The 230,686-nt window shown below is 35.3% G+C and carries 216 protein-coding genes, 6 pseudogenes, 2 riboswitches and 2 other annotated features (1 of these 226 cut by a window edge); of the genes and pseudogenes, 31 read left to right on the forward strand and 191 right to left on the reverse strand.

What is annotated here, in order from left to right:
- A pseudogene (locus BN3326_RS08570) lies at window positions 1–223 on the reverse strand (transketolase); the annotation flags it as partial.
- A 165-nt stretch (window positions 224–388) separates the two neighbouring features.
- Here BN3326_RS08570 and BN3326_RS08575 point away from each other — a divergent pair.
- Window positions 389–1,447, forward strand: a complete 1,059-nt coding sequence (locus BN3326_RS08575) for an AP2/ERF family transcription factor (protein WP_069998780.1) — start codon at window positions 389–391, stop codon at window positions 1,445–1,447.
- Window positions 1,448–1,475: 28 nt separating this feature from the next.
- On the opposite strand, the gene BN3326_RS08580 is transcribed toward BN3326_RS08575, so the two are convergent.
- Both BN3326_RS08580 and BN3326_RS08585 read right to left on the reverse strand, forming a co-directional pair.
- Entirely contained in the window at window positions 1,476–2,486 is a 1,011-nt protein-coding gene (locus BN3326_RS08580; RefSeq protein WP_069998781.1) for an ATP-grasp domain-containing protein, read from the reverse strand.
- Window positions 2,487–2,631: 145 nt separating this feature from the next.
- Entirely contained in the window at window positions 2,632–3,336 is a 705-nt protein-coding gene (locus tag BN3326_RS08585) for a hypothetical protein (protein ID WP_069998782.1), read from the reverse strand.
- A gap of 89 nt (window positions 3,337–3,425) precedes the next feature.
- Here BN3326_RS08585 and BN3326_RS08590 point away from each other — a divergent pair, with 89 nt between their 5' ends.
- Window positions 3,426–4,226, forward strand: a complete 801-nt coding sequence (locus tag BN3326_RS08590) for a rhomboid family intramembrane serine protease (RefSeq protein ID WP_069998783.1) — start codon at window positions 3,426–3,428, stop codon at window positions 4,224–4,226.
- A gap of 100 nt (window positions 4,227–4,326) precedes the next feature.
- Here BN3326_RS08590 and BN3326_RS08595 read toward each other — a convergent pair whose 3' ends face one another.
- The 23 genes from BN3326_RS08595 to BN3326_RS08705 form a co-directional block, all read right to left on the reverse strand.
- Window positions 4,327–4,626, reverse strand: coding sequence for a sodium ion-translocating decarboxylase subunit beta (locus BN3326_RS08595; protein WP_069998784.1), 300 nt, complete (start codon window positions 4,624–4,626; stop codon window positions 4,327–4,329).
- Window positions 4,627–4,704: 78 nt separating this feature from the next.
- Window positions 4,705–5,685, reverse strand: a complete 981-nt coding sequence (locus tag BN3326_RS08600) for a DMT family transporter (protein WP_069998785.1) — start codon at window positions 5,683–5,685, stop codon at window positions 4,705–4,707.
- Between the two features lie 599 nt (window positions 5,686–6,284).
- Window positions 6,285–7,331 (reverse strand): FAD:protein FMN transferase, encoded by a 1,047-nt coding sequence (locus tag BN3326_RS08605; protein ID WP_069998786.1) that lies wholly within the window; start codon window positions 7,329–7,331, stop codon window positions 6,285–6,287.
- 58 nt (window positions 7,332–7,389) lie between these two features.
- Entirely contained in the window at window positions 7,390–8,472 is a 1,083-nt protein-coding gene (locus BN3326_RS08610) for a hypothetical protein (protein ID WP_069998787.1), read from the reverse strand.
- Window positions 8,473–8,498: 26 nt separating this feature from the next.
- Window positions 8,499–9,044 (reverse strand): Gx transporter family protein, encoded by a 546-nt coding sequence (locus tag BN3326_RS08615; protein WP_069998788.1) that lies wholly within the window; start codon window positions 9,042–9,044, stop codon window positions 8,499–8,501.
- A gap of 11 nt (window positions 9,045–9,055) precedes the next feature.
- Window positions 9,056–9,448 (reverse strand): NusG domain II-containing protein, encoded by a 393-nt coding sequence (locus BN3326_RS08620; protein WP_069998789.1) that lies wholly within the window; start codon window positions 9,446–9,448, stop codon window positions 9,056–9,058.
- Window positions 9,449–9,462: 14 nt separating this feature from the next.
- Entirely contained in the window at window positions 9,463–10,365 is a 903-nt protein-coding gene (locus BN3326_RS08625; RefSeq protein ID WP_069998790.1) for a UbiA family prenyltransferase, read from the reverse strand.
- Window positions 10,366–10,385: 20 nt separating this feature from the next.
- Complete coding sequence (locus BN3326_RS08630) at window positions 10,386–11,366, reverse strand: polyprenyl synthetase family protein (protein WP_069998791.1); 981 nt, start codon at window positions 11,364–11,366, stop codon at window positions 10,386–10,388.
- Window positions 11,359–13,494, reverse strand: coding sequence for an NAD(P)/FAD-dependent oxidoreductase (locus BN3326_RS08635; RefSeq protein ID WP_069998792.1), 2,136 nt, complete (start codon window positions 13,492–13,494; stop codon window positions 11,359–11,361). The genes BN3326_RS08630 and BN3326_RS08635 overlap by 8 nt, the downstream gene beginning before the upstream one ends.
- Window positions 13,495–13,576: 82 nt before the next feature.
- Window positions 13,577–13,846: a hypothetical protein gene (locus BN3326_RS22225; protein ID WP_207646329.1), complete on the reverse strand. Its 270-nt coding sequence runs from the start codon at window positions 13,844–13,846 to the stop codon at window positions 13,577–13,579.
- A 431-nt stretch (window positions 13,847–14,277) separates the two neighbouring features.
- A complete protein-coding gene (locus tag BN3326_RS08645) occupies window positions 14,278–15,441 on the reverse strand; it encodes a S41 family peptidase (RefSeq protein ID WP_069998794.1) in 1,164 nt (387 codons plus the stop codon).
- Between the two features lie 92 nt (window positions 15,442–15,533).
- The gene (locus BN3326_RS08650) at window positions 15,534–16,703 is read right to left on the reverse strand and encodes a S41 family peptidase (RefSeq protein ID WP_069998795.1); all 1,170 of its coding nucleotides are present in this window, start codon (window positions 16,701–16,703) and stop codon (window positions 15,534–15,536) included.
- Between the two features lie 127 nt (window positions 16,704–16,830).
- Window positions 16,831–17,952, reverse strand: coding sequence for a murein hydrolase activator EnvC family protein (locus BN3326_RS08655; protein ID WP_069998796.1), 1,122 nt, complete (start codon window positions 17,950–17,952; stop codon window positions 16,831–16,833).
- 13 nt (window positions 17,953–17,965) lie between these two features.
- Window positions 17,966–18,859 carry a permease-like cell division protein FtsX gene (gene ftsX / locus BN3326_RS08660; protein WP_207646330.1) on the reverse strand — a complete coding sequence of 298 codons (894 nt, stop codon included), beginning with the start codon at window positions 18,857–18,859 and terminating at the stop codon, window positions 17,966–17,968.
- Complete coding sequence (ftsE, locus tag BN3326_RS08665) at window positions 18,828–19,535, reverse strand: cell division ATP-binding protein FtsE (RefSeq protein WP_069998798.1); 708 nt, start codon at window positions 19,533–19,535, stop codon at window positions 18,828–18,830. The genes ftsX and ftsE overlap by 32 nt, the downstream gene beginning before the upstream one ends.
- A gap of 19 nt (window positions 19,536–19,554) precedes the next feature.
- Window positions 19,555–20,652 (reverse strand): PucR family transcriptional regulator, encoded by a 1,098-nt coding sequence (locus BN3326_RS08670; protein ID WP_069998799.1) that lies wholly within the window; start codon window positions 20,650–20,652, stop codon window positions 19,555–19,557.
- A gap of 149 nt (window positions 20,653–20,801) precedes the next feature.
- On the reverse strand, window positions 20,802–21,920 hold the full coding sequence (locus BN3326_RS08675; protein ID WP_069998800.1) for an ABC transporter ATP-binding protein: 1,119 nt from the start codon (window positions 21,918–21,920) through the stop codon (window positions 20,802–20,804).
- Between the two features lie 271 nt (window positions 21,921–22,191).
- Window positions 22,192–22,932 carry a WecB/TagA/CpsF family glycosyltransferase gene (locus BN3326_RS08680; protein WP_069998801.1) on the reverse strand — a complete coding sequence of 247 codons (741 nt, stop codon included), beginning with the start codon at window positions 22,930–22,932 and terminating at the stop codon, window positions 22,192–22,194.
- 9 nt (window positions 22,933–22,941) lie between these two features.
- Window positions 22,942–24,021: a polysaccharide pyruvyl transferase CsaB gene (gene csaB, locus BN3326_RS08685; RefSeq protein WP_069998802.1), complete on the reverse strand. Its 1,080-nt coding sequence runs from the start codon at window positions 24,019–24,021 to the stop codon at window positions 22,942–22,944.
- Complete coding sequence (locus BN3326_RS08690) at window positions 24,000–25,925, reverse strand: DUF5693 family protein (protein ID WP_069998803.1); 1,926 nt, start codon at window positions 25,923–25,925, stop codon at window positions 24,000–24,002. Before BN3326_RS08690 ends, csaB begins: the two co-directional genes overlap by 22 nt.
- A 37-nt stretch (window positions 25,926–25,962) precedes the next feature.
- Complete coding sequence (locus tag BN3326_RS08695; RefSeq protein ID WP_069998804.1) at window positions 25,963–26,469, reverse strand: hypothetical protein; 507 nt, start codon at window positions 26,467–26,469, stop codon at window positions 25,963–25,965.
- 74 nt (window positions 26,470–26,543) lie between these two features.
- Window positions 26,544–29,366: a phosphodiester glycosidase family protein gene (locus BN3326_RS08700; protein WP_069998805.1), complete on the reverse strand. Its 2,823-nt coding sequence runs from the start codon at window positions 29,364–29,366 to the stop codon at window positions 26,544–26,546.
- The gene (locus BN3326_RS08705) at window positions 29,363–30,670 is read right to left on the reverse strand and encodes an LCP family protein (protein WP_069998806.1); all 1,308 of its coding nucleotides are present in this window, start codon (window positions 30,668–30,670) and stop codon (window positions 29,363–29,365) included. Before BN3326_RS08705 ends, BN3326_RS08700 begins: the two co-directional genes overlap by 4 nt.
- 275 nt (window positions 30,671–30,945) lie before the next feature.
- On the opposite strand from BN3326_RS08705, the gene BN3326_RS08710 reads away from it, so the two are divergent.
- Window positions 30,946–31,800 (forward strand): deoxyribonuclease IV, encoded by an 855-nt coding sequence (locus tag BN3326_RS08710; protein ID WP_069998807.1) that lies wholly within the window; start codon window positions 30,946–30,948, stop codon window positions 31,798–31,800.
- A gap of 4 nt (window positions 31,801–31,804) precedes the next feature.
- A complete protein-coding gene (locus BN3326_RS08715) occupies window positions 31,805–32,548 on the forward strand; it encodes an SDR family oxidoreductase (RefSeq protein WP_069998808.1) in 744 nt (247 codons plus the stop codon).
- Here BN3326_RS08715 and BN3326_RS08720 read toward each other — a convergent pair.
- From BN3326_RS08720 to BN3326_RS09280, 115 genes and pseudogenes are all read right to left on the reverse strand, one after another.
- On the reverse strand, window positions 32,543–33,037 hold the full coding sequence (locus tag BN3326_RS08720) for a DedA family protein (RefSeq protein WP_069998809.1): 495 nt from the start codon (window positions 33,035–33,037) through the stop codon (window positions 32,543–32,545). The two genes, BN3326_RS08715 and BN3326_RS08720, sit on opposite strands and share 6 nt — an antisense overlap.
- Window positions 33,038–33,734: 697 nt before the next feature.
- Entirely contained in the window at window positions 33,735–35,066 is a 1,332-nt protein-coding gene (locus BN3326_RS08725) for an LCP family protein (RefSeq protein ID WP_069998810.1), read from the reverse strand.
- Window positions 35,067–35,268: 202 nt separating this feature from the next.
- Window positions 35,269–35,661: a 30S ribosomal protein S9 gene (rpsI, locus tag BN3326_RS08730; RefSeq protein ID WP_069998811.1), complete on the reverse strand. Its 393-nt coding sequence runs from the start codon at window positions 35,659–35,661 to the stop codon at window positions 35,269–35,271.
- Window positions 35,662–35,683: 22 nt separating this feature from the next.
- On the reverse strand, window positions 35,684–36,115 hold the full coding sequence (rplM, locus tag BN3326_RS08735; protein WP_069998812.1) for a 50S ribosomal protein L13: 432 nt from the start codon (window positions 36,113–36,115) through the stop codon (window positions 35,684–35,686).
- A gap of 174 nt (window positions 36,116–36,289) precedes the next feature.
- Window positions 36,290–37,027, reverse strand: coding sequence for a tRNA pseudouridine(38-40) synthase TruA (truA, locus tag BN3326_RS08740; protein ID WP_069998813.1), 738 nt, complete (start codon window positions 37,025–37,027; stop codon window positions 36,290–36,292).
- Between the two features lie 586 nt (window positions 37,028–37,613).
- A complete protein-coding gene (locus BN3326_RS08745) occupies window positions 37,614–38,405 on the reverse strand; it encodes an energy-coupling factor transporter transmembrane component T family protein (protein ID WP_069998814.1) in 792 nt (263 codons plus the stop codon).
- A complete protein-coding gene (locus BN3326_RS08750) occupies window positions 38,395–39,264 on the reverse strand; it encodes an energy-coupling factor transporter ATPase (protein WP_069998815.1) in 870 nt (289 codons plus the stop codon). Before BN3326_RS08750 ends, BN3326_RS08745 begins: the two co-directional genes overlap by 11 nt.
- Window positions 39,249–40,103, reverse strand: coding sequence for an energy-coupling factor transporter ATPase (locus BN3326_RS08755; RefSeq protein ID WP_069998816.1), 855 nt, complete (start codon window positions 40,101–40,103; stop codon window positions 39,249–39,251). Before BN3326_RS08755 ends, BN3326_RS08750 begins: the two co-directional genes overlap by 16 nt.
- A 164-nt stretch (window positions 40,104–40,267) precedes the next feature.
- Window positions 40,268–40,795 carry a bL17 family ribosomal protein gene (locus BN3326_RS08760; protein WP_069998817.1) on the reverse strand — a complete coding sequence of 176 codons (528 nt, stop codon included), beginning with the start codon at window positions 40,793–40,795 and terminating at the stop codon, window positions 40,268–40,270.
- 24 nt (window positions 40,796–40,819) lie between these two features.
- Window positions 40,820–41,779 carry a DNA-directed RNA polymerase subunit alpha gene (locus tag BN3326_RS08765; protein WP_069998818.1) on the reverse strand — a complete coding sequence of 320 codons (960 nt, stop codon included), beginning with the start codon at window positions 41,777–41,779 and terminating at the stop codon, window positions 40,820–40,822.
- Window positions 41,780–41,830: 51 nt separating this feature from the next.
- The gene (rpsD, locus tag BN3326_RS08770; protein WP_069998819.1) at window positions 41,831–42,457 is read right to left on the reverse strand and encodes a 30S ribosomal protein S4; all 627 of its coding nucleotides are present in this window, start codon (window positions 42,455–42,457) and stop codon (window positions 41,831–41,833) included.
- Window positions 42,458–42,476: 19 nt separating this feature from the next.
- Complete coding sequence (gene rpsK / locus BN3326_RS08775; RefSeq protein ID WP_069998820.1) at window positions 42,477–42,884, reverse strand: 30S ribosomal protein S11; 408 nt, start codon at window positions 42,882–42,884, stop codon at window positions 42,477–42,479.
- A 23-nt stretch (window positions 42,885–42,907) separates the two neighbouring features.
- Window positions 42,908–43,276 carry a 30S ribosomal protein S13 gene (gene rpsM / locus BN3326_RS08780; protein ID WP_069998821.1) on the reverse strand — a complete coding sequence of 123 codons (369 nt, stop codon included), beginning with the start codon at window positions 43,274–43,276 and terminating at the stop codon, window positions 42,908–42,910.
- 159 nt (window positions 43,277–43,435) lie between these two features.
- Window positions 43,436–43,549, reverse strand: coding sequence for a 50S ribosomal protein L36 (rpmJ, locus tag BN3326_RS08785; RefSeq protein ID WP_013658481.1), 114 nt, complete (start codon window positions 43,547–43,549; stop codon window positions 43,436–43,438).
- Between the two features lie 27 nt (window positions 43,550–43,576).
- Window positions 43,577–43,795 (reverse strand): translation initiation factor IF-1, encoded by a 219-nt coding sequence (infA, locus tag BN3326_RS08790; RefSeq protein ID WP_013658482.1) that lies wholly within the window; start codon window positions 43,793–43,795, stop codon window positions 43,577–43,579.
- A gap of 16 nt (window positions 43,796–43,811) precedes the next feature.
- The gene (locus tag BN3326_RS08795; protein ID WP_069998822.1) at window positions 43,812–44,090 is read right to left on the reverse strand and encodes a KOW domain-containing RNA-binding protein; all 279 of its coding nucleotides are present in this window, start codon (window positions 44,088–44,090) and stop codon (window positions 43,812–43,814) included.
- 12 nt (window positions 44,091–44,102) lie between these two features.
- Window positions 44,103–44,861, reverse strand: a complete 759-nt coding sequence (gene map / locus BN3326_RS08800) for a type I methionyl aminopeptidase (protein WP_069998823.1) — start codon at window positions 44,859–44,861, stop codon at window positions 44,103–44,105.
- A gap of 1 nt (window position 44,862) precedes the next feature.
- A complete protein-coding gene (locus tag BN3326_RS08805; RefSeq protein WP_069998824.1) occupies window positions 44,863–45,510 on the reverse strand; it encodes an adenylate kinase in 648 nt (215 codons plus the stop codon).
- Window positions 45,511–45,530: 20 nt separating this feature from the next.
- Window positions 45,531–46,799, reverse strand: coding sequence for a preprotein translocase subunit SecY (secY, locus tag BN3326_RS08810; RefSeq protein WP_069998825.1), 1,269 nt, complete (start codon window positions 46,797–46,799; stop codon window positions 45,531–45,533).
- Window positions 46,800–47,243, reverse strand: coding sequence for a 50S ribosomal protein L15 (rplO, locus tag BN3326_RS08815; protein WP_069998826.1), 444 nt, complete (start codon window positions 47,241–47,243; stop codon window positions 46,800–46,802).
- Window positions 47,244–47,277: 34 nt separating this feature from the next.
- Window positions 47,278–47,463, reverse strand: a complete 186-nt coding sequence (gene rpmD, locus BN3326_RS08820; RefSeq protein ID WP_069998827.1) for a 50S ribosomal protein L30 — start codon at window positions 47,461–47,463, stop codon at window positions 47,278–47,280.
- Window positions 47,464–47,477: 14 nt separating this feature from the next.
- A complete protein-coding gene (rpsE, locus tag BN3326_RS08825; protein ID WP_069998828.1) occupies window positions 47,478–47,990 on the reverse strand; it encodes a 30S ribosomal protein S5 in 513 nt (170 codons plus the stop codon).
- Window positions 47,991–48,007: 17 nt separating this feature from the next.
- Window positions 48,008–48,376 (reverse strand): 50S ribosomal protein L18, encoded by a 369-nt coding sequence (rplR, locus tag BN3326_RS08830; RefSeq protein WP_069998829.1) that lies wholly within the window; start codon window positions 48,374–48,376, stop codon window positions 48,008–48,010.
- Between the two features lie 21 nt (window positions 48,377–48,397).
- Entirely contained in the window at window positions 48,398–48,937 is a 540-nt protein-coding gene (gene rplF, locus BN3326_RS08835; RefSeq protein ID WP_069998830.1) for a 50S ribosomal protein L6, read from the reverse strand.
- 30 nt (window positions 48,938–48,967) lie between these two features.
- Window positions 48,968–49,369 (reverse strand): 30S ribosomal protein S8, encoded by a 402-nt coding sequence (rpsH, locus tag BN3326_RS08840; protein ID WP_069998831.1) that lies wholly within the window; start codon window positions 49,367–49,369, stop codon window positions 48,968–48,970.
- A 22-nt stretch (window positions 49,370–49,391) separates the two neighbouring features.
- A complete protein-coding gene (locus BN3326_RS08845) occupies window positions 49,392–49,577 on the reverse strand; it encodes a type Z 30S ribosomal protein S14 (protein WP_069998832.1) in 186 nt (61 codons plus the stop codon).
- Window positions 49,578–49,591: 14 nt separating this feature from the next.
- Window positions 49,592–50,131 carry a 50S ribosomal protein L5 gene (rplE, locus tag BN3326_RS08850; protein ID WP_069998833.1) on the reverse strand — a complete coding sequence of 180 codons (540 nt, stop codon included), beginning with the start codon at window positions 50,129–50,131 and terminating at the stop codon, window positions 49,592–49,594.
- A 23-nt stretch (window positions 50,132–50,154) separates the two neighbouring features.
- Window positions 50,155–50,466, reverse strand: a complete 312-nt coding sequence (rplX, locus tag BN3326_RS08855) for a 50S ribosomal protein L24 (RefSeq protein WP_069998834.1) — start codon at window positions 50,464–50,466, stop codon at window positions 50,155–50,157.
- A gap of 13 nt (window positions 50,467–50,479) precedes the next feature.
- Window positions 50,480–50,848, reverse strand: a complete 369-nt coding sequence (gene rplN / locus BN3326_RS08860) for a 50S ribosomal protein L14 (protein ID WP_069998835.1) — start codon at window positions 50,846–50,848, stop codon at window positions 50,480–50,482.
- 31 nt (window positions 50,849–50,879) lie between these two features.
- On the reverse strand, window positions 50,880–51,122 hold the full coding sequence (rpsQ, locus tag BN3326_RS08865) for a 30S ribosomal protein S17 (protein WP_069999381.1): 243 nt from the start codon (window positions 51,120–51,122) through the stop codon (window positions 50,880–50,882).
- A 33-nt stretch (window positions 51,123–51,155) separates the two neighbouring features.
- Window positions 51,156–51,359, reverse strand: a complete 204-nt coding sequence (rpmC, locus tag BN3326_RS08870; protein WP_069998836.1) for a 50S ribosomal protein L29 — start codon at window positions 51,357–51,359, stop codon at window positions 51,156–51,158.
- Window positions 51,349–51,789 (reverse strand): 50S ribosomal protein L16, encoded by a 441-nt coding sequence (rplP, locus tag BN3326_RS08875; RefSeq protein WP_069998837.1) that lies wholly within the window; start codon window positions 51,787–51,789, stop codon window positions 51,349–51,351. The genes rpmC and rplP overlap by 11 nt, the downstream gene beginning before the upstream one ends.
- Entirely contained in the window at window positions 51,789–52,448 is a 660-nt protein-coding gene (rpsC, locus tag BN3326_RS08880; RefSeq protein ID WP_069998838.1) for a 30S ribosomal protein S3, read from the reverse strand. The genes rplP and rpsC overlap by 1 nt, the downstream gene beginning before the upstream one ends.
- An 11-nt stretch (window positions 52,449–52,459) precedes the next feature.
- A complete protein-coding gene (gene rplV / locus BN3326_RS08885) occupies window positions 52,460–52,846 on the reverse strand; it encodes a 50S ribosomal protein L22 (protein WP_069998839.1) in 387 nt (128 codons plus the stop codon).
- A gap of 30 nt (window positions 52,847–52,876) precedes the next feature.
- Window positions 52,877–53,161 (reverse strand): 30S ribosomal protein S19, encoded by a 285-nt coding sequence (gene rpsS, locus BN3326_RS08890; protein ID WP_069998840.1) that lies wholly within the window; start codon window positions 53,159–53,161, stop codon window positions 52,877–52,879.
- 28 nt (window positions 53,162–53,189) lie between these two features.
- Entirely contained in the window at window positions 53,190–54,023 is an 834-nt protein-coding gene (rplB, locus tag BN3326_RS08895) for a 50S ribosomal protein L2 (RefSeq protein ID WP_069998841.1), read from the reverse strand.
- A 66-nt stretch (window positions 54,024–54,089) separates the two neighbouring features.
- Window positions 54,090–54,389 carry a 50S ribosomal protein L23 gene (gene rplW / locus BN3326_RS08900; RefSeq protein ID WP_069998842.1) on the reverse strand — a complete coding sequence of 100 codons (300 nt, stop codon included), beginning with the start codon at window positions 54,387–54,389 and terminating at the stop codon, window positions 54,090–54,092.
- Window positions 54,389–55,012 (reverse strand): 50S ribosomal protein L4, encoded by a 624-nt coding sequence (gene rplD / locus BN3326_RS08905; protein ID WP_069998843.1) that lies wholly within the window; start codon window positions 55,010–55,012, stop codon window positions 54,389–54,391. Before rplD ends, rplW begins: the two co-directional genes overlap by 1 nt.
- A 26-nt stretch (window positions 55,013–55,038) precedes the next feature.
- A complete protein-coding gene (rplC, locus tag BN3326_RS08910) occupies window positions 55,039–55,668 on the reverse strand; it encodes a 50S ribosomal protein L3 (protein WP_069998844.1) in 630 nt (209 codons plus the stop codon).
- A 93-nt stretch (window positions 55,669–55,761) separates the two neighbouring features.
- Window positions 55,762–56,070, reverse strand: a complete 309-nt coding sequence (rpsJ, locus tag BN3326_RS08915; protein ID WP_069998845.1) for a 30S ribosomal protein S10 — start codon at window positions 56,068–56,070, stop codon at window positions 55,762–55,764.
- Between the two features lie 427 nt (window positions 56,071–56,497).
- The gene (gene tuf, locus BN3326_RS08920) at window positions 56,498–57,691 is read right to left on the reverse strand and encodes an elongation factor Tu (RefSeq protein ID WP_069998846.1); all 1,194 of its coding nucleotides are present in this window, start codon (window positions 57,689–57,691) and stop codon (window positions 56,498–56,500) included.
- Between the two features lie 126 nt (window positions 57,692–57,817).
- Entirely contained in the window at window positions 57,818–59,902 is a 2,085-nt protein-coding gene (gene fusA, locus BN3326_RS08925) for an elongation factor G (protein WP_069998847.1), read from the reverse strand.
- Window positions 59,903–59,928: 26 nt separating this feature from the next.
- A complete protein-coding gene (gene rpsG, locus BN3326_RS08930; protein WP_069998848.1) occupies window positions 59,929–60,399 on the reverse strand; it encodes a 30S ribosomal protein S7 in 471 nt (156 codons plus the stop codon).
- A gap of 145 nt (window positions 60,400–60,544) precedes the next feature.
- On the reverse strand, window positions 60,545–60,985 hold the full coding sequence (gene rpsL / locus BN3326_RS08935) for a 30S ribosomal protein S12 (RefSeq protein ID WP_069998849.1): 441 nt from the start codon (window positions 60,983–60,985) through the stop codon (window positions 60,545–60,547).
- 15 nt (window positions 60,986–61,000) lie between these two features.
- Window positions 61,001–61,243: a ribosomal L7Ae/L30e/S12e/Gadd45 family protein gene (locus BN3326_RS08940; protein WP_069998850.1), complete on the reverse strand. Its 243-nt coding sequence runs from the start codon at window positions 61,241–61,243 to the stop codon at window positions 61,001–61,003.
- 306 nt (window positions 61,244–61,549) lie between these two features.
- A complete protein-coding gene (rpoC, locus tag BN3326_RS08945) occupies window positions 61,550–65,083 on the reverse strand; it encodes a DNA-directed RNA polymerase subunit beta' (RefSeq protein ID WP_069998851.1) in 3,534 nt (1,177 codons plus the stop codon).
- A gap of 23 nt (window positions 65,084–65,106) precedes the next feature.
- Window positions 65,107–68,949 (reverse strand): DNA-directed RNA polymerase subunit beta, encoded by a 3,843-nt coding sequence (rpoB, locus tag BN3326_RS08950; RefSeq protein ID WP_069998852.1) that lies wholly within the window; start codon window positions 68,947–68,949, stop codon window positions 65,107–65,109.
- 472 nt (window positions 68,950–69,421) lie between these two features.
- Window positions 69,422–69,790, reverse strand: a complete 369-nt coding sequence (gene rplL / locus BN3326_RS08955; RefSeq protein ID WP_069998853.1) for a 50S ribosomal protein L7/L12 — start codon at window positions 69,788–69,790, stop codon at window positions 69,422–69,424.
- Between the two features lie 32 nt (window positions 69,791–69,822).
- Window positions 69,823–70,314: a 50S ribosomal protein L10 gene (rplJ, locus tag BN3326_RS08960; protein WP_069998854.1), complete on the reverse strand. Its 492-nt coding sequence runs from the start codon at window positions 70,312–70,314 to the stop codon at window positions 69,823–69,825.
- A gap of 82 nt (window positions 70,315–70,396) precedes the next feature.
- Window positions 70,397–70,543: a sequence feature (ribosomal protein L10 leader region), on the reverse strand.
- A gap of 57 nt (window positions 70,544–70,600) precedes the next feature.
- On the reverse strand, window positions 70,601–71,293 hold the full coding sequence (gene rplA, locus BN3326_RS08965) for a 50S ribosomal protein L1 (protein WP_069998855.1): 693 nt from the start codon (window positions 71,291–71,293) through the stop codon (window positions 70,601–70,603).
- A 73-nt stretch (window positions 71,294–71,366) separates the two neighbouring features.
- Window positions 71,367–71,792: a 50S ribosomal protein L11 gene (rplK, locus tag BN3326_RS08970; RefSeq protein ID WP_069998856.1), complete on the reverse strand. Its 426-nt coding sequence runs from the start codon at window positions 71,790–71,792 to the stop codon at window positions 71,367–71,369.
- A 115-nt stretch (window positions 71,793–71,907) separates the two neighbouring features.
- Complete coding sequence (nusG, locus tag BN3326_RS08975) at window positions 71,908–72,426, reverse strand: transcription termination/antitermination protein NusG (protein WP_069998857.1); 519 nt, start codon at window positions 72,424–72,426, stop codon at window positions 71,908–71,910.
- A 16-nt stretch (window positions 72,427–72,442) separates the two neighbouring features.
- On the reverse strand, window positions 72,443–72,622 hold the full coding sequence (secE, locus tag BN3326_RS08980; protein ID WP_069998858.1) for a preprotein translocase subunit SecE: 180 nt from the start codon (window positions 72,620–72,622) through the stop codon (window positions 72,443–72,445).
- A gap of 35 nt (window positions 72,623–72,657) precedes the next feature.
- Window positions 72,658–72,810 (reverse strand): 50S ribosomal protein L33, encoded by a 153-nt coding sequence (gene rpmG, locus BN3326_RS08985; RefSeq protein WP_069998859.1) that lies wholly within the window; start codon window positions 72,808–72,810, stop codon window positions 72,658–72,660.
- 133 nt (window positions 72,811–72,943) lie between these two features.
- On the reverse strand, window positions 72,944–73,375 hold the full coding sequence (locus BN3326_RS08990) for a hypothetical protein (protein WP_069998860.1): 432 nt from the start codon (window positions 73,373–73,375) through the stop codon (window positions 72,944–72,946).
- 12 nt (window positions 73,376–73,387) lie between these two features.
- Window positions 73,388–73,738 carry a flagellar protein FliT gene (locus BN3326_RS08995; protein WP_069998861.1) on the reverse strand — a complete coding sequence of 117 codons (351 nt, stop codon included), beginning with the start codon at window positions 73,736–73,738 and terminating at the stop codon, window positions 73,388–73,390.
- Between the two features lie 410 nt (window positions 73,739–74,148).
- Window positions 74,149–74,520 carry a flagellar export chaperone FliS gene (gene fliS, locus BN3326_RS09000; protein WP_069998862.1) on the reverse strand — a complete coding sequence of 124 codons (372 nt, stop codon included), beginning with the start codon at window positions 74,518–74,520 and terminating at the stop codon, window positions 74,149–74,151.
- A gap of 2 nt (window positions 74,521–74,522) precedes the next feature.
- Complete coding sequence (gene fliD, locus BN3326_RS09005) at window positions 74,523–76,058, reverse strand: flagellar filament capping protein FliD (protein WP_069998863.1); 1,536 nt, start codon at window positions 76,056–76,058, stop codon at window positions 74,523–74,525.
- A gap of 12 nt (window positions 76,059–76,070) precedes the next feature.
- A complete protein-coding gene (locus BN3326_RS09010; protein WP_069998864.1) occupies window positions 76,071–76,451 on the reverse strand; it encodes a flagellar protein FlaG in 381 nt (126 codons plus the stop codon).
- 1,025 nt (window positions 76,452–77,476) lie between these two features.
- Window positions 77,477–77,845, reverse strand: coding sequence for a DUF8042 domain-containing protein (locus BN3326_RS09015; RefSeq protein WP_069998865.1), 369 nt, complete (start codon window positions 77,843–77,845; stop codon window positions 77,477–77,479).
- Between the two features lie 357 nt (window positions 77,846–78,202).
- Window positions 78,203–78,379, reverse strand: a pseudogene (locus tag BN3326_RS22885) (DapH/DapD/GlmU-related protein); the annotation flags it as partial.
- A 531-nt stretch (window positions 78,380–78,910) separates the two neighbouring features.
- Complete coding sequence (locus BN3326_RS09025; protein WP_242875975.1) at window positions 78,911–79,738, reverse strand: aldo/keto reductase; 828 nt, start codon at window positions 79,736–79,738, stop codon at window positions 78,911–78,913.
- An 87-nt stretch (window positions 79,739–79,825) separates the two neighbouring features.
- Window positions 79,826–80,950, reverse strand: a complete 1,125-nt coding sequence (locus tag BN3326_RS09030) for a Coenzyme F420 hydrogenase/dehydrogenase, beta subunit C-terminal domain (RefSeq protein WP_069998867.1) — start codon at window positions 80,948–80,950, stop codon at window positions 79,826–79,828.
- Between the two features lie 49 nt (window positions 80,951–80,999).
- The gene (locus BN3326_RS09035) at window positions 81,000–82,184 is read right to left on the reverse strand and encodes a polysaccharide pyruvyl transferase family protein (protein WP_069998868.1); all 1,185 of its coding nucleotides are present in this window, start codon (window positions 82,182–82,184) and stop codon (window positions 81,000–81,002) included.
- 89 nt (window positions 82,185–82,273) lie between these two features.
- The gene (locus tag BN3326_RS09040) at window positions 82,274–83,227 is read right to left on the reverse strand and encodes a glycosyltransferase family 2 protein (RefSeq protein WP_069998869.1); all 954 of its coding nucleotides are present in this window, start codon (window positions 83,225–83,227) and stop codon (window positions 82,274–82,276) included.
- Window positions 83,228–83,284: 57 nt separating this feature from the next.
- Entirely contained in the window at window positions 83,285–84,589 is a 1,305-nt protein-coding gene (locus tag BN3326_RS09045) for a glycosyltransferase family 2 protein (RefSeq protein ID WP_069998870.1), read from the reverse strand.
- Window positions 84,577–85,857 (reverse strand): UDP-glucose dehydrogenase family protein, encoded by a 1,281-nt coding sequence (locus tag BN3326_RS09050; RefSeq protein WP_069998871.1) that lies wholly within the window; start codon window positions 85,855–85,857, stop codon window positions 84,577–84,579. Before BN3326_RS09050 ends, BN3326_RS09045 begins: the two co-directional genes overlap by 13 nt.
- Before the next feature lie 50 nt (window positions 85,858–85,907).
- Window positions 85,908–87,137, reverse strand: coding sequence for an NAD-dependent epimerase/dehydratase family protein (locus BN3326_RS09055; RefSeq protein WP_242875976.1), 1,230 nt, complete (start codon window positions 87,135–87,137; stop codon window positions 85,908–85,910).
- A complete protein-coding gene (rfbF, locus tag BN3326_RS09060) occupies window positions 87,028–87,807 on the reverse strand; it encodes a glucose-1-phosphate cytidylyltransferase (protein ID WP_069998873.1) in 780 nt (259 codons plus the stop codon). Before rfbF ends, BN3326_RS09055 begins: the two co-directional genes overlap by 110 nt.
- 53 nt (window positions 87,808–87,860) lie before the next feature.
- Window positions 87,861–91,205 (reverse strand): glycosyltransferase, encoded by a 3,345-nt coding sequence (locus BN3326_RS09065; RefSeq protein ID WP_069998874.1) that lies wholly within the window; start codon window positions 91,203–91,205, stop codon window positions 87,861–87,863.
- Between the two features lie 116 nt (window positions 91,206–91,321).
- Window positions 91,322–92,176 (reverse strand): flagellin Hag, encoded by an 855-nt coding sequence (gene hag / locus BN3326_RS09070; protein WP_069998875.1) that lies wholly within the window; start codon window positions 92,174–92,176, stop codon window positions 91,322–91,324.
- Window positions 92,177–92,334: 158 nt separating this feature from the next.
- The gene (gene csrA / locus BN3326_RS09075; protein ID WP_069998876.1) at window positions 92,335–92,562 is read right to left on the reverse strand and encodes a carbon storage regulator CsrA; all 228 of its coding nucleotides are present in this window, start codon (window positions 92,560–92,562) and stop codon (window positions 92,335–92,337) included.
- A gap of 5 nt (window positions 92,563–92,567) precedes the next feature.
- Entirely contained in the window at window positions 92,568–93,011 is a 444-nt protein-coding gene (fliW, locus tag BN3326_RS09080) for a flagellar assembly protein FliW (RefSeq protein WP_069998877.1), read from the reverse strand.
- 216 nt (window positions 93,012–93,227) lie between these two features.
- Complete coding sequence (flgL, locus tag BN3326_RS09085; protein WP_069998878.1) at window positions 93,228–94,358, reverse strand: flagellar hook-associated protein FlgL; 1,131 nt, start codon at window positions 94,356–94,358, stop codon at window positions 93,228–93,230.
- Between the two features lie 15 nt (window positions 94,359–94,373).
- Entirely contained in the window at window positions 94,374–96,305 is a 1,932-nt protein-coding gene (gene flgK / locus BN3326_RS09090; protein WP_069998879.1) for a flagellar hook-associated protein FlgK, read from the reverse strand.
- 17 nt (window positions 96,306–96,322) lie between these two features.
- Window positions 96,323–98,050, reverse strand: coding sequence for a flagellar hook-associated protein FlgK (flgK, locus tag BN3326_RS09095; RefSeq protein WP_069998880.1), 1,728 nt, complete (start codon window positions 98,048–98,050; stop codon window positions 96,323–96,325).
- Window positions 98,051–98,062: 12 nt separating this feature from the next.
- A complete protein-coding gene (locus BN3326_RS09100; protein ID WP_069998881.1) occupies window positions 98,063–98,575 on the reverse strand; it encodes a flagellar protein FlgN in 513 nt (170 codons plus the stop codon).
- An 8-nt stretch (window positions 98,576–98,583) separates the two neighbouring features.
- Window positions 98,584–98,859, reverse strand: a complete 276-nt coding sequence (gene flgM, locus BN3326_RS09105; RefSeq protein WP_069998882.1) for a flagellar biosynthesis anti-sigma factor FlgM — start codon at window positions 98,857–98,859, stop codon at window positions 98,584–98,586.
- A 154-nt stretch (window positions 98,860–99,013) separates the two neighbouring features.
- Window positions 99,014–99,445, reverse strand: coding sequence for a hypothetical protein (locus BN3326_RS09110; protein ID WP_069998883.1), 432 nt, complete (start codon window positions 99,443–99,445; stop codon window positions 99,014–99,016).
- Between the two features lie 57 nt (window positions 99,446–99,502).
- Complete coding sequence (locus tag BN3326_RS09115) at window positions 99,503–100,210, reverse strand: ComF family protein (RefSeq protein ID WP_069998884.1); 708 nt, start codon at window positions 100,208–100,210, stop codon at window positions 99,503–99,505.
- A 21-nt stretch (window positions 100,211–100,231) separates the two neighbouring features.
- A complete protein-coding gene (gene recD2, locus BN3326_RS09120; protein WP_069998885.1) occupies window positions 100,232–102,475 on the reverse strand; it encodes an SF1B family DNA helicase RecD2 in 2,244 nt (747 codons plus the stop codon).
- A 183-nt stretch (window positions 102,476–102,658) separates the two neighbouring features.
- Window positions 102,659–103,891, reverse strand: coding sequence for a hypothetical protein (locus tag BN3326_RS09125; RefSeq protein ID WP_069998886.1), 1,233 nt, complete (start codon window positions 103,889–103,891; stop codon window positions 102,659–102,661).
- A gap of 206 nt (window positions 103,892–104,097) precedes the next feature.
- Window positions 104,098–105,285, reverse strand: coding sequence for a methionine adenosyltransferase (gene metK, locus BN3326_RS09130; RefSeq protein ID WP_069998887.1), 1,188 nt, complete (start codon window positions 105,283–105,285; stop codon window positions 104,098–104,100).
- 153 nt (window positions 105,286–105,438) lie between these two features.
- Window positions 105,439–105,540, reverse strand: a riboswitch (SAM riboswitch).
- 67 nt (window positions 105,541–105,607) lie between these two features.
- Window positions 105,608–106,009 (reverse strand): rod-binding protein, encoded by a 402-nt coding sequence (locus BN3326_RS09135; RefSeq protein ID WP_069998888.1) that lies wholly within the window; start codon window positions 106,007–106,009, stop codon window positions 105,608–105,610.
- Between the two features lie 12 nt (window positions 106,010–106,021).
- On the reverse strand, window positions 106,022–106,834 hold the full coding sequence (locus tag BN3326_RS09140; protein WP_069998889.1) for a flagellar hook-basal body protein: 813 nt from the start codon (window positions 106,832–106,834) through the stop codon (window positions 106,022–106,024).
- Window positions 106,835–106,845: 11 nt separating this feature from the next.
- Window positions 106,846–107,616, reverse strand: coding sequence for a flagellar basal-body rod protein FlgF (gene flgF / locus BN3326_RS09145; protein ID WP_069998890.1), 771 nt, complete (start codon window positions 107,614–107,616; stop codon window positions 106,846–106,848).
- Window positions 107,617–107,627: 11 nt separating this feature from the next.
- The gene (locus BN3326_RS09150) at window positions 107,628–108,629 is read right to left on the reverse strand and encodes a rod shape-determining protein (protein ID WP_069998891.1); all 1,002 of its coding nucleotides are present in this window, start codon (window positions 108,627–108,629) and stop codon (window positions 107,628–107,630) included.
- Between the two features lie 202 nt (window positions 108,630–108,831).
- Window positions 108,832–109,086, reverse strand: a complete 255-nt coding sequence (gene spoIIID / locus BN3326_RS09155) for a sporulation transcriptional regulator SpoIIID (RefSeq protein WP_069998892.1) — start codon at window positions 109,084–109,086, stop codon at window positions 108,832–108,834.
- 144 nt (window positions 109,087–109,230) lie between these two features.
- A complete protein-coding gene (locus tag BN3326_RS09160; protein WP_069998893.1) occupies window positions 109,231–110,136 on the reverse strand; it encodes a murein hydrolase activator EnvC family protein in 906 nt (301 codons plus the stop codon).
- Window positions 110,137–110,196: 60 nt separating this feature from the next.
- The gene (locus BN3326_RS09165) at window positions 110,197–111,114 is read right to left on the reverse strand and encodes a SpoIID/LytB domain-containing protein (RefSeq protein WP_069998894.1); all 918 of its coding nucleotides are present in this window, start codon (window positions 111,112–111,114) and stop codon (window positions 110,197–110,199) included.
- Window positions 111,115–111,181: 67 nt separating this feature from the next.
- On the reverse strand, window positions 111,182–111,976 hold the full coding sequence (locus BN3326_RS09170; protein ID WP_069998895.1) for a YwmB family TATA-box binding protein: 795 nt from the start codon (window positions 111,974–111,976) through the stop codon (window positions 111,182–111,184).
- A gap of 284 nt (window positions 111,977–112,260) precedes the next feature.
- Window positions 112,261–116,547, reverse strand: a complete 4,287-nt coding sequence (locus BN3326_RS09175) for a fibronectin type III domain-containing protein (protein ID WP_069998896.1) — start codon at window positions 116,545–116,547, stop codon at window positions 112,261–112,263.
- Between the two features lie 12 nt (window positions 116,548–116,559).
- On the reverse strand, window positions 116,560–121,347 hold the full coding sequence (locus BN3326_RS09180) for a hypothetical protein (RefSeq protein ID WP_069998897.1): 4,788 nt from the start codon (window positions 121,345–121,347) through the stop codon (window positions 116,560–116,562).
- A gap of 151 nt (window positions 121,348–121,498) precedes the next feature.
- The gene (gene mutY / locus BN3326_RS09185; protein ID WP_069998898.1) at window positions 121,499–122,524 is read right to left on the reverse strand and encodes an A/G-specific adenine glycosylase; all 1,026 of its coding nucleotides are present in this window, start codon (window positions 122,522–122,524) and stop codon (window positions 121,499–121,501) included.
- A gap of 520 nt (window positions 122,525–123,044) precedes the next feature.
- A complete protein-coding gene (atpC, locus tag BN3326_RS09190) occupies window positions 123,045–123,446 on the reverse strand; it encodes an ATP synthase F1 subunit epsilon (RefSeq protein ID WP_069998899.1) in 402 nt (133 codons plus the stop codon).
- Between the two features lie 9 nt (window positions 123,447–123,455).
- Window positions 123,456–124,847, reverse strand: coding sequence for a F0F1 ATP synthase subunit beta (atpD, locus tag BN3326_RS09195; RefSeq protein ID WP_069998900.1), 1,392 nt, complete (start codon window positions 124,845–124,847; stop codon window positions 123,456–123,458).
- A 64-nt stretch (window positions 124,848–124,911) separates the two neighbouring features.
- Window positions 124,912–125,781, reverse strand: a complete 870-nt coding sequence (atpG, locus tag BN3326_RS09200; protein WP_069998901.1) for an ATP synthase F1 subunit gamma — start codon at window positions 125,779–125,781, stop codon at window positions 124,912–124,914.
- Window positions 125,782–125,802: 21 nt separating this feature from the next.
- Window positions 125,803–127,314, reverse strand: coding sequence for a F0F1 ATP synthase subunit alpha (gene atpA / locus BN3326_RS09205; protein WP_069998902.1), 1,512 nt, complete (start codon window positions 127,312–127,314; stop codon window positions 125,803–125,805).
- Window positions 127,315–127,333: 19 nt separating this feature from the next.
- Window positions 127,334–127,879: an ATP synthase F1 subunit delta gene (atpH, locus tag BN3326_RS09210; protein ID WP_069998903.1), complete on the reverse strand. Its 546-nt coding sequence runs from the start codon at window positions 127,877–127,879 to the stop codon at window positions 127,334–127,336.
- Complete coding sequence (atpF, locus tag BN3326_RS09215) at window positions 127,867–128,421, reverse strand: F0F1 ATP synthase subunit B (protein ID WP_083258615.1); 555 nt, start codon at window positions 128,419–128,421, stop codon at window positions 127,867–127,869. The genes atpH and atpF overlap by 13 nt, the downstream gene beginning before the upstream one ends.
- Window positions 128,422–128,461: 40 nt before the next feature.
- The gene (atpE, locus tag BN3326_RS09220; protein ID WP_069998904.1) at window positions 128,462–128,746 is read right to left on the reverse strand and encodes an ATP synthase F0 subunit C; all 285 of its coding nucleotides are present in this window, start codon (window positions 128,744–128,746) and stop codon (window positions 128,462–128,464) included.
- A gap of 44 nt (window positions 128,747–128,790) precedes the next feature.
- Window positions 128,791–129,066, reverse strand: a complete 276-nt coding sequence (gene atpE, locus BN3326_RS22765; protein WP_304441256.1) for an ATP synthase F0 subunit C — start codon at window positions 129,064–129,066, stop codon at window positions 128,791–128,793.
- Window positions 129,043–129,303 (reverse strand): annotated as a pseudogene (locus BN3326_RS22770) (ATP synthase Fo subunit C); the annotation flags it as partial. The gene atpE (BN3326_RS22765) and the pseudogene BN3326_RS22770, both read right to left, overlap by 24 nt.
- Before the next feature lie 44 nt (window positions 129,304–129,347).
- Window positions 129,348–129,620, reverse strand: coding sequence for an ATP synthase F0 subunit C (atpE, locus tag BN3326_RS22775; RefSeq protein WP_442857204.1), 273 nt, complete (start codon window positions 129,618–129,620; stop codon window positions 129,348–129,350).
- Window positions 129,594–129,857: pseudogene (locus BN3326_RS22780) on the reverse strand (ATP synthase Fo subunit C); the annotation flags it as partial. The gene atpE (BN3326_RS22775) and the pseudogene BN3326_RS22780, both read right to left, overlap by 27 nt.
- Before the next feature lie 53 nt (window positions 129,858–129,910).
- Window positions 129,911–130,606, reverse strand: coding sequence for a F0F1 ATP synthase subunit A (gene atpB / locus BN3326_RS09235; protein WP_069998906.1), 696 nt, complete (start codon window positions 130,604–130,606; stop codon window positions 129,911–129,913).
- Window positions 130,607–130,661: 55 nt separating this feature from the next.
- Window positions 130,662–131,039 carry an ATP synthase subunit I gene (locus BN3326_RS09240; protein ID WP_069998907.1) on the reverse strand — a complete coding sequence of 126 codons (378 nt, stop codon included), beginning with the start codon at window positions 131,037–131,039 and terminating at the stop codon, window positions 130,662–130,664.
- Window positions 131,036–131,260, reverse strand: coding sequence for an AtpZ/AtpI family protein (locus BN3326_RS09245; protein ID WP_083258616.1), 225 nt, complete (start codon window positions 131,258–131,260; stop codon window positions 131,036–131,038). The genes BN3326_RS09240 and BN3326_RS09245 overlap by 4 nt, the downstream gene beginning before the upstream one ends.
- Before the next feature lie 139 nt (window positions 131,261–131,399).
- Window positions 131,400–132,554, reverse strand: coding sequence for a non-hydrolyzing UDP-N-acetylglucosamine 2-epimerase (gene wecB / locus BN3326_RS09250; RefSeq protein WP_069998909.1), 1,155 nt, complete (start codon window positions 132,552–132,554; stop codon window positions 131,400–131,402).
- A 103-nt stretch (window positions 132,555–132,657) separates the two neighbouring features.
- On the reverse strand, window positions 132,658–133,719 hold the full coding sequence (locus BN3326_RS09255) for a sensor domain-containing diguanylate cyclase (RefSeq protein ID WP_069998910.1): 1,062 nt from the start codon (window positions 133,717–133,719) through the stop codon (window positions 132,658–132,660).
- Between the two features lie 181 nt (window positions 133,720–133,900).
- Window positions 133,901–136,291 carry a homocysteine S-methyltransferase family protein gene (locus tag BN3326_RS09260; protein ID WP_330389673.1) on the reverse strand — a complete coding sequence of 797 codons (2,391 nt, stop codon included), beginning with the start codon at window positions 136,289–136,291 and terminating at the stop codon, window positions 133,901–133,903.
- Window positions 136,281–136,952, reverse strand: a complete 672-nt coding sequence (locus BN3326_RS09265; RefSeq protein WP_083258617.1) for a vitamin B12 dependent-methionine synthase activation domain-containing protein — start codon at window positions 136,950–136,952, stop codon at window positions 136,281–136,283. The genes BN3326_RS09260 and BN3326_RS09265 overlap by 11 nt, the downstream gene beginning before the upstream one ends.
- Before the next feature lie 2 nt (window positions 136,953–136,954).
- Window positions 136,955–137,863, reverse strand: a complete 909-nt coding sequence (gene metF, locus BN3326_RS09270; protein WP_330389674.1) for a methylenetetrahydrofolate reductase [NAD(P)H] — start codon at window positions 137,861–137,863, stop codon at window positions 136,955–136,957.
- Between the two features lie 43 nt (window positions 137,864–137,906).
- Window positions 137,907–138,767: a YihY/virulence factor BrkB family protein gene (locus BN3326_RS09275; RefSeq protein WP_069998912.1), complete on the reverse strand. Its 861-nt coding sequence runs from the start codon at window positions 138,765–138,767 to the stop codon at window positions 137,907–137,909.
- A 144-nt stretch (window positions 138,768–138,911) separates the two neighbouring features.
- Entirely contained in the window at window positions 138,912–139,364 is a 453-nt protein-coding gene (locus BN3326_RS09280; protein ID WP_083258619.1) for a hypothetical protein, read from the reverse strand.
- Window positions 139,365–139,486: 122 nt separating this feature from the next.
- On the opposite strand from BN3326_RS09280, the gene cls reads away from it, so the two are divergent.
- Complete coding sequence (gene cls, locus BN3326_RS09285) at window positions 139,487–140,944, forward strand: cardiolipin synthase (RefSeq protein WP_069998914.1); 1,458 nt, start codon at window positions 139,487–139,489, stop codon at window positions 140,942–140,944.
- Between the two features lie 82 nt (window positions 140,945–141,026).
- Here cls and BN3326_RS09290 read toward each other — a convergent pair whose 3' ends face one another.
- From BN3326_RS09290 to BN3326_RS09300, 3 genes are read right to left on the reverse strand one after another with little or no spacing between them, the layout of a single operon-like run.
- Window positions 141,027–142,454: a FapA family protein gene (locus BN3326_RS09290; RefSeq protein WP_069998915.1), complete on the reverse strand. Its 1,428-nt coding sequence runs from the start codon at window positions 142,452–142,454 to the stop codon at window positions 141,027–141,029.
- Window positions 142,455–142,488: 34 nt separating this feature from the next.
- Window positions 142,489–143,217, reverse strand: a complete 729-nt coding sequence (locus BN3326_RS09295) for a lysophospholipid acyltransferase family protein (RefSeq protein ID WP_069998916.1) — start codon at window positions 143,215–143,217, stop codon at window positions 142,489–142,491.
- A 12-nt stretch (window positions 143,218–143,229) separates the two neighbouring features.
- Window positions 143,230–144,684, reverse strand: a complete 1,455-nt coding sequence (locus tag BN3326_RS09300) for a nicotinate phosphoribosyltransferase (protein ID WP_069998917.1) — start codon at window positions 144,682–144,684, stop codon at window positions 143,230–143,232.
- A gap of 181 nt (window positions 144,685–144,865) precedes the next feature.
- Between BN3326_RS09300 and BN3326_RS09305 the strand changes: the two genes are divergently transcribed.
- Both BN3326_RS09305 and ileS read left to right on the forward strand, forming a co-directional pair.
- A complete protein-coding gene (locus tag BN3326_RS09305) occupies window positions 144,866–145,792 on the forward strand; it encodes a DMT family transporter (protein ID WP_069998918.1) in 927 nt (308 codons plus the stop codon).
- 100 nt (window positions 145,793–145,892) lie between these two features.
- Window positions 145,893–146,135 (forward strand) — a binding site (T-box leader).
- 55 nt (window positions 146,136–146,190) lie between these two features.
- Window positions 146,191–149,307 (forward strand): isoleucine--tRNA ligase, encoded by a 3,117-nt coding sequence (ileS, locus tag BN3326_RS09315; protein ID WP_069998920.1) that lies wholly within the window; start codon window positions 146,191–146,193, stop codon window positions 149,305–149,307.
- Between the two features lie 785 nt (window positions 149,308–150,092).
- On the opposite strand, the gene BN3326_RS09320 is transcribed toward ileS, so the two are convergent.
- From BN3326_RS09320 to BN3326_RS09335, 4 genes are all read right to left on the reverse strand, one after another.
- Window positions 150,093–150,746 carry an HAD family hydrolase gene (locus tag BN3326_RS09320; RefSeq protein ID WP_069998921.1) on the reverse strand — a complete coding sequence of 218 codons (654 nt, stop codon included), beginning with the start codon at window positions 150,744–150,746 and terminating at the stop codon, window positions 150,093–150,095.
- Window positions 150,747–150,836: 90 nt separating this feature from the next.
- On the reverse strand, window positions 150,837–151,289 hold the full coding sequence (locus tag BN3326_RS09325) for a metallophosphoesterase family protein (RefSeq protein WP_069998922.1): 453 nt from the start codon (window positions 151,287–151,289) through the stop codon (window positions 150,837–150,839).
- Window positions 151,290–151,333: 44 nt separating this feature from the next.
- Window positions 151,334–151,786, reverse strand: coding sequence for a cupin domain-containing protein (locus BN3326_RS09330; protein WP_069998923.1), 453 nt, complete (start codon window positions 151,784–151,786; stop codon window positions 151,334–151,336).
- Between the two features lie 85 nt (window positions 151,787–151,871).
- Window positions 151,872–152,804: a magnesium transporter CorA family protein gene (locus BN3326_RS09335; protein ID WP_069998924.1), complete on the reverse strand. Its 933-nt coding sequence runs from the start codon at window positions 152,802–152,804 to the stop codon at window positions 151,872–151,874.
- Window positions 152,805–153,111: 307 nt separating this feature from the next.
- Window positions 153,112–153,211: riboswitch (purine riboswitch) on the forward strand.
- A 3-nt stretch (window positions 153,212–153,214) separates the two neighbouring features.
- On the opposite strand from BN3326_RS09335, the gene BN3326_RS09340 reads away from it, so the two are divergent.
- Window positions 153,215–154,612, forward strand: coding sequence for an NAD(P)/FAD-dependent oxidoreductase (locus BN3326_RS09340; protein ID WP_069998925.1), 1,398 nt, complete (start codon window positions 153,215–153,217; stop codon window positions 154,610–154,612).
- Window positions 154,613–154,790: 178 nt separating this feature from the next.
- Here BN3326_RS09340 and BN3326_RS21975 read toward each other — a convergent pair whose 3' ends face one another.
- Window positions 154,791–154,943: a hypothetical protein gene (locus BN3326_RS21975; protein WP_171903805.1), complete on the reverse strand. Its 153-nt coding sequence runs from the start codon at window positions 154,941–154,943 to the stop codon at window positions 154,791–154,793.
- 199 nt (window positions 154,944–155,142) lie between these two features.
- On the opposite strand from BN3326_RS21975, the gene BN3326_RS09345 reads away from it, so the two are divergent.
- Window positions 155,143–155,865 carry a hypothetical protein gene (locus BN3326_RS09345; RefSeq protein ID WP_069998926.1) on the forward strand — a complete coding sequence of 241 codons (723 nt, stop codon included), beginning with the start codon at window positions 155,143–155,145 and terminating at the stop codon, window positions 155,863–155,865.
- A gap of 57 nt (window positions 155,866–155,922) precedes the next feature.
- Here BN3326_RS09345 and BN3326_RS09350 read toward each other — a convergent pair whose 3' ends face one another.
- Window positions 155,923–158,100: a heavy metal translocating P-type ATPase gene (locus BN3326_RS09350; protein WP_069998927.1), complete on the reverse strand. Its 2,178-nt coding sequence runs from the start codon at window positions 158,098–158,100 to the stop codon at window positions 155,923–155,925.
- 743 nt (window positions 158,101–158,843) lie between these two features.
- On the opposite strand from BN3326_RS09350, the gene BN3326_RS09355 reads away from it, so the two are divergent.
- The 11 genes from BN3326_RS09355 (at window position 158,844) to BN3326_RS09410 (ending at window position 169,922) form a co-directional block, all read left to right on the forward strand.
- On the forward strand, window positions 158,844–160,133 hold the full coding sequence (locus BN3326_RS09355) for a M18 family aminopeptidase (protein ID WP_069998928.1): 1,290 nt from the start codon (window positions 158,844–158,846) through the stop codon (window positions 160,131–160,133).
- A gap of 136 nt (window positions 160,134–160,269) precedes the next feature.
- Window positions 160,270–162,738 carry a glycogen/starch/alpha-glucan phosphorylase gene (locus BN3326_RS09360; protein WP_069998929.1) on the forward strand — a complete coding sequence of 823 codons (2,469 nt, stop codon included), beginning with the start codon at window positions 160,270–160,272 and terminating at the stop codon, window positions 162,736–162,738.
- A 61-nt stretch (window positions 162,739–162,799) separates the two neighbouring features.
- Window positions 162,800–163,276 (forward strand): hypothetical protein, encoded by a 477-nt coding sequence (locus BN3326_RS09365; RefSeq protein WP_069998930.1) that lies wholly within the window; start codon window positions 162,800–162,802, stop codon window positions 163,274–163,276.
- 242 nt (window positions 163,277–163,518) lie between these two features.
- Window positions 163,519–163,926: an adenine nucleotide alpha hydrolase family protein gene (locus BN3326_RS09370; RefSeq protein ID WP_069998931.1), complete on the forward strand. Its 408-nt coding sequence runs from the start codon at window positions 163,519–163,521 to the stop codon at window positions 163,924–163,926.
- 135 nt (window positions 163,927–164,061) lie between these two features.
- Window positions 164,062–165,096, forward strand: a complete 1,035-nt coding sequence (locus BN3326_RS09375; protein ID WP_069998932.1) for an L-threonylcarbamoyladenylate synthase — start codon at window positions 164,062–164,064, stop codon at window positions 165,094–165,096.
- Window positions 165,097–165,517: 421 nt separating this feature from the next.
- Complete coding sequence (locus BN3326_RS09385; protein ID WP_074463604.1) at window positions 165,518–165,958, forward strand: low molecular weight protein arginine phosphatase; 441 nt, start codon at window positions 165,518–165,520, stop codon at window positions 165,956–165,958.
- 92 nt (window positions 165,959–166,050) lie between these two features.
- Window positions 166,051–166,479, forward strand: a complete 429-nt coding sequence (gene rpiB / locus BN3326_RS09390) for a ribose 5-phosphate isomerase B (RefSeq protein WP_069998934.1) — start codon at window positions 166,051–166,053, stop codon at window positions 166,477–166,479.
- 36 nt (window positions 166,480–166,515) lie between these two features.
- Complete coding sequence (upp, locus tag BN3326_RS09395; RefSeq protein WP_069998935.1) at window positions 166,516–167,145, forward strand: uracil phosphoribosyltransferase; 630 nt, start codon at window positions 166,516–166,518, stop codon at window positions 167,143–167,145.
- Window positions 167,146–167,169: 24 nt separating this feature from the next.
- A complete protein-coding gene (locus tag BN3326_RS09400) occupies window positions 167,170–167,607 on the forward strand; it encodes a deoxycytidylate deaminase (protein ID WP_069998936.1) in 438 nt (145 codons plus the stop codon).
- 128 nt (window positions 167,608–167,735) lie between these two features.
- Window positions 167,736–168,809 carry a glycosyltransferase family 4 protein gene (locus BN3326_RS09405; RefSeq protein WP_069998937.1) on the forward strand — a complete coding sequence of 358 codons (1,074 nt, stop codon included), beginning with the start codon at window positions 167,736–167,738 and terminating at the stop codon, window positions 168,807–168,809.
- A gap of 120 nt (window positions 168,810–168,929) precedes the next feature.
- Window positions 168,930–169,922, forward strand: coding sequence for a zinc dependent phospholipase C family protein (locus tag BN3326_RS09410; protein WP_069998938.1), 993 nt, complete (start codon window positions 168,930–168,932; stop codon window positions 169,920–169,922).
- Between the two features lie 10 nt (window positions 169,923–169,932).
- Here the strand turns inward: BN3326_RS09410 and BN3326_RS09415 are convergent, their stop codons facing one another.
- The 6 genes from BN3326_RS09415 to BN3326_RS09440 all read right to left on the reverse strand — a co-directional run bounded on the left by BN3326_RS09415 (window position 169,933) and on the right by BN3326_RS09440 (window position 176,667).
- Complete coding sequence (locus tag BN3326_RS09415; RefSeq protein WP_069998939.1) at window positions 169,933–170,883, reverse strand: DUF7916 family protein; 951 nt, start codon at window positions 170,881–170,883, stop codon at window positions 169,933–169,935.
- A 2-nt stretch (window positions 170,884–170,885) separates the two neighbouring features.
- Window positions 170,886–171,377: a PTS sugar transporter subunit IIA gene (locus BN3326_RS09420; protein ID WP_242875977.1), complete on the reverse strand. Its 492-nt coding sequence runs from the start codon at window positions 171,375–171,377 to the stop codon at window positions 170,886–170,888.
- A 117-nt stretch (window positions 171,378–171,494) separates the two neighbouring features.
- On the reverse strand, window positions 171,495–172,889 hold the full coding sequence (nagE, locus tag BN3326_RS09425; RefSeq protein WP_069998941.1) for an N-acetylglucosamine-specific PTS transporter subunit IIBC: 1,395 nt from the start codon (window positions 172,887–172,889) through the stop codon (window positions 171,495–171,497).
- Between the two features lie 56 nt (window positions 172,890–172,945).
- Window positions 172,946–173,773: a PRD domain-containing protein gene (locus tag BN3326_RS09430; RefSeq protein WP_171903806.1), complete on the reverse strand. Its 828-nt coding sequence runs from the start codon at window positions 173,771–173,773 to the stop codon at window positions 172,946–172,948.
- A gap of 81 nt (window positions 173,774–173,854) precedes the next feature.
- On the reverse strand, window positions 173,855–174,109 hold the full coding sequence (locus BN3326_RS09435; RefSeq protein WP_069998943.1) for an HPr family phosphocarrier protein: 255 nt from the start codon (window positions 174,107–174,109) through the stop codon (window positions 173,855–173,857).
- Window positions 174,110–174,372: 263 nt separating this feature from the next.
- The gene (locus BN3326_RS09440; protein ID WP_069998944.1) at window positions 174,373–176,667 is read right to left on the reverse strand and encodes a hydratase; all 2,295 of its coding nucleotides are present in this window, start codon (window positions 176,665–176,667) and stop codon (window positions 174,373–174,375) included.
- A 470-nt stretch (window positions 176,668–177,137) separates the two neighbouring features.
- On the opposite strand from BN3326_RS09440, the gene BN3326_RS09445 reads away from it, so the two are divergent.
- Complete coding sequence (locus BN3326_RS09445; protein WP_069998945.1) at window positions 177,138–177,614, forward strand: GNAT family N-acetyltransferase; 477 nt, start codon at window positions 177,138–177,140, stop codon at window positions 177,612–177,614.
- Between the two features lie 49 nt (window positions 177,615–177,663).
- On the forward strand, window positions 177,664–178,845 hold the full coding sequence (locus tag BN3326_RS09450; protein WP_069998946.1) for an acyltransferase family protein: 1,182 nt from the start codon (window positions 177,664–177,666) through the stop codon (window positions 178,843–178,845).
- A 431-nt stretch (window positions 178,846–179,276) separates the two neighbouring features.
- Here BN3326_RS09450 and BN3326_RS09455 read toward each other — a convergent pair whose 3' ends face one another.
- Both BN3326_RS09455 and BN3326_RS09460 read right to left on the reverse strand, forming a co-directional pair.
- Window positions 179,277–180,761, reverse strand: coding sequence for a GTP pyrophosphokinase (locus BN3326_RS09455; RefSeq protein ID WP_069998947.1), 1,485 nt, complete (start codon window positions 180,759–180,761; stop codon window positions 179,277–179,279).
- Between the two features lie 167 nt (window positions 180,762–180,928).
- Entirely contained in the window at window positions 180,929–181,192 is a 264-nt protein-coding gene (locus BN3326_RS09460; protein WP_069998948.1) for an AbrB/MazE/SpoVT family DNA-binding domain-containing protein, read from the reverse strand.
- A gap of 591 nt (window positions 181,193–181,783) precedes the next feature.
- On the opposite strand from BN3326_RS09460, the gene BN3326_RS09465 reads away from it, so the two are divergent.
- The 3 genes from BN3326_RS09465 (at window position 181,784) to BN3326_RS09475 (ending at window position 183,710) form a co-directional block, all read left to right on the forward strand.
- On the forward strand, window positions 181,784–182,362 hold the full coding sequence (locus BN3326_RS09465; protein ID WP_069998949.1) for a nucleoside recognition domain-containing protein: 579 nt from the start codon (window positions 181,784–181,786) through the stop codon (window positions 182,360–182,362).
- Between the two features lie 2 nt (window positions 182,363–182,364).
- On the forward strand, window positions 182,365–182,898 hold the full coding sequence (locus BN3326_RS09470) for a spore maturation protein (RefSeq protein ID WP_069998950.1): 534 nt from the start codon (window positions 182,365–182,367) through the stop codon (window positions 182,896–182,898).
- Window positions 182,899–182,960: 62 nt separating this feature from the next.
- On the forward strand, window positions 182,961–183,710 hold the full coding sequence (locus BN3326_RS09475) for an MORN repeat-containing protein (RefSeq protein WP_069998951.1): 750 nt from the start codon (window positions 182,961–182,963) through the stop codon (window positions 183,708–183,710).
- Between the two features lie 149 nt (window positions 183,711–183,859).
- Here BN3326_RS09475 and BN3326_RS09480 read toward each other — a convergent pair whose 3' ends face one another.
- Window positions 183,860–184,933: a YkvI family membrane protein gene (locus BN3326_RS09480; protein WP_069998952.1), complete on the reverse strand. Its 1,074-nt coding sequence runs from the start codon at window positions 184,931–184,933 to the stop codon at window positions 183,860–183,862.
- Between the two features lie 230 nt (window positions 184,934–185,163).
- On the opposite strand from BN3326_RS09480, the gene BN3326_RS09485 reads away from it, so the two are divergent.
- Both BN3326_RS09485 and BN3326_RS09490 read left to right on the forward strand, forming a co-directional pair.
- On the forward strand, window positions 185,164–185,391 hold the full coding sequence (locus BN3326_RS09485) for a hypothetical protein (RefSeq protein ID WP_069998953.1): 228 nt from the start codon (window positions 185,164–185,166) through the stop codon (window positions 185,389–185,391).
- Window positions 185,392–185,607: 216 nt separating this feature from the next.
- The gene (locus tag BN3326_RS09490) at window positions 185,608–185,985 is read left to right on the forward strand and encodes a COG1361 family protein (RefSeq protein WP_069998954.1); all 378 of its coding nucleotides are present in this window, start codon (window positions 185,608–185,610) and stop codon (window positions 185,983–185,985) included.
- Between the two features lie 36 nt (window positions 185,986–186,021).
- On the opposite strand, the gene BN3326_RS09495 is transcribed toward BN3326_RS09490, so the two are convergent.
- The 3 genes and pseudogenes from BN3326_RS09495 to BN3326_RS22890 all read right to left on the reverse strand — a co-directional run.
- Window positions 186,022–187,056, reverse strand: a complete 1,035-nt coding sequence (locus tag BN3326_RS09495; RefSeq protein ID WP_069998955.1) for an HD-GYP domain-containing protein — start codon at window positions 187,054–187,056, stop codon at window positions 186,022–186,024.
- 190 nt (window positions 187,057–187,246) lie between these two features.
- Window positions 187,247–188,353 (reverse strand): iron-containing alcohol dehydrogenase family protein, encoded by a 1,107-nt coding sequence (locus BN3326_RS09500; protein WP_069998956.1) that lies wholly within the window; start codon window positions 188,351–188,353, stop codon window positions 187,247–187,249.
- Between the two features lie 25 nt (window positions 188,354–188,378).
- A pseudogene (locus BN3326_RS22890) lies at window positions 188,379–188,534 on the reverse strand (transposase); the annotation flags it as partial.
- A gap of 733 nt (window positions 188,535–189,267) precedes the next feature.
- Here BN3326_RS22890 and BN3326_RS09505 point away from each other — a divergent pair.
- Both BN3326_RS09505 and asnB read left to right on the forward strand, forming a co-directional pair.
- Window positions 189,268–190,916: pseudogene (locus BN3326_RS09505) on the forward strand (ammonium transporter).
- Window positions 190,917–191,013: 97 nt separating this feature from the next.
- Window positions 191,014–192,852, forward strand: coding sequence for an asparagine synthase (glutamine-hydrolyzing) (asnB, locus tag BN3326_RS09515; RefSeq protein ID WP_069998959.1), 1,839 nt, complete (start codon window positions 191,014–191,016; stop codon window positions 192,850–192,852).
- A gap of 107 nt (window positions 192,853–192,959) precedes the next feature.
- Here asnB and BN3326_RS09520 read toward each other — a convergent pair whose 3' ends face one another.
- From BN3326_RS09520 to BN3326_RS09580, 13 genes are all read right to left on the reverse strand, one after another.
- Window positions 192,960–193,856, reverse strand: a complete 897-nt coding sequence (locus BN3326_RS09520) for a DMT family transporter (protein WP_171903807.1) — start codon at window positions 193,854–193,856, stop codon at window positions 192,960–192,962.
- Between the two features lie 171 nt (window positions 193,857–194,027).
- A complete protein-coding gene (locus BN3326_RS09525) occupies window positions 194,028–194,747 on the reverse strand; it encodes a DUF421 domain-containing protein (protein ID WP_171903808.1) in 720 nt (239 codons plus the stop codon).
- Window positions 194,748–194,864: 117 nt separating this feature from the next.
- Entirely contained in the window at window positions 194,865–196,631 is a 1,767-nt protein-coding gene (locus tag BN3326_RS09530) for a glycoside hydrolase family 2 protein (RefSeq protein ID WP_069998962.1), read from the reverse strand.
- A 114-nt stretch (window positions 196,632–196,745) separates the two neighbouring features.
- Window positions 196,746–197,540 (reverse strand): carbohydrate-binding protein, encoded by a 795-nt coding sequence (locus BN3326_RS09535; protein ID WP_069998963.1) that lies wholly within the window; start codon window positions 197,538–197,540, stop codon window positions 196,746–196,748.
- Between the two features lie 15 nt (window positions 197,541–197,555).
- Entirely contained in the window at window positions 197,556–199,571 is a 2,016-nt protein-coding gene (locus tag BN3326_RS09540) for an alginate lyase family protein (protein WP_069998964.1), read from the reverse strand.
- 28 nt (window positions 199,572–199,599) lie between these two features.
- Window positions 199,600–201,435 carry a heparinase II/III domain-containing protein gene (locus BN3326_RS09545; RefSeq protein ID WP_069998965.1) on the reverse strand — a complete coding sequence of 612 codons (1,836 nt, stop codon included), beginning with the start codon at window positions 201,433–201,435 and terminating at the stop codon, window positions 199,600–199,602.
- A gap of 703 nt (window positions 201,436–202,138) precedes the next feature.
- Window positions 202,139–203,308, reverse strand: a complete 1,170-nt coding sequence (locus BN3326_RS09550; RefSeq protein WP_069998966.1) for a DUF2264 domain-containing protein — start codon at window positions 203,306–203,308, stop codon at window positions 202,139–202,141.
- A gap of 10 nt (window positions 203,309–203,318) precedes the next feature.
- A complete protein-coding gene (locus tag BN3326_RS09555; RefSeq protein ID WP_069998967.1) occupies window positions 203,319–204,461 on the reverse strand; it encodes a glycoside hydrolase family 88 protein in 1,143 nt (380 codons plus the stop codon).
- Window positions 204,462–204,884: 423 nt separating this feature from the next.
- Complete coding sequence (locus BN3326_RS09560; RefSeq protein WP_069999388.1) at window positions 204,885–205,712, reverse strand: carbohydrate ABC transporter permease; 828 nt, start codon at window positions 205,710–205,712, stop codon at window positions 204,885–204,887.
- A gap of 72 nt (window positions 205,713–205,784) precedes the next feature.
- Window positions 205,785–206,675 carry a carbohydrate ABC transporter permease gene (locus BN3326_RS09565; RefSeq protein WP_069998968.1) on the reverse strand — a complete coding sequence of 297 codons (891 nt, stop codon included), beginning with the start codon at window positions 206,673–206,675 and terminating at the stop codon, window positions 205,785–205,787.
- A 124-nt stretch (window positions 206,676–206,799) separates the two neighbouring features.
- On the reverse strand, window positions 206,800–208,155 hold the full coding sequence (locus BN3326_RS09570) for an ABC transporter substrate-binding protein (RefSeq protein ID WP_083258622.1): 1,356 nt from the start codon (window positions 208,153–208,155) through the stop codon (window positions 206,800–206,802).
- A gap of 265 nt (window positions 208,156–208,420) precedes the next feature.
- On the reverse strand, window positions 208,421–210,043 hold the full coding sequence (locus BN3326_RS09575) for a response regulator (protein ID WP_069998969.1): 1,623 nt from the start codon (window positions 210,041–210,043) through the stop codon (window positions 208,421–208,423).
- Window positions 210,036–211,850, reverse strand: a complete 1,815-nt coding sequence (locus tag BN3326_RS09580; protein ID WP_069998970.1) for a sensor histidine kinase — start codon at window positions 211,848–211,850, stop codon at window positions 210,036–210,038. The genes BN3326_RS09575 and BN3326_RS09580 overlap by 8 nt, the downstream gene beginning before the upstream one ends.
- A gap of 244 nt (window positions 211,851–212,094) precedes the next feature.
- Between BN3326_RS09580 and BN3326_RS09585 the strand changes: the two genes are divergently transcribed.
- Window positions 212,095–213,810, forward strand: a complete 1,716-nt coding sequence (locus BN3326_RS09585; protein ID WP_069998971.1) for a methyl-accepting chemotaxis protein — start codon at window positions 212,095–212,097, stop codon at window positions 213,808–213,810.
- Between the two features lie 186 nt (window positions 213,811–213,996).
- Here BN3326_RS09585 and BN3326_RS09590 read toward each other — a convergent pair whose 3' ends face one another.
- From BN3326_RS09590 to BN3326_RS09625, 8 genes are all read right to left on the reverse strand, one after another.
- Window positions 213,997–214,995 (reverse strand): LacI family DNA-binding transcriptional regulator, encoded by a 999-nt coding sequence (locus BN3326_RS09590; RefSeq protein WP_069998972.1) that lies wholly within the window; start codon window positions 214,993–214,995, stop codon window positions 213,997–213,999.
- 84 nt (window positions 214,996–215,079) lie between these two features.
- Window positions 215,080–215,703, reverse strand: coding sequence for a dihydroxyacetone kinase subunit DhaL (dhaL, locus tag BN3326_RS09595; RefSeq protein ID WP_069998973.1), 624 nt, complete (start codon window positions 215,701–215,703; stop codon window positions 215,080–215,082).
- A 14-nt stretch (window positions 215,704–215,717) separates the two neighbouring features.
- The gene (locus BN3326_RS09600; protein WP_069998974.1) at window positions 215,718–216,728 is read right to left on the reverse strand and encodes a dihydroxyacetone kinase subunit DhaK; all 1,011 of its coding nucleotides are present in this window, start codon (window positions 216,726–216,728) and stop codon (window positions 215,718–215,720) included.
- A gap of 39 nt (window positions 216,729–216,767) precedes the next feature.
- Window positions 216,768–217,250, reverse strand: coding sequence for an ureidoglycolate lyase (locus tag BN3326_RS09605; RefSeq protein ID WP_069998975.1), 483 nt, complete (start codon window positions 217,248–217,250; stop codon window positions 216,768–216,770).
- 11 nt (window positions 217,251–217,261) lie between these two features.
- A complete protein-coding gene (locus tag BN3326_RS09610) occupies window positions 217,262–218,236 on the reverse strand; it encodes an ABC transporter permease (RefSeq protein ID WP_069998976.1) in 975 nt (324 codons plus the stop codon).
- Window positions 218,237–218,250: 14 nt separating this feature from the next.
- Window positions 218,251–219,249, reverse strand: coding sequence for an ABC transporter permease (locus BN3326_RS09615; protein WP_069998977.1), 999 nt, complete (start codon window positions 219,247–219,249; stop codon window positions 218,251–218,253).
- The gene (locus BN3326_RS09620; protein ID WP_242875978.1) at window positions 219,242–220,750 is read right to left on the reverse strand and encodes a sugar ABC transporter ATP-binding protein; all 1,509 of its coding nucleotides are present in this window, start codon (window positions 220,748–220,750) and stop codon (window positions 219,242–219,244) included. Before BN3326_RS09620 ends, BN3326_RS09615 begins: the two co-directional genes overlap by 8 nt.
- A gap of 103 nt (window positions 220,751–220,853) precedes the next feature.
- On the reverse strand, window positions 220,854–221,945 hold the full coding sequence (locus BN3326_RS09625; RefSeq protein WP_069998979.1) for an autoinducer 2 ABC transporter substrate-binding protein: 1,092 nt from the start codon (window positions 221,943–221,945) through the stop codon (window positions 220,854–220,856).
- A gap of 652 nt (window positions 221,946–222,597) precedes the next feature.
- On the opposite strand from BN3326_RS09625, the gene BN3326_RS09630 reads away from it, so the two are divergent.
- Window positions 222,598–223,266, forward strand: coding sequence for an HAD family hydrolase (locus BN3326_RS09630; protein WP_069998980.1), 669 nt, complete (start codon window positions 222,598–222,600; stop codon window positions 223,264–223,266).
- Window positions 223,267–223,472: 206 nt separating this feature from the next.
- Here the strand turns inward: BN3326_RS09630 and BN3326_RS09635 are convergent, their stop codons facing one another.
- The 8 genes from BN3326_RS09635 to BN3326_RS09670 all read right to left on the reverse strand — a co-directional run.
- Entirely contained in the window at window positions 223,473–224,081 is a 609-nt protein-coding gene (locus BN3326_RS09635) for a TetR/AcrR family transcriptional regulator (RefSeq protein WP_069998981.1), read from the reverse strand.
- Window positions 224,082–224,085: 4 nt separating this feature from the next.
- A complete protein-coding gene (locus tag BN3326_RS09640) occupies window positions 224,086–225,339 on the reverse strand; it encodes a glycosyltransferase (protein WP_069998982.1) in 1,254 nt (417 codons plus the stop codon).
- A 226-nt stretch (window positions 225,340–225,565) separates the two neighbouring features.
- Complete coding sequence (locus BN3326_RS09645) at window positions 225,566–226,261, reverse strand: response regulator (RefSeq protein WP_069998983.1); 696 nt, start codon at window positions 226,259–226,261, stop codon at window positions 225,566–225,568.
- Window positions 226,261–227,658 (reverse strand): sensor histidine kinase, encoded by a 1,398-nt coding sequence (locus BN3326_RS09650; RefSeq protein WP_069998984.1) that lies wholly within the window; start codon window positions 227,656–227,658, stop codon window positions 226,261–226,263. Before BN3326_RS09650 ends, BN3326_RS09645 begins: the two co-directional genes overlap by 1 nt.
- 33 nt (window positions 227,659–227,691) lie before the next feature.
- Window positions 227,692–228,345: a potassium channel family protein gene (locus tag BN3326_RS09655; RefSeq protein WP_069998985.1), complete on the reverse strand. Its 654-nt coding sequence runs from the start codon at window positions 228,343–228,345 to the stop codon at window positions 227,692–227,694.
- A 10-nt stretch (window positions 228,346–228,355) separates the two neighbouring features.
- Window positions 228,356–229,690 carry a TrkH family potassium uptake protein gene (locus tag BN3326_RS09660; RefSeq protein ID WP_083258664.1) on the reverse strand — a complete coding sequence of 445 codons (1,335 nt, stop codon included), beginning with the start codon at window positions 229,688–229,690 and terminating at the stop codon, window positions 228,356–228,358.
- Between the two features lie 10 nt (window positions 229,691–229,700).
- Window positions 229,701–230,165, reverse strand: a complete 465-nt coding sequence (locus tag BN3326_RS09665) for a potassium channel family protein (protein WP_069998987.1) — start codon at window positions 230,163–230,165, stop codon at window positions 229,701–229,703.
- A gap of 201 nt (window positions 230,166–230,366) precedes the next feature.
- Window positions 230,367–230,686 carry the end of an MATE family efflux transporter gene (locus BN3326_RS09670; protein ID WP_242875979.1) on the reverse strand. 1,030 nt of this gene lie beyond the right edge of the window, so the window shows 320 of its 1,350 coding nt (coding positions 1,031–1,350); the start codon falls outside the window, past its right edge; it ends in the stop codon at window positions 230,367–230,369.

Here is a 230,686-nt window from a genome sequence, read left to right on the forward strand (position 1 = left end):
GGGAATAAATAAGTGCAGAACCGTGACCTGCTGAAAGAACAAAACGGTCTCTGTTTTGCCATGTTGGGTTTTTAGGGTTGTGCTTCATATGGTCTGCCCATAATGTATAGGCCATAGGTGCAGAACCCAGTGGTAAACCTGGATGACCTGAATTGGCTTTTTGTACCGCTTCTGCTGCCAGTACACGAATCGTGTTAATCGTTTTTTGTGCTATTTGACTCACTCTATTTCCTCCTTAGATATAGGTTTTATTTTCCAAATTACTCATACCTTTTTATTATACTGTTTTTTTTAGTAGGTGTATATTATAAATTTTATTACAATATTCTCAGTGATCTAATGACTTTCTCTATCATTTATTGTATGCTACTAATAGGATGGTGATATTATGTCATATATATACCCCTCACAAAAGAATAATATAACCCGTTATAAAGTATATTTTGTTTATCGATCTAAAAAAATTTATTTGGGCCTCTATAGCTCAAAAGAAGTTGCCGAAAATGCTTTATTAGAAGCAAATCAAATTATGGAACAGCCTATACCGCTTACACAATATACATTCACTTCAATTGATTATAAAAAATTTATCTCTTTATGCAACTTCAGAGATCATCATGTTTATATTAAAAATCCAGTTTATATTTACGATACCTATTTTTGCTATCATTTGTCACAGGATATTATACTGACTTTTGATATGAAGGATTTATTCTTTTTTTCAACTTATAAAATTTCTAAACGGGGCAGATATTTCTATACCCAAGACAGCATTACCCAACAAAGCATCTTATCTAGGTTTGGCATCCCTCCCCACAGTGTTAACGGTGTAGATTATCGTTTTAAAAATGGATGTGACTATGATTTTAGAAGAGAAAATCTAGAAATCATTAATAGTTATAAAGGTGTTACCCGAAGAGAGAAAAACAATCAATTAATCTATATAGCTAAAATCTTTGTACATCATAATATAATTATTGGGCACTATACTTCTCAACTAGAAGCTGCAATCGCTTATAACAAAGCCATTGATATTCTTTTAGAAAATGGTATACAACGAGACTATGTCAAAAATACTATTCCCTATCTCACATTAACTGAGTACACTCAAATTTATGATAATATAGATATCTCGCCTTGTCTTAAAACACCTTCAAAACAAAAACGTATTGTTTCTTTAAAACAATATCGTGGTATTTGTAAAGATAAAAGTGGTTTTAGAGCTGTGATCGGTTATAAGGGCAAACAAGTCTATCTAGGTATTTATCCTACAGAAAAAAGAGCTGCTCAAGCTTATAATTTAGCTTCTTTTTATCTTTATGGCAATAGTGGATATATTAACGACATACAGCCTCTTATTTATGATCACGATAGTGAAAAGATTGCCAGCAAGCTTGCTAAACACCACATCAAAAAAATTAATACAAAAGCTCCTATGTATCCTTAATTCAAAGGAAACATAAGAGCTTTTTGCTTTATTCATTTGGAGTAACATATAGTCTTGTTATCCCAACATTATAAATATGATAAGGCGTATTTATAGATTTTGTAGAATGGTCTTGTTTTATAATACCATGTACATTATTTATAAGCGTCGGACCTATCACTTTCATATTTAACAGCATATGAATATACTGCTCATAGATAGACATATCATACGCTTCTAATGTCAGAATGCCTGATATAGAAATTTCTGGAGTAATTTCTATAAATTCTACGCCTTTATTAGGCTTTAAACCATACTTAATCGTATAGATGCCTTGTCCTGCTATTTCTTTTAATAATTTTTTATTATAACGCCCTATTTTTTGCAGCATCGTTTTGGAAAGGTCATTTGCGATCTGAATAGTGCATAAAGTATCTCCTTCGAATTTTTCTTCTAATGGATCATACAAGGTTATTTTACCATCACTATCAACGATAGCCAGACAGGCAATAATACTCGTATAATGCGTAATAGGCTGAAGCAGAAAGCTGTCTGCTTTTTCCTCTTCAAGAATAAAATCAGCGGCATCCTCTGCACTGGTAATATCCATACTCTCTATCCGATCTGCATACTGTTTAATAAATCTAAAAGGAAATGTCAGATTCTCAATTTTATCAAAAGTATCTGCTTTATTATCTTGATAATAAGTTGTGATAGTAGGGATTTGTAATTCCTCCAAAAGATCTAATAACTCTTTCTTATCACTTAATCTATTCATGACCTGCCTGCTTGGATAAGTTGATGCATGAAGCTTAGTGTTTAATACATAAGGTAAACTTGTATTAAATACCACTACATCTGATCTTAGGCTTAATTTCTGTATGCTTTCATTGGTAATAGTCGCTATGATATGTTCAGTAACAACTTGAGCACCTACACAATCAATTTGAGGATCTAATAAAGTTGTGTGAATCCCTTTTTTAGAAGCCTCTAAAGCCAGCATTAACGCTGCGCTGCCTCCGCCTACTATTCCTATTTGGTTTATACCATTAAAATTCATTCTTTCGTCTCCTCTTATATAAATATAGCTTTCACATCTTTAAATTTTAGCTATCTACAATAATATGTGATATGAAATCATTCTAATAAACAACGTTATAGTGATAAATAACTCAAGTCTATATGTTGTTTCTCTATAACTCTTTTTATCGCAATAAATATTCAATCACTTCTATTGTCTTTGATAGATCTTTTACCGTACCTGTTATGCCTATTACAAGTTCCTCTGTCAGTTCTAAAGAAGGAATGCCCGGCAATGCATTAACTTCTATACCGTATATATGCCCCTCATTTTTTAAAGCCTCTATTTTCTCTCGATAGTCATCATCTGTAGTGCTGACTTCAATATGTTCAGATGTAATGAGGCTGTCTTTTTTATCCTCTAATAATGGTTTGAGTTCTTCAATTGTATCTAGAGGCAAAAACATGTCTACCGCCCCTTGGTTTAAATAATTCATATGGGTGTTCTTAGAAACAATAAGAATATCCAACTCTCCTGTTCTAACAAGCAGCGGTATTTTTTGCATCATTACCATTTCAAGCTGTCCCACACTTTCAAAATTGACTGAGGATATACTAAGGTTTGTATCCCACTCACTTTCAAATCGTTCAATATCCTGTTGCTGCGTCTCATCACTTATGACTTTTCCTGCTATTACTACATGTACAGCAAACTCCTTTTGGGGCCTAAACATAGTAAGTACTAAACTGCCTAGTATAATTATTCCAATAATAACAGATGCAATATACCATCTATAGTATTCCCATATATGCTGTGTTTTTTTCTTAAAAGATAATTCTTTAAATGGTGTGCCGTATTTCTCCATCCTGTCTGTCCTTTCTAATTTCATGATAATACCCTTTGACTCTACTATAGAGTATGCTATAATCCTATTATACATCAAAAATATGATATTTGTGTGATTTTTAAGGAGGCTCTATGAACTTTTTAGACAAACTGCAGCGAAAATATGGAAAATACGCGATTAATAATCTCATGCTATATATATTATGCGGCAATGCTTTTGTTTTTTTATTTTATTATTTAACAGGCGGTAGAATCCTTTACTTCTTAGTATTTGATTTTAGTGCCATCTTACGCGGAGAGATCTGGCGTCTTGTTAGCTTTTTATTTATTCCTAATACATTTGATATGTTATGGTTTATCTTTTCAGCATTTCTGTATTACTCCATTGGTATGCAGCTCGAAAACACCTGGGGTACTTTTAAGTTTAATATTTATTATTTTACCGGTGCTATTTTGACCATGCTTGCATCTGCTTTATTTAACAGTTACGGAACAACTTTGTATATTAATTTATCTTTGTTTTTAGCTTATGCAACGCTATTTCCTAATGTACAGTTTAGAATCTACTTTCTCATTCCGGTAAAAGTTAAATATTTGGCCTATTTAAATGTTGCATTCCTACTTTATCAGTTCTTTTTAGGAAGCTTAGGTACTAAATCACTTATTATTATTTCATTACTAAATTACTTATTGTTCTTCGGTATACCTCTTTTAAAGGGACGCCGAACCCATACACAACGTCACTTTACTAAACAAAAACGTGAGCTTCAAAAAGGCTCTAGCGCGCCCATACGCGTCGCCTTTCATAAATGTCACGTATGCGGCAAGACAGAAGTTACTAACCCGGATATGGAGTTTCGTTACTGCTCTAAATGTAATGGTAATTTTGAATACTGCATGGATCATATTAAAGATCATGAACACGTTAACTAATAAAGGCGTATCTCAGCGATGAGGTACGCCTTTTCCCTTTGATTTCCCTTTGATTTCCCTTTACTTGCTCTATTTCTGAATTTCAAAGGAGTTAGCTATCTCAACTTTCATCATAAATTTTATACTTTATCATAAACAATATCAAAGTTATGACTAAAAAACATAGTGTTACTATTTCTACAATATACTCAGCTGCTATCTTAGTTGTAATAAAAATTGCGGTTGGCCCATCCGCCCCCCCTATAATACCGATCGCTGTAGCATCTGATGAAGCATTGTTTAAGAAGAAAGAAAATAACATGGGCAATATCCTCTTCCAAAACAACACATATGCGCTTAATACTATAGTTATCCAGCCGCTTATGTAGACTGCTGCTTGCAGTATCTTTTCCTTTTTCATAAATTTTTCCCCTCTCATTAACTCTATAATTGATTACATCTCCATAAACTTATTAACATATCCTATAGCATTTAAAATTTACGCTATTTTATCATCACTAAAAACTTTATCTTTTCCTAATTTCTTATCTTCAGCAAACAAACTATGTATAATCATTCCACCGATCACAACAATAACCCCAACTAATGACAACCCCGTTGGAAAAATGCCTCCGAGCAGCAAGACTTCCCCTATCAGTGCAAAAATAACTTCTCCTGCCTGTGTGGCTTCTACTGCTGCGAGCTTGTGGGAATCTTTTTTAACCAAATCAGTTGCTTTGAAGAAAAGTATAGTGGCTATGACTCCTGAGCTTATCGCAACTACTAATGATTGTGTAAGCTGCGACCCACTTGGAGGTCCTGCATGTATGAGACCCATAATAGAAAGCACTATCCAAAAAGGCATACTGGCTATCGTCATCCCCAAAACTCTTTGATAAGTATCTATTTCATCTTTGCAAATGCTCATCATCTTTCTATTCCCTAAAGGATAACTAAAAGCCGCAACTAAAACTGGCACTATCCCAAGCAGCATATCCTTCCCATTGATAAAAGAAGCATGACCAAACTGCATAAGTAAAATACCTATTAAAATAATAAGTGAAATCAATAAACCCCTCACTGGTATTTTATTTCTTACTTTCTGTACACGGCCATTACTATTAATTTCTGTATAGAAAAAAGGTACCAATAATGAGCCCGCAATGATTGTAACTTGCCATGTGCTAGCAACCAGCCACGAAGGCCCATATGCTGCTGCAAAGCATAAGGGCGCATAGAAAAGACCAAACCCAACTATACTCCACACCAGCCATTGCATGAAATAAGCCTTCATATGAACTATTAACCCTTTTATATTACCTCTTAGTACAACAATAACGACCAAAAATGGCAACATAAAAAGAAATCTTAGTGCTGCACTCCATATCCAGCTCCCTCCGCTAAGCTGCATAGCTCTGTTTAATACAAAGGTTACAGCAAAAAATAATGATGCTATTATACCTAATAAAATCGCTTTCATAGCTCCTCCTCTATAAGTTATCCTGTTGAAATACCTTAATTTAGTTCTTACGTATATTGTTAAAATACTTTCTATATATTTTAACCACTATTGTAACGCAAATCTCAAAAATAATAAAGTACCTTACTCCCTATTCTTTAATAGATAAATATACAGTTTATCAAGACTAGCACGGCAGGCAGGGGCACCTTACAGCTCGACTCGAGTATGGCTGTAGCAGACTGCCCCAAACTAGTACCACTTGACTTTTTCTGAAGATTATTATAAGGATTTTAAGGTTTTCAAATCCTATATCTCAACTTAATTATTTACTTATAGATAATTCTTTCTTATCCATAAACTTATCTATAATAAAGCATAGCGAGGTAGGCCTGAGATGTTTTTTGACTTGACTCGGGTATGGCAGTGGGTAGGCGGGAAAGACAAAAAATATCTCAGGCCTGCCAAGCGGCCCTAATATCAAGACTTCAATTATAAAAATAGCTAATATACTGCTATAGCTAGTAGTTTTCGTACAATCTGGTGCCCCTTACATAAGCCGCTAAAAAAGCCACTAAAGCAAGGTATTTCCCCTTCCTTTAATGGCATGATCCAACCTCTTATTCCTTTATCAAATCTTTAAAATGAGCACTATACTTAATCTCTCCATTATTTAAAATCCATAGTGCCTCCGTATCAGGTAAACTATCAATGAACTCTAATCCCTGTTCAAATGGCATATTGAACACTGCTGTAGAAAGCACATCCGCAACCCCTGAATCTGGGCAGATAATCGTAACAGCTGTTAAATATTCTGATGGAAATAGGGTATCTGTATCAATAATATGATGATAATTTTTATCCCCAACCGTGTAGTATCTCTCATAATTACCACTTGTCACAAGAGATAAATCACTTAGATAAACAATTTTAAGAAGAGGATCTTCAGATTCTTTCTCAGGATTTTGTACCCCAACGTTCCATAGCTTCGAAGGGTCTCCTTTATTACCAATTGCACGAACATTTCCGCCAATACTAAGAAGGCCCGCATCAAATCCATTTTTCATCGCCAATAAAGCAACCTGTTCAACAGCATAACCTTTAGCTATAGCACCAACATCCAGGCTCATCTCAGGATCTTCCAGAAAAACTGTAGATGCCACTTCATCAATAATAACTTTATTAATATCCGTATGAACTTTCGCAGCCTCAAGTTTATCTATTGGCGGCAGTTTAGCATTCTCAAAATCCTCAACGCCTTCAGTTCGATAGTCATGCCATATTTTGAGTACAGCTCCAAAAGCAATATTCACTTTTCCATCTGTCTTTTTATATTGATCTTTCGAAAAAAGTAGTAAATCAATGATTTTTTTATCAACTTCTATAGGTTTAACACCAGCATGGTCATTTATAGTTTTAATGTTATTTTTTCCTTCATAATCATTATAAATATCATATAATTCGTGATACTCTTTGAGACTATCATAAATAAACTTTGAATGCTTGCTGAATTCTTCTTTACTCTCCGTATAGGCCACAATTTTGGATACGGTGTTAAACAGCACAAGAAATTCAGACTCATAACGTGTCTTTTTTGGACTTCCACAAGCTGTAAAGTTCATTGTAAGGATAACCATAAGAATAAATGCAATTATTTTTCTAACCATACTTTTCACCTCAAAAATTTAAGAGGCAGCAACGCTGCCTCTTATAATGTTTTAATTATTATCTAGCAGATACACTTGCTTTTTCAATTACTGCTATGTAATCTCCAATAGAAACTGTTACAGAAGCTGCAAGTTCACTATCAGCTGGAGCTCCTTTTTCATTAACTGCAATCCCTTTAACTTCATCTAATGATTTTCCAATTAAATATTGAGATAAAGCAGTTGATTGCTCAAACCATTCTTTTCCTAAAGCAGAAGCTTTAGCCATACCATATTCTGCACCAAGTTCAAGCTTAGTTTTATAAGCTGCTTTAATATCAGAAGTAACTTTACCTTCTTTAGAGAACTTAACATTACTTACAGAGCCATCAATGATAGAACTTGTAATTTTACCATCAGCATCAAAAGTTGTAGCTGTATAAGTTGTATAAGCTTGTGCAGTACCGTCTTCATCAGCAGCATTTTTAGATTTAGCAATATTAGTCACTACACCTAATCCTAATTTATCACTTGATGATGCACCTAAATCTTGTGCATTGGCAACTGCTTTTTCGATAGCTTCTATATATCCGCCAATTTTAATTGTTACAGAAGCTGTAAGTTCAGCATCCGTTGGCGCTGTTGTTTCATCTACTGCAATTGCTTTGATTTCATCTACAGTTTTACCAATTACATACTCAGCAAGGCTATTTGCTTGTTCATTCCACTCTTTACCAAGTGAAGATACTTTACCCATGCCGTATTCTGTACCCATTTCTTGTTTTCCTACAAATATTGTACTTAAGTCAGTAGTAACTTCACCAGTTTTAGAGAAGTTTATTTTTGTTTGAGCACCGTCTATAGCGCATTTTACAATTCTACCGTCTTTATCAACAGTAACTGCAATAATTGTTGAGTCAACTTGTGCAAGACCATCTTGTTCGCCTGCATCTTTAGATTTTCCAGCTGTTGTAATCACAGCAAGACCAGTTTTCACTGCATCTGCAGCAACATTTTCAGCTGGCGTTTCTGCTGGTGTTTCCGCTGGCGCCTCTACCACAGGTGTTTCGGCTGATGCTGGTGTATTATTTTTTCCCCCACATCCAACAAGGGTAAAAGGTACTAGCGATAAAGTAAGTAATAAAGCTAATGATTTTTTCATTTATATTCCTCCATTTTATTATTTTTTTATTTTAAACCCAACTTTTTAAAGGCTGGGAAAATAAACTTAAGTAATGTAGCAGTCGCAATACCTGCCACTACCCCTGCTATCAGAAGTATTGGAAGATACGCCCATATATATACAGATGTAAATATAAAGGATATCGCAATAAATTGTCCTATATTATGAAATACTGATCCAAAAATACTAATCATCAAGTAAGATATCTTATCTTTAAATACAATCATTAAAATAATCATAACTACTAATGATAAAATACCTCCCGAAAAACTTAAAAGTGAAGCAATTGAACCTCTTGTGATGAATACAAAAAATGATTTTAAAACAGCTATCATTAATGCTTGATTTTTTCCTAGAAAAAACAAAGCATACATTACTGCAATATTAGAAAGTCCTAGTTTAACCCCCGGCACTGTAACTATCAGTGGTGGCAGCGAGTTCTCAACTATAGAAAGCACTATTGCCACAGCAAAAAGAAGTGCAGTTAAAACCATTATTTTAGATTTTTTAAAACCTATTTCTTTTTCATTGTTTATTATCTTCTTATTCATCATAAGCCTTTCTATTTTCCGACTACAATATCAAGATCATCTTCACTATAATTTTTTGCAGGAACAATTTTCAAAATGATTCCATTTGGTATGCAGGCTGCATTTTGTCCAATCATATTGAGTTTTCCTGATTGGATACAAATTTTATCAGGGCAATCTGATTCTTCAAAACGTATATTTCCATCTTCATAAAGATGAAAAATAACATGGTTATTTTGTGGAATTGAAAAAGTCTTTTCTATTCCAGCTCCTAAGTCAATAGTTTCAGCAAGCTCTGAATAGTAATAAATCTCGGCTTTAGCGGATTGCTCAGAAAATGTAATGCGGTAAATAAACCAAGCCGCTATACTAATAATTATAATGATTAAAATAATCCACATATCTGATTTTTTTACGAACTCCATTTTGCCCTCACATCTTATGAAAACAATAAACTTATAAAAATCATCAAAGTATTTGTTCCCATAATAATAATATAATTTTTAATAGCTAAAATAAACGTTGTTTCTTTGTCCTGAACGCTCAAAAATTCATTGATATTCTTTTTTACAATAAAAAATGTCAATAACGCGATCAAACATATTGGAGATAATATTCTAAGTATTACCATAACTATTATGGCAATGTAGGTTAAATAATAAAGACCTGCAAACAAATCCAGTGCCCTACGACCTAAATAGTAGGGCAAAGTATGCCTTTTAACCTGAATATCTTTTTCTAAGTCGCAGATATTATTTGCCAACATGATATTTGCAGTAACACACGTTGGAATAATAGAAAATAAAATAACTGTAACTATTGGTACTACATTCAAAGATATGCTGATTGTTTCAAAACTTAAATTTACAGAAAGAAGTGCACCTTCTGGCATGTTGATATACATTAAAATAAATGGTATCAGCAAACCATAAAAAACGCCCGATAAAATCTCACCTAAAGGTTGTCTGGATATAGGAACAGGTCCATAGGTATAAAAGATGCCACACAAAAAACACAGACCACCGAGCAAAAGGATAACAATATCTGTAAGATATGCAAGATATAATCCAAGAATAGTACTCATTCCAAGTAGTATAAGTATAATAATCAGCGCAATACTTCTTTTAAACTGTAGTGTCTGGTGATTAGTCTTCGTGTCAATATAGTTATTAATTGCAGTAGTTGCTAGATCAAATAAAAACATTCCTGCAAAAAATATCCCTGTTAATCTCCAATCTATGGCTTCTCTCCTATATAAAAGAAAGGCTATAGTCATTAGAAAAGTAAATAAACTAGTTATCTTAGTCCTAATCTCAACATAGTTTAAAAATCTCTTAATCACATTATCCCCCCATCTTATCTTTACAATACATGAGAAGCTTTATCTAAGATTGCTATGAGTTTTATGCGTTTTTCTTCTGTAATATTAAGTTCATTAATAATTTTTATGGACTTATCATAGTATTTTTTTGATACCTTACGAGTAAATATAAGTCCGCCTGTATGCGCAACAATATCATTGATATCATCTCTTGCAACCTGACCTTGCCTCGCTTTTTCTTTAAAATCTAGCTTTTGCATAAATGCATGAATAAGTGGCAGTGTTATGACGCCTTGTTCAAAATCAGACTGAACAGGCTTTTTAGCGATACTCTTAGATGTTTCAAAATCTATACAATCATCAGTAAGCTGAAAAATCATACCAATATAGCGTCCTAGAAGCTTATATTTTTTTGTGTTCTGACTATCGCTTTCACATACGATAGCCCCTGCATAAAATGAAGCTTCAAAAAGCGCAGCAGTTTTACCAGCTATAATTTTAAAATATTCATAAATAGATAAATCTAAATTACCGTTATTACTATGCTGATTCAGTTCTCCAAGGCATACTTTTCCCATATAATCCGGCAGATCCAAATCCAGGTAGTCTTCTCTGTTTGTAACAGAAGATGCCAGTTTAAGTGCAACACAAAGCAGATAATCTCCACAAATAACAGCAGTCTTTTTGCCATATTTTTTCTGAAGTGTAACAACGCCTCTTCTCAAGTCTGCATTATCTATCACATCGTCATGAACAAGTGTTGCAAGATGTAAAATCTCAATAGCTGCCGCTAACTTTACAGCGTTTGGATGAATTAAGCCTTCTTCATTTTCAGCACAAGCAAGCAAAGATACTGCACGAATATATTTGCCTCTTGATGCCTTTAAGTGTTCCATATATTTACGAATCACTGAAGGTGACGTACCTAATACTGTATCAATTTGTTCTTTAACAAGTATAGTAGCATCATCAAACGTTATAAAATTAATGTTGTCGTTTGTTCTTAAACTCTTATTAATCATTGTATATATACAACTTTCTTACAATAGGTAGTTTCTTCCATTGTTTTTTAAGATATGGCATAACGTAATAATCAAGTCCAAGCGTTCTTCCAGCACCAATTAAAACTGCAATACCTGCAAATACCATCCAAAATGTCCCTAAATATAAACCGGTTGTACATACAAACATAATTTGAAGTATGAGTGAGAATGCAGCTGCTGGTGTCGTAAACAGTCCTCCAATTAATGCAAGCCCAATCAAAATTTCTGCTACTACAATGAATATCTGCATAAAAAGCTGAACTGAATCATAAGGAAGAATAAATGTATCTACAAACCAGTTCATAAGTGGCACATCTAATTTAAACGCAAAATCATTAATACTAGAATGGATTAGATCTTTACCACTTACAAAAATAGCTTGGAATAAACCTAAGAAATCCCAATTAAAGATCGCTGTTCCTACTGTACTCGCAGCACCCGCAGCTGCTTCGGCTACACCTGTTGCTGCTGTTACTGCATCTGTGGCTCCTGTCGCTGCTGTTACTGCTTCTGCTACGACACCTGTTGCTGCTGTCACGGCTTCTACTACAGTACCAGTCGCCGCGGTTACCGCCTCTGCCACACCTGTTGCTGCACTAACTGCATCTGATACAGCTGGCACTGTGGCTTCGGCACCTGTTGCTGCACTTGCACCATCAGTTGCTACACCTAAAATACTATTGTACCATGCATTCGCACCACCAAAGAAACCTGTTAATTTAGGTGCATCCATCCACCCCTCGTTTACTTTTTTAATTCCTTCAAAAAGCCAAATGGCACCGAGCCACACTCTAAGAGGAACTAATAAAAAGCTAGGTGTTCTGTTTGAAAAATGACCGCCTACAAAACTTCTGCAATTTCTTATGGTAAAGAATTCGTGTTTTACATAACTAAATACTTTATTCCAGCCCAGTACCTGAATAAAATAGACAATGTTAATAAAGTGTTTTGAAAACATTGCAAGAAATGAAGGCAAATTAAACATAAAATTTGGGAGCCCCACTCTAGCAACTCCATATCGTCCTCCTACACAAACCATTACACCATGAAAAGAAGGTTTATATTTGGACATTTCCCCCTTGCCTGTTAATTCACAAACAATGTTTTTCGCAGCAGTGGCCGCACTATGTTCGCAGTTTTCAACCATTTGAGGAACAGGTTCTTTTTCCCCTTCTGGTGTATACAACATATTATCTCCAACGACAAAAACATCTTTATTATCAACTGAACGCAGATAAGCATCAAGCTTTATACGCCCTCTTTGTGCAGATTCTAAAGTCTTCGCTGCTTCACATGTAATATCAGCACTTTCAATACCAGCTGCCCAAATAACAGTTCCTGTATTTTGGCGTTCAACCTTATCATCAGACTTCATTTCAATAAAGTCACTGCCTATAGCAGACACACTTCTATTGAGCATTAATGTAACACCCATTTTCTGAAGACGTCTCTCCACTTTAGCAGAAAGCTTTTCTGGTAATATAGGTACTGTGCGGCTTAGTATATCTACATTGCAAATAGTTACAAGTTCTCTTTCAATTTCATATTTCTCGCAAAGGATTGGCACATATTCAGCAAGTTCACCTACCATTTCAACCCCAGTAAATCCTGCTCCTATTATATGAAAAGTTAATAGTCTTTTCTTTTCTTCAAGGTTCGTTTCACAAACTGCTTTTCTAAATGAATTATGAATATGGTCTCTAAGAACGACTGCGTCTTCATAAGACCAAAGCTTAAACGCAAATTCGTCTGCTCCTTCTACTCCAAAAAAGGTTGGTTTTGAACCAGCTGCAAGAACAAGATAGTCATATTCATAACGTTCACTTTTTCCAACAACTAATTTGTTATCAAAATCAATTGTATTTACAGTATCCAGTTTAACATCAACTTTTCTGCCAGCAAAAATCTTCTTTAAGCTTATTTTTATGCTATCCTCATCTACACGATTTGCTGCTACCTCATGAAGCTCGGTAAGCATAGTATGAAATGGATTTTTATCAATAATAGTAATACTAATTTCTTTATGTTTTTTAAGTTTTCTTGCCAACTTTTTAGCTGTTAAAATGCCGGCATAACCAGCGCCAATAATAACAATTTTCTTTTCCATTGCTTCCCCCTTATGCTTTTTTACTTAATTATTATATCAAAGCCGACCTGGTTAGTCAATTAACTTGGAATTCTAACTTATCTTACAATTTCCTTTTGAAATTTTCTCTATCCCTTTGATTTTCTATATTTTCATTAATTTCTCGCATGATCTCATGCAGAATAGGCATACATATTATTGCCAGTTCAACTGGAAAACATGATTTTATACTGAGATATCCTAATAAACTTATGACTAAGCCATAAAACAAAATACAACATCCTATAATTCCCGTTTTCTTACTTGGCGTCATCACAAACGTATCGTCTGCATACACTAATATAGCTAATATAGGGATATAGAGTCCTTTCACCTCAAATAAAAATAGGGGGATAAACCACTTTTTAAAAGTATGGTATCCTCCCACTAAAGTATTTCTTTTGTATATAATAATCTTCTTATGGTCTTGATGACGATACAGTAGTGTCATCAAGCCCTCTGTTATATGCAGTATGCCTATTAAAATAACAAAATTTACATAAGGCAGTGCCAACCACCCCTTATCTAATCCTAAGTAAATAAAGAGCTTATAAAAAAGATAAAGTATAGGAATACCATAAGATAAACAGGTAAACCTTTTATCAACAAGTGAACATAAGAAACTTATAGGTATTATAAATAGTATATTTAATGTAAAAGGTATTGTTAAGTCATAGATTATGATAAATAAACTAAAAACAAAGCCTAGAACAATTCCTACTAATAATTGATTCCTATTAGGATTAATTAGAATACCCCCTTATGCTATTTGATATCTTTTTGTATCACTTCTATAGCTTTTTGAAGCTGGGTATCTTGCTGATCTTCTAATCTGCCTCTCGTCATAGATTCTATTGGTAAAGATACTTTATAGTCTGGTTCTATACCAATGCCCTGTATGCAAATGCCGCTAGGTGTAAAATATTTTGCAGTGGTAAGCTTTAGAGCTGACCCATCACTAAGAGGTACTATGCTTTGTACTACACCTTTTCCAAATGTTGTCTCCCCCACAAGCTTCGCACGATTATGGTCCTTTAATGCCCCTGATAAAACTTCTGATGCGCTTGCACTATCTCCATTAACTACAACTACAATAGGAATGTTTGTATAATTCTCATCCGCATAGGCTTCATCTACCGTTCCGTTTTTATCCCTTGTTGAAACAATAAGTACTTTAGGAAGCAATTCATCTGCTATTTTTTCTGTAATGTGAAGCAACCCTCCTGGATTATTTCTTAAGTCCAGCACAATACCTTTTGCTTTTTTGTTTTCTATCTCAGTAAGTGCTTTTTTAAACTGATCATAAGTTGTTTCCTCAAATTGGCTGATTTTAATGTAGGCAAGATCATCTTCTAGCATTCTGTAGACTACAGATGGATAAGTTACATTTTGTCTTGTAATTTCAAAATCATATATTTTATCTTCTGATGATCTATAGATCGTAAGATTAATCTGCGTATCCGGAGCACCTTTTACAATTTTGGGAACAAGTTCAAAATCATCTCCTGTAATCGTTTTACCACCAGCTTTAATAATCTTATCCTTTGCTATTATCCCTGCTTTTTGGGCTGGAGATCCTTCAAATACTTCTGTAATGAGTATCGTATTATCAGATGGATCAATAGTCATCTGAACCCCTATACCAGCATAAACGCCACTTGACTTTTCCTTGAAACTTTGATACTCCTCTGGGGTATAATAATTAGTATATACATCACCCACCCCTGCTACAAATCCTTTATAGATTCCTTCCTGCATTTTTGCCTGATCCATATCCCCTACAAAATAATTATTAATTACTGCTTCTATTGCTAATAATTTTTTATCTACATAATAGTACTTATCTACAAATGCTGTACTGGTTATTAATACTACTATTGATAATAAAAAACCTATAGCAGCACCTCGAAAAAAGCCATTTTTTTTCATCAATGCCACCCTCCTTAACATAAAGTGTCTAAATGTATTTTACGTTTGTTTTTCAATTATTATCCTCATAAAATTTTACCTATATTATACATTTAATAAAATGCACGAATAGCTTCCACTAATTGTAAATCATTGTCTTGGCTAAGGGTACCTTTTGTAATGAGTTCGATAACACCTTCTAAGCTATTCTTAATGAGTATATCTGGTTTTACCCCACTAGCTTTTAGAGAGTTATTATCTGATGTATAAAGAATGCCTGTTGATATAACAAGTCCCGTTCTATCTTCTAATGGAATAGTCTCTGTTACAAGACCGAGGCCTGCTGAGGCTTCACCTACTACTTTCCCTCTTTTTGAAGACTGGATCGCGGCAGCAAATGCTTCTAAAACACCTTTCGTTTTACCATTAATAATAACAGTAAGCGGTTCCTCATATAGGGCTCCACTCGTTTTATATTCTTTAACTTCACCATGTTTATTTTTCACTTTAAAAATAACTTGCTTATCAATAAATAGTGTACATAGCTTATGGATCTCTTCGACATTATTAGTATAGGTGTTTCTAATATCAATAATAAAATTCTGGGCTCCTTTAAGCTTTAATTCTTCGACGACCTTAATTAATTCTTCACTTATGTGATCTTTAATAGAAGAAATAGCTATATAGCCAATATTCCCTTCTATAAGCTCATAGTCGATACTTTTAATATCAATAACCTCTGCTTTTAGATTGACATTTCTTTCTTGATGCCCATCATTCTCTTGAACTAAATAAGTTACTTCTTCCTCTCCAGTATAAGTAAGTTTTTTATAGAGATCTCCCTCATTAGATAACATCACCTTGATCCCATCAATCTCAGTAATCTTATCTCCCTGCTTAACCTTTTTAACTGCGGCTGGTGAGTTAGGTATTATATCTGTAACAATAATATAGCGTCCATTTAATCCCCATTCAAATAGAATGCCTGTACCTATATATTTGCCTTCTTCTAGTACCTGTTGCTTCTTAAATGCTTCTTCGTCTAAGTATCTTGTAAATGGATCCTCAAGGCCGCTTATATACCCTGCATAAATACTATCTTCAATTTTTTTGTTATCTAGTTCACCTAGATAACTTTTATTTAAAAGCTTACTGATTTGGTTCATTTTGAGCTGTGAATATTTAGATTTTATCATGTTCTTTGTACAACCTATGGTCATTACTATAAGTGTTATACCTAAAATTCCGCAGCTTACTGCCTTTAAGAGATGCTTATATTTCAACTGTGTCTCTCCTTATGCTATAATGTTTTTACCATTGTATATCTTTTTAATTCAGGGATCAACCTTTGTTTGATAATAAACAAAAGCACACCTTATACTTATTATATGAGTTGTGCTTTTCTTTATGTTATTTCTTTATGTAATTCCATGGATTAGTATGTGCACCATTTTTTCTAACTTCAAAATGGAGGTGATTACCGGTTGAATAACCTGTACTTCCAATCCCTGCAACTTTTTGCCCCTTTTTTACTGTTTGTCCTACACTTACAGCCAGTGATGAGTTATGTCCATATAGAGTAACTAGTCCACTTCCGTGATTAATCATAATTGTATTACCATACCCATTGATCCATCCTGAAGCTATCACAACCCCATCTGCAGCAGCTACTACCGAAACACCATAAGGGGCAGGAATATCTATACCTGAATGAAATTCATATTTCCCTGATATTGGGTTGGTTCTCGGATTATATTCTGAACTAATACGATAGTGTCCAGGCACAGGCCATGCAAATGCTCCGCCTGCATATTTAATTGTACTTAGTTCTGTAAGTCTTTTAATTTCTTGCTCTAATTTTTTAGATATTTCCTGCATCTCTTTAATTTGTGCTTGTAACTTTTCTTCTTTCCCTGCAAGTTCGAAGAGGGCTTTATTTTTGTTAGATCTAGCCGCTGATAGTTCTCCTTTTTTAGCTACTTGCTCTTTATAGAGTAGATCCAGCTCCGCTTTTTCTTCTTCTATGTCTGCTTTTTTTAGATCTATTGCTTCTACTTGCTTTTGATAAGAATCTATGAGTTCATTATCCTGCTTAGATATTCTTTTAATGTATTCCAATCTATTTATCGCTTCCCAGAAATTATCTGAGGAAAAAACAACTTGAATATAACCGATTTTTTGATTTTTATACATTTGAACCATCCGTGCCTTTGTTGCACTATATTGCTTATCCTTTTTATTAATAGCTTTTTCTAGATCTTCTTCACTTTTTTTTAGCTGTACTTGTTTTTCACCTAAGCTTGTTTCTAAATTTAGTATTCTATCTTCAATATTAATAATCTGGTGGTCTACTTGCTGAATATCTTTGCGAATATTTTCTTTTTGTGCAACGGTATTTTCTAATGCTTTTTTCGTATTTTCAATGCTTTCCTTTGTATTATTAAGTTGATTTTTTTTATTGCCTAAACTGGATGCATAGACAGGTGTGAGTAAAAGCATTAAAGTTAAGAATAAGGCTATTTTCTTTCTCATAACTTCTCTCCTTTTATACCTTTAAGTGTTTGTGGATAGCCATACCGCTTCCAACAAATCCAATACCTGTTCCTATAGACATACAAATAGGAATTAAGGCTCTCATAATATCTGAGGTTTCTTTTAATGTCAAACCATTTAACATTCCCATTAAATTTGTAATCAGCATTTCGCTCAGCCAGCTATAACTTAATATAATTATAATAATAGATAGGAGTGCCCCGATGGCCCCTATAACTAATCCCTCTATTAAAAAAGGTAACCTTATAAACCAATCGGTTGCACCTATATATTTCATGATATTAATTTCTTTTCTTCTAATATAGACAGTCAGCTTAATGGTATTAGTCATCAGCAGCAGACCTACTACAATAAGACATCCAATAATAATAAGAGAAATCGTATTAATTGTATTATTAATTTTCATAAACATTGCTGTTTCTTTTTGCAAATATCTTACTTCAAGCTCAGCAATACTGCTTAGAGCTTGTACCACTTGAGACTGATATTCAATATCGGTAACATTTATTTCAAAAGATGCAGGTAGTGGATTATCCTGTACAAAGTCATTAAATATTGAATCATCTTTACTTCCTTCACTAAAAGACTTCAGGGCATCTTCTTTAGAAATATAATTTACCTCCGCCACGTAGGGTATATTTTCTACCTGGCTTTTTAACTGTAGTATTTCGTTACCTAGTATACCCTCTTTAACATAAGCTGTTATCCCAAATTTAATTTCCAGTTGTTTAAGCATATAATCAACATTGGTAACAATTGAGTAGGACATACCAAGTATTAGGAGACAAAGCACAATAGTTCCTGCGGATGCAAGGGCCATAACTCTGTTTTTCCAAAGCCCTACAATACCCTCCTTAAACAAATACTTGAGAGTACTCAATTTCATCATCATAGCCCCCCTCATACATATCTTTTGTTACCGAACCATTCGTTATTTCAATAACTCTTTTCTTTAGGGTGTTAACAATCTCGCGTTCATGTGTCGCCATAACGATAGTTACACCTCTTTTATTAATGTCCTGTAGACAATTCATAATCTCCCAAGAAGTAGCAGGATCTAAATTTCCTGTTGGCTCATCGGCTATGAGGATAGGACTGTTATTAACTATTGCACGGGCAAGGGCTGTTCTTTGCTGCTCTCCTCCAGATAACTCATCCGGATAACATCTTGCTTTTCTGGCAAGACCAACAAGCCCTAATGTAATGGGCACATTTTTTCTTATTTCTCTGCCTGTAGCCCCTACTATCTGCATAGCAAAGGCAACATTTTCATAAACAGTTTTATTAGGCAGCAGCCTAAAGTCTTGAAAAACAATCCCAATATCTCTTCTGAGGTACGGTATTTGTCTTCTTTTCAACTTCGTTATATCTTTATTATTAATTATAATCTTTCCATGACATGGCTCTATTTCTTTTAGAAGCAGCTTAAGTAACGTGGACTTCCCTGATCCACTGTTTCCCGTAATAAATACAAATTCTCCTTTTTCTATACTAATATTTGTATTGTTGAGTCCAACTGCTCCGTTTGAATAAGTTTTTGATACGTTCTGCAAGTAGATCATCACTTACCTCACTCATCTTCTACATTCTGTTTTGGCTTTGTCTTTCCATATAATCCATGTATTGACTTACCATAATTGTAATTTTAAAAACAATGGCATCATCAAATTGACGCAGATCGAGTCCTGTTGTTTTAAGAAGCTTATCCAGTCTGTAAACTAAGGTATTTCTGTGAATATAAAGCTGCCTTGATGTTTCAGATACATTAAGACTGTTTTCAAAAAACTTATTAACTGTCATAAGTGTTTCTTCATCAAAGCTATCTACGCGTTTCTCCTTGAGCACTTCTTTAATGAAGAGTTTGCATAAGGATAAAGGCAGCTGATAAATAATTCTTCCTATTCCCAGCTTAGCATAATGTGAAATATGACCTTCACAATTAAAGATCTTACCTACTTCTAAAGCCATTGTAGCTTCTTTATAAGAATTAGACACATCTTTAAGATCTGATACCACAGCCCCTACTGCCACATAAACCTTACTCATAGCTTCAGTACTTAGGGTATCATAAATCATTTTAGCATAGCCTTCTATTTCTGCTGCATCATCGGAGGTTACCTCTTTAACTAAAATCATATTTTTTTCATCTACTGCCGTAACGAAATCTCTCGTTTTATCAGGGAAAATATTTCTTAATATATCTGATATATTACTGTCTTTTTTCTCATTGCATTCAATTAAATACACAATGCGCTTAACATTGTTTTTGATATGAAGTTTTTTAGCTCTTGTATAAATATCTACAAGCAATAAATTGTCGAGTAATAAGTTTTTAATAAAGTTATCTCTGTCGAAGCGTTCTTTATAGGCTACTAATAAACTTTTTATCTGAAATGCAACAATTTTTCCAAGTTTATAAGCCTCATCATCCACACCGCTTACCGAAAGAATGTATTCAACAAGATATTCATCATATATTTTAAAATAATGTGATCCTTGCATTTCCTGACTTTCAGCTTGTGAATTAATAAAAGACTCAACTTGCGGTATATAATCTCCTATACTATTTTGAATCGTACTTACTACTACTTTAGATTCTGCATCTATAATGCAAAAGTCTCTGCGTGTTATTGTCTTTAGTCCATCTATTGTATTTTGTAAAATTTGATTAGAAATCACTTTAACCAGCTCCCAAATTTAAAAGATTTATACTTTCACTATCTTAAATACTATTTTATCCTATTTAGTAACAAAAAAAAAGCATAAGTTTAAAAAAACCTTGTAGTAAAAACTACAAGGTCATTTATTGTCACATATTAATCTTAATATTAGTTTGTAATTGTTAGTTGTGTATCTAAATCGAACACATGAATTTTTGTAGTATCCATAACAATTTTAATTGTATCATCAACAACTGCTTTGCAGCTTGTTTCAAAACGACCTGTTACATTATACCCTTCACAAACCATATAATAGTTCTTTTCAGAACCAAGAAGTTCCACTACTTCTACAGTAGCTGTTGCAACTGCATATTTTTCGTTTTCATTATCAACAAGAACTGATGGATCACTAATATGTTCAGGGCGAATTCCCATCATAACTTCTTTACCAACATAACCACCATCTAGTACTTTTTGTGCTTTCTCTTTTGGTAATTTTACTTCTGCCTTACCAAATGCAAGTACAACATCTTCACCGCGTTTAGCCACTTTAGCTTCAATCATGTTCATTTGTGGTGAACCCATAAATCCTGCAACGAATAAGTTGTTTGGCTGGCTATATAATTTAGAAGGTGAATCTACTTGTTGGATTACACCATCTTTTAACACAACGATACGTGTACCAAGTGTCATCGCCTCAACTTGGTCATGTGTAACATAAACAAATGTTGTTTGTAATCTATGGTGCATTTTAGAAATTTCTGTTCTCATCTGCACACGAAGTTTTGCATCTAGATTTGATAAAGGTTCGTCCATTAAGAATACTTTAGGCTCACGAACGATTGCACGACCCATGGCAACACGTTGTCTTTGTCCACCTGAAAGTGCTTTTGGCTTACGATCTAAACATTGATCAATATCAAGGATCTTCGCAGCTTCACGTACACGACGGTCAATTTCATCTTTTGGAGTTTTACGAAGCTTTAAACCAAATGCCATATTATCATATACTGTCATATGTGGATATAAAGCGTAATTTTGGAATACCATTGCAATATCACGGTCTTTTGGTGCTACATCATTACAAAGTTTATCACCAATCCAAAGTTCTCCGCTTGATATTTCTTCAAGTCCAGCTATCATACGTAATGTGGTAGACTTACCGCACCCTGATGGTCCTACAAATATGATAAATTCCTTATCCTCGATGTCTAAGTTAAAGTCTTTTACTGCCACAAAACCATTAGGATAACGTTTTTCAATATTTTTTAATTTTAAACCTGCCATAAGATTTTTCCCCCTTAGTTTGGATAAATTAATATCTCCTTGGACTTACTTAACTATACTATATTTCAAATATCTAGGCTATTGGCTATTTTTATAAAAACCCATATTTCAATTTAGCTAATAGTCCTAAAGCCCTATAAAGTACTGTCCACTAGCTCTAAAAATCTATTTTTACAGTTAAAATTCAGTTAAATTTGCATCATATTTTAGTCACTAATCTACATTCTACCTTAACCTATACACTATTCCTAAATTTTTTCTTTATTTTTCACTACTTTTTTTCTTCTTTGTTTAACATTACCTCTATTAGAAATTGAGGCAACACCATCATACGAGTAATCCGTGTCGGCTGCTTCATCAATCTATAAAACCATTCAAGTCCCGTTTTCTGGAAAAGAAGCGGTGCACGCTTTGCTACTCCAGCCATAACATCTAGGCTGCCACCAACTCCTATTAGTACCTTAACATGCTTTAATAAATGTTTATTTTCATCAATCCAAATTTCTTGTTTTGGTGCACCTAGGGCTACTAACAGAATATTAGCTTTTGACTTATTAATATCTTCTATAATATCAAAAGTTTCTTCTGGCTTAAAATAGCCATCATGTGTCCCTACAATTTGTATGCCGGGATATGTTATTGCCATTTGTTTTGCAGCTTCTTTTGCCACCCCCGGCTTACTCCCCAAAAAATAGTACTTATAGCCTTTCCCAGCTGCTTGTTTCATAGTATTTTGCACTAGGTCATAGCCCGCTACTCTTTCTTTTAAGATACCACCCTTACGTATTTTTGATGCAATAACTACGCCAATGCCATCCGGTACTACGAGGCTTGCCTTTTTTAAAATGGCAAACAGCTTCTCATTCTTCTTTGCCAACATAATAATTTCTGGATTTGGCGTAAATACAGTATGCACCTCGGGAGATGCAACAAATTGGCTGACCCGTGTGGCCGCTTCATTCATCGTTACATTATCAAATGGTACACCTAATACCTCTATTTTTTCTTGCATTGTATCCTCCTATAGTAACTGCCCCTTAATATATTCAACTGGCAAGTTAACTTTCTTCACCTGTATCTCATGCATGACTTTTAAATGCTTTCTTTGTTCACTTTGAGAACTTATTAATTTCTGGATCATATGAATAAGTTTATCTGGATTAATATGTGCTACATCTATGCAGTACGGCACTTGCATATCTTTCATAAAATCTGTTACTTTTGGGTCATACGCGAGTCCTATCATTGGTGTCTGCATTGCTGCGGCCATGATTAAGCTGTGTAGTCTCATACCTATTATAAACTCAAATGAGGCTGTATAACTAACAACTTCATCTATTGTAAGCATCTTATCTATAACAATTGCATGCTCTTTTAACCTAGCCCTCAGCTTATGCGCTACTTCTCTATCCTGTGCATAGTGCATAGGAATTAAATAGACTTTATAACCTTCTTGGATGACATACTGTAAGGCTTTTTCCAGACAGTCAATGATAGCCGATTCATCTTGCCATGGTCTAATATAAACACCTACTGCTTTTTCTACGCCTAGCAAGTCCTTTACATATTTATATACATGCTCACTTGGTTTTATGCCTAAAACTGGATCTGCTGCCACTATAATAGGCTTCTTAACACCAATGGCTTCCAGCACTTTTTTCGAATGATACTCTCTTACAAAAATTTGATCTACCTGATTTGCTACTTTTTTAATAAACCATTTATTCCATTTATGATTAATGGGGCCTATGCCTTGTGAATAAAAAACTACTCTTTTTTTATGCCAAAGCGCTATTTTAACAATCCCTAAATAATACGGAACTGTTTTTTGGCTAGTAATATCTTGCAGCAGACTTCCCCCTCCGCTTATTAGCAGATCACATGCTTTAATAGCTTTTATAATGGCTTTAATATCCCATCTATTAACAGTTTCTACATCATATAAAGCCTTAGTTTTTTCTGGGTTATTAGAAAGAACCGTAATATCTGTATCTTTGATAGATGCTCTTAGCAAAGATAAAATCGCAGAAAGTACTGCTTCGTCTCCTATATTATCAAACCCATAATAACCTGAAATAACTATTTTATTTGAATTCCCCATTTTTTTACCACCTTAATAAGTAGTTTTAAAATATAAATCATAATAGCTCCAATAATAAATCCTATAACAATCCCATAACCACTTCTAATAAGTGAAATCAAAACTGGCGTATGAATATGTGCGTACGTATTAACAAGTGAAACAGGTCCTATAGCCGCAAAGATTAAAAATGGCAGATATTTTTCTTTATACCCAAAAGCAATAAGGGCTATTAAGATTGGGTACCCAATCAAGAACTCTTTAGTACGCGGTCTAACACCAAGTATATTGTCTAAAAGCTGTCTGACCTGAAGTTCTAAACTTGATACTGAACCACCATTACCCGTTCTTGTTGTGTAAATAAGAAGCGCAATACCTACTATGCCTATGACTGCTACTGCTAAATAAGTGACTTTACTTGTTAATAGTTTCTTTATATAACTTATATCTAGTCCATGCTTTTTATAGAAGGTTATTGCTAGAATAAGTATAATCGGAATAATATGCGCAATCTTTACGCCAGCAAATACATCGATGCCAAGCCCAAAGCTTGTTCTTGAGATCGTTCCTATAATCGTTAATGCGCCACCAAAAGCAATGAAACATACCTTCAAAAATGCCGTTAATGTTTGCCCCATATTTTTAGGCTCTGAATCTATGGCAGTACTTACTGCATAAGTTGGAAATATTATAGCTCCAAATAATGCCATCATCTTTAACCCAAAAGATGGAGACAGCTTCAACAAACCAGCATACCCGATAAAACCTATAATCCCAAGCAGATAACCAAGTCTTCTTAAACCTACTAAATCAAGCAGTAAAACAAATACTGCAATCGCTGCAATACCTGCAAGCACTGATAGTAAATAATTGCCTGGCTTTAAGTTGTAGTTCTGCAACTCTTCGGTTATGATATACCCTTCTTTTTCTGCCATATCTTTAAAGTTTCTAATATTAACTTTTAAATCTTGCATGTCTTTTTGCAGATTCATTGTATTGGGCATTTTAAAAAGAAAGGTTCTAAGATTTCTTTCTCTAAGTGCAAGTCCATACCGATCAAGCACTTCTTTAGGCCCATATTTTCTTACCTCATCATCTGTAAGGGTATGCAATCTTGTTACTCTGAAGTCTTGTCCTTGTTGACTTGATTGCTTTGCAAGCAGCCCAAAGCCCTTCTGTTTATTTGAGAAAAATTCTACAAATCCTAATTGATGTTCACCTATATAATTAATCATTAGAGGTGATGTTGCCCCTGGTATTTCTGAATCTGAAAAGTAAATGGCTCCCACGCCAGCTACCTCTTGAAGCATATCTATAAGGTACTCAATAGACGCTTCACTTGGCTCTCCCCATCCTCTTATCTGTGGGGAAATCACATAGCCTAAGTCCGCTGCAACTTTTAAATCTTCTGTATTAAATCCCACACCAATGCTTGCAAGTACATTTGAAAAATCCCCAACTTCAACAAAATATGCGTCTTCAGAAACAAAAGATCTCACCGGAACATTTTTTAAAGATAAATCTTTGTATATAGTTTCCCATATATTTGCATTAGTTGTTACAATGTAGTTAAGCTGTGGTTTAATATCTGTAATGTCTTTATAAAATGCCTTAACGAGATAACCTTCAAATACCGTAACTTCACCTTGTTCTTTATAATTTGAAAGTTCTCCTCTTGAGGCTGGAAGTACTGTATTTTCTCTAACAAATAAAGTTGTTGCACCTGCTTCTTTAAACTCTAGAAGTACATCTTGAATACTTGTTTGTGTTTGTTCAGAAATATTAAGTACATCTGTATATCTAATCGCTATTTGCACATTTTTATAAGCTTCTTCTGCCCTTACCCTAAAGAACCCGACAACTAAACACGCTATTACAGAGATAGTTATTAGAATGTTCAGGATCATTCTTATTTGTTTTTTCATTTTTCCCTCCATGTAGATGACTTTTTATGGGTTATGCCTATTGTATAGTATACCCCCCTCTTACCATAACTGTAAGATCTTTAGTTGCAATAAGGCCTCTGCCATCTTCTCTTGGAATAATAAGAAGATGATATCTTGGAGCTATGCTATTCGCATTCACATCTACTCCTGCTGTCATATCTTGAATCCCTCCAGCTTCTGAACCTATTACTTTGGCTTCTCCGGCTCTAATAATAATCTCTGACCCTTGTTTTCCTAGTATGCTCTTTCCTTGAGGAACAGATACAACTTCGTATGTATTACTTTCTTGTTGTAATAACTTAATTTGACTTGAAAGTTCATTAATAAGCAGCTGCTGCGCTTGAAGCTGCTTATTAACGTCATTAGATGTACTTCCACCTGCTCCTAGGTCTGCAATTCTTTTATCTACATAACTTTTTGTAACCAAAGGGTCATTTGAAGTCCCAGGGCCATTATCCGAAGCATAAAGTGTTGTAACTGCTAATACTGCTGTTAAAAGAATAACTTTTATTTTTGTTTTCATAGTATACCTCCTCATAATTTTTAATATGATATTTTCTATTTTAAATTCTGATTTAATAGCTATCTTAAAGTTGCTTATTTAAAGGGTACAAAAGTATAATAAATCTCATTACCTACCACTTTAAATTGAAGATAATGACTGTCCTGTACATTATCTGATGCCACTACAAGCCCATTATTTCTAATATAACGAATACCATCTTCAATCTGTGTTTCTCGTTCTGTTCCCCCTGCATACACTACAAAAATATTTTTTCCAGTCATCTCTCTTTGTGTTTTAAGGTATTTATGAAGAGCCTTACCTTCTTCTATATCATCAAATTGAGTAAGTGGATTTTTGCTCATAATAAGAATAATATTTTTAGCAGCTGTCCCTTCTATATCCTTCTTAATATTTAACCATGCATTTAGTTCCGTTACTCTAAGTCCGCCTTTATCAGTCCCTGCAAAAATTACTCTCGTGTTATTATGATCTACTGTAGTATAAGCATTGGCATAAGTATAAGTCGGAATACTTATAGGTAGCTCAATGTTGTTTCCTGATGCAAATAACAGCATGCTTGCATTTTGAGATAGTTTATGGCCTATGCTTGTAATCGTTTCTTTACTTAAAACCATACTGTTCGTTTTAGTAGGTCCTATGATATTGATTGCATATTGATTACCTACTGAAGGCTGCAAGCTCGGTTTATAATACGGATCAAACCTATAATCATCTCTTAGGGCAATTCCCTCTCTATTTCTAAAACCTCTTGTAATAGAAACATGATCAATATAGACTACACTTGTTCTTTTTTCACTCACACTATTTGCATAGGTATAAAATTTAGTTATTTTAGCTGGTGCAGTCATCGTTTGTGGCAGTATCACACTTAGATATTTCCATCCTTCAAAATTCAAACTATCTGCAAGCTTAAGATAGAATTTTGCACCTTTTGCATCTACAACCTCAATTTTAGCTGTATCTCCTTGCTTTCTAGCATAAACCCACATGTTGATACTCATAGCATCTGCTGGGATTTCTATAGGTTGGCTAAAAATTGTATAGGCTACTTGCTTATTGGCTGTTTTAGCAAAGGTATAACTCATCTTGATTGCTGTATCTCCATGATATTTAAACTCTTTTGAAGGTTCAACTTTTCCTTGTACTGTGGTAGTGTTGCCACCCCATACTGCACTATTTTTTTCAAATGATTCAATAGGAACCGCAGTATCTCCTACAATAACGCCTAAATTTGCACTTACGCCTTTATAAGATGCAGTAAGTAATGCTAATGACTTTTGAGCTGCTGTAATTTGATTACCTTTACCGCTTACCTGCTCGCTGTTGCTTGTCCAGGTAACTTTATCTGCTGTTAAAGGCAGTTTATAGCCCTCCTTATCTACTCCAAATATCTGTATTACTTTTGAACTATTTGGTGCAATTTGCAAGTTAGAAGGTTCAATGCGTATTCCTGCTGGTTTATCAGATATGTAGATTTCTTTTGCGGCTTCTATGCCATTACTATTTACAATAACCAGCGCTTTTCCTGCTGTTTCAGGATAAAAAGTAAAGCCATTAAATGTTCCTGCCACACCACTTACTATCATCTTAACATTGCTGCTTGCAACGTTTACTGGATTATAATTTTTATCTGTCCCTTTAACACTGAATGTGATGGGCTCTCCGACAAAAGCTCTGTTCGTCGTTGCATCCAGATAAAGCCTACTTAAATGACCTGTCTGTTGTGTTGTAAATACACCTATACCATTAACAACTCTCCTTTGTGCACCATCCGAAGGTGTATTTTGCAGCTTAACTTCTGCTTCAGCTTCATTTCTTGCTACAAGTGTGGTTGAACCCCCTCCATCAAAATACATTGCGTCTTGGACACCGTAAGACTTAAGAAGTGTAACCAGATCCTTATGATTGGCACCAAGTGTCTTGTTTCTTCCATCTATAGCTATTAAAAGTATTTCACTAGATTGCTTAAGGGTAGCTATTACTGTTCTAGGTGCTCTTGTAGCTGGTGTAACCTTATGAGATGCCCCCGAGAACTCTTCACCGTTTTTCATGATGATGCCGCTGCCACCCACTCCAAGTTTAATATCTTCTACCATTTGTGTAACATTATTATTTAAATAGATTGTTTTTTGTATCTCAGCCTTTGTACCAACTGGCAGTTTACTATAGTAGGCATTTGCATCGTTAGTATTAATAAGCACTACATAGCCATTTCGAGGAATAGCGACCACTTCATCTTGCTTCGATAAATAAGTTACCTCATTGTTTTCGATGACTGCTGTATATACCCCTTTAAATCTTGCAAGCGCTTTGCTGGTATCTCTTTCATAAGTATAATCTAAAACAATAGGCCGACTAAGTGTAGTAGGTATATTATTATAGGCCGCCATACCTCCTATGGGCAAATCATTTACATAGAGCATAACTGATGTGCCATAGTAATCTATTAAAGGATTATTGCCCGTATCAATCAAAAATGTAGCCATATTGTTTGCAATCCCTATTGTAGAATAATTACTATTATAGGCATGCTTCAGCTCACCATCAGCGATAACAGGTCCAAAGCTTGGTGTATTACTTGTTGCCGTATCAAAAAAGTCTGCATTGATACCTGCAATAGCACCTGATTGATTGACTAGATCTAGTATTGTTCTTCTTTCACCTAATGTAGTTGATTCAATCGGCTTTAGCTTTATGTTTTCATCTTGAAGATTAACTTTTAATATCTGAATGCTTTGCCAGCCTTCTCCAGTTAAGATCTGCTCTTTAATTAAAGTTGCTCCTCTCGTAATCATTTGTTCTGTTTTTTCTTTATGAAGAACTGTGCCATATACATTAACAGACAAAGCTGCCGCGATAATTAAACTGCTGATTATTTTGCTTTTTAGTTTCATGTTGTCATGCCTCCTTCTTGTATATCTTCACCTAATATTATTTGAATATCATATGCCATATCACTGTTTAGCTTAATAACAGCTTTTGTGAAATAACTCTGGAATTGTTTTGCAAGAGACACGTCTTTTGCATAAATTATAGTTGTCACATTATCTTTTGTATCATGATTATCAATACGGGCTACACTGTATCCTAACTTTTCAAGGGCATCCTTAGTTTTTCCAGCTGCACCATTTATTGAAGTTGCATTTAAAACTTCTATTGAGACTGTCTTATCCTCTATAACAGTCTCATTCGGAGCACCTGCGATTGTCTGGTCAAAAAATATTTCCTCTGTAAATGGCTTCATCTCATCCATATTCGGTATAAAATACCATTTTGACCCTTGATGCGCTGCTTCTCCTGGGATAATATTAAATGATAAGTACTCAAGGTCAAACTTTTTTAAGTGCGTATAGTACTGTGGGATTTCCGTAAGTGCCATATCTGTTTTTACCGAAGTAAAAATAACAGGAACAATCTGAGGCAGTTTTGTCAAAATACTTGGATTTAAAATCTTTTTGGCAAAAGCTTTAAGGAAAATTTGTTGTGTTTTAATACGACCAACATCTCCTTCTGCATAGCCTTTACGATATCTTACGAGCCCTTCCGCTTGCTTACCATCTAATATTTGAACCCCTGGATTTAAATGAATATGTAAGTTTTGTGCATAATCATCATAGTGCAAACCATTTCCATCAAGTGTCGGAACATCTACTTCTACCCCGTTAATGGCATCTACTATTTGTGTAAATGCATCAATTGTTACCACAACATAATTATCAATTGTTATACCTAATATATTTTCTATTGCATCAATTGTAAAATCCTTAATATTTTCTATGCCGCCATAGCTCGTCATTTCATTAAGCTTTGAAACAGATATGGAAGATCCTTTATGTTCTTTTAGCTTTTGTTGCTGGTCTTCAGTCCATGTTACCTTAGTATCTCTAGGTACTGAAACAACTTTCACTTTATTGGTCTGGCTATTATAATTCACAACAAATATCACATCTGTCCTATAGCCGTCTTTGTCTACACCGAATACAGCCAGCGTTTGATTAATATCTTTTTCTTTAGGCGTTGGTTTTAATTTAAGTAATCCTCCTTTTTCATCATCTTGATATATAAAATATTTGTATGTAACTGCAACTGCGCCTAATGTTATTAAACATACTGAAAAGGTAATGGCTGCTACTTTAAAAAACATAGTACCAAGTTTTTTCTTTTGAGATTTTTTAAGTCTCTTTGTGTTTGCTTTCATGCGACTTCGCTCCTACATATATAGATAAAATACATCATCTATACATTTTCTAAAAAATTATTTTAAATATTTTTACTATTTTTTACTGTATTTTTCTACCATACCTTTTATATTGTAGTAAAATATATCCTATATGTCCATTATAATACATAAAATTTATTCAAAAAATAACTTATGTAATTTTACTGTAAATTTATTGTAATTTTGTTGAATTTGCTGGATATCTAACTTATTATAAAATTAATACTTATTTACATCATGAAAGGAAAATATCTATGCTTAAAATTGGTTCCCATGTATCTATTAGCGGCGGCCTTTTAGGGGCCGCCAAAGAAGCCCATTCTTATGGTGCAAATACATTTATGGTTTATACAGGTGCACCGCAAAATACTAGACGCAAGCCTATAGAAAATCTTAAAATCGAAGAAGGCCATGCGTTTATGAGCGATCATGGGCTGTCTGATATTGTTGTCCATGCACCGTATATTATAAATCTAGCTTCCTCTAAAAAAGGTATTTATCAGCTTGCCAAAGAATTTTTAGCCCTTGAGCTTGAACGGACTGCCCAGATTGGTGCAAATTATCTGGTTCTTCATCCAGGCTCTTTTACAGATAAGACTTATGAATATGGTATCGAACGCATCTCTTCTGCACTTAATGACGTATTAAGGGAAGATATTGTTCCCGTTGTTTGTCTTGAAACTATGGCTGGCAAAGGCACTGAGATCGGTCGAAGCTTTAAAGAACTTAAAGATATTTTAGACCGTGTAGAACTTAAATCTAAAATTGGCATCTGCTTTGACACCTGCCACACTCATGACAGCGGTTATGACATTATCCATCATTTTGATGAGGTTCTTGAAGAATTTGATAGTCTGTTAGGGCTCGATAAACTCAAAGTATTTCATATTAATGGCTCCCTTAATACAAGAGGCGCAAAAAAAGATAGGCATGCAAATCTTGGTGCCAGTATTGATAATCCTCGTGGACAAGATTTTATTGGTAAGGAAGCTCTGTACCAAATAGTCCATCATCCAGTTACAGATAATAAGCCAGTAATTTTAGAAACACCATGGTTAGATGCTAAAACTAACCTTTATAAAGAAGAAATTGCATTTTTGAGGGGGTAGTCATTTGGATTTTTCAAAGCATATTGTTATTGTTACCGGGTCATCTAGGGGCATCGGCAAAAGCATCGCTTATGAGTTTGCAAGATGTGGCGCTTATGTCGTTTTAAATGGTGCATCAGATCAAAACCTGCTTAAGAGAACTTATCAAGAATTCATCACTGCTGGTTTTTGTGCTACTTTTTATTTTGGGGATATATCGGATTATTGCTGTGCAAAAGAAATGTTTATCCACACCTATAATACTTTTGGAGATTATCCATCTATAGTTATCAACAACGCCGGCATAAGTTATGTAGGTTTATTCACAGATACTTCACCAGAAGTATGGCACAAAATTATAACAACTAACTTAAATTCGGCTTATAACTGTGCCTATCTTGCAGCACCTCATATGATCAGCAGACAAGCAGGGATTATTATCAATATTTCTTCTATTTGGGGAAAGTCTGGAGCATCTTGTGAGGTGGCCTATTCAACAAGCAAAAGCGCCCTTAATGGATTTACCAAAAGTCTTGCCAAAGAACTTGGCCCTTCATCTATTCGCGTTAATGCTTTATCATGTGGCTGGATCGATACAGACATGAATAAACATTTCAGCCAAGAAGATCTTGATAATTTTATAGAGGATGTTCCTCTTTGCCGCATCGGTACCTCAATTGATGTCGCCAATGCTTGTCTATTTCTTGCATCTGATAAGGCCTCCTATATGACTGGCCAAATAATTAATATAGATGGCGGTTTCTTATAAATAAACTGCAATAAAATAACCTGAAAATATAGTTACAAAGTCCCATATTATAATCCCTGCCAGAGAATAGACTGCAAATGTTCTAGGTTCAATACTAAATATCCCTGAAATCAAAGTAATAAACCCTCGAACGCCAGGAATAAGTCTGCCAATTAGGCAGGCTTTTTTGTCATATTTTTCACTCATTGCTTTTGCTTTATTTAAAGAGTTCTGTGTTTTAGGAAATTTACTATAAACTTTATCATATATTTTGGCACCAAACTTATAGGCTATAAAGTAATAGGTGAGATTTCCTATTACTCCAGCAATAACGGCAATCAAAAAAATATAGCCAAAAGAATATTGGCTTTCGGCAATAAAAAAACCAATTGCGGGCATAATAATGGTTGCTGGAATTCCTGATAAATTTAAACTTTCTAAATACAACAGCCAAAATATAACAATAGGGCCATATGAATTAAACTTTTCGAGCAGCGCCTGTATATCCATCTGAGGGTCTCCTTTAAGGCATAGTTATCTATAGTATATGATAATACTTTTAAGGTAAACCTATGCATTTTCTGCCTTAAGTTAATCTATTTAGGCTACTCAAAATAAATATTTGTAATAGTTTTCTATAGGCCCGCAGGGGAAATTTTAGGATTCTCCAGTTACTCGCTTGCGTATTTCTAAAAATCTAAGCACTTTCTTCAAATGAACGGTCGAAACTCGCTGCGCTCAAACAATCTCCCTAAAAACCATTTGAATAAACTGCTAAGATTTTCTATACGAAATTCTCCAGAGGCAACTTCCGAATCCTAAAATCTTCCATGCTAGTCTCTGTAAATTGTATATTATTCGTTAAATAATTAGATACCTGATTGCGCCATACATTATATTAAATTACTGTGAGCTAAGCTTACCCTAAATTATTTCAAAATAGAAATTATACGTTATCTTAAACGCGCAAAATATGGGGATAAGCCACAGCTCGTCCCCATATTATCATTATCTCATTTCATGTATTCATTACTTTAATCTCAGTTTTTCTATTCATAAATATGCTTGCATTCTATAAAATCTAGCTGGGCAGGCAGGGGTGTTTTTCGGCTCGACTCGGGTTTGGCTGTGGGTAGGCGGGAGAGATGAAAAACACCCCTGCCTGCCCAGCGGACCTTATCCGAAACACTTAACTTAGCAATACGCCCTAGTTAATATAACCCTTACCTACTATAATCTGAATATCATACCCTATTGTCGTATTCGTTTGTATAGAAGCACCTTTAAAATAAGTCTTAAACTGTTCTGCCTGTTGAATATCTTTAGCATATATTACTGTACTTTCTAGGTCACTTTTAGAATAGTTATCTATGCGTCCTACTTTATAGCCTTGCTTTTCAAGTGTATCTTTTATTTTTCCTGCTATCCCTGTAACCCCTGTTGCATTAAGCACTTCAATAGTAACTGTTTTATCTATGACAGGTTCATTTTGAGTAGAAGTCTCTCCATTATTATCATCAGCTTCGCTTGGTGCAGCCTCTGTATCAAAGAACACATCTTCTATAAGGGCATCCATTGCTGCTCTATCAGGGAAGAAATAGGAAATGCCATTCTCGTATCTGCCTTCGCCCGGAATAGTATTAAATGATAAATAATTTAAATTAAAAGATTGTAAAAAAGGATAGTAGGATGCTATTTGTGTAAGGTTTACGTCAGTCTTAATATACGTAAATAATATAGGAATAATTTGCGGTATTTTCGTAATCATCTGAGGACTCATAACCTTCTGGGCAAAGGCTTTCAAAAACAGCTGCTGTACTTGAATACGATCTACATCCCCATTGAGATATTGTCTGAATCTTACCAGTTGCTCTGCTTTTTTACCGTCTAAGAGCTGAAGCCCCGCATCAAGATTGATATAAAGACCTTGCGCATTATCTGTATATCTCATCCTGCGAGGGACATCAACTTCAACCCCGCCAATAGTATCTACTATTTTTCTAAAAGCTTCTAAATTTATAATAATGTGGTTATCTATTTTTATACCCAACATATTTTCTATTTGATTAATTGTAAAATCCCTAATATTCTCTATGCCTCCATAGGCTGTCATTTCATTTATTTTAGAAGTATAGATATTTGTTCCTTTATATTCTTTAAGTTTGCTGCGCTGAGTCTCTGTCCACTGAACTTTTGTATCACGAGGTATAGAAACTAGTTTAACCTTATTGGTCTTACTATTAAAATTAACTACAAAAATAACATCTGTTCTTATACCATCTTCATCTACGCCAAACACAGCTATGGTTTGATTGATGACTGATGCTGCTTGTTTTTGATTTTCGAGTTCTTGCTCTTCGGCAGTTAATGACTCATTAGAGTCTATAACTTTGTTGTCATAAATAAAGCTGTAATATGCTCCTATTCCTATTCCTATAATAACAGTACATACTACCATTGTTATAGCAATAGCTTTCAAAAATATTTTAAGTAACTTTTTTTGTTGCACCATATTAAGCTCCTTATTCATTCTCTTCATCGATTATCCCCCTAAGTATTTACACTAGCTATCACCAATCTCTATTATAATATATAGTTATCTAGAAAAAAGTCGCTTTTTATTGTTGTAATTACTTTATGATATGATTGTAATTTGCTTGTAATATTTAATAAAAAGGATAGGCGTAAAAATCTATCTAGCTAATTAGTTAAAAAGCCAATCCCTAAGGATTGGCTTTTGATTAACGTTTTGAGAACTGTGGTGCACGTCTTGCTGCTTTAAGACCGTATTTCTTTCTTTCTTTCATTCTAGGATCTCTTGTTAAGAAACCTTGTTTTTTAAGAACTGGACGGAAATCTCCATCAGCTTGAAGTAATGCACGGCTAATACCGTGACGAATTGCTCCAGCTTGACCTGTTGTTCCTCCACCAAATACATTTACACGTACATCAAACTTGCTAAGTGTATCAGTAAGAACTAAAGGTTGACGTGCAATAACTTTTAATGTCTCTAAACCAAAATATTCTTCAATGTCTCTTTTATTAATTGTGATTTTACCGTTTCCTGGTACAAGATAAACACGTGCTACTGAACTTTTACGTCTACCTGTTCCGTAATATCTAACTCCTATCATTTATGTTTCCTCCTCTCGATACTTAGAATTTTAATTCTTCTGGTTTTTGTGCTTCATGATTATGCTCTGTTCCTGCATAAACACGTAATTTTGTAAGCATTTGTCTTCCTAAGCTATTCTTTGGAAGCATTCCTTTTACAGCATGCATTACTACTCTTTCTGGATGTGTATCCATCATTTTGCGTGCTGTCGTTTCTTTAAGACCACCAGCGTATCCAGAGTGTCTTCTGTATAATTTTTGATCTAATTTTTTACCTGTAAATACTACCTTATCTGCATTAATTACTATAACATGATCACCACAATCAACATGAGGTGTATATGTTGGTTTGTTTTTTCCTCTTAGTACTGATGCTATTTGGCTTGAAAGTCTACCTACTGTTTGACCTGCAGCATCAACAACGTACCATTTTCTTTCAACAGTTCCGGCATTTGCCATATATGTTGTTCTCATTATATTCCCTCCTTCAGGATCTCTCGTATTTCTTTAAACCGTCTATATTATATAAAATCCGGGGCTATTGGATTTTATAAGTGGGCTTATTAACACAACTTATATTATATTATTTTGTAAAAACACTGTCAAGCACTTTGTTACTGTTTGTCCTTATTTTATCCTTATTTCTATCTAATCATAATCAATCTTCAGCATCATAAGTCCTTCTGGCGGGGCCGTAGGCCCTGCTAAACCACGATCTTTACTTGCAATAATGTTTTTGACTGCTTCAGCTGGTAATTTATTGGAGCCAACTTGAATTAGCGTTCCGGCTATAATTCTTACCATATTATATAAAAATCCATTGCCGCAAATCTCTATCGTTATCAGATCATCTTGCTGTGTAACCTGCAAATCATATACCGTTCTTACCGTTGAATTTACACTGCTTCCCGCCGAGCAAAAACATTTAAAATCATGCTCGCCGACAATATATTCAGCTGCCTCCCTCATGAGACTTATATCCAACTCATAGGGATAAAAATAAGCATATTTATAACTAAAAGGGTCACGTATCTTACTATTTAAAATCTGATAACGATATGTTTTATGCTTTGCTCCATATCTAGGATGAAAATCTCCGGACACAACTTCCATATTTTTAACTACAATATCCTTGGGTAATTTACTATTAATAGCTTTGATCAGATTATAGACAGGTATACTTGTCTCGGCGTCAAATACACAGCACTGCCCTCTTGCATGAACGCCCGTATCAGTTCTACCAGCACCAATGACTTCCACCGGCTGCTGAATGATAGCAGCAATGCTCTTTTCCAAAACTTCTTGTATGCTTAAAGCATTATTTTGTTTTTGAAATCCATGATAGTTTGTGCCATCATAGGCCACTATCAATTTAAACCTTGGCACAGACTTCTCCTCCTTGGTATATTTAAGGTGATATGAAATTTCTAAGGACTAGCTTGGCAGGGCGTGATAACTTTCGACTCGGGTTTGGCTGTGGCAGACTGTCCAAAAACTACTAGTCATAGTTTTCAAGAGGTCCGCAGGGGAATTTTAGGGTTCTCCAGTTACTCGCTTGCGTATTTCTAAAAATCTAAGCACTTTCTTCAAATGAACGGTCGAAACTCGCTGCGCTCAAACAGTCTCCCTAAGAACCATTTGAATAAACTGCTAAGATTTTCTTCACGAAATACTCCAGAGGCAACTTCCAAACCCTAAAATCTCCCTCTGCTAGACTCTGCGTTATCTAGGCTTTAATTAATTTTAAGACAGTCTGCCACTACTAAAGTCAATAGTTCTTAAAGCCTTAACTTCTATCTCGATTTTTCTTCCAAAAATTAATAATATTCTTTAATAACTTTAAGTTTAAGATGAATAGCAAAGTAGTCAGGGGATGTTTTTTGACTCGACTCGGGTTTGGCAGTGGGTAGGCGGGAGAGGCAAAAAATATCCCCTGACTGCTGAGCGGACTTCTTGCAACACCTCTATCTTTTTACAACGCTATACACCCTATCATAAACACGATCCCTATTACAAATGCATAGACATCCCTTCTCCTGTATTGCAGACTATTCATCCTCGTCCGTCCCTCACCGCCACGATAACATCTAGCTTCCATAGCCATAGCGAGTTCTTCTGCTCGTCTAAAGGCTGATATAAAAAGCGGCACCATAATAGGTATCATAGCTTTAGCACGTTTTACAATATTTCCGGTTTCAAAATCTGCCCCTCTTGCCATTTGGGCTTTCATAATCTTATCTGTTTCTTCTAATAAAATAGGGATAAATCTAAGCGAAATACTCATCATCATTGCGATCTCATGGGCTGGAACACCTATTTTTCTAAATGGATTAAGAAGGGATTCTATCCCGTCTGTAAGTTCTATAGGCGAAGTTGTTAAAGTAAGAAGCGATGATCCTACTATCAAAAGTATTAATCTCGTTCCCATCATAAGTGCCGTTTTAAGCCCCTGCTCTGTAATACTTATAAAGTGCCAGCTCACAAGCACCCTGCCTCCTGGCGTAAAAAATATATTAAGGGCTACAGTAAATAAAAGTATAAAAGCAATTCCCCTAAGTCCTTTTAACATAAACTGCAAAGGAACACGGCTTACTTTTATGGCTAAATAGAGTGCTGCCGCTATAAAAGCATAACCCACAAAATATTTAATAAAAAACAGACTGATGATATATATAAATGTAACAAGTATTTTAGTTCTTGGATCTAATTTATGAATAGAAGAAGAAACAGGATAATATTGTCCTATTGTTATATCACGAATCATAAGTACCTCCAGCTATTCTTAAATAATCCTTAATAATCTTTGCAGCTTCTTCTACAGTTAAAACATCTGTGTCTATTGCCATACCTTTATTTTTAAGTGCCTCTAATATATAACGAACCTGCGGCATAGCAAGTCCTATTTCCTCAAGTTTTTTACCTTCTTTAAACACTTCTCTGGTACTTCCTTGATAAGCTATTTTACCTTGATAGAGTACAATAAGTTTTTGCGCATATTTCGCCATATCTTCCATACTGTGTGATATAAGTACAATAGTTAGGTTAAGGTCTTCGTGCATTTGTTTGAGTTGGTTAAACAACGCAGTTCTGCCTTTAGGATCGAGACCTGCTGTTGGTTCATCTAAAATAAGTATATGCGGCTTCATAGCAAGTACTCCTGCAATTGCCACTCTTCTCTTTTGCCCTCCAGAAAGCTCAAATGGGGATTTATCATAATATTGCTCATCAAGACCTACTGCAGTTAGTGCATAACGTATGCGTTCATCTATTTGTTCTTTAGATAAGCCTAGATTTTTGGGACCAAATGCAACATCTTCATATACAGTCATTTCGAAGAGCTGATACTCCGGATATTGAAAAACAAGACCTACTTGTTGTCTTATCTTTCTTTTATCTACCCCATCTGCATGAATATCTTGTCCCTTAATAAGTACTTGCCCCGTGCTTGGCTTTATGAGCCCATTAAACATCTGAATAAGGGTACTCTTACCAGATCCAGTGTGACCTATAATGCCTAAAAAATCTCCGTCTTGTATTTCTATATTAATATCTTCTAACGCCACCTTTTGAAACGGCGTATTAGGGTTATAGATATGGGTAAGATGGTTTATCTTGATTGCCATATTGCGTTCACCACCTCTTCAAGTGTTAATAAATCCGGCTTAAAAGAAAAACCTTCCTTATTAAGTAAATAAATAAGATACGTTGTATCTGGCACATCAAGTCCTATTTCTTTTAGTACTTCTACTTGCTGAAATACGTCCCTTGGAGATCCCTCTAATACTATCTCACCTTTTTCCATTACAATAATGCGATCTGCAAGTATTGCCTCCTGCATATAATGCGTGATATGAACAATGGTAATACCATACTCCTTATTAAGCTTATTCATTGTCTGCATAACTTGCTTCCTGCCAATTGGGTCAAGCATTGCTGTTGATTCATCAAATACAATACACGCAGGCTTCATGGCGATAACACCTGCAATCGCAATACGCTGCTTTTGACCACCTGATAGTTGATTTGGAGATCTTCTTTTATATTCACTCATCCCTACTGTATCTAGTGCATTATCTACTCTCATTCTAATTTCATCTGGTGCGATTCCTATATTTTCAGGTCCAAAAGCCACATCTTCTTCAACAATAGTCGCTACAATCTGATTATCAGGATTCTGAAAAACCATGCCAACTTCTCTTCTTACATCCCAAATATTTTTAGGATCAGTGGCATCTATGCCACTGATAAATAAGGTACCCTCTTTAGGCGTTAAAATCCCATTAAGATGCTTTGCAAAAGTTGATTTTCCAGAACCATTATGTCCAAGAATAACTAAAAATTCACCCTTATTAATTGAAACACTTACATGGTTAAGTGCTGTAATGGCATCTTTTTTTATGCCATCTTCGTCATAATTATAATATTCAAATAAGATATTGTCAGCATTGATGATCGAATCCATAAGTGACACTCCTTTGTTATATGTATATATAAATTTTCAATATGTTCTATCTTTAATTAAAGATTTATATCTACACATAAAATTGCTACAGGCTTAAAAACCTACCCTAGTAACTATTAATTTATGAAGAAAAGGGATTAAGAACAGTTCTTAATCCCTGAATGTTATACTAATTCAATAATTACTTCTTCTGCTCCATCACCTTTACGAGGTCCGATTTTGATGATTCTTGTGTAACCACCATTACGGTCTGCATATTTTGGTGCGATTTGGCTAAATAATTTATCTGGTAAATCAACTTTTTTAGCTTGTCTTCTTTTAGCAGTATCAACTTCTGTTACAGGGTATAACACCTTTAACATTTGTCTTCTTGCATGTAAACGAGAAGCACTATCTTTTTTGATTGTTTTTTCGATCTCTTCAAATACAGTTACTTTTTTACCATCTACAACTTCTTTAACACGTTTACCATTAACGTCTTTTTTAGGTTGTTTTGCTGTAATAGTAACCTCTTCATAATTATCTTTTTCACGAACAGCCATTGCAATTAAGCCTTCCGCTATTTTACGGATTTCTTTTGCTTTAGATACAGTTGTTCTAATTTTTCCATGGTATAAGAGATTTGTAACTTGGTTACGTAAAAGTGCCATACGTCCAGCAGCGTCACGTCCAAGCTTTCTTTGTCCAGCCATGCTCTACCTCCTTTTTGTTTGCCATCAATCTTCACTTGGTCTTAGTGCAAAACCAAGTTCTTCAAGTTTTTGGAATACCTCTTCTAATGATTTGCGTCCTAAATTACGAACTTTCATCATTTCTTCTTCTGTTTTGTTCGTTAAGTCTTCAACTGTGTTAATTCCCGCACGTTTTAGACAGTTGAATGATCTTACAGAAAGGTCAAGTTCTTCTATAGTCATTTCTAAAGTTTTTTCTTTAGAATCATCTTCTTTTGTAACCATTATTTCTGTTGTACGAGCGTTTTCTGATAAGTCAATGAATAGATTTAAATGTTCACTTAAAACTTTCGCAGCAAGACTCACAGCCTCATCTGGTTTTAAAGTCCCATTAGTCCAAACTTCTAAAGTTAACTTATCATAATCTGTTTGCTGACCTACACGGGTATCTTCAACTGTAAAATTCACACGCTCAACAGGAGTAAAATTCGCATCGATTGGAATAACGCCTATTGGAAGCTCTGTTTTTTTAAGTTTATCAACACCTTCATATCCACGACCTCTTGTAATAGTCATTTCAATGCATAAATTTGAGTTTGCACCACCATTTAAAGTAGCAATATGAAGCTCTGGATTAAGAATTTCTATTTCTGGACCACATTTAATATCTGCTCCTGTAATAGCACCCTCTCCTGTTGCTTCAATATAAACTATTTTTGGTTCAACAGTTACACTTGTATCACGAATTGCAAGACCTTTTAAGTTAAGTATGATTTCTATAACATCTTCTTTAACTTGAGGAATCGAACTAAATTCATGAAGTACACCATCTATTTTGATACTACTTATAGCAGAACCTGGAAGTGAAGAAGAAAGGATTCTACGAAGGCTGTTGCCAAGTGTAATCCCGTATCCTCTCTCCAATGGCTCAACTACGAAGCACCCATATTTACCATCTGCGGATAACTCTTTAATCTCAATTTGTGGTTTTTCAAATTCTAACATCGGATAAACCCTCCTTTGGTTTTAAAATAAAATATTGAGGGTGACGAACTATTACTTAGAGTAAAGCTCAACGATAAGTGTTTCTTCGATGTCTGTATCTATTTGCTCTCTAGCTGGTACCGCTTTCACTGTTCCTCTAAGGTTTTCAATGTCGCCTTCTAACCATTCTGGTACAATACGAGAAGCTGTTACTTCAGTGATTAGTTTAAAACGCTCAAATGTTTTTGCATCTTCTTTAACTTCAATAACATCGCCGATACGCACTTGGTAAGATGGAATGTTAACTCTTTTACCATTAACTACGATTAAGTTATGTCTTACAACTTGTCTAGCCTCTGTACGTGAACGTCCAAGTCCAAGACGATATACCACATTATCTAAACGAAGTTCAAGGTAACGAAGTAAGTTTTCACCTGTAATACCTTTTTTACGATCTGCTTCTTCAAAATAAGTTCTGAATTTACCTTCAAGAACACCATATATTCTTTTTGCTTTTTGTTTTTCACGTAATTGCTTGCCATATTCGGACAATTTTTTCTTAGCTTGACCGTGTTGACCTGGCGCATAAGGTCTTTTTTCTACTGAACACGCCGCTGAAAAACATCTTTCGCCTTTAAGAAATAATTGCTTTCCTTCACGACGGCATTGTTTACATTTTGAACCAATATATCTAGCCATTTTTTATCTACACCTCCTATTACACTCTTCTACGTTTTGGTGGACGGCATCCATTATGTGGTACAGGAGTTACATCTTTAATTAATGTTACTTCTAAACCTGCTGTTTGAAGTGCTCTTATAGCTGCTTCTCTGCCGGATCCTGGGCCTTTAACCATAACTTCTACTGATTTTAAACCGTGTTCCATTGCTGCTTTTGCAGCTGTTTCTGCTGCCATTTGTGCTGCATAAGGTGTTGATTTTCTTGATCCTCTAAAACCAAGACCCCCTGCGCTAGCCCATGAAAGAGCATTGCCATTTGTATCAGTTAATGTAACCATTGTATTATTAAAAGTAGACTGAATGTGTGCTACTCCTCGTTCTACATGTTTTCTATCGCGACGTCTTCTGGTTGTACCCTTTTTTGCCGCTTTCTTTGCAACTGCCATGAGATCTTAACCTCCTTTATTTACTATTTCTTTTTATTTGCAACTGTTTTCTTAGGACCTTTGCGTGTACGCGCATTTGTTTTTGTTTTTTGTCCTCTTACTGGAAGTCCGCGTCTATGACGAATACCTCTATAGCATCCAATTTCCATTAACCTTTTAATATTTAAGGCGATTTCACGACGAAGATCACCCTCAACAATTTTAGTTTTGTCGATAAGTTCACGAATTTTAGCTACTTGCTCATCAGTTAAGTCCTTAACACGTGTATCTAAATCTATTCCAGCTTGTTCTAGAATCTCGCGAGAAGTTGGACGTCCTATACCATATACATAAGTAAGTCCGATTTCTACACGTTTGTTTTTTGGTAAATCTACACCTGCAATACGTGCCATTCTTGTTTGCACCTCCTAAAGATTAAATATATATTAATACAGCATAAATGACTATGCCGCAGCCGCTTTAAGTCACAACTTCACAAAATATTATTATATATTATATTTACTTGTAAATCAAGATTTATAATAAACCATATTTTGTTATGCTAAAACGTATTAGCCTTGTTTTTGTTTGTGCTTTGGATTCTCACAGATAACGCAAACACGACCTTTTCTTTTGATTATTTTACACTTTTCGCATATCTTTTTTACAGATGGGCGTACTTTCATTTTCTGCTCTCCTTTCTTTTATACCATTTATTTAGAACGCCATATAATTCGTCCTTTGGTTAAATCATACGGAGAAAGTTCAATAGTTACTTTATCACCAGGTAATACCCTGATGAAATTCATACGTAGTTTTCCTGAGATATGACCAAGAACAATATGTCCTCCTTCAATCTCAACTTTAAACATTGCATTTGGTAACTTTTCGATCACCGTTCCTTCTACTTCTATTACATCACCTTTAGCCAAGTTACAAACCTCCTCATTACACAGAAGATTGCCCTATATACTCTTTTAGAGCTTTCCTAACATCATTGTTTGTTAAGCGATTCTCTTCTATTATTTTTTGTTTTATCCATTCAATAATTGTATTTGTTTTTTGAACATGCTTTTTCTTTTTTAGTTTAGGATTATCAACTTTGCGTAATTTTCCGTCACTTAGGTAAACATATTCTTCTTCTACGCTTACGACTATAAATGGTTTCCCTTGATCACGTCCGCATTTTGAGAAAACAACCTGCCCTACCTCATACTCGCTATTCATTTAATCACCTCATTACTTACTGCTTTGTAATGTAAGTATTTCTGGAATATCATTGGTAATAACCACAGTATTTTCATAATGTGCAGATGGCATCCCATCTCTTGTTACGAACGTCCAATCATCTTCTAGTACTCTTACTTGCCACGTACCCATATTAACCATAGGTTCTATAGCGAGCACCATACCTTTTTGAAGTTTTGGTCCTCTTCCAGGTGTCTTGTAGTTTGGAACTTGTGGTTCTTCGTGCAATTCTCTTCCTATCCCATGCCCAACTAAATCTCTTACTACCGAAAATCCATTAGTTTCAACATAAGTTTGTATTGCAACAGATATCTGTCCTAGATGATTGCCTGGTTTTGCATATTTTAAACCTTCAAAAAAGCTCTGTTTCGTAACTTCTATCAGTTTTAATATCTCAGGGGATACATCTCCGACAGTATAAGATCTTGCAGCATCTGAGTGATATCCTTTGTAGTATACCCCAAGGTCCACGCTCACTAAATCACCTTGTTTTAACTTGCGTTTACCTGGAATCCCGTGTACAACTTCTTCATTAATAGAAATACAAGCTGATGCTGGGTATCCACAATAACCTTTAAAAGATGGCAGTGCATGTTTACTTGTTATAAACGTTTCTGCAATAGCATCTAACTCTTTGGTTGTAATACCTTCTTGTACTGCTTTACCCACTAGTTCGTGAGCCTCTATTAATATATGCGCTGCCTCTTTCATTAAACTTATTTCCATATCAGATTTAATGGGGATTGGCATCCTAATTCACTCCTAATGCTTTCTTTACTGCTGCACGTACTTCTTCCACTGTACCTACTCCATGAACATCAAGAACTTTGCCTTGAGCTTTGTAGTGTGCAATAAGTGGTTCTGTTTGTGCATGATAGATTTCTAATCTTTTTTTAACTGTTTCTTCTTTATCATCTTCTCTTTGGACTAGATTTGTGCTGCATGCGTTACATATGCCTGCTATGTCTTCTTTTTTACTTATCTTATGATAAGAAGCGCCGCAGCTTGGGCAAACAGTTCTACCAGCCATACGATCAACAATAAGTTCATCGGGTACCTCTACATTAACAACGTAATCTATTGGTATATTTAAGTCTGCAAGCATAGCATCTAATGCTTCTGCTTGTGGAATGGTTCTTGGAAATCCATCAAAAATCATGCCATTTTTACAGTCATCTTGTGTAATTCTGCTTTTTACAAGTTCTATAACAAGAGAATCTGGTACGAGTTGACCTTGATCCATATAAGCTTTTGCTTGTTTGCCTAAGTCTGTGTTGTTAGAGATATGTTCTCTAAAAATATTGCCTGTCGAGATACATGGAATATCATATAATTTTGTAAGCATTTCTGCTTGAGTCCCTTTACCTGCTCCTGGCGCTCCGAGTAATATCAATCTCATTACGGCAACCTCCTATCTTCTTATAAAAATCCTTTATAATGTCTCATTAACATCTGTGATTCCATTTGTTTAAGTGTTTCTAATGCAACACCAACAATAATGAGAAGTGATGTTCCTGAAAACGCTACTTGCACGTTTAATGTATATTCAAATACGAGTGGAATAACTGCAAGTATTGCTAAAAAGATAGCTCCAAGTAGTGTGATACGAGATGCAACATCTGATAAATAATCTGATGTTGGTTTCCCTGGTCTTATACCGGGTATAAATCCGCCACCTTTTTTCATGTTAGATGCAATTTCCATTGGATTAAATGCAATAGTTGAATAGAAGAAAGCAAATGCAAATATAAGTACTACATAGATTACTGTTCCTACTGGATGTGTCCATCTTAAAAATCTAAGTACTGTACCCCATATTTCATTTGTTGTTCCCCCAAATAAATTAGTAACAATTTCTGGGAAATTCATAATAGACATTGCAAAGATAATTGGCAATACCCCTGCTAAGTTGACTTTAATAGGAATATGTTGTGATTGTCCGCCATAAACTTTACGTCCAGCAGTACGTTTTGCATACTGTACTGCAATTCTTCTTTCTCCTTGAGCCATTAATACAACAAAACCTATTACGAGTATAAATAATAATACGATTATTGTTGGTATTAAATAACCATGTGTCTGGAATAATACGATGAAGTTTTGTGGAAGTCTAGAAATAATATTAATAAAGATAATAAGTGATATACCATTTCCTATGCCTTTTTGCGTAATTTGTTCCCCTATCCACATCACGAGCATTGAACCTGCTACAAATGAGATAACAACTACCACAAATGTCCATATTGTATTATCTACAAGTACACTTGGTTGCTGTCTGCTAAGTGTAAGCGTTGTTGCTGATGATTGAATTAAGGCAAGGGCTAATGTTACATAACGTGTATATTTGTTAATTTTCTTTCTGCCTTGCTCCCCTTCTTTTGCGAGCTCCTCAAGCTTAGTTATTGCAATTTGTAAAAGCTGCATAATAATGCTTGCTGTAATATATGGCCCTACTCCAAAAGCGAAAAGTGCCATGGTTTTAAATGCTCCACCTGTTATAACATCCATTAGATTCAAAACATTCCCCGCGTTTTGATTCATCATAGCTATAACTGCATCTGTATTAATTCCTGGTACCGTAATATGTGCACCTATTCTTACAATAAGAAACATCCAAAGTGTGAAAATAATTTTTTTGCGTAGTTCTGGCACTCTCCATGCATTTTTAAGAGTTTTGAATAAATCCACCTACATCACCTCTTCTATTTTTCCACCCACAGCTTCAATTTTCTCTTTAGCACCTGCACTAAATGCATTTGCTTTAACAGTTAATTTCTTTGTTAGATCACCTTTCCCAAGAATTTTAACCCCATCTCTTGGATTTTTGATGATTCCAGCTTCTATCATAGCTTCAACTGTTACTACAGCGCCATCTTCAAAGCGATTTAATAAATCTACATTAATACCTACTATTTCTAAACTATTACGGTTTGTAAAACCACGTTTTGGAAGTCTTCTGTATAAAGGCATTTGCCCCCCTTCAAAACCTGGTCTAACACCACCGCCAGTTCTAGAATTTTGTCCTTTATGTCCTCTTCCCGCTGTTTTTCCGTTTCCTGAACCATGTCCACGGCCTACACGGAAAGAATCTCTTTTTGAACCTTCTACTGGTCTTAATTCATTTAAATTCATGCTTCCTTGCACCTCCTTCTCTTTAAGCCTTTTATTACTCGCTTATTGCTTCTACTTTTACTAAATGTCTAACTTGATCTACCATCCCACGAATTGCTGTATTATCTTCGTGTATATTTGAACTATTGATCTTTCTTAACCCGAGCGCTTCTACAGTTTTTTTATGTTTTGGAATTGCCCCGATTGTGGATCTTACTAATGTTACTTTAATTTTAGCCACTTGAACATTCCTCCTTATCCTAGAAGCTCTTCTACTGTTTTTCCACGAAGTTTAGCAACTTCTGCTGGTGTTTTGAGTGAAGCAAGTGCTTCAATTGTTGCATGTACTACATTTTTCTTATTGTTAGAACCAAGAGATTTCGTTCTAATATTACGAACGCCTGCAAGTTCAAGTACAGCACGTGCTGGACCTCCTGCAATAACTCCTGTACCTTCTTTAGCTGGTTTAAGAAGTACTCTTGCACTTCCAAATTCACCAACGAATTCATGATAAACGCTGTCTGCGTCATTTCTTTCAATATAAATTAAGTTCTTTTTAGCATCTTGAATAGCTTTCTCAATAGCGTTTGGAATTTCCATTGCTTTACCAAGTCCAACGCCAACGTGACCATTTCCATCTCCAACTACTACTAAAGCAGAGAAACGGAAAGTACGACCACCTTTTACAACTTTTGTTACACGTTTAATCGTAACAACTTTTTCCTGAAGATCTAATGTACTAGGATCAATATTTAGCTTTTTAGCCACCGTATGTCCCTCCTTTACTAGAATTGTAATCCAGCAGCGCGAGCTGCATCTGCTAATGCTTTTACTCTACCATGGTATAAGAATCCTCCACGGTCAAAAACAACTTCATTAATACCTTTAGCAAGGGCTTTTTTTGCAACTGCTTCGCCAACAGCTTTTGCTGCATCAACATTTGATGTAGCTTCTAAGGCTTTAGCAAGCTCTTTTTCAACAGTAGAAGCCGATACTAATGTACTACCTTTTGTATCATCTATAATCTGAGCATAAATGTGTTTTTCACTTCTATATACTGCAAGTCTTGGTCTCTCAGTAGTTCCTTGAAGCTTATTACGCATTTTCATATGCTTTTTTACACGAATTTTACTACGTGATGCTTTAGTTATCATTCTTATTTCACCCCTTTACTCTTATTTTTTACCTGTTTTACCTTCTTTACGTCTGATTATTTCATCAACGTACTTAATACCTTTGCCTTTGTATGGCTCTGGCGGACGTTTAGTTCTGATCTCAGCCGCAAATTGTCCAACATGTTCTTTGTTAATACCTGAAATAGTAATTTTATTACCTTCAACTACTGATGTGATTCCTTCTGGATCTTCCATTTCAACTGGGTGAGAGTATCCTAATGAAAGAACTAATTTCTTGCCTTGTTTCGCTGCTCTATATCCAACACCATTGATTTCTAACACTTTATTGAAGCCATTTGTCACACCTTCAACCATGTTTGAAACAAGTGTTCTTGTTAATCCATGAAGTGATCTGTTTCTTTTTAAATCGTTTGGTCTTGTAACTAAGACCTGATTATCTTCAAGTGTAATATTCATTGCACTATCGAATGTTCTTGTAAGTGTTCCTTTTGGCCCTTTAACTGTTACTACATTGCCTTCAGCTTTTGTAACAGTAACACCTGCTGGAACCTCGATTGGTAATTTACCAATACGTGACATGGTCGCACCTCCTTAAACTTTTTATCTTTATTACCAAATAAACGCGATAACTTCTCCGCCTACGCCAAGTTTTCTAGCGTCTTTGTCAGTAATTACACCTTTACTTGTTGAAATAATTGCTGTTCCAAGTCCACCTAATACTTTTGGTAAGTTATCAGTGTCTGCGTATACACGAAGACCTGGTTTAGAAATTTTCTTTAAACCTGAAATTACTTTTTGATTTTTATCTTTGCCATATTTTAAAGTTACACGAATAGTTCCTTTAACGCCATCTTCTATAACTTCGTATCCTTTAATATATCCCTCATTTAAAAGAATTTCAGAAATTGCTTTTTTCATTTTTGATGCAGGAACTTCAACAATATCATGTTTTGCAACATTTGCATTTCTGATTCTTGTAAGCATATCTGCAATAGGATCGCTCATTGTCATTTTATTTGCCTCCTTTCCATTATTACCAGCTTGCTTTTTTAACGCCTGGAATCTGACCTTTATATGCTAATTCTCTAAAACATATACGACATATACCAAATTTTCTTATATATGCATGCGGACGTCCACAAATACGACATCTTGTATATTCTTGAGTTGAAAATTTAGCGGTTTTTTGTTGCTTAACTTTCATAGATGTTTTTGCCACTTTGCTTACCCTCCTTATTTTTGAAATGGCATTCCAAATTGTGTCAAGAGCTCACGTGCTTCTTCATCTGTTTGAGCTGTTGTTACAATAATGACGTCCATACCACGAACTTTATCGATTTTGTCGTACTCAATTTCCGGGAAAATAAGTTGTTCTTTAATACCTAATGCATAGTTACCACGACCATCAAATGCAGTAGCGCTGATACCACGGAAGTCACGTACACGTGGAAGTGCTAAGTTTACTAAACGATCAAGAAATTCATACATTTTTTTACCGCGAAGTGTTACTTTACATCCGATTGGCATCCCTTCACGAAGTTTAAATGCCGCTACAGATTTTTTAGCTTTAGTAATAACTGGTTTTTGTCCTGATACAGTTTGCATATCACTTACAGCACTCTCTAATACTTTCGCATTATCTTTTGCTTCACCAACACCCATGTTAATTACTATTTTTTCGATTTTTGGAACTTGTAATTGATTTTTATAATTAAATTTTTGAGTCATGGCACTCATGATCTCAGTATTATATATCTCTTTTAATCTACTCATAGCCTATTACCTCCTTTCGCCTATTAGTCAATCACGAAACGGTCTTTGTTTACGATCGCTACGCGAACTTTTTTACCGTCGTTTATTTGTACGCCTAAACGGGCTGGTTTTCCATTGTGCACATACATAACGTTAGAAATGTGTACAGGTGCTTCTCTTTGAATTAATCCGCCTTGACCAGCTGCATTTGGTTTTTGGTGCTTAGTAATCATGTTGCACCCATCTACAACCACACGACCATTTTTGCGGTCAATAAAATTAACATTACCTTCTTTACCTTTGTCTTTGCCAGCGATGATTATTACTCTGTCGCCTTTTTTAAGTTTAGTTTTCACTATTTGCACCTCCTTATAAAACTTCTGGAGCAAGTGATAAGATTTTTGTGTATTTCTTTTCTCTTAACTCTCTTGCTACTGGTCCAAAAATACGTGTTCCTCTTGGGTTTTTATCTTCTTTTATGATAACAGCTGCATTTTCATCAAATTTAATGTATGAACCGTCAGCTCTTCTTACACCTTTTTTAGTACGTACGATAACAGCTTTAACAACGTCACCTTTTTTAACAACGCCGCCTGGTGTTGCATCTTTAACCGCAGCAACGATAACATCACCAATACTGCCGTATCTTCTGGTAGAACCACCTAATACACGAATGCAAAGTAATTCTTTTGCTCCTGTATTATCAGCTACTCTTAATCTACTTTCTTGTTGGATCATGAGAAGTGACCTCCTTTCAAGATTACTAATACTATTTTGCTTTTTCTACAATTTCAACAAGTCTAAAACGTTTTGACTTAGATAGTGGTCTTGTTTCCATTACTCTAACTTTATCGCCGATTTGACACTCATTGTTTTCATCATGAGCATGTAATTTATAAGTTCTTTTTACGATTTTACCGTAAAGAGGATGTTTTACATTGTTTACTACTGCAACAGTAATCGTTTTATCCATTTTATTGCTTACAACGTTACCCATTAATACTTTTCGCATATTTCTTTCTGACACGACTTAGCCTCCTCTCTATTACACAGTTGCTTTTTGTGTAATAATAGTTTGAATACGTGCGATATTCTTTCTTACTTCTTTAATTCTTGCTGTATTATCGAGTTGATTGGTAGCATTTTGAAATCTTAAGTTAAAAAGTTCTTTTTTCGCATTCACCAACTCAACGTTTAGCTCTTCAGATGTTTTTGTTATTAATTCTTCTAAGAATGCTCTACTCTTCACTACCATCACCTGCCATTTCTTGTTCAGCACGAGATACTATCTTGCATTTCATAGGTAATTTGTGAACTGCAAGTCTTAACGCTTCTCTAGCTGTTTCTTCTGCTACACCTGATAATTCAAACATTACTCTACCTGGTTTAACTACTGCTACCCAATACTCAGGTGAACCTTTACCAGAACCCATACGTGTTTCTGCTGGTTTAGCTGTTACTGGTTTATCTGGGAATATTTTAATCCATACTTTACCACCACGTTTGATATAACGTGTCATCGCAATACGGGCAGCTTCGATTTGGTTTGATTTTACCCATGCTGGTTCCATTGCAACAATACCAAAATCACCATAAGTAATTTTATTTCCACGGGTAGCTTTACCTGTCATACGTCCACGGAATTGTTTGCGACGCTTTACTCTTTTAGGCATTAACATTAGTTAGCGCTCCCTTCCTTTTTAACTTTTTGTGGAAGTACCTCTCCTTTGTATATCCACACTTTAACACCGATCTTACCGTAAGTTGTATCTGCTTCTGCAAATCCATATTCAATATCCGCTCTTAATGTCTGGAGTGGAATAGTGCCATCTGAATAATGCTCTGTACGTGCCATTTCTGCTCCGCCTAAACGACCTGAGCATTGAACTTTAATACCTTTTGCTCCAGCTTTGAATGATTTACCCATAGCTTGTTTCATCGCACGACGGAATGAAACACGGTTTTCAAGTTGAAGTGCAATATTTTCAGCAACGAGTTGTGCACATGCTTCTGGACGCTTTACTTCAACAATGTTGATTGCAACTTTGTTTGCCGTAAGCTTTTCTACTTGCTTACGAAGCTCATCAATAGATGATCCACCCTTACCAATTACGATCCCTGGTTTAGATGTATGAACGTGGATTCTAACACGTTTAGACATTCTTTCAATTTCAATTTTGTCTATGCCAGCTGAATATAATTTTTTCTTAATGAATTTTCTGATTTTATTATCTTCTACTAGGTTATTAGCAAAGTCTTTTTTATCTGCATACCATCTGGCATCCCAACCTTTGATAACACCTACTCTTAATCCATGAGGATTGACTTTTTGGCCCATACCTAACCTCCTTATCTTTCATTTAGTACCACTGTAATGTGGCTTGTTTGTTTGTCGATTCTATAAGCACGACCTTGAGCACGTGGACGAATTCTTTTAAGTGTTGGCCCTTTAGTAGAAAAGGCTTCTTCAACAAATAAGTTAGCTGTCTCCATACTATTATTATGCTCAGCATTTGCTACAGCTGATTTTACTAATTTTTCTATAATACGTGCACCGTATCTTGGTGTGTATGCTAAGATTGCAAGTGCAGTATTAACATCTTTTCCTTTGATTTGGTTAAGCACGATATTTGCCTTAGTACTAGATAAACGTACAAATGTTACTTTTGCTTTTGGTCTTGAGTCTTTTTGAGCATTTCTCTCTTTTTTGATCTGGCTTCTATGTCCTTTTGCCATTTTTAAAGACCTCCTTCCGTAAATAATTAATTAACGAACTCTTGATTTCTTTTCTGCATCTTTACCATGACCACGGTAAGTTCTTGTTAATGCAAATTCACCTAATTTATGTCCTACCATATCTTCTGTTACAAAAACTGGAACATGTTTTCTTCCGTCATGTACAGCGATAGTATGTCCTACCATGCTAGGGAATATTGTTGAACGACGTGACCATGATTTGATTACTTTTTTCTCATCCGCTGCGTTCATTTCATCTATTTTCTTTAATAAATGTTTATCAGCAAATGGTCCTTTTTTGATGGAACGAGCCATTAATGATGCCTCCCTTCACTACTTTACATTATTTTTTGTTACGAGCACGTACAATATATTTGTTTGATTGCTTATTTTTCTTTCTTGTTTTGTATCCAAGAGCTGGTTTACCCCAAGGTGTACATGGATTTGGACGTCCAATTGGTGATCTACCTTCTCCACCACCGTGAGGGTGATCGTTAGGGTTCATAACAGATCCACGAACTGTAGGGCGAATACCCATATGACGTTTACGTCCTGCTTTACCAATATTGATAAGCTCATGATCGATGTTACCAACTTGACCTATTGTAGCTCTACACTCGATAGGTAAAAGTCTCATTTCTCCTGAAGGAAGTTTAACTGTTGCATACTTGCCTTCTTTAGCCATAAGCTGTGCTGACATACCTGCTGCACGAACAAGCTGCCCGCCTTTGCCTGGTTTCATTTCAAGGTTATGAATAGTAGCACCTATTGGCATATCTTTCATTCTGAGTGCGTTTCCAATGCGAATTTCCGCTGTTTCACCACTCATTAATTTGTCGCCTACTTTAAGCCCTACTGGAGCTAAAATATAGCTTTTTTCTCCATCCGCATAAGCAAGTAATGCAATATTTGCTGTTCTGTTTGGATCATATTCGATACCTACAACAGTTGCTGGTACACCATCTTTATTACGTTTGAAGTCGATGATTCTATATTTAATTTTATATCCGCCGCCACGATGACGAACTGTAATTTTCCCTTGGTTGTTTCTTCCTGAGTTTTTCTTTAAAGTAACCATTAAAGATCTTTCAGGAGTTGTTTTTGTGATTTCTTCAAATGATGAAGAAGTCATATGTCTTCTTGAAGGGGTATATGGTCTATATTTTTTGATACCCATCGCACTTTCACTCCTTTCAATCAATGCATTTACACTTAGCCGTGTGTTTCATCTTTATCTATTAAACTACATTCCTTGGAAAAAGTCAATGTCTTTACTATCTTGGTTAAGTTTAACAATTGCTTTTTTGTAGTCACTTGTTTTACCAACTGACTTGCCACGGCGTTTTGTTTTACCTTCGTAATTAGCCGTATTAACTTTTTCTACTTTTGTTCCTTCGAACATTTTTTCTACTGCATCTTTGATTTGACCTTTAGTTGCAGTTTTTTGTACTAGGAATGTGTATTTTTTTTCTGCCATAGCGTTCATACTTTTTTCAGTAACTACTGGCTTTAAAATGACGTCATAAAATTTTAAATCTGCCATTATGCGTACACCTCCTCGATTTTGTTAAGTGCATCTTTTGTTACTACGAATGTATCGTATTTTAAGATGTCATATACATTAATGTTATTAACAGCTGATGTTTTGATTGATTGAATATTACGTGCTGATAACATTACATTTTTGCTTGTATCGCCATCTGTAACGATAAGTGCTTTATTTAATTTAAGAGTATCTAATATATTTTTCATTGTTTTTGTTTTGATCTCTGCTAGCTCTAATGAATCTAATACAATGAATTTGCTGCCATTAACTCTGCTAGTTAAAGCTGATTTTAATGCAAGTCTTCTTTCTTTTTTGTTAAGTCTAATAGAGTAGTCACGAGGTTTTGGCGCGAATGCAACCCCACCACCTGTCCATTGTACTGCACGAATAGAACCTTGTCTTGCTCTACCTGTACCTTTTTGTCTCCATGGTTTTCTACCACCACCACGTACTTCAGCACGGGTTTTAGCACTTTGTGTTCCTTGACGTCTATTTGCAAGATGTGCAACAACTGCTGCATGCACTAAGTGTTCTTTTACATCTACTGCAAAGATTGAATCATTTAATTCAACTTCACCTACTTGTTGTCCGTCCATATTATAAACAGCTACTTTTGCCATTATTGTTCCTCCTTTCTCACCAGTCATTAAGCTTTAACGCTATCTTTTATAGCGATGATTGTACCTTTAGGTCCTGGAACTGCACCTTTAAGTAAAATTAAGTTTTTGTCTAAATCAACTCTAGCAACTTCAAGATTTTGTACTGTGATTTGAACACATCCCATATGTGATGGAAGGCCTTTACCTTTCATAACACGTCCTGGACTTGTTGCAGCACCCATAGAACCTGCTACTCTATGTGATTTAGAACCATGAGCCATTGGTCCACGGCTTTGTCCATATTTTTTGATTGCGCCTTGATACCCTTTACCTTTTGAAGTACCAGTAACATCTACTCTTTCTCCAGCAGCAAAAACATCTGCTTTGATTTCTGTACCTACTTCATATGCACTTATATCTTCCAAACGGAATTCTTTTAAGTGTTTTTTAAGAGCAACGCCTGCTTTTTTAAAGTGACCAGCTGCTGGTTTGATAACACGTCTTTCTTTAACGTCTCCAAAACCAACTTGAATCGCTTCATATCCATCATTGTCAGTAGTTTTCTTTTGAACAACTACACATGGACCTGCCTCTAATACAGTAACAGGAATTAAGTTTGCATTTTCATCAAAAATTTGTGTCATACCTATTTTCTTAGCTATGATTGCTTTTTTCATTTCCTTTACACCTCCTAATATCTACAGCGGATTGCTACCTTGGCAATCATCCTAGACGATTCTTGATTATCGCCCAATCTAGAATCTCATAGATTATTTCGCATCTACTTTGATATCTACACCTGCTGGTAAATCTATACGCATTAACGCATCTCCAGTTTTTGGCGTAGCTTCAACATCGATAAGTCTTTTATGAGTTCTCATTTCGAATTGCTCACGAGAATCTTTGTACTTGTGAACAGCACGTAAAATTGTTACCACTTCTTTTTTAGTTGGTAGTGGTATTGGTCCACTAACTTGTGCACCTGTTTTCTTAGCAATAGCAACTATTTCAGCTGCTGTTTGATCAATTAACTTGTGATCATAAGCCTTTAGGGTAATACGGATTTTTTGACTTGCCATAAAAAAAGTCCCCTCCTTTTCGTACTTTTTTTGAAAGCAGTACGACTAGTGGTGACTGTACACTCAACCTAGTGTGTCATAAGCGCAGACTTACTCTAAGCTTTGTATTAATACAAAAGCGCTTGACATCAGTTTATATAGTACAGTGACCTGCCGCCTGGTTTCTTGAACCGGACATTCGCTCCCTAGAAATTCACCTTTTTGTAAGGTGGTAACCTTCTAGATCATCGTTCTCAATGTCACAACAAATTGAGTATACACTAAAAGCTATATAATGACAAGGTTTTTTTTTAGTTATTACTGATTTTTTTATGGAAAATTTAGCTATTATGCTCTTTTCTCCTAATTATAGGGGATTTTTTAGAAAACCAAACTTCCCATAAATAATAAAAAGCATACCCTAGGGTATGCTTTTTATATGAGTTAATTACTCAATAATAGATGCTACTGCACCAGAACCTACTGTACGTCCACCTTCACGTATCGCGAAACGAAGTCCTTGAGACATCGCAATTGGATGGATAAGTTCAATAGTCATTTCAAGGTTATCGCCAGGCATACACATTTCTGTGCCTTCTGGTAATTCAATAACGCCTGTAACGTCAGTTGTTCTGAAGTAGAATTGTGGTCTATAGTGTGAGAAGAATGGTTTATGACGTCCACCTTCTTCTTTTTTAAGAACGTATACTTGAGCTGTGAATTTTGTATGAGGTGTAATTGAACCTGGTTTGCAAAGTACTTGACCACGTTCGATTTCAGTTCTTTGAATACCACGAAGAAGTGCTCCAATGTTATCTCCAGCTTGCGCTTGATCAAGAAGTTTACGGAACATTTCAACTCCTGTACACACAATCTTACGAGTTTCTTCATGAATACCAACAAGTTCAACTTCATCTTGAACTTTAAGAATACCTGATTCTACTCTACCTGTTGCAACTGTACCACGACCTGTGATTGAGAATACATCTTCTACAGGCATAAGGAATGGTTTGTCAACTGCACGGTCTGGAGTAGGAATATACTCATCAATAATTTCAAATAACTCTACGATTTTATCTCCCCATGGACCCATTGGATCATTTAATGCTTGAAGAGCTGATCCACGGATGATTGGCGTATCATCGCCAGGGAATTCATATGAGCTTAATAGGTCACGAATTTCCATTTCAACAAGTTCTAATAATTCTTCATCATCTACCATATCACATTTGTTTAAGAAAACAACGATGTATGGTACACCAACTTGACGTGAAAGAAGGATATGTTCACGAGTTTGAGCCATAGGACCATCTGTAGCTGCACAAACAAGGATTGTTCCATCCATTTGTGCTGCCCCTGTGATCATGTTTTTAACATAGTCAGCATGTCCTGGGCAGTCAACGTGAGCGTAGTGACGAGCTGGAGTTTCGTATTCAACGTGAGCTGTAGAGATAGTAATACCACGTTCTCTTTCTTCTGGCGCCTTGTCAATATTATCGAAATCAACTGCTGCACCTAAACCATATCTTTGGTGAAGAGTTTTTGTGATAGCTGCTGTAAGTGTTGTTTTACCGTGGTCAACGTGTCCGATTGTACCAATATTAACGTGTGGCTTATTTCTTTCATATTTAGCTTTAGCCATTTTGTTTGTTCCTCCTTTAATTTGCTGAGTTTATTTTTCTCAGATAATTTGATTATATTCAATTTGCAGCTACTTTTCAAGTAGCTACAAATTATTATTTAGAGAATGTGCTGCTATATTTTAAATTTAAGCTTTTTGATCAGCTATAATTTTATCCTGAATACCTTTAGGGCATGGCTCATAGTGATGGAATTCCATCGAGTAGTTACCACGACCTTGTGTTCTTGAACGAAGTTCAGTCGCATAACCAAACATCTCTGCAAGTGGTACATAGGCTCTAATTTCTTGCCCGCCACCAATAGCTTCCATACCTTCCATTTGTCCACGGCGTGAGTTAATGCTTCCAATAACATCCCCCATGTACTCTTCTGGTGCAGTTGCAATAACTTTCATAATAGGTTCAAGAAGTGTTCCGCCTGCTTTTTTCATTGCATCTTTAAATGCCATAGAACCTGCGATCTTGAAGGCCATTTCTGATGAGTCAACATCATGGTATGAACCATCGTAACACTCTGCTTTAATACCTAATACTTTGTATCCTGCAAGTGGACCTGCTGCCATTGCTTCTTGGATTCCTTTGTCTACTGCAGGGATATATTCTTTTGGAATTGAACCACCCACTACTGTACTTACGAATTCATAAGTATGTTCAGAGTTAGGATCAAGTCTAGAGAATCTAACTTTACAGTGTCCATATTGTCCGCTACCACCTGATTGTTTTACATACTTAGAATCAACTTCCACATCTCTAGCCATTGTTTCTTTGTAAGCAACTTGTGGTGCTCCTACATTTGCTTCTACTTTAAACTCACGTAAAAGACGATCTACGATAATCTCTAAGTGAAGTTCTCCCATACCTGCGATGATTGTCTGCCCAGTTTCAGTATTTGTAAACGTTCTGAAAGTTGGGTCTTCTTCTGCAAGTTTTGCAAGTGCAATACCCATTTTTTCTTGACCAGCTTTTGTTTTTGGCTCAATAGCTACTTCAATAACTGGCTCTGGGAATTCCATAGATTCTAAGATTACAGGGTGACCTTCATCACACAATGTATCTCCTGTTGTTGTACCTTTAAGACCAACAGCAGCAGCTATATCTCCTGAATAAACTTTAGCAATTTCTTGTCTTGTATTTGCATGCATCTGTAAGATACGTCCAATACGTTCTTTTTTGTTTTTTGTTGAGTTGAGTACATATGAACCTGATTCTATTGAACCTGAATAAACTCTGAAGAATGCAAGTTTCCCAACAAATGGGTCAGTCATAATCTTAAATGCAAGGGCTGCAAATGGCTCTTCATCTGATGAATGTTTTTCCATTTCTTCACCAGTTTCAGGGTCAATCCCTTTAATAGCAGGGATATCTGTAGGTGCTGGCATATATTCAACAACAGCATCTAAAAGTTTTTGTACCCCTTTATTTTTGTAAGCTGAACCACAAAGTACCGGAATGATTTGAACATTGATTACAGCAGTTCTAAGTGCTGTTCTAAGTTCCTCTTCTGTTACTTCTTCACCTTCAAGATATTTCATTGTAAGGTCTTCATCTGATTCACAGATTGCTTCAATCATTTCGTTTCTGTATTGTTCAGCTTTATCTAAAAGATCTGCTGGAATATCAGTTTCTTCTATTTCTTTGCCTAAATCATCTTTGTAGATGAAGGCTCTGTTTTTCATAAGGTCAATAACCCCTACGAATTGGTCTTCTGCACCAATAGGTAACTCGATTGGTATTGCATTAGCACCAAGTCTTGTTCTCATCATGTCTACTGCTCTATAAAAGTCAGCGCCCATGATATCCATTTTATTTACAAAAGCCATACGTGGTACTTTATATTTATCAGCTTGACGCCATACTGTTTCAGATTGAGGTTCAACCCCACCTTTTGCACAGAATACGCCAACAGCAGAATCTAGTACACGGAGTGAACGTTCAACTTCTACTGTGAAGTCTACGTGCCCAGGTGTATCTATGATATTAACACGATTGTCTTTCCAAAAACATGTCGTAGCTGCAGATGTGATTGTAATACCACGTTCTTGTTCTTGTTCCATCCAGTCCATAGTGGCTCCGCCTTCATGAACTTCTCCGATTTTGTATGTCTTACCGGTATAAAACAAGATACGCTCTGTAAGAGTTGTTTTCCCCGCGTCAATATGCGCCATAATACCAATATTACGGGTGCGCTCTAGCGGATATTCTCTTCCTGCCAAGGTAATTCCTCCTTTGGATTAATAGCCTACCATCTGTAGTGAGCAAATGCTTTATTTGCTTCTGCCATTTTGTGTGTATCTTCTTTTTTCTTAACTGATCCACCAGTGCTGTTAAGTGCATCTAAAAGCTCTGCTGCAAGAGCAAGTGTTGTTGTTTTTTCTCCACGCTTACGTGTGTGAGTTGTTAACCAACGAAGGCCTAATGTTTGACGTCTTTCTGGACGCACCTCCATTGGTACTTGGTAAGTAGCACCTCCAACACGACGTGCTTTTACTTCTAATACTGGCATGATATTCTCTAATGCCTCTTGGAAAACTTCTAAAGCATCTCTGCCTGTTTTTTCTTTAATGATGTCAAACGCACCATAAACTATCTTTTGTGCTTTACCTCTTTTACCATCCAACATAATGTTGTTAATAAGTTTTGTTACTAACTTACTATTGTAAAGAGGATCTGCTAATACATCTCTTTTTGCTACATGTCCTTTACGTGGCACGGTCTTCCCTCCTTAACTAATATCTGTGAAATATCATCGGTACTCGTCCTCAAATTTGAGGATCGTGCGCGCCCTTGTTACTCATCTATTTAAAATCTGATTTATCAGCTTTAGTTGTGTAAGTTGGGCACCAATTAATTCCTAATTATTTTTTACCTTTAGTTGCTGCTGCACCTTTTTTGCCTTTTTTAGCACCGTATTTAGAACGAGCTTGTTGTCTTTTCGCAACACCTGCTGTATCTAATGTACCACGGATAATGTGGTAACGTGTACCTGGTAAGTCTTTTACCCTACCACCACGGATTAATACAACGCTATGCTCTTGAAGGTTGTGTCCTTCACCTGGAATATAAGCTGTAACTTCAATCCCATTTGTAAGACGTACCCTTGCAATTTTACGAAGAGCAGAGTTTGGTTTTTTTGGTGTAGCTGTTTTAACTGCTGTACAAACACCTCTTTTTTGTGGCGCAGAGATATCTGTTGCACGTTTATGCAAAGAGTTAAATCCTTTTTGCAATGCTGGCGCAGTTGACTTTTTCTCGATTTCTTTTCTTCCTTTACGTACTAATTGGTTAAATGTTGGCATTCTGGCACCTCCTCCTTACTCAATAATTGCTGCTACTGCAGTTTTCACTTCAACGTTACATTCTTTGCCCAGTTCATGCATACTATCAATATACTTAACTTCGACATTTTTAGCTTTTGCAAGCTCTACCACTTGACTTGTAACTCGGTCATCGGCATCTTTGGCAACAAACACAAGCTTAACATTTTCTCGTTCTAACCATTTTAAAGTCTGTTTTGTTCCCACAATCTTTTTCGTGTCTTTCAAATGGTACAACATAAATCCCCCTTTAGGTTCATTTTTATGCATACTATTACACACTGAACGATTCTATCATTCCCGTCGCTTCTTGTCAAGGTTTTTTTTAGGACTGCTCAGTGAGCACCGAATTCTTCAGCTACTCACTATCAGATTTCTAGAAATCTAGGCAATTTTTCAAACTAAAATGAGCGCACTATTCATTTTAGTTTATGAACAGCCTCAAACGCGTGAATTATAAAATTTGTATGCTTATAAGTTGTTTCTCTATATACAAAAGCTCTAGGTACTGCATAAGCGCAGTCCCTAGAGCTTTTTAATACAAGATTATTCTTCTCCTACCATTGTTACATTGAGCTTGCGGTATTTATCCATACCTGTTCCGGCAGGAATTAGCTTACCAATAATAACATTTTCTTTAAGTCCAATTAATGGATCTGTTTTTCCTTTAATTGCCGCTTCTGTAAGCACTTTTGTTGTTTCTTGGAAAGATGCAGCGGATAAGAAGGACTCTGTTGCAAGAGAGGCTTTTGTAATACCAAGCAGCACGCTTTTCCCTACTGCCGGTTCTAACCCTTGCTCAACAGCCTGTTTATTAACTTCTAGGTATTCTAATATATCGATAGAACTTCCAGGCAATAAATCTGTATCGCCGCTTTCTTCTATCTTAACTTTTTTAAGCATCTGACGCACAATAACTTCAATATGCTTATCGTTGATATCAACCCCCTGAAGTCTATAAACACGCTGTACTTCTTGAATCATATAATGCTGTACACCTGTAACATCTTTGATTTTAAGAATATCATGTGGATTAACACTACCTTCTGTAAGTTCATCTCCAGCTTCTACTGAAGTACCATCTTGGACTTTAATTCTTGAGCCATATGGTATAGTATAAGACTTTGTTTCTCCATTTTCATTATCAGTAATAGTTACCTCACGTTTTTTCTTAGTATCTGATATAGTTACAATACCAGCAATTTCAGATATGATTGCAAGTCCTTTAGGTTTACGGGCTTCAAATAACTCTTCAATACGAGGAAGACCTTGTGTAATATCATCTCCCGCAATACCTCCAGTATGGAATGTACGCATTGTAAGCTGTGTACCAGGCTCTCCGATAGACTGTGCTGCGATAATACCTACCGCTTCACCTACTCTTACTTCGTTACCTGATGCCATATTTGCCCCGTAACATTTTGCACATACGCCCATTTTAGACTGACATGAAAGCACATTACGTATTTTAACTTTTTTAATTCCAACTGACTCTATATACTCAGCTTGAATCGGTTTTATCATTTTATTCACAGGAATGATTACTTCCCCTGTCTCCGGATGAACAATCTCTTCAGCTGCAAAACGTCCTGATAAGCGTTCATGTAATGGCTCGATAACTTCTGAACCATCTGTATAAGCTTTAACTACCATACCCGGAATTGGTTGATCTGGGATGTGATCATGACAATCTTGTTCTCTAATAATAACATCTTGTGATACGTCTACAAGACGACGTGTTAAATAACCAGAGTCAGCTGTACGAAGTGCCGTATCTGCAAGTCCTTTACGGGCACCATGGGCAGAAATAAAGTACTCAAGTACAGTAAGACCCTCACGGAAGTTCGCCTTAATAGGAAGCTCAATAATACGTCCTGATGGTGATGCCATCAGACCACGCATACCTGCTAACTGTTTAATCTGATTCGTAGAACCACGGGCACCAGAGTGTGCCATCATATAGATATTATTATATCTTCCAAGGTTATCAAGAAGAGCCTTTGTAATTTTATCATTGGCCATATTCCATGCCTGAATTACTTTGTTATAACGTTCTTCGTCCGTCATAAGCCCACGTCTGAAGAGTTTTGTAACATGTTCAACTGCGACTTGAGCTTCATCTAAATACTCTTGTTTTTGACCTGGAACTACCATGTCTGATACAGATACGGTTAATGCGCCTCGTGTTGAATATTTAAAACCTAGGTCTTTAATATTATCAAGCAAAATGGCAGTATCTGTTGCACCTTGGGTATCGATGCACTTTTTAATTATTTGTCCCAGTTGTTTTTTACCTACTAAGAAATCAATCTCATACTTAAATTTGTTTTCTTCTAGCGTTCTATCTACAAAACCTAATGTTTGAGGCATGATCTCGTTGAAAATAATACGGCCAACAGTCGTATTTGTAATTCCGCTCTGCATAACGCCATCTATTTCAATCGTCCTGCGTACGTTAATGCGTGCATGTAACGTAATGACTTTATTGTCATATGCGAGAATTGCTTCTTTTTCATTACGGAAATACTTACCTTCTCCTTGCTCACCTTCTTTATCAAGTGTAAGATAGTATGTTCCAAGAACCATATCCTGTGATGGCACCGCAACGGGTCCCCCATCAGATGGCTTGAGTAAGTTATTTGGCGCTAATAGAAGGAATCGGCATTCTGCTTGTGCTTCTACTGATAAAGGTACGTGAACCGCCATTTGGTCTCCGTCAAAGTCTGCATTATAAGCTGTACATACAAGAGGATGCAGCTTAATCGCACGGCCTTCAACTAGGATTGGTTCAAACGCTTGAATCCCAAGACGGTGAAGTGTTGGGGCACGATTTAGCATAACAGGATGCTCACGAATAACTTCTTCTAATACATCCCATACCTGTGGCTGTAATCTTTCTATCATGTGCTTAGCATTTTTAATATTATGTGCAATACCGTCAGATACCAGCTTTTTCATTACAAATGGTTTAAAGAGTTCAATCGCCATTTCTTTTGGAAGCCCGCATTGATAAATTTTAAGACTAGGTCCTACTACGATAACAGAACGTCCTGAATAGTCAACACGCTTACCAAGTAAGTTCTGGCGGAAACGTCCGGATTTACCTTTTAACATGTCTGATAAAGACTTAAGCGGTCTATTTCCAGGTCCTGTTACAGCTTTGCCACGTCTGCCGTTATCAATAAGTGCATCTACAGCTTCTTGTAACATACGTTTTTCATTTCTTACAATAATATTAGGTGCCCCTAAATCAAGTAATCTCTTTAAACGATTGTTACGGTTAATAACTCTTCTATAAAGATCATTTAAGTCTGATGTTGCAAAACGTCCACCATCAAGCTGTATCATTGGTCTTAAATCTGGTGGCAACACTGGTATCACATCTAAGATCATCCATTCAGGTTTGTTTCCTGAAAGTCTAAATGCTTCTATAACTTCTAAACGCTTAATAACACGTACTCTTTTTTGACCTGTAGTGGTTTTAAGCTGTTCTTTTAACTCTTGGCTTTCTTTCTCTAACTGAATGTCAGAGAGCAGCTTTTTAATAGCTTCAGCACCCATTTCAGCGACGAATGAGCCTGCGCCATATTTTTCTTCTGCTTCTCTATATTCTTTTTCACCTAAAATTTCTTTATAGTCTAAACTCGTCCCTTTAGGATCTGTTACGATATAAGATGCAAAATATAATATCTTTTCAAGCTTTCCTGGGGTAATATCAAGTATTAACCCCATTCTGCTTGGTATTCCTTTAAAATACCATATATGTGATACCGGAGCTGCAAGTTCTATATGCCCCATTCTCTCACGTCTTACTTTAGCTTTTGTAACTTCTACACCACATCGGTCACAAATGATACCCTTATATCTGATTCTTTTGTATTTTCCACAATGACACTCCCAATCTTTGCTAGGCCCAAAGATTTTTTCACAAAATAGCCCATCTCGTTCCGGTCTTTGAGTACGATAATTGATTGTTTCTGGTTTCTTTACCTCTCCTCTAGACCATTCACGGATTTTATCAGGGGAAGCCAATCCTATCTTTATGCTTTCAAAAAAGATAGCTTGATCTATATTTGGCATACTATGCACTCCCTTCATACTTTTTATAAATCTAAATCATCTAATGAATCATCCTCAAATACTATATCATCCTCAGGCTCAAAATCCAGCTCGATGGTATCATCAAATAAATCTGTATCTGTCTCTAATTCTGATACGTCCTCTACATAATCGTCTGCTACAGGTATATCTTCTAGTCCTTCAACATTAATATTAATTAATTCACTTTCATCAACCGTTTCTTTAATGTCAATTTCTCTCATGTTATCAGTCAATACTCTTACATCGAGTGACAGTGATTGAAGCTCTTTAAGCAATACTTTGAAAGATTCTGGTATGCCTGGCTCTGGTATATTCTCGCCTTTAACGACAGATTCATAAGTTTTCACACGACCTACAACGTCGTCTGATTTGATTGTTAAAATTTCTTGAAGTGTATATGCAGCACCGTATGCTTCAAGTGCCCAAACTTCCATCTCTCCGAAACGCTGTCCGCCAAATTGTGCTTTACCGCCAAGTGGTTGCTGCGTAATCGTAGCATATGGTCCTGTTGAACGTGCATGCATCTTATCATCTACTAAATGGTGAAGTTTAAGATAATGCATATAACCTACTGTAACTGGATTATCAAATTTTTCTCCGGTTCTGCCATCTCTTAGATAGATCTTACCTGTACTATCAAGCGGCACACCTGTCCATTCAGCTCTATGATCAAGATTTTCTTCTAGATAGTTATACATACTTTCATCTAACTTTTCTTTCCATTTATCTGAAAACTCTTCCCATGAATGGTTAACATAGTCGTTTGCCATATCTAAAGTATTCATGATCTCTTGCTCACTTGCTCCATTAAATACTGGGGTTTCAATCTTAAAGCCCAGTGCTTTGGCTGCAAGTCCAAGATGGACTTCAAGTACCTGCCCGATATTCATACGAGATGGTACCCCAAGTGGATTAAGCACAATATCAAGTGCTCTTCCGTTAGGTAAAAATGGCATATCTTCTATTGGAAGTACTCTTGATATAACCCCTTTGTTACCATGACGCCCTGCCATCTTGTCTCCAACAGAGATTTTTCTCTTCTGAGCAATATAACAACGTACCATTTTATTAACACCAGGATCAAGGTCATCTCCATTTTCTCTTGTAAAGATCTTAACATCTACGATAATCCCCGCTTCACCATGAGGCACACGCAGCGATGTATCTCTTACTTCTCTTACTTTTTCTCCAAATATCGCACGTAGAAGTCTTTCTTCAGCTGTGAGCTCTGTTTCACCTTTTGGCGTAACACGGCCTACAAGAATATCTCCTGAACGCACTTCAGCTCCAATACGGATAATACCTCGTTCATCAAGGTCTTTAAGTGCATCTTCACCGACATTTGGAATATCTCTTGTGATTTCTTCTGGTCCTACTTTAGTATCACGGGATTCAAGTTCATATTCTTCTATATGAATAGAAGTATAAATATCTTCTTGTACAAGTCTTTCACTAAGAAGGATTGCATCTTCAAAGTTATAGCCTTCCCATGTCATAAATCCAATAAGAGGATTTTGTCCGAGTGCAAGTTCTCCATTATCTGTAGAAGGTCCATCTGCTAAAACGTCTCCTGGTTTAACAATGTCTCCTTTTGATATAATAGGTCTTTGATTAATACAAGTTCCTTGGTTGCTGCGTTCGAACTTAGTTAACTTATAAGCATGTTTTTTGCCTTCATTATCTTTTATCACAATTTCTCTTGCAGTTACCTTATCAATAACCCCTGCATGTTTTGCAAGAACAAGTGCTCCCGAATCCATAGCGATCTTATACTCCATACCTGTTGCAACGATTGGGCTGTTTGTACGGATAAGCGGTACTGCCTGACGCTGCATGTTCGCACCCATAAGTGCACGGTTAGCATCATCGTTTTCAAGGAACGGAATAAGAGCTGTAGCTACAGATACAATCTGTTTCGTTGAAATATCCATTAAATCAATCTGAGTATAGTCAAATTCTAATATTTCTTCTCTTCGTCTTGCTGTAACACGTTTATTAATAAACTCCCCATTTTCAGCTAATGGCTCTGTTGCTTGACAAATCGTATACTTTTCTTCTTCATCTGCAGTAATATAAATAACTTCATCTATAATTCGTGGTTTGTCTCCTGATTTATCAACCACTCTATAAGGTGCCTCAATAAATCCGTACTCATTAATTCTTGCAAATGTAGCCAAAGAGTTAATCAGACCGATATTTGGACCTTCTGGGGTTTCAATAGGGCACATACGTCCATAATGAGAATGGTGAACGTCACGGACTTCAAAGCCGGCTCTTTCTCTTGAAAGACCGCCAGGTCCTAGTGCTGACAACCTTCTTTTATGTGTAAGTTCTGCTAGTGGATTGTTCTGATCCATAAACTGTGAAAGCTGTGAGCTTCCAAAGAACTCTTTAATCGCAGAAGACACTGGTCTTATATTAATAAAAGCTTGCGGACTAACCGCTTCTTGATCTTGAATAGTCATTCTTTCACGTACAACTCTTTCCATACGAGAAAGCCCAATACGAAATTGATTTTGGAAAAGTTCGCCTACTCCACGAATACGTCTATTTCCTAAATGGTCAATATCATCTGTATAACCCACTTCATATTCTAAGTGCATATTATAGTTAATAGAGGCATAAATATCATCTATTGTAATAGATTTTGGTATCAGCTCACTTTTTCTTGCTTTAATTTCATTTTTGATATCTTCAATATCTTGATGTTGTTCTAATATTTGTTCAAGAACAGGGTAATATACAGTGTCCCTAATATCTAGTTCCTCTGCATCTAGTCCTTCAAAACTTTGGATATCAACAGTTCTGTTGGTAAGGATTTTAACAGGTCTTTCTACACCTGGTATCTGTACAAATACAGCTTCTACCCCTGTATTTTGGATAGCATTTGCCAGTTTAACTGTTATTCTTTCTCCTTTTGCAGCTACAACTTCACCTGTAAACGGACTAATAACATTATCTGCCAAAACATAGCCATTAACCCTATTGCGAAGGGCTAGTTTTTTATTAAACTTATAACGGCCTACTTTAGCAAGGTCATATCTTTTGGGATCAAAAAACATATTATTAAGAAGTGTCTGTGCACTATCTACTGTTGGCGGCTCCCCTGGACGAATACGCTTGTACATTTCAATAAGACCTTCTTCATAAGTCTTACTTGTATCTTTTTGTATTGTCTCTAAAATCTTAGGTTCCTCACCAAACTTGTCTATGATTTCAGCATCAGTTCCAAGCCCCAGTGAACGGAGCAGAACTGTAATAGGCACTTTACGTGTGCGATCTACACGCACATAAAAAATATCATTTGAGTCAGTTTCATACTCAAGCCATGCACCACGGTTTGGAATAACTGAAGCTGCAAATAACTTTTTACCTGTCTTATCAAAACTTACAGCATAATAGATACCTGGTGAACGTACAAGCTGACTAACTATAACACGCTCTGCACCATTAATAATGAAGGTACCGTTGTCTGTCATAAGTGGAAAATCACCCATAAATACGTCACTATCAACACTCGTACCAGTTTCTTTGTTATGAAGGCGTGCTCTTACTTTAAGTGGTGCACTATAGGTTGAATCTTTTTCTCTACATTCTTCAATAGTATACTTTGGTTTGCTGTCTAAAAAGAAATCTACAAATTCTAAAATGAGATTACCATTAAAATCAGTAATGGGGGAAATATCTTGAAATACTTCTCTTAATCCTTCTGTTAAAAACCACTCATAAGATGCTCTTTGGATTTCAATAAGATTAGGTATTTCTAGAACTTCATCCTCTGTTCTAGCATAGCTCATGCGAATTTGTTTGCCCATATGAACAAGGCGACTTTTAGATTTTTGCATGTGTTTCTCACCCCTTGCAAAATTTATAAATAATGCATGTTACTGCACCGTTTCAAAAAAGGTATAAAATGTGACATAGTTCTAATTTACCGGATGGATGCTCAAAAATGTATTTTAAATTAGAATATGTATTGTAAAACTAAGACTGCTATGCTATAATGATAAAAAAAATTCATTTACTTTATAGCATATTAGCGGATTTTATAATGCTATCACAAAAAAAAGGTTAAGTCAACCTTTTTTTGTTTTTTTATACTTGTTTTTCTTTATTTTTCATTGATAACTATTTCCAGTTGCCAACTCATACAGATAAATATAACTATATCATTCCATTCTTACCGGTTCAAGGGGAAACCCCTTGTTATTTTTTTGCCCTCTATTAGCTCAGGTGCATGAAAAAATAAAAACACATAAAACATAGGCAGACACTTAAGTGTCTGCCTATTCATCTGTTCTTTTTTAATATTTTTAATTATTTTAATGTAACTTTTGCGCCAACTTCTTCAAGTTTAGCTTTGATTGCTTCTGCTTCTTCTTTAGCTATACCTTCTTTAAGTACTTTTGGAGCACCGTCTACTGCTTCTTTAGCTTCTTTTAAGCCAAGACCAGTGATTTCACGAACAGCTTTGATAACTTTAATTTTTTCTGCGCCAGCTTCTGTTAACTCAACATCAAATTCAGTTTTTTCTTCAACTGCTGCTGCTGGGCCTGCTGCAACCATAACACCTGCTGCTGCTGATACACCAAATTCTTCTTCACAAGCTGTTACAAGTTCATTTAATTCTAAAATAGTTAATTCTTTAATAGCTTCCATAATTTCTTGAATAGATAGTTTTGCCATTGTTAAGCACCTCCATAAATTTTGTTATTATATTATTGTTCTTCTTTTTTCTCTGCAACTTGTTTAATAACGCGTGCAAAGCTTGATATTGGTGATTTGAAGCTTCCAAGTAAACGACCAAGAAGTTCTTCTCTTGGAGCAATATTCCCAATAGATATCATACCTTGTGCATCATAATAATGTCCTTCAACTACACCTGATTTAAATTCTAATTTATCATTGCCTTTAGCAATTTTAGCAAGAATTCTAGGTCCTGCTGTAGCATCATCATAACTGATGGCTAGTGCTGTTGGTCCTTCAAGGTCTTTTGCAAGTTCTGCAAATTCTGTTCCTTCAATAGCAAAGTTCACCATAGTATTTTTATAAACTTTGTATTCAACATTGCTTTCACGAAGTTGTTTACGAAGATTTGTATCTTGTTCTACTGTAAGACCACGGTAATCAACTAAAAGAATAGAGCTTGCGCCACTTATCTTTTCTTTAATTTCGTTAACAACTACTTGTTTTTGTTCTACTTTTGCCATTATTACACCTCCTTGAAATCTTAATCTAAGCCGTACGGACAAAACTCGGTATTTAAACTGAATCTTATAGGTTGTCCACACTTCTTAATAGAAAAAAGCCACTTTGCTCTCAAATCCGCAGGCAAAGTGGCGATACATCCGTCCATTTATCGATAGACCTCGGTAGGTTGTATACGTTATGCCTTAAGACTCAGGCACCTACTGTCTGCGGTACAGTATTTAATTTGTCAACGTCTGTTATTATAACATCATTATAACAACTTGTCAACGTTTATCGAATCTTAAATTATTCTGCTTTCATTGGGTTGATTTTAATACCAGGACCCATTGTTGTTGAAACAGAAATGCTACGTAGGTATTGACCTTTTGCAGCAGATGGTTTTGCTTTTATAACTGCACTCATTAACGTGTGGAAGTTGTCTTGTAATTTTTCAGCACCAAAAGAAACTTTACCAATTGGAACGTGGATAATATTTGTTTTGTCAAGACGGTACTCGATTTTACCAGCTTTGATTTCGTTAATTGCTTTTGTTACATCCATTGTAACTGTACCAGCTTTTGGATTTGGCATAAGGCCTTTTGGTCCAAGTACACGACCAAGTCTACCTACAACACCCATCATGTCTGGCGTTGCAACTACGATATCAAAATCTAACCAACCTTCATTTTGAATTCTTGGGATTAATTCTTCCCCGCCAACGTGTTCTGCACCAGCAGCTAATGCTTCATCAGCTTTTGGTCCTTTTGCAAATACAAGTACTCTATGAGTTTTACCTGTACCGTGTGGTAATACAACCGCACCACGAACTTGTTGGTCTGCATGACGGCTATCTACACCTAATTTAATGTGGGCTTCAACTGTTTCATCAAATTTTGCAATTGATGTTTTTTGTACAAGTCCAAATGCTTCTGTTGGATCGTAAACGCTAGTGCGATCTACAAGCTTAGAAGCTTCAATATATTTTTTACCTCTTTTCATGACTTTACCTCCTTGTGGTATTATCGGGGACTAAGCCCTCCCACGTAAATATATACGCGCCTTTAAATTTTAATTATTCTTCGATTACGATTCCCATTGAACGAGCTGTTCCAGCAATCATACTGATAGCTGCTTCAATGCTGCCTGCATTTAAGTCAGGCATTTTAAGTTCTGCAATTTTGCGAACTTCATCTTTAGATATTTTAGCTACTTTTGTTTTAACAGAGTTAGCTGACCCTGATTCGATTTTACAAGCTTTCTTTAAAAGAACTGCTGCTGGTGGAGTTTTCGTAATAAATGAAAAACTTCTGTCTTGATATACTGTAATAACTACAGGGATAATAAGACCTGCATCTTTTGCTGTTCTTTCATTGAATTCTTTTGTAAAACCTACGATATTTACACCATGTTGACCAAGTGCTGGACCTACTGGTGGAGCTGGAGTTGCTTTCCCAGCTGGAATTTGTAATTTGATCATTCCTGTAACTTTTTTCGCCATTTAAGCGCACCTCCTAAAAAAATGTGGTATTCGCGGGGAATTCCCTCCCACTCGCGCGTTCATACTTTAACTTTTTGTAATATATTGAAGCCTACAATCATTGTGTGTAGATTCCTTAGACAAGTATCTCTATTTGAGTCATACTTATCTCTACTGGGAACTCACGACCAAATCCATTTACTGATACTACTACAGTACCTTTGGATTGGTGAACTTCTTTTACAATACCTTCGGAGTTTTCAAAAGCTCCTGTAAGTAATGTGACAGCATCTCCTACTCGAACAGTTGGCACAAGTACGAGCGTGTCTATTCCCATATTCTTAACTTCTTCTAATGAAAGTGAAACTGGTTTGGAGTCTGGCCCTACGAATCCTGTAACACCTCTGGTATTTCTAACGACATACCAGGTATCATCTGTCATTACCATCTTAACTAGTACATAGCCAGGGAATGTTTTTCTTTGAACGGTCTTTTTCACACCGTTCTTTTCTTCTATCTCTTGTTGCAAAGGAACTTCTACAGTATGGATGAGTTCTTGCATATTTCGATTTTTAATCGCTTTTTCTATATTAGCTTTTACTTTGTTTTCATAGCCCGAAAATGTATGAACTACATACCACTTTGCCTTCTCCATATTTGTTCCTCCATTATTATATTAATCCTTGTAATAAAAGCATGCCTTCGCTTAATACGAAGTCCATAGCTAAAATGATAAGTGCAACTATAGTAGATAGTACAATAACATTAAATGTCATCTTCATAAGTTCTTGTTTGTTAGGCCATACAACTCTTTTGCTTTCTCCAGCAAAATCTTTTAAAAACTCTATCATAATCCACTTCCTCCCTGGGTATTCTTTCACACAACTTATTTTTTAGTTTCTTTGTGTGCTGTGTGTGTTTTGCAGAATCTGCAATATTTCTTTGTTTCCATGCGGTCTGGATGTGCTTTCTTATCCTTTGTCATGGTGTAGTTTCTTCGCTTGCAATCTTCACAAGCTAAAGTAATTTGTACTCTCACGTTTTGACACCTCCACCTTAAGTTAAATCTCTTAAAAATTGCCATAAAAAAAAGACCTATTTAGGTACAAGTTAAATATATCATACTCTTAAACGGGTCGTCAAGCTTTATTATTGGATGTTTTTTGTAAAAATTAGGTTTTTCCCTGCTGCTTCTTGTAGGCATTTGCCGCTTCTTTAGGATTTTGAGGCAGCTGGACTCTTTCCAGCTTCTTTTTGGAATGCGTTTGCAGGAGAAGTAGATTACTCTGTTCATGTTCTATAATGGCTTGTTTAGCCTCAAGTATGGCAGCAACTAAGCGTTTAAGCTCATGTAGATCTGCTTCATATTTAACAACCTCTTTTAGCTCATCATATTTCTGCTGAAAAGCCAACTCAAGTTTATTAAGCTCTTCTGTAAGCTCATCTTTATAATCTGCCATCTGAGCAATCATATCTAAAGCATTACTCTCTTCTTCTTTAGTATCCATAGGAGCCAGCAAAATAGTCGTTTGATTATCAGTAATGGTATACACTTGTTCTAGTAACGCTTGAATTTGACTTAAATATCCTACTAACTCCTCCATAGGTTTCACTCCTTATTTTTTATCAATAAATAAGCCTTCTTCTTGTGACATGCCATAAGGGTTCGAATACATCGTATCTCTTTTTTTAAGCTGTCTTATTTTGCGCAGCTGAAGTTTGACTTCATCAAGCTGCATGTTAAATTCTTTTTGGTTTTGTTGATCAATTTTTGCTATTTCTAATAATATCTCTCTGTCTGCCTCTTCTAATACACGAGGCACCGCATTTGTTAATTGATCGATTTGATCTATAATAACTTGTTTCGTTTGCATAAGGCTTTGAAATTGGTCAATATCTTCGCTTTCTAGTGCTGTCTGCTGAAGTTTTGTGACTTCTAGCATTTGTAGCAGTAGGTCTTTTTTCATTGTGTAAACCTCCTTTTAAATAGGATAGTTCTTTTACTCTAATTAAGGAGTAAAAAATACATTAATACTTAAAACTAATGGACTAGGTTATATACGAGGTCCGCTTGGTGAGTGGGGATACTTTTTGCCTCTCCCGCCTCCCCACAGCCAAACCCGAGTCGAGTCAAAAAGCATCCCCACTCACCAAGCTATTCTTTGTAGATATATTTACCATGTTAAATTACTCGTTACTAATCTCTAATATATATCGTCCATTTAAGTCCATCAATTAATGCTCTATTCTTCATAAATTATATGAAGCAAAATAGTGCAGCCTAAGCTGCACTTAATAATTATACCTCATATACTTACTTTATTAATCCATGACAAAAAGACTTAAAGATTATCGCTATTTTAGGATATAAAAACTGCTACGCATGTTTTTTTACTTTCATAGCCTCTTGCCACACATCTCTAAATTCACGAATTAAATCTGCCGCATCTTGAAGTTTTTGAATACTTTTTTCTATATTAGCATCTACTAAAAGTTGATAAATGAAAATATATATAGCCTCCATTTCAGAAGCTATAGAATATTTAGTGTCTAAGGTTGCTCTTAGCTCTTCGATAATGTTTTGAGCTCTTAAGATATAGTTATGACTCTCTTGAGGTTGTTTTTTTTCTATAGCTTCTATCGCTTGATTACAGAACTTAATTGCTCCATTATATAGCATCAATGTAAGTTCTGCTGGTGAAGCTGTCATTATACTACTTGTTTGGTATTGCGCATAAGGATTGGCCATACTTACATTCCTCCTAATTGTTGTGATAACCAGCTGCTTTGACTATTAAGCTGACTTAAAGCTTTCTCCATTGCTGTAAACCTAGCATAGTACATATTCTCTAATCTTGAATATCTATCCTGTAATTTATCAATCTGTTTATTAACACCTATTAATTTCTCTCTATCGATAATATCGTGATAGAAAGAACCATAACTTTTAACATTACTTATCCCCTTAATCATTGATTGGAAAGACTCATGCAACTTATTTCCAATCCCTTTAATCGTCGTCCCCTCCGCAGATTTCCCTGCAAATAATTCTATCACTGCATCTGCATTTTCATTAATAGCTCCCCTTAACTTATCCTCATTTATATAAAGCTTCCCTTGTTCTCTCCAATCATTCGTAGTAATCCCTATACTAGATAGACTTGTATAAACATCTCTACCATTATCAACATCCTGTAGTATCCCTCGCATAGTATCCCTTAATGCTTTAAGCTGTGTATCATTACTGAATAACGAGTCTTTTATTTTCTTCTCCCATGCTGTAATATCACTTTCATTCATGCTCTCTTTCTGCTCATCTGTGAGTGGACTGTATGTACGTGATTTTTCTGCGTTAACTTTGGTATTAATATCTTCAATTAATTTATTATATTCATCTACAAAATCCTTAATAAAATTTACAGCACCTTCTATATCTTTAATAGAATTAATGGTAATCTTCTCACTTGTCTCACTTGTAATAGTAAACTTTATACCATTTATTTCTATACTATTGGTAGTGGATTCGACTGTCACCCCCCCATTATAAACTACTTTTGCACTGGTTCCTTTATAATCACTTTTAAATGTCCCCACAACATCTTCATCATCAGCATAAGTGTACCCAATCCCTAAAGCTTTTAGGGCATCTTGGTCGCCTCCTATTGTTATACTTTTGTCTTTTCCTGTCTGTGTGCTAGATATAATAAATCCTTTAAGTACGGTATCAAACTTTACAGTTGCTTCTGGATTACTTACTTTGTTGCCACTTGCATCAAGTTCACCAACAGCTTTTCGGAGCTCCGTCTCTAGATCCTGGATTTTAGTGGTACTTGAAATAGCTATATTAACACTTGCATTGCCATTTATCCCTATTGTAATTTCTTTATTTCCGACTATCCCTACCTCATCTAAAGTTTTATTTTTATCATCTATCCCTATTGATTTGGTGTTAACCGTTGCCTTGGTCGCCATCTTCTGAATTTCAATTGTATGATTACCTTCAGGAATAGTAATGTTTTTATCTAGTGATATGGCACTTGGATTAGATACTGTTACAGCTGTCTTATTAAATGTTGATTTCAGCCTCATTTTGTCTACATATTTGGTGAAAAATGTGTTAACTTGAGAATTCATATCTTTCCAAGCATCCTTTTTCCATTCTAAAAGAGTTTGCTGTTGCTTTTGACGATTAATTTTTAATTGTTCAGTCCCTAGCAATGCTTTTACCATGGCTTCAGTATCAAGCCCTGATGCTAATCCTGAAAATCTAATACTATTTACTGCCATAAATGTTCCTCCTTACCTTTTTTCATCTACAAAGATGCCTGCTGCTTCACACATCGAAGCTACCATGTCCAATATTTTTTCTGGCGGAAGTTCTTTAAGTACTTCCTTTGTTGCTTTATCAATTATTTTCACCATAATTTGTTTGGTTTTTTCATGTACAGAAAACGCCAGTTCTTTATCTCTTCCTTCAAAACTTTTATTAGCTTTTTCTATTGTTTCAATTACAGTTTTTTCTTGAACGTTAGGTATATACTTAATATCTTCTTGAAAGTTATTCATTGCCTTTTGCGTAATTCTACTTTCATGTTTGGTCATTGCTTCTGATTGATTATTACTTGCTTGATATGATTTTTGTGGTGCTACATTCCCCAAACCTTGTATGCCCATTTTCATAATCCCTCCAAATATTATTAAATTTTTCATAGTTTATATATGTTTACATTACTTAATAATCTATGTATAATATATCGACCATTATTTTTATTTATTAATACTGTCCTACTATTATGCATAACTTTTTTAGAATCTTCTCCCCTATCCCTTCGAATTCTTTGTTTTTCTCCACTCTAAATCCCATATACTATTCATTATGCTCCAATGCTGCCCCTTCTATTTAGGTTGATGTCGACATACACGCATTTATTACTCTTGGTGCTTAAATCCTTATCACCTATTTCATTTCTTAAATACTATTTTCTACATTTATTTCATCTTATTGTTTAATTCTATAGATATTGTTGATTGTGATTTAATTCAGCTTTACTACTTAGTACCCTCACAAAGTATTATTTACAATAATCTGTTAGGTTTTTGAGAAACTGGAATTTGCAAATCACTTGAATTGCTTTTGGCTGTGCTTCTTTTGTTACTGCCGCATAGCTAAAAGAACCATCTCTTGAAATTACAGTTATATCAGTATATGTTTTTAATCATTCACACCAATCTTAAATTCTCTTGAATCTAGTATATCAATTATCTTCTCAGTTTCTATGTCCACCATAATTGTCCCTCAGCTAACACATTTCATAAAAGTAAAGTTATAAATACAAACTTTTGAAATACTAGACTTATCAAATACATTTTTATAATCCTATGATTTTCACCGCAAAACATAGCTCCTCTAATTGATAATCCTATAAAAAAGTACAGCTGAGCCAATACCTCAACTGATAGTCCCCTCATTTTATAAAGGTATACTTCACTTTATATCTTCAGTAAAGCACATTAATCTATCAAAATAACATCAGTCTGCTTTCCCCCATATGTGTTCATTTCTACTTCTTGACTAAAAATGTTTCTTATGTTTTAGTATATTTTTCATAGTCTTATTCTCTATTAGAGTTGAATTCCTAAAATGTCAAGTATAACTACTAGTGTATTGTTAATATAAGACATTTAACTGCCTCCATGTATACTCTTTACGAAATAATATAGGGCTGTAGTATCCCTTCTATTTCTTCTTTCCACCTCATGAAAGTCGGTGTAACACCTTGCTCTATTTGTTTTTCTAAGTTAATTTCATTTTCTTGTTCATAACTTGCTACTGTTTTAGCAATAGCCGTTATTAAGTCATTTTCTAATTCTTTTATATTATTTTTTGCAAGATTAGATGCCATAGGTTCTAAAGCATTTTCAATACTTGCTATTCCTTCCATTACATCTTGTAAAATGAATAAAGCTTCTTCATATTGTAATTCTTTTAGTTGACTTTGAATATGTAGAATTCCTTCCTCTAGTGTATTTAAGAGCTCTAGTAGTCTTTCCATAACATCATAGTATTTATCCATTACCATTCCTCCTTATTGATTTATGAGCACCAACACTTTAAACTTTACATTGACTTCTTTACTAGAAAATACTAATTTTTTAGAACTATTCAACTATAAATTATAATTTGTTGTACAAGCTCTTACTGTATTACTACTATTCCGATCACCAAATTCTTACAATACGAAGATTCTTTTACACTATCTATTAACTTCGATTACATTAATTGATTTACTTTTAATTCTGGTATAATATTTTTTTCTGAAATTACTAATAGTATTAAACTATAATAAGTTTATAGCTAAGGCTACGCATTTTCGATTTACTTCTTTCTCTTATATATTTTAATTTAGATGCTAAGTGATATTTTACCATTGTTATGGAATCCACTTTGCATTTTTCTTGATAACTCTGGCTGGGTTTCCAACTACAATACAATTTGCCGGAACATCTTTAGTTACTACTGATCGCGCACCAATAACAGCCCCATCCCCAATCGTAACTCCCTTTAAAATAATGGACTCTCTCCCAATCCATACTCTATCACCAATAACTACAGGCGACTGCTTAGAGCTTTTAGATCCGTCCGAATAAATAATATCATGAAAATCACTATCCATAATCACTACGTTATTAGCAATAGCTACCTTGTGCCCGATAGTGATGCTATTCGAACACCGTATTTGAACCCCATAATTGGCATAACCTGAACCTAATGTTAATATTCCATCATCAAAAATACTTATATCACAATTATAGTAAAATGAAAAATTCCCCTTTATATCTAATATTGAGTTTTCTCCTATCTTAAGTAACATCTCAGCTTTAGATTTTTTTAATTTACAGGCATTAAGTACTAATTTCCCTTCTAATATAATCTTTGAACTGTTTTTAAGTTCCCATATAGTGTTTTTATATGGGATAACTCGACCACCTTTTTTGATAAATTTATTTGATAAATAATTACCGCTAATATAATATATATATTTCATTTGAAAAAAGTTCTGTAGGGCTTTTACTTTCTTTTTTAATAGTTCCAATGACCTCGTCTCCTTTTATGAGAAATAACTATTAATATTAGCAAACTATAATTTAGAAAAATCACAGTTATCCGGATCATGCCTTACTCTGAAGTCCTCATTTATAGCTTCTATCGCTGCCATTTCTTCTGGCAATAGACTAAAATCAAAAATAGAAATATTATCTCTCAATCTTTTTGAATCTTGCGTTTTGGGAATTGAAATAATTCCATTTTGATAATTCCATCTCAATATAATTTGAGGAACTGATTTTTTATATTTATCTGCCACTTGAAGAAGTATAGGGTTTTCTACGAGTTTTCTATGCATTCTAGCCAAAGGAGAGTATGCCTCAACGCGTATTTGATAGCTTTCACAAAAACGGGTTAATGGTTTCTGAGTTAAGCAAGGATGTAACTCAATTTGATTTACTGCTGGTATCACGTTAGCAATATTTAGTAGACTTTTTAGATGATGTTCATGAAAGTTACATACGCCAATAGCACGTACCAAGCCTTGTTTATATAAGTTCTCCATTTGAATCCATGACTCCAAATAGTGATCTGTTTCCGGCCAATGTATTAAGTACAAGTCGACATATTTTAGTCCTAAAATGCTCAAGCTTCTTTTTAATGCTCCTTCAACATTACCGCTTCTCTGTTGCGAATTACTTAACTTAGTAGTAATGAAGATTTTATCGCGATTTTTATCACATAATCGAATCGCCTCACCAATAGACTCATGGTTCTGATAAGCAGACGACGTATCAAAACTTCTATATCCATAAGTTATAGATTTCAACATGGTCTCAATGAGTAAATTGCCATTCATCGGATATGTTCCTAGCCCAATTACAGGCATTTCAATCCCATTATTTAAAATAAATTTTTTCAATATCTCACATCCCCTCTCCATCACTGCTTATTCTTTTTTGATGATATTATAACATGCTTTAGAATCCCTTAAAATTCATATGTTAGATTAATTGTCACTCATTTTTGTTTCATCTTTCTGATGCACTGCTTTGAAAAAAGCTTGATCAAAAGAATTTGTGGTAAGTTCTTCAAAAAACTTATGGCGTTGTTGTCCCCTAGGAGCACTTTCAAGCAAACAGGCATTGCCTCTTATAACCTCATCAATTGTACATTGTTCAGATACAATCTTACATCCCAGTTTGCCAAACAATGCTTCTCCTTTATTAGAATTCACAAGAACAACAGATGTTCCTTTATTTTCATCTAAATGTGGCCTAGTCTTTCCAATGCCCCAGAAATCCCCTAAAGTAATATCTGAAACTCTCGGTAATTCTTTATATTGGCATTTATGACAGCACGGTCGTAAATATAGATTATACTTTAAATATCCCACCATGTATAAATCATGATTCCGATCTTCAATATACTGTTGTCCATTTTCAAATTCTATTAATGTACAAAATCCATTCCAACCACGCGACTTATTTTTAAAAATCACTTTTTTTATAGGTTGTTCATAGCGGTTTTCTAACATATCTAAATACTTTTTATACACCATGGGAGAAATGACGCCTCTACAAATAAAATCACATTGGATTAAGTTTAAATGTGGTTTACCTAAAAATGCTGCTAAACCCGCATTTTGACATGGTGTCCCACAGAACAATATCTTTTTTTCAGTTTCTAATAATTTCAATACCTGCTCATACATATTACTTATATCACTTTGTAAATATTTCGATTGCCTTAACTTATGAATATCTGACGGGTGATTAATAATAGCATGCTCTACCATAAACTCGTTAATGTATCGTGCGCCTACAACATATCCACCATCTTGCAATATTTGATTTGCCAATTCAGTAAACATGCCTCCCGAAGTGCTATGGTATCGAATATGTTCATCTTTGCTCCATGCAGCAAATACATCTGGATTATCTGCATAGTTACTTTTTTTCCTTTTTAAGGAAGGGCATTTTGATATACAAATACCACATTGATTGCACTTTTCTTGTACTTTAGGATACCAAAAACCTTCTTCATCAGTTATCATATCTATAGCCTTTAAGGGACATGCATTAGCACAACTATTACATCCTGTACATAAAATTTTTTCTATTTTATCTATCACTTATGTCACCAACTTTATTATTTATAACTAAATATATATTTGATAGCATCTACTTCTTTTCACAACCCAATTCCTCTATCAAACCTATCACGTTTTCAATTGGTTTTATATAATTAGGAACAGTCTTTTCTAGATAATCCTTAATCTCATTTTCGCGTTTCAACATCCATATAAATGCCTTAGTTAACTCACTATCGTTTTTCATCTCTTGAACAGGAACCACATAATGGCTATAATCCCCAAATAAATCCTTTGCAATCCCTTTTGCCTTTATTGAATATCCCACTGCAAGTGTTGGTACATATGTCGAATATGCCGCTATTGTGGCATGTGTTCTGGCCCCAACAAATAAACAACATCTTGAGATAAATCCTTTCAGCTCCATACAGTTATGATCTTCAATTAATACTACCCGCTTAGTATGTTTAAATTCATTAAACAACTCCGTAAGTGGGGTTAGATCACTATTATCCTCAATCACAACATGAGGTATTAAGGCTACTTGCTTATTAGTTTGTTTTATTATATATTCAATTAATTTTCTGTAGTTTCTATATACCATATCTGAATTCATCTCATACCTTTGCACCAACGGGCTCAAATTAATACCTATTGTTTTCCCTTCAATAAATCCTTCTGGCAGTTCTAAATTGACTGTCGGCAGTATAAATGCCGTATCTGGAATAAGATGTGTATTTTTAGAAATACCTGCTTTTAGAAGTGCATTGAACGTCATTGTTTCTCTGGCAGTAATCAATGAATATCGTTTTAAATCTTCAATAACTTCTGGTTTAATAATAACATCTTCTTCAATCGATACCCCCCACAGGACATTTTTCACTTTTTGGGATAGTTTTTTATTTATATATGCCAAATTTTTATAATAATTGCCATAGCAATAATTATCCCCACCAATTGAAAAATAGATTGAATTTTGTTTAATATTTCTCAACAATGCCTCATTAGCATATCTATAATAATACGTGTTACATTCAAAACCATATCTCAATATGAAATTAATCATATAAGGGATAGTTTTCTCTTTAAAATACCGATGATATTGTACAATATCAAATAAGAAGCTCTCTAAGCCATATTTATAATCCATTTCTTTATTTTGTGAATATAACGTCATAATTGGACTGTAGCTTTTTAAAACTTCATATGTACTACGCACCAATGCTTCACATCCATGGTTGTCACTTCCTCCGTGACCATAAAAACAAATATTCATGTCACTCTCCACCTCTTCATTGTCACATTGCATCTTCTTTATTTATCAACATTACTACTATTAATTATTTATGAGAGTTGATATTTCATTTATATCCTGTGTAAAATTTTTTTTAAAGTCTTTGCTTCATTCACTGTAGTAAATGGAGATTTTAAGATATTATTATAATTTTCTTCTAATTGTTGTACCATCTGTGCTAAAGGTTGTTCGCATCCCTCACATTGATACCGCACAATCTTATCACACATTGAAATCATATAAGACCACTCTGAGTACCTTGCCCTAGGTTTAATTAAAGGAATCTTTTCAGAAAGATATTCTGTACGCTCTCTATACATTAAAAGGTATTCATTTAATAAATCTGCCGAAAGGTTGTTAGACTGTATAAAACTTGTCATATTATTGTCATGTTTTGTAAAATGATACAAGGGTGTTCCTTGAGCAACGATAGTATTCGCATTAGAAAATACTTTATAGATAATATGAATATCATCTACAAGTGCTCCTACCGGAAATCTTAAACCTTCAAACAGACTTTTACGAAAAAGCTTAGTCGGTGGTGCTACATTATATTTTTCCCGCTTTAATAATTCATCCAGTCCCTGTATTTTATCTAATACAATCAGCTCATCAAATATAAAATATGGTTCTAATCTATTCCCAAAGTCATTTAAACTTCCACATATTGAAATATCAGCATCATATCTAGTAATAAGATTAACAAGATGTTCAAACATTTTAGCATCACAAAAATCATCATCATCAACAATTAATATGTATTCACATGAGGCTGCATCAATAGCTAAATTTCTACCTACTGATGCCCCCTGATTTTCTGAAATGCTAATTAGTTTTATTCTATTATCCTTTTGAGTATAATTTTTACATATTGATGCGGTATCATCTGTTGAACCATTATTAATGAGTATAACTTCAAAATTAGAAAACGTCTGTGAAAGAACGCTTTCTAACGCCCGAGCAAGATAATTCATTCTGTTATAAGTTACAAGTATAACACTAATCATTGGTAAATTATTAAACATATTTAATTTCTCCCTAGTATTTCTATAAACTCCTAATCCCTTCCCCCTATTTAATAACTAATATATCCTATTATCAAATTGAGATTCACCTAATCCTAAACTTTTCAACTGTTTTTTTAATATCTCTGATATATCCTTTTGTTGAATTGAAACTATAACAAATATATTCTTCATCTTATTCATGGAGATTCCTTTAAGTACAGAGGGTAAATATACTTGTATTCCGTCAATTATACATCCTTCCTTTATATGGCTATTATCTAGGAATCCTTTTACATTATATCCTGCACTTTTTAGAATTCGAGCAGTCCCCTCACCATTATATCCTGTAGGGAATATATATATATCCTTGTCATCTTTACCTGCTACTATCTCCAATGTTCTCTCAATCACATCTTTTTGATAAAGATACAATCCCATATATGACCCATGCCTACATACAAAATCAAATAATTCTATTTCTGGAGATGTTTTATATATCGCTTTAATTACATCTATATTATCCTCGATCACTACTGATAGCTCCTGAATTTGATCTAAATCAAATGTATCACACCGCGTTGCAAATAGTCCTAATAGAAATGTAACTCTCGAGATAATATATTGCCTTCTAATACTTTCATACTTTTTTTCTTCTGCAAAATTTAATAATCTCATTGCAAGCACAAGGTGTGCCTTGCTGTGCAAATACGTCTTACTTGACGTAATCGACCCATTTGCTCTAGGTCGGTAACAATAAAATGGTTCTTTAATAAGAGAAAATTTTTGAGCATAACATACTACCTTAGGAAACCATTCCTCATCTTCTACATGGTATCCTTCTAGAAATTTGAGATCATTTTTAATTAAAAAATCACGATTTATTATAAATCTACATGTAGTACAGGTGAATTTTGGGAAACTCAAGAAATGTTCTACTATGATATCTGAATCTGGATTTCTAAATATTTCAGAATTAAAATCGACATCATTACAAAGAAAAGCCCCTCTCTCGGGCTTACAAATAAACTGACCTACAAGTACATCTGGGCTATTCTTTTTTAAAACTTCTGAAATATTTAAAAAACTATCTTTTATATACCAATCATCACTATCACAAAAATGTATATATTTACCTATTGCATTTTTAATACCTACATTTCTAGCTCCTGCCGGAAGAGAATTCTCTTCAAGATGTATTGTTGTGATATTTTTATATTTTGAAGCATATTCATCACACATTCTACCACTTGAATCTGTTGAGGCATCATCCACTAGTATCACTTCATAGTCATCAAAATTCTGATTTAATATACTATTAATACACTCGTCTAAATAGTTTTCCACATTATAGACGGGTATTACTATACTTAAAAGTGGCAAGTAGTATCACCTCCCAAAAAATATCTACAATCAACAATTTTCTTTGCTTTATAGTTTTTATTAATATCTCTAAATTCATCCCAAGCAGTAGCTAAAACAATTATATCCGATTCCTCACATAAGGTTTCTAATCTTTTATAATAATTTACTCCATTAAATTTATATGCTTTTGCAAATGCTTCATTTGCTATTGGATCATATGCAAGAATATTAGTGTATCCAGCCGCAATTAGAAGTTTAATAATCTTAGCGGAAGAACTATCTCTAACATCATCTGATTTTGGCTTAAAGGATAATCCAAGTATTCCTATCCTATCTTCTTTATTAGAAACACTCATTATCTTATCTGCCATAAATTCAGGCATGGTCTCATTTATTTTAATAACATTTTTAAGTATCATTGGTTCATATCCCTTTGCTAGTGCCTTGGCATACATAGCTTGAGTATCCTTTGGTAAACAGTATCCGCCATAACCACAACCCGGATAAACATAAGAGGACATATTGCATCCATTCCATCGCTTATCCAAATGTAATACTTTAAAAGCCTCTTTAATTTGAATCTCTCCTATAATATCCGCAACTTTTGACATTTCGTTTGAATAACTTATCATCGTTGCAAGAAGAGTGTTGGATAAATATTTTATAAATTCACCAGTATTAAGTGATACAGCAAAAAAAGGTGTATCAAAACTACTATATAGTGATTGTAGCATATGCTTTCCTTTTTCATCAGAAATGCCACAAACTATTCGATCAGCATTCATCATATCATCCCAACAGTAACCCTCTCGTAAAAATTCCGGATTATTAGCAACACTAAAAGTCTCTCTATTAAATAATCCTTTTTGTTCCAAATATGGTGTTACTCGTTCTGAGGTAGTAGATGGCGGAACTGTAGATTTTACAACAATAACTCGATATTTATCATCACTTAAAACACCCCAAAACATATCTATTGCAGAATAAATATACTTAAGATCTGCTTCTCCATTTTCCCCGCAAGGAGTCCCAACGCACAAAAATATAAAGTCACTATTTTTAGCAGCATCTTCTGCATCACTTGTAACTGTAAAATTTTTATCTATATGTCTAATTAAAGCCTTATCAAGTCCTGGTTCTATAAATGGAAGTTTTCCAGATTTTATCATACTTACTCTCTCATTATCTATATCAAAACCATATACTTTATTTCCTTTTTCTGCAAACGCTAAGGCCGTAGTCAGCCCCACAAATCCAAGCCCAAATACAGTTACTGTATATTTCATACGACTCCTCCTATCTTAAACTTTATCTTTATAATTCGTTCTGATGTAATTTACCATTCAATCTCTTCTCTTTGACAATTAATTAAATACCTAAGATATCTTTTAATCCCTTCTTCAATATGAATTTGAGGTTCATATTGAAGAAATTCTCTAGCTTTTGTTATATTCGGACATCTTCTATTAGGATTATCAGTTAAATATTCTTTATCCCAATGCGATTTATAGACTATTTTCCCTGCATAGTTAAACAATGTTTTGCCTATATTTTGATATAGTGCTGCTAATTCTGTTATTGTAATTTCATCTCTATCAGATCCAATATTAAATATATCAAATTTCCCGTGCAGGGCACACTTTATATAACCTACTGTAGCATCAGGTATATAATCAAAGGTTCTAGTAGGTTTGCCATTAGAATATATAACTATGTCATCATTATCAAGCACAGCCTTCGCGAAGTCAGCTACTACCCTCTGATCATTAATTCGCATCCCTGGACCATAATTATTAAAAGGTCTTACTATAGTAACTGGCATTTCGTACTCATGGGCAAAATTATAGCATAGTGTTTCACCAAAACGTTTTGATTCATCATAGCAAGCCCTGGGACCACAGGTATGTACATTTCCCCAATAGCTTTCTGCCGTTGGAATTTGTGAAGAGTCTGGCTCTCCATATACTTCACTACTAGAATAAAACAAAAAACCTCTTATAGCCTTATCTCTGAAAAAGTCAAGTAATCTCCTGAGTCCTATAACATCTGCATCCATTGTTTGTATAGGATACTTCCTATAATATACTGGTGAAGCAAGAGATGCCATATGAAAAATAATATCTGCATCACTTGCGAAATCCAAGTCACAATTAATAATATCTAATTCACGCAAATCAAAAATAGGATAGCCCAAAATTCTTTCTAACCATATAGGCTTTCCAAACATATAATTATCTATACCATAAACTTTTCTAATCCCAAGTTGTTCTCCATATACAGCAAAAAAATGTAGTAAAGAGTATCCCAAGGAACCTGCAAATCCTGTTACCAAAATAGTTGAATTGGCTATTTTTTCCTTATCTTTATTTGACATAGCATTAAATATTAATTCAACATCTTGTTTAGTAATTAATGGCACATCAAGCATATTTCCACCTCTTCTTATATGTATTCTTCTATTCCCAACTTTTCCAAGGAGCTTTATCTTCTCTCCATAATTTTTCCAACAATCCTTTGTCTCTCTGAGTATCCATGCACTGCCAAAAGCCATAATGCTTGTACGCATTAAGTTTTCCTTCTTCAGATAATTTCTCTAACGTATCTTTTTCGAAAACTGTATTATCACCTTGAATATAATCAAGAACTTTTTGGTCCACTACCATAAAGCCACCATTAATCCAGCCACCATCTTCTTTTGACTTCTCAACGAACTTCTTTATCTCGCTTGTTTGTTCATCAATATCAAGTACACCAAAACGTCCACCTGGCTGAATTGCAGTCATAGTAACAAATGCATCTGATTTCATATGATGTTTTTCAAGAACATTAATATCTATATCACATACTCCATCTCCATAAGTAAGCATAAAACGTTCATTATCTATATATTTTTTAATTCTCTTTATTCTGCCACCAGTCATAGTATGTAGCCCCGTGTCTACTAGTGTAACCTTCCATGGCTCCGAAACATTACTATGAATAGTCATTTTATTTTCATTTGTAAAGTCAAAAGTCACATCTGAAGTGTGTAAATAATAATCTGCAAAAAATTCTTTAATACTATACCCTTTATATCCAAGACATATAATAAAGTCATTATATCCGTAATGGCTATAACTTTTCATTATATGCCATAATATTGGTTTATCTCCTATCTCAATCATAGGCTTTGGTTTCAAATGACTTTCTTCACTTATTCTTGTTCCAAATCCACCTGCTAAAATTACAACCTTCATGTTATAGTCACATCCTTTATGTCATTCCGAATATTATATTTTCACTAAACGCTCTAGATGTTAAACTTGTTTTTATAACTTTCATTTTTATGGCTTTCTATAATTGTATTTAGTGCTTTTATAGCCTCATCTAATAACTTAATTAACAGATTATTTTGGTTAAGAGATTTTCTAATATTTACATCTGAGAGAATGGTAGTTATTACTCTTATTCTCTCTTCTATTGGTGCACTGATAGAGTTTATAGCTATATCTATACAGTCCTTCATAGAGTAATAAAGCACATTTGTGATGAAATTTAGATTACTACTATTTAACTTGTTCCATTTTTTCAAAAGACTTTTACTTTCATAATAGATTTTTATATAATCCAAATACCTGTTTTTATTAACCTGAGAATTATAGTGAGAATTCTTTCTTATTCTATAGTAGTGAAGTCCTTTATTAACTGCAACTAATGAATTTGCCGCCTGTAATTGATAAAGACTAAGCATTGTATCCGCACCATTCAACATTTCTATTTTATTACTAGTGAAGTCTTTTCTGCTTCTATTACTTAAAGATACTCTAATTAATTTGCCCCAAATAGGCCTAAAGCAACCATATATTTGTGGAAAAACATCTCCTACTTTTGTTATATCATCCGTATAGAAGTCAGGCGGGCAACGCTTGCCATGTGCTTTAGAGTTTTCATCGTAAAACATTTCAGTTCCACCAACTGCTATATCTGCATTATATTTTTTGGCAGCCAAATAGAGGTCTTTTAAAAAGTCAGGATGTAAATAATCATCACTGTCTAAAGTACACATATATTCTGACTCAAGTCCATTAATATAATCAAGATAATCAGTATTAACAGGTTCATTAAATAATAAACTATTATTCTGATTTCTAAAAACTTTAATTCTTTTATCCTTTAGGACATAATCATTTAAAATCTCGCTAGTTTTATCTGTACAACCATTATCTAAAATAATCCACTCAAAATCAGTAAAACTTTGATTTAGAACACTTCTAGCACATTGGTCTATGTATCTCTCTACATTGTAAGCCCAAGTAACTATTGTTATTGCTGCTTGATTTTTTGTCCCCTCCTCTATATTCTTCTTGTATTGTATAATATCATCTAACTGCTCTAGTTCTTTTTTCCTCATTCTTGCATCAGTTTCAACTTCTACGTCTTCAGCCTTAATGACTTTTTCATAATATTTATAAGCCATTACATACTTTTCTTGAAGTTCATATAAATAAGCTAGATTATAAAGAATCTCACAATTAGAACACTCAATATCCATTCCTTTTTTCAAAACGCTCTCAGCTTCATCCATATTTCCTTCCAACATGGCAATAATTCCTTTAATAGAATAGACATCTATATCATCATTTACTATTTTTTGATATTCGTCTACCATATTTTTAGCATCTTGTAGTAATCCATCTTCTATTAAGGATTGGATATTTTGTTTGAATTGCCTTTTGTAAAGCTCCATTTCATCTAAATAATAGGTTTGAGTTTGCTTCACTTGTGCTATATCTTTTTTTAGCAATTCTATTCCTTTTTTCATGTCAGGATATACCTGTAGAGCTTTTCTTAAGTAATTAATATAGCTTTTGTTATCTTGTTTTTGTTTAGCATGATAAATATATAATAGAAAAGCTTCTTCATTACTTTTCAAATATGCTATTTTTTCATTTTCAATTACATCAGTATTATATATTTCTCTTATATATTCTATCCCACTTAAAATATACTGATTAAAAATCAGCTTATATTCGTCTTTATTAAAGGTATGTTTCATTAATATGAAATGACATAAAGCTTTAACTAGTCTTTTCTCTTTAACATTAACGTCTAAACTCATAGTACAAATATAGGTTTTTATTAAACTTATAAAGTCTTCTTTATACTGACTATATAGATAAGTAAAATATTGTTGTAACTTATCTTCTCTTATATTATCTGCTGTATCACTAATATAATTATAATATTTAAAAATATAAAATATAATATCACCATAGAAATATGATAATTTATTAAAATTTAATACTTTAATACTTTCTATTAAACCGTTCTCCATTATGCTATTACATAAATTTATTCTTATTTTGTTCAAAAGCCCATAGTCCGTTGATTCATATGCGAAAAATCTCCAAAAGACTATCTTATCCTTGGAAACTAGTAAATTAATGTTTTTTTCTAAGTTCTCTATATACACTTGTATTATATCATTAGATAAACCTTTAATTTTTTCATTATAATATTTTATTATCTCTTCATACTTATGCAGTTTATAACAAGCTTGTATAAAATATGAGATGCTTTGTCGAAGCACTTCCATACTACTTATTTTATTTGCATAATGTAAAACTTTATCATAATTTTCTTGCCTCGTATAGATCTGACATAGTTCTCCATACACATACTCATAGATGTCTAAAGAATATACTGTTACAGTAATATCCTTTGAAGCAGGAAGTTTATTATATTTCGGTAACATCTCTAAGTAAATATCATAGTTTTTTAGAGCCTCTTTATCTTTATATAAGTTTTTCTGTGCATGTCCTAAAAAATAGTATAAATCAAGATACCCTTCTTTAACTGCTAAAGCTTCTGTACAAAGATCTTCTAATTCTTTGTATTTTTTATTTTTATAGTACAGAAGAGCTAACTGAATATAAACATACATACTATTTCTCAAATTTATTTTTTTCTTTTTTGCAATATTATAAGCCTTTAGCGCTGCTTCAAGTCCTTCATTAATATAACTATGTGCCCCATATGATTGGGAAAGTTGAAACCAATAATAGACATTCTCTGGATGTTTATCTATTTCTTCTTTTAAAATCTCTACATTTCTTTTAAATTTCCTTTCCATAAGTACTTTGTCTTCAGTAGAATACCCATAGTGAATTAATTCACTTTTAAAAAAGTATATAGGTTCTCTTACAACAGGTTGCTCATGAATTGCCCCTTCATAGCGAAAATCTTTATCCTTTTTAAATAACCTTGCAATAGTACTAAGCGTATATTTATTTTTTTTAGTGTAGTTTTTAATCTTAATATATCCAGTATTATAATTTTTATATTTGTCATGTTTAAAAAAGTCAATAATTTCTTGAACATCTTCTAATATTTCATCTGCGTCTATAATAAAAATCCATTTTCCCGTTGCATAACTAATACTTTTATTTCGCATATCTGCAAAGTTATTATTCCATAGATGAAAATATACTTTATCAGTGTATTGTTTTGCTATCTCCACTGTGTTATCTTGAGATCCAGTATCTAACACCACTAATTCTGAAGAAAGAACATTTAAAATAGGTTTTAGACTTTCAAAACATTTTTCAAGATTGGTAGCCTCATTTTTTACCATCATTACTATACTTAGTAGCATACTAAATCCTCCTATACATCTTTTTATCTTATAAAAAGCCACGCACTTACACAAAAGCTCATGATTTTTTATAAAATAAAAAGGGGAGTAGAACTCCCCCCTCTTTATTTTATATACTATCTTAATAATTGAAGAACTCCTTGTGGAGCTTGGTTTGCTTGAGCAAGCATAGACTGAGCTGCTTGTTGAAGAATATTTTGTTTTGTAAACTCCATCATTTCTTTAGCCATATCTACATCTCTAACTCTAGATTCAGCAGCTTGTAAGTTCTCTGATGAATTATCTAAGTTTTTAATAGTATGTTCAAGTCTATTTTGGAAAGCACCAAGTTTGGATCTTTCAGCAGATACTGTTTCAATAGCAGTATTAATAGTAGTAATTGCCGCTGTAGCCACTGATGCACTTGAGCTAATATCTATAGCAGTTGCTGTTTCATCATCTCCACTAGCTACTGATAAACCAGTCCCAGCAGTCATGTTCTCAATATTAATAACCATTTGTTGATCTTCATTTGCACCAACTTGCATACTTAAATCAGTTCCACCACTAGCATATGTTCCATCTAATAGCGTCATTGTATTGAATTCAGTGTTGTTAGCAATTCTATTGATTTCTTTTGCTAATTGATTAGCCTCATCTTGAATAGCTGTACGGTCATCAGAATTATTTGTATCATTTGATGCTTGTACTGCAAGTTCTCTCATTCTTTGAAGGATTGCATGAGTTTCAGTCAAAGCACCTTCTGCTGTTTGGATCATTGATATAGCATCTTGAGAGTTTCTAGAAGCTTGGTTCAGCCCTCTAATTTGTCCTCTCATTTTTTCAGAAATTGAGAGACCAGCTGCGTCATCCCCAGCTCTATTGATTCTAAAACCAGATGATAATTTTTCCATTGCTTTAGCACCACTATTATTAGTGATTCCTAATTGTCTGTGTGTGTTCATTGCCATTAAGTTGTTATTAATTCTCATAATTTATTCCTCCTTGAAATTTTTGTAGGCATCCATGCCTTTATTTTAGATTAAAAAGTTATTTGGCCATTTAACTTTTTTGTTTCACTATATATATCGGATAAAAACTTGTCTACTTTAGAGTAAAATAATAATTATTTTAAGAAATATGTTAGTTTTTATGATTTCCATAAGTCTTTGAATTTTGAAAGGGTTTCTTGTTCCATTTTTGTTGCTGCCCTATTACTTACCTGGATTTTTTGATAAATTTCTTCTCGATAGATGGTAACTTCTTTGGGAGCTGCGATACCAATTTTCACTTTGTCCCCTTGTATATCCAATATTTTAATTTCTATATTCCCATCTACAATAATTGCTTCGTCTTTTTTGCGAGTTAGGGTTAACATGGTATTCAGCTCCTCTCCGTTTTAAAGTCAAGTATAGGATGTTTAGTCGTATAAGCATCCTCTTCAACAATAACTTGCAACCCAAGTCTTGTTTCTTGATGAATAAGAAGAGGTGCCATCAAGTTAACCGTAGTTTCCTCTAACGTTTTTCCTACAGTTGTTATAACAAAAATAAAGAAGTCTTCATCTTTTCCTCCACCCAGCTTTTCAAAATATTCTTCTTTAATAGTAGGCGTATAGTTAATATTAAACATATAAGGATTTAGAATTACAAAACATACATCCTCTTGCTGCGCACTTTGCAGATATTTAAAAGGACTTTCTATATCTTCATCTTCTAAAAGAATGTATTCCTTAAGGGTTTCAAAACCCGGAATACCTTCTTTAAAAATAATTTTTTTATTTTCGTTAATTTCTATTTCTCCAAACTGAGCTGTTTTAAGCAGCATATACTCTCACCTCTTTATTTTTTTACAATACTCTTTTACATACTCATGTTTTAAACAATTGAATTTACAATACCTAGAGAGGGAGGCTGGGGCGCCTTACAGCTCGACTCGGGTTTGGCTGTGGGTAGGCGGGAGAGATGTAAGGTGTCCCAGCCTCCCTCTCGAACCATTTATACAAACTACAATCTTCAAATATAGCAAAAGATAGCAAAAATGCTATCTTAAAAAATCTGCCAATGTATTCATAATAACCTTCGATGTTGCCTGAAGTGCTGACTGATAAACAGCATATTGTGCATTAAACTGTGTATAAATTTCTTCTAGGTCAACATCTTCTGTTTTTGAAAGCAGCTCTGTAAAGTTAGTTTTATCATCTTCAAGCCTGCTTGCTGTATATTCAAGTCTTACCATTCTGCTTCCGAGATCAGCAGTCATTTCAGAAAGTTTAGAGAGTTTTTTATCAAAATCACCTATTTTTTCTTGAAATAATTGATGTAGATCAATATTAGCGCCTGCCGTACCGTCGATGTATGCATCTAAGTCGTTCTTTATCTTACTCACATCCGTCAATATGCCACTCATTAAACTATCCATACCTAGCGTATTAACTGTAATAGTACTGCCTACTCCTATTTCGTATTGAATCCTTTGATCATCTGTCTTACCTAAAACATTGGGATTAATAGTGCCCTTTGGTAAGATTGTTCCTGCTGGGAGCTCTGTTGCTGCAGGCAAAATCGTCCCTTCCGGAACACTTATATCCGCTCCCAAAGTACCAGCCGGAATTACAGTTGCATTTTTTAATGTTATAGGAGATGGAATAATAGTTCCCGCTTTAAGTATAGTCTCACCATTTAGTAGTATACTATCACTAGTGATCACATTTTCTTTCAAGACTGTGTCCTTGGCTAAAACAATAGGTTCATTTGTTTTATACCCTGAAAACACATGTCTGCCTACATAAGTCGCATTTGCTTCTTGCTGAAGTTGCTGCCAGAGCTGGTCGATATCGACTTTAATCTTTTCTCTATCCGATGCTTCAAGGGTATCAGTTGATGCCTGTACACACCTCGTTCTAATATCTTTTATAATCTCCGTAATGTTACTGAGTGCTTTTTCTGTAACACTCATCCACGAAGTGGCCTCATCTGTATTGCTTTTATATTGCCCAACTTCTAGGACATTTACTCTTAGTTTAAGCGCTCTTCCTGTTACAATCGGATCATCTGATGGTCTTTGTACTTTTTTGAGTGTACTCATTTGAGTATAAAGCGTATCTAACCTCGCCATATTACTATACAAAGAATTCAGCGTGTTATTTCTAACCATGCCATTCGTTACTCTCATGCTATCCCTCCTTTATTAAAAACTTCCAAGTCTAAATATTGTTGTCTCATAGATACCATCTATGGTATTGATAATTTTCGCAGCAGCTTGATAAGCTTGTTGGTACTTGATAAGATTTGCAAATTCTTCATTAGTATCTACCTGCGATACTGCCAGTCTTTGATTGTTAATATTATTAGTAATAGATGTCTGTGTCTTTTCATACATATTGGCTTCTTGCGTATTAATCCCCAGTTCACTAAACATAGAAATCATATAGTCCTTAGGATCGCCTTCTTTAAACATCTTTTTATTATTTTTTTGTGCTGATAATGCTAATAATAGATCATTGCTGCTTGGATTGGGGTTTGTATCACTTTCTGGATAGTGCACGTAATTTGTTCGAATATTCCCCGCACCCCCAAAGATATCGAAAGATATGGAAAAGTTCGCCGCCGTCATGGTTTTATAACCATTGGTCAGATCCGGCTTATCTTCTGGTGTACCTGCACTATTACCATCTGTATAAGTAAACAATTGATATTTATGTTGGTATGTATTAACATCAGCGGGTGTCGCTATAGGCAGCCTATTCGCATCAAAATACTCAACAGCCCCATTTGCTTGTGTTTTTTTAAATATAATAGTACCTAATGAATTGGTCAGTTCTACAAATCCATCTTTATCTTTACTATATTCTTCATTCATAGTCTGTGCAAACTGTCTAACATATTGATCCATACGTTTAATATAGTAAGGAATCCCATTATAGTTTACAGCTGATCCTGTACCGCAGCCATCACGCATATCAATAACACCTTTTAATTCTCCAGACATTTTGCTATCTGACATGCTAAAGGGCAGTCCATCCTTCCATACCACATCATAAAGACTGTCAATATCTTCATCATTTAATTTTTTCCTAGGAAGATTGATTTGCATATCATTTTCTATAAGTGTATTGGCTCCTAGCTCAATTTTATAGCCCACAAGGTAGTTCGGCTGGCTCGGATCAAATTCACCGGTTACTGTAATTGATGGATCTAGTTTTTGCAACTTATTAAGCGTGTCCGTAATCTTATCCTGCAGCGCATTTATCTGTGCAGGCGTGCCTGTCCCTAACAGTTGTAATTCCTTCCACTCGTTTGTATGTTTCACAAGCTGTGCACTCAGTTCATTGATCTGATCTTCTTTTGCCCCTCTGACTGTTACACCTAACTCTCTTACATGCAAATGATCTACAAGGGTTTGACCTGCAATTTTAACTGAAAACTGTTTAAACTTTTTGCCATCTATTTCAATCTCAACTTCTTTTGTTTCTACATTAACAAGCTGTGATAATCTATCTACCGCAAGCTCTCTTGCATCCCTGAACGTATTGGCATCATCACCATATATTTCAGCTTGATAGATTTGACTGTTTAAACTTTGAATTCTACTCCCTAGCAGATTAATTTCATCTACCTTAGTTTTAAGTTCAAAGTTTAAATCTCTTTGAAAACCTGAAAGAGAAGCTGACATATTATTAAAATATGTCGTATAGTTAATCATTTGCTGTCTAAAGGCAGCTTGTCTTTCTTTTTCATCTGGCAGCTTGCTTAAATTATCTATACTATTAAAAAGATCATTAAATATTTTAGTAAAGCCCGTATCGCTTGGTTCTCCGTAAACTGACTCTATAATAGAGTTTTGTTCAACTTTTATGCGATATTCCCCAAGTTTATCATTTTGTGACCACAACTTAGTATCTAAGTAGGATTCTCGGATTCTTGTTATATTGGTTGTTGCTACACCAGTGCCCAGCATACCTACACCCATACCACTTAGAGGGATACTTGCATTTTGACCAAGTACTTGTCTGGAGTAACCTGTCGTTGTAGCATTTGTAATGTTGTTAGAGGTCACTGATAAACCTCTTTGGGCTGCAAAAAGCCCGCTTACTGCTATGTTAAATTCAAAAAATGCCACTTATATTCCCTCCTTGCCTACATCTTATTGATGATGGTATCCATCATACTGTCGAGCATCGTTATCATACGCGCTGAAGCATTGTATGCATATTGATACTTAAGCATACTTGTAAATTCTTCATCTTGAGATACCCCGCCTATTGATTGTCTTTCATTTTCTATATTAACTACTGTCGTTTGTTTTTCTGATACTTTATTTTTATATCCAGAACCTTCAAGACCAATGTCAGTTACAAACTCTGCATAAAAACCCATAATACTAACCTTTTTAGCATAAGGTCTTGTCGGATCTGAAACAGTTGACCCTTGAGCATCCTTAGGCCAGTCTCGGTTTGTACTCCAGCCTGCTAAAAATTCAGTTACCTTACTGTTATTACCTTGGTCTAAATACGTTGGATCTACAGTTCCAAGTCTATTATATCCGCCATTTTCCATAAGGTCTGGATTGATCCTAATATTTCCTGGTACTAAGTATGAATTTATTTTTTTGAGATATGCATTATATTCATCAACATAAGTTTTGTATGCAGCTTGATACCCCGGATCTGTAGGATCAGTTGGTTTTGGCGCACCTGTATAGGGATAATCAGCTGGTGTTTTGATAGGTACAAACATAGGTACACCCTTGAGTCCTTCATGTATCCCTATCCCGTCTCCGTCAAATAATGCATTAGCCATTGTGGTAAGTTCATTAATCAGTTCATTAAACTTCTTATGTATTTTAGGAACAAAATAACTATTTCCTGGTACATCTACACTATAATTATCATTTAAAGCGATATCAGACCAGCTTGTACCATATTTTACAATCGCTCCGCTTGCATCTAGCTGATCAGCTCTTACGTATTCATCCCCTCTTATGAGCAGCAATGATTTGAGCTTGCCCGTATCATTTTCTTTTGCAGCACTTATTACTTTATTAAAATTATAAACATCTTCTTTTGTATTAGACCATATGGGTTTTACAAAAGGACTATTGTCTACTGTTTGTTTAAGTTCAAGCAACGTTACAAATTGTTTATCTACAACGGTTCTGCCTTCTGCTTTTAGAACGATACGGCTGTCCGCTTCTTCGTAATAATCTATTTCCATAAACCCAGAAAGTTCATCTAATAATAAATTTCTTTGATCTCTATAATCATTAGCATTGTCTCCATTTATTTCTGAGAGTGCTATTTTTTCGTTATGCTCATAAACACCCCGAATCAATTCATTAATACGATCTACTGATTTTATAACTTCACTATTAAGGTTATCTTGGTAAGTCATAAAAGAATCAGCTATATGGTTCGCTTTTTTAACAAGTACATTAGCGGCTTGTATAAAAGAAAGTCTTTCTTCTACCCCATCTGGGTTGGTATTAAGCTTTTGAGCTTGAGCCCATAGGTTGCCTAACATTTTACTGATGCTTTCCCCATAGGGTTCATCAAGTATGGCTTCTATCTCCTGAATACTTGCATTTTGGGCTTGGTAGAAACCTAAAATACCGTTTTCTGTTCGAAAACGCCTGTCTGCCAGTTCACTTCTTATCTGACGAATTTCAGTAGGCGTTACCCCTAGGCCCACTTGCATTAATCTGCCATTTGATCCGATGTTGAGGTAACTGCTCTCGTGCTGAAGTAACTGTTGTCTTATATAGCCTTGTGTATTAACATTAGATATATTATGGCCTGTTACCTGAAGCCCTTTTTGGGCAGCACTAAGACCTGATACCATTCTTCCTATACTTGCAATAGATGACATCCACTTACTCCTTTACTGTTTTTTATCAAAAAAGCTCTGCTGTCTCTCGGTACTTGGATCTTCTCCTGGTTTATTATAACTGCCAACATGGGTATATCCTTTTGTACTGCCAATAGCATTTATGGTGAAATCAACAAGTTCCAACGAATGATTAATAAGTACTGTATTTAATTCATTTTGCTTTTTAAGCTGTTGTATTATACTGCTAAGCGCATCTCTTAACGTCAGCAGCTTTTGACTTGTTTCATTTTCTCTCCCCAGCTTTTCTACTATTTTTGATACACTAAGTGTGTTATAATCCATACCTGTTACGATCGAAATATCCTTTAGCAAAACTTCACGTTTTTTATCTAAAAGACTTGTTCTGCCTACAAATTGTTCTTCCGTTGTTACTATCTCCTGTAATAAATCTAAATTTTTATCAACTACAGCGTCTTGCTTATATTTTGCGAGCGTTAAAAGCCCCTCATAACATTCTTTTTGCTCTTCTAACACTTCTATAAGCTCATATACAATGCCAGCCATAAATGTTCCTATCCTTTAAGATCTAAATGAGATAGTATTTTATCTGTCACTTCTTCTGCTTTTACACTATAAGTGCCAGAACTTATTCTATCTTTTATTTCATTAACTTTATCTTCTCTGATGTCAGGGGTCGCATTCAGCAATTTATACACTCTTTGAAAATCTTTTGCTGTTTCTGAAAGCTCTACTTGATCTTTTTTCTGTGTCTTAGCGATTGGCTTTGCGCCTGATACAGATTGTTTTTTATAAGTTTCATATATGTTATTAATTTGATCTATTCTCATACCATTCACCCCTTTGGTGTATTATCCTTTTTATATTTATTATATCGACGCTTCTATTTTTTTCTTTAGTTTAATTAGATAAATATGTATATATCTTTTAAAATAAAAAATAGAGGATTATTATTTTATTAATCCCCTAATGATTATTAATTATTTATTTTATACGGTCAGATTTTAAAAATCTCATTTTTTGACCCTTCATTCTTTCTGCTTCTTTTGCATCAGCTGCTTGTTTTTCTGTTCTTATATCCCGCGCTGCACCTTGGAGATCACCCATAAGGCCTGAATTGCACTTTGAACACAATCTGCCTGTAAGTATCTTTGCGCCACAGCCCTCACATGATAATGCAATAGGAGAATCTGGCGTAACTTCAAGTCTGCCTTGTCTTAAAAAACTCTCAATAAGTGAAACAGGCACCTCTGTTTCGTGACTTACCTCAGTCATATTAGCTCCTGGATTGTTTCTTAAATACTCCTTAATAACTTGAAACATCTCTTCTTCTTTTTGCTTGCATTTTGGACAAATTTCTGGCCCACTTATATGCTGAAATATTTTCTTACATCTTTTACATACACGAACCTCCATACCTTCACCCCCGTACGTAGTATTTTATAAAAACACTTTTTAACTTATCTACTCATATTATACTCCGATACATACTATGAGTACATATATTTTTGAATCTCCTGTAATATTTTGTCTTTTAATTGCATGTATGCATTCCCTAATGGTTGCACCTGTAGTATATATATCGTCTAAAACAGCTATATGCTTAACCTCTAAAGCATTTATTTCCGGTTTTACTGCAATACTTCCTTTTATATTGCTAAGCCTCTCCTCTTTACTGCATTTTGATTGTGGCTTAGTTTCTTTAACCCTTGTCAAAATATCATAAACCTTAACTCCCGCCAACTTAGAAATCTCATTTGCCAAGTCTTGCGCTTGATTAAAGCCTCTCTTCCTAAACCTTGCCCGCGACAAAGGTACTGGAACCAAAGCATCGATATGAAATCTATCTATAATGCATAGATCATTAACAAATAAGTCTGCATATCCCTTTGCGTATTTACGCAGTCCTTTATACTTCCACCTCAGCACCCCTTTTCTAAATCCATCTTCATAAGGAAAAAGTGCTACAACCTGCGTATTGCTATCCATTTCTTCTTTATCACAGTATGCACAGTGTACATCATCTATACTATAAGGCCTCCCGCAGTGCGGACACAGATTATGCCTCAGCACAAAGCTATAGCACTTGTCACACAAGTGTCCTATCACCCGATCTTCCAGTATCGTTTGGCATACTATACATTTATTAGGAAATATAAGTTGTTTTAAGTAATGGTACATAACTTTTACTCCTTTGCTATCTTACAAAAGCTGCTTAAGATGCATCGCCAAACTCGAATATCTCTCTATCTCCCTATTATTATCAACCATTCTTTCTAGCGTTTCTTTAAGGCCTACACCAACTACTAGCTTTTTAGCCCGTGTAATGGCTGTATAAAGCAGGTTTCTATTTAAGAGCATAGGGGGGCCACTGTGAATAGGTATAATAACAGCTGGATACTCACTTCCCTGAGACTTGTGGATCGTTACTGCATAGGCAAGTTCAAGTTCGTCTAGCTGATTAAACTCATACTCTACAACCTTCTGATCATCGAAGGTAACTGTTAGGAGTTCTGTTTCATTATTAATCACACTCACAAGTCCGCAGTCTCCATTGAAGATGCCTACACCCTCATCTATAGGAATCCCGAGCCTCGAATAAATCTTCCAAGGGGCATTGTAATTATTTTTAATCTGCATCACTTTGTCCCCTTCTCTGAATATAATCCCTCTATATTCTTTTTCTGGTTTGAGCGCATGATGAGGATTAACCGCCCCTTGAATGGCTTTATTAAGTTCATTAACACCTATGGGCCCCTTTCTCATAGGCACAAGCACTTGTATATCCTTTAAACTGTCAAAACCTTGATATTTAGGAAGCCGTGTTGTAATAAGATTTATAATGGTGTCTCGTACTTCTTCCTGGACAGACTTTTTAATAAAGAAAAAGTCTGTGCCTTCTTCATTTGCTATAGGATATTCTCCTTTGTTGATACGATGGGCGTTCATGATAATAGCACTCTTGGTCGCCTGCCTAAAGATCTGCATCAATCTTATAGTAGGGATCTTCTTACTTTTTATAATATCTTTAAGGACATTGCCAGCACCTACCGATGGTAACTGGTCCGCATCACCTATAAGTACAAGACGCTGCCCTGGCACTATTGCCTTTAAAAGTGCATGCATCAAAATAACATCTACCATAGACATCTCATCCACTATAATAACATCAGCCTCTAAGGGATTATCTTCATTCTTATTAAACATCTGCCTATTCGTATCTTCTCTCATATAGTTAATCTCTAGAAGTCTATGGATGGTCTGTGCTTCAATCCCTGTAGCTTCACTCATCCTTTTAGCAGCTCTTCCTGTAGGGGCTGTAAGGAGTACTTCCTCGCCCGCTTTACCCAGCATATGCAAAATTGCATTAATAGTCGTTGTCTTCCCTGTACCTGGGCCTCCTGTTAGGACAGTTACCCCATTACAGAGTACATGTTTTACGGCATCTCTTTGCTCTTTTACAAGCTCTATTTTGAGTTCTTTTTCTGTCCGTGTCAGTTCTTCTTCTGTATCCGGCGGGCTGTCTTTTTGATAAAGTGCGGCGAGATCAATAAGCTTTCTGGCAACGCCTTGTTCACTATAATACAGCGAAGTTAAAAAAACGCAAGCAACAGGGGTATCATTCTCATCAATGGTGTAGTTTTTTATGATGATCTGCTTCGAAAGACTCAGTTCAATAAGTGCATTTTCCACGTAATCTATGTGGACACCAAGAAGCTGCGTCGTCTGATCTACAAGAAGTGCTCTTGGCATATAAGTATGCCCATTTGAAGAAAAACTAGACAATATAAAAGTAAGTCCCGTTTTAATACGGTGTGGATCATCCCTTGCGATACCTACTTTATAAGCGATCTCATCAGCTTTTTTAAATCCAATGCCAAAGATATCCTCTACTAGCCTATATGGGGTATTTTTAATCACTTCCATTGTGTTTTCTTTATAATGTTTATAAATTTTAATAGCATACGTTGGCGTAATATTGTATTCTTGCAAGAAGAGCATCGCGCGTCTTAATTCATATTGTGCATGAAATACTTCCCCAATCTCCGCAGCTTTTTTTTTACTAATACCACTCACCTGAGCTAGCACAAGGGGTTCTTCTTCTATAATCTTAAAAGTATCTAAGCCAAAATGCTTAACAATTTTAGTAGCAGTTTTGGCACCTATCCCTTTAATAACACCGGAGGCTAGGTATTTCTCCATTCCTTGTACTGTTTTTGGCATACTTCTTTCAAACATTTCTACCTTAATTTGTTTGCCATATATGTGATGAGTAACCCAGCTTCCAATGATCTTTACATCTTCTCCGGCATAGACACCCAACATATCTCCAACGCAGGATATTTCTTCACCCTCATAATCAATCGTACATACTGTATACCCGTTTTCTTCGTTTTGGTAAATAATATCCTCTATCGTTGCTTCTATTACTACTTGTCCATCCAATTTTACTCACCACTTTTATGCATGATTTTTGTCCACATTATTTATTTAAAAAGTATAACATATACACAACTTCACCACAACGGGTGGATAAGGTTGTATTTGAACCTAAAAGGAGCAGGCATAGTCTGCCTGCTCCTCTTAGGTATAGTATAAATCTGCAATCTAATAACTCTATAAGTATAACTATCTTAAAACAGTTACCCCTTCATCACTATCAATAACATAAAGCGCATCTACTTTACTTAGTTCACTTACAGCAATGTAAGAAACACCTTGCTCTATAATAGTGTTAACTGCAAATTCTGCATTATCAGTTATAATAACTGACTTTTTAGTCTTAGCATCATATATAACCGCTGCATCTAACTGGCTCATAGCCCCTCTAAGTGGGATATACTTTTCTTGATTACGCGTAATAATTTGCTCTGGGCTGATTTGAACGAGTTTAGTATCCTCTGTTGAAACACCCCCAGCATTTACACTCATTAATAACTGCATAAACTCTTCCATAGTGTAAAGCACATTACTTGATGGCACTTTAAAATCTTTTTTTGCACTTTTTTTAGAATCGGCATTTACGGCCATATTCAAATTGATCTTTTCTTCACCAAAGGCAAACTTAAGTGCAATATCCATATCTTCTTTATATGTATTATCCTCAAAAACATATTTTAGCGTTGCCTTACTGCCAGCTAACATAGGTTTTACCATCTCCTGACCTTGTACTAGCGCAAGTTCAACTTCTTCTTTATTCTCATCTATATCTTTTTGTGTCACACCTGTACCACTAAGTTCATTAATAGCATCCATGTTATTCATAACTTCTTTTATAAACTGTACTGATAAATCTACCATTTGATCACTATTAAGTTCTATTGTGTATGTTCTGCCATTTTGAGTAACAGGTACTTTTACCTCAGAACCTTTAAATAAAGCTTCTGTAAGCGCCATAGCCTTTTTTTGATCTAACATAGCGGCTTGCGTGCCTGTATTTAGATCAATCCCAATAAACTCTGCCTCAATACTGTTTAACGCCTCAGATATCGGAGCCCCAGAAACTTGCATTAACTCTGTAAAATATGTTTTGCTGATATAAAGTGTTTGATTATCAACATACATTTTAACTGGTGACATTTTAACATCTAGGCTCATATTGCTGAATTTAATCGTATTAATTTGCATTTCTACGTAAGCTTGTGTTTCTTTTGTATTAGCATATCCACTAAAGTCTGCCCCTAGTTCAAACTTTTGCCCCTGAACCTCAGCAGTTACTAGTACGTTTCCTTTACTTTCTGCATACTCCCATGCAGATGTTTTTTTCATTTCTTCATATAGATTAAGCCCCTCTGTGCTACATCCCACAGTTCCAAGTAACATCAACAATGTCATAATTACTGCTATTAATTTTTTCTTCATAACAAACCTCCATCTTCACTTTAATTACTCGTTCTAGTTAATTATAGTAAACAAATTTGGAAATTTCAAGGAAAATCTCCCTATTAAGTTTATATTACATTCTGATTACGAGCCTGCCGCTTTAACTTCAAACCACATGTTTACTGATATGAAGCAGGGCCAACTATTAAAAAATAGCTGGCCCTGCTTCATATCGTTTATATAAATTATTTTATTTCAGCTTTTAATACATCAACTTTATCTGTTCTTTCCCATGGAAGATCTATATCAATACGTCCAAAATGACCATATGCAGCTGTTTGTTTATAAATAGGCTGTCTTAGATCTAACATTTTAATAATCCCCGCTGGTCTTAGATCAAAGTGCTTATTCACAATTTCAACTAAGGCTTCATCACTTACACTACCTGTTCCATGGGTATTAATAAGTACAGAAACTGGTTTTGCAACACCTATTGCATAAGCAAGTTCTATCTCACATTTTTTAGCAAGGCCTGCTGCCACTATATTTTTTGCTACATATCTAGCTGCATAAGCTGCTGAGCGGTCTACTTTTGTTGGATCTTTCCCTGAGAAAGCACCTCCGCCGTGGCTTGCATAGCCGCCATAAGTATCTACGATAATTTTACGGCCTGTAAGTCCTGAGTCCCCTACTGGTCCACCAATTACAAAACGTCCCGTTGGATTAATAAAATACTTTGTATCTGCATCTAATAGTTCAGCTGGTATAATCGGTTTAATAACATGTTCCATAATATCAGCATGAATTTGTTCTTGTGTCACTTCTGCTGCATGCTGTGTGGATACAACAACTGCATCTATTCTTACGGGTTTATCATTTTCATATTCTACGGTTACTTGTGTTTTGCCATCTGGTCTTAAATAGCTAAGTGTTTCATTTTTACGTACTTCTGATAACTTTTTAGAAAGTCTATGTGCAAGAGATATCGGCATTGGCATAAGTTCTGGTGTTTCATCACAAGCAAAACCAAACATCATCCCTTGATCTCCAGCACCTATCGCCTCAATAGCACTATCTGACATTTCACCACGTTTTGCTTCTAAGGCCTTATCAACCCCCATTGCAATATCTGCGGATTGTTCGTCTAATGCAACAATAACGCCGCATGCGTGTCCGTCAAAGCCAAAGTCTGGATTATTATAACCTATTTCATTAATAGTATCTCTTACTGTTTTATTGATATCAACATAGCAACTTGTTGATATTTCTCCCATAACAAGTACAAGGCCTGTTGTAAGTGCTGTTTCACAAGCTACTCTAGCCTGTGGATCTTGTGCATAAATTGCATCTAATACCGCATCTGATATTTGATCTGCCATTTTATCTGGATGCCCCTCTGTTACTGATTCCGATGTAAATAATCTTTTTGCCATTTTTTACTCCTCCTTTTAATTTTACGATTTGGCTCATTGGCTCCACAACTACGTTGTAGCAGCATTTGCAATAAGCTATTCTTACTGTTAGGATTAACAGAAAGCAAATAAAAAAACCTCATTAAAATGAGGTTAATAGTATGCGATCATTCATCCTCATCTTACGCATAAAATATGCGTGGGAATTGGCACCTTAGCTTATGCTAGGTTGCCGGGTTTCATAGGGCCCAGTCCCTCCACCTCTCTGGATAAGAATTTATTCAGTTATAGTTCATAATATAGTCTACCACTCAAATATAACATTGTCAATATAGATCGTTTTTTATACTTCTTGGTCAATATTTATACTATTTTGATTATCTGTTTTTATCTGCTTTGCATAGACATTAGTCATCTGCTTATACATCATATCCGCCAAGCCAATACCACCAGCTTTTGCCATATCTTCTGACTGATTATTAATGATATAATCCTCGAAGGTTTTTTCATAGTCCCCCTTTGGTATTAGCCCATCTTCTGATACCATAGACTTTTTCATTTGTTTAAAAAGCTGTGAAAGCATATAGCTCTCTAACTTCACACATGCATCTTTCAAGGCTTTATCATCTTGTTCCCTTGCTGCTTGCTCAAAAATAGCATCAAAGTCTTTGGTTTGCTCTTGCTCTATTTTGCTCGTTATTTGCTGCCCTAGGATAGGGTTAAATTGCAATGAATTGATTTCCACTTATTTCCCTCCTTAGCTACGCTTAAGATCATTAGCTTGCTGAAGCATCGTATCTACCGTTTTGATTGATGTTGAGTTAAGTTCATAAGCCCTTTGCGCTACAATTAGCTTTACCATTTCCTCTGCTACTTGTACATTAGACCCTTCTAGATAACCTGTTCTGATACTGCTTCTAATAAGCCCATCTTCTTCGCCTTCTATAAGAGGTTCACCGGATGCTGCTGTCTGTATAAATAAGTTTGATCCAATAGCCTCTAAGCCCTCTACATTGGCAAATTGTACGATTTTAAGCTGTGCTATTTCCATACGCATATTTGTTTCTTCATCTATGTAATAAATAGAGCCATCTTTACCTATTACTACCTTATCTACAGGTATTTCCGTTCCTATAAGAATAGGTTCATCTTCTACAGATAAAACAGTATTCCCATCAGACGTAACCAGTGCATAAGCCCCATCTTCTGTAAGGGAAATGCGGAAACTTCCGTCTCTTGTATAAGTCATCTGATCACCTTTTTGTACAGTAAAAAAGCCTTTGCCCTCTATAGCCATATCCGTATTATTTCCTGTTTCTTGAAGTATGCCCATACTGTAATTACGGGAATTCGGCAGGGCTCTTACCCCATGTCCAACTTGCATAGTTGTAGGCTGCTGCACATTGTCTACATTAGGCGCGGCCATTGTTTGATAGAGTAAACTCTTGAAATTAGTTGTTTCCTTTTTATAACCTACCGTATTAACATTTGCCAGATTGTTTGCTATTGTATCAACATTGAGCTGCTGAGATGTCATCCCCGATGCTGCTGTCCATAATCCTCTTATCATTGTCTATCCTCCTATGCTCTTCCTACTTCATTGACTGTTTTATTTAATAGCGCATCATGGGTTTGTATAACCTTTTGATTGGCTTCATACGCTCTTGAAACAGTAATCATATCTACCATTGCTATCACTGGATTAACATTAGATGCTTCCAAAAACCCTTGAATGATACTTCCTTGAAAAGGAACGCCTGGTGCACCAGCTTCATATAAGTTATCATTAACTTTTGTAAGTGTCTTAGGGTCATCAAATCTAACAAGCGCTATTGTATCTACCAATTCGCTCCCCCTATACAGTTCTCCCGATTCCTTAATAGTAACCGTGCCTCCATTTAACAAGAAGTCTTGTCCTAGTTCTAAAGGAGTGCCTCCTTGTGAAAGCAGATAGTATCCCTCTTTTGTTACAACTTGCCCCTCTTGATTAATAGAAAAGTTGCCGTCTCTTGTATAAAGAACACCACCTGGGGTCTGAACTGCAAAAAAGCCCTCTCCTTGTATTGCCACATCAACCATACCATCCGTCTTTATAACTGAACCTTGAATAAAATTGGTATAGACTTCATCTACTTTTGCACCTAAGCTCATATTGCCTATAGTACCATTATTTGGAATATGATTTTGCATATCATCTATTCTACTTGCCAAGACTTGCGGAAATGATGCAATAATAGTGGTATCTTTTTTATAACCCGTTGTATTGACATTCGCCAAATCATTGGAAATAATATCCATCTTCTTAGTTTGTACGTTCATTCCCGTTGCTGCAGTATATAATCCCCGTATCATGTCATCCTCCTTTATTTTTGTTTTGATCCATGGGCATATCTGTATTCTACCCACATCCCAGTGCCTACTGCTACACATGACATAGCGTCATCTGCAATAACTGCATTAATACCTGTGGTATTATGAATAAGCTTGTCAAGGCCGTAAATGAGACTGCCTCCTCCAGTAAGTACTATCCCGCGATCTGAAATATCCGAAGCAAGTTCTGGCGGACTGACCTCTAGCACTGAACGAATCCCATCTATAATATTCGTAATAGGCTCTTCTAAAGCTGCCATAATTTCATCAGCAGTAATTACAATATTTTTTGGAAGTCCTAATATCAAGTTTCTGCCTCTAACATTTATTTCGGCAGGAACCTCTCTTTTATAAACACTTCCTATATTAATTTTTATATCTTCAGCTGTTCTTTCACCGATTAAGATATTGTATTTTTTTCTTATATATCTCGTAATCGCCTCATCAAAATCATCCCCAGCTATTTTAAGAGATTTTTTTACAACTGCACCACCTAAAGATATAATAGCGATATCTGTTGTTCCGCCTCCTATATCTACAATCATACTGCCGCAAGGTCTTGATATATCAATCCCTGCTCCAATTGCAGCTGCTATGGGTTCTTCAATCGTATCTACATATCTTGCGCCTGCCTGTTTGGTGGCATCTTCTACGGCTCTTTTTTCTACCTCTGTTACGCCGCTTGGTACACATACACCTATCCTTGGTTTAATAAGTCTATGTCCTATTGCTTTGTGTATAAAATATTTAAGCATTTGTTCGGTAGCATCATAGTCAGATATAACACCTTGTTTAAGGGGCCTAATAGAACGTATACTAGCCGGAGTTCTTCCAAGCATACGTCTTGCTTCTTCACCTACTGCTATAATCTCATTTGTCTTTTCTTTAATCGCTACTATGGATGGCTCTCTAAGGACTATCCCTTTTCCTTTTACATAAATCAGCACATAAGCTGTTCCCAAATCAATTCCTATATCTGCTCCTAATCCAAACATTCGGCTTCTCCTTTGTATAATAAATATATGATTGATTTTAATGATTCATCAGTTATATCTGTAGTTCTATTTTATCTATCACATTATACCATTAAATCCCTCCATTTTGCAAAATATTAAATTAAATTGGAAAAATTTTAGGTATAAAATAATTATAGCATCGCCATATAGAGATTCTATATAGCGATGCTATTTATTTTAACTATTTCATAATAGTCGAATATTTTTCTTTGGTTGCAAGTCCTCCCCTTAGATGCCTTTCAGCTTTATTGAGTTCTAAAACTTTTCTAGCTTCGGTGGCAAGTTTAGGATTTATCTTTTCTAGTCGTTCTGTTACATCTTTATGAACTGTACTTTTACTTATACCAAATTTCTTTGCTGTTTCTCTTACTGTAGCATTAGAATTAATAATGAATTTAGCAGCTTCTACGGCTCTTTCTTCTATATAGGCTTTCAAGAAAAGGCCCCCCTTAACACAACTCTTGTTTTATACATATGCTGCGGGAAGCTTATTTATGCCGAGAAAATATAAACCTACTCAGATAAAAAAAATGAAGAGATAGCCCTAATAAGGTCTGCCTCTTCATTTTCCCCTGGTATACTATTGTATATTATCTGGGGTATGCCCCATATCAACGCCTTCTGTCTCTACAGATGCCTGCTTATAATCTAGAAGTTTTAATGGATCAATCGCTTTATCATTGTGCATAGCTTGCAGATAGATATTATTCCCTTGAGTAATAAAGGCACCCGTTGGAGCACCAGCCTTACCTAGAGGTTCTCCAGCTTTTACTATTTTGCCTAATAAGTCTTTATTAGGTGTTCCATTTTGGAAACCATATAAACTCTTATAGCCATTACCATGGTCTAGGATAACTAGTTTTCCTACATAGGGCATATCTGATGCCAAAGTACTAGAATCATCAATAATATCTATTACTTTGCCGTCCGCTACTGCTTTTACTTGTTGGCCTTCTTTTGCTGATATACATATTCCGAATGTACGCATGGTTTGGTTAAGTGATTCACTAAACCAATGTTTTGTACTTTCATCTGTATAAGGAACCACTACTTCGCCAACTACCGGCCAAGTAAAAGTATCTCCCTCTGCAAAATAAGGTTGTACAACAGCATTTGCGGTAGTAGACTCAAACGTTTCAGCTACTATGTCTTCCTTTTTAGGAGTCTGATCAATTTGTTCTTGTTTTGCCTCGCTCGCTGCTTCTTTGTTTTCTGATACTGCATTACTTTCTATATTGCTTTCTGATGTTTGGCTATTAAGGTCATCTTCATATTCTATAACCACATCACCAATACCGTCCGTAATGTTATCCTCTACCTTGCCAGCTGTTTCTTCATTCTTAGCATATGGGTTTGGTTCTTCATATACATTCCCACCTCGGTTAGGAACAAAGAATATAGCAACAAGTGCGCCCACACTGACTACGCCGACAGCAACGTAAAAGGCATGTCTTTTTAAAAATTGTCCTATTTTTTTAATATTCATTTTATTACACCTCCGACGTCTAAATTATCGCCAGAGTTTTTTAATATTATTCATATGTATTTATTTTTTATGTATATAATTTTGAATTATAATATCAGTATAATAATGCTTAATAATCTCATGATATTTTTTCCCTTCTTTGGCAAGCTCATTAGCACCATTTTGACTAAGACCTACCCCAGAACCTGCTCCTTTTACATCAAAAATCAAAGTCTCTCCATGGTTGAAGATCTTAAAATTACTGGATGGAAGCCCTATTATTTTTCTGAACTCTTCTCCTTTTATAACTCTATTTCCAATTTGAATACTTTTAATGTATTCGGCTTCATCTTTTTCTACAATTTGAATCTGGTTTTCTAAGGTTTTTTCATCCACAATCAGATCTGAATACACCTCTCTAAGTTTATTAGACATCTCATGTTTGGACATTTCAACCTGCTTTGTAACAGGGTTCTTTTCACTCATCACACTTATCAAATAAGGTACTTCAACATTATATATCTCATGAGCTGATCTTGTTTTTCCTCCATTTGCCCTATGATATAGTGCTTCTATAGGTTCGCTATCATATAAAATAATTTCATTTTGAGTCTCTTTAACTGCATCCTGATAGGTTGCATAAATATTATTAAAACTTTCCCCCCATAGATCTTGCATTTCTTCTAGGCTATACCCTATAAGTTCGCCTTTATTTTGTATGCCTAAAATTCTTCTTGCCATATAAGTTCTGATAACAACAGCTTGTGCTTTGATCGCTTCATATTCATAGGTATAAGGGATTTCTTTAGCTAATATGCCTATGATTTGTTCTTCCTGAATAAAATCAGATGTATTTTTTTGAGCACTTTGTGTTTGGGACACACTATTAATCTCTTGTAATAAGTTTTCATTTTGATAGCCCCCCACATACACAACCATAAAAGGGATAAAAAACAAGCACCCTCCTATAAAACATATTGCTTTTATAAACTCTCTCATTTTTTTCCTCCTATGCCCGTATACCCTCTCTTTAATACATTATATGAAAGTAAGACAAGTTTATGAGTTAAAATGATTCATTATAAAAAGGCAATGCTATAATAATCTGCGTTTCGCCTTGTATCTCATTGTAGGAAAAGCTGATCTGTATATTGCTTTTAGTATTATCTTGATCTAACACATAGTCTTTTATGAATTTAGTATAGGCATAATAAGCCTCGGTATCTTGATGGACGTCATCCTGGTAGTAGCCTGTCTTTTTTGCTTTAAGCTGATTTAACACAGTATTTACAATAGCTTTTCTCTCTCCTTTATCTTTTTCGCCTCTCATAACGCCCTTAAAATATAACGTCTCCTGAGCTTTCACCCCCCAGTTTTTAAATAGCTGAAGCGATCTGTTTCTTAGATGATCTATTTGATTGATATCTTCAAGTCCTTGTATCATAATTTTATAATGCGTATTATAATGTAAGTCTTTTTGATTTCTAATAGATAAACTATAAGGTGTCTCAGTCTCACTTCCCGTTACTCTGATCTCCATCGCCTCTTCCTCTTGAATAAATTCAGATTCACAATGAACAGGATGAACCTGCGTGCATAACCTAGAACAGCTATATTCATGCGCAAACTCATGAACAACCTGATTATGCTTAAGCGCCAAATCCCTCTCCTTTAATTCTTCCTTCTCCTTTATACCTCTTAATGTGCTGCTAATCTCAGTATATGTAATGTCCGGCAAAGCAATTTTTTCATATAGTGTTCTAACCTTTGTTTCTTTCCTATCATAATAATCAATACCAAAGATATAGCTCGTTGATACTAGCAATGTTATCAAAATAATTAACTTATTATTCATTTTCATAAAAACCCCCATACTTTTATATATTAGATAATAGTTAAAGTATGGGGGGGTTTTTCCTTTTTTATACCATACATAAAAAATAACATTCAAATTAGCAGAAACTAAATTGAATGTTATTTTTATATACTTACTCCATATACTCATGAGATATACACATTTTATAAAGACTAGAGAGGCAGGCAGGGGCACCTTACAGCTCGACTCGGGTTTGGCTGTGGGTAGGCGGGAGAGATGTAAGGTGTCTCTGCCTGCCTCTCGGCCCTATATCATATTCCCTGCCTAGTTTACTCTGTTACTTGTAAAAGCCAGTCACACAGCAAAGCATAACGTACCGGCTGCTTTGGATTAATTGTATCAATGAGTCCAATCGCATAAGCTTTTTTAACAGCCTCTTGATATTTACTGCTTACACCACTTATGGCCACATTAGAAGGCTTAACTTTGTAGCCTGTCTTTAATTCATAAAGTCTTACCACTGCTGCTATAGCTTGTTCTTCATTAATCCCACCCGAAGCACTTTCAGTATAAATACCTGCTGTTCGAGCTTTCGTAAGTGTATCTGCATAAACCGGCGCAGTAAGATCTATTTGAGGTTTATTTTGTGCTATGCCTAAGAGCAGATGAACAAACTGATTACTATGTACAACTTCATTTTGAAAATAGACAGTCCCAAGTGCTGATATACCGTAGGTATTCGCAAGTAATCTCATACCATAAGTACTTGAATAGGCTGAAGCTGTCTTTAATTTTTCATAAACGGTATATATTCCTGTAACCGCTGTTGAATAAGTAATATAAGTATCTGTAAGGGTATCAATACTATGGTTTTCTTTTTTCCAGGCTGCAGCATCAAAATTATAGGTATAGGCGAATAAGTCTTTATACATATATTCCTTAGCAGCATCCAGCTTAAGTTTTACTTTGAGGTACCCATCTAACTTTTTGATTATTGTTGTTCTATTGCTGCCTTTTATAAAAATGTCCAGTTGTTCCCCTTTAAGCAGTGTTTCTGGGTATTGTCGTATAATATGCGTTATCTTATAATCAACAATTTGGGTAAATTCAAGTTGTACCATATCTTTTGCACTATGTTGTTTAGTATAGACTTCAAGCGCTTTTACAGGTATTTCATAAATACCTATATTGGTTGCAATTTTGAGTTCCATCCTCTGACTAATAAGTGCATCAATAATAGACTTTGGTATTTTAAGTCTTCTAATAGCCGCATCATGCTTATTATTAAACTTTTCAACCTTGATTGTATAAAAATAATCTTTTTTCTTCATGATATCGGTAATAATTTTAGCTGTATCTACTATTTCTACAGTCCAGATATCTTTTGAATAGTCCTCAATAATAGCCTCTGGATAAGTAATAATGTTGTCGTTTTCTCCACCGTCATATTCATCCGTGGACGTTTTAGTGAGTATCCTTACCCAGCTTGTATAGTCTGATTCTCTAACAATTTCTCTATTGCCTTCTGTATCTTTATAGGTTAAAACTGTCTTAACTTTTACATAATAAGGTCTGTTAGCTATAAGATTGTTAAATCTCACCATATTTTTAGCAAGCACTTCGTACTGCGCATCACCATTATTTCCTGGGACAACAGCCCCTGATGTATTTACAATAACTGCATCTAAAAACTCTGGATTATCTGCAAATTCTACTACGTAACTGTATTGCTTTTCAGTATTCTGCATTTCTGCTGTATCGTTGGCATTTTTAATCCACTCTACTGTAATATAATCTTTAGCTATTGGCGGAAAATCCTGACCAATTTCTAGTATACTTTGGTAAGCAGCCGGTCCTAGGCCTGTTGGCATAGCAGGCGTTCCTAGTGGATCTGTTTTCACTGTGACTGGATTACTCCATGCTGAAGTTTCAGTCCCTTTTTTCTGCTTTGCTCGGATCCAAACATTATAAGTTGTTTCCGGTACTAATCCTGTTATTCTGACATTGGCTTTTGCCCCGTTTGAAACATAGTTCATATCTCCCGGAACATCTGAAATATTAAAATCCCATGTAATAGCTGCTGAAGGATTATCAAGTCTGCTATACACAATCTCATAGTCAAAGCTATTATTATACATCCACCATACAGTAATAGATGTATCATCTTTAGTATCCAAATTAAGTTCCGGTGTCTTTGGAGTCTCTTCTGGACTTTCATAATCCGTAAGGGTCGTAGCCAGTACATAACTTGGATAAGTTTGTACAAGTCGCGTCCCATCGTCTAATACTTTATAAGCTCTAATCAACAGCACATAGCGTGTATTAGGCAAAAGCCCCTCTTTAGTATACTCCATCCAATTATTATTATCAGGCTCCTGATTAGTCTGAGGAATATGCGGTGCAATAGTTTCCCAGCCTGTTTGTCCAAAGTTTACAGGATCCATAAGCCAATCTTGGATCGTCATTTGCATACCCTTTTCTTCTATGTACTTAGCAATTTGACGGTTGACCTCATCATAACTTAAAACCTTAAATTCATAATTTGATTCATCACCTAGCGCAACTGTCCTATTGATATAGTGATCATCATAGTAAACTGTTCCCACACTGTTTCTTATCTGATCTACCTGATTGGACGTATTAAGGATGTGTTCAGTAAGTCCCTCTGCAGGCTTAAAGCGAATATAAGGTGGCGTTGCGGTTCCTGTATATACAACTGAGTTCCATTGCAGTGCCTGTTGTTTTTCCTCCGGCGGATAATTGTCTCTTAGGGTGGCATCCTTAACATATATTTCTCGCCACGTGGTACGCCATCTTAAGGTTGCAGATACCATCGTGGTCTCATGGAGTTTGAGCGGTGGTTTTGCAAGAATAGGTGGCGTAAACACTTCACCATTTTTATCTATTGTAATTGATACAATGGTTGGATCTGATAAAATATAAGAAGTTCCATAAGGTCTTTTAGCTATAACTTTAATAAAATATGAACTGTTAGCATTAAGCGCCGCTTGGGTATTATCAGCCTTTGTATATTGCTCAATTAACGTTTTAAACCCTACTACCCGCGTTCTGCTTTGATTAAAAATCAAGTTGTTTGGCGCAAGTTCATAAAAAGGAAGATTACTAGCTATTGGCGTAAGGTTTTCATCTTCTAATAAGTTTTTATCTTTCGTAACGTAAACATCATATTGGATATCATAATCCACTATCTTATTATTTAATGTGTCTGTTTTTGTCGGTGCATCCCATACAAGCTGAATATTTAAAGGATTTGTATTCGTTACGTGAAAAGTATTGTCTTTAAACTGCAGACTTCCTCTTGAAATATCATCTTCTGACACAATATAGGGTCTTATATCAATATTTGTATCGCTTATATCGATGCTTTCCGAAAAGGGCTCTGGAATTTTAGGTTTAAGGGGCCTAACCGCTGCCTGCCCAGGAATATACAGTACACGTTCCGTTTCCAGCATCTCACTCATCTCATCAATCTGAAACCGTACAAAAAAAGTAGTATTCTTCGTCGGTCTAAGGTATTGATAATAACCTAAGTCTTTGTTTTCTGCCAACGAAGTATTAAGAATAGTTCCTATCAGCTGAGGCACAGCGTTTCCTTCATCGATTTTATATATTTCCGTTTTTTTAAGCTTGCTATTAGCAGTGATCCATGAAGCTAAATGCCATTCTAATCTTACATAATTGGGTTCTACATCAAATACGTCAAGCAAAATATCTGTAGAGGCCTGTGCAACTTTAGGGCCATTAATACCAGTTTCTTTATTTTGAACAATATTTTCAAATCTATAATTGCCTATTAAAGCATTGTTCACACTTGTAGGAACTACATATGCAGAATAAATTTGACCTGGTGTTGGTTGTTCTACAATATACCTCACCCGCTTTACCCCATTGACCGTTATTTGGTTGCTGGCATTTTCTGCATATGCATTTGAAATAGGTACAGCTGTAGGTGTGATCGTAACCCCACTACTATTGGTGATCCCTTGTTCCATTTGCTCAACCGTTGCACGGTCTGCAGGCAGATAACGCACCTCATAAGAAGCACCTGGGATATACTCCCAGTTCACCTCTAGCTGTCCATTTTTATTTTCAAGTCTTGTATTAAAGTCTGTAAAGAAATAACCAACCCCTTGGTTGTTACTGGCTCTTACAGGTGTGGTCACACTGTCATTAGTATGGTAATGCCCTGGTACAATCTCTATCTTATAAAGCTTGCCGCTCGTAAAACGGTTATCTTTAAGCGTATCCCCTACATTATAAATATAACTTTGTGCATCTTCATTACTATTATCGCCTGTCGCCGGAATAGATGATGACGGACTTCTCATAGCTGCATTATTTAAAGCATCTGTTACCAAAAGCTCATAAAACTGAGTCGGATCGTTTGGTGTCCCAATTTCTCTATTTCTTACGCCGTTCCACTGTACCGTAACATCAGGCGTAGCATTAGATAAATTTTTATTGCTTCTTACGATAATGTTGGCTATTGTAGTACTGTAAGAACCAGTTTGAGCATTAGCAAATATATTTATAGGTACTAAACTGATGGTAAGAACTATAAACAGCAGCCAAGCTACTAGTTTCTTTTTATACATCTTCTCCGCCCCCTATCTTAGTGCTACTTTTGAAAGTATTTTTAGTGTTTCTTCTACTGACATGGACTTACTTGGTAATACTTGTCTGTTTGGATTGTTTACGATATTAAGCTCAACCCCAGCATAAACATAGGCTCTGTACTGAGTTTGGAAAGCTCCTATATTGGTTACACTCTGTCTATTTTTAATCTGAACAGATGTAATGGGTCTATTATATACTTTCTCATAGGCCTGCATAATAATATAAATAGCTTCATCCTGTCTGATCACTTTATCTTGACCGATACTCGTTATACCCTTTATTCCTCTATTTTTTAGGTATTCCATATAATCAGTATTTCTCTTAGCCCCAAGTATTCTTGCAACTGCCCCATATACCTGCCTTTTTGTGGCGCCAGTTTTAATCATATAGGCATCTAATACAAAAAAATCTGTTAAATTATATTTCGAAATCATATTTTGATACGCCGCAAGACTTGGGATAGTGTTTGCAATACCAGTCTTGCCAGTGAAAATATAAATTCCTAATTGATGCGCTTCAATAGTATAGCCGCCATTTGCCTGCAACACCTCGACACTGCTCCAAGTTCCTTCTAAATAATAACCATTTACTGAATAACTGTCTAAGATACTTGTAATAAGTATAGGCTTTTCGATCTCATATACAGCTACTGTCTTATCTGTTTGTTTCTTTAAAATACTTTTTACAGAACTTTGATGATCTTCTTTAATATTCGCTATAGCACTATCAATAATATCTTTTAATGATTCATCATTAATAGTTCCTTTACTTAATTCATTTTCAAGTCGTGTGATAATACGGATTCTTTCTCTGTCAACCAATTTATTAAGTGCTATCATAATATCATCCTCTAGGATCATATCTTCTTGATCTATATAAATAATATCCATATCAATACATATTTCTGGTGATAAGGTGTCTTCCCCGTTAACCTTACTTCCAGCTGCCATTTTAATAAAATCTAACTTAATATAATAATCTTTAATTTTCTTTTGATTCTTCTGGGCAACTGCTTCCTTAATCGCTTCATTATCAGCAGTAAGCGTATACGGTCTTATACTTATTGATTCCGTACCAAGTACAGCATTAATAATTACATTTAAGTCGCTGGCTTTATTTAGCATTGTAGCTGGCAGATAATAGGTAAGTCTATTCATGCCTTCTAGTGTCTGCAAGTCATATGCACTTTTCACAGCAAGTTCTGCATTAATATATGACGCTTTATACTTATAAGCTGCTGAGAATCTATTTTCTCCTTCTACTTCCCAGTACGCTTTTCTTCTTAGTTTCTCTACCTCATCCTCGAAACGCTTAAGATATTCACTAAACTTATTATCCTTGTCTTGGTCATCTTGATCAAATTCCGTTCTTGCAACTACCTTTTCTGAATAAAGCGATCTTGGATAGTCTCCATTTTCTGGTTTAGCACTGGTTTTATCAACAACTCTTACTTTAATATCATATCTTCTTCCAGGTTTAAGGTTATAAAGTTTATAGACAAAATGCCTATAACCTGACGTTATGGTACTTGGATCTTCAATCGATAGAACTGATACCCGCGAATAGTCCAAGCGATAATTATCATCTGTCTCGCCTTGAACTGCTATTTCAAATTCATAATCATTTGGAACATTTGCACCACCTGGTATAGGCGCTAAGAAACTAATGACCGTCTCTGTTTTAGGATCATATGTATATTTGCTAGGTGTTTCTACCTGAAGCTTTATAGGCCTTTCAACCGGATGAGTCGTAACAGGTACCATAATCCACTCTGATCTGACCATGGTTCCGTTAACGATGCATACTGTACGCACATAATAATAATAAATGGTATTAGGTGAAAGATTGTTATCTTCTAACCTTAAGCTGTCTGAAGACTGAACGGGTTCAACTTGATACCACCCGCTAGCTGATGGATTGCCTCCTATAGCCATAAGATTTGGTTCTGATGTTCTGAATCCAACAACTTTATTATTATCAGAAACTAATGCCTCTATATTTAATTGACGTCTTTGTTCATTTTCATTAAGTTTAACATCTGTTGCTCTTGCGATTTCATAATAAAGTTTCGTTATATCCTCATCTTTTTCAAGCTTTGCTTCTGCCCACTTTAAGATAGCCGTAGTATTATTAGGCTGAGACTCTACCCAAAAGTCCTGTGGTGCAGGCGGCACTTTATCTTCTGGTTTAGGCGGCTGTGGCAAAGCTGTCGTTGTAAAGCTAAGAATCTTTGAGAATATTGAATACCTTGAATCTTTTGGCTGCAAGTCTTTAAACACATCTAATCTTACTCTCGTTTTTACATAATACACTTGATTCGCATCTAAACCTTCTAATGACAATTTGACTGGCGGCGGATTTTGAACATCTCCTAGCGAATCAACCGTGTAAACAATGGGAAGAACGCCTCCGTTTCTTAAAGACTCCATCTCATCATCAGTTAAAAGTATCGTAGTATCTGCAGCATGCTTATAACGTGCTACACCTGTTTCAACTACAAAATCTTGGTCTGTATAAGCTGTTTTTTTATCATTTTTTTGATAAAGAAAAATCTCATAAATTCCTTTGTAAGACGTTTCAGTGGTTGTTTCATCTAGATGAAGCGCTGCTGGCTTAAGCATCTTTTTTACATAATTCGTAATATTAATTTTATCAATCTCAATATCATAATTAATTTTTGGCGGCAATGGATTCATTACCGAGCGGTTTATGCTCTCAAGCTTTGTAGGTGTTGGTATAATTTCTATTACTGTATCAAGAGGTACTGAAATGTCGTTTGAATCCTGACTTACAGCAATTTTTGCACCGATGTCACTTGGATCAAATATTGCTCTAATGCTTGCATAATAAACTTTAGGCACTGTATAGGCAGGCATTGTCATTTCATTGCCTGGTGTATAATCGTTCCCGTTAAATCTATTGTCTTGAACCTCTATAAACTCCCAACCTGTTTCATTGATAGATTTAAGCACAACTTCTTCCACTAAAAAGTTCCCTGTACTTTCTATGTATTGTCCCGATCCAGCCTCACCACTTACTGCTTCTACTACAATTTTACCACTCACAAGGTCTTTGGATACTTTAAATATCTTAATGACCTTCGAATCTGAGGCAGGTCGTGTCGCACCGCTTTCTTTTTTGGTTTGGTGGAAGGAAAGTTCATAATAGATTGCACCCTTCGCTAAAATAGCCTCTAACTCACTTTTTTGTGGTGCCTGCCAAGTTATATCAAATCCAATGGCCTGTGGTGGATCTTCTAGGTTATCTCCCGGCACAGCATAAATATTGTTAATACTTTGTATTTTAGATACTGGCGGTGGCGGTGTTTCATTATTAATACTAAATTGTATGATTTGAGACTGAAGGGCTGCTTTGCCGCCAATATCTGCTTCGACTTGGAAGTAGGTGGTCTCAGCTGTATTAGGTACGTAGATATAGATGAGCTCCGAATTATTTAATCCACCTGGATAGTTATGGTATACCAACGGTGAAACATTATCGTATAGTGTTCCTTGTTTTAAAGTATAGGTTACAGCACCGTTTACTTTGTAAGGTTTAATCCAAATACCTACCTGACTCTCACTGGCTCTAAAAGCACTGTATTCCAAATAAGTATGTCCATTATTTTCCGGGCTGAATGTTCTTTGTCCTATGTCAAGACTACTCATAACACCGCCACTGAAACTTAATCCCGCATTTATCAACATACTAGAATCAAGTTTATCCCATTCTATAACTTTTACTTTATTATCATTATCCAGATAGTCCGTAGATTGATTGACATAAATACTCATCGTACTACCGCTTGTTTGCACCTGTCCATGCGTTGTACCATTTCTTTTCACCTCTATGGGATTAGCTGGTATTGTGCTCCCTAAAGAAAAGTTAAGTGTAAGCGCATTGCTGCTCCCCCCACTTTCCCCTCCTGATGCTGAAGTCGCAATGGACATATTTAATACTGCTGAGATATCAGATCCTTCTACCTCAGTAAATACACTGCTGCCACCAATAATGGCTTTAGGTTTATCAAATGATACTTTAACACCTGGACGACTACCCAAAGTTTCATCTCCGCTTTGAAGTGTATGTTTAGATTCTAGTGTTGGACCCGATGTTAAATGTGTAGGTGTAACTGTAAACTTCTCAAGACCCTTTAAAGTGGTCAAAGTTCCTGTCTTTTGAATACTGCCACTGTCGTATGTTAATTCAAATGGTGTGATATAGCCTGCCTGTATCCCCTGCGTACTGATATGGATAGTCTGACCTTTAATTTGAAGTCTAATAGGGAGTGATCCTGCAGTAAAACTTAATTGCTGCTGTTCAAAACCTACGGTTTTACCTGGGGCATCCAGCTGCAGATTGTTGTACTGAAAAACACCTAATGCTGGTGAAGTTGTCTGCCATGCCCAAGTCCCTGCATTATAGGTTCTAAAACTATATGTAGCTGGAGTCGTACTGAGACTAGCCCTCATCGTTACTTGTCCTGAAGCTGCTACATCAAATTCGAGATCAACTTTATTAGTAATTGATTGTTGAACATAATAACTCAATGTATATTTACCTATAGACTTCATATCCCATTTGACCCCGGCTTCATCTTTTTGAAGCCCATTGTTGTTGGGTTCTATCCCATTCAACCCATCTAAAAGTCCTTGATCAGTAACCAACCTATAGTTAAATTCGCTATCAAACTCAGCCGGTGCAGCACTTAAACTTAGGACATTTAAAGAACTTAAAAGCATAATAATGGTTAATAATAGTGCTACTCTTCTTTTCATGTGCTATCTCCTCCAGATCTAAACTAGTAATCTATATGAATATCTCTTCAATAAATAAGTTTTCTCCTAATATTTATCGACATCATTTAGGTTTAACATAATATTCCTGCTTCATATTCGTAATAAAATCTTCCAATATATTGTCGATCGCTTATCTGTTGGGTATTTGCTCAATGACCTTTTTAAAAGCTGTGGCTATAGGCAGCGCTTCCATTTGTGCCAATGTCACAAACCTGCCCTGTGAGATCTGATCCATAGTCTCTTTTGGCATTTCATTCTCCCTATTGCTTACTAACAGTGGCTTCATTTCCCACTTAAGGTGGGTAAATACATGCCTAACTGTGTTCAGTGGTTTAACCAGAAGCAACTGGTGCTTGATATTATCAAAAACGGTTTTATCTAACATAACAAATCCCCAAGTATTTGCTAATAGCCCTTCTTCGGGCCTTTTAACCATATAGTAGCTTTGTTCTTTTTTAAAAATAATGACATAATAATACAAAGTCTTACTGTTTACTTTTTTACTTTTAACTGGATAATTTTCTGCTACTCCCGTTTGATAGCCACCGCACAATGTCTGTACCGGACATGCGGTACATTTAGGGTTTTTAGGAGTACAAACCAGTGCGCCGAGTTCCATTAAAGCTTGATTAAATCGATTAGGATCACTCGGCATAAGCGCCATAACCCTTTCATCAAATATTTTTCTATTTTTAGCAATACTAACATCTTCTTCTATTAAAAATTGTCTGGCAAGTATTCTCATTACGTTGCCATCCACCGCTGGAATAGGCTTATGAAAAGCAATACTTAAAATAGCACCCAAAGTATATGGACCAATTCCAGGTATTTTCTTAATAAGGTCACTATCAGTCGGGAAAACGCCCCCATATACTTCGTCTATCATTCTAGCGCCCTTATGTAAATTCTCAGCTCTTCTATAATAACCAAGCCCCTGCCAGTAAGTATAAACTTCTTCTAAAGAAGCACTGGCTAAACTATGAATAGTCGGAAATCTATCTATAAACCTTTCATAATACGGAATCACAGTATCTACCTGCGTCTGCTGAAGCATAATTTCTGATACCCATATCGCATAAGGATCATTTGTGTTTCTCCATGGCATTTCTCTTTTATTGATGTCAAACCAAGCTAGTAATCTTTCTGCATAATCCATAGCAAATTCCTTCCGTCATATAATACATTTTATATTATACTTATTTTACCATAAGTTCGGGAATTAAAACATATTATTTCCTTGGAAATATATATTTTTTTACTTTTTTCTCCATTTTTCTCAAATTAAGCAATATAAGTGTTTATTTTACGTTTTAATATGAAGTCAAAAAACTACAAATACTCTTTGTAAATTGAGTATCTATATAAGGTTCGTAAGGCTGACAGGGATACCTTACGCCTTTCCCGCCAACCCACGGCCTACCCGAGTCAAGTCGTAAGATACCCCTGCCTGCCAAGCGAACCTAATATCAGGACTTCAATTATAAAGATACCTAATATACTGCTATATGCAGTAGTTTTCGCACAGTCTGGTGGGTAGGCGGGAGAGCTAAAAGAGTTCCCTCACTCCCCTGCGGACTTTATCCAATAACCTAAAAAACAAAATCATAAAATAAAGTGCCCTAAATACCTTTTTTCAGGTCTTTAGGACACTCTCCATACATTTTATAAATACTACTCTATCTTTCTTCTTTCAAGTTCAGCCTTACAATAGCTTTCTTAAGAGCAATCTCAGCTCTTACTTTGTCCATACTATCTTGTGACAAGCGGCCTTCTGCTCTTTCTTTAGCTTTTGCAGCTCTTTCAACATCTATGTCGTCCGGAAACTCTGAGGCGTCTGTAAGAATAACTACACTGTCAGTTGTAACCTCTGCAAAACCTCCCATAGTTGTTGCTTTCTTTAGTACGCCATCTTGCTTATAGCGAATAACGTTATATCCAAGCAGTGCAACTACCGGCTCATGGTCATATAGTATCCCCATATCCCCTTCTGTTGTATGCAGTATCACTGTCTCTACTTCTTCATCTAGTATCATTTTAAGCGGTGTTATTATTTGAAGCCTTAGTTTATTTTTTTCCACACCTATCACCTACAATGTTTTAGCTTTTTCTATAGCATCTTCAATTGTTCCTACCATAAGAAACGCATTTTCTGGCAGTTCATCATGAAGTCCTTCAAGAATTTCTCTAAATCCACGAATAGTTTCTTTAACTGGCACATATTTCCCTTCCATACCCGTAAATGTTTCTGCTACGAAGAATGGTTGTGAAAGGAACTTTTGAATCTTACGTGCACGGCTAACAACCACTTTATCTTCTTCTGATAACTCATCCATACCTAAAATGGCTATAATGTCCTGAAGTTCTTTATAGCGTTGAAGGATTTCTTGAACACCACGAGACACTTCATAATGTTCTTCCCCTACAACTTGAGGATCAAGGATACGAGATGTAGATTCCAGTGGATCTACCGCAGGGTAAATCCCTTGTTCAACAATTGCACGAGAAAGAACTGTTGTTGCATCCAGATGGGCAAATGTCGTTGCTGGTGCTGGGTCAGTTAAGTCATCGGCTGGTACATATACTGCCTGAACTGATGTAATAGACCCTTTTTTAGTAGACGTAATACGTTCTTGAAGTGCGCCTACTTCTGTTGCAAGAGTTGGTTGGTATCCAACAGCACTTGGAATACGTCCTAAAAGTGCTGAAACTTCTGAACCAGCTTGAATAAAACGGAAAATATTATCTACGAATAATAGTACGTCTTGTCCTGACTCATCACGGAAATATTCCGCCATCGTAAGTCCAGTTAATGCGACACGCATTCTGGCACCTGGTGGCTCATTCATCTGACCAAATACCATTGTTGTTTTATCTAGAACCCCAGACTCTCTCATTTCATGATAAAGGTCATTTCCTTCTCTTGTACGTTCACCTACTCCTGCAAATACAGAAAATCCACCATGTTCGGTTGCTATATTACGAATAAGTTCTTGTATAAGTACTGTTTTTCCTACTCCTGCTCCACCAAAAAGACCGATTTTACCACCTTTAAGATATGGGCATATAAGATCAACAACTTTAATTCCTGTTTCTAAAATTTCTGCTGAAGTAGACTGCTCTTCAAATGTAGGCGCTGGTCTATGAATAGGCCATTTTTCTACATCTGGATTTTCTTTGCCATCTACTGCAAGTCCTGTTACATCAAATATACGTCCAAGTGTTGCATTACCTACTGGAACTGAAATAGGTGCTCCAGTATCTAAGGCTTCCATTCCTCTTACGAGTCCATCTGTAGCCGACATCGCAATACAACGTACTACATCATCTCCAAGATGGAGTGCTACTTCTACTACTAGTGTTTCTCCATCTTGTTTTTTGATATTAATAGCGTTATATAGCGCCGGAAGATTTTGCGGACTAAATTTAATATCAAGGACAGGACCAATGATTTGAACAATATGTCCTATGTTTTGTGCCATGTACTCTTTCACTCCTTTGTTTGAATTAATCCTGGACATTTTTTGCTGCCAGTTTAATTATAAATTATTTGAGTGCCTCGGCCCCGCCTACAATCTCTGATAGTTCTTGCGTGATAGCTGCTTGTCTCGCTCTATTGTACTGAATGTTCAACTTTTCCATAATTTCTTCTGCATTTTCAGTTGCAGAATCCATCGCTGTCATTCTTGCACCTTGCTCACTTGCACTCGCTTCTACCAGACCACCATATATTACGTCTGCTACATATCTTGGAATAACGTATCCAAGCACAGCTTCTGCTGATGGTTCGTAAACTAAAAGATCATTTGGCAGTCCGTCTTCTCTAGTTTCTTCACTCTTTATACTTTCTATATCTATTGGCAAAATGCGAATCATAGTAGGCTCTTGCTGAATAGAAGATTTAAAACCTGTATAAGCCAGATATACTTCTCCAACTTCACCTTTAATAAACTTATCTATTGCGTAATCAGCAATTTCTTTTGCCACTTTATAGGTAGGCTCTTCTGATATACCTAAAATTTCTTTAAAAACATTATAACCTTTTGCTTTAAACAGCTCTTTGCCTCTTTTTCCAACTACAACTAAGTGAGCTTTTTGCTCATCTTTTATATGTTTCATAACTACTTTACAAATATTTGCATTATAGCCTCCGCAAAGCCCTCTGTCTGCTGAAAGGGTTATATAGAGTGCCTTATCAGATTCATTTGGCTTTAAAAAAGGAGATCCTATACCATTTGCATTTTTAGCTATTGACTGCATGGTTGTAAGCATTTTATTAAAAAAAGGTCTTGTTTTAAGTGCAGCTTCCTTGCTTTTATGAAGCTTTGATGTTGCTACAAGGTTCATGGCACTCGTAATTTTCTTGGTGCTGTCTATGCTTCGTATTCGCCCTTTAATATCTTGTAAAGACGCCATTTATCGCACCCTCTCTGTTAATTAGTTTGCTTTAAATCCTTGTTTGAATTCCACAACAATATTTTTAAGTTTTTCTTCCAGATCTTTTGTAATACCTTCTTTTTTAACAAGCTCTGCAAGAATCTCTGGATACTTCGTATCAACAAATTCAACTAATTCACTTTGGAATCTAACAACTTCCGCTACTGGTATATCTAAAAGATATTTTCTAGTTGCAGCGTATAATATAACGATTTGATGTGCAACACTAAGCGGTGCATATTGCGCCTGCTTAAGCACTTCCATAATACGCTCTCCTTGCATAAGCGCATTTTGAGTCGCAGTATCAAGGTCTGATCCAAATTGTGCAAAGGATGCCAGTGAACGGTACTGCGCAAGTTCAACACGGATAGGCCCTGCAATTTGTTTCATCGCTTTAATCTGAGCAGCGCCTCCAACACGAGATACCGAAAGACCCGGGTTAACCGCTGGCCTTACCCCTGCGTTGAAGAGTTCTGTCTCTAAGAAGATTTGTCCATCTGTAATAGAAATAACGTTTGTTGGAATATAAGCTGAGATATCTCCAGCTTGTGTTTCAATAATCGGTAAGGCTGTAATAGATCCGCCGCCTCTTTCGTCTGAAAGCTTTGCAGCTCTTTCTAGAAGACGAGAGTGCAAGTAGAATACATCCCCTGGATAGGCTTCACGACCTGGTGGTCTTCTAAGAAGAAGGGCCATAGTACGAAAAGCTACTGCATGTTTAGATAGATCATCATAAACAATAAGTACATCCTTACCATTTTCCATCCATTCTTCACCTATTGCAACCCCTGCATAAGGTGCAATATATTGAAGAGGTGCAAGCTCACTTGCTGTAGATACAACAACTGTTGTATAGCTCATCGCATCATTTTTTTCAAGCGTACTTACAATTTGTGCTACTGTAGAAGCTTTTTGTCCAATAGCAACATAAATACATAATACATCTTTACCCTTTTGGTTAATGATCGTATCTATTGCAAGTGCTGTTTTACCAGTTTGTCTATCTCCGATTATAAGCTCTCTTTGTCCACGTCCAATAGGAACCATTGCATCAATGGCTTTAAGCCCTGTTTGAAGTGGTGTATCTACTGATTTTCTTTCAATAACCCCTGGTGCTATACGTTCAACTCTTCTAAATTTATCTGTGTTAATAGGGCCTTTACCATCTATTGGCTGACCAAGGGCATTAACAACACGTCCCATAAGCGCATCGCCTACTGGAACCTCTACAACACGACCAGTTGATTTCACTGTGTCGCCTTCTTTAATATTTTGATCTGAACCTAAAAGAACAACTCCAATATTGTCTTCTTCTAGGTTAAGTACCATACCATAAACACTGCCCGGAAACTCAAGTAACTCTCCTGCCATTGCTTTTTGTAAGCCATGGATACGTGCAATACCATCACCTACAGTAATAACAGTTCCTACCTCAGCTATTTCCAGGTGCGCTGTATAGTTTTTAATCTGCTCTTTAATAATGCTGCTTATTTCTTCTGGTCTCAGATTCATTAACTTATTACACCCCTTTCTATGCAAGTTTAAGCTCAGTTAACTGCTTCTTTAATGTTTGCATTTTACCTTTAATACTTGCATCTACAACTTTATCTCCAACTCTAATAACAAGTCCTGCTATAATAGACGCATCTATCACAGTGTCAAGCTCTATTTGAGTCTTTGTACTATTTTCTAACTGTGTTTTAATTGCTTCTAACTGACTTTCCTGAAGAGCTACAGCCGAAGTTACTGTTGCTTTTAAAATACCTTTGTGATTTTTTACCATCTGCAAAAATGCTTCAAAAATATTAAGCAAAAATTCTTGCCTGCTCTTTTTAACGGTAAGTATCATAAGTCCAACAAGTGCTGGTGATACCTGATCAACAAATATTTTTTCTATGAGGGAAAGTTTCTCATCTACAGTTACTTTTTTACTTTGAAGTATTACTTCAAAATTGGGCTCTTCGCGAAACAGATTTACAATAAGCTCCGCTTCTTTTACATAATCTTCTATCCTATTATCCGAAATAGCTAGGTCAAATAGGGCAGTAGCATATCTTTTAATAGCTAGCTGAGCCACTGTACATCCCCCACTTCTTTTATAATTTCGTCAATTAGAGCATTATGTTTTGTTTCATCTATAGAGGCACTCACAAACTTGCTGGCCATAATAGTTGATATTTCTATCATTTCTTTTTTAAGATCATCTTTAACACGTTCTTGCTCAAGTTTGATGTCACTTAATGCTTTTTGTTTAATATTTTCTGCTTCTTCTCTTGCAGCTTTGATGATTTCTTCTTCTCTTATAAGTGCCTTTGCCCTTGTATCTTTTAAGATTTGGTTAGCTTCATCTTTAATATTTTTAAGCTTCGCTTCATAATCAGCCTTTAATTCTATTGCACTTGCTTTTTGACTTGCAGCGTCACTTATAGTCTGTGCGATAGTATTTTTTCTTTTATCTAAAAACTCCGTTACGGGCTTAAATAAAAGTCTATAAAGAATCCATATGATCACAAAAAGTGATATCCATATAACTCCTAAATCCCAAAGTAAAGCCATATCAAACCCGATAATTTTACTTGGCTCTGTGGCAGATAATAATGTAATAAATGATGTATTCAAAGGGAAGCACCCTCCTTTCTATACTAGTAGTGCTTTTTAATTATCCTATTAATTGCATATATCTTGTAATAAGTGGGTTCGCAAATAAAAGAATAATTGCTACAATAAGGCCATAAATCCCTGTTGTTTCTGCTACCGCTGCTCCTAAAAGCATTGTACGTACTACATCTGATTGCGCTTCTGGCTGACGGCCTACGGCTTCTGCACCTTTACCAGCTGCATACCCTTGTCCAATACCTGGTCCTATCCCTGCTATCATTGCAAGTCCTGCACCTATTGCTGAGCATGCTAAAATTAGAGCTTTTCCATCGATTTGATTTTCCATAATTAAATTCCTCCTTAAAATACTAGCTTTGATCATTTAGTTTATTATTTAAAAATATTAACAAATAATAATAATAAAGCAATAATAAGCGCATAAATACCTGTTGTCTGCGCAACTGCTTGTCCAAGAAGCATGGTTCTTATAACAAGAGGCTGTAGTTTAGGTCTTTTGCCAACAGCTTCTGCTGCTTTGCCAGCTGCATAACCTTGTCCTATACCAGGTCCTATACCTGCTATCATAGAAAGCCCTGCACCTAGTGCTGAAAATGCGAGTACGAGCCCTATTCCTTCTCTTGTAACAAGTGGATTAGCAAATAGCATAACAATTGCTACAACCAGTGCAAAGATACCTGAAGTCTCTGCAACTGCAGCACCTAATAACATAACAAGTGTTGCAGGCCTTCCGCCCTCTTTAGGATTTTTGCCCATTACTTCTGTCGCCTTGCCCGCAGCATACCCTTGTCCAATACCAGGTCCTATACCTGCTATCATTGCAAGCCCTGCGCCAATAGCTGAAAACGCTAAAATTACTGCTCTTGGGTCAATTGGATTTTCCATATTGAATCCCTCCTTAATATACTCATTTTTGATAATCTGATTTGTTAGTTAAGGATGTTAACAAATAACAATAATAATGCAATAATAAGCGCATAAATACCTGTTGTTTGAGCAACTGCCTGTCCAAGAAGCATTGTTCGTACGATAAGAGATTGCAGATCAGGTTTCTTACCAACAGCTTCTGCGGCCTTACCGGCTGCATAGCCTTGCCCAATACCTGGTCCCATTCCTGCTATCATTGCAGTTCCTGCCCCAATGGCCGAAAATGCGAGTACTATGCCTATCCCCTCTTTAGTAATAAGTGGATTGGCAAACAGCATAACAATTGCAATAACCAATGAGAAAATACCTGATGTTTCTGCAACTGCCGATCCGACTAGCATCACAAGTGTTGCAGGTTTTCCGCCTTTCTCAGGATTTGCCCCCATTGCTTCTGCGGCTTTGCCTGCTGCATAACCTTGCCCTATACCAGGTCCTATGCCCGCTATCATAGCAAGTCCTGCCCCAATGGCCGAAAATGCGAGTACAAGCGCTCTAGGATCTACATTTTCCATCCATCCAAAAAGTAAATCAACCATTCCTGTCACTTTATTCACCTCATTTCTTTTTAGTCCATGGCACTTGATACAAACGTCATACTGAGCATGACAAAAATAAGGGTTTGAAGTGCCCCTGCAAAAACATCAAAATAAATATGCAGTACAGCTGGTAACCCAAGTGTAAGAAACCATGGCATCATAGCATAATACAATCCCATAATGATTGTTCCGCCTAATATGTTTCCAAACAGACGGAAACTCAGTGAAATTGGTGTTGCAAGCTCTCCTACAATGTTAATCGGTAATAAAAAAGGCATAGGCTCTAAAAATCCCTTGAAATAACTAAGCCCTTTTGATTTTATGCCATAACCATGGATCATAAAAAATGTAGTTAAAGCCAGTGCAAGAGTTGTTGCAAGATCTGCAGTAGGTGGCCTAAGGCCAACTAATCCTGAAAGATTTGATAATAGGATGAATAAAAACATAGGCCCGTAAAAATGGGAAAACCCCTTATTGTTTTTGCCCATAGTACTTGCAGTAAAATTTTCAAATGTATCTACTATGAGTTCAACTATATTTTGCAACTTACTTTCCGGAACTTCTTTAAAATTATTAAGCTTAATTCTCACAATTACTGCGATAATGGTCAGTACAGCCATAACTATCCATGTGTTAATATGTGTTGTTGTTATACCTATTGCCTGACCGTCTACCTCAAATAATTTGACGACAGTTTTTATGCCAAAATCTATATTTTGTTCCACCTACGTACACTCCTTTCTGTATTAAAATATATATGCAATGAGCTTAGAAAAGCTCTTATTGCCGCATTGATTTCTTCAAAAAAAGCTGCATATATGCTGCCACTTTCATAGAGATAAGACCTAAAAACACACCTAAAATATGAATACCAGGTTCGAGTACCGCAATAAATAATACTGCACCAGTAAGAAGATATCTTAGCATGTAATGGGCTGTAGCATAGTTCTTTGCTTTAATCTCTTCCATAACAACTGCTTTATTAAATGTGATTTCCATAAGCTTAAATTTAATAAGGGAAAATAGCAGTCCAATGAATACTCCTTTAGTCCAGCTCCATGAATCACCAACTACTAACATGCCTATAGTATATGCTATTAAGGAAAATGCTATCATACTAAGTGGTATAAAGTTTTTCTTAATAAAAGTCATACTCATTTGTCTCCCCCCTTCTTAATCTCTTTGCCTACGATATAAAACAAATTTCTAAATGCGCCGCCCACACCTAAAATGATAAGCACAATAGTAAGCCACGGCTCAGTATTCATCTTGTTATCCAAAAAAACTCCTAATAATGTACATAATAAAATAGGTGTAACCATAGAGATCCCCAACTGCGACACTAACATCAAAGAACGTGCCCAACTGCTATTTTTCATTGCTCTGCCTCCTATGATAGTTCCCCATGTTATTTTAACTCATTGCGCATATATAATTCTACAAAAATTTTGTTTTTTGGTAAATTTTTAACATATTCCTACAAAAAAATCTAAATTTAACGACAAACTTCTCTATTTTTTACTTGTAACAATAATCCTCTGGTCTTTCATTCCTTTTCTTAAAATGATAAAGGATCGCTTCCACTATTCTCCTTGAAGCTTCTCCATCACCAAATGGATTCTTAGCTTGTGCCATTTGACTATAAAGGTTCTTATCCATCAGCAGCTCTTTTGTAAGCTTATAAATAGTATCTTTTTCTACACCTGCTAGCTTTAAAGTCCCAGCTTCAATACCTTCTGGTCTTTCTGTTACATTTCTTAGTACGAGTACTGGTTTCCCAAGAGACGGTACTTCTTCCTGAAGTCCACCTGAGTCTGTAAGCACAAGGTAAGAACGCCTCATTAAATTATGCATATCTTTGATATCTAAAGGTTCCACTAAATGTACCCTAGGCACATCTCCTAGTATACTGTCTACTACTTCTCGTACTGCAGGATTTTTATGCACTGCATAAACAACTTCTACATCCGCGTGTTCAAGAACTACCTGACGAACAGCCTCACATATATTTCTTAGAGGCTCTCCTAAATTTTCTCTTCTATGGGCCGTCATTGTAATAACTCTGCGTTTAGCATAGTCAATATCATTTAGTTCCCCTACAGAAAACATATAATCTTGTTCTATTGTTGTTTTAAGGGCATCAATAACTGTATTGCCTGTAATAAATATACTTTCTTCTTCTACCGCTTCATTAAGCAAATTTTGTTTTGCAAGAGGTGTCGGAGAAAAGTGCAGATTGGCAAGTGATCCTGTAAGTTTTCTATTCATTTCTTCTGGAAAAGGCTCATATCTGTTAAAAGTCCTAAGACCTGCTTCTACATGTCCAACCGGTATTTGTTTATAAAATGCTGCAAGTGCTGCTACAAAAGAAGTGGTAGTATCTCCATGAACAAGTACAATATCTGGCTTAGCCTGATCTAGTACTTCTTCTAATCCCTTTAAAACTCTAACAGTAATCTCTGTTAGAGTTTGTCTTTGCTTCATAATATCTAAATCGTAATGTGCTTCGAGTTTAAATATATCAAGTACCTGATCTAACATTTCTCTATGTTGTGCCGTTACACAAACTATGCTCTCTATTGCTTCACTTTTTTCTAATTCTTTAACTAGAGGCGCCATTTTAACAGCTTCCGGTCTAGTACCAAATATACTCATTACTTTTATTTTATTCATTAGATGATTACTCCTTGATATTGAAAATATTCGCACATTATATGCTTATAATATGACTAAATAGTATAAAGATTATACTGTAAAAGAACTATTGCATTAAAGATTATTTTCCAATCCTACTCTTTACGATATCTTCATCTACAGCTAAAACTACTCTGTTTTTTCCCTTTATCTTGCCTCTAATTAAGGCATTATCAGCTGCCCTTACAGCCTGATGCGGATCATCTGCCATATCTGGATAGGTACATACCCCCAGCGTTACTGTAACAGGAATGTCAACATCATAAGTCAGCTGAATATAATATACTGCTTGTCTAAATTCTTCTAGAATATGTATAGCCTCTTCTATAGGAACAGGAATAAGGATGACAAATTCATCGCCTCCATATCTTACAACTTCTCCGCCATACTCCTTTACAGAACCTTTTGCGAGTTGTGAAATAGCTTTAAGCACCGTATCTCCTTTAAGATGTCCTAATATATCATTAACCTGTTTGAAGTTGTCGGTATCTATAACTGCTACAGTCATAACACTTTTAGCATGATAAACTTTATCAAGCGCTTTTTGAAGATGCCGCCTGTTGTAGGCTCCTGTTAAAGGGTCTGTCTGAGATTCTTTAGAAACGCTCTGCAGTAATCTTGAATTTTGTGCATTAATAGAAATAAATACAGTAAGCGTTTCAAAAAATGCAATGGTGTTATCTGTAAAAAAGTTAGGTTCTTCGTGTTCTAATACTAAGGCTCCAAAAATACTATTATCATTAAAGTTTTTAAGCGGGACAGCTAGTCTTGAAAGCGGGACATTAATACAGTCAATTAGTGGGCTGACTATTTCCTCTTTTTCAAATGTATATGAACCTTTTAAATCTCTCAAAGCACTTGGAATCTCCATTACTTTAATTGCTCTAAAATCATTTTGCAGCTCTACACTTCTAAAATAAACTTTATAGTCTCGTTCCTGAGCTATCCATAGATAACAGGTTGTAACGCCCATTACACCCATCAGCATATCTGTTAATATAGCCATAAGCTGCCTGAAAGAGCTTATATTTACAGCTTCTTTCATAATTTCGCCTAGCAGCCACAACATGCCTCTTTGTTGTTGTAGTTGTATTTCTAAGTGTTCTATTTCAAATTGTTTTTGCTCTGAAAGTCCACTATCCATTTCGCCATCCCCCCTTTAAGGAAAACTATGCTTCTTAAATCCCTGTATCAACTATAAATAAAGCCTGTTATAAGTATCAGTTTAAACATGGCACTTCTTCTATTCTTATAGTACTAATTTATACTAAATTGACAATAAAATCAAATATTATATAAAAAAACTTATAATCTTCTGTTTAAAACTACCTTGTTTCCAAGATACGCTTAGATATATTGACTGTTTCCATCGCATCTTTTGCATAAAAATCTGCACCAACATAATTTGCGAGTTCTTCTGTAAGTACAGCACCACCTACAATAACTTTAACTTTAGGACATTCTTCTCTGAGCCTCGTTATAGTTTCTTTCATACTGCTGACAGTTGTAGTCATAAGTGCACTAAGTCCAACTATTTTAATGTGATGCTTTTTAACTGCATCAACTATTTTTTCAGATGGTACATCTTTCCCAAGGTCTAATACTTCAAAATTATAATTTTCCATAATAACTTTTACAATATTTTTACCAATATCATGTATATCTCCATAAACTGTAGCAAGAACAATCTTGGTTTTAACAAGGGCATGTTCAGTATTACTTTTTATAAGTTCTGTCTGAAGTTTTTCAAAAGACTTTTTAGCAGCTTCCGCTGACCTTATAAGTTGTGGCAAATAAATACTTTGGCTTTCATACAAGTTCCCAACTTCATTAAGTGCGGGCACAATATAATTTTCTATAACTTCTAATGGCTGCATAGATTTTAAATAATCACCTGTAATAAGTTTTGCCTCTTCTTTAAGCCCGCTTTTAATTGCTTGCTTTAAATCGCTGCCACTAGCAGCTGATATTTGTTCTTGATTTTTAGACTGATTATTTTTTTCATCACTATAATTATCTGTATACTGTGTTGAGCCTTTATCTTTTCCACTAAGAACCCTATAGGCATTAATAGTTTCTACCATCCCTGTGTCTCCTGGATTCATAATCGGTGCATCAAGTCCTTGCATAAGCGCCATAGCAAGCATGGTTTTATTGATAAGCGGCCTATTAGGCAGTCCAAAAGATACATTACTTACCCCTAGAACTGTCTTCACTCCAAGTTTTTCTTTTACAAGTCTAACTGCTCTTAGGGTTTCAAAGACAAGTTCCTGCTGCGCTGATGCAGTGACTACGAGACAGTCTATTAATATATCTTGTTTAGGTATTCCAAGCTCTAATGCTCTTTGAACAATTTTTTCTGCTACCGCAAGTCTCTCTTCGGCTGACTCTGGAATACCCTTTTCATCTAATGTAAGCCCAAGTACACACGCCCCATATTTCTTAGCAATGGGGAGTATTGTCTCTAAACTTTCTTTTTTACCATTTACAGAATTAATTATCGGCTTGCCATTATAGATTCTTGCGGCTGCTTCTAAAGCTTTCACATTTGAAGAATCTATTTGAAGGGGCAGGTTAATAACTGACTGCACCTCAATAACAGCTTGTCTTAACATACCGACCTCGTCAATGTCTGGAAGCCCCATATTCACATCTAATAGATGAGCCCCTTGTTCTTCCTGTACAATAGCTTCTCTAAGGACGTAATCCATATCGCCATTTCTAAGTGCTGCCTGCAAAAGTTTTTTACCTGTTGGATTAAGTCTCTCTCCTATAATAACCACATCATCAAAAAACACCGTATTTGAGTGACTGCATACGCCAGTTATTTCTTTTTTAACAGGTATAGTATAAATAGATCCCGCAATTTGGTTCACCATTTTTTCTATATATTCACAAGTTGTCCCGCAACAACCTCCAAGTACGCTTACACCGCTATCCGCAAATGCTTTCATATAAGATGCAAATTCATCTGATGTAATATCATATCGAGCGGTGCCTTCTTTCATTACCGGAAGTCCTGCATTCGGCTGTACCATAACAGGTATCGATGCAAACTTTAACACCTTATCTACAATAGGTTTAAGTTGCTTGGGTCCTAAAGAACAGTTTATACCAAGCGCCGAAACGCCAAGGCCTTCAAGTGTAAGCACCATAGCTTCTATACTCGTCCCAAAGAATGTACGTCCATTCTCTTCAAAACTCATGGTGCAAAATATTGGTAATGTTGTATGCTCTTTTGCTGCAAGTATCGCAGCCTTCAGTTCATATAAATCCGTAAAAGTTTCAAATAAAATAACATCACAGCCTGCTTGTTCTCCTGCTATTACTTGTTCTTTAAACACTTCATAAACTTCTTCAAATGATACATCACCAACAGGCTGTAGTACTTTACCACTAGGGCCTACATCTAATGCAATATATCTTTCATCAAAATCTGTTCTTGCATTTTTTGCAAGCTCAATAGCTTTTGTAATAACTTGTTCTACAGTATAGGAGGTATTATTCATTTTATAGCGATTAGCTCCAAAAGTATTGGTTGTTATAAAATGTGCGCCAGCTTCTAAGTATTCTCTATGAATACTTTCTATTGCATGGGGATGCGTAAAGTTATAACTTTCTGGCAGCTCTCCGAGCTTTAAACCTTTGTTTTGGAGAACCGTCCCCATCGCACCATCAAAAAACAGATGCTTTTTACCTAGAACATTACAAACCACATTTATCTCCTCTTTTCTTATATAAACATACTTCTTTTAAATTACATAACTTGCAGCTTTTCATTCTGCTTTCTTTTTGATCTGATACACCAATTAAGGCTGTTATGGATTTAGTCGGAATAAGCATATTCGTTTTAGTAAGGCTGATCCCAATTCTTTTTGAAGCATCTAATAGATCAATAAGACTTTGCTGAACCTCTAAAGGAACATCTCCATAACCTGGACTAAATCTCATCGTGAGAAATTCACCTTCTTTAAGCGTCTTTATGATTTCACTTTCAAGCTCATCACAAGCACGCTCTACGCATACCGATGCACACGCATCCAAAATAAGTGCATCCAGCATATCTATTTTTTGTCTTAAGGCAATCTGCCTGTCTGCTTCTTGTCCCAATGTTACAGCAAGTATATAACATTTTTTGCTATTTGCAAATAACCTTAATAAATCCTTACTTATAATCTTAAAGTGCGTATTTTCAAACGAAACGCCTTCTGCATCCAGATAGATAGGTAAAACCTTATAGACACTCTTTACTCCGCCTATTTTCTCAAGCTTATCATATGTATGTCTTATTTTTTCAATAATATCATCATTTGACTTATTTTTAGGGGTTTGAATATAGCGTAGCGCCTCTTGTATCATTAAATCAGAAATCTTCATTTTTACTCCCTCTTTACTCTCAGTGCATAAAGAATCCCTCTAATGTTTTCTGCTATACGTTTTGCAATATCCGCTTGATTCATTGTATAAAGATGTATGCCATCTACGCCGCTTGCAAGAAGATCTATAATCTGCCGAGTAGCATAGGCTATGCCAGCTTCTTTAATCGCCATACTATTATGTCCGTACGCTCTTATAAATCGCTGAACAGACTCAGGGACTGTGGCCCCGCAAAGTGATACCATTCTCTCAATTTGTTTTGAAGACGTAATAGGCATTATACCCGCTACGATCGGAACATTTATACCAATAGACCGTGCCTTTTCGGCAAAGTTATAAAACGCCTGATTATCAAAAAAGAGTTGTGATACCAACATATCTGTTCCACTATCTACTTTTGATCTAAGATGTTTTAAATCCTCTACAATACTATAGGCCTCTAAATGTTTTTCAGGATAACATGCACTTACTATATTAAAATGATACTTATTCTTTATATAACTTATTAAGTCAGAGGCATACTTAAAATCTCCAAGAGTAGATAATTCATTAAGATCACCTCTTAAAGCAAGGATATTTTTAACCCCTTTTTCATCGAGTTCTTTAAGAATATTATCCATTTGATCCTTAGTGCTGCCTACACAGGTTAAATGAGCAAGGGTTGGTATGTTATATTTATTTTGAATAACCGAGGCAATTTCTACAGTATTTTCACGACTGCTGCCTCCAGCACCATACGTTACACTTATAAAATCTGGCATAAGACTAGCTAATGCATCAACTGTCCCATAGATAGATTCTAAATTACCTCCGCTTTTAGGCGGAAAGATTTCAAAGGAAAAGGTTGGTTTTTTAATTTCTATAATTTCTTTTACAAACATTTTCATCACCACTTTTATTATATTTTTCAAGTGCAAAGCACCCTACACTTCAGTATTTAAGGCATCTTTAAAATTAAGTTGTTCTAATACGCTCAATTTTGCGTATTACATGATTTGTTTTTAGCTCTTGATATAAAGAATTGATCTCTGCGCCTACAAGAAGCAACATGCAGCTTGAGTAAAGCCAAATAAGAAGCACGAATACACCTCCTATACTACCATATAATTGATTATATTTACTATAATTATCTACGTATATGGAAAAAATTAGCGAAAAAAAGTACCATCCTAAGGAAACGACCACTGTTCCTGGCCAAACATTTTTACATTTAAGGTGCTTTCTGGGAATAATCCTATAAATGATATATAAAATAGCAATAAGGGCTAAAAAGGGCATAATCAGCCTGCCAAGCTGCCATATAGGCATAAAGATCCCTTTATTCATATGAAGACTTTCCATAATGTAATCCCCTAACCTGTTTCCAAATACTAAACCAACCATAAGCACAATAATAAGAACTGCGAGTAAAATAGTATAAAGTACTGCTGTAAGTCGTGAAAGCCAAAACGGCTTAACCGGTTTAGAGTTATAGGCCAAATGAATACCTCCAGCGAGAGCATTAACAGCTGTTCCCCCTGACCATAATGTAAACAGCATCCCTACAGATAATAAGGTGGTACTTCTATTAATAATAAACTGATTAATCGTGTTTTGTATAAAAGGTACAGATGAAGCCGGAACAATTTTAGCTATATACTCAAGCAAGATCCCGGCCGGTATTTTTGTATAAGTCAGCAGTGAGATAATAAAAATCAAAAACGGAAAAAAAGCCATAATCCAATAATAAGCTATCTGAGCACTGGTAGCTGCTATATTATGTGCGGTATATCTTTTTATTAGTTTTTTAAAAAACACAACAACGTTACTATTCATCATATTGCCTCCTTTCTTAAAACATATGAACATGTTTCCATTATTATTAACCTTATTGCCCCATTAGATACTTGAGTGTGATCAATTTTATAAGTTTTACTTCTCAAAGAAAAATAAAGCTTGTATACTTAGAGTATACAAGCTTTATTTTTCTTTGGTTTTTAAAGGCATAGCCTTAGCTTTTATTTGAGATATAAAGCTTTTTTTCTTTACATCTGGAAGTTTACCTGATAACACATTTACAATAAGTATTCCTGCTAGTTCTACTTTAATTTGTTTTTTAATAGGAATAATATTATAAAGTTTTTCATCACACATAAGTGTTTGTATCTGGGGCCCTATTTTAGCTATGACAACGGGCATTTTGCGTTTTTTATAAATCCACGGAAGTTGGTCCTTGACTTGTTTAGGTAGTTTAAGGTTACTCGCATGATCCTTTTTCTTATCTATTACAAATATGGACATTGCTTGTTTATGCTGATTAATAAGCTGTTGCTGACTATCATACTTTTTCTGTAAATTTTTTCCCCAAAAATATAAGCCTGCCAAAAGGGCGGCTATTACTGCAAGTACAATAAAAAATATTGTCCAGTTCACTCTTAATACCTCCTTGATAACTTTTAATTGAGCTTAGATTAGTATAGCATACCAAAACTTATAACACAATGTGGTTAATAATTTTTATTCTTTAGTCTAATACTATAATTGAGGTGATTGAAATGATACATGTTTTTTTAGTAAAGGTTACATGGCTCGATATATTTTTATATATTAATATTTTACTGGTTCTTTCTGTTATTTTCTTATCTCGAAAAAACATTAGTACGACTTGGGCATGGATTATGATTATGCTCTCTATCCCAATTGTAGGTTTTGTTTTATATTGCTTTATCGGCCAAGATCTCCGCAAACGAAAAACATTTAGCAAAAAGGAAGAAGAAGATAGATTTCTAGCTGTTGTACATAGACAACAAACCTCCCTTGCATATCCCATTAATGAATTTAATAATGCCCTTATTAAAACCTATGAAAATCTTATAAGCCTTCATCTCAATGCCCATGAAGCACTATACACTGAGGATAATAGCATCAATATTATTACCGATGGTAAAGAGCTTTTTAATATGCTTTTTGAAAGCATTAATAGTGCAAAAAAATATATTCATATTGAATATTATATTATACGTAATGATGAACTTGGGAAAGCTTTTAAAAATCTTCTTATAAAAAAAGCTCAAGAAGGTGTTGAAGTTTTCTTGCTCTATGACGATATGGGCTGCTTTGGTATTCCAAAAAAATATTTTTATGAACTAAAAAATGCAGGCGTCAAAGTAGCTTGCTTTTTTCCATCTTTTATCCCCTTTATTAAGCTACGTGTAAACTATAGAAATCATCGTAAAATTTGTGTAATTGATGGTGTTACAGCCTATCTTGGAGGTTTTAACATCGGTGAAGAATACGTAGGGCTTAATAAAAAACTTGGCTATTGGCGTGATACGCATCTTAAAATAACAGGCAGTGCAGTACGTTTAATTGATTTGCAATTTTTATTAGACCGCAGATTTGCAACAAACGAAAATATTTCTTTAGATAAATATATTCCCATTGAGACAAATAACGCACCTGGTAACATAGGGATGCAGATTGTCTCAAGCGGACCAGACTCAAAACACGCTAGTGTACGCAATGGTTATATCAAAATGATTCATGAAGCCAAAAAATCTATTTACATTCAAACACCCTATTTCATCCCTGACGAAGGTGTTCTTATGGCTATTAAACTTGCTGCACTTTCTGGGATAGATGTTAGAATTATGATTCCTAATAAACCAGATCACGTCTGTGTTTATTGGGCAACTTATGCCTATATAGGTGAAGTTCTTGATTGTGGGGTACGATGCTATACCTATGAAAAAGGATTCCTACACGCTAAAACAATCGTTATAGATGATACTATTTGCTCAGTAGGTACGGCTAACTTTGATATACGCAGCTTTAAGCTTAACTTTGAAATAAATGCTTTCATCTACGATACATCTGCGTCTAAAGAGCTTTCCCGCGTATTTCGCAGCGATTTAAAAGACTGCAAAGAATTAACCCCTGCGATCTATAAAAGCAGAAGCTTGCTGATTAAGTTCAAGGAATCTATCTCTAGACTAATATCTCCTATATTATAAACAAAGCTAAGAGGCTTTAAAAAAGATTTATCATTTTTAAAAAGCTATATGAGTTGCTCACAACAAGCACTCATATAGCTTTTTATAGTCCAATGTGTATATCTCCATCTACCTTTCTGATGGTACAATGCACCTTTGAATCATCTACATATTTAATTGTGTTGCCTATCATAAGTCTGACTCCCGGATGCATAATATCTACAACTTTAATAATGCCATCCTGTGCTTCTCGTAACGTATTAGATAATTCATCATACTCTTTCTTAAGCGTTTCTATCTCCTCAATCAAAGGTCTTCTGGCATCACTAAGTTTTTGAAGCATTATTTGTTTTTGCATATCTAATTTTACTTCTTTAGATTTTGAGAGTAGAAACTTTATACTTTGCTCAACTTTAGTTAAACTTGCTCTTTTTTCTTGAAGTTCAGCTTCTATTTTTTTATGATTTTGATAAAGACTTGGTAAAATACCTATTTGTACGGATGTAACAGTTCCCATTGGTGAACCTATACTTTTGGCAAAGATCATGTTAGTCGCTGCAACGCTTCCTCCAACAATTGTTCCTTTGCCAGTTTCGACTTTAATACTATTACCTGCCGAAACATGCGAATGAATAATAGCCTCTGTAATAACATCTTTGCGTGCTTCCACAGTAGCATTCTGAATAAACTTTGCAACAATATTACCACCTGAAACCAGCTTGCCCTTTTCTGTTCCCTGTATGCCATAGCTAAGAATAATATCGCCGCCTGCTATGATAATAGCATCTTCTACAGGTCCTTTAACTTCTACAGATCCTTCTGCTTTTATAGTATAACCCGATTTCACACTACCGGTGATGCTAACACTCCCTAAAAAGTCTATATTACCTATACCACTGTCTAAATCGCCATTTAGAGTATACACGGTATTAATATAAATATTATGTCCATCATATTCTAGTTTGCCATCCACTGAGGCCAAAAGGGTTAAATTGTCTTCTGATAATTCTGTATTTTTCCCTTTTGGCATTCTGGTGTCTTTTCCCTTTTTCGCTCTAATGCTCTGATCTAATACATTATAGCCATCAACACCCTCTGTCGCTGGTATTTTAGTTGCTAATATTTCTCCTTTTTTTACATTATGAACAACATTGAGGTTTTTAAAATCAACTGTTCCATCTTGATTCTGTTTAGGCCTAAAATTTTTAATACTATCAGCATCAAAAGTTAATGTAAGTACTGCATCTTTTCCGTTTTCAGGCTGCATACCTTTTGCGACAATATATTTATAATCATATTGTCTGCTGAGTACTAGTTTATCGAGAAGTTCTAAATCCAAACCTTTTTTAATACCCTTTCTATCTATCTCACTTCTAATTTGGTCACCAGTTAATTTATTTCCTCCATTTTTAGGTGCTTCAAACCATAATACGGCAAGCATCCTATCTCTGGATATTTCAACCACTACTATTTCATTGACTGGCTTAGCACTATCTATACTATTATCAATACCACTTTGATGTTCTGACATATGACTCACCCCCATTAATCTTATTTAACTGCAGCTACTCAAATGTAATAGATTGCAGTAAATCCTGCACAATCCCTTGTATATACTGAGGTAATTTTTTAAGTGTCTCTTCTTCTAATTCCTCTTGATAAATAGCTTCGCCAATATTAACGTAAACCTTGCCTTTTTGAACACTTTTCTTTTCCTCAAACACCTTATAAGTATCCTGAAGAGCTATTGGAATAATAGGCACCTTCGTTTTAGTTGCCAGCTTAAAACTGCCTTCTTTAAATTCCTTGAGTGCTTTGCCATGAGCCCTTGTTCCCTCTGGGAATATTACGACTGACTGTCCTCCTTTAAGTTCACTAATTCCCATCATAATTGCCTTTAACGACTGCCTTAGGTCTTCTCTATCTATATAAATACAACCTAAAGCATCGAACCATTTTTCAACAAGAGGCATTTTTGCTACTTCTTTTTTACCTATAAATATCAAAGGATCTTCTATCAGACTTACAAGTGTAACAATATCAAAAATACTTTTATGATTTGCCACATAAAGCACTGGGCCCTTTTGGGGCAAATTTTCTTTACCTTTAACCTCTACAGTTATGCCTCCTGCTTTTAGCATATCCTGCGAAAGCTTTTGAACAATCTTATAAATATGGGCTCTGCTTACTTTTTTATCATATTTTAAATTACCATACCTATACTTTTTTCTTTCTCCCATACTGGTGATGTAATTAATGATCATAGTATTTAGAACCTTTATACTGCCAAGCATATAGACCACCCCTTAGTCTTTTTTATAATCTTCTAACATCCTCTCTTTAAGTGCATATAACCCGTCGGATAACACAACTGACATAATTTGAGGATTAATAAGCCTTTTATACTCATCCCAAAGTGTATCAAGCTCCCGTGCGGCATATTCCTTAATTGCCATTACTGACGGCGATTCATATACTTTATTGCCGCTTCTAAATATAGGAACTAAAAGTTCTCTTACTTCATACGTATTAGCCTTAAGCTTCATTTTTTTCCATCTTGCATGGGCATCAAGTAATGTCAGTGGTTTCGCTGCATCAAATACTTCTTCTTCTAAAGCTATAATATCAGTTTGGATCTTTCGTGTAGCTTTATCATAGATCCTAACAACTTTTTTGACACCTGGATTAGTAACTTTTTCTGGATTATCAGAAACTTTTATCTTAGGAATATTTATACCATTTTTACCTATTTCTGCTGATAATTTATAAATCCCGCCAAACGACGGGCAATCTGATGAAGTAATGAGGTTTGTACCTACTCCCCATAAACTTATCTTAGCGCCTTGTCTCTTCAGGTCTGTAATCAGCAGTTCATCCAGATCGCAAGAAGCGCTTATAATAGCCTGTGTATGCCCAGCGTCATCCAACATACGTCTTGCTTTTTTTGATAAATAAGCTAAATCTCCGCTGTCTAGGCGTATACCATACGCTTTTGAATGAATCCCTTGTGCTTTCATTTCATCAAATACTTTGATAGCATTAGGCACTCCTGATTCTAGTGTATCGTACGTATCTACTAACAAAATACATTTATTAGGAAACAGTTTTGCATAGGCTCTAAAAGCATCTATTTCAGCGTCAAAACTCATAACCCAGCTATGGGCATGAGTTCCGGCTATAGGGATATTAAACATTTGTCCAGCAAGTACATTAGAGGTAGCACTACATCCTCCAATAACAGCAGCTCTTGCGCCATAAAGACCAGCATCAGGTCCTTGTGCTCTTCTTAGTCCAAATTCAAGCACCGGATCCCCCTCTGCAGATTTTACTACTCTCGCTGCCTTTGTAGCAATCAGACTTTGATGATTAACTATATTCAGAAGGGCAGTCTCAACAAATTGGGCTTCAAAAATAGGCGCTTTTACTCTTAGGAGAACTTCTCCTGGAAAAACAACTGTACCTTCCTCTACTGCATCAATATCTCCTGTAAACTTAAAATTCTTTAAATACTCTAAGAAATCTTTTTTAAATAAGTTCAAGCTCTCTAAATAGCTAATATCTTCTTCACTAAAAGATAAATTTTCAATATAATCTATTGTTTGGGCAAGTCCTGCACATAGTGCATAGCCATTTTTTGATGGATTTGTTCTATAAAAAAGATCAAATACTACTTCATGATTGTTAACATCATTTTCATAATAGCCTTGCATCATGGTGAGTTGATATAAATCTGTTAATAATGTTAAATTTCTCGTACTCATGCGGCAATCTCCTATCTTTGACTCATACTATGAGTTGTATTATACTGTAGCAATACGCTATATCAGTATTCTATAAATAGTATTATACCATATTTCGTCATTTTTAAGTAAACACTTGAGTAATATGGCTAAATATTTTCAAATATTCAATAAAGGACTTTGGATTTTTAGGAGACGTAATATGTTAAAAAACAAACTACACAGTAGCAACATTATGTTAATTACCCTGATAGCCGTTTTATGTAATATTTTATGGGGAACCCCCTTCCCAGTACTTAAAATCATTTATAAAGATATGGGCATTATAAGCAGCAACTTAGCTGATAATATTACCTTTATTAGTTTAAGATTTCTTCTGGCAGGCCTTTTACTGTTTATATTTGGTTTATTGACTGGTGCCCCTTTATTTAAGATCCGTAAATCTCAAATAAGGCTTATTGTCACTTTAGGTATCTTTAATACTACCTTACAATATTTCTTCTTCAATATAGGAGTTAATAATACTACAGGTATCAAAGCTTCAATCCTTGCACAGATCTCCATATTTTTCTCAATTTTACTTGCTCACTTTATCTATCAAAATGATAAATTAAGCCTAAAAAAAGTATTGGGACTCTTACTAGGTTTTGGTGGTCTTATACTTGTTAATCTAGATAAGAGCAGCGAAGGGCTACTACGTTTTTCTATCCTCGGAGAAGGTTTTATGATATGCTCTGGTCTTGTCAGTGCATTTGCTATGTTGATTGCTAAAAAAATAGGTAAAGACCTGCCTTCTTTAGTATTCACCTGCTGGCAGATGCTTGTTGGGTCTATTTTACTATTTCTAGTTGGTCTTGGGATGGGCGGTAACCCTCTTTCTTTGCACTTCACACCGCTTTCAATTGGCCTACTATTTTATTTAGCACTTGTCTCAAGCGTCGCCTTCTACCTATGGTACGCCATTTTACAGCACCGCAAAATCAGTGAACTGGCCATGTTCAAATTTATCATCCCCGTAACCGGCAGCGTTCTCACTGGCCTCTTCATCCCCGGCGAGACATTGTTGCCCGTTCATTTCATCTCACTCTTACTAGTCTCCGCCGGCATTATAATAGTAAATAGGAAGTAAGTGATAGTATTAAATGTTGGTTGAATTTACTAATCTTCATTTACCCCTTTACAAGTCGTCCATTTAAATTTATAATGTTGTCTATATAAAATTTTATAACTTAAACACAGTGAAAAGGAAAAGTACTATTTTTGATGCGTTTTCAGCGAGTGGGGTTGGTGCAAGCCCATACGATAGAAAATACGAAAAATCCCCTTGGAGTGGCAGACCGAAATCAAGTAGGCTCTGACGGAATCCTACCGTTACTTATTAGGAAAGGTATAACGAGCGGTTTCTCTATAAGAGAGGCAAATCAGGTGGTACCGCGGAAGATATAGTAACTAACTACTCTTTCGTCCTGTTAATGGATGGAGGAGTTTTTTCATGTTTACATTTAATTACAATTTAGGAGGCAAAGTATGTACAAAAAGGTAGATACCAACCTGAACTTTGTGGATAGAGAACTCGATGTCCTGAAGTTTTGGAAGGAACATAATGTATTTGAAGATTCTATAAACGCCCGTACTGACGGACCAACTTTTACTTTTTATGATGGTCCTCCAACAGCAAACGGCAAACCTCATATCGGCCATATTTTAACCCGTGTTATTAAGGACCTTGTGCCACGTTATAAAACAATGAAAGGCTACAAAGTACTTCGTAAAGCTGGCTGGGATACCCACGGGCTTCCTGTAGAGCTTGAAGTTGAAAAACTTCTTGGCATCAGTGGCAAGCCTGAAATTGAAAAATATGGTGTTGAGGACTTTATTACTAAATGTAAAGAAAGTGTATGGAAATATCAAAGTGAATGGGAAAAGATGTCTGACCGTGTAGGCTATTGGGTAGATATGGATGATCCTTATGTAACTTACCATAATAATTATATCGAATCTGTATGGTGGTCTCTTAAACAAATCTGGGACAAGGATCTTATTTATAAAGGTCACAAAATTGTTCCTTACTGCCCTCGTTGCGGGACTTCTCTGTCTTCTCACGAGGTAGCTCAAGGCTACAAGGATATCAAAGATGCCACTGCAGTTGCTAAGTTTAAAGTAAAAGATGAAAACAGCACCTATCTTCTCGCATGGACAACCACCCCTTGGACACTTCCATCAAACGTAGCACTTTGTGTACATCCTGAGCACACTTATGTAAAAGCTGAATTTGATGGTAATAAATACATCCTGGCCGAATCTTTAGTGGCTTCTGTCCTTGGTGAAGGCGCCTGTGTTTTAGAAACATTTCCTGGCAAAGAACTTTGCGGCTTAGAATACGAACCTCTTTTTGACTTTGTAAAACCAGAGAAAAAAGCATGGTTTGTCGTATCTGATACGTATGTAACTCTTACAGATGGTACCGGAATCGTTCATATCGCTCCTGCCTTTGGTGAAGATGATGCAAAAGTAGGGCGTGAAAATGACCTTCCTTTTGTTCAGCTTGTTAACGAACAAGGTTACTTTACACCTGAAGTAGACTTATGGCAAAATATCTTTGTTAAAGATGCAGATAAACATATCCTTAAATGGCTAGGTGAAAATAATAAATTATTTAAATCTGAACCTTATGAACACAGCTATCCTCATTGCTGGAGATGTGATACACCGCTTTTATATTATGCCCGTGATACATGGTTTATCTCTATGACAAAGGTGCGTTCTGCCCTTGTTAAAAATAACAATACTGTTAACTGGCTTCCGCCATCAATTGGTGAGGGACGTTTTGGCAACTTCCTTGAAGGCGTTATCGACTGGGGACTTTCTCGTTCCCGTTATTGGGGTACCCCTCTTCCTATTTGGGAATGTACATGTGGCCATAAACACATGATTGGCAGTATAGAAGAGCTAAAATCAATGAGCTCAGACTGTCCTGATGAAATTGAACTTCATAAACCTTATATTGATGCAGTTCACCTTAACTGTCCAAAATGTCAAAAAGAAATGACAAGAGTTGAAGATGTTATTGACTGTTGGTATGACAGTGGGTCTATGCCTTTTGCACAATGGCACTATCCATTTGAAAACAAAGAGATCTTTGATGATAATTATCCAGCAGACTTTATCTCAGAAGCTGTAGATCAGACCCGTGGCTGGTTCTACACTTTGATGGCTATTTCAACACTAATCTTTGATAAATCGCCTTACAAAAATGTTATTGTTTTAGGACACGTGTGTGATAAAGAAGGTCAAAAAATGAGTAAGCATAAAGGGAATGTAGTAGACCCTTGGAGTGTACTTGATGCACAAGGCGCCGACGCTGTTCGTTGGTATTTCTATTCAGCAAGTTCGCCATGGCTTCCTAGCCGCTTTGGTTCAGAAAATGTAAGCGAATCTCAAAGAAAGTTTATGGGTACATTATGGAATACTTATGCCTTCTATGTGCTTTATGCGAACATTGATGCTTTTGACCCAACACAATATACATTAGATTATGCTTCACTTAATATGATGGATAAATGGGTGCTTTCAAAATTAAATACACTTGTTAAAGATGTGGATGAACATCTTGAAAACTACCGTATTTTTGAAGCTTCTCGTATTATGCAGGACTTTGTAGATGATTTATCTAACTGGTATGTGCGCCGCTCCCGCGAAAGATTCTGGCAAAGTGAAATGCCTCAAGATAAGATTAATGCTTACATGACACTTCACACAGTACTTGTTACACTTGCTAAAATCTCAGCACCATTTGTACCATTTATGTCAGAACAAATCTATCAAAATCTTGTTAGAACTGTAGATACATCAGTGCCTGTCAGTGTTCATCTTTGTGATTTCCCAACATTTAATGAAACAATGATCGATACAGCACTTGAAAATTCTATGGAACAAGTCCTTCAAATCGTTGTACTTGGCCGCAGCTGCCGTAACGAATCTAATATCAAAAATCGTCAGCCTATCGGCACCATGTATGTAGGAGCTTCAGAAGTACTTACTCCGGAATTCATTGAAATTATTGCTGAAGAGTTAAATGTTAAAAACGTGGAGTTTAAAACAGATGCCAGTGAATTTATCACTTATAGCTTTAAACCTCAAATGCGTACTTTAGGACCAAAATATGGTAAGCTCCTAAATGCAATCAGAACAGCCCTTATGGCGCTTGATGGTTCAAAAGCTATGGATGAACTTAATACAAATGGTACATTAAAACTATCCCTTGAAGGTGAAACAATTGAGCTTTCAAAAGAAGATTTACTCATTGACATTGCACAAAAAGGTGGTTTTGTATCCGCAGTTGACAAAGGCTATACAGTCGTTATTGATACAAACCTTTCAGAAGAACTTTTAGAAGAAGGTTTTGTAAGAGAAATCATATCTAAAATACAAACCATGAGAAAAGAAGCTGATTTTGAAGTACAAGATCATATCTTAGTTGCTTATTCTGGCAATGAAAAAATTGCTTCTATTCTAACTAAAAACAATGAACTTGTTGCTCAGGAAGTACTTGCAAACAGTGTATCTGAAGGCACTTTAGATGGGTATACAAAAGAATGGAAAGTAAATGGGGAAACTGTTACGTTTACTGTAAAAAAAGCTTAATAGGCTTACTCATAGAAAGAAGAGGATATTCATAATCTGAATATCCTCTTCTTTCTATTTCAATATTTTTTATACTTATATGTTTTATATGTGGTTCGCGAGTGGGGCGAGAATATTTTTCGTCTCTCCCACCTACCCACCACACTGTCCGAAAACTACTGCATATAGCAGTATATCGGGTATCTTTATAATTGAAGTCCTGATATTAGGTCCGCTTGGCAGGCAGGAGATATTTTTTGTCTTTCCCGCCTTCCCACCGCCATACCCGAGTCAAGTCAAAAAACATCTCCTGCCTACCTCGCTATGCTCTATTATAGATAAGCTTATGAATAAGAAAAAAATATCTATAAGAAACAAATTCAGTTGATTTTATAGGATTTGAAAACCCTACAATTTCAACTGAATCTGAATAAAACATGCTATACTAAGATAGTTGCAGACTGTCTGCAAATTAATTCAAGCCTAAATAATTCAAAATCCAGCAGGGGAGATTTTAGGGTTCGGAAGTTGCCTCTGGAGTATTTCGTGAAGAAAATCTTGGTGGTTTTTTCAAATGGTACTTAGGGAGACTGTTTGAGCGGTCATTATCAAATTTGATAATGCGCGAGTTTCGACCGTTCATTTGAAAAAAGCGCCTAGATTTTTAGAAATACGCAAGCGAGCAACTGGAGAACCCTAAAATTCCCCTGCGTACCTCATATAGATACTTGAATTATAAAATTCTTCACTGTCTTTCTAAAATCTTATTGGATATGGCCGGTAGATATAAGGGCGCTCATCCTACTTTATAGCAATATTTCAGTTAATTCTTTAATATTACTCGCTAAATAAGTAGCTCCTGCGCTTGTAAGTTCCTCATAATCTCCATAACCGTATAAAACCCCAATAGAGTCAATACCCACTTCTTTTGCACCTAGTACATCGTATCTCCTGTCACCTACCATGACTACATTATTTAAGTCAGATATATTATTTTGTTCTAATGCATACTTAATCACTTCATTTTTATTAGAACGTGTACCATCTAGTTCACTGCCACTTATAAAAACAAAGTACTGGCTTATATTAAAATGTTCAAGAATACGCTCAGCAAAAACTGTCGGTTTTGAAGTTGCTACAAGGAGCGTTTTGCCGCTTTCGACTAGTTTATGTAATAAGCTGCTCATGCCACTATAAAGGTTATTTTCAAAAATACCCGTCTCTTTAAAATACTCTCTATACTTTTCTATAGCTTCAAGTGCATTTTGTTCATCAAAATGATAGTAATCCATAAATGAGTCCTTAAGAGGTGGTCCAATAAAAGGGGTTAAACTATCAAGATTCGTAACGTCAATACTAAAATGTCTGAGAGCATATTGAACTGATTTTGTTATACCAAGCTTTGGATCAGTTAAAGTTCCATCTAAGTCAAATAAAATATACTGATATGTTTTTTGCATATTAACTTCCTCTCAAATTATCCTCTTATAATAAATATTTTGCATCAGATGTATGTTTATCATATCATATTTATAGCAATCTATCAAATTTCAGTCTATGAGCGGCTCTACTTGCACCATACCATCTATTAATTCTAAAATCATAGCAGTGGCCGGCCTCCCAAAACGCTTAGGCCCAGCGCCTCCTGGATTAAGATAAAATATAGCTTCTCTTATTTCTTCTTTATAGATATGAGAATGTCCACTTATTACAATGTCTATGTGACCCTTTTCGAATTTTTGCTGACTAGTTTTTAAATCGTGAATCATATAAACTCTCTTTTGATTAACCTCAGTCCATATTTCATTCGGAAACTTCTTAGTCCATTCATCTTTATCATTATTGCCCCTGACAGTAATAACAGGCGCTATTTCTGCAAGCTTATCTATAATCTCTTCTTTTCCTATATCTCCCCCATGAAAAATAAGCTCACAGCCTTTAAATGCTTGTATGAACTCTGATCTTAAAAGTCCATGGGTATCTGAAATGATGCCTATTCTCATTATCTTACCCCCTCTTATTTTCACCTGACATCTCCCAACATTCCTTACCTAGTTAATTTCATAATAACTTCTTGATACTCTGGATATTTTTGCATCAATTCCTCTCTTTCAAAGAGTTCAAATCCTTCAAATGTAAAGCCAGGTGCTACCATACACCCCACTAAGGAAAATCCTTCCTCATTTTGAGCTGATCCAAAAATACTTCCTCTTGGTACAAGGACTTGCGGCATCTCTCCCTTTGCTATATCTAGCCCTAATTGCTGCTCTATCAGCTCTCCTCTAGCATCTATCATATAAATGGTTAGGGCTGATCCCGCATGATAATACCATAACTCATCTGATTGCAGCCTATGAAAGTGTGATACTTCCCCTTGCTCTAGCAGAAAATAAATACTGCTCCAAGCCCCGATATCTGATACAAAACACTCTTTATAATATCCCCCTTCTATATGTGGCATCATTTCTAATTTATCTATAAAATAACTTGCTGTATACATAAGCCCATCTCCTTTAAATTTCATGCTATTTTTACGCAGTTTTCCTATTTCATATGCAAAAAGTGAGGCAATATTTGCCCCACCTTTAAAATAACTTTCTTTTTACCATAAATAATGTAAGTATTATGGTTATTACTATAGAGATTACAATAATTAATCCAAAGGCATAAGGATTGCCCTCAAGCGGTACTTTGACATTCATGCCCCAGAAGCTTGCTATCATAGTTGGTATCGACATAACTATCGTAATAGAAGTTAATGTTTTCATGACGATATTAAGATTATTAGAAATAACCGATGCGAAAGCGTCCATTGTCCCGCTTAAAATGTTGCTATAAATATTCGCCATCTCAATAGCCTGTTTATTTTCAATAATAACATCTTCTAATAATTCTTGATCTTCCGGGTATTGCTTAATATTTTCCATGCGCATCATTTTTTCTAATACTACTTCATTTGATCTTAAAGAAGTTGTAAAATAAACCAAACTTTTTTCTAGATCCAACAGTTGAATAAGTTCCTTGTTTTTCAAAGATTTATGAAGCTCATGCTCTATTCTATGACTCATTCTGTCAATATATCTAAGATACTGCAGATAGTATGAAGCGTTTTTATAAAGAAGCTGCAAAATAAATCTAGTTTTCTTGAATGTAAAAAAACTTTTTATTTTTCCTGAACTAAAGTCATCCAGAAGCTGGACATTTTTAAGACAGGTGGTAATAATAAATTTATCTCCTATAATAATAGTCATAGGAATCGTTGCATAAGCCCCAAGTCCCTCTTCTCGTTCTTTAATAGGTACATCCACAATAATAACTGTACAGTTATCATCTACTTCAATACGCGCTCTTTCTTCTTCGTCTAATGCAGACAGAATATGATTAACTTCTATATTAAATTCATCTGATATTTCATTGATTTCTTGTGGCGTTGGATTAATAAGGTTAACCCATGCACCCTCTTCAAAAACATCTAGTTGTTTTAGTCCTGTATCAAAAGTCTTATAGATATGCTTCATTTTCCCCATCCTCTATGACACACTAATTTATTGCTAAGGAGAAAATAATTAAGCACACAAAAACTGCTCTAGCAACAAATTAATATGAGTATTTTTTTATTAAACTGGTTTTTTGTATACCTATAACTCGGCCCGACGTCCATTAATACTCACACTCCTTTTGTTATTTGCGTTTTTGCTTGTTATAATTCTACATTATCAATAGTATTTTATTCTATAGGGTATGTCAAGTTATTTAAATCACATGTTGCATTGATTTTATTTTGGATATACTATAAAATAAGATGTAACGTGAATGTTTTATAGATTTTTAATTTTATTGTTCGCTTATATAATCCTGATGATATGGATCAGTGTTTCTACCAGCTACCCTAAATAGTTGTACTATAAGCTAGAAGGAGAGAATAGTTATGAAATATGATATTGTTATTGTTGGTGCAGGCCCATCTGGTATATTTACAGCCCTTGAACTTATAAGAAAGAACTCTAACAAAAAAATAGCCATTATAGAAAAAGGCTGCAACATTAATAAGCGCAAATGTCCAAAAGCTAAGACTAAAGTCTGCGTAAACTGCAAGCCTTATTGTCATATTACTACTGGCTTTTCAGGAGCTGGTGCCTTTTCTGACGGTAAGTTGTCCCTAAGTCCTGAGGTTGGCGGTGAGTTACCGGATCTTATTGGATTTGCTGAAACTTCTGAGCTTATCCAGTATACAGACAGCATTTATTTAGAATTTGGTGCTGATCATAAAGTGGAAGGGCTTGAAGTTACTGAGGAAGTTAAAGATATTAGACGTAAAGCTATCCAAGCAGGTCTTAAACTGGTAGACTGCCCTATCCGTCATCTTGGTACAGAAAAAGCTCAAGAAATTTACTCTAAAATTGAAGAATATCTAATCGCTCATGGTATTGATATTCTATTTAATACTATAACTAAAGATCTGATCATTGAAAATAATGTATGTACAGGCGTTATCACCTCTTCATCTAAAGATACATCTCAGACAGAAACTATTTTTGCCGACATAGTAATAGTAGCCACCGGCCGAAAAGGTGCTGACTGGCTAAAGGAAATGTGTGCAAAACACAGCATTGACCACACATCTGGTACTGTTGATATAGGTGTACGCGTTGAGGTAAGAAATGAAATTATGGAAGAAGTTAATAATGTCCTCTATGAATCTAAACTTATTGGCTACCCTGAGCCTTTTGGTAATAAGGTACGAACCTTCTGTCAAAATCCAGGCGGCTTTGTAAGTCAAGAAAACTATGATAATAATCTTGCTATTGTTAACGGGCATTCCTATAAGAATCTTAAATCTGATAATACAAACCTCGCTATACTAAGCTCCCATAACTTTTCATACCCTTTCAACGAACCTATAGAATATGGTAAAAAAGTCGCAGAGCTTACAAACATGCTTGGTAATGGTCATATTTTAGTCCAAAGATATGGAGATATCCTAGAAGGTAAACGCACTTGGCAAAAAGAGCTCGCCCGCTCTAATGTAAAGCCAACTTTACCCGATGCTATAGCCGGTGATATTACCTCTGCCATGCCATATAGACCTATGATGAATATTATTAACTTTATTCAAGCTATGGATCAAGTTGTTCCTGGCTTTGCAAGTAAAGAAACCCTTTTATACGGACCTGAAATTAAATTTTATAGTAATAAAGTTAAACTTGATGAAGCTTTAAATACAAATATACAATCCTTATACTGTTTAGGTGACTCAAGTGGTTGGACCCGTGGACTTATGATGGCCTCTGTAATGGGTGTTATTATGGCAAGAAAGTTAGGATAGCTTTCATTTCCTCCTAAAATTTACCCACAGTTTCTCCACAAAATTAAACACTTTATCCACAAATTGTTCACAAACCAATACATTAACCATAAAAAATCACAAGTTCGCTGATATTGAGCTACTTGTGATTTTTTATGTCTAAATTTATAAGCAGCTATTAAATCTGCTAGTTGTTCTGCTAGATTCTACCTGCTTTTTTATTTCCAGATTTTGCTTTCCCTTGTATTTCTTGAACTGGTTCCTCTTCATTCTTTGCAAAATGCTGTTTCTTATTACTCTCAGTACCATGAGGATCGCTGGGATCTGGTCTTCTCATACCAGCCTTAGCCATAGCTTTCACCATCCTTTATTAACGCTTTATTATAGGTTATTCCACATCACTAAAACTTATCTTATGTGCCTTATTATTATGTGAATTTTAGTCATTTTATACACTAATCTCATCATATTTCCATTAACATACAGCTTTGCCTAATCATATACTATTAGTAGACTATTTTTTTATATGGTGACTTAAAGGAGGGATTCATATGAAAAAAGAATATATACATTGCATCATAGGACTTATCATCTTATTTTTAGGTGCCACTAGCTGCATAACTGCTATAATACTAAATGATCTTCTAGCTTCTAGCAAAAGCGTTTTATTTCTTTTTGGAGTGTGCTTTATTCTTGTGGGCATCGTATCTTATGCGCAGCACAATAAAAAATATCTTAAAATAAAATACTTAAAGAATAACGAAATCCCCGTAATAGCCCATTGGGTTTTTAAACCTAACAGTTCAAGTTATATTAATGAATTACTTTATGAAAGAAAATCCTCTACTGTTTCTACGATCATTCTCACTTTTATATTATGCCTTGTTATTGCATGCTGTATTTTATTCAGCGGCGAAAAATACAGCCTCTCTCTAAGTATAGGTTTAATTGTAGTAAGCTTTTTAGCACTACCTACAGCTCTTTTTTATAATGATTATTCCTATAATTCGAAACTCACATCTTCCTCGGAAGCACTTATTGGAGAAGACTGTATTTACTTCTTAGATGAGCTCTATACGTTGCACAAGTCAATCTATTTTTTAGAAGACATACGCATCAATTACAGCAGCGAAAATACACTTCAATTCTTATATGGTGACTATGATTTATATACTGGCCCAATGTATACTATCAATATTCCTATACCATTGGATGAATTAGAAGTCGCCCAGCAGGTTCAAAAACATTACTTAGATTTAATCCTCTATGAGTAAATATCTTTAATAATAAGAAAAAGCTGAAGCATGCTTCAGCTTTTTCTTATTATTAAGTTATTTTGTATTTATCATTTTTACCATATGACCTTTATCTTTACCAAGTACTCTAATAGAATTAAGTACAGCTAAGAAGGATACCCCTACATCTGCAAAAACTGCCAGCCACATGTTTGCAATTCCCATTAATCCAAGAACTAGGACAATAGCTTTAACGCCTAGTGCAAATACAATATTTTCTGTAACAATTCTTCTTGTTTTCTTTGCAATACTTAGAATATCACTAATAGAACTTAGTTTATCTGTCATAAGCACAATATCAGAAGCTTCTATTGCTGCATCAGAACCTACTCCGCCCATAGCAATACCTATATCTGCTCTTGCAAGTACAGGAGCATCATTAATACCATCTCCCACAAAAGCTACTTTGCCAACTTTGAGTTTCTCTTCAAGTTTTATAACTTTATCCTGAGGTAATAATTCTGCATGAACCTCATCTATCCCAACTTGAATGCCTATTTGATCCGCTATTTCCTTCTTATCTCCAGTCAGCATAACAATCTTCTTAATACCCATTTTCTTTAAATCTCGGATAGCTTCTTCGCTATCTTCTTTAACCTCATCAGCAACAATAATATAGCCTAAATAGATCCCCCCTGCTGCTATATGAATATGGGATCCCATTTCCTGAGTATCTGTAAATAAGATATTATAGTTCTCCATAAGCTTCTTATTCCCTACTAAATAGTCTTTTGAGTCTATTTGTACTGTAATACCTTGCCCACTTATTTCTTTATAATTAGAAATCGTAATCTCTCTAGGAATCTCCGCTCCGTATTCTTTTACAATAGACCTTGCAATGGGATGATTAGATCTAGACTCTGCAATTGCCGCATATTTTAAAAGCTCTTCTTTACTCACCTTACTAGGGTTAATATTAATAACGCCAAATTGCCCCTTTGTGATTGTTCCTGTTTTATCCAATACAATTGTATCTATATCATTTAAGGCCTCCAAATAGTTACTTCCTTTTACTAATACGCCAGCCTTGGAAGCTGCTCCAATCCCTCCAAAAAAGCCTAAGGGGATAGATACAACTAATGCACATGGGCAAGATATAACCAAAAATACAATACTTGTATAAATCCATTCTTGCCAATTACCTGTAATAAGTGACGGCACAACGGCTGTTAAAAAAGCGCCCATAACAACTGCGGGGGTATACCATTTTGCAAACTTAGTAATAAAGTTCTCCGACTTTGATTTTTTACTGCTTGCATTTTGAATTAGTTCAAGTATTTTAGATACCGTACTATCTTTAAACTCTTGCACAACCTTTATTTTAACAACACCATCTTGATTGATACTGCCGCTTAATACATGGCTTTCTTTTTTAACTATTACCGGCAGTGATTCTCCCGTAAGCATTGACGTATCTAGTGTAGCGCTTCCGCTAGTAACTACTCCGTCTAATGGTATTCTTTCCCCAGGTCTTACTTCTATCAACTCTCCTATTTTTACTTCCTTTGGATTTACAATAATAGCCTCGTCTCTAAGCACCCTGGCAAAATCAGGTCTTATATCCATTGCTTTTTCAATTTCTTTTGTAGAATAATCTACCGCCCTATCTTGCATATATTCTCCCACTTTATAAAACATCATAACTGCAACAGCTTCTGGATATTCACCAATTACAAAAGCCGCTATAGTTGCAAGAGTCATCAGAAAGTTCTCATCTAACATTCTTCCTTTAATGCAGTTTTTAAAAGCATTTAAAATAACATCATACCCTGTAAGAATATACGCAAAAATAAAAAGTATATTTAACTTAAATAGTACACCGCCAATAAGAAGTGCTCCGCCTAATATAAAAGTGACGTGCTCTTTTAATTTGGATTTTCTAAGTTTTTTGTTTTTATTATGATTAGAGCTTTGATTATAATTATGCTCATTCTCACCACAACAACAAGCTTCTTGTGATGCATGGTTTAAGTGACAACTTTTTTCCAAATCTTTTTCATATGTTACTTCTATGCCGTTTTCATATTGATTGGCAACCTTTTCAATATATGTAGCTATCTTTGTCTTATCTTCCTCTTTGGTTTCAACCTCTACCTTTTTTAACATAAAGTTGATCTTAACTTCATCAAACCATCCTTTTTTATTAAGTGCATCCTCTATTTTTTGACCGCAACTTGCACACCCTAAGTGGTGTATTTCAAATTCATGTTTCATACTCTCACTCTCCTCATATGAATATTTGTTCATATATTTAATTATATAATATTCAGCTTCACTAAATTTGTCAACAATTATTTTAAATGACTTTAAGATATTCAAATAGAATTAATTTTTTTTGACATAATAATTAGGTGAGCGTACTAAAAAGTTTGGAATAAGTGTATAATCAGAATAAGTAGAATAGACTATTTCTTCTGGCTATCTATCAAGCTGCCAGAAAAACTAATACTAAACTTTATAATTTAAATATCTATATACGGTCCGCAGGGGAATTTTAGGGTTCTCCAGTTGCTCCCTTGCGTATTTCTAAAAATCTAAGCGCTTTCTTTAAATGAACGCCGCAAACTCGCGACTCATCCCAAGGGATGAGTGCTGCTCAAACAGTGCGGCTAAAAACCATTTAAATAAACCGCTAAGATTTTCTTCACGAAATACTACAGAGGCAACTTCCGAACCCTAAAATCTCCCCTGCTAGGCCTTGAATTATTTAAGTTTGAATTAGTTTTTCGGACAGTCTGCTTCTGCCAAACCGGAGTCGGGTCAAAAGAGCCCCCCGGCTGCCAAGTTGGATTCCGTTAACTTTAGGTGTAATTGATTAACCTAGATTAAAACTTAAATTTTAATAAATTATAGTTGATACAGCTAGAATGCTAGAGCAGAATTGAAGTCTATTGGGATTTAATAAATTTATAGCTGCAAGACAAATAAAAAGAAATAGCTGATTTTAGGAGGATGTAATGAGCGAACAATTAACACAGGAATTAATAGATTTTATAGATAATAGTCCAAGTATGTTTCATACGATTAAAACATGCAGGGAGAAGTTAGATGCGGAGGGTTTTGTATTTCTTGATCCTAAAGCACATTGGGAGATTAAAGAAGGGGGTAAATATTATACGATGACAAATGCTTCTGCAATAGCTGCATTTTGTGTAAATTCCCTTAATATTGTAGAAGAAGGATTTAAAATAGTGGGAACCCATAGTGATACTCCTGGTTTTAGAATTAAACCTAATCCTCAAATACAGTTTGAAAACTATATTAAGTTGAATACCGAAATATACGGCGGTCCTATTTTAAATACTTGGCTTGACAGACCACTTTCTATAGCTGGACGGATTGCTTTTAAAGGCCAAGACCCCCTTCATCCGAGTAGTACCCTTGTTAATATTAACCGCCCCCTTCTTGTTATTCCAAATCTTGCTATACACATGAATAAAGAAATTAATAATGGCGTTCCTATTAATAAACAAAAAGATATTCTTCCAATACTTGCTTACTTAGATGAAATAGTAGATAAAAATTTTCTCCAAGAACTCATTAGTAAAGAAATCAACGTGCCTGCAGAAGACATATTAGATATGGATTTATTCTTGCATCCTTTTGAAAAGAGTATGTGTGTCGGTCTAAATAATGAATTTATTTCTGCCCCCAGACTGGATGATTTATCTATGACCTATAGTGCCTTATATGGTATTATAAATAACACTTCCAAAAGAGGCATCTCACTCTTTGCATGTTTTGATAATGAAGAAGTAGGCAGTCGTACAAGACAAGGAGCAGACTCCCCATTTTTAGCTAATATTCTTGAGCGTATACTAATATCTTTAAGCAAAACCCGTGAAGAATTTTTCATTGCCCTTGAAAACTCATTTATGATATCCGCAGATGTAGCACATCTTATTCATCCTAACTATCCTGAAAAATCGGATATTACTAATAAGGTGCTTCCGGGCAAAGGCCCTGCAATTAAAATTAATTCATGCTTTAGTTATACAACTGATAGCGATTCTTACAGTACCTTTGCCGCCCTTTGTAAGACACATGCTATCCCTTATCAAGTTTTTGTAAATCGTTCAGATGAAAAAGGGGGATCAACCATTGGTCCTGTCTTGGCCTCTCATTTAACGATGCGTTCAATAGACATAGGCACACCCATTCTAAGCATGCACTCTGTTCGTGAACTTATGACAGAGAAAGACTTTATTTATACATGCAAAGCGCTTTTAGAGTTTTTTAATCTCTAAGTTTAAAAAAATTTAATAATTAAAAATGTATATTAATAACTTTTTTATTGTATAATGTAATTTAATTGTTTGTATTTTCGTTAAATTTTTAATCTGATTGATAAATATGTAATTCATTACACTTTGGAGGTATATTATGGCATATGAATTTAATAAAGAAAAATTTAAAGAAGAAATTCTTGACCATGTTAGAAATTTTTCCAGAAAGGCTCTCGAGGATGCAACCCCTCAAGAACTGTATCAAGCTGTAGCTTTTGCAGTACGAGATATTATCACTGACGACTGGATTGCAACCCAAAGAGCTTATAATCAAAAAAACCCTAAGACATTATATTATTTGTCTATGGAATTTTTGGTAGGTCGTGCACTTGGTAATAATCTTGTTAATATGGGTATTCTTGAGAATGTTAATGAGGTTTTACATGAACTTAATATTAAAATCAACTTGTCTCAAATTGAAGATCAAGAACCAGACCCCGGTCTTGGTAACGGAGGACTTGGACGCCTTGCTGCTTGCTTTATGGATTCCCTATCTACGCTGTCTTACCCAGCCTACGGATGCGGCATCCGCTATAACTATGGTATCTTTAAACAACAAATAGAAGATGGTTATCAAACTGAACTGCCCGATGATTGGCTAAGAAATGGTAACCCATGGGAAGTTAAACGTACCGACAGTGCCCAAGAAGTAAGATTTGGCGGTACTGTATCTTCTTATGAAGACGAATATGGCCGTACACACTTTGTTCAGCAAAATTACGAGTCTGTTCTTGCTATTCCGCATGATATGCCAATCGTGGGTTACAAAAATGGCTTTGTCAATGTTCTTAGACTTTGGGAAGCCGAAGCTCCTCAAAAATTCATTTTACGTTTCTTTGATCAAGGCGCGTATCAAAAAGCTGTCGAGCAGCAGACTCTTGCTAAGACCTTAGTAGAGGTGCTTTATCCTAATGATAATCACTACCAAGGTAAAGAGCTCCGACTTAAACAACAGTATTTCTTTGTATCTGCTACTGTGCAGCAAGCTATTTCAAAGTTCAAAAAAAACCATGGTAATATTTATTTACTTCCCGAAAAAGTAGTCTTCCAAATGAATGACACCCATCCTGCAATAGCTGTAGCTGAGTTAATGAGAATTTTATTAGATGAAGAAAAACTAGGCTGGGAAGAAGCATATGACATTACTACCCGTACCTGTGCCTATACTAATCACACGATTATGATCGAAGCGCTCGAAACGTGGCCTGTTGACTTATTCGGAAGACTTCTGCCTCGTCTTTACCAGATCATCGAGGAGATCAACAGACGTTTTTGCTTAGACCTTCGGGATACTCATGGCCTTTCAGAAAATCTTATTCATAATATGAGTATTATCTCTGATGGACAGATTAAGATGGCATTCCTCGCAATAGTAGGAAGCTTTTCAATTAATGGTGTTGCTGCGATTCATACAGAAATTCTTAAAAATAATGTGCTTAAAAATTTCTATCGTATTTATCCTCATAAATTTAATAATAAAACCAATGGTATTACGCAAAGACGCTGGCTTGGTCATTCTAATCCCGAACTTGCAGATCTGATTAATAATACAATTGGAGATAAATGGACTACAGATCTTATGGAGCTTAAAAAATTGATTCCTCATGCAACAGATAAAGCTTTTGCTAAAGAATATAATGACATTAAGTTTCATAACAAAGTAAGACTCGCTGATTATATTAAAAATCATCAAGGCATAATGGTTAATCCCCATTCTATTTTCGATGTTCAAGTTAAGCGGCTTCATGAGTATAAACGACAATTTATGAATGTACTCAATATCTTAATGCTTTACAATGAAATCAAAGATAATCCAAATGGTAATTATGTCCCTCGTACCTTTATATTTGGTGCGAAAGCAGCTCCTGGCTATACAAGGGCAAAACTTATTATTAAACTTATTAATTCTGTAGCCAATCTAGTAAACAATGATCCAGTAGTCAGAAAATATTTGACTGTAATCTTTATAGAAAATTACAACGTATCAAATGCAGAAATTATTATTCCAGCAGCTAATGTTAGTGAGCAGATTTCTACAGCAAGCAAAGAAGCCTCCGGCACAAGTAATATGAAGTTTATGTTAAATGGCGCCTTAACTATTGGTACCTTAGATGGTGCAAATATTGAAATTTATGAAGAAGTTGGCGAGGAAAATATCTTTATCTTCGGGCTTACATGTGATGAGGTGCTTTCACTTTATCAGTCTGGCACTTATAATCCTTGGGATATTTATAATAATGACCCCGCTATCCATAGAATCGTTAAGCAGCTCATTAACGGCACCATTGAACCTAGTATGCCTGACTTATTCAGGGAGCTTTATGAATCTCTTCTAAATAGAGCTGGGGATAATTTAGCTGATCCTTATTTTATATTAAAAGACCTGAGAGCTTATCATGACGCTCAAAAGAGAATCGATACAGCTTACATGGATAAAGAACGTTGGACTAAGATGGCTATTATTAATACCGCATGTTCGGGCAAGTTTAGTTCAGACAGAACGATTTCTCAATATGCAACTGAAATTTGGGAACTTGACAAGCTAAAACTACTCAAAAAACAGTAACATATTTACACACATGTAATATAATGGTATTATATTATTCCCTCTTAAGGAGGTGCTACCCTTGGAGAATAATTATACCGACATCCAGGTGACTACAACTACTCTCCCTCACTCGGATACATTAAATACTTCCATGGATATATTAAATTCTGAACTTGCATTGCAGGCACAATATGACGAGCTTGAAACACGTTTTCTAATGAAAAATTATCCCCCTTTTTGCCAAAAGATTCATTATTACATTAGCCAGTATCTTAATTCACAAGACTATAGTACCAGCCCAATCTATGCTGCATACCCATCTAGTGCAACTATAGACAATATGGCAGACATTATTTATATGGAAATAAAAGATGATGCTCCAGATACATTAAAGGAGTTTGAAACGACAGAAACTCTAAGATACACCAAGCGCGGCGTTCTAGATCTTTTAATTCGCCCTCTTCTTCTTAACGAATTATATAGAAGACGCATGCGAAAATACATTTATACTTTATGCTCCTCCCCTCCTATGTGCGGATACTCCCCTTTTAAATAAACTAATTGGGTCAAAAGCTTGTGCTTATGACCTTCGGTTAATAATTAGCATGGCAAGCAATCACTACATGATTCATAACACCGTAGTGCTAGCTTGCCATTTTTTCTTGTTACGCTTATTTCCAGAAATAATTTAGAAGATGCTTTTAAAAAAGCTATTTATTTACTTTTTATTCATATTTATAAGGCTAACATGTGCTATAATTAATTTATAGTGATACCCTATATCAAGGAGGGAATGTAATGAAAGAAAAGGTGCTAGTTTGTATTACTATACAAGAAAATAGTCGTCGTTTAATTTCACAAGGATTTAATATCGCAGAAACTATGCAGGCTCCTCTTCATATTTTGCATGTCCGTAGGGGTGAAACAATTTTTGATAACCCTGAGAGTAGTAATTTGCTTGAAGATTTATTTGGCTATGGCAGTGAACTTGGTGGTGAAGTTCATTTCTTATGCAGCAACAACATTACGCAAACCATTTTAGATTTTATTATAAATAACCATATAACACACTTAGTATTGGGTGAAGCGCCTATCATTAATGAACTGGGCAATCAAGAAAGTGTATATGAGCAATTAACACAAAACCTGCCCGATATTAATGTAGCTGTGCTTTCAAGAGAAGATTATAAATTTCAAGAAGCTTAAATACATAAGAGTATAGTGCTTTATGCTATACTCTTTTTGTATAAACAAAATTTAGCTGTTTTTGTTATTTTTACTGTTCTTTTGTGTTATACTATATGGCAGATTAATACCTTTTATAATTATTAGGAGATTTTAATGAAAACAATTATTATTTCTCATTCGAAAGATTTAAATAGTGCCGCAGATATTATTAAAAAAGGCGGACTAGTTGCTGCCCCCACAGAAACCGTATATGGCCTTTGTGCTAATGCGCTAAATAGTTGTGCCGTATCTAATATATTTATTGCCAAGGGAAGGCCTAGTGACAATCCCCTTATCGTACATATTGCAGGTAGAGACATGCTCTATAATTTAGCAATAGATGTTTCCGAGGAAGCTGTACTGCTAATGGATGCCTTTTGGCCCGGACCTCTTACACTTGTTTTTAAGGCTAGTTCTATTGTTCCTAAAATAGTAACTGGCGGCCTTGATACTGTCGCTGTTAGATTTCCGAGTCACCCTACCATGCAGAAACTTATTAACCTATCCGGTTTTCCCCTGGCTGCACCAAGTGCAAACACCTCTGGAAAACCTAGTCCAACCAATGCCAAAAGAGTCATCGAAGATCTAGATGGTAAAGTTGAGGCTATTATCGATGGCGGAAACTCAGAATTTGGTGTTGAATCGACAGTTTTAGATATGACATCCAAAGTCCCAACTATTCTTCGTCCAGGAGGCATTACTTTAGAAATGCTGCAGCAAGTACTAGAGGACGTAACCGTCGACCCAGCTATTAGTCATTCTTTATCCAATAACGCGCTACCAAAAGCACCTGGTATGAAGTATACACATTATTCACCCAATGCTGAGGTATTTATTGTTAGAGGAGACCTGAAAAAAGTTACAGACAAAATAAATACACTTATACAAGCACATCATAAAGCTGGGAAAACCGTAGGCGTACTCGCTACTGAGGAAACAAAGCATTTATTTAATGCCAACCTCACCCTAAGCGTCGGCACTTCACAGAACCTCAGTACAATTGCAGCCCAACTTTTCGAAGACTTAAGAACATTTGATGATCATCATATGGATATCGTCTATTCCCTTGCCTTCCCCAAAACAGGCATAGGTGAAGCCATCATGAACAGACTCGAAAAATCCGCTGCGCATAATATTATTGATGTATAACTATTTTCTGCATCTGCCAAATAACCTCTACAACGGATGAACGCTAATGAGGTGTTTAGGGGATGTCTTTTGCCAAGCTCAATCTTGGTAGTGATAGACTGCAGGCAAACTAATTATTTATAACCAGACATTCCAAAGTGTAGCAGAGGGATTTTAAGGGTTTGGAAGTTGCCTGTGAGCATAAACCTTCTCACGAAGGTTCGTTAAGAAAATCTTAGCGGTTTATTCAAATGGTTTTTAGGGAGATGTTTGAGCGTAGCGAGTTTCGACCGTTCATAACCCAAAATGAGAAGTACACTCATTTTAGGCTGAAGAAACCGCTTAGATTTTTAGAAATGCGGAACCGAGCAACTGGTGAACCCTTAAAATTTCTCTGCGGCCCCATAGCAAATACTAAGTTCTTAAAGGAGGTTATTACCAAGTGAAAATCATATTCGTTTGTACAGGCAACACCTGCCGCAGTCCTATGGCAAAATTTTTACTTGAATCTCTTATCAAGCAAAATAATAACTCTGACATTGAAGTTCTATCTGCCGGGATCAGCGTCTATTCGCCACTACCTATATCTAAACATGCACATGCACTTCTTTCTGAAAGAAATATAGATGCATCTTTACACCGCTCTACTTTATTTAGCCCTGATCTTGCAGATGATAATGCGCTTATTCTTACAATGAGCTTATCACATAAAGAAGCAATTCTCACAAATTATCCCTTCTTATCTTCGCAGGTTCATGCCTTATTTGAATACGTTGGAGAAGGTAATAGTATAACTGATCCTTATGGCGGCTCTTTAGATACTTATCGCATATGTATGTCTGAGATAGAAAAGCTTGTAAACAAACTCTATTTACAAATATAAAAAATGTATTATAGTAATAGTAATAGGTACAATAAATAATAGATAGTTACAATACTGCTAATTTATAATATAATAAAACTGGAGGAAAAAATATGATAGCAATTGCAAGCGACCATGGTGGTTTTGCACTTAAACAGGAGATTCTTTCACATCTTAGCGCCAAAGGCATTGCATTTAAAGATTTTGGTTGTTATACTGATGAGTCCGTAGATTATCCTGACTATGCTAAATCTGTTACAAGTGCCATCCTAAGTGGTGAATGTACTCAAGGTATTTTAATATGTGGAACAGGTATTGGTATATCTATCGCTGCAAATAAGGTGCCTGGTATCAGATGCGCGCTTTGTCACGATGTCTTCTCAGCTGAAGCTACGCGTCTTCACAACGATGCAAATGTTCTGGCTTTAGGCGGTCGTGTTATTGGCCCTTCTCACGCTCTAATGGTAGTAGATACCTTTTTAGCAACAGGATTTTCTAATGATGAAAGACATATCAACAGAATATCTAAAATTGAAAACTAATTAATAATTCAATATACATTAGGAGGAATATATAAAATGAGTAAAGTATTTATTATGGATCACCCATTAATTCAGCACAAGGTATTACGTTTAAGAAATAAAGAAACAGGTTCAAAAGAATTTCGTGAGCTTGTACGAGAAATAGCACAACTTATGTGTTATGAAGCAACTCGTGATCTCCCCCTTGAAGATGCAGAAGTTGAAACCCCTGTTGGCCATGCTGTTGGCAAATGTATTGCTGGTAAAAACCTAAGTATTGTGCCTATTTTACGCGCTGGTCTTGGTATGGTTGATGGTATGCTTGATCTTGTACCAACAGCAAAGGTAGGGCATATTGGATTATATAGAGACCCTGAAACCCTTCAACCTGTTGAATATTATTGCAAACTACCACAAGATATTGAAGAGAGAGATTTCTTTGTTCTTGACCCTATGCTTGCTACTGGTGGATCAGCTGTTGCGGCTATTCAGTTTATTAAAGACCGCGGTGCAAAAAATATTAATTTCCTATGTCTAATAGCCGCTCCAGAAGGATTAAACACACTCCAAAAAGCTCATCCTGATGTAAGTATTTATGTTGCAGCTCTTGATGAGAAATTAAATGATCATGCTTATATCGTTCCAGGACTTGGCGATGCAGGCGATAGATTGTTTGGTACAAAATAATAATTTTATTCTGGAGGAATAATTGTGCGGCCATCATGGGATAAATATTTTATGGAAATTGCTCACCTCGTTAAAACCCGCTCTACTTGTCTGCGCAGACAAGTAGGTGCTGTTGTTGTAAAAGATAAAAGGATTTTGTCAACTGGTTACAATGGTGCCCCTACTAACTGCAAACATTGCAGTGAAGTTGGCTGCCTAAGAGAACAGCTTAATGTTCCTTCTGGTGAAAGACACGAGCTTTGTCGTGCACTTCATGCTGAACAAAACGCTATAGCTCAAGCTGCTCAGCATGGTATTCCCATGAAAGGGGCTATGATTTATGTGACCAATCAACCTTGTAGCTTATGTGCTAAACTCATTATAAATGCTGGCCTTTCACATATTATTTATGAAGGCGATTATCCTGATACGCTTTCAGCCCAGCTTCTTAGTGAAGCTGGCATTACACTTATTCAAATTTAATGACTAAGTTTTTAGTACATCATGAAATATTTAGCATGCTCTATTTTATAATTCAAGAATAGTGAATGCTAAATACGTATAAAATAAAGTTACTAAGTGATGTTTACATACTTAAGGAGATGAAAAATATGGGCTATACAGCTCTATGCCTGACAGCTTTTATATTAGCATTTTTAATCTCATTTTTCACAACCCCTCTTGCAAAAAAAATTGCATTTAAAGTAGGGGCCATTGCGAGGCCAAGAAAACGTGACATGCATGTAAAACCTATTCCACGTATGGGTGGGATAGCTATCTTCGCAGGATTTATGATAACTTTTCTTATCATATTCGTCATCATGCCTGTTCTGCCCATTATTAACTGGAAGCAGATTTTGGGAATAACAATAGGATGTTCTACAATCTTTTTCTTAGGTTTTTTTGACGATATCTATGAGTTAGATGCTAAATTAAAGTTTATAATACAAATTGCCGCTGCTTCTTTTGTTGCACTTAGCGGTATACGCATTGACTTTTTCTTTATTCCTTTTATAGGGAATAACCCCGTTTATACGAATATATTTTCTATTCCTGCTACTGTTATTTGGATTGTTGGTATAACAAATGCCGTTAATCTGATCGATGGTCTTGACGGTTTAGCTGCTGGTGTATCTTCTATTGCTTCATTATCCCTAATGGTGCTTTCCATTTATTCAGGTTATCTTCCTGGGGTAATTCTTACAGCTACACTTGCTGGGGCATGTATGGGCTTTCTGCCTTATAATTTTAATCCAGCTTCCATCTTTATGGGAGATACAGGTTCAACGTTTTTAGGCTTTACACTAGGTATTACCTCAATACTAGGGCTTCTTAAAGGATATACTATTGCAGCTATCTTTATTGCTGTTTTAGTCCTTGGCCTACCTATCTTTGATACAGCCTTTGCTATTATCAGAAGATTTTTAGCTGGTAAACCTATTATGTCCCCTGATCGCGGCCATTTGCACCATAGACTCGTAGATAAAGGATATACTCAAAAACAAGCAGTAGTAACTCTATATGGCATTAGCGGTATTTTAGGATTATCTGCTATCGGTTTTGTCAACCGCGATATTCGCTTTGCTTTTTTAGTGTTTTTGATGATGGGTATACTTTTGTACTTTAATTCAAAGAATATGTCTTCTAATAGCAAAGAGGATAATTTACCTACTCATAAAGACTAAAAATAAACTAGCTAAAAACTCCTTTTTAAAGGAGTTTTTTTTATTAAAAACTCCCTCTATCGTTTAAAATCATATAGTGCTATACTGAAGATACCTAGTTTAAATAAAGGAGCTTTTAGAATGCCAGATATTATCACTCACTATCTTTTTGGGCTTGACACTACACAAAACTTAAAACAATCTCCCATCTATAAGATTATAAAAGAAAATAAAAATCTGTTTTTAATTGGTCTTCAAGGACCTGATTTAATGTATTATAATACACTTCCCCAAAAAGAAAGCAAAGCTTATATCGGACTTAAAATGCATACTGATCAAACAGGAGATTTTTTAATATCTGCCTTGTCTCATCTTAAAAGATATGATATAAATTCTCAGGAATTTAATGAAAGTCTAAGCTATCTGTGTGGTTTTATGTGTCATTATATTTTAGATTCCATGGCACATCCGTATATATTTTATTTAGGCGGCAGGTATGAGGATACTCCTGATACAGCCATCTACAAGACACTTCATAAAAAAATTGAACTCGCAATCGACTCTCTTTTACTTGAACAAAAATTCGGACTTAAAGCACATCGCTTTAAAATACATCAGCATATACTTAAAAATATTACTATTCCTTATAGTATTTTAAGCATATATGATGAAGCATTGTTTTTAACTTACAATATTAATAATGGCGGGAACATTTTTAAAAAATCTTATAAAGATGCCAGAAACTACTTTATGTTTACTTATGATACACTCGGGGCAAAGAAATTGTTTGCTGGAGCTGCTTTTCCACTTCTGCCTAAAAACTTGAGTTCTCTCAATGTAGCATTTTCTTATCATAATTGTGTGAATTCTAGTATTGATTATATGAATGATGGTAAACAAGTATGGTGTCATCCTGTTACAGGTAATATTTATACATTTAGTTTTAATGATATTTTAAGAAATGCTATGAAAAAAAGCACCTTACTCCTACAAGCAGCTTTTGACTTTACTACCTCAAAACTACCTGCAGAAGAGTTTAAAGAACTCCTTCCAAATATCTCGTACTTGACAGGTCTTCCAACCAGCGATACAAGACCTATGAAATATATAAGTCCCGACTATATCAGACTATAAAAGAATGGCATTACCTATTAATAGATAATGCCATTCTTTTATACGTATGCCTTATTCCCCTTATAGCAATAGATAATCTCATAATATTCTCTGGTAGTGCCATCCCAAATGAGCCACAATCTCCTATATGTTGTATGTCAACCCCAGCCATCTTTGACATAAGTGCAAAGTTTTCTATAACGGTTTGGCTGGCACCTTCTTGTGATGTTCCTATTGTAGACATGGCAAGTGCCCCAGCTTGCTGCACCGTCTCAGTCATCTCCTTCACCCTACCTATATCAAATCCTGGAACTGTCCCCGGTGCTGGAAACAACACGACATCTGCCCCTCCCCGAGCAAACTCCAATAACATTTCCTTGCTTTCTATATTACCAGTTCCTGCTCCATGCATTTTACCTGCTATAATAAGCACTTCATCCCCCAAAACCTTTTTAGCTAGGGTGATACCTTCCCTTATGGTATCATAGTTAACGCCAGTACTTGGATTGCCTGTTATCATAATATAATCAAATCCATATCTTTTAACTGCCTTTAGATTTGCCTCATTTAACTGCAGTCCTCTTTTATAGTGAGTCCCTTCTGGAATTGGCTCAAGATTAATCCCTAAAAATCTTCCCACTAGTTTTCTAAGGTTTCTAATATACTCTTTATTTTCTATATTTCTTTTTATAATATCAGGGACTTTTGATATACAGTTCTCTAATCCATTTAGAAGATCTAGTTCTGCATCATCTATGCCAAATATAAAAGGATTCTCCAGATCAAAAACATTTAAAGTAATCATATCTGCTCCAAAACTTGCTGCCATTTCTATATTTGACACCCCTTTAATATAAGGTGTGTAGCTTGTTATGACTTCAGCCATAACCGTTCTGCCTTCCGAAGCCTTTATAGCTTCCTTTAGCTTAGCTGCATTCATACTTTCTATATCTTTTAGAGTAAGATCAAATACTCTTTTCATTACTACTTCTCCTTTTTTACTTTTACCTTCATTACAACAGTATGCCCTACTTTTACCGCCCCTTCTGCCTTATAAGTTATATCAGTTCGTTCCGTGTTAGTAATAATAACTGGTGTGATAATAGGTTTACCTAATGCTTTTACTCTCTCTAGATCTATTTCGAGCAGAATATCTCCCTTATTAACAATTGTACCTACTTCTACTATTCTTTTAAAACCATCCCCTTTTAATTCTACCGTATCTATACCAACGTGTATAAGTATCTCAAGACCTAAGTCTGTCTCAATACCTACAGCATGATTTGTAGAAGCTATTTGTACGACTTTGCCATCGCAAGGTGCTTTTACTATACCGCTTGCAGGCTCTATAGCTATGCCATCTCCTACCATTTTCTGTGCAAAAAGTGTATCTGGGACTTCTTCAATACGTTTTATAGTTCCTTCAATAGGTGCATATAAATCGATTATCTTGTAATTTCTAAAAAAATCAAACATTGTTGTCATTCTCCTGCCTTAGTTGTTTAGTATATAGATTTCACATTTTAAAGTTTATATGTTGTTTCTCTATAGGGGCAGAAAAAACAGTCTGCCCCTAAAAATAAAACCATTAGATTATAATTGCTTTTTAATCTCATCTGCTATAAGTTCTGCTTTGGTTCCTACAATAACTTGTATATTTTGGCTGTTTGGTCTCATGATACCAGAAGCTCCTAGCGCTTTCATATCTTTTTCTTCTACTATTTTAGAATCTTTAAGTGTTAGACGCAGTCTTGTAATACAAGCATCTACTTCTTTAATATTATCCTTTCCACCAAGTTTACTTATATACAGCGTCGCAAGCTCTGCCATTCCTTTTTGTGAAACTAATTTTACAAGTTCTTCTGTTTCTTCATCATTTTCACGTCCCGGTGTAGGAATATCGAATTTTTTGATAAAGAATATAAACATAAAGAAATAAGCTGCTCCAATAGCAAGCCCTAATGGTATAATCCATAAGCCATTTGTTGAAAGTCCCATATTTAGTCCATAATCAATAGCTCCTGCTGAAAATGTGAACCCGTGTCTAACTCCTAACAAGCTAGTTACTGCAAGTGCTACACCAGATAAAAGCGCATGAATTGCATAAAGCACGGGTGCTAAGAACATAAACATAAACTCAAGTGGTTCTGTAACCCCTGTTAAAAATGCTGTAAAAGCTACTGAGAATAATGCACCACCTACGGCTGCCTTATTTTCTCTTTTAGCACATACATACATAGCAAGTGCTGCCGCTGGAAGACCAAACATCATAACTGGGAACCAACCTGCCATATAAATACCTGCTGTTGGATCTAAAAGACCTTCTGCTGGATTTTGTGCAAAGTACCGGCCCAAGTCTCCTGTTGCACCATTAAATTCTCCCAGTTGAAACCAAAATATGTTATTAAGTACATGATGTAAGCCTGTAGGAATAAGTAAACGGTTTAAGAAGCCAAATACAAACTCTCCTACTCCCCCACTGTTTGCAGACCAATTACCTACTACTGCAAGAAGATTTTGTATAGGCGGCCATATATATCCTAAAACACCGCCGATTATCAGTGATGCCCCACCTGTTACGATAGGTACAAAACGTCTACCACCAAAGAAGCCTAAAAAGTCTGGTAGCTTAGCAGATTTAAACTTATTGTATAACATCCCCGCTACTATACCTGCTATAATTCCCCCAAACGCCTGTAATTTAATAACAGGATTAATTGTTGTAGCTGTCGTATTTAATATAAAATAACCTACTGCCCCAGCAAGTCCTGCTGCTCCATTGGAATCATTAGCAAGACCAACAGCAATACCTATAGCAAAAAGTAGTGCCAAATTATCAAAAATAGCCCCTCCTGCAGCTGCCATAAAAGGAATGTTAAATACATCTGGCTGCCCTAACCGTAGTAATAGTCCCGCAATCGGTAATACTGCTACTGGAAGCATTAAAGCCTTCCCCAACTTTTGCAACTTACTAAACATACTATTCATTCATATTCCCCCTCATTATGTTTTATAAAATCTATGTATATAAAAAGTTAACATGGCTATAGAAGCTGAACAAGCTTTTCTATTTCTATAGCCAAGAAACTTACTATATCCCCGGAAAAACGAATACCTATTTCCTTTTCTATTAAATCTGCTATCTTTAAAGCTGCTTTATAACTTTCTCCCATTTTAAGAGATATGTAATGTTTAATGGGCATATGCATTTTTTTATGTTCACCCGCTGCCCACATGAGTGTTCTAAGGGCTCTTAAAAACTCCTTACTGACTGAACTATCCAGATAAACCTTGCAATTATATGTACTCTCAATAATCATGATACATTCTTTATATAGTCTTGTCTTTTTCATAGTTTCTTTAACAGTCTTATTTACTTTTGCCGAATAAAGGTGAAGTGTTATAAACCCCTTCTCTTCCTCTCCTATTGCAATACCTAAATTTTCTTCAATAAGTTTTGCTGCTATTTCTGCTATTTCATATTCATCAGGATAAAGTGACATAATTTCATTAATAAAAGGGTTCTCTATAACAAGACCCATATTTAATCTTTCTATGGCAAAATCAATATGTTCAATAAGTGCTTTAGCCGTATTTGCATTGAGTATTCCTATTTTAGATTCTGCGATAGAGATAATTTGTCTAATAACATTTTCTATTTCTTTCTTTCTTTTTTTAAGGGAATATACATCTAAGTTTTCTGCTTGGGTCTCAATACCATAAAATACTTTATCTATGCCCTCATCATTTTGAAGTTTATCCCCTTTTCTTTTACCAAAGCCTATTCCCTTGCTAAGCAAAATAACTTCCTCTGTATCTTGTTTTGCTAACACAACATTATTGTTATATACTTTTAACACTTCATATTCCATATTTTCCCCCAGAACCTCTTGGCTAATTGCTTTAATAGATTCCCTTGCATTTACTCTCATCTATTGAGCCTTGTCTTGTTATTAGAATGCTTCTATGATCTCTTTCATTGCTAAGGCAGCTTCTTTTTCATCTGCACCTTCAACTATAAGTTTAATCGTTTCTCCTTGTTTTACATTAAGTGCCATAACATTTAATATTCTTTTTGCATCTGCTGTCTGACCTTCTTTTTCTATTTTTATTGTAGAAGAAAAAGTTACTGCTTTTTTTACTAGTTGACTTGCAGGTCTTGCATGAATTCCTGTTTCATTCTTGACTGTAATTACAACCTGTTCCATTTAATACCTCCTCTAATCCATCTAAAATACGCCGACAAAAAAGGCATAAACAATTACCATAAGTCTTGCTTAGTGGTAAAGTTTATGCCTGATCTAATCAGTAACACACTTTATATTCCGTTAATTTTATTATATAATTTGTATAGTTTTTTGTCAACATCTAAATTTTTATAATTATTTTGCACAAAATTCACCAGGATGTTAACTCATTAACACCTATAGTAATTAATGAAAATCCTATCACCTATAATAACTTTCAGAATTTATGCCTTATAGTAATTGATCAAACAACCTGCTAAGATAATATTTCTCTCATCATCTGTTAAATCTGATAAGGTAAGTGTAAATTCAGTTATAGTATCTGAAATAACATAAGCCTTGATAGCTGATATTTTCTCTTCAACAGCTTGTTTAATATGCGGTACGAAAATATAATCGCCATTCTTAAACTTTAATTCTTCATCTAAAGTAAAGGGTACCATACCCCAGTTAATAAGATTTGAACGATATCTCTTTGTTGCATATTCTTTAGCAATATTTGCCCATCCGCCAAGTACCTTTTGACAAGATGCCGCTTGTTCACGAGCTGATCCATCCCCTGGCTTAACAGCATAAATCACGCTGCCTATCCCTGTTGTTTTTGCATCAATTGAACTAAATCCATCTAGCCCTTTAATACTGTCAAACACTGCTTTAACTTCTTCATTTACCTCAATTGGATCTTGTCCTTCAAGTCTTGCAAACTCAACCTTTTGTATTTCTTTTGCTCTTCCTACATAGCCTGGATCACGGCGTGATAATGTAAACTCTGCCAGTCTAAGAGGATTTGAACGGTAGCTTGAAGTTTCTCCTGATGGAATAAGTTCATCTGTTGTTGTAACTGCATCATGTATTTCTGCTGCGACTTTTAATACAATATGATCTGTTAAATTAGACATTTTTGGCCAGTCAGTAATATTAGGACCAAACTTAAGCTCTGCTTCTGTGTCAGCTTTACCTACACCATTATAACAACGGGTTTCATAGATTTTGCTGTTAAAGTAATACTTAGGTTTTGTATAATCTGCATCGATATCTGCTGCTGATGTGAGGTAGCCGCCATTTATAGAAGTGGCAGCAATACTGCGTGCATCCATAAGTGCAACAGATGCAATTTGTCCATCACTAGGTTTAGATCCTTCACGGTTAAAGAAGTTTCTTGTAGAGTGCCTGATACTTAGTGAGTTATTTGGTGGTACATCCCCAGCTCCAAAACATGGTCCACAGAATGCTGTTCTAATCGTCGCTCCTGATGCCATCAGTTTTGCAATCGAACCATTTTCAACAAGACTCATATAAGTTGGCTGACTTGATGGATAAACACTTAGTGCATACTCATCAAAACCAATAGACTGCCCATTTAAAATGTCCGCAGCGTCACAAATGTTATCAAAAGTTCCTCCTGCACAACCTGCAATAACCCCTTGTTGTACGAGAAGTCTGCCGTTTTTAATTTTATCTCTTAAAGTAAAGTTAACTTTAGCCTTTGCAAGCTGTGCTTTGGCTTCTTCTTCAACAGTACCTAATATATCATAAAGATTTGCATTTAACTCTTCTATTGTATACGTATTGCTTGGGTGGAATGGCAGTGCAATCATAGGTTTAATCTGAGATAAATCTACATAGATTACCCCATCATAATAAGCTACTTTGCCTGGTTTCAGCGCTTTATACGCTTCTTTTCTGCCATGTGCTTCAAAATATTCCCCTACCTTAGCATCTGTTTCCCATATAGATGAAAGACAAGTTGTTTCTGTTGTCATAACGTCGATACCATTTCTATACTCAACATTAAGTGCTAAGATACCATCTCCAACGAATTCCATTACTTTATTTTTTACATAGCCATTTTTAAATACTTCGCCAATAATAGCAAGCGCAACGTCCTGTGGCCCTACGCCTTTTTGTACCTTCCCTGTAAGGTACACGGCTACAACGCCCGGACGATTAACATCATACGTTTTAGATAAAAGCTGCTTAGCAAGCTCTCCGCCGCCTTCTCCTATAGCCATTGTCCCAAGTGCGCCATATCTTGTATGACTATCTGATCCTAAGATCATCTTGCCGCATCCACTCATCATCTCACGCATATATTGATGAATAACTGCCATATGTGCTGGTACATAAATCCCGCCATACTTTTTAGCTGCTGAAAGTCCAAACATATGATCATCTTCATTAATTGTTCCGCCTACTGCACAAAGACTGTTATGACAGTTAGTAAGCACATAAGGTATTGGAAACTCAGTAAGGCCACTGGCTCTAGCCGTCTGCACAATGCCTACATAAGTTATATCGTGAGATGCCATAGCATCAAATTTGATCTTAAGCTTGTCCATATCTTCTGATGTATTATGAGCTTCTAAAATACTATAAGCTATTGTATTTTTTACTGCTTCATCTTTTGATGGTACACTTTCACCTAATTTTTGTTTAAGTACCTTCGGAGCATCTAAGCTGTCTGGAATAAGTTCTCTTCCATCAACAAGGTAAGCTCCTCCTTCAAATAATTTAATCACTCTTTATTCCTCCTTCAAATATATATTAAATAATTTATTTAAACTAAAGCATTCTTGGCGTGATTCGTTATAACATACCTTTTGATTATAACATAATTTTTGATTTTGTCCTATATCTGACTTGCAATTTCCTGAAATATACTGAATAATTATTAATTGTGCTGATTAAATATTAAGACTTTGCTTCACGTCCGCCAAGGGGGAGGATAGCTATCTTTCTCCGCTCCGTCACATGTATCCAAGTCGCGTCTAAAGATACTATCCTCCCCCTCGGCTATTTGTAGATGCGTTATGATTTTTTAAGAAAACTTCTATACTATAGATTGATTTTATACTAATAGCTCAAATTTAAAACTAAGTGACTTGAGCTTATAATATTGTTATACTTAAGTAAAAGAAGAAACTTCTTACCTTGAGTATAACTTAGCCTTTCTGCTTAAGAAGTTATATGTAAAATCGTGAGGTGTCATATGCTTGAGTTAATACCTGTATGCAATGAAAACATGCACTACTATTCTGATTTTAAAAAATACTACGATGACTATTTAAAAGACTACCAATCTAGGATTCATCCCCACAACTATAATGAGTATAGTGATCTAATAAGCAAAGGTTTATTATCTTGGAAATATATTGTGTATAACAAACAATATGTCGGAAGCATATGGTTAGAAAAAGAAACACATGAAATGTCTGCTATTCTGGGAATATTTATATGTAATCCAATCTATAGAAATCTAGGCGTTGGACAAAAAATTATTCCTCAATTTATAAACGAAAGCAGAAAGACAATGGATTTTACCAAAGTTGAGCTCCACGTAAGATCAAATAACACAAGAGCTTTAAATTGTTATCGCAAGTGTGGTTTTATAGAAACAAAATGTTATGTTAATAACAAAGGTATTCCAGTAATACAGATGTACTATAATAACTCTATTTCTTGCTAATAAAGGTTAAAATACCTATTTTTTTACGTTTTTGCAAAGGGAGATTGATATGGAAACAAAAAGAGCTTATTACCTAGATCATTTAAAGATTTTCTTAACTGTACTTGTAATTGTGCATCATGTAGGGCAGGCCTATGGTCCAACAGGAGGATTTTGGCAATATAAAAGCAGCTTAAATGAAAGCGCCCAATGGCTAGGAAGTTTTTTTGCTGTTAATGCATCTTTTTTTATGGGTTTATTTTTTATGCTATCCGGCTATTTTATACCGGCTTCTTATGACAGAAAAGGTTTTAAATTATTCATAAATGATAAAATATATCGGCTAGGTATTCCTACGTTATTTGCAGCTTTTGTTATTATTCCTTGTCAAATGTATTTCTACTATAGTCTTTACAGCGGCAATGCTGCTATGCATTTTTTTCAGTACTACCTACAGATTTATTTAGGTATAGGCGGTCAACCTGTAGGATTTATCTCAAGTATAGGCTGGCCTGAACTTAACTTTGGTCATGCATGGTTTATAGAGCAGCTACTCGTTTATAGCATTGTATATGCTGTCATTAGAAAAATTTTGCCTATAAAAGCATATTGGACTGCAAAAAAAGCATTTAACATGCTTCACATACTCATCTTGGCATTATGCATTGCTCTAGGCACTTTATTCGTACGCATGTTTTATCCTATCGATACTTGGATTGGCATACTTGGTTTTATCCAAGCAGAACCTGCACATCTGCCTCAGTATGTCATCTTATTTCTAGTAGGCATTTATGCCTTCAGGAACGATTTATTTATACAATGTAATAAAAAAACAGGCTATCTTGCATTGACATTAGGCTTAAGCATGGCAGCAGTTATTTATTGCATGCCTTTACTACCTCATTCCATCACCGCTGCCCTATATGCAGGCTGGGCATGGTATGAATCTTTTATGGCTGTTTTTATATCCTGGGGATTAATAGTTTTCTTTAGAGAAAAAACAAATAAAAGTTCTATCCTATTAAAAAAACTGTCAGAAAGCTCCTTTATTGCTTACATTCTACATTATCCCATAGTACTAACGATTCAATATAGCTTGGACAAAATTAATTTAGGAAGTGCTACAGCTAAATTTCTAACAGTAAGCATAATCTCAGTTCTTATTACTTATAGCATAAGCTTTCTCATAAAAATCCAAATGAAAAATCTACTTTCTATAAAAAACACTACCTCTATAAAAGATCCCGTTTGACATCAAACTTCTAATAACTCTGTTTGAAATGTTAAGTTTAGTTGACAAACTTCCATTTTTGCTTGATAGAAAAGGTTTTGCTGCTCAGTCAGCTTTACAACGTAAGTTATGATTATCTTATTAGTGGAAGTCCTATTAGTGGAGATGTTACTAGTGTAGAATAAACATCATTATAGGCATAAAAGAAGAGCATAGTCCCCAAATACTTCTTAAGTATATCGACATACCAAGAGGAATTTGCTGACTATGCTCTTTTCTTTTTATTCTTAATAAAACACTCTTAGAACGCCTGAGCAGTTATAAGTAAATTTACAAAACCTAGCGAGGGCAGGGATAATTTTCGCCGCGACTCGGGTTTGGCTGTGGGTAGGCGGGAGCGGAGAAAATTATCCCTGCCCTCGCGGACCTTTTACAACCGCTTTACTTCCAACCTATAGCTTATAAATATACTTCAATATCCCCTTAGGCATCTCAATATTAGACCTACTATATCTAACTCTCTCTAAGAAGTCTAATACCTTCTCAGCCTTAATATCCATATTAAATAAAGTAAATAACCTAAGCTCTAAAAGCGTAAGATAAATATCCTGCTCTTTTTCCCATTGTTCAAAGGTCAAAATATTTCTATATAATGCATCTATTACAATATTCATGATCCTTATAATCTGTTCTACTACGTTGTCATATAAAAGTTCTACTGAATTAACTTGTATAAAAATATTCACAAATTGAATCATCAACGTATCTAAAATACATTGCGTCTCTTCCATAGTAAAATTAGAGCTCAATCTATTAGATGCAATCTTACAATATATCTTTTCAATATAATACTGGATATAGTTCTCAAAATCCTCAACATTATTATCTAGTTCTATCTCAAAAAGCACTCTAAAAAACAAGCTCCATTGAAATTGGTCATTAATACACTCTTTAATATGACTACCAAGGAGACTCGTACATTCATTTTGAAAAATCGGCTCTCTTTCAAATACTATTTGCTCTTTAAAATCAATCTTACTTTGATCTATCTTTCTTAACCTCTCAAATCCCAAGATCAAGTTATTACTATAATTTTCTATATCATTGCCAAGAGCATGTCTAAATACGTATTTAACGATTGCTTCACAAGACTTTCTAAAATCTACTAATACCCCTATACTATCTTTAATACGGACTGCAAAAATATCATAAATGATTTTTGAAAGCAGATTCTCCAACTGCTCTTCTTTTTTATCCAAAGAAGTCGTATCTCCCATATCAAATTGATTTGAAATAAGTAGAAGTTGCTGATCAATAGTTGTTAAACTGTTTTTAATAGCCTTCATAATATCTTTGTAGAAAGCATCAGCTATTACATAATTATAGTTTTTATAAATTATTTTATGCTCAATCTCGCTCCAAAAAATATTTACCAATGACTTAATTTGAATTTCAAAATTAATGGGTCTTTGGCCCCCCCAATATTTTCCATCAATCCGATACATCTTTATACCATTTTTTTGTTCTTTTGGCTGCTTACTTCCTAAATCAAGCATAATATTAGGATTACAAGCACTATAGTAATAATCTTCGATATCTTCTACCTTTTCATTAAAATATTTCTTTAGAAACTTATAAATTTCTGTTTCATCCTGAATAAATCTGCACTCTAATCTTAACCCTATAATATCTGGAATGTTATCAAATAATTTTTCTTTAGTATCATATTTTTGATAATAATCATTTCTAATAATTTTTTCTTTCAAACTTTTTTTAGACTTCACTCTAGAATTTATGTTGATATAACCCTTATTGGCAGTATATAAAAGTTCTTCAAAAAAGACTTCTAACTCCTTACTCACTTGATCTAAGCTTTCTTTTCTGTCTTCGAGTGAACTTAATATCTCTTCTATAAAAGCAAATAGCTTTAGTTCCATATATTATTCTTGTCCTCCTTACCCCTTACTTCTCTATCTCTATCTGGTACGCATCTTTTTAAGTATAGCACACAATTGCGAAGATATGATATAGCTTTATCAACTATACTATCACGGTTTGTACACACAAAAAAAAGACCTCAACTTAATAGGTCTTTTTTTCTCATCTATTCTGTAACTTTAAATCCTGCAATTCTTGCAATTTCCAATATAGTCTTTTTAGATATTTTTTTACCTTTATAATCTATAAGATCTTCCATACTGCCGTTAAAAATATCCGCTGGCTCATATTTTTTAAGTATAATTCTATCTTCATCTACAAAGATCTCTAAAGCATCTTTTTCGTTAATGTCTAAATTTCTCCTTAATTCGATAGGTAATACCACACGCCCTAATTCATCTACTTTCCTTACAACACCTGTTGATTTCACTAATATCCTCTCCCTTTTAACTATTTCTCTCAATTTTTTCCACCCAACAATAATTATAAAGTACCATAATTAGCAATAAAAGTCAATTATCTTATGACATCTTTTTAGACTTTTTGAAAAAATCATGCTATTTTATTATATAATATTTGTCGAATAATGAAATTGTGCAAGTTTTTTATAATTTTATTGTAGAAAATTATGTTTTTTAACATATATGCCCTTTTTTTGAATTTACATTTTTGTTATTCATTTCCATGCCTTAATAGTAGTACTGATACGCCTTTTGTTATGAAAATGAAAAGGAAACTTACTATATACTTCTTTAATTATGCTTTATATCAAATAAAAAGCGTACATGTTATGAAGTTTTGCGCATATATTTATAAAGACAACCCTTACTGTTTCTTCTATTATAATTGAAAACTCAGTATATGCTTTTGCGCTCACTATATATAGAGATACAACATATATACTTGATTTACTCATTACAATAATGTTGTTGCTCAGAGTGATTTCAAATTAATAACATAGTGAATAAGTTAAACTTTAGAATATGAAATCTATAAACACTTATTTTACAAGGAGGCCTTTATGTTAAATTACTTATGGAGTTTTATGGTTATCTTTTCTATATTGATTTCAGGTTTTAAAGGTGGTATGCAAGAAGTAACCACTGCAGCACTGACCTCATCCCAAGATGCTGTTCAGTTGTGTATAAAAATGGGAGGCATCGTTGCCCTATGGATGGGGATTATGCGTATTGCAGAAAAAGCAAAGTTGATAGATGCACTTGCACGGAAGATGACACCACTGCTAGACTTCTTATTTCCAGAAGTTCCCAAAGAACATGCTGCCAGAAAATACATAGCAACAAATCTTATCGCTAACTTTTTAGGCCTTGGCTGGGCTGCGACTCCCCCAGGACTTAAGGCAATGATAGAACTTCAAAAACTTAATAAAACAAAACATCTTGCAAGTCATTCTATGTGTATGTTCTTAATTATAAACATCTCCTCTGTACAGCTTATCTCTATTAACATGATCTCTTATAGAGCTTCTTATGGTTCATCTAATCCCACTGAAATTATCGCCCCTTGTATTATGGCCACACTAATTTCTACCCTAACAGCTATTTCTTTTGCAAAAATTATGTACAGAAAGGAAAGATAAAAATGATATTCTTTGTTTGGTTATCTGACTGGATTATTCCAATTATTATAGCAGGCATTGTCATTTATGGCCTTTTAAAAAACGTTAATGTATATGAAGCTTTTATTGAGGGCGCAGCTGATGGTTTAAAGGTCGTTATAGATATACTGCCAACCCTTATCGGCCTTATGATGGCAGTGGGCATGCTTAGAAGTTCTGGGGCATTAGGTGGGATTTCCAATCTCATTAAACCTCTGATTGGCTGGTCTAATTTTCCAAGCGAGGTTGTCCCCATTGCACTGATGAGAACCTTTTCATCATCAGCTGCAACAGGTCTTATCCTAGATACCTTTAAAACTTATGGCCCGGATTCTTTTATTGGCAGACTTGTCTCTGTTATGTTTGGCTGTACGGAAACTATATTTTATACGCTGTCTGTCTACTTTATGGCTGTTAAAATCAAGAATACGCGATATACTCTAGCTGGAGCTCTCCTAGCAACTTTTGCTGGCATCATTGCTTCTTATTATCTAGCTTTATGGATTTTTGGAATATAATGTATTCCTTTTTTTATAAAAGTGTTATAATAAGATTAATTAAGTTTTGAGGAGAAATAACGATGCTAAAGAAAATAAAATCTTTAATATTTGGTCCTTCTGACGTTTATAATGATGAAATCTGGTATCATAAAAATGGAAAAGTGATGTATGAAGGAAGCATTAAAGGTGCTAACTTTCATGGTCTTGGAAAATATTATAATGAATCAGGGAAGCTTTGTTATGAGGGCTCTTTTGTAATGGGTGCACCACACGGGCAAGGCAAATGCTATCTAGATAACGACGCTATTTATGAAGGAGAATTCTATAAAGGCGAAAGAACAGGACTAGGCACATGTCATTGGGCAGATGGTTCATACTATACTGGTCGCTTTACAAACGGTTATATGGAAGGCAAAGGTAAACTCCATACTGCAGACGGCACTGTTTATGAAGGTACTTTCCTTAAAGACCGTATGCAAGGAGCTGGTACAGCTTCTTATGCAAATGGTGATAAATATGAAGGTGAGTTCCGTGACGGCGCTGAAACAGGAATAGGTAAATTATACATAGAAGATGGTAAATATGAGGGAGAAATAGTTGCCGGCGTCCCCCATGGTAAAGGAGCCTTTACCTGGCCTAATGGAACTGTCTACAGAGGAGACTTTGTCGATGGGATTATGACTGGAAAAGGCATGATTACCTATCCCAATGGTCATAAATATATTGGAGAATTTAAAAATGGCTTAAAACATGGACAAGGTACTTATCAAAATGAGTTTGGCGAACAGTACGAGTGTACCTTTGATGAGGATATACTTGTAACTAAATAAGCTTAAATACGTGACGAATAAAAAAATAACAAATTATGGTTTTTCACTGGATAAATTATGTAAATATGTGTATAATAAATATATCGTCCTTAATACTATAGTTAGGCATGCTAGATGTTAGGGTCCGAGGTAGAAGATAGCTTCTACCTCTATTTTTTTGTATAAATTTTAAAGATATCTTTTCTATTTTTTATATAGAAGATAATGCAATATATTAAAAACACTAAACTTAATACGCCATATAGCGGATATAAAAATTCTACAAGCCTTGCAAACCCAATCATGGAAAAGGGTGCTGCAATAGCTACTACAACAAAGATAGCAATATGATATTTAATCTGGAATTTATTTTCCATAAAATGTGACAGGCTGTATATGTTAGAAACCTGTGAAGAAAACATCTCTAGCCACATAACTCCTAGGATCCCTATTTGCAGCAGTTTGCTGATATTAGTAGCTACTGCCAGAAGTGGCATCTCATACATCTTAGGGTGAAAAGGATTTACCAGCATTAAGAATGTAATATATACACTAATGATAGTAAGTACAACACTTCCTACAATGATACCTTTTTCAATATCTTTCGGTTTTCTAAGTTCTGCTGTTAAAGGAACGAGTACGCCTATAATCGTCAATATATTAAAACTTACATAGACCATAGTAGATATAAACAGATTACTTTTTTGTCTGGGCATCATAAACATATAAGAATAAGTGATCTGTTCTGGGTTTTGAATGATATATGTAAAAAAAACTGCTGACATAATGAGAATAAGTGTTGGAACAACGATGCTGTTAACTTCAAATAAGCCTTCCGTATTTCTTAGCAGGAACAAGCTGCTTATCACAATCATTGCTATAAACCCCATCCATTTAGGCGCTCCAAAATACTGATTAATAATTGCGCCGCTTCCAGCTAATATAATAGAAGTACTGCTTAATAGGAATAATGTCAGAACTATATTTATAAACTGTGCTACTGGCTTCGGGCATATAAGATCTACAAACTCATTATACGACCTTACACTACTCAAGGTAGTAATCGCTATAATAATTTTGCCAAATACAATATAAAGCAGTCCACATAATATTAATCCTAAAAATCCAGTTATACCATAAGTTGCAAAAAATTGATTGAGTTCTCTTCCCGAGCAAACTCCAGCGCCAACAATACTCCCAATAAAAATAGTGGCTATTTGTAATATTAAAATTATTTTTTTCATATCATCCTCCCACTCTAAGCTTATCCTTATAGTATATATATTCCTATAGAATATAAATATGCCTTTAATAATCTAAGGGCAGGTTAACTCATATTATGACATCTCGTCCAGAGATTAACTATGAAAATTTTGTCGAGGTTTGTATAAAAAGTAATAGCATTTCTTGTCTATCTGCATATTATAAAAGTAGAGTAGCGCTGCTCAATTTCAAATATTGAAAGGGGATTTATATGGGAGATCGTAGAAGAGATTTTGATTTTGATGATGTAGCTGGTATTTTTGATGGACGCAGACGTAGACGCCGCCGCAGAGTTGATGACGATGTATGTGAAAGCTGTCTTGAATTTGTAAAAGATGTTGAAGATGCACTCGACGATTTTTATGATAGGATCAAAGATGACAAACATTGCTGTAAATGCTGCTGCTGTCATAGCAGTCGCAACTATTGGGGAAGATAACTTTTAGAATATAAAAGAAATCTAAAGTAACAAGTCTCAATAGTAGATGTGGATAGCCCCTGGGGAAGGCACTTAAGACTTGCCACTACAAAGTATTGGCCATCAATGATCTCGTAGTGGCAGTCGTCAGTGCATTTAGATGTTTTAGTAAATAATAAGTTAACAAGTTATCTATTCTCTTTATATAGTGCATATACTATATAAGGAGGTGATTTTATGAGTTCTATTTTAAAAATTTCAGAAGTTACTCAAAACATTTCTGCTACCTCTGACTCTTGTATTAAAGCTCAAATTAAAATAACAAATACCTCAAACGCTTATATTAATAATTTAAAACTCATTATTAAGCCAAAGGAGATTCCTATATTAGAACAGTGTATTATAAGACAAAGAGGTGCCCTGTCATTTGATACAGCTTTTGATCAGCTCGATGTCGGCAATCTCGCGCCAGATGAAACTGCTTATTTTGAGTATGCTTTTAAACCCGCAAAAGACATCTGCTCATTATCAAGTCAGATCATTATTCGGTATACCCCTGAATATTCCAACATGGAAATAATGGCAAATGTTACAGATCTTCTAGATTCTGAATAATTATAAAAAAATGCTAACAATTTTGTTAGCATTTTTTTATAATACTTCTATAATCTCAATTTGTATATTCTCATATAAATCAACATATCTTTCTTTCACTTTTACAATAGGCCTATGAAGTGCATGAGGTTGAATAAACACAACTTCTGCTATTTCACCTGTACTTAAAACTACCTTTTCACCTATATAATAATTAATAACATTATTGCAAAATTCTAAAAGCATATTAATGTCAAATTTTCTAATCATATCACATTTTAGTATTTTTATAGTCTCAAAAATATTTGCAGTTCTTCTGATATTATCATATTCATCTGCAAGCCCTACCACTCTAGAAATATCATTAATTCTATCCTCTATTAAATTGAGTGGATAGCCACTTCCATCACATCTTTCATGATGTGTTAGAACAGCCTTAAGTACCTCATTATCAAGTTCATTATACTGACTTAACTTTTCATAAGCATAAATCGGATGTCTTCTAAACTCAACTTTTTCCTTAACGGTCAAATCTTTCGTTTTATCTATCAACTGACTAGGCATATCTATTTTGCCAATATCATGTAGCAACCCTGCCATAGCAACTTGCTTAAGCTTAACTGGATTAAAATTGGCCCATCTTGCAATCAAAAGACTTAATAGTGTAACATTCATACTATGTCTATAGATGTCTTGATCCATCTTCTCAACTAAACTAACACAAGCTAACACGTTAAAATTATATACAAACTCCTCTGTGATACACTTAGCAAGATTTTCTACTTCATTTACTTTAATATCTATTCCTTCTCGCTTACTGCCAATAATATTTTTAAGTACTTCTATGTATTTATCATAAGTATTTAGGACATTTTCTTCTATTTGCCACATACTTTCTTCACGATTAATCCCAACCCATATTTCTGTATGTTTAAATTTCTTTATACGTCTAAGAATATCTTCTGTTAATAATTGGTCTTTACCAATAATAGTACTTCCTGTATCTATATCAACTATAGGCTGAAGCAAAATCATTCCGGGTACACACTTCGACAGAGGTATAATTACTTTAGCAATATTTTCATTTTGCATCTACATATCCCTCCTCTCTAAACTATCACTCCAACATAAATAGACAATTAAATATAGTTATCAATATTAATTTACATTATATCCCTACCTGCTTTTCACGCAATACACACATTGTATACTATATATTCTACACCTTTTTTACATTATTACAACTGTTTTATATAAGTTTTGTAACCCCTTACAAACCGTTTTATTTATCTTTAACATTTAAACTTTGGTAATAAATAGCATAAATATCTTGATATCCAACCGGTTCAGGATGATTTTTAAGCTTTGCTGCATTCGCACACATTGTGTGACTCCAGTTTTCAATCTCTTTATTTTCGACACTTATCTCGCAATGTATTATTTTTGTTAATAACTCGTCAAAATCTTTTTCTGAACCTAATGATAGTAGTCCAAAAACACTTTCTACTTTACTTCTATTTTTAAAACTTTTTAGATAAGCTTTGAAAAGTACTGCATTTGCAAGCCCATGAGGAACACCTTTAAAATAAGTAAGTGGGTAGCCCATACCATGAGGAAGAGAAGTCCCTGTACTGGCAATAACCATTCCCGCAATACTAGAAGCTAACATAAGTTTTTCTCTTATCTCAAAGTTTAAAGTCCCTTCTAAAAGATGTGATATACATGTGCTCCACAGCCTAAGTCCTTTTTCAGCTAACATTTCACTTAAAAAATGGCTGTTTGTATTTAAATACCCTTCTACCAAATGACTCATTGCATCGAGTGCAGTATTAACTGTAATGTCATACGGTGTGCGCTCTGTATACCCAGCATCTAAAAATGCTACTTTACAAAAAACTTTTTGCCCTAAATTCCTCTTCGTTTGATTGCTATGATCCGTTAAAATAGCATATGGTGTTGTTTCACTGCCTGTTCCTGATGTTGTAGGTACTGCTAATACTGGAATACTCTCAAGTACCTCACTTGAAAATAATGTTTCTTCTGTAAGACCTGGATTATTAATCATAATCCCTATTGCTTTTGAAGCATCTAAAGGAGACCCGCCACCTATACCTATTACAAAGTCAACCTGCTCCCTTTTTCCAAGAATAGCTGCCGTTTCAATCGTCTTTGTACATGGATTTTCTTCTACCTCATCAAAAATAACATAGCCTATATGCATCTCAGTAAGCGCAGTAATGACATCATCCAAAGCCCCTGTCTTTTTAGCTGAATTTCTGCCAGTTACAATTAAAGCTTTTTGACCATATTTTGCAAACTCAGATTTATTTTTCACTACTGCACCCTTACCTAAAATCACCTTTGTCGGCATTTCATATGTGAATTCCATTGTAATCCTCCTTGTTTTTTCTTAACTATTTGATTCTCCTGAAAACACCTGTCTTTACAAGCCACATAACATCTATATTTCTATGGCATTCTTTCATAAGTTTTCTTGAAGAACGTACTTTATTAAAATAGCCATACAGATATAACTTTAATAAATATTTAGGATTATAAGCAGGTCTGCCTTATTTGGCTGGAATAGAACGGTTTATTTTACATTCTTCTAGATCCTAGTTTTCTATAAAAGCATCAATAACTCGTACCGGATTATCTTCACCTATATACTCATTTATTGTTTTAGGAAATAATGTAATTTGTCCTCTATTCTCACCTGCTATATATCCCATACTAATCACCTCTTCGCATTGTTACAACCATCTTTAGTATAGCATGTTTTGCCCTGATACAATTGATTTTGTAGGGTTTTCAAATCCTATATCTCAACTTAATTTGTTGCTTATAGATAATTTTTTCTTATTCATAAACTTATTTATAATAGCGCATAGCGAGGTAGGCAGGAGATGTTTTTTGGCTTGACTCGGGTTTGGCTGTGGGTAGGCGGGAAAGACAAAAAATATCTCCTGCCTGCCAAGCGGACCTTATATAGATGCTAAACTTACAAATACTACTAATTTCATTATACACCCACTCCAAATACTGATAAAACATATATTTGTACAACCCTATTATTAATTTACCATTTATTAATTATACTATTTTTTTATTTTTTTTAAGAAAGTAGTTGACAAACAAGCCCCTATGTGACTATTATAGTAGCATAATAACATATTTAAATATGAGTTTAGACAATGAGGTCTATATATACGCAGCCTGTGTATATGTAGACCTTTTTTTATTTCAATAAACTGAGGGCCCAGTTTATTGAAAAGGAATATAAAATTAAGGAGGGTAAATAGTATGGAACAAAATTTCACATTAGCAATGGACACGATTTGGGTATTATTAGGAACATGTTTGGTATTTTTTATGCAGGCAGGTTTTTGTATGGTAGAAACAGGGTTTACTAGAGCAAAAAACGCTGGGAATATCATAATGAAAAATATGATGGACTTCGCTGTAGGTTCTGTAATATTTTATGTTATTGGTTTTTCACTGATGTTTGGGGATAGTATTGGGGGACTCATTGGTGCACCTTCTCTTCTTAGCAAGGGCGCGTTTGCTTCACTCACAGAGTGGATGACACTTGATCTTAATACATTTATTATATGGCAAACTGTTTTCTGTGCAACAGCAGCTACTATTGTATCTGGGGCAATGGCTGAAAGAACTAAGTTCTCATCATATCTTGTTTATAGTTTTTGTATTTCAGCACTTATCTATCCTGTAGTAGGCCATTGGACTTGGGGTGGTGGCTGGCTCGCAGAACTTGGTTTCCATGATTTTGCTGGTTCAACTATTGTTCACTCAGTAGGCGGTTGGTCTGCTCTTATAGGCGCTAAAATACTCGGCCCTAGAATTGGTAAATATGGCAAAAATGGTAAAGTTAATGCAATTCCAGGTCATAGTTTAACACTTGGAGCACTTGGGGTATTTATTCTTTGGCTAGGTTGGTTTGGTTTTAATCCAGGTTCTTCACTATCTGGTCTGGATACTGGTCTTAACTCACTTATTTTCATGACAACAAATCTTTCAGCTGCTGCTGCTGCGATTGTAACAATGGCTGTAACTTGGATCAGATACAAAAAGCCTGATGTTTCTATGACACTTAATGGTGCACTTGCTGGCCTCGTTGGTATTACAGCTGGCTGTGATATTGTTAGTATTGAAGGGGCTCTTATCATTGGTATCGTAGCTGGTATCGTAGTTATATTTGGTATTGAATTTATTGATAAAGTACTTAAGATTGATGATCCCGTTGGCGCTATAGGTGTTCATGGTCTTTGTGGTGCTACAGGTACGATACTTGTTGGTGTATTTGCTACAGATGGCGGTCTCTTCTACGGTGGTGGTTTTGCGCTACTTGGTGTTCAGCTTCTAGGTGTTTTAGCAGTAGCTGTTTGGACTATGGCTTGTATGGCAGTTGTATTCCTTACTATTAAACATACAATCGGACTTAGAGTTTCTGAAGAAGAAGAAGTACAAGGTCTTGACCTTCATGAACATGGTTTAAGTAGTTCTTATGCAGATTTCGAAGTAAAACCTGGTTTTAAAGAGATTATTTAACAATATTTAATCATATAGTATAAGGGAGGCTTATTATGGATAAAATAACAAGAGTAGATATTATTACAAGACAAAGTAAATTTGATGAACTAAAGGATGCTTTAAATGAAATTGGCATTACTGGTATGACAGTTTACCAAGTACTTGGCTGTGGTAATCAAAAAGGTAAAACAGAAGTATACCGTGGCAATGAGTTAACTATGGATCTTCTTCCTAAAGTTAAACTAGAAATATGTGTCAGTGAAGTACCTGTACAACTGGTTATAGACACTGCAACGAAAGTACTTAGAACAGGTAAAATAGGTGATGGTAAGATCTTTATCTATCCTGTAGAAAATGTTGTTAAGATACGTACCGGAGAAGAAGGCGTTAAAGCTTTATAAAATAATATCAAAAAATGGGGACGGCTAAAAAGCCGTCCCTATCGTGCTTTTTATAAGCATGTCCAAATAAAACTTATTTAAAAAGAGGTGCATAAGTATGTGTGGTATTGCCGGCTGGATTGACTTTAAGCATGATATTTCCAGTAAAACCAGTATTATTGAAGCAATGACCGATACCCTAAAACTAAGAGGACCTGATAGCTATGGCTATGCAAATACCTCCCACGTTCTCTTCGGTCACAGAAGACTTGTTGTTGTAGACCCCAGTGGTGGCAAACAACCCATGACAAAGACTTTGAATGGTTTTAAATATACGCTTATTTACAACGGTGAATTATATAATACAGAAGATATTCGTAAAGAACTCATAGACAAAGGATTTCATTTTGACTCATACTCCGATACAGAAGTACTTCTCACCTCCTATATGTGCTGGGGTATAGACTGCGTCAAAATATTAAATGGTATTTTTGCCTTCGCCGTCTTTGACGAAAAAGCAAATCACGTGCTTTTAGCAAGAGATCCGCTAGGGGTTAAACCACTATTTTATAGTACTAAGGATGCTTCTTTTATCTTTGGCTCAGAAATAAAAACACTTCTTGCACATCCTTATATCGAACCTGTAATTGACAGAGACTCCATCACAGATATTTTTGCGCTTGGCCCCGCTGTTAAACCTGGAAGTGGTGTTTTTAAAGGTATCTTAGAAATTCCTCCAGCTCACCTTATGGTGGTGAGCCCGCAGGGTATTACCTCTCACGAATATTGGAAACTCGTGCCTGGTGAAAATACTGAAACACTCGAGCAAGCTACAGAACATCTTCGTTTTCTTCTTGTAGATGCCATAGAAAGACAGCTCGTAGGTGACGTACCCTTATGTACTTTTTTATCTGGTGGCTTAGATTCTTCTGCTATAGCAGCTATAGCTGCTCAGTCCTATAAAAAGAAAAATAAGATACTGACAACTTATTCTCTTGACTATGAAGATAACGATGACTATTTCAAGTCTTCTATTTTTCAGCCTACATCCGATAAATATTGGGCGGAACAAATGGGTAAATTTATAGGAAGCAATCATAAAACTTATGTAATTAACCATGAAGAACTCGCACTAGCGCTTAAAGATGCAGTACGTGCCCGTGATCTTCCTGGTATGGCTGATATAGATTCTTCATTATTCTTATTTAGCCGTGAAATTAGAAAAGACTTTATTATTGCCCTCTCGGGAGAATGTGCAGACGAACTTTTTGGCGGATACCCTTGGTATACAAGACCTGAACTTATGAATCTCCCCACTTTCCCTTGGTCTAACTTTGTAGAGAATCGAAAGGCGATCTTATCTGAGGATTTTCAAGATCTGCCTATTCGTGATGCTGTAAATGAAAACTATTTAAAAAGCCTCAAGGAAGTTCCTCATCTTACAGATGAAACGCCTGAGGTACATCGTATGCGCGAATTATTTTATCTTAATCTTAAATGGTTTATGGTTAATCTTCTTAATCGTAAGGATAGAATGAGTATGTCTAATAGCTTGGAAGTTAGAGTTCCGTTTGCAGATTATCGCTTAGTAGAATATGCCTTCAACCTACCTAATGAGTTTAAGTTTTTTGAAGGCAGAGAAAAGGGGCTTCTTCGCAAATGTCTCCGAGGCATCTTACCGGAAGACATTATCTACCGCAAAAAAAGCCCTTATCCCAAAACCCATAACCCTATTTACACTGATCTTGTTTGTCAAATGATGCAGGGTATTCTTGATAATCCACAGTCTCCCCTATTAAATATCATTGATAAAAGCTTCGTTAAACAGCTAATAGCAACCAAAGGTGCTGCCTATAAAAACCCTTGGTTTGGTCAGCTTATGACCGGCCCTCAGCTTATTGCCTATCTTGTGCAGTTTAACATATGGCTTGAAGATTATAAGATCAAACTTATATAATTTTCTTTACAAAGCCCCCTATTTCTATACACTATATATCTTTTTAAAGGCAGGTCTTCTATGACCTGCCTTTAAAAATCCCGTCAAATAACTAATAACTATGGGACCTATTTATTTAATCTTGAGCTTAAATATACGCCGGTTATAATAATCACTGCGCTTATTAAAGTAATAAGGTTCACAGTTTCTTTAAGTATAATGACTGAAATAATGATTGAAAAAACAGGTACAAGATTTACAAACAGCATCGTTTTACTCGCTCCATAAGCCTTAATAGCATATTGCTGCAATAAATACCCTATAGCTGATGCAAATATGCCCATATAAAATACAGAACCCCATGCCTTTATACTGATACCGTGGAGATAACTTATTGGTCTTTCCATAATAACAAATGGTATCAGCATGATTACCGCTGTTAAAAAGCTGTATGTAAGAATAATAATAGGTGAATACTTAATCATAATTTTCTTGCTAACCACACTATATACTGCGAAAGCTATTACTGCACATAACATGAGAACATCTCCACTATTAAAACGCATCGTTGTAAAAGCTTCTATATTACCTCTGCTTGCTGTTAATAACACCCCCATAAATGCTAGTAGGATTGCACCCGCTCGTTTTAGGCCAATCCTCTCATTAAGAAACAATGCCGCTATAATCGTTGTGGCCATAGGATTTGTTGCACCTATTAATGAAGAATTAATAGCTGTTGTTTTGGTAAGTGCTATAAAAAATAAAACATGATATGTAAAAATCCCTAGAAAACCTGTAAGTATAAAAATAGGAAACTCCTTGAAGCTTATTTTCCACCTGTCCGGTTCATACTTAATCATCAATGGAAAAACAATAACAAGCGCAGTTAAAAACCTTATAAACGTTAGTGTAAATAAGGAGAATTCAGCTACTGCTATCTTGCCAGCTATAAATGCACCAGCCCAAAACAACGCTGTTGGTACCATTAATAAAAATAATCTTTTATTATCTTTAAACTCCGTCACCTCAATCATCTCCAATTATTCTAGTTAAGTTAGCACCAATTGGTGTCTAGTACTTTATGTTATCCAATTATACCAGAATAATTTTAACACCTATTTTACTAAATAACTATCCTTCATTTGAATTTTTATTTTTCTTGTGTAGTGACTGGCACTATAGTTATTCAGATATTACTATTCTAAACAGTGCCTCACATTGATATTTTCATTTTTTAAAAATACGTGAAATTTACCATTCACATCACAAGTCGCGAGTAGTACATCTTTGGGTGATTTTATATTTTGTTTTTTTAGTTCCTTTAAGAGCCACTCTTCCTCTTTACCTATAGCCTTTAAGTTACTCTCCATAACCTTTCCATCTATAATAAGGTTGGCTACTAATCCTTCTGGTTGGGGTGAAAGCTTTAGATCTCCTACATTAACAGGCCTTTTATCTACAGTTGGCAGAAGGCTTATTCTGCCATCACTTTCCATGGTAGCCATCTGAATGTCATTAATATCAAAATAGCCCTCAAGTCGGCATTCTTCCAGAAGGCTATTAACCTCGTAATGTACACTTTTAAGATTTTTACTTATGATTTTTCCATCTTGAATAAGGATAATGGGAGCACCTTCAAAAAACTTTCTAGCCCACAAGCTTTTTACTGTTATTACAGCTATTAATATATAAACAGCAACATAAACAGCCATTGCACTTACAAAATGGAACCACTCTGTTTCTGCATCTGTTGCCATTTGTGCCGCAATAGAACCAATAGATATACCCATAATATAGTCAAACGTACTCAGCTGCGAGATTTGCTTTCTCCCCATCATTTTGCTCATCACAAATAAGGTAATTATAGATCCTAAACTTCTTATCAACACGTTAACTAAGTCATTCCAATTTATCATTACTCCCATCCTTATCCTTAGACACCTATTCCACAAATAAGCATCTTGATAATATATGATGTTATTGTAATCACTTTATGTCATGTATATACGTATTATTTAGTAAATCTCAATCTGCTATTGCCTGCTTTTATAAAATGTCTGCATAATATAAAACGCTAGCTTTTTATGTTTTTTATCCTTTGAAAGAAGTCCCTTAATATTATATCCCTCTTGATATTTTGCATGTCTTCTTGGGGAACGGAAATCATAAAGTATCCAAGGGGTAGTGCCTTTAATATAGAGGGTTTTCTGAAAAATTTCTACTTGCTTTTTGAAAATATTTTCTTGGAAAGTTTCTGTTCCTAAATCATGAATTGTCCCATGATGACCGGCTTTACCATCTCCTCCAAATTCACTGATTATTACTGGTTTGTTGGGATTTGAATTTTCTAAAATCTGAGTTAACTTATTAAAATCTGGATCGTACCATCCATAATACTCATTAATAGCCATAACATCTAGATATTCTTCTAATCTATCTTCTATTTTCAAATCCACATGATTAACTAAACAAGCTGCTGTGATTAGTCTTGTTGGATCTAACTTTTTAGCAAGTATTGCTAGCTTGCTCATAAATGTAAGCCTTGAGTCTGTATCGGGATTTTCATTTCCAACTGACCAGCTGATAACACTAGCCCTATTTTTATCCCTTTTAATGAGTTCTGTTAACTGATTTTTTGCATCTTCTAAGCTTATACTATTATCAAATTCTATTGCCCAATACACAGGAATCTCTTCCCATAACATAATCCCGAGTTCATCTGCAAGTTGCGCTGCTCTTTCCGTATGTGGATAATGGGCAAGCCTCATATAGTTACAGTTTAGTTCTTTTGCAAGTTTGATATTTTCAATAATTTCTTCATCTGTAATAGCCTTACCATTTGCAATACTTTCTTCATGGACACAAATCCCATTTAAATAAATAGGCTGATCATTGAGTAAAATAGCATTGCCTCGAACCTTAACCTGCCTAAATCCTATTTTTTCATGAATAATATCTTCTCCATATTGAAGTTTTACATCATATAAATATGGAGATTCCGGACTCCACAATTTTATCTGTTCTGGTTTTAAGATGAGTTTTCCTATTTTACCCTCAAGCGGGATACTTTGCTTAATTTCTAGTTCTGGTATTTCTAAATAAATTGTATCGCTGTTCTCTTCATTTATTTCTACTTCACATACTATTGTATCCAATGAATCATTATCAAGAGCTAGACTAAAGTCTTTAATATAAGCTTTTGGAAGGCGGATCATTTCTACATCTCTGTAAATACCACCATAATTAAACCAATCTGTATTGATAGTTGGTATCTGTTCTTTTTTTCTTGTATTATCTACCACCACAATAATACGATTTTCTTCTTTTAAAACATGGGTGACATCTATATAAAAAGGCGTAGAGCCCCCCTTATGACAACCTACAAATTCTCCATTAACAAAGACTTTAGCTTCATAATACACAGCCCCAAATTTAATGATTACTTTGTCTTCCCCTTGACTTTGATAGTTAAACTTCCTGCTGTAAACTGCTGGCCCTTCATAGTAAAAATACTCAGGCTTCTGTGTATTCCAAACACTTGGCACTACAGTCTCTTCCCATCCATCAAAATCAAAATCTATGGGAATATCCCGGCCTTTATCATCCTTTCTCTTCTCTAAATACCACTCTGACCGCAAACAACTGTCATACACATCAATACAAAAATGCCAATAGCCATTCAGCTTTTCTTTCTCTCTGCCTCTGTCATAAACCATCATCTCATGATCAATCATTTGCTTATAATATTTTTCATCGTAATTGCTGTCATGAATGTTTCCTACAAAGTTGTTAATTTCCATTATCCTATACCTCTCTTCTTTTAAAGTTAGTAAGCAATTTTTTGTATACTCCCTATTTTATATAGAACAGGCGGCAAAGCTTAAGCCTGCCGCCATCTATTTTTCATCTCATCTTTAATCTTGTTTTTCAACACCATATACTTCTATCTGTGTTAAAGCTGGGAAAGGTGATGGATCATCTGCCTTAATTAAATCGCTTAAACTAAGCTGCGTTATCTCCTTATCAGCAATCACTTTCACGTGAGGCAGTGCACTCTTTTCCATATACCAAACAAGCGAGGTCCCGTCTGAAAAAGAAACTGTTACTTGCCTCCACCAATTATCATGAGGAAAATCAGCTCTTGTATAGAGTACAAGTTTATTCACGACAACTGTTCTTCCAAAATCTAATGTGAACTGAGCATCGTCTTGTCTATTGATTCCCCAAGACTGATAAGGCCACTCTCCATGGGACAGATTCATTTTAACCCCATCAATCGCATTCCTAGCTGCAAATACTGCTTCTCCTCTTGTTTCAACATTAGCAAGAGCATGGGGATAACTCGATAAGTTCTCATGCTGATCCATTACATTTTTAGCAAGATTACGGTAAGCATAGATTTCTTCTTTTGTTGCCCCTCTAGCTGTTATTAAATGTAGATTGCCACAAAATGTTTTTGGAGAATAGCTTCCTCGTTTTTCCTTTACCGGTATATAGTATTTGATTTCTCCAGTCATATAAACAAGTGCTTCTCCAAGGGCCTCATCCACCTGTATAGCTACATAGGCCGGATACTTGGAACTCGAAATCTTAATATGATCCCCTTCTTCGTACTCCCTATTACACAGGACTCCTACTTCCTCTTCACATTGATTACTACAAACGACTATTCCCTCGGAAGTCAAAACTTCCAAACACAATGTTTTCATGTGAGTTCCTCCTCATTACCATTTTAAAACTGTCCCAATACGCTCTTCACCTTGAGTTCGGTCAAATACTACAACCTGCCCAAAGCCAATGCATCCGTCTGCATAAAATGTATCTGTTGGTGAGGCATACTCTTGGTGTGCAACCACAACGGTATAAGCTTGATCTCCTTTATGAATAGTGACAGCTTCAATAACATCATCGGCAAAGGTAATATGTTTAAAATTAGACTTCACTTCTAACTTTTCTACTTGAATTTCTTCTGGTACTAATGGATTTGATATGCCAATTACTGAAATTACAGACTTGAACCCTTTCCCTTCAATCTGTGTCACGAGAGCTAAGTTTTCTTCATAATGGTTATAATGTCTGGAAACCTGAGATGCTCTTAGCTGTTTTTCAATACCTGGCGTTGCAAAAACGAGCTCTGCTCTGTTTTTTTCGCTCGTATAAATCACGTTTTCTTTACACGATACCGTCCCTGCATTGTTAAAGTGGAAATATTGTTGATATTTATGTTCAGTAGAAGCATAAAATTCATCTACCAAAACATATATATCCGGCTTGATATAAATGATTTTACGATTTACAAAAACACCGCCGCCAACAAGAGACATATATCCCAGATGGCCACCCTCTGCATAGTCATACGCTTTATCAAAATAATGTCTTTGATTAGCAGCTTGTGCAAGTTTAGAGCATTCCCAAGGATCTTTACATACCGTAAAGTCTAGACCATCTACTGTTATTGTATTATGGGCAGCTGGATCCTTAAATAAATAGCGCTCTGGCTTATCAACATAGGTATACCGGCCAGCATCAATCAATATATCTTCGCCATTTGCAAAAAGATCTATGTGCAGTTTATCAGAGTGGCCATGTCCAGCCCCTAACGTTCCACAATGAAAATGCATAAAATAAGCATTCTCACTCCAGTCTGAACGCATGTAAATATTCCCACTGTCCAATAAAGCATGCGCTGTATCCTTTGGCATTTCAGCTAAGATAGTCTTGTACTCTTCTACGGCCTTCATTCCCAGATCCCAAATACAATCAAAATCAAAAGTCCCATAGCCACCAAATTTCAAAATGGGATCCTTAAACAGATAAGCCCCTTTTGTAATGATATCTCGTACATCAATATCATCACTGTCACCTTGCATAATTTCATGGTGATTTGGTTTTTTCCAGTATAGATTAACCTCACACATCGCTTTAACCTTTTCAAGTATAAGATCTGGTAAAATAATGTTATTACGCTGTGCCAGTATAAGTATATCTAAATAGCAGTGGTTAACTTCATTATGATACATAGGTGACTGCTCCCAGTGCGTACCATCCCTATAAACTTGAATCTTTATTTCTTCTGTTAGTCTTTCAATGGCTGTTTGAACGTACTCTTTTGTCCTCTTAGATTGTGGTAAAAAAACACCCGCCATAAACAAACCGTGGTTTTGTAAAATTCCCCAGTTGCTCATTAACCTAAATGTATCATAAACTTCCATCAGGTACTCTGCATGATCTGTAATAGCATCAAAAAACTTACTGCATACCTCTTCCGTTAAGTGCGTACTGTTTTCAAAATAACAGAAGGCCTTCAGCCAATACTCTAAGCGAAGCCCCGCTTCAATGGTCCGCCATGCAAGTTTACATTTTTCATCTTTTCGCTTCACACGATCTATCCAGTTACACAACTGGTGGACAAAGATTTTAGCATACTTTTCATCTTTAGTCATCACATACGCCTGCCCAAGGCAAATAAAAAATCGGTGTCTATTAAAGGCATAAATCCATTCTGGGTCATCAGCCGGCATATGCATCCAGTCAATTTCTCCATCAAATACTACTGGTTCATAAGTTCTTTCCATATCCCAACGTAAGTTGAATAAGTATGATTGATTACAAACATCGTCTGCAATCTCAATGATTTTACGGACTTCTTCTTCACAATACGTCTTGACGTAGTTTGCGATTTCATCCGGCTGATCTATAAAAAAACAGTGCTTCCTCGCAAAAAATTCATTTTTAAGCATAATTATTCCCTTCTTCCATTTATCCCTACTATTTTCTATATACAACTTTTATACAAATATCAATGCACTTCTCGAGTCCTACATGATATTTAATAATAATACGATCAACTTCTTTCTCCACGGAAAAATGATTTCTATATTTTTCTCGTATGATCTCACATGTTGCTTGAGGATCAAAAGATATATATGCATCTAGCTGATTGCCGCTTATTTTAACTTGCCCCGGTTTGACTTGTGCAGCATCTAGATGAGTAATAAAAACTTCTTCTACTCTATTTCCTTCATTTGTAAATTTAAACGTATCTATAAGATTTAATACTAATCCCTCAGCCTGCCAGTTAAAGGTTCGATGGTATTTATCAAGCTGCGGGCTAAGATACGCTTCCTTTAAATCTAACTGCATCATAGCGCTTTCATGCTTTGCTGCTTCTACAACAACATAGCTTCTATGTTCTTTCCCTGCTATTTGATAGGTATTATTAATTACAGGAACTGAATGACCCTTCGATGAGGCGTGTAAAAATTCATATCGCTTTTTACTAAAAAAATCTCTAACATATTCCGGGGCCCCTAAATCGCAAAAAATAGTCTCACCATGACAGTGTAAAATAAAGTGACCTAAGTCATTATGGTTATGGGGTTCATCATTATGTCCGCCTTTTACTGCAAAAGCACAAAACCGCCCTTTTTGATCTACTGTTCTACTAATAAACCACTGACTTTCTTCAAAAAAATAATCTCCTGTTTTTATAGACTGCGACACACTAGGGACAAAATCTAAACTCCAAAAAACGTTTCTCACCATAAGTGCCCATTTACTGGTATGATCTCTTGAAATGCTATTCTCTTGAGGGAATATATAACTTTCACCCTCAAAAGTCTTTGTTAAATAGTTAAGGATCCCGTATTCCCCAGGCCATTTATCCCCAGGTGTATCCGAAAAGTTAATTGTTTCTTGATTTGGAAACTGTAAATACCTGGGCAGCTCTGCTATCTTTTTTATCTTACTATCTCTATACATTAAGTCTACTCTGCCACAAGTTCTTTCTTTAAGAAGCTGTGCAAAATAAATGTAAAAACTAAATCCATATTGCCAATATCCAAGCCCCTCAGTAGTGACTCCATCTTTATCAAATCCCTCAATATACGCATCCATACTGCCAATAATGCGGTGCAGAAATTTTGCAAGTCTAGGGCCATCTTTGACTGTATAAATAGCCGTACACCCTATAGCTCCTGCACATACCGAAGACCAATTCATCTGCCAATCTTCCCATCTAAAAGTTCTCTTTTCATAAGAGTCAATAATTCTTCTGTCAATCTCCTTCTCGATACGATATACCAATAAAGGATGAAGCTTATCCTTTAAAAGAGACAAAATCTCAGCAAAATAAAAACCTGTTTCTGCAGCAAATAAAGCTATATCTTCATCAGCCTCTACGCCTGCTTTTGCTATGTCTTCCCGAGTAAGCGGCACATGTGCCGGCAGCTCCCATGAATACTCATTACACCAAGACCAAAGTCTTTCCTCTATAGCTTCTATAAATCTATCTTTTCTTTCTATAACTTCTGCAAGTACCAAAGTATGAAGTTCTTTTTTACTTTCAAAAAAGAGGGTTTCATAATTGATTCTATTCCCATTCTGCAAAAAATCTATAAAGCGCCTAAAAGGTAGATCTATAATTGGCTTTTGCTTAATAGCTTCTGCATCCTTAATAACATCTTTTATAATATGGGCTGTTACAGGGCTTTCCTGTGCTTTTATGATATTATCTTTAGTTCTTATCTCAGGAAATAATGTATAGCCATGTGCATCGCCGTACTTCAGGGCCTCTCGTATTTCAAATAAGCTAATACTCCGCACGATCTTCCCTCCTGACTTTTAAAAAATTAGTTGGTTGTATAGCTGTGAAACTTTGGATTATCAAAGTTTATAATTTATACTTATATTTTTTATAGACAGTTCCGCCAGGGAGTGAGGGGGCTTTTTAAGATCTCCACGCCTACCCACAGCCAACCCGAGTCGATCTGAAAAAGCCCCCTCACTCCCTAGCTATCGTTTCTCAATTTAAAGTAAAATAATAAAACATATCTTGAGCTTGATTTGCTTTTTGAATATTTAGTCCTCACCTTTTAAATAATTAACTTTCTCAATCTAGAATTTCCAACACCTAGCAATGAGGGAAGGGATATCTTTTGGGTCAATTCGGATTGGCGTGGCAGACTGTCCTAAAACTAATTCAAATCTCAATAATTCAAAGCTTAGCAGGGGAGATTTTAGGGTTCGGAAGTTGCCTCTGTAGTATTTCGTTAAGAAAATCTTAGCAGTTTATTCAAATGGTTTTTAGGGAGACTGTTTGAGCTCAGCGAGTTTCGACCGTTCATTTGAAGAAAGTGCTTAGATTTTTAGAAATACGCAAGCGAGTAACTGGAGAACCCTAAAATTCTCCTGCGGATCTATTGATAACTATTAGCAGTAGTTTTCGAACAGTCTGATGGGTTAGCATGGAGCCACAGATGATATTCCTCTCCCTTCTGCGACCCCAAATCAGAATCTTATTATCCCCTTATTTCTCTAACGCATGGTCAGGTTGTATATCCTTACCTTGCCATAACTTCTCCATAGTAATCTCTTGATCCTCATCATTCCAGAAGTCACTCTCATCATCTAATCCTAGACTTAAAAATACTGCGGTGCATAAGTATAAACTGCCTGTAGAAATATAAACTTCTCCTAGACTAGGCTGATTACCATATAATCCAATATTCAGCCACCCATCCTCATCAAACGTGGTAGATGCTTCTAGGCACTTAATAATCACCTTTGTTAATCCACAGCGTACTTGCCCCGCTGTAATCTCTTCTGGCAGCTTTTCTAGCCACGCCATAACAGCTAAGTGGTGAAAGGCCCCCATTCTATAAGTGATAGATCTGCCATGAGGATTAAAGCTTCCATCTGGATGAATAGACATTTCCTGTATTCTGGAATAGCGCTTAGCACGTTCAAGAACTTTGGGATAATGTGCATTAAAATCTCTGTAATCATCTTTAATAGTTTCTAATATTTCTACAAGAAATGGTTGAATAACATAGCTGTTATAGTAGTCTAAGTGAAAATCTTTGCCATCACTATAAAGGCCATCTCCCATATACCAAGCTTCCATTTGCTTATAACCGTAGTCTATTCTGACAATGTCATAGTCCTCTCCTACTGTATAAAAGAAGGCTTCTATCATACTGCTAAATAAAATCCAATTACAGTAATAAGGCTGTATTTCCCTTGTTTCTTTAAAATATGTAATTATTTTCTTTTGTGTTTTTATATTTAATGAATCCCATAAAGATTCTTTTGCCCTTATTAAAGCACCCGCTAAAAAAGCTGTATCAACCAGTACTTGAGGCAAAAGCTTTCCTTCTTTTTTGATATAAACGAAATCATTGGCGTCTTCATCTACTGCATTTGCAATAGCCTTAAGTGCTAGTTTTAAATAATACTGCTGCTTTTGCCGCTCCTCATCACTTATAGCCTTTGCATTAAACCATGGGGCCATACCGTAAAGTGTCCGGCTTAAGGCTTCTAAATAAGTACAATACTCCCGATCATGGGCTTCTTTATGTTTTTTGATTGGCATATTACATTTTAATGTATCATTTGCCATGTTATATAAAACTGGGTGAGCAATCTTAATGAGACTATCAACCCATATCCTTCTGGTCTTTGCTGTTTGTTCATTCATATTCTGATCCCTACCAATACATTTTCCAGTCTTTACGCCACATTCTCATCAAAGCTTCCATGTAAAAATAATCTCCCCATATTACACACTCATCTACCCCCTCAGGCGTACAAGTATTATATGGTGTTTTTTTAGAATACGTAGCATGATAAAGAAGTCCTGTCGTTTCATCTTCTGAGGATGCACTGTAGTTCTCAATAAGCGCCTGCATCAACTGCTTAGCATCTCTATTCAGCTCTTGTATTTGCTTTTCCTCCACAAGATGTTTTTTCATCTCCAAAAGCCCGCAGATTGCAATAGCTGAGGCTGAAGAATCCCTGGGTTCATCTCCTTCTTTAAAAATGAGATCCCAGTATGGCACAAAATCTTCTGGCAGGTTACTTATAAAGTAATCTTTAACCTTAAAAAAGTCCTCTGCAAACTTTTCATCTTTGGTTACCAAATAACTTAGTACAGTACCATAAATACCCCATGCCTGCCCCCTTGCCCAAGCTGAGGTATCATTATACCCTTGGCAAGTTGCCCCATGAGAAGGTGCTCCTGTCTTTTTATCGAAAAAGTAAGTATGGAAAGTTGAGTGATCTTCACGAATCACATACTTTAAGGCTGTTTTTGCATGGGTATAGGCAATATCATAATAATGTTTATCTCCTGTTACCTCACTGGCCCAATATAAAAGCGGCAGGTTTAATAAACAATCAATAATAAGACGGTAATTATCTTCTGCATCAAGCGCCCCCCAAGCTTGAATAAAGCCACCTTTTTCTCTGTAGCGCCCTATAAGTAAATCCGCAGCTCTCAGAGCCGTTTCTTTACTCATTTCATCTCCTGTAATCTTATAACTTGCCACACAGGATAAAGAATAAAGAAATCCTAGATCATGGGTTTCAAGCTCTATTTCCTGATCCAAACGCTCTTTGAAGCTTACTACATTTTCGAGGGCAACTTCTTTAAAAATCTCCTCGCCTGTATATTCATAACAAAGCCACAAGATACCCGTATAAAACCCATTGGTCCAGTGATTGTTCTCTATTGCTTTATAAATATTGTTTTCACTAAAGGCATTAGGGAACTGTCCTCTAAAACGATCCAAATTTTTTCTCGTAATCTCCACACAACGATCTAATGCTTCTTTTAATATAATCTGATCCATACTTCCTCCCTCATCTATTTAGTTAGTCCGTTATTTATTCAATTTATAAGCTTAATCTTAGATAACTTTTATTTATCTCTTTTCAAGTTTTTTATATTTCCTTATTCTTTTAAATCTTTTATATGCTTTTATTTCTTATTTGTTTTTATCTTTTCTTTTCTCTTCTCTAAAGCTTTGTAATATCTTTTAACGTATGAGACGGCCAGCAAGAAGATTTTAGGGTTTGGAAGTTGCCTGTGAGCATTTCGTTAAGAAAATCTTAGCAGTTTATTCAAATGGCATTTAGCCGCACTGTCTGAGCGCAGCGAGTTTGCGGCGTTCATTTGAAGAAAGTGCTTAGATTTTTAGAAATACGCAACCGAGCAACTGAAAAACCCTAAAATCTTCTTGCAACTCCATTCGATTATATTACACAGCCCCTTCCTACCCTTTTAGTCCGCTTGTTGCAATGCCTTCTATGAAAAATCTCTGCATAAACAAGAAGAGTATAAAAACAGGGACAAGCGATACAAGTGCTGCTGCCATAATGAGGTTATAATCTGCTGAATACTGCGTGATAAACATCCTTAGACCTAGCTGGATTGTTTTCATTTCAGTTGAATTCAGATAAATCATCGGCCCCATATAGTCATTCCATACCGTTACAAAACTAAAAATAGTAAGGGTTGCAATAGCTGGTTTAGACAGTGGCAAAATAATTCTCCAGTAGATTCCATATTCATTTAAGCCATCGATCCGTGCTGATTCAGACAACTCATTGGGTATGCTTAAATAAAACTGTCTCATTAGAAATACACCAAAGGCTGTAAACGCTTGTAATAAAATAATAGCAGTATGCGTATCTGCCAGATTAAATCTTCTCATCATAATAAATTGTGGTACCATATAAACTTGCCAAGGCACTGCAATGGTGCCTACATAAGCTAAAAACAGCGCATCTCTGCCTGTAAAATTCATCTTAGCAAAGGCATAAGCCGCAAAGCTGCTTGTTAAGAGCTGCAAAATAGTAATAATAAAAGTTAATTTTACTGTATTCTTAAAAAAGGTTATGAGCGGAATTTTAGTCCATATAGTCAGATAATTCTCCCACTTGGCTTCTTTAGGTATCCACTCCATAGGCAGTGAAAATACGTCATGACTAACTTTAAGAGATGAAGAAACCATCCAGAGAAACGGTAAAATAATGAGTACCGAAAGAAGTGCCAGCACTATGTATATGCCTATTGTCTGAAGTTGTTTATCCTTTTTCATTGATCCTGTAAGGCTTTTTAACTTGCTATTTTTCATTGTGCTAAATAGTGTTTCCATTTATGTCCTCCATTCTTACATATAGCTAACCCATTTTTTTTCTGCTCTAAACTGTATAAAGGTAATGATAATAACAACAAAGAATAGTACCATAGATATGGCGCTAGAATAACCAAATTGGTAGTGTGTAAAAGCTTGATTATAAATATGGTAAACCAATACATTGGTTGCCCGGCCTGGTCCTCCATCTGTCATAACTGAAATCATATCAAACACCTTAAAGCATTGTATCGTAAGCATAATGCTTACAAAGAATGTTGTAGGAGTAAGCATAGGCAGTGTAATATACTTAAACTTTTCCCATCCACTGGCACCATCAACAGCTGCTGCTTCATAGAGTTCTCCTGGGATCCCTTGAAGTCCTGCTAAGTATAAAATCATATAATAACCCATACTCTTCCATACACTGACTAAAATAATAGCCGGCATAGCCCATGTAATGGACGAAGTCCACCCCGGCGGATTTTCAATACCAAGTTTCATGAGCATTTGGTTAACAGGCCCTACTGTTGGATGCAGCAACATGTTCCATACCACTGCAACTGCTACTAAAGAAGCTACGTGAGGAAAGAAAAATAACGCTCTGAAGAAATTAGTCCCTTTAAGTTTTTGATTCAAAATAAAAGCTAATCCCAAAGATGCAACCATAGTAAGTGGTACTGTCCCCACTGCATAATAGATGGTATTAATAAGTGAAATTTTAAAAGTTTCATCTGTAAATAGCTTTGCAAAATTCTTAAGCCCAACAAAAACCATGGGGTTGGCAGAGTCCCACTCCACAAAGCTTAGTCCAAAAGAGAATATAATTGGAGCAAAAGTGAAAATTAAAAATCCTAAAAGATTAGGTACTAAAAAAGAGTATGCTACGAGATTATTTCTAAGTTTCATGTTTTTTATTTTATTCATGTTGTTTTATGCTAGAGTGTCTAGCATCCCCCTTTCATTGTAATTAAATGTTAAGTAAAAATATGCCTTGCCTTGCAATGACATGCAATGACAAAGCATACTTTATAAATACTAGTTAGAGCTATTATTTAAGTACTTCCTGAACACGTTTATTCATATTCGCAATACCCTGGTCAAGACCAATTGCTCCTAACATGATAAGTTCATGCTCTTCTTTTAATACTTTTTCTACTGCTGCTGAATCTGGATGTGGTGGCATTTCAAGCGTTACTTTTTTAACCTCTAATGCAGGTTTGCATTCTTGTGGGAATCCATCTATACTGCTGAATGTATTAAGAATGTCTGGTGTTTTGTAAGCTGGTAATGTACCAAGGTCTGCAAGCACTTTTGCACCTGGTTCTGTTGAAATAAATTTAATAAATTCCCAAGCAGCATCTGGATTTTTAGAATTTTTATTAATAGCCATTGGTGTAACATTTCCGATACTTTCTCCGGCTTGTTGTCCATCCATATGTGGTACTTTTGTAAAGCCCCAGTTGACATCTGTTTCACCTTTGTTTTTAGTATTAATAATCATATTGATAAACCAAGTTCCCATTGGAATCATTGCAACTTGTTCCTTATAGAAAGGACCGCTGTAGTGAACATTAGCTGTTTTTAAAGATCCAAATTCCATTATTGACTTATCTTCATTTTGCATCCCTAAGGCTACTTCAAAAGCTGGTTTTAAGAAATCATATTCACCATCCATAAGAGAATGCTTACCGTCTGTATAAGCCCAGCTAAGTATTGCAGATAACCAAGTATGTGCATGTGCCCCATAAACTTTATCATTACCGGTACCCGATGTAAGCTTTTTAGCTAGCTCTCGGTATTCATTCCAAGTCATATCATCTGATGGATAAGAGAGTCCCGCTGCATCAAATATATCTTTATTATAGTAAAGAAGCCAGTAGTCACTTCTAAAAGGTAATGCATAAAGTTTATTATCCACTTTTATACTTTCATCTACACCTGCATAAGGTACCATATCTATATTATCTTTTGCAATATAATCATCAAGCGGAATGATCTGATTTTTAGCAATCATACTTGAATAAGTTGGCATATCTTTAACTGTAAATACATCTGTATCATCTCCTGATGCAAGCATAATAGGTGTTTTAGCCGTGTAGTCTGCTGAAGGAATATCTATTACTTGTACTTTTACCCCTGGATTGGCTGCTTCAAACGCTTCTACAACCTTTCCCCAATAATCAGTTGTTCCATAATCCCACACTGCAAACTTGATCGTCTTAACTTCATCTGTCTTTTCTCCAGGTTTTGCTGGCGCCTCTTTAGTTGTGCTATCCGCAGGCTTACTAGCTTCTGCACTGGCACTGGTACTTCCTTTAGATGCACAGCCTGCTAATGCTCCAGATGCAATAGTTACTGCACATAATGATGCAAATACTTTCATAAGTCTTGATTTTCTTGACATATTTATGTCCCCCTTTATGAATTATGAACAATTTCATAGTTAAATTATAGATTTTATTTATCTATCTTTGAATGTTTTTTAGACCTATATGATGTTTAATTATTAAATGATTTACAAAATCTATCTTTTAAAATTGTTGATTCATCCAAATACCCCGTTTTATTTTTAACTTTCCTAGATTATTTTAATATTACTCAAACAATTAGATCCTGATGCAAGCTTTATAGGTAAAAAAATTGCAGGTTTTAAAACCTGCAGCTTTAATCTATCCCTTACACATAAATTCTGTAGGTGTCATAGATGCAACCTTTTTAAAAAGCTTGCTGAAATAATACGGATCATCATAACCAAGCTTGGCTGATACTTCATAAATTTTATAGTTATCTTCTTTCAACAGCTTTTTAGCTTCACTAATTTTAACCTCTGCTACGTAATCTGAAAAAGATTTGCCTTCTACTTTTTTAAAAATGGTACTTAGATACCCTGAACTAATTTCTAATTTTTCTGCAACCTCCGGCAAAGTCATTTTGACATAAATATTTTGATTAATATACTGTTTAGCTTTTTTAACTTTAATATTCGCCACATCTAAATACTTCTGATTAATAAACTGACTGATGCCACTCTGCAGTTTCTTAATCCATAAAACAACCTCACCTATGGTAGTAAAAGCTTGAATGTTTTCAAATTCTGTATAGTCTTTATCAAAGGTCTCTTTAATAATCATTTCTCCATTTGGCCCTAAAACCGTTACAATATAAACAAGCTTATAGCAGATCTCATAAGCATTTTGTCTAGATACACAGTGATTAAATCGGTCATAGATCGTTTCAAACAACTCGTTAAGCAGCTTTTCATCTCCCGTATCCATAGCAGCTATAAGGCTTTCTTTTAAATCTAATATGTCAACTTTATTGCAGTTTTTTGCATCCTGTTTTGCTTGGTCACTATAAAAATAAATAGGTAGCTTTTCATCTGTTATAATAAGTTTTACAGCTTCCATGCTTTCCTTAAAAGCATCATTAAGCCCCAGCAGGTTATCATATACACGACTTACGCCTATAACAGCCATTTTGTTAAAATACTGCTTAATCATCTGCAAAAGTTTTTCTCCCAAACTACCTATGAACTCTTTATAGAGTACCTCATCGGTTAAATAGGCTTTATTAAGCTCAACAAACACGATCAACTCTTTCTCTGTTCTTAGAAATACATACCCCTTTCCAAAATTAGATAATGTATCCTGACACATATTGACCAAATAAAAAGATGTCATATCATTCATTTGCGCCTCTTGTTTTGTCTCTGGTTTGACAAGTCTAATACAGTTTAGGGCATAAGTTAAGTTTTCATTCATCCCTAATCCTTTTATATCTTTTCGAATAGATTTTTTATCTTTTAAATCAATCATACCCAGCATTAATTTTCTAATAAAATCCTGTTTCAGCGTCTTTTTATTGCTGATAAGATATTGCTTAAGTTCTTCATCTTTTGATTTTTCTTTTGCATTTTCACTTAATTCTTCTCTGAGCTTAATAAGTAACTCACTCAGTTCTTTTTCATTTAAATTAAGCTTAATAAGGTAATCCATCGCCCCAAGCTTCATTACCTGCTTAACTAAGTTAAACTCATCATAGCTACTTAGTACAATAAACTTAATATTTATCCCTCTTGCTTTACACTTTTCAATCATCTGAATGCCATCCATAATCGGCATCTTAATGTCTGTAATGACTATATCCGGTCTATAATGAATGATATGATCTAGGCCTTCTTGTCCATTGGTCGCACAAGGCACAAGCGTATAGCCTAGTTCTTCCCACTTAATCATAGATTCAAGTCCTAACCTTACTAAAGGTTCATCATCAACAATCATTGCCTTAAGCATATTCTCCCCCTCCATCTTCCCTTACTTTTTCATAAGGTATGCAAATCTTAACCTCTGTATATAGGCCTTCTTGACTAGTGACTGATAAGCCATATGCTTCACCATAATATATTTTTAGTCTTTCATCAACGTTTTTAATACCTATCGCATTCATGGATGATTTATTATTAGATAGTGGTTCACTAAAGAGCTGTTTGAGCTGTTTTTCATTCATTCCTACCCCATCATCCCTTATAATAATATTGAGATCTTCTCCCACTTTCTTTAAAAAAACATCTATTTTCCCTGTGCCTTGTTTGGGCTCTATACCATGAAAAATGGCATTTTCAATAATAGGCTGCAAAGTAAATTTAATAATACTAGCTGTCGTTAAGTCACTTTCTTCAATATGGTATTCTAAACTAATCTTGCCATTATATCTTATGTTTTGAATACACATATAATCGTCTACTAATAAAAATTCTTCATATACAGGAATTTTATCATCTGTTCCCTTAGAAATGTTTTGCAAAATACTTGCAAGTGCCCCTGTCATATCGCTGATACCTACAGCATTTTGAATGGTTGCCATCCACTTGATACAATTTAAGGTATTATATAAAAAGTGAGGGTTAATTTGATTTTGGAGCATCTTAAACTCCAGATCTTTTTTAACTCTTTCTTCTTCTATGAGCTTATCTACTAAAAAACTAATATTTTCTACCATGTCATTGATGCCTTTACCAATTGTCCCGATCTCATCTTCGCCTTCTGTTGTTTTATCAATCTCAAGTACACCACCGGATATGCTCTTTAAATGGCCCAAAATACCTTTTATAGGCTTTGTAAGCTGGATCGATAAAAAGATGACACTCCCCAACAGGGCTATCGCCGTAAAACATAAAACTGCTATTGTTATATGGGTAAACAGTAATTTACTGGAATAATAAATGTCCAGTGGAGAAGCTTGTATAATAATTAAATGGTTATAGGGATGTTTATAATAATTAATAATATATTCCTTATTACCGATCATCGTTTTAATATATTTTTGTTTATCATTATATTTGTCTTTAGCCAGAATAGTTTCAACATACTCCCTGTCTAAAAAATTTTGACCTATGTACATAGCTTTTTGATGTGCAACACACTGACCCTTGTCATTGATAATAAATAATTCATCACCATTTGGAATCTCAAATTGATTAAATACACTTGAAATAAGATTGCTTTGAAAAAATAAAATACTCTTGCCTATAGGCTTTTCACTCATGCTGCTGACGATATCTCTGGATATTGGAAATACATAAGTGTTTTTATGATATTTTTCTGGGCTTATAACCAGATCTGTAATTTTAGCATCTTGATAAAGCTCAAACCATTTCTTATTTTTAACACTATCGGCATCTATTACGGATGTATCATCTCCAAGCTGAAGTTCAACCCCATTATTGCCTGTAATAAGAATTTTAGAAAGGCTACTATCTGTAAAACTATTTAAAATATATTCCTGAGCATATTTGTTAAAATTAATAATATCAACATTACGTTTAATATCATCTTCATACTGCGTCGTTAATACCTGATCAAGCTGCTTATTGGAATAAAACCAAAAAGATACCTTCTCAATACGCGTTAACTGCTTATCTACATTTGTCATAATGTATTTAATATTCTTTTGGTTTTCTTCAACAAAATTTTCGAAGTTTCTTTTTTCAAATACACTCATATAAATAATACTTAAAATAATAATAGGGGTAATACCTACAAATGTAAAACATAAGACCATCCTATTTTTAAACGTTTTAGCGGATAAAATCCCTCTCATAGTTTCTCCTAGTTTTTGTTTATTTTTTTGGCTCGTTCTCTTCTTCTCACATAAATTATAGCAAATTGACACAGTAATACCAATAATTTAATTAAAAACCTCTCAAAATGGATAAAAATACATCTTCATAAATACTCCATGTCTCCTTTATATAATATAACATAATTTATGTAAAACTCAGAATACATTTAAATTAATAGCAAAGAAACTGACTCAAACAAACTATACTTTAGGAGTGATGTATATGGCTAAACCCAAACGCTTACGCAATCAAATTACAGACAGAATTACTTTATCTATTGTTATTATTATAACGATAGTAGGCTTTACACTAGTCTCCCTAACGCTCCATACAGCAAAATCTGTAGGAAAATTCGGTTTAAATGTCTTAGGAAATGTCCTGTCTCAAAATGTCAATTCAGAAATGCTGGATACCTATTTTAAAGATACCGTGGATACAAAAAATGTCGAAAAAATAAAATCTCAGATTGACAGCTATTATCAACATATTAATAACTTTGTTCCTACTATTTATATTGCCAGCAAACATGAGAATACTTGGTTATATATAGCAGGCTATGAATCTAAGACAGCTGTAACGCCTAAGGGCACTCTGATACATACACCAGAGGGGTTAATAGATGCAACTCATTCAAATCAATTTACTTATTCTGATCACAATATGAGTCTATCAAAACTTGAATCAACCCTTGACCTATACATTCCATTAACTAATAGTGTTTCACATCCTACTGTAATGGTCATTGGCCTTAAAACAGCTATTTTTTCTCAGATTATTTTAGGCATTATCCTATCAATACTTGCTTTTTTAGGGATACTTATTTCAGTTATAAGATTTGCTACAATGGCTACTGTCAAGCATTCTACTAAAGATATAGATGCTCTGGTTAAAAAAATGAATGAGCTTTCAGATTTTAAAGGAGATCTCACTAAACGTGTGGAAATATCAAGCCAAAACGAGGTAGGCCTGTTGGCACAAGATACCAACAAAATGTTGGATTCAATTGGTGACTTTCTTAAAAATGTCTCTGATGTTACCCATATACTTTCAAACAGCGGCCATGAATATGCCCAGATTATGATTAGTATCACAAACAGCACCCAAACTATTCAAGAACGACTTCGCCGCACTGTAGATAGAATTAAAGAACAGTCTTCTTCAACCGAAAATATTTCTGCTAGAATCTACGAGGTCCAGCAAGCTGTTGAAACCGTAGCAATAAGTGCTCAAAGCGTCAACGAGAACGTCTATACAACTGTCCAAAGGGTCAAGAGGGGCCAAGATAGTATCGAAGAAGTGCAGCGCCATACGCTCACTATGATTGATGATATGAAGGAGACAAACGCAAGTGTCTCTACGCTTGAAATGCTTTCAAATCAGATTACAGACATTGTAGATACTATGGTTGGTATAGCTGGTCAGACTAATCTTCTCGCCCTTAATGCCTCTATCGAAGCTGCCCGTGCTGGTGAATCTGGCCGTGGCTTTGCAGTTGTTGCAGAGGAGGTAAGAAAACTCGCCGAAAGTTCAGCCCTTCAATCTCAAGATATTGCAAAACTTATTCATTCTGTTCAAGATACGATCAGTAATGTTTCAAAATATGTATCCTCTACTTCTATGCGTATTGATGAAGAACAAAATCTAATCAGCAGCGTAAATGATGAATTTGATGCCATCGTCACCGATGTGGAGCAAATTTCTGATAAAGTTCAAAATGTCTATGGTGCTACGGAAGAAATGGTTGCAAGCACAACTGTAGTTTCAGATGCAGTGCAGCACTTAACCCATATTGCAGATGAAAATACCAATGATGCCCTAGAAGTTTCCTCACAAATGAACGCTCAAGCTAAAAACATCCAAAATATCTCTGATAGTATTTCAAGTTTAAGCGCTTTAGCCTCAAAATTAGACGTCAAGATGAAAGATATTAAACTTTAACAACCAAAAAACTGTGGTGCCAGGAACCTTTGTATGTTGCCACACCACACAAGAAAGTGTGCAAAAAACGCACACGCTTGTGAAACAGGAAAGTTTGGTCCCTTGCAAGCAAGACGCACTTTCCTATTTCATAAAAAAAGCTAATACAACCAGTCGTTGTATTAGCTTTTTTCAACTTATTATTTATTAAATAATATGCGTACTGTGACGAATGACAATCGTCCCACCAATACGTGTTTTAACATTTTGAAAAGAGGCATCTTCGATAGTCGCATGGAGATGTCTCAATGCCAAAGAGCCCATTAATTTTTTTGGCACACTCATTGTTGAAAGTGATGGCGAATTAATAGCAGAAAAATGTATATCATCAAATCCAATTACAGCAATATCATGGGGTATTTTATATTTAAATTCATTTAGAGCTTTCATCGCACCAATAGCTATAGTATCGTTATCTGCAAAAGCACACCTCGGCAATCTCAAGCCTCGGCTTAGATAATTTTTCATACTCTCATATGCTCCAAGTAATGTTGGCGTTAATAAAAATTTATTCGAAATATCAAAACTTAGATTTAATTGTTTTGCAGATTCTTCAAAACTAATAGCACGCTCATCGAAGTTTTGGATACTTATATTACTACGAAAATACGCAATATCCTTATGCCCAAGCGAAGCAAGATGTGATAAAGCATGGTAAACAATTTCATGATTGCTTATTGCAATAGCATTACAGTGAAAATTAGGCATTACATTATCAACAACAATATATGGAATTGGTATTTTTTCTAAAAGAGGATAAGAAAAGAAATCCAGTTCAGTTCCAAGCAGTATTAACCCATGGAAAGCGGTATAATCAATATCTTGGAGGGTCTCCTCTAAGCGATTTTCCGAAATAACAATACTTAAATTATAGCCTTGACTGCGACAATCATTCTCAATAGAATCCATAATAGCAGAAATAAATCCTGCATTTTCTTCCACAATCATACCATGTTTTATATATTTTAAAAATAATATATTTTTAGGTACAGTACCTGCTTTTTTAGGAAGAGGATAGTGATATTGATCTAGTAGATCTAAGATCTGTTTGCGAGTTTCTTTTCCTACACCCTTTTTGTTATTTAATACAAGAGAAACTGCCGTAGGAGAAACGCCAGCAATATTCGCTATTTCCTTTATTGTCAATGTTTATCAATCCTTTCCAACTTCCTAATAATTACTACATTCTTAGCATAATTATACCATGTTTAAATATCCTGAACAATGCTTTTAAGAGATACTTGTTTCAAAGGCTCTCATCATCAGCACTGCAACTGCTGCTCCTGGGTCTTGAAGCGCTCTGGATGCTTCACCTCTCGTGGCGGCTCTGCCATGTACAGCAATCATAGTTGTGGTATGTTCAAATCCTTCTTCTGCAGCTTCCCTCGCTTTTGTTGCCGCCATCTCAAGTGTCTCTCCATATTCTAACGCCAATCTTAGTGCCCTTACTGCTGGTTCAAGGCCATCAATGAATGTCTTATCGCCTATTTTTGCTTTACCTCTATTGGCAACCCCCTCTAGGTAAGCCTCAAAAATAGTCACAATATCTGCTGGCTCTAGTTCTGATTTTCCTTTTAAAACTTTACCAGCTTGCATCAGGCCAGAGGCCATCAGCGTCCCCATTGTCGATGGAACAGCAGTTGACATTGCCTTTCCTGCATTATAAAGCAATCTACCTGCATCTGTTTCGCCGCTCTCTACAACTTTCTTATAAGCCGCAGTAAATCCATCGCTCATAGTAAGACCTAAATCACCGTCTCCTACTACACTATCTAGTTTAATTAAATAATCTCTATGTTCACACATAATATCTTGCATTTCTTTTAAAAGTTTAATCAAATAAGTATTATTCATAATATACAACCTCCTTACATTTGTACAAAGAAAGGTGTTTGTGCTGGTGCATCAAGTAATCCTCTTAATTCATCATCTAATTTTAGTAATGAAATCGAAAATCCTGCCATTTCAAGAGAGGTAGCATATTCGCCAACATAATAGCGGTGCACCTTGATACCCTTTTCCTTTAAAGAAGCATTAATTCTTCTAGTTACAATATATTGTTCATCCAGCGGCGTTGCCCCAAGTCCATTTACAAGAACAGCCACTTCATCACCAGATACATATGGAATATCCGCAACTATTTTGTCTAACATTTCATCCACTATTTTGTCAGCTGATTCTAATTTACCTCGTCTAATACCTGTTTCACCATGAATCCCCATACCAATTTCCATTTCATCTTCACCAATCGAGAAACCCGGTGTGCCAACCCTAGGTACGATACAAGGGGTTAAGGCTACACCCATCGTTCTTACATTAAGTGCTGCTTTTTCAGCTATACGTTTTACCTCGTCTAAACTCATCATGGCGTCAGCAGCTGCCCCTGCACATTTATAAACAAAGATAATACCTGCAACGCCTCTTCTGGTATTTTTTTCACCTTCTGCTGCTGGTCCTGCCGAAGCAACATCTTCACCCGCTACAACACTTTCAACCCGGATATCTTCTTCAAAATCTGCCATTTCAGCTGCCATATCAAAGTTGAAAATATCTCCATTGTAGTTGCCATAGATGTATAATACTCCAGCTCCAGAATCAATTTCTTTTGTAACAGCTAACATTTGTTCTGCACTCGGTGATTGGAATACATCCCCTACAGAACATCCATCCAACATTCCTTTACCTACATAGCCCAAAAATAATGGTAAATGTCCTGAACCTCCACCTGTCGCGATACCTACTTTGCCTTCTTTTTTATTAACAGATACTAGACAACGTACATCACCAGCTGTATAGGTAATGAGATCTGGATGAGCTATGTATAGTCCTTCTAACATTTCTTTTACATAATCCTCTGGTTTGTTAATTACTTTTTTCATATTATTTACCTCCTAAATTTAATGTTTTTATAACAGTCATTACAGTTCAATTTCAATTTGGTCTTCTGTCGCATACTCAACTATCGTGCAATCATTAAAATAGATTCGTTCTGGAAGTACAATAAGTACATGTACTTCTTCTTTATCAATAGGCAGAGCTGCTAAATGCCACACGCCAGTATTTAGTTTAACCATTGTTCCCATTGGTACAATAAAAGCTTCTGTTAATTCTGGTACTGGTTTATTTGATGGTGGTGCAACATGTAAAATAACATCAGCATCTAATGGCAGTACGCCTTCAGCTGTAGTATTATGATATTCAGCTGCAGTAACGATCATCTTCTCTGGCTTTTTTGAAACTAAAGCCGAAAAGGCTATAGGCATATCCCCTGATACTGGAAATAGTACATGATCATGATAAAAATCTCCCAAATTATGCCCTGTCGGATGAGTTATACTATAAAAGCTTCCATATGACTTAAAATTTTCTGCACTTATTGGTTTTGCTTGAATCTTTCTCATATTAATCCCACCTAACTTTTAAATTTATTTTTTTCTGCTAAAAGCGTTCCTACCATAACAGCAATTAAAATGATTCCCCATACAAATGTTTTAATAAACGCATTGACTCTTAAGATATTAAAAGCACTAGATACTAACTGCAATACAATAACAGCTAATGTAACACCAATTACTTTTCCCCGTCCGCCATCCGGATTAATACCACCCAGTACTACAATAAGCAATGTTAGAAGTGTATAACTAGAACCATAATCAGATTTAGCTGAATTATAATGAGATGCTATCAAAATACCTGCGACGCCTCCCAGAATGCCGGATATACCATATGTATAAATTGTAACCTTTAGGTTATTGATACCCGAGTATCTAGCAGCTGTTGCATTAGTACCCATAAAACATACATGCTGACCATAAACAGTAGATTTTAGTAAAAAGCCTATACTAATTGCTGCAATAATAAATATAATAAGTGCGACTGGAATATTGAGTATCGTTCCATTAGCTATCAAGTTAAATGCAGATGGCAAACCTGTAAGTGCCGGCCCTTTTGTAATAGCAAGCCCAAGCCCTGTATAGAGTTGCAGTCCTCCAAGTGTAACCAACATCGCTGGTATCTGCAGATAGCCTATCAAAAAGCCATTGAATACACCACAAAGCCCTCCTACAATGATTGCAGCTAAAATACCTATCGCGATTGAAAGATTGCTCCCTCCCATTCGGATCATCAATGCCGAAGCAATAATGCCAGCTAAGTTTGCAATGCCTACAAGAGATAAATCAATGCCGCCTGAAATCATAGCCAGCATCATGCCAAAAGCAAGTATGCCAAACTCTGGAAATTGAACACACATCCCCTGCAGATTTTTAATACTTAGAAAAGATTTTGGTGCCAAGATCCCCATAATTATAAAAATGAGTATAGCAATTCCAAGTAAAGCAACTGTATTTTTATCTGTGTTTTTTAAGGATGTTTTTAGTTTATCCATTTTCATTTCCCTCCTTAAACCTTTGCACTATTAGCAATTTTCTTAGCGCGCAGTGATGTAATAGATGTGCCAATTACAATGATTAAACCAACTACTAATGTTTGGAAATGAGTAGGAACCCCAAGCATGATCAAGTTATTTCTTACAAGTGTGATTAACCCTACACCTAAAATAGTTCCAAGAACAGAGCCATGACCTCCTGTAATTCTTGTTCCCCCTATAACTACAGCTGCAATAACCATCATTTCACTTCCCATAAGCACTTGAGGACTTGCTTGTCTCATAAGAATCATATAAGTAATTCCACCTATACCAGCCAAGCACCCAACTGTCATATAAACAATAAATTGAATTTTAGTTACATTAAAGCCAGCAATTCTAGCTGCATTTTTATCTCCACCAATTGCATAAATGCCCCGGCCCAACATCGTGTACTTCAAAATAATATAAGCTCCTATACAAACAACAACAGGAATTATAAATAATATTGTAAGTGAATATCTAATACCCTGAGTGTTGGTATAAGTAAATATAAAGACTTGTGAAAGTTTATCAACATTATCTGGAATATTAGAGATTTCCTTTGTTCCAAGGAAAGCTAATGTTCCGCCGCTCACTACACTACTCACACCTAATGTAGCAATTAGCGGCGGCATTTTCATTTTAGCTATCAAATAAGCATTGAGAGCACCAAATAAAATACCTATCACCGCTGCCATTACAAATGCAAATAATGGACTGTCAATACCTGCTACAAGCATAAATCTAATCGTAGCATAAAGGGAAATACAAGCTATAGCCGGAAAAGAAACATCAATCCCCCCAGATATAATGACTACCATCTCACAAATTGCAAATATAAGTATTACAAGCATAGACCGGGATAGACTTACTAAGGTTGGCACACCAAAGAACGCTGCATTAACGCAGCCAATAAGTATAGATAACCCTATAATAATATAAGCAACAATTATTTCATTTGTGGTCAGTAGATTTCTTATTTTATTATTCATTATCGGCCTCCTTCTTACCACTTAACAAATCTGTTAATGCAGTTTCGTCAAGTGCCTCTGCATCAAACATTCCAGAGGTCTTGCCGCTCTTCATAATCATAATTTTATTGCAATTATGGATCAGTTCTGGCAGATCATCAGAAATAATAATAACGCCTACCCCTTCTTTAACAAGTTCATGTAAAATCTTATGAATATCAGATTTGGAGCCAACATCAACCCCTACTGTCGGACCATTTAGTACTAAAAGCTTCGGCTCTGTATTTAACCATTTTGCAATAACCATCTTCTGAGCATTTCCCCCAGATAATGTTCGAATGTTGGGTGCTGGTGAAGGTGCAATACAGCCAATCTTCTTAATCCACTTCCGAGTAACCTCATACATTTTGGCATGATCCAATTTACCCTTTATCAGATACTTTCTAATGGATGCTGCCACTGTATTATCTTGAATAGATCGATCTAAAAATAAACCTTGTGTTAATCTATCCTCAGGTACATAACCAATCTTATGCTTCATAGCATCTTCTATTGATTTAATGCTAATTTCTTTCCCATTTAAAAAGATTCTTCCAGATTCAGCTGGTGCAAGACCAAAAAGCGCATCTCCTATCTCACCACGCCCCGAACCCAAAAGCCCTGTGATTCCTAGTACATCCCCTTTATTAAGTACAAAACTTACATCCTCAAAAGCACCTTGTCTTGTATAATGCTCTACTTTTAGAATTTCTTCTATTGACCCTTCCGGCCTATATGTAGTTTCAACAATATCCCTACCTGTTAAACTTTTAATAAATCTCATCCTATCAAACTCACCTATTGCCCCATTTGCAACATTTTCACCATTACGAAGAATCGTCAACTTATCTGCAATACCATAAATTTCATCTAATTTATGATTTACTATCACCACAGCAATACCTTTGTCTTTTAATCTTCTGATAATAATATTTAATTTATCAACTTCTTTTGCAGTTAAGGCCGTAGTAGGTTCATCTAATATTAAGAGCTTTGCATCATTTATTATTGCCCTGCATATTGCTACCATTTGCTTATTAGCTACTGATAATCTTTCTACTAAAATACCAGGATCCATATGCGCACCTATTTGTTCCATAGCATGAATCGCAAGTTCTTTTGCTTTCTTCCAATTCATCCTCTTAGTTCCTGTCATCAAGGCTCTATTCATTGCAATATTTTCAGCAACTGATAAATTGGGGAAAACAGCAAAGTCTTGATATATAACTTGAATGCCTAAGCGTATGGCATCAATCGGGTCAAGATGATCTATTTTTTTACCTTCAATATAAATACTTCCTTGTGTTGCTTCATGAGCACCCGAAATAACCTTAATAAGTGTTGACTTTCCACAGCCATTTTCACCAGCTAAACAATGTATTTCCCCTTTTTTCACTTCTAAATCTACACCCTTTAGTGCCTCCACACCACCAAATGACTTCTTAATACCTTCTAGCTTTAGAAATACCTCATTCATTTTCATCCGCCCTCCTTCTATTGTTCTAAAAATACGAACCTCACTAAGATTCCTCTAGAGTTGGCATCTTCATGAGGTTCGCACCTATACAACAAGATTGAACTACGTATTAAAAATCATATGCCGGGTCATCAACATTGTCTTTATTAACATCAATCCACGCTTGACCTGTAAGTACTTTGTTCTCTAAGGTTAAATTATCATAACCTGTAATACCTAAGTTCATGCCTGTTTCGATTTTTTCACCATCTAAAACTTTAATCGCAAGCTCAATCATTGCTTTTCCGGCTAACGCTGGATCCCAAAATGAAATAGTATCAATAGTTCCATTTTTAACATATTTTCCTGCAACAGATACAAGAGAAGTACCAGCAATTTTAACTTTTCCGGCTAATCCTAATTCTTCTACGGCTAAAGCTGCACCCGCAACATCTGGCATAGCAGAACCTTGAATAGCTGCGATATTTGGATTAGCTGTTAAAACTTCTTTGACTTTATTATAAGATATTGATTGATCATCAGCTGTCTCAATCTTATCACCATATTGTGACATACCTGGGAATTTTTCTTCCTGTAATTTTTTCGCTGCATCAACCCATTGGTTGTGTGAAGCTGAGGTCAAGCCACCTACTGTTAATATATACTCACCTTTTCCGCCTGTTAATTCACCAAGTCTTGTCATGAAATGTCTGCCATATTCTTCATTATTAAACGCTTCAATATCATAATCAATATTTTGCATATTAGCTGCTTCATGAGCAATAACTACGATACCAGCGTCTCTCGCTTTTTTAAGAACTGGCTCTAATGACTCTGTTGAGAAAGGAACCACACAAATAGCATCAACCCCTTGTGAAATTAAATCCTCAACAGCCTGTGCTTGAAGTGCTCCATCTCCTTGTGATGGGCCTGTATAAAAAGCATCTACACCTTTTTCTTTAGCATACTCATTTACGCCAACTTCCATCCTTTGAAACCATGCGATACTTGTTAACTTAGGAACAACTGCGATTTTATAACTTTTCTTTTCTGTTTCAGTTTTTGCTTCTTCAGATTTTGTTGTTTCTGATTTTGTAGTCTCTACAGTTGCTGGTTCTGTTGATGTGCTAGCTGCATTATCAAGCGACCCACACGCTGTAATTGAAAGTGCTATTACCATGCAAGATAATAATGCCCAAACTTTTTTTGTTGCTTTTTTCATAGTATTTCCCCCTTGGATATAAGTGTTTTGACCTATCCTAAAACTTAGCAGCTTCTAATTGCAAAGTTTTAAAAATTATATCTACAGATTTTTTTACCCCTCTAATCCTATACTATTTTTATAGCAAACATTATGGGATTAGAGGGGTGAAAAATCTTGTATTCTAAAATAAATACTATACTTTATATGAATACCCCCTTAATATATTTAGCATATTTTTAGTTATTATTTAGTTATTATTTAGTTTTTATTTAGTATCCATTTAAAACCATTTTATCAAATTTTCTATTTATTATTAAATTCATTATACAACTCTCTTCATTTTTAGTCAATGCTTTATATTTATTTTTTATATATTATCACTAATTTTACATACTATATTGTATATTTTTCCTATATTTATTTTTATCTTTTTCTTTATTATTAACTTTGATTTACTTATTATCTATTATGTATATGTCTAAATTAATAGAAATATAGAAGTTATTAAATCACCAATAACTAAACTTTATACTTAAATTTTAGTAAACTTATTGCTATCTTATAGATATCTACGCTATTGAGATCAAACATTGTAGATTTATTGACGATTTGATAAAAAAGTAGGATAATAAGATGAAATTAAAATTAATAGAAAACTAGGGAGAACCATATGTTAAAGGGAATTATTTTTGATATGGATGGCGTTCTTGTGAATTCTGAGCCAATGCACTACAAAGCTTATTGTTTAGCTCTAGAGAAATATAACATTGTTTATCCATATGAAATCTATAAAAACTATATTGGATCTACGCAAGAAAAAATACTCGAAGATATTCGATCTAAAAATTCTTCATTATGCGCTAACGAAGAATTTATAAAAGAATATAATACAAAGAAGGACTTCTTAATTGAAAGTGATGGCTTTGAAGTTATTCCTGGCATACCTGCGCTTATACGCAGTTTGCATGCCGCCGGCTACCAACTCGCCGTAGCTTCTTCGTCACCATACGCATATATTATTCGTGTGACAAAAGCATTGGGGATTTATCCTTATTTTCATAAAATTGTAAGCGGAGCCGATGTACCGCACCCCAAACCAGCTCCTGATGTATTTTTCAAGGCCGTTGAAGAACTTGAGCTAACTCCTTCTGAGTGTATCATTATCGAAGATTCTACAAATGGAGTAAGGGCAGCTCAAGCAGCAGGCATTCCTTGCATTGGGTTTTATAATCCTGATTCTGGTGATCAAAACTTGAAGGAAGCTGCCATTATAATTGAATCTTTTGAAACCTTAGATGCTGCCTTTATAGAAAAAGTCTATCAAGCACATACGAAATAATACCAAGAAGAACCTTCTCAACTGAGAAGGTTCTTCTTGGTATAGGAATTCTTAATAATGCCATGAGCAATTCACATTACTCATTAGCTAAACACTATACTGAGAACTGGTGCGCTGGAATATGAAAAATCTCTTTATCATCAGATCATGACATTTATCACTACTAAACTTATAAATCAATCAGCTTTGCTTAAAGAGAATAAAACTTATCTGGATATGCCGACCTTTATGAAATCTATCATTTTATTAGTTATTTCTTCTATACATCTACTCAGATCTTCTTGCTTTTCTTCATATGCTTCCATCATAAGCTGAGAAGACAAAATATAGATAGATTTAGCTACGAACTTAACATCAATATCCCGTCTTATCTCTCCGCTTTTTATCCCATCTATGAGCATCGACTCATAAAAACTTGAGACATCAGTCTCTCCTTCTTTAAATATTTTCTTAATGACCTCTATATTTTCATACATTTTCTGAGCAAGCCTTTCATATTCAGGTCTCAAAGCTGCGAACTTGGCACCTGCTTCAAAGATACCTTTAAGTCTTTCAAAGAACTTATCTTCTTGTATCTCCAAAACAGGTGCCATAAATCTCATTTTTTCTTCTTTAATAATAAAGATAATATATTTGTATAAATCTTCTTTATCTAGAAAGTAATCATAAAAACTGCTTCTAGGAATTTTAGCTTTATTTATAATATCTGAAATTTTTACTTCGTTAAAAGTAAAATTTGCAAACTCGCTTATTGCAGCATTAATAATTTGTTCTTGTTTTTCCTCTGTAAGATTATAAAATGTTTGCTTTGGCAAGTCGTCACCCCCTAAATTTTTCTATATATGCAACCGCTTTCTCAAGTCCTTTTTCAGACTCTATGACATTTTTAATAAACTTAGCATTTTCTATATATTTTACATCCTCCATTGCTTTAAGGGCCTTAACGAGATCTGATGTTTCAAGGTTTTTTTCTCTTAATGGCTTTATAGCGTAATCCTGCTGATACATTCTGTTTGCCCAAAATGGCTGGTCAACAGTAAAGGGGATAATAAGCTGCGGAACACCGCTTAGAAGTGCTTCAGCCATTGTGCCTACCCCGCCATGATGAATGATACCTTTAGCTTTGTTAAATAGAAGCCTATGGGGCGCTTTGTCTGCTACAAAAACATTTTCTTCTCCTTCAAAAGTCATACCACTTGTTCCCGTTAAAATCACGGCTCTATTCCCAGTTTCATTCAAAGCTTTAAGAAGTTTCTCCTTAAATACTACTGGATTTTTAAGAGGCATGCTACTAAAAGATATAACAATTGGTTTTTTACCGCTTTCCAAGAAATTTTCTAATGCTTGATCTAGTTTATCTTCACTTACATCTAAGAAGAAAAATCCCGAAAGAAACACGTGATCTTTCCAACTCTTCACTTCCTTAAAAAGAAATGGGCTAATAGGATAAATGATCGGAATAGCTTTATCTTTTATTTTAAATGTATATTCACCCATCTTTCGCTTTGGAAGCTGCAATGATTTTTTTCTAAAGTCATTGATATCTTTTATATAGGATGATTCACTTAGTGAAATAACCTTATAAGTAAGCTTATTTAAAAGGGGCCCAAAATTTTTATTGGCTGATACTGCAAAGTTTGGAAATTCAGTGATCGGATACATGATTGGAACTGGTGGCATACACATACAAGGAATATTCAAGTATTCCGAAATATCTACGGCAGCAAGTGCTTTAGGATGATAGACTATAAGGTCTGATCCTTTTGAGGCCACAAAAAAGTCATCCATGCTTTTCCTATAGGCCGGCGTTATAACTTCTTTTGCAAACTTTAACATTTTAAAGATATTAACCTTGCCCCCATTAAAAATTTGCTTTCCTTCTTCACTTTCTAAAATAGCCATTAAATCAGCTGTTGCTTCATGAAAATCTACGCCATTACCTTCTATAAAATGTTTAAAAGATGTTCCTGTACATATCATCGCCTTATGCCCATTTTTTATAAGCTCTTTAGCAAGTGCGACGTAAGGCTGTACGTCTCCTCTAGTGCCTAATGTTAAAAATGTAATTTTCATAGCGACTCCTCCTATAAACAATTGTTTACAAAACAGAATTCCGACGACGTTGTCGTCATAAAGTTAGCATATCAGTTCAGATCTCCCCTGTCAAGCCACCACTATTTTACAGCAAGCGTTTATCCACCCACTCATCTACTTTATTAATTCATAAATGTCTCATTATATAAAAAATGCCCCACCTAATCAATTCTTATTATGCAATAAGTGATCAGATGGGATATTTTTATTTCTCTACGAAGCGATACCCAACTCCAACTTGGGTACGGATAAATCGATGACTTGTCGTATCACGTTCAATTTTACGGCGCAGGCTGGCCATAAATACACGAAGACTTTTGGCATCGTTTGATTCGCTATATCCCCAAATCTGATTGAGAATATAGTTGTGCGTAAGCACTTTTCCTCTATTGTTAATTAACAGCCTAAGAAGCTTATATTCCATAGGTGTTAAGTGCACTTCTTCACCATCAACAAACACAAGTCCTTTTGTATAATCCACCGTCAAATAGTCACAGATAAAGGTTTCTATATTGGTCGGGTTCGCTATACTACTCAGCTTGCGTTGTGAAACTCTTATCCTGGCAAGCAGTTCACCCATATGAAAAGGCTTTGTCATATAGTCATCAGCTCCTAGATCAAGAGCCCTGATCTTCTCACTTTCTTCTTCCCGTGCTGAAACAACAATAATAGGAGCATTACTTTTTTCTCTAATCTGTTTAATGACCTCCATACCATCCATATCCGGCAAGCCTAGGTCTAACAGGATAATATCGGGTTTATTTACATAAAACAACGAAATAGCTTCTTTTCCAGTAACTGCCTCAACAGTTTTATAGCCTTCGTCCTTTAAGTACATGGTTGTTAAAGACATAATGTATTTATCATCCTCGACGATTAATACTGTGATATTTTCTTCCATCATTCTACCTCCGTATAGGGCAGTGTAAATGTAAATAGCGCACCTCCAAGATGTGATGTCCCAGTGGTAATACTACCTCCGTGCGCTTTAACAACAGCTTTGCAGATTGCAAGTCCCAGACCAATGCCTTTTTTTCCATCAGCTCCAGTTTTCCCGCTAGTCACAAAGGCGTCAAACAGTTTTGAAGTATCACTCCCGGTTCCCATTCCGCCATCAGCAACATTAAATTCCACATAGAGCTCCTTTTGACTTACTATCAGTTCAATAGGACAGTTTCTTGAGGTATGCTTAACCGCATTATCTAGCAGATTGACTAAGACTTGGACAATCATTTTACCGTCCATAGGCACTGCGACTACCTCTTTAGGCAGAGTGATCTTAAAAGGTCTTTTGCCTAGTCCTACAATATGGGTAACTGCCTCACTGACAACATCATCAATGACTTCAATTTGTTTATTAACCTCTAACTTATCATTATCAATTCTAGTCATATTTAGTATATTTTCTACCAAAGTTGTCAGCCACTCTGCTTGCTCGTTGATATCTCTTGCTAAACGCTCGATACTTTCGCCATCCAAACTCCGAGCGCGCTGAACAATATAACTGCTTGCACCGGCAATACCGGCAAGCGGAGTACGTAAATCGTGACCAATACTTCGCAAAAGATTACTTTTTAAATGTTCTCGTTCCATTGCGATTCGGGTATTTTCTCGTTCATTATAGATATACTCACGGTCTAAGGCAATTCCCATTTGTGCAGCTACAGCATTGACAAGCCACGCCTGCTCCATATTCAGATCTTCATTTTTAACATATAATCTCAGTGTTCCAATTCTTTTAGCAATTCCCGTTATGGGAAGCTCTGTAATCCTTTTGTCTTCCTGAGAGACAAAAGAATCATGCGGGTAGATCCGGCTGCTTTCAGCTAGTTCAACTACACTGTCATAGCCTATGTGTTCTTTGATATATCTGATCCCGTGGTGAATGATATTGTCTTCACTCGTTACATTTAAAAAGCCGTGAGCTATCTCATGCAGCAGCTTTGCCGTTTGCTCATTTCTTTTGGAAATAAGCAGTTGTCGCCAAAATCTTGCTGTCAAACTTGAAGATATCATCGATGCTATAAGAAAAAACAACATCAGAGCCATATCGTTTACACTATTAATAATAAAGGTGTGCAACGGCTCTGTGAAAAAGTAGTTGAATATAATTACACTAACGCAAGCTGCCATAAGCCCTAACCAATAGCCTTTTGTAAAAGCAGTGATTGACAAGACTCCGATCATAAAAATCATAAGAATATTTTCTTTGCCCAAGCCTAATTGCTTAAGAACGATGGAACTAAAAGTTGTAGCGAGTAGTATTAATACTAGGCTTAAATAATCTTTTTTCTTCATCTTGTCACCTCCCTAGGATATTTTACTATACTTTTAACTCAGTTTCTTTAAAATCTTTTCAATATCACTTTGGTGTCCCATAACCATAAGATGTTCATGTGCCTTAAAGATATGATCTGCCGATGGCAGCGGCTGAATCTTGTCACCCACTTTGGTTGCGAGAATACTAATATGATACCTTACTCTAAAATTAACTTCTTTGATACTTTTTCCAATCCAACTCTCTACTGGTGGTATTTCATAGATACCCACATCTTTTGTGAGCTCAAAATAATCAAATATATTATTTGCACTATAACGTGTTGCCAGTTTTTCAGCTAAATAACGCTGCGGATCTGCAACCTCATCAGCGCCATTTTTCAGTAAAAATTTAACATGAATATCACGACTGGCTTTACTGATAACGTACTTTGCACCTAATTCCTTAAGTAAGCTTGTAATCTCTAAGCTACTTTGAAAACTGCTTCCTATACACACAAAACATAAATCAAAATTACTGATACCCAATGAACGCAGAACTTCTTCCTTCGTACAATCACCTATCTGTGCACTTGTCGCAATGGGTAACAACTCAACGAGATTTTCTTCATCTTTATCAACTATCATAACCTCATTTCCAAGTTCAATCAACTTACGACTAAGATGTCTTCCAAACCTGCCAATTCCTATTACTAAAATGGATTTCATATTAATACTCCTATCCTATATTTATTTTTTCTGTCGGACTTTGAACAAATGACGGTGTTCTATGTTCAGTAAATAGCAGTGCAAATGAAAGACTGCCCACTCTTCCGCAATACATTAATAAAATGATAATGACTTGTGCAAAAGTATTTAAGGTGCCTGTAATGCCAGTTGAAAGGCCAACAGTACCAATTGCAGATACTACCTCAAATAGTACATCACCAAGAGAAAAAGACGCATTAGTTGCAATAATTAGAAATGTAGCACTGAGTGTAAGAATGAGATTGACGCTTACCACCGCTGATGCTCTCTTTAGTGCATTATCTTCCAATCTTCGTCCAAATATATTATCACTCTTTGTATGACGAAGACTTGACCATAGTGAAATTAAAATAACTGCGAAAGTAGTCGTCTTAATCCCCCCTGCAGTAGATCCAGGGCTTCCGCCGATGAACATTAATATCATGGTCAAAAGCTTGGTTGCCGGAGTAAGTGCTGCCGTATCCACAGTATTAAAGCCTGCTGTTCTTGGGGTCACAGCCCCAAAAAGAGATACTATCAATTTCTCATCCATCGGCATTTCTGCAAGAATATTAGACCTTTCAAAAATATAAAAGCTTATTGTCCCTGCCACTATAAGCATTAACGTCATTGCTAAAACAATCTTCGTATGTAATTGATACCTTTTAAAGTGATGTTTGTTTTTCGTTATATCTTCCCACACGAAGAATCCAATTCCCCCAGAAATAATTAACATAATAATCGTTAAGTTCACAATGATATCATCTGAAAAATGTGTAAGAGATGAATATTTTTCTGTTTTACCCATCAAATCGAATCCAGCGTTGCAAAATGCAGAAACTGAATGAAAAATACCTTTATAGATCCCTTCTATAAGTCCCATCTTTGGTATAAATCTTATTGATAATAGTATGGCTCCAAAGCCCTCAAATAATAAAGTGCCAATCAATATTTTTCTAACTAAACGTACAATCCCCCCAATATACAGAGTATTCATACTTTCCCGTAACAACCCTCTTTCTCTAAGCCCTATTTTTCTTTTTAGGAAAAAAGAGAACATTGTAATAATTGTCATAAAGCCCAAACCACCTACTTGTATCAGAAATAAGATAACCATCTGTCCAAATAGCGACCACTGAGTATATGTATCAAAAACAACGAGGCCGGTTACACAGGCCGCTGAGGTAGATGTAAAGAGCGCATCAATAAATCCAACAGAGACATTACTCCGGCTTGCTATCGGTAAACATAATAGCAATGCACCCAGCATAATAATAAGAAAATAACCTAGGGCAATCATTTGAGGATAATTTAATACTTTTAGCATTCTTATGTACTTATTCACCATGCACCTCTGACTCTTGTAGTATAATTTGATAAAGTATCTGTGCTGTTATGTGTTCACCTAAAAGATATCTGATTTTTTCGCTTCGAAATATGTTCTCATTTCTTTGGTCATTGCAAAGACTGATCATTTTTTCTATGTTAAACAATTTTTTTCCTGCTTTGCATAACACTATATTATCAACATCACTTTCTGATAATGCAAATATATACTGAAAACTCTTTTCCTTCTCCAGCAAAAACGGTTCTGCTAAAACTAAAACAGAAATTCCGTTTTTCTCCAAAAGCTCGGTCATTTGTTTTGCGAGGTCAGTTTCTCCTAATACAATCGCAAAGGGACATATTTTATCATCCTCCGTTACAAATCCACCTTTTTCTAAAAACTTATCCAGCTTTATCATAAGATACCCCACACCAATAACGGGAATCAGCAAGCTAACAATTAGCAGTATAGACATATTTTCACCTACCTTAAAATTTTCGTATGCTACTATTCTACTCTTTTCGACGTTAAGATTGTGTTAATGTTTCCTGGACTGATATAAATAAAGTATAAAGATTAAGTATAAAAAAGCCTCCCTAGCTCAACAAAGTCTGGGAGACATAAAAATACTTCACTATTAGATTTCTAAGTTTTCTATTTCATCGTGCATAGCAAATTACTGTACTTGAGTGTCCAGAATCCTCATTTCCTTCTTTAGGAGTACTACTGTATAGATTGTAGACAAAAAGTCTGCTATTGGAAATGAAATCCATATTCCTAATAATCCTAGTCCATAAATTCTTGGTAGAATAAGGACAAGAGGAATAAAAAAGATAACTTGTCTTGAGAGTGTTAATAATAATGAAGGCATGGCTTTCCCAAGAGATTGAAATAAAGAAGCCCCTATAACTTGCACCCCTATAACAGGTACCATAGCAATAACTATCCGCAGTGCATAAGTACCATTTTCAATGAGTTCTGGGTCATTATCAAACA

Origin of the sequence: Cellulosilyticum sp. I15G10I2 (assembly GCF_900095725.1) — a bacterium.
Taxonomy (GTDB): Bacteria; Bacillota; Clostridia; order Lachnospirales; family Cellulosilyticaceae; genus FMMP01.

What these genes read in the sequence shown, in the direction of transcription:
- BN3326_RS08575 (WP_069998780.1), top strand. Translation starts at nt 389, where the DNA reads ATGTCATATATATACCCCTCACAAAAGAATAATATAACCCGTTATAAA.
- BN3326_RS08580 (WP_069998781.1), bottom strand. Translation starts at nt 2,486, where the DNA reads ATGAATTTTAATGGTATAAACCAAATAGGAATAGTAGGCGGAGGCAGC.
- BN3326_RS08585 (WP_069998782.1), bottom strand. Translation starts at nt 3,336, where the DNA reads ATGAAATTAGAAAGGACAGACAGGATGGAGAAATACGGCACACCATTT.
- BN3326_RS08590 (WP_069998783.1), top strand. Translation starts at nt 3,426, where the DNA reads ATGAACTTTTTAGACAAACTGCAGCGAAAATATGGAAAATACGCGATT.
- BN3326_RS08595 (WP_069998784.1), bottom strand. Translation starts at nt 4,626, where the DNA reads ATGAAAAAGGAAAAGATACTGCAAGCAGCAGTCTACATAAGCGGCTGG.
- BN3326_RS08600 (WP_069998785.1), bottom strand. Translation starts at nt 5,685, where the DNA reads ATGAAAGCGATTTTATTAGGTATAATAGCATCATTATTTTTTGCTGTA.
- BN3326_RS08605 (WP_069998786.1), bottom strand. Translation starts at nt 7,331, where the DNA reads ATGGTTAGAAAAATAATTGCATTTATTCTTATGGTTATCCTTACAATG.
- BN3326_RS08610 (WP_069998787.1), bottom strand. Translation starts at nt 8,472, where the DNA reads ATGAAAAAATCATTAGCTTTATTACTTACTTTATCGCTAGTACCTTTT.
- BN3326_RS08615 (WP_069998788.1), bottom strand. Translation starts at nt 9,044, where the DNA reads ATGAATAAGAAGATAATAAACAATGAAAAAGAAATAGGTTTTAAAAAA.
- BN3326_RS08620 (WP_069998789.1), bottom strand. Translation starts at nt 9,448, where the DNA reads ATGGAGTTCGTAAAAAAATCAGATATGTGGATTATTTTAATCATTATA.
- BN3326_RS08630 (WP_069998791.1), bottom strand. Translation starts at nt 11,366, where the DNA reads ATGATTAATAAGAGTTTAAGAACAAACGACAACATTAATTTTATAACG.
- BN3326_RS08635 (WP_069998792.1), bottom strand. Translation starts at nt 13,494, where the DNA reads ATGGAAAAGAAAATTGTTATTATTGGCGCTGGTTATGCCGGCATTTTA.
- BN3326_RS08645 (WP_069998794.1), bottom strand. Translation starts at nt 15,441, where the DNA reads ATGAAAAAAAATGGCTTTTTTCGAGGTGCTGCTATAGGTTTTTTATTA.
- BN3326_RS08655 (WP_069998796.1), bottom strand. Translation starts at nt 17,952, where the DNA reads ATGAGAAAGAAAATAGCCTTATTCTTAACTTTAATGCTTTTACTCACA.
- ftsX (WP_207646330.1), bottom strand. Translation starts at nt 18,859, where the DNA reads ATGAAATTGAGTACTCTCAAGTATTTGTTTAAGGAGGGTATTGTAGGG.
- ftsE (WP_069998798.1), bottom strand. Translation starts at nt 19,535, where the DNA reads ATGATCTACTTGCAGAACGTATCAAAAACTTATTCAAACGGAGCAGTT.
- BN3326_RS08675 (WP_069998800.1), bottom strand. Translation starts at nt 21,920, where the DNA reads ATGGCAGGTTTAAAATTAAAAAATATTGAAAAACGTTATCCTAATGGT.
- BN3326_RS08680 (WP_069998801.1), bottom strand. Translation starts at nt 22,932, where the DNA reads ATGCAAGAAAAAATAGAGGTATTAGGTGTACCATTTGATAATGTAACG.
- csaB (WP_069998802.1), bottom strand. Translation starts at nt 24,021, where the DNA reads ATGGGGAATTCAAATAAAATAGTTATTTCAGGTTATTATGGGTTTGAT.
- BN3326_RS08690 (WP_069998803.1), bottom strand. Translation starts at nt 25,925, where the DNA reads ATGAAAAAACAAATAAGAATGATCCTGAACATTCTAATAACTATCTCT.
- BN3326_RS08695 (WP_069998804.1), bottom strand. Translation starts at nt 26,469, where the DNA reads ATGAAAACAAAAATAAAAGTTATTCTTTTAACAGCAGTATTAGCAGTT.
- BN3326_RS08700 (WP_069998805.1), bottom strand. Translation starts at nt 29,366, where the DNA reads ATGAAACTAAAAAGCAAAATAATCAGCAGTTTAATTATCGCGGCAGCT.
- BN3326_RS08705 (WP_069998806.1), bottom strand. Translation starts at nt 30,670, where the DNA reads ATGAAAGCAAACACAAAGAGACTTAAAAAATCTCAAAAGAAAAAACTT.
- BN3326_RS08710 (WP_069998807.1), top strand. Translation starts at nt 30,946, where the DNA reads ATGCTTAAAATTGGTTCCCATGTATCTATTAGCGGCGGCCTTTTAGGG.
- BN3326_RS08720 (WP_069998809.1), bottom strand. Translation starts at nt 33,037, where the DNA reads ATGGATATACAGGCGCTGCTCGAAAAGTTTAATTCATATGGCCCTATT.
- BN3326_RS08725 (WP_069998810.1), bottom strand. Translation starts at nt 35,066, where the DNA reads ATGAAGAGAATGAATAAGGAGCTTAATATGGTGCAACAAAAAAAGTTA.
- rpsI (WP_069998811.1), bottom strand. Translation starts at nt 35,661, where the DNA reads ATGATAGGAGTTAGATATTACGGAACAGGTAGACGTAAAAGTTCAGTA.
- rplM (WP_069998812.1), bottom strand. Translation starts at nt 36,115, where the DNA reads ATGAGAACAACATATATGGCAAATGCCGGAACTGTTGAAAGAAAATGG.
- BN3326_RS08745 (WP_069998814.1), bottom strand. Translation starts at nt 38,405, where the DNA reads ATGATTCGTGATATAACAATAGGACAATATTATCCTGTTTCTTCTTCT.
- BN3326_RS08750 (WP_069998815.1), bottom strand. Translation starts at nt 39,264, where the DNA reads ATGGCAATCAAGATAAACCATCTTACCCATATCTATAACCCTAATACG.
- BN3326_RS08755 (WP_069998816.1), bottom strand. Translation starts at nt 40,103, where the DNA reads ATGGATTCGATCATCAATGCTGACAATATCTTATTTGAATATTATAAT.
- BN3326_RS08760 (WP_069998817.1), bottom strand. Translation starts at nt 40,795, where the DNA reads ATGGCTGGACAAAGAAAGCTTGGACGTGACGCTGCTGGACGTATGGCA.
- BN3326_RS08765 (WP_069998818.1), bottom strand. Translation starts at nt 41,779, where the DNA reads ATGTTAGAATTTGAAAAACCACAAATTGAGATTAAAGAGTTATCCGCA.
- rpsD (WP_069998819.1), bottom strand. Translation starts at nt 42,457, where the DNA reads ATGGCTAGATATATTGGTTCAAAATGTAAACAATGCCGTCGTGAAGGA.
- rpsK (WP_069998820.1), bottom strand. Translation starts at nt 42,884, where the DNA reads ATGGCAGTTGCAAAGAAAGCGGCAAAAAAGGGTACAACCAGAAGACGT.
- rpsM (WP_069998821.1), bottom strand. Translation starts at nt 43,276, where the DNA reads ATGGCACGTATTGCAGGTGTAGATTTACCAAAAAACAAACGTGTAGAA.
- rpmJ (WP_013658481.1), bottom strand. Translation starts at nt 43,549, where the DNA reads ATGAAAGTACGCCCATCTGTAAAAAAGATATGCGAAAAGTGTAAAATA.
- BN3326_RS08795 (WP_069998822.1), bottom strand. Translation starts at nt 44,090, where the DNA reads ATGAATAGCGAGTATGAGGTAGGGCAGGTTGTTTTCTCAAAATGCGGA.
- map (WP_069998823.1), bottom strand. Translation starts at nt 44,861, where the DNA reads ATGCCAATCCCCATTAAATCTGATATGGAAATAAGTTTAATGAAAGAG.
- BN3326_RS08805 (WP_069998824.1), bottom strand. Translation starts at nt 45,510, where the DNA reads ATGAGATTGATATTACTCGGAGCGCCAGGAGCAGGTAAAGGGACTCAA.
- rplO (WP_069998826.1), bottom strand. Translation starts at nt 47,243, where the DNA reads ATGAATTTAAATGAATTAAGACCAGTAGAAGGTTCAAAAAGAGATTCT.
- rplR (WP_069998829.1), bottom strand. Translation starts at nt 48,376, where the DNA reads ATGATAACTAAAGCATCACGTAGTAAAATTCGTGTAAAAAAGCATATG.
- rplF (WP_069998830.1), bottom strand. Translation starts at nt 48,937, where the DNA reads ATGTCACGTATTGGTAAATTACCAATCGAGGTTCCAGCAGGTGTTACT.
- rpsH (WP_069998831.1), bottom strand. Translation starts at nt 49,369, where the DNA reads ATGACAATGAGCGATCCTATTGCAGATATGCTTACAAGAATCAGAAAT.
- rplE (WP_069998833.1), bottom strand. Translation starts at nt 50,131, where the DNA reads ATGAGTAGATTAAAAGAGATATATAATACTGAGATCATGAGTGCCATG.
- rplN (WP_069998835.1), bottom strand. Translation starts at nt 50,848, where the DNA reads ATGATCCAACAAGAAAGTAGATTAAGAGTAGCTGATAATACAGGAGCA.
- rpsQ (WP_069999381.1), bottom strand. Translation starts at nt 51,122, where the DNA reads ATGCGAAAAGTATTAATGGGTAACGTTGTAAGCAATAAAATGGATAAA.
- rplP (WP_069998837.1), bottom strand. Translation starts at nt 51,789, where the DNA reads ATGTTAATGCCTAAAAGAGTAAAGCGTCGCAAACAATTCCGTGGACGT.
- rpsC (WP_069998838.1), bottom strand. Translation starts at nt 52,448, where the DNA reads ATGGGCCAAAAAGTCAATCCTCATGGATTAAGAGTAGGTGTTATCAAA.
- rplV (WP_069998839.1), bottom strand. Translation starts at nt 52,846, where the DNA reads ATGGCAAAAGGACATAGAAGCCAGATCAAAAAAGAGAGAAATGCTCAA.
- rpsS (WP_069998840.1), bottom strand. Translation starts at nt 53,161, where the DNA reads ATGGCTCGTTCCATCAAAAAAGGACCATTTGCTGATAAACATTTATTA.
- rplB (WP_069998841.1), bottom strand. Translation starts at nt 54,023, where the DNA reads ATGGGTATCAAAAAATATAGACCATATACCCCTTCAAGAAGACATATG.
- rplW (WP_069998842.1), bottom strand. Translation starts at nt 54,389, where the DNA reads ATGGCAGATTTAAAATTTTATGACGTCATTTTAAAGCCAGTAGTTACT.
- rplD (WP_069998843.1), bottom strand. Translation starts at nt 55,012, where the DNA reads ATGGCAAAAGTAGCTGTTTATAATATGGACGGACAACAAGTAGGTGAA.
- rplC (WP_069998844.1), bottom strand. Translation starts at nt 55,668, where the DNA reads ATGAAAAAAGCAATCATAGCTAAGAAAATAGGTATGACACAAATTTTT.
- rpsJ (WP_069998845.1), bottom strand. Translation starts at nt 56,070, where the DNA reads ATGGCAAGTCAAAAAATCCGTATTACCCTAAAGGCTTATGATCACAAG.
- tuf (WP_069998846.1), bottom strand. Translation starts at nt 57,691, where the DNA reads ATGGCTAAAGCTAAATATGAAAGAAATAAGCCACACGTTAATATTGGT.
- rpsL (WP_069998849.1), bottom strand. Translation starts at nt 60,985, where the DNA reads ATGCCAACATTTAACCAATTAGTACGTAAAGGAAGAAAAGAAATCGAG.
- BN3326_RS08940 (WP_069998850.1), bottom strand. Translation starts at nt 61,243, where the DNA reads ATGTTGTACCATTTGAAAGACACGAAAAAGATTGTGGGAACAAAACAG.
- rpoC (WP_069998851.1), bottom strand. Translation starts at nt 65,083, where the DNA reads ATGCCAAATATAGATCAAGCTATCTTTTTTGAAAGCATAAAGATAGGA.
- rpoB (WP_069998852.1), bottom strand. Translation starts at nt 68,949, where the DNA reads ATGCAAAAATCTAAAAGTCGCCTTGTTCATATGGGCAAACAAATTCGC.
- rplL (WP_069998853.1), bottom strand. Translation starts at nt 69,790, where the DNA reads ATGGCAAAACTATCTATTCAAGAAATTATGGAAGCTATTAAAGAATTA.
- rplJ (WP_069998854.1), bottom strand. Translation starts at nt 70,314, where the DNA reads ATGGCAAAAGTAGAACAAAAACAAGTAGTTGTTAACGAAATTAAAGAA.
- rplA (WP_069998855.1), bottom strand. Translation starts at nt 71,293, where the DNA reads ATGAAAAGAGGTAAAAAATATATTGAAGCTTCTAAGCTTGTAGATCGC.
- rplK (WP_069998856.1), bottom strand. Translation starts at nt 71,792, where the DNA reads ATGGCGAAAAAAGTTACAGGAATGATCAAATTACAAATTCCAGCTGGG.
- nusG (WP_069998857.1), bottom strand. Translation starts at nt 72,426, where the DNA reads ATGGAGAAGGCAAAGTGGTATGTAGTTCATACATTTTCGGGCTATGAA.
- secE (WP_069998858.1), bottom strand. Translation starts at nt 72,622, where the DNA reads ATGATAGAGTTTTTAAAAGATTTTGCTGGAGAAAGCAAAAGAGTTGTA.
- BN3326_RS08990 (WP_069998860.1), bottom strand. Translation starts at nt 73,375, where the DNA reads ATGGAGGAGTTAGTAGGATATTTAAGTCAAATTCAAGCGTTACTAGAA.
- BN3326_RS08995 (WP_069998861.1), bottom strand. Translation starts at nt 73,738, where the DNA reads ATGAAAAAAGACCTACTGCTACAAATGCTAGAAGTCACAAAACTTCAG.
- fliS (WP_069998862.1), bottom strand. Translation starts at nt 74,520, where the DNA reads ATGGCCAATCCTTATGCGCAATACCAAACAAGTAGTATAATGACAGCT.
- fliD (WP_069998863.1), bottom strand. Translation starts at nt 76,058, where the DNA reads ATGGCAGTAAATAGTATTAGATTTTCAGGATTAGCATCAGGGCTTGAT.
- BN3326_RS09010 (WP_069998864.1), bottom strand. Translation starts at nt 76,451, where the DNA reads ATGAAAATGGGCATACAAGGTTTGGGGAATGTAGCACCACAAAAATCA.
- BN3326_RS09015 (WP_069998865.1), bottom strand. Translation starts at nt 77,845, where the DNA reads ATGGATAAATACTATGATGTTATGGAAAGACTACTAGAGCTCTTAAAT.
- BN3326_RS09035 (WP_069998868.1), bottom strand. Translation starts at nt 82,184, where the DNA reads ATGAATATTTGTTTTTATGGTCACGGAGGAAGTGACAACCATGGATGT.
- BN3326_RS09040 (WP_069998869.1), bottom strand. Translation starts at nt 83,227, where the DNA reads ATGTTTAATAATTTACCAATGATTAGTGTTATACTTGTAACTTATAAC.
- BN3326_RS09050 (WP_069998871.1), bottom strand. Translation starts at nt 85,857, where the DNA reads ATGAAATATACAGTAACTGTATTTGGGCTTGGATTTGTGGGGCTGACT.
- BN3326_RS09055 (WP_242875976.1), bottom strand. Translation starts at nt 87,137, where the DNA reads ATGCGTACAAGCATTATGGCTTTTGGCAGTGCATGGATACTCAGAGAG.
- rfbF (WP_069998873.1), bottom strand. Translation starts at nt 87,807, where the DNA reads ATGAAGGTTGTAATTTTAGCAGGTGGATTTGGAACAAGAATAAGTGAA.
- BN3326_RS09065 (WP_069998874.1), bottom strand. Translation starts at nt 91,205, where the DNA reads ATGCTACTAAGTATAGTAATGATGGTAAAAAATGAGGCTACCAATCTT.
- hag (WP_069998875.1), bottom strand. Translation starts at nt 92,176, where the DNA reads ATGAGAATTAATAACAACTTAATGGCAATGAACACACACAGACAATTA.
- csrA (WP_069998876.1), bottom strand. Translation starts at nt 92,562, where the DNA reads ATGTTAACCCTAACTCGCAAAAAAGACGAAGCAATTATTGTAGATGGG.
- fliW (WP_069998877.1), bottom strand. Translation starts at nt 93,011, where the DNA reads ATGCTGCTTAAAACAGCTCAGTTTGGAGAAATAGAAATTAACGAAAAT.
- flgL (WP_069998878.1), bottom strand. Translation starts at nt 94,358, where the DNA reads ATGAGAGTAACGAATGGCATGGTTAGAAATAACACGCTGAATTCTTTG.
- flgK (WP_069998880.1), bottom strand. Translation starts at nt 98,050, where the DNA reads ATGTCATCTATTGCAAGTATAGGAAGAATGGTATCAGGTCTTAGTGCT.
- BN3326_RS09100 (WP_069998881.1), bottom strand. Translation starts at nt 98,575, where the DNA reads ATGGCTGGCATTGTATATGAGCTTATAGAAGTGTTAGAAGAGCAAAAA.
- flgM (WP_069998882.1), bottom strand. Translation starts at nt 98,859, where the DNA reads ATGAGAATAGATCAAATTAATAACATATATGAAACTTATAAAAAACAA.
- BN3326_RS09110 (WP_069998883.1), bottom strand. Translation starts at nt 99,445, where the DNA reads ATGGAGGTTCGTGTATGTAAAAGATGTAAGAAAATATTTCAGCATATA.
- BN3326_RS09115 (WP_069998884.1), bottom strand. Translation starts at nt 100,210, where the DNA reads ATGTACCATTACTTAAAACAACTTATATTTCCTAATAAATGTATAGTA.
- BN3326_RS09125 (WP_069998886.1), bottom strand. Translation starts at nt 103,891, where the DNA reads ATGAAGAAAAAATTAATAGCAGTAATTATGACATTGTTGATGTTACTT.
- metK (WP_069998887.1), bottom strand. Translation starts at nt 105,285, where the DNA reads ATGGCAAAAAGATTATTTACATCGGAATCAGTAACAGAGGGGCATCCA.
- BN3326_RS09140 (WP_069998889.1), bottom strand. Translation starts at nt 106,834, where the DNA reads ATGATAAGAGGATTATGGACAGCAGCATCGGGGATGACATCTCAGCAG.
- flgF (WP_069998890.1), bottom strand. Translation starts at nt 107,616, where the DNA reads ATGATACGGGGATTATATACTGCAGCAACGGGAATGAACGTACAAACT.
- BN3326_RS09150 (WP_069998891.1), bottom strand. Translation starts at nt 108,629, where the DNA reads ATGTTTGGATTAGGAGCAGATATAGGAATTGATTTGGGAACAGCTTAT.
- BN3326_RS09160 (WP_069998893.1), bottom strand. Translation starts at nt 110,136, where the DNA reads ATGAATATTAAAAAAATAGGACAATTTTTAAAAAGACATGCCTTTTAC.
- BN3326_RS09165 (WP_069998894.1), bottom strand. Translation starts at nt 111,114, where the DNA reads ATGAGAGAGTTTATAAAAGCAATATGTTTTATAGGAGGGTGCTTGTTT.
- BN3326_RS09170 (WP_069998895.1), bottom strand. Translation starts at nt 111,976, where the DNA reads ATGAAAATGAATAATAAGTTAATTATTTTGATAACATTGCTAGTATCA.
- BN3326_RS09175 (WP_069998896.1), bottom strand. Translation starts at nt 116,547, where the DNA reads ATGTATAAAAAGAAACTAGTAGCTTGGCTGCTGTTTATAGTTCTTACC.
- BN3326_RS09180 (WP_069998897.1), bottom strand. Translation starts at nt 121,347, where the DNA reads ATGAAAAGAAGAGTAGCACTATTATTAACCATTATTATGCTTTTAAGT.
- mutY (WP_069998898.1), bottom strand. Translation starts at nt 122,524, where the DNA reads ATGGATTATGCAGAAAGATTACTAGCTTGGTTTGACATCAATAAAAGA.
- atpD (WP_069998900.1), bottom strand. Translation starts at nt 124,847, where the DNA reads ATGGCACAAAACATAGGACATATTGTTCAAATCATTGGTCCTGTCCTT.
- atpG (WP_069998901.1), bottom strand. Translation starts at nt 125,781, where the DNA reads ATGGCGTCTTTACAAGATATTAAAGGGCGAATACGAAGCATAGACAGC.
- atpA (WP_069998902.1), bottom strand. Translation starts at nt 127,314, where the DNA reads ATGAATCTGAGACCAGAAGAAATAAGCAGCATTATTAAAGAGCAGATT.
- atpE (WP_069998904.1), bottom strand. Translation starts at nt 128,746, where the DNA reads ATGGAAAATCAAATCGATGGAAAAGCTCTAATTTTAGCATGCTCAGCA.
- atpE (WP_304441256.1), bottom strand. Translation starts at nt 129,066, where the DNA reads ATGCTATTTGCTAATCCACTTGTTACAAGAGAAGGAATAGGGCTCGTA.
- BN3326_RS09240 (WP_069998907.1), bottom strand. Translation starts at nt 131,039, where the DNA reads ATGAGTATGACTTTTATTAAGAAAAACTTTATACCACTTAGTATGATA.
- BN3326_RS09245 (WP_083258616.1), bottom strand. Translation starts at nt 131,260, where the DNA reads ATGAAAAATAGCAGTTGGGCACGTTCTTTGATGTTAGTGTCGCAGTTG.
- wecB (WP_069998909.1), bottom strand. Translation starts at nt 132,554, where the DNA reads ATGAATAAAATAAAAGTAATGAGTATATTTGGTACTAGACCGGAAGCT.
- BN3326_RS09255 (WP_069998910.1), bottom strand. Translation starts at nt 133,719, where the DNA reads ATGGATAGTGGACTTTCAGAGCAAAAACAATTTGAAATAGAACACTTA.
- BN3326_RS09265 (WP_083258617.1), bottom strand. Translation starts at nt 136,952, where the DNA reads ATGAAGATTTCTGATTTAATGATACAAGAGGCGCTACGCTATATTCAA.
- BN3326_RS09275 (WP_069998912.1), bottom strand. Translation starts at nt 138,767, where the DNA reads ATGAATAGTAACGTTGTTGTGTTTTTTAAAAAACTAATAAAAAGATAT.
- cls (WP_069998914.1), top strand. Translation starts at nt 139,487, where the DNA reads ATGATACATGTTTTTTTAGTAAAGGTTACATGGCTCGATATATTTTTA.
- BN3326_RS09290 (WP_069998915.1), bottom strand. Translation starts at nt 142,454, where the DNA reads ATGTCAGAACATCAAAGTGGTATTGATAATAGTATAGATAGTGCTAAG.
- BN3326_RS09295 (WP_069998916.1), bottom strand. Translation starts at nt 143,217, where the DNA reads ATGCTTGGCAGTATAAAGGTTCTAAATACTATGATCATTAATTACATC.
- BN3326_RS09300 (WP_069998917.1), bottom strand. Translation starts at nt 144,684, where the DNA reads ATGAGTACGAGAAATTTAACATTATTAACAGATTTATATCAACTCACC.
- BN3326_RS09305 (WP_069998918.1), top strand. Translation starts at nt 144,866, where the DNA reads ATGTTAAAAAACAAACTACACAGTAGCAACATTATGTTAATTACCCTG.
- ileS (WP_069998920.1), top strand. Translation starts at nt 146,191, where the DNA reads ATGTACAAAAAGGTAGATACCAACCTGAACTTTGTGGATAGAGAACTC.
- BN3326_RS09320 (WP_069998921.1), bottom strand. Translation starts at nt 150,746, where the DNA reads ATGCAAAAAACATATCAGTATATTTTATTTGACTTAGATGGAACTTTA.
- BN3326_RS09325 (WP_069998922.1), bottom strand. Translation starts at nt 151,289, where the DNA reads ATGAGAATAGGCATCATTTCAGATACCCATGGACTTTTAAGATCAGAG.
- BN3326_RS09330 (WP_069998923.1), bottom strand. Translation starts at nt 151,786, where the DNA reads ATGTATACAGCAAGTTATTTTATAGATAAATTAGAAATGATGCCACAT.
- BN3326_RS09335 (WP_069998924.1), bottom strand. Translation starts at nt 152,804, where the DNA reads ATGAAGCATATCTATAAGACTTTTGATACAGGACTAAAACAACTAGAT.
- BN3326_RS09340 (WP_069998925.1), top strand. Translation starts at nt 153,215, where the DNA reads ATGAAATATGATATTGTTATTGTTGGTGCAGGCCCATCTGGTATATTT.
- BN3326_RS21975 (WP_171903805.1), bottom strand. Translation starts at nt 154,943, where the DNA reads ATGGCTAAGGCTGGTATGAGAAGACCAGATCCCAGCGATCCTCATGGT.
- BN3326_RS09345 (WP_069998926.1), top strand. Translation starts at nt 155,143, where the DNA reads ATGAAAAAAGAATATATACATTGCATCATAGGACTTATCATCTTATTT.
- BN3326_RS09350 (WP_069998927.1), bottom strand. Translation starts at nt 158,100, where the DNA reads ATGAAACATGAATTTGAAATACACCACTTAGGGTGTGCAAGTTGCGGT.
- BN3326_RS09355 (WP_069998928.1), top strand. Translation starts at nt 158,844, where the DNA reads ATGAGCGAACAATTAACACAGGAATTAATAGATTTTATAGATAATAGT.
- BN3326_RS09360 (WP_069998929.1), top strand. Translation starts at nt 160,270, where the DNA reads ATGGCATATGAATTTAATAAAGAAAAATTTAAAGAAGAAATTCTTGAC.
- BN3326_RS09370 (WP_069998931.1), top strand. Translation starts at nt 163,519, where the DNA reads ATGAAAGAAAAGGTGCTAGTTTGTATTACTATACAAGAAAATAGTCGT.
- BN3326_RS09375 (WP_069998932.1), top strand. Translation starts at nt 164,062, where the DNA reads ATGAAAACAATTATTATTTCTCATTCGAAAGATTTAAATAGTGCCGCA.
- rpiB (WP_069998934.1), top strand. Translation starts at nt 166,051, where the DNA reads ATGATAGCAATTGCAAGCGACCATGGTGGTTTTGCACTTAAACAGGAG.
- upp (WP_069998935.1), top strand. Translation starts at nt 166,516, where the DNA reads ATGAGTAAAGTATTTATTATGGATCACCCATTAATTCAGCACAAGGTA.
- BN3326_RS09405 (WP_069998937.1), top strand. Translation starts at nt 167,736, where the DNA reads ATGGGCTATACAGCTCTATGCCTGACAGCTTTTATATTAGCATTTTTA.
- BN3326_RS09410 (WP_069998938.1), top strand. Translation starts at nt 168,930, where the DNA reads ATGCCAGATATTATCACTCACTATCTTTTTGGGCTTGACACTACACAA.
- BN3326_RS09415 (WP_069998939.1), bottom strand. Translation starts at nt 170,883, where the DNA reads ATGAAAAGAGTATTTGATCTTACTCTAAAAGATATAGAAAGTATGAAT.
- BN3326_RS09420 (WP_242875977.1), bottom strand. Translation starts at nt 171,377, where the DNA reads ATGTTTGATTTTTTTAGAAATTACAAGATAATCGATTTATATGCACCT.
- nagE (WP_069998941.1), bottom strand. Translation starts at nt 172,889, where the DNA reads ATGAATAGTATGTTTAGTAAGTTGCAAAAGTTGGGGAAGGCTTTAATG.
- BN3326_RS09430 (WP_171903806.1), bottom strand. Translation starts at nt 173,773, where the DNA reads ATGGAATATGAAGTGTTAAAAGTATATAACAATAATGTTGTGTTAGCA.
- BN3326_RS09435 (WP_069998943.1), bottom strand. Translation starts at nt 174,109, where the DNA reads ATGGAACAGGTTGTAATTACAGTCAAGAATGAAACAGGAATTCATGCA.
- BN3326_RS09445 (WP_069998945.1), top strand. Translation starts at nt 177,138, where the DNA reads ATGCTTGAGTTAATACCTGTATGCAATGAAAACATGCACTACTATTCT.
- BN3326_RS09450 (WP_069998946.1), top strand. Translation starts at nt 177,664, where the DNA reads ATGGAAACAAAAAGAGCTTATTACCTAGATCATTTAAAGATTTTCTTA.
- BN3326_RS09455 (WP_069998947.1), bottom strand. Translation starts at nt 180,761, where the DNA reads ATGGAACTAAAGCTATTTGCTTTTATAGAAGAGATATTAAGTTCACTC.
- BN3326_RS09465 (WP_069998949.1), top strand. Translation starts at nt 181,784, where the DNA reads ATGTTAAATTACTTATGGAGTTTTATGGTTATCTTTTCTATATTGATT.
- BN3326_RS09470 (WP_069998950.1), top strand. Translation starts at nt 182,365, where the DNA reads ATGATATTCTTTGTTTGGTTATCTGACTGGATTATTCCAATTATTATA.
- BN3326_RS09475 (WP_069998951.1), top strand. Translation starts at nt 182,961, where the DNA reads ATGCTAAAGAAAATAAAATCTTTAATATTTGGTCCTTCTGACGTTTAT.
- BN3326_RS09480 (WP_069998952.1), bottom strand. Translation starts at nt 184,933, where the DNA reads ATGAAAAAAATAATTTTAATATTACAAATAGCCACTATTTTTATTGGG.
- BN3326_RS09485 (WP_069998953.1), top strand. Translation starts at nt 185,164, where the DNA reads ATGGGAGATCGTAGAAGAGATTTTGATTTTGATGATGTAGCTGGTATT.
- BN3326_RS09490 (WP_069998954.1), top strand. Translation starts at nt 185,608, where the DNA reads ATGAGTTCTATTTTAAAAATTTCAGAAGTTACTCAAAACATTTCTGCT.
- BN3326_RS09495 (WP_069998955.1), bottom strand. Translation starts at nt 187,056, where the DNA reads ATGCAAAATGAAAATATTGCTAAAGTAATTATACCTCTGTCGAAGTGT.
- BN3326_RS09500 (WP_069998956.1), bottom strand. Translation starts at nt 188,353, where the DNA reads ATGGAATTCACATATGAAATGCCGACAAAGGTGATTTTAGGTAAGGGT.
- asnB (WP_069998959.1), top strand. Translation starts at nt 191,014, where the DNA reads ATGTGTGGTATTGCCGGCTGGATTGACTTTAAGCATGATATTTCCAGT.
- BN3326_RS09525 (WP_171903808.1), bottom strand. Translation starts at nt 194,747, where the DNA reads ATGATAAATTGGAATGACTTAGTTAACGTGTTGATAAGAAGTTTAGGA.
- BN3326_RS09530 (WP_069998962.1), bottom strand. Translation starts at nt 196,631, where the DNA reads ATGGAAATTAACAACTTTGTAGGAAACATTCATGACAGCAATTACGAT.
- BN3326_RS09535 (WP_069998963.1), bottom strand. Translation starts at nt 197,540, where the DNA reads ATGAAAACATTGTGTTTGGAAGTTTTGACTTCCGAGGGAATAGTCGTT.
- BN3326_RS09540 (WP_069998964.1), bottom strand. Translation starts at nt 199,571, where the DNA reads ATGCTTAAAAATGAATTTTTTGCGAGGAAGCACTGTTTTTTTATAGAT.
- BN3326_RS09550 (WP_069998966.1), bottom strand. Translation starts at nt 203,308, where the DNA reads ATGAATGAACAAACAGCAAAGACCAGAAGGATATGGGTTGATAGTCTC.
- BN3326_RS09555 (WP_069998967.1), bottom strand. Translation starts at nt 204,461, where the DNA reads ATGGATCAGATTATATTAAAAGAAGCATTAGATCGTTGTGTGGAGATT.
- BN3326_RS09560 (WP_069999388.1), bottom strand. Translation starts at nt 205,712, where the DNA reads ATGAAAAAGGATAAACAACTTCAGACAATAGGCATATACATAGTGCTG.
- BN3326_RS09565 (WP_069998968.1), bottom strand. Translation starts at nt 206,675, where the DNA reads ATGAATAAAATAAAAAACATGAAACTTAGAAATAATCTCGTAGCATAC.
- BN3326_RS09570 (WP_083258622.1), bottom strand. Translation starts at nt 208,155, where the DNA reads ATGTCAAGAAAATCAAGACTTATGAAAGTATTTGCATCATTATGTGCA.
- BN3326_RS09575 (WP_069998969.1), bottom strand. Translation starts at nt 210,043, where the DNA reads ATGCTTAAGGCAATGATTGTTGATGATGAACCTTTAGTAAGGTTAGGA.
- BN3326_RS09580 (WP_069998970.1), bottom strand. Translation starts at nt 211,850, where the DNA reads ATGAGAGGGATTTTATCCGCTAAAACGTTTAAAAATAGGATGGTCTTA.
- BN3326_RS09585 (WP_069998971.1), top strand. Translation starts at nt 212,095, where the DNA reads ATGGCTAAACCCAAACGCTTACGCAATCAAATTACAGACAGAATTACT.
- dhaL (WP_069998973.1), bottom strand. Translation starts at nt 215,703, where the DNA reads ATGAATAATACTTATTTGATTAAACTTTTAAAAGAAATGCAAGATATT.
- BN3326_RS09600 (WP_069998974.1), bottom strand. Translation starts at nt 216,728, where the DNA reads ATGAAAAAAGTAATTAACAAACCAGAGGATTATGTAAAAGAAATGTTA.
- BN3326_RS09605 (WP_069998975.1), bottom strand. Translation starts at nt 217,250, where the DNA reads ATGAGAAAGATTCAAGCAAAACCAATAAGTGCAGAAAATTTTAAGTCA.
- BN3326_RS09610 (WP_069998976.1), bottom strand. Translation starts at nt 218,236, where the DNA reads ATGGATAAACTAAAAACATCCTTAAAAAACACAGATAAAAATACAGTT.
- BN3326_RS09615 (WP_069998977.1), bottom strand. Translation starts at nt 219,249, where the DNA reads ATGAATAATAAAATAAGAAATCTACTGACCACAAATGAAATAATTGTT.
- BN3326_RS09620 (WP_242875978.1), bottom strand. Translation starts at nt 220,750, where the DNA reads ATGAAAATGAATGAGGTATTTCTAAAGCTAGAAGGTATTAAGAAGTCA.
- BN3326_RS09625 (WP_069998979.1), bottom strand. Translation starts at nt 221,945, where the DNA reads ATGAAAAAAGCAACAAAAAAAGTTTGGGCATTATTATCTTGCATGGTA.
- BN3326_RS09630 (WP_069998980.1), top strand. Translation starts at nt 222,598, where the DNA reads ATGTTAAAGGGAATTATTTTTGATATGGATGGCGTTCTTGTGAATTCT.
- BN3326_RS09640 (WP_069998982.1), bottom strand. Translation starts at nt 225,339, where the DNA reads ATGAAAATTACATTTTTAACATTAGGCACTAGAGGAGACGTACAGCCT.
- BN3326_RS09645 (WP_069998983.1), bottom strand. Translation starts at nt 226,261, where the DNA reads ATGGAAGAAAATATCACAGTATTAATCGTCGAGGATGATAAATACATT.
- BN3326_RS09650 (WP_069998984.1), bottom strand. Translation starts at nt 227,658, where the DNA reads ATGAAGAAAAAAGATTATTTAAGCCTAGTATTAATACTACTCGCTACA.
- BN3326_RS09655 (WP_069998985.1), bottom strand. Translation starts at nt 228,345, where the DNA reads ATGAAATCCATTTTAGTAATAGGAATTGGCAGGTTTGGAAGACATCTT.
- BN3326_RS09660 (WP_083258664.1), bottom strand. Translation starts at nt 229,690, where the DNA reads ATGCTAAAAGTATTAAATTATCCTCAAATGATTGCCCTAGGTTATTTT.
- BN3326_RS09665 (WP_069998987.1), bottom strand. Translation starts at nt 230,165, where the DNA reads ATGTCTATACTGCTAATTGTTAGCTTGCTGATTCCCGTTATTGGTGTG.